Source organism: Burkholderia sp. AU30198 (genome assembly GCF_020419825.1).
Lineage (GTDB): Bacteria > Pseudomonadota > Gammaproteobacteria > Burkholderiales > Burkholderiaceae > Burkholderia.
On the sequence record NZ_JAIZSA010000001.1, the window covers coordinates 288,092 to 515,702 of the forward strand.

The following is a 227,611-nucleotide window of genomic DNA, read 5'->3' on the forward strand; positions in this document are numbered from 1 at the left end:
GCCGATGCGTGCGGGCTGCGCGACGACGAGGTCGACTGGGGCATCGACGGGTGCAACCTGCCGACGCCGGCGTTTTCGCTGGATCGGCTCGCGCGTCTCTACGCATCGCTGGCCGATGGAGCGGATACGGTGGAAGCGGGCGGTGGCGCTGTCACCGATCGCGTTCGTGCGCTGGCGCGCATTCATCGTGCGATGACGGCCTATCCGGAGCTGGTTGCCGGCGACGGGCGCTATTGCACGGTGCTGATGAACGCGTTCGACGGGCAGGTGGTCGGCAAGCTCGGCGCTGACGCGTGCTACGGGATCGGCGTGCGGGCGTCGGCGCGCACGCGGGCGTTGGGCGCCGATGGTGCGCTCGGCATCTCGGTGAAGATCGAGGATGGCAATCTCGACGTGCTCTACATGGTCGTCAGCGAACTCCTCGAGCGGCTGCAGATCGGCACGGCCGCGCAGCGCGCACAACTGGCCGGCTTCCATCGGCCGCGGATGCTCAACACGCAGGGCGTCGAGATCGGGCACGCCACGTTCCCGTTCGAATTGCAGCCGGCCTGAGCGGTGCGGCTGCGCCGCTGCCGCCGGCCCGCGACCCGGGCCGTGCGCGGCGGCGCGCACGCGCCGGCCTGCCGGTCGGCGTGAGGGGGCGTGCAGGCGCAGGCGCTACGCGCTCGCGCCGCGAATCTTCGTCAGCTCCCGCTCCGACAGCTCGCCGATATGCGCGAGGTGTTCCGCAAGAAAGTCCTTCAAGACGCGCAGCTTCGCCGAGCTGCGCCGGTTCGCCAGATACGCGATGTAGATGTATTCGCCCGTCAGCCGGTTCTGCAGCCGGTAGTGCGGCAGCACGGCTTCGAGCCGGCCGCTCGCGAGCAGGTCGCGCACCAGCCAGATCTCGAACTCGGCGATGCCGAGCCCCGCGCAGGTCGCTTCGAGCAGCAGCTCCGAATGGTCGGTGACGAGGTTGCCGGCCGGCAGCAGGCTGTGATGCGCGTCGCCGTTCACGAGATCCCAGCGCGGATCGCCTTCCGGATGCACGTAGCGCAGGCAGTTGTGTTGCTTGAGGTCGTCTGGCGTGGACGGGCGCCCGCAGCGGTCGAGATAGCCGGGCGTCGCGCACAGGATGCTGTCGTTGCGCGACAGGCGGTGGACGACGAGGTTGTCCAGGTAATTCTCGCCTTCGTGTATGTCGAGATCGAAGCCGCCGGCCACGAGATCGTTGTGGTTGTCGGTGAGCCGCACGTCGAGCTGGATCGTCGGGTAGCGTGCGAGAAACGGCGCGACCAGCGGCGCGAGATGGCGGCGGCCGAATGCCACCGGTGCGGTGAGCTTCAGCGGGCCGCTCGGTTGCGCATTCAGTTCGGCGACGACGCGCAAGGTGTCGTCGAGATCGGCGATTAGCGTGACGGCGCGTTCCAGGTAGATATGACCGGCTTCGGTGAGCGTCACGCTGTGCGTCGAGCGGTGCAGCAGCGCGACACCAAGCGCCTCCTCGATCGCCGTGACCTTGCGCGCGACGGTGGATGTCGACACGTGCATCTCCTTCGCGACCGCCGAAAAACTCCCCGTTTCGACCACTCTGACGAACGCGCGCATCGCGCCCATGTGATCGATGCCGGATTCTTTCGCGCCTTTTTTCATTCGATTCTCGCTGTTGCGTCTCACGCAAAACCGCTTTCGATAATACAGAAGCGAGCTTGTTTTTGCAAAGGCATAGAATGCGAACCCGTCGCGTTGGGAAGCGGCGAACGACGAGCGGCACGAGACACCCAGGAGGGCACGATGACAGAAAACGGCTTCCGCGTCGAAGCGGATCTTTTAGGTAAACGAAGTATTCCGAACGAGGCGTACTACGGCGTCCATACGCTGCGCGCGAAGGAGAATTTCGACATTTCGGGCCGCACCATTGCGTCGCTGCCGTACCTCGTGATGGCGCTCGCCGCCGTGAAGGAGGCTGCGGCCGACGCGAATTGCGAGCTCGGGCTGCTGCCGCAGCCGTACCGCGATGCGATCGCCGCCGCGTGCGTCGAGATCCGCGAAGGGCGCCTGCACGACCAGTTCGTCGTCGACATCATCCAGGGCGGGGCCGGCACGTCGACCAACATGAACGCGAACGAGGTGATCTGCAACCGCGCGCTTGAAATCATGGGGTACGCGCGCGGGCAGTACGAATACCTGCATCCGAACGAGCACGTGAACCTTGCGCAGAGCACCAACGACGTTTATCCGACCGCGATCCGCGTCGCGACCTGCTTCGCGGTCGAGCACCTGATCGAAGCGATGGCGCGCCTGCGCGATGCGTTCGCGGAGCGGGCCGACGCGTTCGCCGGCTTGCTGAAGCTCGGCCGCACGCAGTTGCAGGACGCGGTGCCGATGACGCTCGGCCAGGAGTTCTCGACCTACGCGGTGATGCTGACGGAAGACATTGCGCGTTTGCAGGAAGCCGGCTGGCTGATTCGCGAGATCAACCTCGGCGCGACTGCGATCGGCACGGGGATCACCGCGCATCCGCAGTACGCGGAGAAGGCGCTCGCGGCGCTGCGGCGCATTACCGGTCTCGACCTGAGCACCGCGCCGAACCTGATCGAGGCGACGCAGGATTGCGGCGCGTTCGTGCAGGTGTCGGGCGTGCTCAAGCGGATCGCGGTGAAGCTGTCGAAGATCTGCAACGACCTGCGGCTGCTGTCGAGCGGCCCGCGCGCGGGGTTCGGCGAGATCAACCTGCCGCCCGTGCAGGCCGGCTCGTCGATCATGCCCGGCAAGGTGAATCCGGTGATCCCGGAAGTCGTCAACCAGGTTGCGTTCGAGGTGTTCGGCAACGACCTGACCGTGACCTTCGCGGCCGAGGCCGGACAGCTTCAGCTCAACGCGTTCGAGCCGGTGATCGCCAGTGCGCTGTTCCGCAGTTTCAGCCATCTGACTGCCGCGTGCACGACGCTCGCGCAGCGTTGCGTGAGCGGGATCACCGCGAATCCCGAGCGGCTGCGCGAAACGATGGAGCGCTCGGTCGCGCTCGCGACTGCGCTGAATCCGTACATCGGCTACAAGCGCGCGACGGCGGTGGCGGCCGAGGCGCACGCGACCGGCAAGTCGATTCGCGAGGTCGTGCTGGAGCGCGAGTGGATGACCGACGCGCAGGTCGAAGAAGCGCTGCAGCCCGAAGCGCTGATCCGTCCGCGCGTGCTTTGACGCCGGCGGCGCGGCACCGGCAGATGCCGCCGGTGGCCCGCGCGCGATAGGTCCAGATGCGTCCCCCGCGCGGGGCGCGACACATCAAGAAACAACGGAGACTCACGATGAAACACAGCAGCGAGCGCCCGGCCGATCCGGCCGGCGGCGCGGATTCCCGTCATGCCGACCCCGATGCGATGTTCGCGTCGCACGAAGCCGGCTATGCGAAGCAGTTGAAGCCGCGGCACGTGCAGATGATCGCGATGGGCGGTGCGATCGGCACCGGCCTCTTTCTCGGTGCAGGCGGGCGCCTGCAGCACGCGGGGCCCGCGCTCGCGCTCGTGTATCTCGTCTGCGGCGTGTTCGCGTTCCTGATCATGCGCGCGCTCGGCGAGCTCGTGATGCACCGGCCGACCAGCGGCAGCTTCGTGTCGTACGCGCGGGAATTCATGGGCGAGCGTGCGTCGTTCGTCGCGGGCTGGATGTACTACCTGAACTGGGCGACGACCGGCATCGTCGACATCACCGCGGTCGCGATCTACATGAAGTACTGGGCCGTGTTCACGGACGTGCCGCAGTGGGTGTTCGCGCTCGGCGCGCTCGGGATCGTGTCGGTGATGAACATGATCGGCGTGAAGGTGTTCGGCGAGATGGAATTCTGGTTCTCGATCGTCAAGGTGGGGACGCTTGCGGTGTTCCTCGCGGTCGGCGCCGTGTTTCTCGCGAGCGGCCATCCGGTTGCGGGCCAGATGCCGGGGCTGCATCTCGTCGCGGATCACGGCGGGATCTTCCCGCACGGCATCCTGCCGGCCGTGCTGATCGTGCAGGGCGTCGTGTTCGCGTACGCGAGCATCGAGCTCGTCGGCGTCGCGGCGGGCGAGACGGCCGATGCGCGCAAGGTCTTGCCGAAAGCCATCAACAGCGTGATGTGGCGGATTGCACTGTTCTACGTCGGCTCGGTCGTGCTGTTGACGATGCTGCTGCCGTGGACCGCATACAGCGCGCACGAAAGCCCGTTCGTGACGTTCTTCAGCAAGCTCGGCGTGCCGTACGTCGGCACCGTGATGAACGTTGTCGTGCTGACCGCCGCGCTGTCGAGCCTGAACTCCGGCCTCTATTCGACCGGGCGCGTGCTGCGCTCGCTCGCGATGGGCGGCTCGGCGCCGCGCTTCGTGTCGCGGATGAACGCGCGCGGCGTGCCGTACGGCGGGATCCTGATCACGGTCGCGATCAATGCGATCGGCGTGCCGCTGAACTATATCGTGCCGGCCCAGGCGTTCGAGATCGTGCTGAACATGGCGTCGCTCGGGATCATCACGACGTGGGGCTTCATCGTCATGTGCCAGATCCTGTTCCGTCGCGCGGTCGATCGCGGCGAGCTGAAAGCCGTGTCGTTCCGGATGCCCGGCGCACCGTTCACGTCGTGGCTCACGCTGGCCTTCCTCGTCGGCGTGCTGGTGCTGATGGCATTCGACTATCCGGGCGGCACGTGGACCATCGCGACGATTCCGGTCGTCGTGCTCGCGCTGGTGGTCGGCTGGAAGCTGGCGAAGCGCGGTGCCGCGCGGGAGCAGGCGGCGGATGCGCGGGCATCTGCGGCTACGCGCGCCGTCGCCGATTCGGCACGGGGCGCCTGACGACGGTACGTGCCGGGCACGCCGGCTCGTTCGCGACCGGCGCCCCGTTACAGTCAGTTCAATCCGGCGCGTTCGCCGACCCATCGGCTGAAATCGCCGGCCATCTCCGCGGTCAGTTCGTGGCCGGCCGCGTACAGCCGCGTATCGTGAGCGACGCCGAGCGCCGTGAGTTTCGCGTCGGCGGTGTCGGCCCACGCGACGGGTAGCTTGTCGTCGAAGCGGCCGTGCACGATCAGTGCATGGAGCGGACGAAGTGCGGCGCGCGGCGCGATCAGCGGATCGATTTCAGGCAGGATGCGCCCGCACAGCACGGCGAAGGCAGCGACATCGTCCGGCGACGTGAGGCCGACGCCCGCACTCATGATGCCGCCCTGGCTGAAGCCGGCGATCACGGTCGGCAAGGCGGCGTCCGCGTCATCGCGGGCGTGGAAGGCACGCAGCAGCGTGATCAGCTGGGTGCGGCTTGCGTCGGCGCGGGCCGCGTCGATTTCGGGGCCGTTCGGGCCGAAGCGCACCGGAAACCATGCGTACTGGCCGGGCCCGAACGTGAGCGGGCCGCGCAGGAATGCGATCTCGATGCGCGGATCGATGATGCCGGCCAGGTTCAACAGGTTGGTTTCGTTGCCGCCGACGCCATGCAGCAGCAACAGGCGGGCAACGGGGCGGCCGGCGGCCGGGCGGAGCTGGTACTGGAGGCCCGACTCGGGATCGGTGGTCAGCGGCAGGACGTCGGTCATTGCGTGGGTCCGGGAAGGGAGCGATGCGACAGTCTAGAGCGTGCGGGCGGGGAGGTGAATCGCTGGATGGCGATTGATTGTTTCCTGGCGAGAATGAATCTGGTGCTCCGCGGCACCCGGCCGGTTGTTGTCCATATGCCGATGGGATGACTCGTCAACGGGACGCATCGTTGCTAAAATAGATACATTTTGTAGATACGTGGTGGGGGTGGGGATGGATACTGCCAAGATTTTCAAGCATGGCGGATCGCAGGCTGTCCGTCTGCCGAAGGATTTCCGCTTCGAAACGACCGAGGTACGGATTCGTCGCCACGGGTCATCCGTCATTCTCGAACCGGTGCCGCAAGACTGGGCGTGGCTCACGCCGCTGATCGGCCCGGTCGACGCCGATTTCGAGGCTGCCGCAACGACCGAGCCTGCCGCTCAGGAGCGCCCGGGTCTGGACGTATTTGAATGAAATTTCTGCTGGATACCAATGCGGTAATCGCCATCATGAAAGGCGAGCCGGCCATGCTGGCCCGGCTGCGCACGTATCAGCCAGCGGATTTCGGCATGCCGGCGATCGTCGCACATGAGCTCTATTACGGCGCATACAAGAGCCAGAGAGCGGCAGCGAACGTAGCGCGTGTCGAGGCACTTCAGTTCGAGGTGGTGTCGTTCGATGCGGAAGATGCCCAGCATGCCGGAGCGATTCGTGCGCAACTGACCGCGGCTGGAACCCCGATCGGTCCGTACGATGCGCTGATCGCAGGGCAGGCGCGCGCCCGGCGTCTGGTGCTTGTCACGCATAACATGCGCGAGTTTTCACGAGTCCCGGAGCTACAGGTCGAGGATTGGCTCGCCGAGCCGCGTGAAAACTGATCGCCTGGCGGTCATGCGGTAACGGGAGCGGGTTCGTCCTGCGGGCGCCGCCCGGACCTCACCGCAACCGAATCACCGTCGACTTCAACTCCGTATATTTCTCCAGCGCGTGCAGCGAGTTGTCGCGCCCGTTGCCCGATTCCTTGAAGCCGCCGAACGGGAAGTTCATGTCGTCGGTTTCCTCGTAGCCGTTCACCCACACCGTGCCGGCCCGCAGCCGGCGCGCGGTTTCGTGCGCGGTCGTCAGGTTGGCCGTCCACACCGATGCCGCGAGCCCGTAGCGCGTGTCGTTCGCGTGCGCGATGGCCGTATCGAGATCGTCGAACGCCGTGACCGCCAGCACCGGCCCGAAAATCTCCTCGCGTACGATCCGCGCGTCGGCACGCGGGCAGTCGAACACGGTCGGTTCGACGTACTGGCCGCCGCTCCCGGTGCGTGCGCGCTTGCCGCCCGCGAGCAACGTCGCTTCGTCGCGGCCCGCATCGACGTAGCCGAGCACGCGCTCGACCTGCGCGGCATCGATCAGGCTGCCCATGCGCGTAGTGGGCGACAGCGGATCGCCGGGCGCGTACTCGGGTGCGATCGCGAGCACGCGCGCGACGAGTTCGTCACGGATCGCACGATGGACGAGCAAACGGGAGCCCGCCGTACACATCTGCCCGGTGTTGTAGAACACCGCATGCGCGACGGTGCGCGCCGCGCGTTCGAGGTCCGGACAATCGGGCAGCACGATCTGCGGCGACTTGCCGCCGAGTTCGAGCCACACGCGCTTCAGGTTCGAATCGGCCGCGCAGCGCGCGACCTTGTGGCCGACCGCGGTCGAGCCGGTAAATGCGATGCAGTCGACGTCCGGATGCCGCGCGAGCGCTTCGCCCGCATCGCCGAAGCCCGGCAGCACGTTCAGCACACCGGCAGGCAGCTCGGCTTGCGTGGCCAGCGCGGCGAGCCGCAGCGCACTGAGCGGCGATTTCTCCGACGGTTTCAGCACGACGCTGTTGCCGGCCGCGAGCGCCGGCGCGCATTTCCACATCGCGATCATCGCGGGGAAATTCCACGGCACGACCGCCGCGACCACGCCGATCGGCTCGCGCGTGACGAGCCCGACGAGATGCGCGTCGGCCGGCGCGACTTCGCCGCCCGTCTTGTCGATCGCTTCGGCGAACCACTCGGCGCAGTACGCGGTGGACGGGATGTCGATCGTGGTCGTATCGCCGATCGGTTTGCCCGTGTCGAGCGTTTCGAGCAGCGCGAGATCGTCCGCGTGCTCGCGGATCAGCGCGGCCCAGCGCAGCAGCACGCGCTTGCGTTCGCGCGGCGACGCGTCGCGCCACGCACCGCTTTCGAACGCGCGCCGCGCGGCTGCGACCGCGAGGTCGGCGTCGGCCTGCCGGCAATGCGCGACCTGCGCGAGCGTGCGGCCGTCGATCGGGCTCGTGCACGCGAAGGTGGCGCCGTCGTGCGCGTCGCGGAACGTGCCGTCCACGAATGCGCGGGAATCGATGTCGAGCTGGCCGGCGCGCGTGCGCCAGGCGTCGTTCGTCTGCATGGGAACACTCCGTCGTGGGTCGGCGAGATCAGCGTGAAGCGGGCGTGAGGCGGCGGATCGCGATCGCGCGGCCCGCATGCGGCTCGTGCGGCGCGCGCGCATGTTCGGCGTGAATCGCGTCGAGATGCCGGCGCATCGCGGCAGGGAACGGCGCGGAGCGCTTCGCGCGCATGTCGACGTGGGTCAGCAGTTGCTCGCCGGTCGCGAGTTGCGCGCCCGTCGTCGCGTGATGCATCGAATGGAACACGTGCAGCCGCCGGTCGTCCAGGTCGAGCAGCCGTACCGTGAGCCTGAGCGGTTCGCCGAGCATCGCTTCGCGCAGGTGGCGGATGTGCGTTTCCGCCGAGTAGATCGAGCAGCCGGCCTCGCGATAGTCGTCGTCGATGCCGAAGTAGCGGAAGAACGCATCGCTGCTGTCGCCGAACACGAGCAGATAGCACGATTCGCTCATGTGGCCGTTGTAGTCGACCCACTCGGGCTGCACGGTGCAGCGATGCAGTTCGAGCGGCGTCGCGATCGGCGCGGCCGGGTCGTACGGGCGCGACTTCTGTCCTTCGTAGGCCGAGCGCAGGCGCGGCTCGGCGGCGGGGCTGAGGGTGGTCGTCATCCAGTGCACTCCGAGGTTCGGAACGGGCCCGCACGTCGTCCGCGGGGGCTGCCGGTCGATGTTATGACGGGTTGAACGTTTTTTCAATAAAGATATCGCCGATGCGTGTAAACACCGGTGCCGATTCGCCTCTCTATAGATTGAACATTCATTCAACGAAACCTATACTCGCCAGCGCCGCGATGCCGAAGCGAAGCAGGGCGGGCGGCGCATCTGCACGATACGCACAACGAAAAATCGATCCGCCTCGCGCGGAAACCGGAGACACCGAAAATGAAGAAGCGCTTCCTGCTGGCCGGCATGATGTCGGTGATGGTCCACGGCTATGCACACGCCCAGAGCAGCGTATCGCTGTACGGGATCATCGACGGCGGCATCACCTACGTGAACAATACGGGCGGCGGGCATGCGTACCTGTTCGACGACGGCGTGTCGTACGGCAACCGCGTCGGCCTGATGGGCACCGAGGATCTCGGCGGCGGCAACAAGGCCGTGTTCAAGCTCGAGAACGGTTTCCGGCTCGGCACCGGCAAGCTGAACCAGGGCGGCGCGATGTTCGGGCGGCAGGCGTACGTGGGGCTCGGCAACGACTGGGGCACGCTGACGTTCGGCAACCAGTACGACTTCGCATTCGATTTCACCGCGAACTACAACGTCAGCGCGTTCGGCAGCGGCTACGGCGTGCACCTCGGCGATTTCGACCGCCAGAGCGGCGACCGGTTGCAGAATGCGGTGAAGTTCGTCAGCAACAGCTTCCACGGGCTCGTGGTCGGCGGCATGTATTCGTTCAGCAACGATGCTGGCAGCTTCCACGACGGCAGTGCGTGGAGCCTGGGCGCGAGCTACACGCACGGCGATTTCTCGGCAGGCGGCAACTACACGCGGCTCAACGCGCCGCGCCGGCTCGCGGCGCTCGATCCGTATGCGCAGATGGGCGTGACGACGATGCTCGGACAGACGGTTGCGACCGTCGATCCGGCCACGGGCGCGGTCACCGACCTGCACGATTCGACGCCGTTCTCGATCGACTCGCAGTCGATCTTCGGGATCGGCGCGTCGTACACGCTCGGCAAGCTGACGCTGAACGCGGATTTCAGCAACACGACGTTCAAGGGCTACGGGCAATCGTCGACGATGCGCGTGTACGAGGCGGGTGGCGTGTACCAGGCGACCGCGCCGCTGTCGCTCGTCGCGGGCTACCAGTACACGACGTTCGAAGGCCATCACTGGCACGAAGTCGCGCTCGGCACGCATTACGCGCTGTCCAAGCGCACCGACGTCTATGCGGCCGTCGACTGGATGCGCGCGTCGAACGGCGTCGATGCGGTGATCGGCTACAGCTTCACACCGTCGACGAGCCGCACGCAGGCCGCCGCGCGTATCGGCATGCGGCACAACTTCTGATCGTTTCTCCTGTATGGGCCGGGCAGGGCCGGCCCCGTCGACCCGGCCTGGGCCTGCGTCGAACGGTGACGTCGTTGCCGCGCTGCACTAGGCGCCCGGCGACGATTGCGTGAGCACGGGCGGCGCGATCGGCGAGCGTCATTGAACGAACCGCGGCGCAGCACCTCGCACACGGCCGCGCACGGTTGCCGCCGGCCCGCTCGGGCGATGCATGAGCGGGCCGGCGGGTGTCAGGCGTCGAGCCTCACCAGCGCATCGACGGCCACCGCGCCGCGCTCCATCACCAGCAACGGATTGACGTCGAGTTCGACGAGCGTGTCGGCGTGCGCCTGCGCGAAGCGCGCAATCGCCATCACGTTCGCCACCACCGCATCGAGATCGGCCTTCGGCCGTCCGCGATAGCCGGTCAGCAGCGGGCCGAGCTTCAGCCCGAGCAAGGCGTCGCGCACGTCGTTTTCGCGCACCGGCAACAGTAGCGTCGCGGTGTCGCGGATCAGTTCGACCAGCACGCCGCCGGTGCCAAGCACGAGCGCGAGACCGAAATTCGGCTCGCGCTTCACGCCGACGATCAGTTCGAGCAGCGGCGCGTCGGCCATCTTCTCGACGAGGATGCGCTCGACGGGCACGTCCGGCGCGTAGTGCGCGACCTGTTCGGTCATCCGCTCGACCGCGGCGGCGACGGCGTCGGGCGACGCGAGCTTCAGCGCGACCGCGCCGGCCTCGGTCTTGTGCGGCAGGCGATCGCTGACCACTTTCACGCAGACCGGAAACCCGAGCCGCTGCGCGGCGGCCGGTGCATCGGCGGGCGCGACGCATTCCGCCGACGGCACGTCGAGCCCGTGCGCGGCCAGCATCCGCTTGCTCGCCCATTCGTCATGCAGCGTCGTGGCGTCATCGCTGCCGCCGCCGTTGCCGGCCCGCAGCACCGGCAGCGCGTTCAGCGCATCGGCGTCGAGCACGCGGCGGCGCGTGTCGCCGTAGGTCATCGCCGCGCCGATCGCGTCGATCCCGTCGGCGAGCCCCTGCAGCGGCGCGATGCCGGCCGCGGCCATGCGTGCCGCGTGATCGGGCGGCGTGAGGTCCGGAAACACCGAGATCACCGCGCCGACCACGCCATGCTGGCGTGCGGATGCCGCGAACGCGTTCGCCGCGATGTCGCACAGCGGTCGTTCTCCGGTCGCTTCCTGCGGATAGTCGAGAATCATCGCGGCCGCGCCGGGGCGGTCGGCGAGCAGCGCGTCGCAGCACGCGCGCATCTTGTCGGGGTCGCCCCACGGCGTCGTCGTGAAATCGAGCGGGTTCGCGATCGTCGCGTATGAGGGCAGTACGTTGGCGAGCGCGTCGCGCCCGGCGTCACCGACCGGCGGGAACGCGATGTTGCGCGTGTCGCCGAGATCGGCGACGAGCCCCGCGTCACCGCCCGATGTCGCGAGCGCGGCGAGCGTGCGGCGTTCGGGTATGCCAGCGATCGCGAGCAGCTTCAACGTTTCGACGAGGCCGACCGGGTCCTTCACGCGGATCACGCCGAGCCGCCGGAACAGTGCGTCGTACAGCGCGTCCGAGCCCGCGAGCGAGCTCGTGTGGCTGATCGCGAGCTGCGCGCCGAGCGCCGACGTTCCGCTCTTCAGTGCGACGATCGGCACGCCGCGCGCGAGCGCGCGGGCGGCGGCCTCGCTGAAGGCGCGCACGTCCTTCAGCCCTTCGAGATGGACGCCGATCGCACGGATGCGCGGATCGTCGACGAATGCATCGACGAGGCGCGCGATGTCGACCGACGCCTGGTTGCCGACGCTCGCCAGGTACGCGAACGGCACCGAGCGTGCGCTCATCGACAGGTTGTACGCGAGGTTGCCGCTTTGCGTGATCACCGCGACGCCCGATTCGACGCGCGGCGCGCCGTGCGCGACCGGCCACAGCGCGCTGCCGTTCAGGCCGTTGATCAGCCCGTAGCAGTTCGGCCCGAGCACGGCCATGTCGCCGGCCGCGTCGACGAGTGCCTGCTGTAATCCGGCGCCGTCGGCGCCCGTTTCGGAGAAACCCGACGCGTACACGATCGCGCCGCCGGCACCGCGTTCGGCGAGCGCGCGCACGACGTCGATCGCCTGCCGCGCGGGGACCGCGACGAACACCGCATCGGGCGCGGCGGGCAGGTCGGCGACGCTCGCATGGCAGCGCACGCCGTCGATCTCGGCATGGTTCGGATTGACGAGCCAGATGTCGCCGGCAAAGCCGTAGTCGCGACAGCGCTGCACGGCGCCCGCGATGCCGCGTCCGCCGACGAACGCGATGCTGGCCGGCTCGAGCAGCCGGCGCAGGTTGGCCGCGGCGGCGGCACGGCGATCCCTGGCTTCAGGGGAAGAGGTCATGATGGTCCTTTCTGAACGCGCGCCGGCTTGCGCGCCGGCGCGACGATTCGCGTCAGCTGTAGCGTCGGAGGATTTCCTTGGACAGGATGTGGCGCTGGATCTCGGACGTGCCTTCCCAGATGCGCTCGATGCGCGCATCGCGCCAGAAGCGCTCGATCGGCAGTTCGTCCATCAGCCCCATGCCGCCGTAGATCTGCACCGCGTGATCGGTCACGCGACCGAGCGTTTCGGTGGCCAGCAGTTTCGCGAGCGCGGCGTCACCGTCGGTCATCGTGCCCAAATCGAGCTTTTGCGCGGTATAGAGCGTGACGAGTTCCGCCGCGCGGATCTCGGTCTGCATGTCGGCGAGCTTGAACGACGTGCCCTGGAAATCGCCGATGCGCTTGCCGAACTGATGGCGCGTCGCGGCCCATTCGGCGGCCATCTCGAACGCGCGCTGCGCGCGGCCGATGTTGTTCGCGGCGACCATCACGCGGCCGGCGGTGAGCCAGTCGTTTGCGAGCTCGAAGCCACGATGCTCTTCACCGAGGATCTGCGCGGCGCTCACGCGGCAGTCGCTCAGGAAGATCTCCGACTGGTGGTAGCCGCGCAGGCTCGTGCAGTGCGGGCCGCGGCGCACGGTCATGCCCGGCGTGTCCTTGTCGATCAGGAAGCAGGTCACGCGCTTGCGCTTCTGGCCGCGCACTTCCTCCTCGCCGGTGACGGCGAACAGGATCACGAAGTCGGCGGTATCCGCGTGGCTGATAAAGTGCTTGCTGCCGTTGATCACGTAGTCGTCACCGTCGCGTACCGCGCGCGTGCGGATGCCCATCGCGTCGGAGCCGGCACCCGGTTCGGTCAGCGCGAAGCAGTCGACGCGCTCGCCGCGCACGGCCGGCTTCAGGTAGCGCTCGATCTGGTCGCCCTTGCACGCCATCAGGATCTTGCTGGGCCGCGCGACGAACACGTGCAGCGCCCAGCTCGTGCGGCCGAGCTCGCGCTCGACGAGCGCCTGCGTCACGTAGTCGAGACCGGGCCCGCCGGCGCTTTCCGGCATGTTGAACGCGTAGAAGCCGAGCTCGAGCGACTTGCGGCGGATCGAATCGGCGAGCTCGGGCGGCACGTCGTCCGCGCGATCGACCGCGAATTCATGGGGCTGCAGTTCCTTCTCGACGAACTGACGCAGCGACGTCACCAGCATTTCCTGCTCTTGGGTCAGCGAAAAATCCATGAATCATCTCCCGACAAAATGGGGTGCGCGACCTTCGACCGACGCGCGAAGCGCTTCCTGGCCGTCCTCGCTGTGACCGCAAGCGACGCCGGCTGCCAGCTCGCCGCGCAGTTGCTCGGCGAGGGTATGTGTGAGCGACTGCGCGAGCAGCGCCTTGGTATGGCCGAACGCGACGCTCGGCCCCTGCGCGAGCCGCGCGGCGAACACGGTGACGTGCTCCGCGAACGCATCGACGTCGACGACTTCGGAGACCAGTCCGGCCGCGAGCGCATCTTGCGCGCTCCAGCGTTCGTTCAGGAAGATGAAGCGGCGGGCGACGTCGGGGCGCGCGATGCGCGGCAGGAACCAGCTTCCGCCCATGTCGGGGCTGTAGCCCATGCCCGTATACCCGCAGCGCAGTGTCGCGGCCGTGCTCGCGATGCGGAAGTCGCACGCGAAGCCGATGTCGGTGCCCGCGCCGACCGTCGAGCCGTTCAGCGCTGCGACGGTGGGGCGCGGAAATGCGGCAAGCGCCTGCACGAAACGGTGCGCGCGTTCGGTCCACCCGTAGGTATCGAGTTCGCCGTTGCGCTCGGCCTCGGCCCATTCGTCGACGTCGGCGCCCGCACAGAACGCACTGCCGGTGCCGGTCAGCACGACGCAGCGTACGGATGAATCGTTCGCGAGCGCTTCAAGCGTCTCGCGAAGAAAGTCGAGATGCGGCCGCGCGAGCGAATTGCGCTTCGCCGGGCGGTTCAGTCGAAGGGTCACGACGCCGTCGTGCCGTTCGATTCGGATGTCCTCGATGCTCATGCTGATCACTGTCTCCTGGTTGTTGTGTGTCGGGGTGTGTCAGAGCCGGCAAGGGTCGCCGCTACTTGCGGACCGCATTTCGGCATAGTATAAGTTCTGTTAAATGAACGTTCAACCCAATTGTGAGTCGACCAGGAGACACACGATGAGCGCGGTGATGGAGACGTCGGCAGGTGTGGAGGAGGGGAGGCACGGAGCGGAGGCGGCGCGCACGGCATCGGCCGCGCGCATCGTGAACGGCGCGGGCCTGCAGATCGATCGCGTGTCGAAGCGCTACGGCAGCGTGCATGCGCTGCGGGAAACGTCGATCGAGATTCCGCGCGGCGAATTCCTGACGATCCTCGGGCCGTCGGGTTCCGGCAAGACGACGCTGCTGACGATCGTCGCGGGCTTCGAGCATCCGACCACCGGCGACCTGCGCGTGGGCGGCCGCAGCATCGTCGCGTTGCCGCCGGAGAAGCGCAACTTCGGGATGGTGTTCCAGGGCTATGCGCTGTTTCCTCACATGACGGTCGAGCAGAACGTCGCGTATCCGCTGATGGTGCGCAAGCAGAAGGGGCCCGACGCGGTGAAGCGCGTGAAGGCCGCGCTCGATCTCGTGCGGCTCGGCCATCTCGCGGATCGCCTGCCGCGCCAGTTGTCGGGTGGTCAGCAGCAGCGCGTCGCGATCGCACGCGCACTCGTGTTCGATCCCGATCTCGTGCTGCTCGACGAACCGCTCGGCGCGCTCGACCGCAAGCTGCGCGGCGAGGTGCAGGTCGAACTGAAGGCGCTGCACGAACGGCTCGGCGCAACGTTCCTGTTCGTCACGCACGATCAGGAAGAGGCGCTGTCAATGTCGGACCGGATTGCGATCATGCGCGACGGCCGGCTCGAGCAGATCGGCACGCCGGATGGGCTCTACGAGCAACCGGCCAACCGCTTCGTCGCGGACTTCCTCGGCAAGAGCAACTTCATCGAAGGCGTCGCGCTCGGCGGCGATGCGGCGGCGACGCATTATCGCGTCGGCGATGCTCGGTTCGTGGCGCCCGCGTGCGGCGCGCGGGCCGACGACACGCTGCTGTTCGCGCTGCGCCCCGAGAAGGTCGCCGTGTCGGCGACGTCGTGCGGCGGCGCGCACAACGAAGTGGCGGGGCGCATCCGTCACTGGAGCTATTTCGGTTCGTCGTACCGCTTCGAAATCGAGACGTCGACGCTCGGCTGCGTGACGGCGGACGTGCCCGCGTGGCGCGGGCTCGCGTCGCCGCGCACCGGCATGGACGTGTTCGTGCAGTGGGAGCGCGACGCGACCTGCCGGATCGCGGCCGACTGACGCGGCGAACGCTGCATCCCGCGCGACGCGGCGCAGGCCGTCGTCGCCGATCGATTCACCGGTGCCCGGAAACGACGAGATGCGTGCGGGCGCTGCCCAGCCCTGGAGGAGACACCATGACGAACCGCCATCTGCAGGACCTGCTCGACCAAGCACGCGAGCTCCAACCCGTGACCTCGCAGCGCCGCCGCGATTTCCTGCGGCTGTGCGCGGCAGCCGGCATCGCGCCGACGCTGCTGTCGCTCGGCGCGAAGGACGCGCTGGCATCGAACCCGAAGGAAATCGTGCTGAGTGCATGGGGCGGCGAAGCGCGTTCGGCGTTCCGCTCCGCGTACATGGACCCGTTCACGAAGGCGAGCGGCATCAGGATGGGCTACGACTCGTCGCCGGAGGACGGCAAGATCAAGGCGATGGTCGAGAACCGGAACGTGATCTGGGACGTGATGGACCTCGACGGCTTCGCGGCGATCAAGCTCGGCAAGCAGGGCTTCCTGCGGCCGATCGACTACTCGGTCGTGGGCCGCAACGCGCTGCCGGGGCTCGCATCGGACTTCGGCGTGCCGTCGTACCTGCTGAGCTACGTGCTCGTCTACGACGCGCGCAAGTACGGCGCGAATCCGCCGAAGAACTGGGCCGATTTCTGGAACGTCGGCAAGTTTCCGGGCAAGCGCGGGCTGTGGAAGTGGATGGGCGGCGCGCTCGAAGCCGCGCTGATGGCTGATGGTGTCAACAAGGACAAGGTCTACCCGATCGATGTGCCGCGCGCGCTGAAGAAGCTGAAGGAGCTGAAGTCGAACGTGCTGCTGTGGGACTCGGGCGCGGACAGCCTGCAGTTGCTGCGCAACGGTGAAGTCAGCATGGCGTGCATCTGGCATACGCGTGCGAACGTGATCCAGCGCGAAAGCAGCGGCTGGTTCCGCTATACGTGGGAGCAGGGGCTCGCGTCGTGCGACGTGTGGGGCGTGCCGAAGAACAACCCGTCGGGCGACGCCGTGTGGCAGTTCATCAAGTTCGTGCAGGGCGTCGAGCCGCAGGTGCGCCTGCTGTCGCTGCTCGGCAACGGGCCGGTGACGCCGGCCGCGACGGCCGCGGTGCCGCAGGCGCTGCGCGCCGACAACCCGGGCACGCCGGAGAACTGGGCGAAGCAGTGCAAGGTGAATCCCGAGTGGTGGGCGCAGCACTACGAAGCGACGCTCGCGCAGTACACCGACCTGATGTCGTCCTGAGCCGCCGCCTCGTGAGCGTGACCGCATGAATACCCTGTCTACTCCCGTCGCGGGCTCCGTCCCGCTCGGCCGTGCGAAGGCCGACCGCTACTGGCTGCTCGTCGTGCCGCTGCTCGCGGTGCTGATCGTGCTGTACGTCTATCCGCTCGTGCGCGTGCTGTGGCTCGGCTTCACGGTGCCGGAGCTCGGCCTGCAGAACTATGCGCGGCTGCTGGAGAACCACGGCGTGCACCGCGTGCTGTGGACGACGCTGCGCGTGTGCGCGGTCACGACGGTCTTTTCGGTCGCGCTCGGCTACGCGATCGCCTATGCGATGGCGCATGTCGGCCGGCGTCAGCGGATGGCGCTGATGTTCGGGTTGCTCGTGCCGTTCTGGGCGTCGGTGCTGGTGCGCGCGTTCTCGTGGCTGTTCCTGCTCGGCGAGCAGGGGCTCGTCAACACGCTGCTGATGCGCATCGGGCTGATCGACGCGCCGCTGCCGCTGATGCGCAACGAGATCGGCGTCGTGATCGGGATGATCCACTTCATGATTCCGTATGCGGTGCTGCCGCTGTACGCGAACATGAAGGGCATCGACCCGCAGCTCGCGCGTGCGTCGCAGGGGCTCGGCGCGGGTGCGTTCGTCACGTTCCGCAAGGTGTATTTCCCGCAGACGCGGCCGGGCATCGTCGGCGCGGCGATCCTCGTGTTCATCTTCTCGCTCGGTTTCTACGTGACGCCGGTGATTCTCGGCGGCGGCCGCACGGTGATGATCGCCGAGTACATCAGCACGCAGATCCTGCAGCTCGTGAACTGGGGCAGCGGGGCGGCGCTCGCGTCGCTGCCGCTGGCGTCGATCCTGGCCGCGCTCGCGCTGCTCGCGCGTTTCGTCGATCTGCGCGAGCTGTTCGGCGCGCGCTGATTCGAACGGAGGACGAACCGATGAAGAACCGAATGACCGCAGGGCGCGCGCTGGTGGTCGGTGTCGCGTGGGCCGCGATCCTGTTCCTGATGCTGCCGCTACTCGTGTCGGTGCCCGTATCGCTGACGCCGAGCGACTACCTGTCGATGCCGGACGGCGCGCTGTCGTTGCGGCACTACAGCGTGCTGCTCGACGACGACGGCTGGGTGTCGAGCTTTCTGCAAAGCGGGCTGATCGCGCTGGTGTCGTCGGCGATCTCGGTCACGCTCGGCACGCTGTGCGCGATCGGGCTGTGGAAGGTCGCGTCGCGGCGCGGCGAGTTCGTGCGCGGCGTGATCCTGTTTCCGCTGATCGTGCCGCCGATCGTATCGGCGCTCGCGTTCTATCGGCTGTGGGGCGAGCTCGGGATGCTCGACAGCCTGCCGGCCGTGATCCTGTCGCACATCGTGCTGTCGGTGCCTTACGTGGTGGTGGCCGTGTCTGCGTCGCTCGCGACCGTCGGCCTGCGGATCGAGCAGGCGTCGCGCAGCCTCGGCGCGAACCTCGCGCAGACGCTGCGCTATGTGATCCTGCCGTCGATCCGGCCGGGCGTGCTGTCGGCGGCGGTGTTCGCGTTCATCCTGTCGTGGGATGAACTGGTCGTCACGCTGTTCATCTCGAGCCGGAGCGTGTACACGCTGCCGCGCCGGATGTGGGACGGGATGCGCGAGGACGTCGATCCGGCGATCGCGTCGGTGTCCACGCTGCTGCTCGTCGCGACCTGCGTCGCGATCGGCCTGTCGCTGCTGCGCAAGCGCGCAGCCGGGTCCGTCTGATTTCCCCATTACGTTACGTTGCGGAGAAGCATTCCATCATGAAAGTCCTGATCGTTCACGCCCATCCCGAACCGCAGTCGTTCACCACGTCGATGCTGCACCGCGCGGTGAGTACGCTCGAAGCGCAGGGGCATACCGTGACGGTGTCCGACCTGTACGCGATGCAGTGGAATCCGGTTGCGAGCGCGGCCGATTTCGGCGTGCGCAAGAACCCCGACTATCTCGTCTACGCGCTGGAGCAGCGCGAGAACGTCGCCGCGAATGCGATCGCGCCGGACATCGCCGCGGAACTCGACAAGCTGGCCGCATGCGACCTGCTGATCCTGAGCTTCCCGCTGTTCTGGTGCTCGGTGCCGGCGATCATGAAGGGCTGGATCGACCGCGTGCTCGTGTCGGGCAAGGTGTACGGCGGCGTGCGCTTCTACGATCGCGGCGGGATGCGCGGCAAGCGCGCGTTGCTCGCCTATACGTGCGGCGGCCGCGACTACATGTTCGGTGCGGACGGCGTGCACGGCGAAATCGACCTGATGCTGCGCCACGTGCTGCGCGGCACGCTCGGCTACGCGGGCTTCGACGTGCTGCCGTCGTTCGTCGGCTATCACGTGCCGTATATCGGCGATGCCGAGCGCGCGGCCGTGCTCGACCGCTACGACGCGCATCTGGCGCAGCTCGACCGGCTCGAACCGATGGCGTTTCCGACGCTCGACGACTTCGACGGCGACATGCGGCCGCGCGAGCGCGCGCCGCAGGAAGCCGCGCAGGACTGACCGCGACACCCGGCCACGATGCCGATGCGCCTCTCAACCCTCCGACCGCATCCGAGTTCGAGCGATGACCCTGACGTCGAGCGACGTGCTGCTGTTCCTGACCGGCCTGCTGACGCTGTTCTGTCCGCCGGTCGCGATCCCGATGTACGCGGCCGTCACCGGGCATTTTCCCGACGTGACGCAGCGGCAGATCGCGTTCAGGCTGTTCGCGTGGATCGCGGCGCTGATGGTCGGCGCGGTATGGGGCGGGCAGTTCCTGCTGCGTATGCTCGGCCTCACGCTCGGCGCGCTGACGCTGACGGGCGGCCTCGTGCTGTGCCTGTGGTCGATCCCGATGATGCGCGGCACGGCCAACGACGAACGCAGCGGCGGCGACCGGCGGCTCGAATATGCGCAGTGGCGCAACTACATCGCGGTGCCGCTGATCTTTCCGCTGTCGATCGGCAGCGCGGTGATGTCGCTCGTGATCACGACTGCGACCCGCTTTCACACGCCGTCCGACCTGCTCGCGCTGAGCGCGGCCTGCGTGCTGCATGCGGGCGTGATCGGGCTCACGTACGCGTGCTCGGCATCGTGGTGCCGGCGGCTCGGCGAGATCGGCAGGACGCTCGTCGAGCGGCTGTCGGGCATCGTGCTGACCGCGATCGCGTTCCAGATGCTCGCGCAAGGCGTGCGCGAACTGCTGCCGGGGCTCGCGCACTGACGGCGGCCGCGCCGGCCGGTACGCGATCCGGAAACCTACCTTGAACGATGGAAGCAAATTGACGTCCTCCTCAGGCCTAAAGGCGGAGGATTCCCACAGCTGGCGATGCACGTCCGCATCGGAGAATGTTTCGGGCAGCGTTGATATCACGATCATGTGCGACACCACATTCACTGCAAACCCACTCTCTTATTCGCAGCCCTGCGATACCTTTCGGCCGCGTCGTGCTGTCTTTCGACCCGCACGCCGAACAGGACTGGGTAGAACCGCTTTCGTCGACTTCCTCGAACGTGGCCCCGTGCGCGATCGCTTTGTAGCGGAGCTTGTTTCGGAAGGACGACCAGGATGCGTCGTAGATGCTCTTCGCCATCCTGGTTTTGGCGAGTTGGGCGGCAGATACGTTGCCAACCGCGATGTAATCGAATCGCCGCACCAGATCGAGCGCGAGCTTGTGCTGGAAGTCGGCGCGGGCATTCGCCACCTTCGCGTGCAGCTTCGCAATGTGCCGCTTGTGCTTTCGCGCACGTTGGGCTTTCGCCAGCTTTTCGGCTGCACGCCGACCAAACCGGTCGTTCGGCAGCTTTTCGCCGGTCGAAAGTGTGGCGAAGTCTTTCAGGCCAAGATCAATACCGACACCCGAACGAATCGGGCGCACCTGAACATCGGGTATCTCGATCACGATGTTGAGAAACCAGTTGCCGCGCGCATCTTGCGCGAAATTGGTTCCGTCCTTGATCTTGCCCTCGGGAAGCGGGCGGTTGTTGAACACGCGGAACGTGTTGCCGGCAAATCGGAACGCGTCGCCTTCACGCTTCAAATCACGGCCCTTCAGCGGCACCCAACCAAGCGATTTCCTGCCGCGATAGCGCAAGCAAGGACGTCGGCTCTGGCTGCGAGATTTCGCGTACTGCTCGCAGGTTGCGTTGATCGTGCCGGAGTGGATGCCGAGCGCCTTGCTGCTCCCCGTCGTCAGCACGTTCAGATCGAATCCCGTCGGCCACTTCTTGCTCCACTTGAGCGCGTGCTTCTGTGTGTCATTGCAGAAGTTCCAGACGTAGTTCACCGCACGGCTCTGCTTGTTGAGCAGTCCGTTGAGCGACTTCACGCGGTAGCGGTAGACAAGGATCATGCCGGTGATCCTAACCCGTGGAAGAAGCTGCCTGTCAACAGCACTCCTTTCCTTCCCGCCATTCGCCTCGAAGGAAGTCCCCTTGAGGGAAATGGCGGGGTCTCTCGGAGCAAATTCTGATGAAAACAGTTGGCATGTATCTCGTCGACCTGCTCGCCGCATACGGCGTCGATACGGTGTTCGGCATTCCCGGCGTGCATACGATCGAGCTGTATCGCGGCCTGGCCGGCAGCGGGCTGCGTCACGTGAGCGCGCGCCACGAGCAGGGCCTCGGCTTCATGGCGGACGGCTATGCGCGCGCGACCGGCAAGCCCGGCGTGTGCTTCGTGATCACCGGCCCCGGGATGACGAACATCGCGACGTCGATGGCGCAGGCGTATGCGGATTCGATTCCGATGCTGGTGATCTCGAGCGTCAACGCGTCCGGCGATATCGGTTCGGGCAACGGCCATCTGCACGAACTGCCGGACCAGCACGCGTTCGCGGAGAACGTCGCCGCGTTCAGCTATACGGTGCCGCGCGCCGACGCACTGCCGCAGGCGATCGCGCGCGCGTTCGCGGTGTTCTCGGGCGGCCGGCCGCGCCCGGTTCACCTCCAGATTCCGCTCGACGTGCTCGCGGCGCCGGCCGACACGTTGCCGCCGGTGCCGGCTGCGCCCCCGCGCATCGCGCCCGGCCCCGCGTCGGCCGACGGCATCGACGCACTGCGCGCGAAGGCGGCGGCCGCGCGCGCGCCGCTGATCCTCGCGGGCGGCGGCGCACTCGACGCGGCCGCCGACGTGCGCTGGCTCGCGGAAACGCTCGACGCACCGGTCGTGATGACGATCAACGGGCGCGGCGTGCTGCCGCCCGCGCATCCGCTCGGCATCGCGTGGTCGGCGTCGAGCGACGCGGTGCGCGCACTGATGCGCGACAGCGACCTGATCGTCGCGCTCGGCACCGAACTCGGGCCGACCGACTACGACCTGTACGCGACGCGCAGTTTTTCGATGCCCGCGCCGCTCGTGCGGATCGACATCGATCCGCAGCAGCTGTGCCGCAATGCGGTGCCCGCGCTGCCTTTGCTCGGCGACGTCGGCGAAACCCTGCGCGCGCTGCGGCGCGTGTGGCCCGGCGATACGCACGCGCAGGCGGATCGCGACGGCGTCGAACGCGCGGTGATGTGCCGTGCGGCGGCGCGACAGGAACTGAACGACGAAATGCGGCGCGATCTCGCGCTGCTCGACAGCGTGCGCGACACGCTGCCCGATGCGGCGATCGTCGGGGATTCGACACGCATCGTCTACGCGGGCAACGTCGGTTTTGCGGCGCCGCGCCCGCGCAGCTGGTTCAACGCGTCGGTCGGGTTCGGCTCGCTCGGCTACGGGCTGCCGGCGGCGGTCGGTGCGAGCCTCGGCGATGCGTCGCGACCGGTGGTCTGCATCGCCGGCGATGGCGGATTCCAGTACACGCTCGCGGAGCTCGGCACGGCGGTGCAGCATCGTGCGCGTGTGATCGTCGTGCTGCTGAACAACGGCGGATACGGGGAAATCAAGCGCGCGATGGTCGACGGCGGCGTCGAGCCGGTCGGCGTGGATCTGCATACGCCGGATTTCGTCGCGATCGCACGGGCGTATGGATGGGGCGCGCAGCGGGTCGAGGAGGGTGGGTCGCTGGCTGGCGCACTCGGTGAAGCAGCGGCGCACGATGCGCCGTATCTGATCGAGATCCGCGCGCGCTGAGAACACGAACGGCCTCGCAATGCGAGGCCGTCGTGGGTGCCGCCGGATGGCCGGCGGCGATCCGGCAGCCATGCTGCCGTTGTGGCGCGGCGTCCTACGCGCGCTTGCGGGCCGTCTTCGGCGGCGGCAGGAACGTATCGACGACGCGCAGGCAGCTCGTCAGCGCGTCTTCCGCGGTAAACGACGTCGGGTCGCGCGCGAGTTCGAGCCAGAACCCGTCGATCACGGCCGTCAGCGTCAACGCGGCGAGATCGCTGTCGACGGTTCCGCCACGCACTTCCGCGATCTGGTCGAACAGTTTCTTCAATGCCTGCCGGTAGCCGGCATACAGCTCCTTGTGCGCCTTGCGGATCACCGGATCGCTATGGGCGACACTCCAGAAGCCGAGCCACACCTTCACGTTCTTCGGCGCGAACACCGGCGCGGCAAAACACACCTTGATGATCGCGTCGAGCTTGTCCTCGGGGCCGGTCGCGTTCGCGGCCGCCGCGCGCGACACGTCGAGCAGGTCGGATGCGAGCCGCTTGTAGGTCTGCGCCATCAGCTCGTCTTTCGACTGGAAGTGATGGTTGATCAGCCCGCGCGATACCTTCGCTTCCGCACAGATGCGGTCGATCGTGGTTTCCGAATAGCTGTAGCGCGCGATGCAGCGCATCGTCGCGTCGATGATCGATTGCTGCCGCACCGCGGGCGTTTCGCGGATACCGCGGCCGCGGGTCTGAACCGGTGCGCTGCCAGGAGTCTTTTTCACGGAGTGACCTTACGGAATCGTCATGGCACCGATTATAGGGGAGTGTCGGACGCTTGTTCAATTACACCGTCGAAAGCGGCGCGGAACCCGCGAAAACCCTTGCTTCCGGATTATTGAAATCTGTTGAACCACCGTTCAACAGCGCCTATACTCGACTCCGCATGAGGTTGGTCGGCCATTCAACAAGACGCCGCGATCCCGCACGGGACGGGCGTGAGAATTCGACACAGGAGACAGCATGTTGGCGCGGGTGGAGAGCGTGAAGGCGGCCGTCGAGGAACGCGTGCAGGTGATGGACCTGCACAAGCGGTTCGGCGAGCTGGAGGTGTTGAAGGGCGTGTCGCTGAGCGCGCGCGAAGGCGAAGTGATCTCGCTGATCGGCGCGAGCGGCTCGGGCAAGAGCACGCTGCTTCGCTGCATCAACCTGCTGGAAACGCCGACCCGCGGACGCATCGTGGTCGACGGCGAGGAGATCGGCCTGAAGGTCGACCGCAAGGGTCGCACGGTGCCGACCGATCCGCGCCAGGTCGAGCGCATTCGCACGCGGCTCGGCATGGTGTTCCAGAGCTTCAACCTGTGGGCGCACCGCACGGTGCTCGAGAACGTGATCGAGATGCCCGTGCATGTGCTGCGCGAACCGCGCGCCGAAGCGATCGCGCGCGCCGAGCAGCTGCTCGAACGCGTCGGCCTTGCCGACAAGCGCAACGTCTATCCCGCATTCCTGTCCGGCGGCCAGCAGCAGCGCGTCGCGATTGCGCGCGCGCTGGCCATGCGGCCCAAGGTGATGCTGTTCGACGAGCCGACTTCCGCGCTCGATCCCGAACGCGTCGGCGAAGTGCTGAAGGTGATTCGCGATCTCGCGTGCGAAGGCCGCACGATGATTCTCGTCACGCACGAAATGGCGTTCGCACGCGATGTGTCGAACAAGGTGCTGTTCCTGCATCAGGGGCGCGTCGAGGAGAGCGGCACGCCGGCCGAGATCTTCGACGCGCCGCAGAGCGAACGCTGCCGCCAGTTCGTCAACGCGCACCGGCAACACCACTGAACCACGGGAGCCGCCCGCACGCGCGGGCCGGCCCGATCGATCCGAATCTTTCCCGCAAGGAGTTCGACCATGAAGCGTGTCGTACGCAGTCTGCTGTGCCTGTTCAGTATCGTCGCCGCGGCACTCGCGCCGCTCGGTTCCGCGCACGCGTCGTCGGGCGTGCTGCGCTTCGGCGTCGCCGCCGAACCGTATCCGCCGTTCCTGATGAAGAGCCCGACGGGGCAGTGGAGCGGCTTCGAAGCCGACCTGATCCGCGCGCTGTGCGACCAGATGAAGGCAAAGTGCGAGATCAAGGAAGTCGCGTGGGACGGCATCATCCCGGCATTGCTCAGCGACAAGATCGACGTGATCTTCAACTCGATGTCGATCACGCCGGAACGCCAGAAGGTGATCGCGTTCTCGCGGCCGTACTACGAGACGCCGGGCACCTTCGTCGGCGCGAAGAACGCGAAGCTCACGCTCACGCCGGACGGCCTGAAGGACAAGGTGATCGGCGTGCAGGGTTCCACCGCGAACGCCGAGTTCATCAAGATGGCGTACGGCAAAGGTGCGACGGTGCGCCTGTACAACACGCAGGACGACTGTAACGCGGACCTCGTCGCGGGCCGGATCGACACGATGTATCTCGACCAGCTCGGCATTCTCGATTTCCTGAAGTCGAAGGATGGCGCGGCGTTCGAGCTGAAGGGTCCCGGCAGCGTGAAGATGGACCCGGCGATCTTCGGCTACGGCGTCGGCGCGGGGATGCGCAAGGCCGATGCGCCGCTGAAGCAGCAGATGGACGCCGCACTCGAACAGCTTCATGCATCGGGCAAGTACGCGCAGATCGCGAAGAAGTATTTTCCGATCGACCTCTGGCCGCACTGAGCGCGCGGATACGGGCATATCGGCGTACGCACGCACGGACGAGGAGGCGGCATGGACGGTTGGGGATGGGTGAGCTACCTGGGCATGGACCCGGACGGTTGGGGCGTCGCACTGCTGCAGGGCGCCGGCGTGACGCTCGAGATTTCGTTCGGCGCGTTCTTCGTCGGCATCGTGCTCGGGCTGCTGGGCGCAGCCGCGAAGCTGTCCGGCGTGCGCTCCCTCGAACGGATCGCGCAGGGCTACACGACGCTGTGCCGCGCGGTGCCCGAGCTGCTGCTGATTCTGCTGCTCTACTACGCGGGCACCGACGCGATCAACTTGCTGATGACGGCGATCGGCGTCGGACCCGTCGCGGTCAACGGTTTCGCGGCGGCGGTGATCGTGCTCGGCATCGTGCAGGGTGCGTATGCGGCGGAGATCATCCGCGGCGCGATCCTCGCGATCCCGTACGGGCAGATCGAGGCCGGCCGCGCGTTCGGTGCGCGCCCGGGGCTCGTGTTCCGGCGCGTGACGCTGCCTGCGATGGCGCCATACGCGCTGGCGGGCTTCGCGAATCTGTGGCTGATCCTCGTGAAGGACAGCGCGCTGATCAGCGTGGTCGGCTACAGCGAACTCCTCTACACCGCGAAGCAGGCGGCCGGCTCGACGCGCGAATACATGCACTACTACCTGATGGTGGCCGCCGTGTATTTCGCGATCACGTCGCTGTCCGGCATGCTGTTCCGCGAGATCGAGCGGCGTTTCGGCCGCTGGATGCCGGCATCGTGAGCCGCGCCGGGGTTTCTCACGCATTTTTCGACCGAACCGGATCAACGTCATGGATCTGAGCGTACTGTCTTCCTACGGATCGCTGCTGCTGCTTGGCGTGCTGACCACCGTCAAGCTGCTCGTCATCTCGGCCGTGTTCGGCTTCGCGCTCGCGATCGTCGTCGCGTTCGCGCGGCTGTCGGGCAACCCGGTCGTCGCGCGCGTCAGCAAGGCTTTTACCGAAGTGATACGCGGCACGCCGCTGCTCGTGCAGATCTACCTGATCTACTACGGCGTCGGCTCGCTGTTCGCCGGCTGGCCCGCGCTGCGCGACAGCGTGCTGTGGCCGTTCCTGCGCGACGGCTTCTGGTATGTCGCGTTCGCGCTGGTGATCAGCGTCGGCGCGTATGTCGGCGAGGTGCTGCGCGCGGGCCTGCGCGGCGTGCCGAAGGGCGAGATCGAGGCGGCGCGCGCGATGGGGATGCGCCCGTCGATGATCGCGCGGCGCGTGTGGCTGCCGCGTGCTATCCAGATCCTGCTGCCGACGCTCGCGGGCGAGACGGTGATGCTGCTGAAATCGACCGCGCTCGCGTCGACGGTCGCGGTGATGGACGTGCTCGGCGCCGCGAACTACATCCGCGCGCAGACGCTGCGGACCTACGAGCCGCTGCTGGCGATCGCGGTGATCTATGTCGTGCTCGCGTTCGTGATCGAACGCGCGTTTGGCCGGCTCGAACGGCGTGTGCCGGTACGCATGCCGCGGTGAACGAACCCTTGAAGATGCGGCGGCCGCCCGGTCGCCGCGCGACGGAGAACGCATGAACTATTCGAAGCTGGTCGACCGCCTGCAGGGCAAGCGCACGACTGCATGGGACATTCATTACGCGGCACAGGCGGCCGTTGCGGCTGGCGAACCGGCGATCATCCTGAGCGTGGGCGATCCGGATTTCCCGACGCCCGACGTGATCGTCGAGTGCGCGGTGACCGCGCTGCGCGGCGGCGATACGCACTACAGCGAGGTGCGCGGCCGTGCGGAGCTGCGCGCGGCGATCGCGCGGGAGCATGCGAGGGCGTCCGGGCAGGCCGTCGGTGCCGAGCATGTGATCGTGACGGCCGGCGCGCAGAATGCGCTGTTCGCGATGGCGATGTGCCTGTGCGAGACGGGCGACGAGGTGATCGTGCCGGAGCCGATGTACCTGACGTACGAAGCGAGCGTGCGGGCGTCGGGCGCGACGCTCGTGCCGGTGCCGGTCGATGCGTCGCGCGGTTTTCATCTCGACTTCGACGCGCTCGAAGCGGCCGTGACGCCGCGCACGAAGGCGATCTTCTTCGCGACGCCGTGCAACCCGACCGGAGTCGTGCTGCCGCGCGCCGATCTCGAACGCATCGCGCGGCTCGCGTGCGAGCGCGATCTGTGGGTCGTGTCCGACGAGGTCTATGCGGAACTGACGTTCGAGCGCGACATGGTCAGCATCGCGTCGCTGCCGGGGATGGCCACGCGCACGGTGACGATCGGCAGCCTGTCGAAATCGCATGCGATGCCCGGCTGGCGGGTCGGCTGGGCGATCGGCCCGGCCGAACTGATCGAGCACGCGGAGCGGCTCGCGCTGTGCATGCTGTACGGGCTGCCGGGCTTCATCCAGCAGGCGGCCGTCACCGCGCTCGACAACAAGGCCGCGATCGTCGCGGACATGCGCGAGCTGTACCGGCGCCGCCGCGACCTGGCCTACGCGCGCCTGCGCGACGTGCCGGGGCTGCGTTGCCAGCTGCCGGAAGCCGGAATGTTCATGATGGTCGACGTGCGCGGCACCGGGCTCGACGCGCACGCATTCACGTGGGGATTGTTCCGCGCAAAGCAGGTCGCGCTGCTCGACGCGAGCGCGTTCGGCGATACCGCATCCGGCTTCGTGCGCTTCGGCTTCGTCGTCGACGATGCGAAGCTGGCCGACGCATGCGAGCGCATTGCGGCATTCGTCGCGAGCCTTGGCGCGGATTCGCACGCAGTGTCGTGATGTGCAAGCGGAACCCGAAGGAGGACGGACGATGATCGAGGCGCTGACATGGCAGGTGCCCGGCGACAACGGGCAGCCGCTCGCGATCCGCGCGTGGCGGCTGTCGGGCGGTGACGGGCCGCGCGTGCATCTGCAGGCCGGCGTGCATGCGGACGAGATCGCCGGCATGCTCGTGCTGCACCGCTTGCTCCCGCAGCTGTGCGCCGCGCACGATCGCGGCATGCTGCGCGGCACGGTGACGGTGGTGCCGCAGGCGAACCCGCTCGGGCTTGCGCAGTTCCGGCAAGGGCGCCTGCTCGGTCGCTTCCACGATGCGACGCACCGCAATTTCAACCGGCATTTCCATGAATCGGCCGCCGCGCGCCGGCCCGCGACGACATTCGCCGCCTGGCAGCGCACGCTGTTCGACGCCGCGTGCGACGCCGATATCGTGCTCGACCTGCATACCGATTCCGACGCGCTGCCGTACCTGTACCTGCAGCGCGATCTGTGGCCGGCCAGTCGCGATCTCGCGGCCGCGCTCGGCGTCGACGTCGCGATTCTGTGGGACGAGGATGACGACGGCGCGTTCGAAGGCGCGATCGCCGCGCACTGGGCGCGCAACGGCGGCCTGCGCGAACGGCTCGTCGCGACCGTCGAGCTGCGCGGGCAATCCGACGTATCGGATGCGCTCGCCGCGCGCGATGCCGACGGCGTGCTTGCGTTCCTGCGCGGCCGTGGCGTGATTGCGGAGCCAGTCGGCGCGCACGACTGGCATGGCGAAGCCGTGCCGATCGCGCACATGGAGACGGTGCTCGCACCGGTGTCGGGCGTGCTCGTGTACGAACGCGAACTAGGAGCGACAGTCGATGCGGGCGAGCGCATCGCACGGATCGTCGCGCATCCGGGCGTACCCGGCAGCGAGCACGTGCTGGTCGCGCCGCAGGCCGGACGCATCGTCACGCGCAATCGCGAGCGTCTGGTCGCGCAGGGCGACGTCGCGCTGAAGCTGACGGGTTCGCGTCCGTCGGCGGGATGGTCGGGCGGCGCGCTCGATCCGTGATCGACGCTGCGCTCGACTATCCGGTTATTGAGCACTATCGAAATATTGCGTCCGGACTAACCCGCATCGCTGCGCCGAAACGACGTCGACGTTGCGACGCGCCCCGCGCACGGTCGCGTACAGGATGAGGGCGTCTCGCGTGCGACAACGGCACCCGCGCCCGGAATCGCTAGGGAAAACCATAGTGCGCCCTCGAAAGATCGAGTAAGCACGCAGTCAGCTTCGCCGTCCAGAATCGCCACACTCATTCAAAAAGCAAACCAGGAGACAGGCGATGCATGATGGGTTGGTGAAAAAAATCGAAGCGCATCCGAAGTATGCGCTGCTCAAGCGGCGGCGCAATACGCTCGGTATCTGCCTGACCGTGCTGATGCTGATCGTCTACTACGGCTACATCGCACTGATCGCTTTCGACAAGTCGTTCCTCGCGAAGCCTGTGAGCACCGGCGTGACGAGTGTCGGTGTACCCGTCGGCATGGCGGTGATCGTGTTCACCGTCGTCATCACCGGCCTCTATGTGCGTCGCGCAAACAACGAATACGATCAACTGACGCAGGACATCCTGCAGGACGTCGCCCAATGAAGAAGACTCTTTCGATGACGCTGGTTGCGCTGCTGGCCGCGGGCGCGTGCGGCGTGGCCGTCGCGGGCGGCGGCGATGTCGGGCAGACCGCCAAGCAGGCGACCAACACCACGGCCATCATCCTGTTCGCGCTGTTCGTGGCAGGGACGTTGTGGATCACCAAGTGGGCGGCGTCGCGCACGCGTTCCGCGGCGGATTTCTACACGGCCGGCGGCGGCATTACCGGGTTCCAGAACGGCCTGGCGATCTCGGGCGACTACATGTCGGCGGCATCCTTCCTCGGCATTTCCGCGGCGGTGATGACGTCGGGTTACGACGGCCTGATCTACTCGATCGGCTTCCTGGTCGGCTGGCCGGTCATCACGTTCCTGATGGCCGAGCGGCTGCGCAACCTCGGCAAGTTCACCTTCGCCGACGTCGCCGGCTACCGCTTCGAGCAGGGGCCGATCCGCAGTTTCGCCGCGGTCGGCACGCTGGTGGTGGTGGCGTTCTACCTGATCGCGCAGATGGTCGGCGCGGGGCAGCTCATCAAGCTGCTGTTCGGTCTCGACTACTGGGTGGCCGTCGTCATCGTCGGCGCGCTGATGATGGTCTATGTGCTGTTCGGCGGCATGACGGCCACCACGTGGGTGCAGATCATCAAGGCGTGCATGCTGCTCGCGGGCGTGACGTTCATGGCGATCATGGTGCTCGCGCAGTACGGCTTCAGCCCGGAGGCGCTGTTCGCCCATGCCGTGGAAGTCAAGACCGCGATCGCCGCCAATGCCGGCAAATCGCCGGACGACGCCACGCGGATCGGGCTGTCGGTGATGTCGCCGGGCGGGTTCATCAAGGATCCGATCTCGGCCATCTCGTTCGGCATGGCGCTGATGTTCGGCACCGCCGGCCTGCCGCACATCCTGATGCGCTTCTTCACGGTGCCGGATGCGAAGGAAGCGCGTAAATCCGTGTTCTGGGCCACCACCTGGATCGGCTACTTCTACGTGCTGATCTTCATCATCGGTTTCGGCGCAATCACGCTGGTGCTGACCAATCCGGAACTGTCCGACGTTGCCAAGGGCGTGATCAAGGGCGGTGCGGGCACGGCCAACATGGCTGCGGTGCTGGTGGCCAAGACGGTGGGCGGCGACGTGTTCTACGGCTTCATCTCGGCCGTGGCCTTCGCGACGATTCTGGCGGTGGTCGCCGGGCTCACGCTGTCGGGTGCCTCTGCCGTGTCGCACGACCTCTATGCGACCGTCTTCAAGAACGGCAACGCGAACAGCGCGGACGAGCTGAAGGTGTCGCGTATCACGACGCTGGTGCTCGGCGTGATCGCCGTGCTGCTGGGCATCGCGTTCGAGAAGCAGAACGTCGCGTTCATGGTGTCGCTGGCGTTTGCCGTGGCGGCGTCGGCCAATTTCCCGGTGCTGTTCCTGTCGATGATGTGGAAGGGCTGCACCACGCGTGGCGCGATCATCGGCGGGTTCCTCGGGCTGATCTCGTCGGTGGGGTTGACCATCGTGTCGCCGTCGGTGTGGGAGGCGACGCTCGGTTATCCGAAGGGTTCGGCTTGGTTCCCGTACACGTCGCCCGCGTTGTTCTCGATGACGATCGGCTTCGTGGGCGTGTGGCTGTTCTCGGTACTCGACACGAGCCTGCGCGCGAAGGCGGAGAAGGGCGCGTTCGCCGCGCAGCAGGTGCGTTCGGAAACGGGGCTGGGGGCGACTCGCGCCAGCAGCCACTGAGCGGTAGCCAGCCGGTCACGCCCGCCCAGGGGGCGACGATGCGATGCGCTTTATCGTCGCTCGTCGTCCCCGCGGCGGGCGGTATCGTTTTCATCAGTCCGTTGAATCACTCTCCGGCAATAAAAAATCGCGAATTCGACTGAATTCGCCGATAATGCGCAAACGTTTTACGAAAGCCCGATTGCGGCTAATCCGCGGATTAAATAAATAAAAAGAAAATATCCGTATTCCGGATTTTCCGCCCGCGTCGTAGTGCCGATCGAAGCCTTGAGGCAGTGGGTTAACGGCAGATTCCGGCAATACTTTAGGGTTCTTTCGTCACAATTGTTCATTTCATTTTTATCAATGAACGATTGATTTCCGGTCATCGGAGCGTCATACACCATCCCCGATAATTCGGCGCTCACATTCTTTCAATAGACCAAACGGCGATCGAAGCCGGATCGCTGCGGGGAGCTGTACTCATGACCATCCGTCACCGCATTACGCTGCTAGTCGTCCTGACGTTTTTCGCGCTGTCCGCGATCGGCATTTATGCCGTGTACCAGACGCGCAAGAGCGCGTCCGAGGTGCGTCAGGTCACCCAGGGAATCGTGCCGAGCGCGCTCGCGTCCGCGGATCTCGTTGCCGATGTGAAGAACATCCAGATCGCGACGATGACGCTCGTCTACGCGCCCGACGCGAATACCGCCGCGCAGGCGCGCGACGAGCTGAAGGCGAAGCAGGCCGCGCTGCGCGCCGCACTCGACGTGCAGGCGAAGTCGGCGGTCGGCCAGGCGCAGGTCGGGCTCGTCTCGCAGGCGAAGGACAGCGCCACGAACTACTTCGCGGCGATCGACGACACCGTGAAGATGAAGGCCGACGGCAAGCCCGAGATGGCGCAGGCGTACCTGTTCGCGAACGTCGCGCAGTATCGCGACGAACTCGAGAGCATCGTCGACACGCTGCGCGTCGAGAAGAACCGCCAGAAGGACGACGCGATCAGCGCGCTGAACGGGATGCTGTCGACGACGGCGACCGCGATCGCGGGCGTTGCCGGCACGGTGATCGTGCTGCTGACCGCGCTCGGCCTGCTGCTGTATCGCCAGATCACGCGCCCGCTGATCGGGATGCAGACGGCGATGAGCGAGATCGCGACGAGCCAGGATTTCACGCGCCGCGTGCCGGTGGGCAGGATGGACGAAATCGGTCATTCGATCGTCGCGTTCAACGGGATGATCGAGAAGATCCAGGAGAATGCCGCGCAGCTCAAGCAGAAGACGGCCGACATTCAGGCGATGCTGCAGAACATGCAGCAGGGGATCCTGACGGTCGTCGAAGGCGGCGTCGTGCATGCGGAGTATTCCGCGTACCTCGAAACCATCTTCGAGACGAACGACATCGCGGGCCGCGACCTGATGGCGCTCGTGTTCGACGACTCGAACATCGGTTCCGACGCACGCTCGCAGGTCGACGCGGCCGTGCACGCGTGCCTCGGCGAAGACAGCATGAACTTCGAGTTCAACGAGCATCTGCTGGTGAACGAAGTCGCGAAGCGGATGCCGGACGGCCGCGAGAAGTGGCTCGACCTGAGCTGGTCGGCGATCACCGACGAGACCGACACGGTCGCGCGCCTGATGCTGTGCGTGCGCGACGTGACCGAGATTCGCGAGCTGACCGCGCAGGCCGGCGAGCAGCAGCGCCGCCTCGAAATGATCGGCGAGATTTTGTCGATCAGCCAGGACAAGTTCCACGACTTCGTGCACAGCGCGAAGGGCTTCCTCAGCGAGAACGAACGGATGATCCGCCAGCACGAGCGCGCCGATCACTCGATCGTCGCGGCGCTGTTCCGCAACATGCACACGATCAAGGGCAATGCGCGCACGTACAGCCTCCAGCACCTGACGAACATCGTCCATGAAGCGGAGCAGGCGTACGACTCGCTGCGCCGCGCGGACGGCGGCCCCGAGTGGAACCGCGACGCGCTGATGGACGACCTGGCGCGCGTGCGCGAGGCCGTCGAGCACTACGCGATGATCAACGCGGTCACGCTTGGCCGCAGCGGCGAAGCGGTGCAGGGCGCCGACTTCCTGATGGTCGAACGCGCGCACATCAGCGAGAGCCTGCGCGTGCTCGACGGCGCCGATCCGGCGAACGCGGCCGACTGGCACGCGGCACGCGATGCCGTGCGCCGCATGCTGGGCCAGCTCGGCACGCAGGGCATCGGCGATGCGCTCGGCGGCGTGATCGAGTCGCTGCCGTCGCTCGCGGCCGAACTCGGCAAGCCGGCACCCGTCGTGCATATCGACAGCCACGGCCACCGCGTGCGCAGCGAGATCGCCGCGACGCTGAAGAACGTGTTCATGCACCTGCTGCGCAATTCGATGGACCACGGGATCGAATCGTCCGACGAGCGGCGCGCGGCCGGCAAGGCAGCGTCCGGCACGATCGACATCGCGGTCGGCGTGGGCGGCGGCGAGCTGTGGTTCGTGCTGAGCGACGACGGCCGCGGCCTCGCGCTCGACCGGATTCGCGGCATCGCGCGCGAGCGCGGCTGGATCGATGCCGACCCCGACACGGCGCTGTCCGATGATGAGGTGGCCGAGCTGATCTTCCGGCCGGGCTTCTCGACCGCGAGTGCCGTGACCGAAGTGTCGGGGCGCGGCGTCGGCATGGACGCGGTGCGCAACTTCCTGAAGCGCGACGGCGGCGACATCGCGCTGCGCTTCACCGACGATCGCGTCGGCGCGCCGTATCGCGCGTTCGAGACGATCGTGTCGTTGCCGGCCCGTTTCGCGGCCGACGGTGCCGCGCAGGGCGTTGCACACGAGCGCGCGCGCAGCGCGGATGTCGGCGCGGCGGAGTGACGACGTGATCGTGCAGGCGTGGATGATCCAGATGGCCGCCGCCCTGGCGGGCGGTGCAGTCGTCGCAGTCGTGGCGGCGATCGTGTTTCGTGTGATGCGCAAGCGGCTCGTCGCGACGCTTGAGCGCGATAAGGAACAGTTGCGCGGCGCGCTCGACGCAGCCGATGCGCGCGTCGCCGACGCGGTGTCGGCGCATGCGGAGGCGGCCGACGCGTGGACGCAGCGCGAGGCGCAGCTCGAGGATGCGCTGGCGCGCGAGACGTCCGCGGCCGGCACGCAGCGCGACGCGATGCAGGCGCTGTCGGCCGATCGAACGGCGCTCGCGCAGCACGCGATGAAGATCGCCGACGAAGCCGCGCGTCTGCGCGGGCTCGCGGGCACCTTCGAGCGCTGGCACGAGCAGATGATCTCGCTGACCACGCAGAACCAGGACATGCGCACGAAGAACCTGGAACTGTCGGCGATCGTCGCGCACGTGTCGATCGTGTCGCTGAACGCGTCGATCGAGGCCGCGCGCGCCGGTACGGCCGGGCGCGGCTTCTCGATCGTCGCGAGCGAGGTGCGCGGACTGGCCGCGCGCTCGCAGCAGCTGTCGAACAGCTATCGCGACAGCCTGAACCGCAACGATCTCGTGACGGCCGCGACGTTCCAGGACATCCAGGCCGGCGGCAAGATGATCACGGCCGCGCTCGCGACCGTCGAGACGCTGGCCGGGCAACTGCACGCGCGGATCGAAGGAGGTGCGGCGTGATCAGCGCGCAGGCGAAAGCCGGCTTCGAACGGATCTTCTTCGACGCGGCGCGCACGCGGCTCGCGTCCGGCGGCGCGTGCGACATCCGGCCCGCCGCCGGCCACGCACACGACGGGCAGGATCACGCGCTCGCGAAGTCGCGCACGAAGCCGAAGGTGCCCGAGCATGTCGCGGTGCTGACGATCTCGGCGCTGCATTTCCGCCTGCTGCTCGCGCTGCGCTTCAGCGACGACGACGCGACGCGCCGCCATTTTTCCGGTGCGACGGCGGGCACGAGCAGCCAGCGGCCGCTACCCGAAGCGTTCATGGAAGTCGCGAACCTGTGCTGCGGCGCGATCAACCAGGCACTGACCGCATCATTTCCGGACCTGGGAATGTCGACGCCTTATCTGCTGAGCGGATCGAGCATTGACTACCTGCCCGCGCTGGCACCGAATCACGTGGCCGCCTACGACCTGACGCTCGACGGCGACGTGCGGGTCGGTGCGACGTTGTGCGTGTGCGCGAACGCGCCGGTCGATTTCCATGTGCCGGAAACGGCCACGGTGGATACCGGCGGCGAACTTGAACTGTTCTGACCGACCCTGATCGACCATTAGGAACCCTTGAGATGACCTTAGACAAGCCTGTCAGCAAGGTGCTCGTGCTCGACGACAGCCGCGCGCATGCCGATACGATCAAGCGTTTCTGCGACGAGCACAACCTGGTCGGCCTGACCGTGCGGCGCAACCGGCTGCTGAAGGTGCTGCGCTCGAACATCGACCTCGGCGCGATCCTGCTGGCCGAGGATTACGGTGGCTCGCCGGCCGAGAGCGCGATCATCGCGACGCAGATCGATGCGCTGCGCCCCGAACTGCCGATCATCCTGCGCCGCGAATCGCTCGCGTCGCGCGACGGGTTGCCGGAGGCGCTCGCGCGCGTCGCGTGCGCGGCCTACGTCGCGGACGACATGACGCCGCTCAAGCGCGCGATCGACGAATACCTGTTCGGCCGCGATTACCCGAACGCGCTCGTGCGTGGCATCTCGGAGATCACCGAGGCGCGCATCGACAGCCTGTTCCCGGGCATGACGATCGAGCACGAGACGCCGTGCATCGTGCGCGACCAGATCATCTTCGGCGAAGTGTTCAGCCTGATCGCGCTCGAAAGCGCGTGGTGCCGCGGTTACATGCTGCTGCAGACGAGCGAGCAGCCGCTGCTCGACATGCTCGGCGGCACGCGTGACGCCGGCCGCGCGCCGGATTTCCGCGATGTGAACAGCGTGCTCGGCGAGCTGACCAACCTCGTGTGGGGCGCGTTCAAGAACCGCTATCTCGGCGATGCCGAGGCACTGGCGCGCCATCCGGTGCAGGTGCCGCTCGTCGTCAATCACAAGCAGAAGTTCATCTCGTTCGGCGGCGACTGCCCGCAGCTCTGCTTCAAGTACCGGATGACCGACCCGGCATCGGGGCGCTCCGTCTGCCTCGACCAGCGCTTCGTGTTCAGCCTCAGCTGGTCGCCGGAGGATTTCCGCGAATCGGTGCAGGACGTGGGGCCGATGGTCGAATCGGGCGAACTCGAACTGTTTTGAATGTTGAAGTCAGCAACAAGGAAAGGAAGGGGAATACGACATGGCAAAGATTCTGGTGGTCGACGATTCGGGTACGGTGCGCGACGAAGTCGCGGGCTTCCTGCGCAATCACGGGCTTGACGTCGCGACGGCCGTCGACGGCAAGGACGGTCTCGCGAAGCTCAAGGCGACGCCCGGCGTGCGCCTCGTGATCAGCGACGTGAACATGCCGAACATGGATGGCCTGACGATGGTCGAGAAGATTCGCGGCGAACTGGCGAACTCGACCGTCAACGTCGTGATGCTGACGACCGAAAGCAGCCCGGCGATGAAGGAGCGCGGCAAGGCCGCCGGCGTGAAGGGCTGGATCGTGAAGCCGTTCAAGGGCGACGCGGTGCTCGACGCGCTGAAGAAGCTCGCGGGCTGACGCACCGGGCACCGGTGCGCGCCCGCTGCCGGTCGCGCATTCAGCGCTGCGGTTCCGGTTGCGCGACCGCCGCGTCGCCGGGTGCGGCCGGCGCGCGTGGCGCGGGCGTCTGCCATTGCACGACGATCATTCCCGCGAAGATCAGCGCGACGCCCGCGATGCGGCCGGGTGTCGCGAGCCGCTGCGCGAGCCCCATCAGCCCGTAGTGGTCGATCAGCAGCGACGCGAGCGTTTGGCCGGCGACGACGCAGACGATGAAGGTCGTCGCGCCGAGCCGCGGCGTCAGGATCAGCGCGAGCGTGATGTAGATCACGCCCGCGAGGCCGCCGAGCCACATCCACAGCGGGCGCTGCAGCGCGTCGCCGACGAGCGGCGCGTTCGCGCGGGTGGCCAGCAGCACGGGCAGCACCGCGAGCAGGCTGACCGTCAGCGACGCGACGCTCGCCCACAGCGGGTGGCCGAGCGCGCGCCCGAGTGCGGCATTGCTGCCGCCTTGCAGCGGCACGAGCGCGCCGGCGACGAAAGCCGCGGCGGCGAGCGGAAGGGTGGCGAAGGAAACGGAAGTCGTCATCTTGGTCGGTCGTGAAAGGATGTTGAAATGATTGTTGTCCATTAAGATCGCGAATGGAAATTCGTTCTTCGGATGCTTCATATTCCTTTCATGAATAATCTGGCCCGCATCGACCTGAACCTGCTCGTGACGCTGCACGCGCTGCTGAGCGAAAAACACATCTCGCGCACGGCCGTCCGGCTGCACCGCAGCCAGCCGGCCGTGAGCCATGCGCTCGCGCGCCTGCGCGAAATCTTCGGCGATCCGTTGCTCGTGCGGCGCGCGGGGCGGCTCGAGCTCACCGCGCGCGCGAACGAACTGGTCGAACCGCTGAACGACGTCCTGGGCCGGCTTGGCGCGCTGGTCGAGCCGCAGGCATTCGATCCTTCCGCGGCCACGCGCGTCTTTCGTATCGCGATGTCCGACTACGGCGCGCGGATCGTGTTGCCGGCGCTCGTGAAGACGCTGCGCGCCGATGCGCCGGGCATCGAGCTGATCGTGTCGCAGGCCACGCGCGAGGCGATGCGGATGCAGTTGATGGACGGCGAGGTCGATCTCGCGCTCGGCGTGCTGCCCGCGTTGCAGCGCGACCTGCATGCGCAACCGCTGTTCGTCGAATCGTTCGCGTGCGTGGCCGATGCGAGCCGCCTGCCGCGCCGCGGCGAACTCGCGCTCGACGCCTGGCTCGCGCGGCCGCACGCGCTGGTCGCGATGCGCGACGGGATGGACAACGAAGTCGATCGCGCGCTCGCGCGGTTGAGGCACGAGCGGCGCATCGCGGTGATCCTGCCGTTCTGGAGCGTCGCGAACGACCTGATCGCCGGCACCGACCTCGTGCTGACCGTCGCGCGCCGCAATCTCGATCGCGTGTGCGGCGACGTACGCCTGCGCGTGTTCGAGCCGCCGTTCCCGATCGATTCGTTCGAGTTTGCCCAGTACTGGCACGCGCGCCGGCACGGCGACGCCGCGCACATCTGGCTGCGGCAGACGATCGCGCGCGTCGCGAGCGGCGGGTAGCCGCGCGGCGCGGCCGGCAGGGCGCGCAATTTACAGCGTGCCGCGATAACCGTATCCTGCCGGATGCCGAGGGCGGCGTGGCGGCGCGACAGGCGCGGCACGCCCGGCATCCACAACAATCAGGAACGGGACACCTTCCCATGAAAATCAAGATCGATCGCGCCGCGCGCGGCGCATGCGTGATGCTGATGGCTGCGCTGGCAGGCGGGTGCGCCGGCACCGGGCAGCAGCCGGCACAACAGGCCGCCGTCGGCGGTTCGTCGTACACGTGCAACCCCACGCAGGCCGACGGACAGGCGACGGCCGGCAGGGGCGCCAACGGGTGCTATTTCGTGCTGCACGATCCCGCGACGAAACAGGTGCTGCCGAACACGCACTATGCATTCGCGCTTTACACGAGCGCGGCGCAGGACAACCAGGAACTCGAAGTCGAAGGCACGACCGACGCGCAGGGGCGTACGGTCTACGTGCGTTCCGCCGCGCCGATCGATGCGGCGCGCATGGTGCTCGTCCGCACGGTCGGCGACGGCCCGATGGGGCGCATCCCGGTGCTGGTCCGGCCGCAGGACGGCAAGCGCATTCCGTTCGCGCAATACAAGGTCACGGGCTGCAACGGCCTGTACGAAGGCGTGACCGACGAAACGGGGCGCGGCGTGATGTACCGCTGCAAGACGCAGTCGAAGATCGAGGTGTCGTTCTACCAGTCACGCAAGTAAGGGGAGCGCGATGGTGTCCGGATCCAGCCGCACCGCCGCGCAGCAGACGGAGACGCTGATCGCGAAGGGCATCGTCTTTACCATCGCGGGCACGTGCATGCTGATCGGCACCGTGCTGTACGCGCAGTGGACGCGCGAATTCCTGCGGACGTCGGTCGTCGTGCCGGGGCACGTCATCAAGCTGAACGCGGGCCCGCATCATCCGGAGATCGCGTTCACGACGCTCGCCGGCGAGCAGGTCGAATACCCGCAAGGCGGCGCGGTCAGCGTGCAGGACGGCGCGACCGTCGAGGTGCGCTACACGCCCGACGAGCCCGGGATGAGCGCGCGGATGAATACGTTCGGCGCGATCTGGGGCGACGTACTGATGATCGGCGGGATGGGCGTCGGTTTTTTCCTGGCCGGCGTCAGTCAACTGCGGTCGGGCGTGCGTGCGTGGCGCAGCGGGCGCAAGCGTGCGTGACCGCTGGCGCTGCGCCGAATCCTGACGAACCCCGTCGAGCAGAACATCATGAAACCCATCACGAGACTCCTGGGCCGATCTCGTTGCCGCGCGGACGCTCGCGTGCGCGACATCGCTGCAGGTTGCCTCGTGTCTACACAGGACATTCCGGCATGACCATCCGCTTGAAACCGTGGCTGATCGCGATCGGCACCGCATGCGCGGGTCTGGCCGCACACGCGGCGGGCACCGCCCATTCGCTTGACCAGGTGCCCGGGAAGTTCAGTTCGCCCGACGCACGCGCCGCGTACGCGCGCGACATGAGCGGCGCGCCCGAACAGGACGGTTTTGGCGTACACCTGCCGCCGGGCTTCACGAAAGAGGCGCTGGTCGCGCAGCTTGCGCCCGGCCAGCCGCTTGGGCGCGTCGTGCTGGTCGGCGCGAAGCCGTGGCCGCAGCGCTCCGGTGCGTTTGTCGCGATCGTCTGCGCGGCACCGACCGACGGCCTCGCGCGCGAAGTGCTGAAATTCGGTGCGCCCACCGATTGTGAGGGCTATGAGCACCACCCCGGTGTCGATGACACGAAGGAGCTGGTCTGGCTGGGTGTGTTCGAGCGCGGTGCGGATGGTGCGCCGCAACTCGTCGCACGTACCGAACAGGCGCTCGACCAGGCGATCGACTGGAGCCAGACGAATATCGAGAGTCCCGACCCCGCCGCGACGGAGAACGTCGCAATACGGCCCGAGCGGTGGTTGCGGTTCGATCTCGCCCCCTACGCGCTGCGGGCGGGCGATGCGGCATTCGGCGTGCGGGCAGGTTGGTCGGCCGGTTATTCGGGCGGCGGCGCATCGTTCGAGGCGTTGTACCTGTTCCGGATCGACGGCAAGACGCTGCGCCTCGTGTTCGCGCAGCCGATGATGTACTACGAGGATGTCGCCGGCGACTGGCATCGCGATGGTACGCGCGATCACGACATCACCGAGGGGAGCAATACGCTGAACGTGCTGCCGACGTCGACGGACGGTTTCCACGACCTGCAGCTGCGCCAGCGCGGCGGCAAATGGCGCCAGACGTTTCGCTGGTCGGCGGCCGACGGCGAGTATCGGCCGCGCTGAAGCGGCGCCATCATCGACGGTCAAGCGCTTCGAACATGACGCAGACATCCGACATGCAGGTATTCAAAGGCGGCCTCGCCGTGTTGACTGGCACGATGCTGCTGGTCTTTGCGGTCTTCGATTTCCAGTCGACCCGGGATTTCATGCGTGAATCGATCGTCGTGCCGGGGCGTGTGGTCCGGCTGGACTACGGGCCGCATCATCCGGACATCGCATTCACGACGCGCGCGGGCGAACGCATCGAATACCCGCAAGGCGGCGAGGTCGACGTCCATCTCGGCGAGGTGGTCGAGGTACGCTACCGGCCTGCCGAACCGCACATGAGCGCAAGGATGAATACGTTCGGCGCGCTGTGGGGCGGGGCGATGACGCTGGGCATTGCAGGCACGCTCTTCGTATTGGCCGGATCGCACTCGGGCGTGCGTGCGTGGCGCAGCGGGCGCAAGCCGGCCGCGCGCTGACACACGGGCCCGCTACCGTGCAGAGGGCCCGGCGGTTGCGAATTCGTCGACGACGGCTTCGATCACGGCCTGCACGCGCGCGGTCTTGTAGAGATCGGCATGGGCGACGAGCCACACGTCGAAATGATTGCATCGCCGCGTCATGAGACGCACCAGCTCCGGCTCCGCGTCGGCGCGGAAGCACGGCAGCTCTGCAATGCCGAGCCCCGCCAGCGCAGCCTCGACCAGCATCATCGTCGACGATGTCTGGAACATCACGCGGCCGCGCGAAGTCGGTTCGCCGCACAGCGCGTCCCACATCGTCGGCACCACCGGCTGCTGGTACATCACCAGATCGTGCCCGTCGAACGCGCTGCCCGCGACCGGTTCGCCTCGCTCGGCCAGATAGCGGCGCGAAGCATAGATGCCCGTTTCGAGATGCCCGAGCCGCCTGACGATCAGATCCGGCGAATCCGGCCGCAACGTGCGAATCGCGAGGTCCGCATCACGGCGCGTGAGGTTGGCGATTTCGGCCGATGTCACGCATACGACGTCGATGCCTGCATGCCTGCGTCGCAGGCGGGCGATCGCGGGCACCACGAAACGCTTGCCGAGCGAGTCGGTCGTGGCGATGCGCACGGACCCGGCCAACTGCTCGTCGAGCCCCATCACGCGGCGTTCGATCGTGAGTGACGCCCGTTCCATCGTTTCGGCCGGTTCGAGCAGGGCTTCGCCCGCGGTCGTCAGCACATAGAGGGTCGGCGTTCGAAGAAACAGGCGGGCCGAGAGTTCATCTTCCAGCGCGGCGATCCGGCGTCCCACCGTCGCCTGATCGACGTTCAGTTGCGCCGCGGCGCTGCGCAGCGTGCCGGTGCGCGCCAGGGCCAGGAAGAAGCGGGCGTTGTCCCAGTTCATGCGGGTCGACTGTGTCATCGGAAGGGGTGGTGTACGGAAGGGGTGATGCAACTTTGCATCATGAAAATGCGAAATTACCACTTTTCTGCATCTCGGAGCGTTTCTAGACTCTTGGCATCCGTCTGGAGGTTTCATGTCCGATTGCAATCCGGTATCCGTCCCCGTGTCGATGACGGCCACGTTCCACCCGACTGTGCGCGAGCAACGCTTCACGCTGGCGCTTGTCGCGATCGGCATGTTCATGGCGGTCCTCGATTCGACGATCGTCAACGTGGCGCTGCCCGCGATGCGCACGAGCCTCGGCGCGACGCTGGGCGAACTCGCTTGGATCGTCGACGCGTATACGCTCAGCTTCGCTGCGCTGATTCTCGCGGGCGGCGCGCTGTCCGACCGGTTCGGCGCGAAGCGCGTGTATCTCGCGGGGCTGGCGCTGTTCGTCGGCGCATCGGCGGCGTGCGGCGTCGCGGCGTCCGTGGCCATCCTCGTGGCCGCGCGCTTCGTGCAGGGCATCGGCGCCGCGCTCTTCTTGCCCGCGTCGCTCGCGGTCGTGCGCAGCACCTTCGACGTGCCCGCCGAGCGGGCGCGGGCGATTGCGGTCTGGGCGGGCATCGCGTCGGTTGCCGTCGCCGTGGGACCGGTGCTGGGCGGCATCCTCGTCGACGATTTCGGCTGGCGCAGCGCATTCCTGATCAACGTACCGACCGGCGCGGTCGCTTTTGCCGGGGCGGCGGCACTCGTGCGGGCATCGGTCGCGCAGCATGTGCGCCACTTCGATTGGGCCGGTCAGGGTGTCGGTGCGACGGCGCTCGGCGCACTGTGTTTTGCCGTGATCGAATTGCCGACGCGCGGCGCTGGCGCTGCGGACGTCCGGTGCGCGTTGCTGGTCGCCGGGCTCGCATCGGTCGTGCTGATCATCGTCGAGCGGCGGGCGCGCAATCCGATGGTGCCGCTGGCGTGGTTTCGCAATCACATCTTCGTCGCGATGAACCTGATGGGCAGCCTCGTCTACGTCGGCTACTTCGGCTTGCTGTTCGTGCTGAGCCTGTATCTGCACGGACGCTTCGGCATGAGTGCGCGGCAGACGGGGCTGACGCTGCTGCCGTTCGCGCTGAGTTTGTCGCTGGGCAACCTGCTGTCGGGCAAGCTGCATGGCCGCGTCCGCCCGGTCCGGCTGATGGCGAACGGCCTTGGGGTGGCGGCGCTGGCCATCCCTGCGATCGCGATTGCGCTCACGCTGCGCGCGCCGTGGCCGGTGGTCTGGGCGGCCATGGCCGCATTCGGCACCGGAACCGCGCTGTCGGTGGCGCCGATGATCGCGACCGTGCTCGAACAGGTGCCCGCGGACGCGGCGGGCGTCGCGTCAGGATTTCTCAACGCGGCGAGACAGGCCGGCAGCCTGCTCGGCGTGGCCATCGCAGGCGCTGCGACGATACTGTTGCCGGATCTGACCGAGGCGTTGTGGGCCATCGCGGCGGTCGGTTGCGTCGCCTATGCGATCGCCGCCTTTGCCGCGCGGACGGCGGGCAACGCGAGTGGCACGTGACTGGACGCCACACGGAATGTGGAGGACCATTTCATCTCCACGGTGCCGTGAACGTGCGTGCATCAACGCCGCGCGTTCGCGCCGCATCGAATCGTGCCGAACCCCATCGAGCGGAACATCATGGAATCCGATCAAGAGACTGCCGAGCCGATCCTGTTGCGCGACGAGCACGACGGCGTCGTCACGCTGCGCCTGAACCGTCCGCAGCAATTCAACGCATTGTCCGAGGCGATGCTCGCCAGCCTGCACGATGCGTTCGACACGCTGGCGGCCGATCCGCACGTGCGCTGCGTCGTGCTGGCCGCCGAAGGCAAGGCGTTCTGCGCGGGCCACGACCTGCGGCAGATGCGCAGCAAGCCCGAGCTCGACTACTACCGCACGCTGTTCGCGCAGTGCAGCCGCGTGATGCTCGCGATGCGCGCGTTGCCGGTACCGGTGATCGCACGCGTGCACGGCATTGCGACGGCGGCCGGCTGCCAGCTCGTCGCCGCGTGTGACCTGGCGATTGCGGCCGATACCGCGCGCTTCGCGGTATCGGGCATCAACGTCGGGCTGTTCTGTTCGACGCCGGCCGTGGCATTGAGCCGCAACGTCACGGCGAAGCGCGCGTTCGACATGCTCGTGACCGGGCGCTTCGTCGATGCGGCGACGGCCGCCGCGTGGGGGCTCGTCAACGAGGCCGTGCCCGAGGACGCGCTCGACGCGGCCGTCGCACGCAAGGTCGCGGAGATCGTCGCGAAGAGCCCGGCCGCGGTGCGGGTTGGCAAGCAGATGTTCTATCGCCAGCGCGAGTTGTCGCTCGACGAAGCCTATGCGTATGCGGGCGACGTGATGGCGCGCAACATGATGGAAGAGGATGCGGGCGAAGGGATCGACGCGTTCCTCGAGAAGCGCAAGCCCACGTGGCGTTCGTAGTGCATCGCCGGATGAGTTCTCCAGACGGAGCGGAAGGGCCGTCACCCACGCCTTTCCCGCACACGGGAAAGCAAACGGGCCGCCCGAGGCGGCCCGTAAATCAGCCGGTATGCAAGGCGACGCGATAGCGCGCCGCCGCATCGACGCCGGTCAGCGCCCGTAGCTTCCGGTGCGCAGCGTCGGCTGTTCGCTCGACGCGCCGGGCGGCACGATCACGACCGGCACGCGGCGCGCGAGCGCGCACATCAGCTCGTAGCCGATCGTGCCGCTGGCTTCCGCCACATCATCCACTTTCACCTGGTCGCCCCACAGCTCGACACTCGACCCGATGCCCGCGTTCGGGCACGGCGTCAGGTCGACGGTCAGCATGTCCATCGACACGCGGCCGACGACGCGCGTCAGCACGCCGTCCACCGCGATCGGCGTGCCGGTCGGTGCGTGGCGCGGATAGCCGTCCGCATAGCCGCACGCGACGACGCCGATCCGCATCGGCCGGTCGGCCGTGAAGCGGCGGCCGTAGCCGACGGTTTCCTCCGGCGACAGCGTCTGCACGCCGATGATCTTGCTCGTCAGCGTCATCGCGGCCATCAGCGGCGTGTCGGCGATATCCCGCGACGCACCCGTCGGCGATGCACCGTACAGGATCGTGCCGGGCCGCACCCAGTCGCGGTGCGCGCGCGGATGCCACAGCACGGCTGCCGAGTTCGACGCCGAGCGCTCGCCCGGAATCCCGGCCGTAGCTGCATCGAACTGGTCGAGCTGCCAGTCGACTTCGCCTTCGTCGGCGTTCGCGAAATGCATCATCAGCGTGATCTTGCCGATCGACGGCGCGCTGGCCGCGCGCTCCCACGCGGCACGGAAAGCAGCGGGCCGGTAGCCGAGCCGGTTCATCCCGGAGTTCATCTTGAGTTGGATGTCGATCGGCTGCTGCGGCTTTGCCGCGATCAGCAGGTCGAGCTGCTCGTCGCAGTGCACGGCCACCGTCAGGCGGTGACGGTCGGCCAGCTCGACGTCGGCCGGCTCGAAGATCCCTTCGAGCAGCAGCACGGGCTTGTCCCAGCCGAGCTCGCGCACGCGCACGGCTTCGTCGAGATCGAGCAGCGCGATGCCGTCGGCGGCCGCGAGGCCCGGGTAGATCCGCTCGATGCCGTGGCCGTAGGCATTGGCCTTGACCACGCCCCACACGCGCGATTGCGCGGCGGTGCGGCGGATGAAGTCGAGGTTGTGGCGGACGGCGTCAGGGCGGATATGGGCGACGATGGGACGGGGCATGGCGATGTCTCGGGTCGGATGTCGTTCGGCGCGCGCGGCGGCGCGGGTTCGGCAGGCTGGCGCGGCAACGCGCCGAGCCAGTGTTGAGCGCTATCTTATTGGTGTTCGACCAGTTTTAATTAACGTTTTTGTCGATGATTTGGTGGAAATTTTGGTGTCTGACCGGGCTGGCCGCGGCTGTCGGCGGGCCTCGCAGCCGAGTCTCCCGTCTAGAAAACCGGTGCGCGAACAGTCTGCCCCAATGCTAAGCTCTCGGCGATCTTGTCATTGATCAATGTAATCATAAAGGAGGAGACTTTTGATGACGACGTCCCAGCTGTGCCTGTTCATCGCGGCGCTGTTGCCGTTCCCGATGACGTTTCTCGCGAAGGCCCGCAAGGGCTACGACAACCGCACGCCGCGCGACTACCTGGCGAAGCTCGAAGGCTGGCGCGCCCGCGCGCAGGCCGCGCACCAGAACGCGTGGGAGGCGCTCGCGCTGTTCACGGCCGGGCTGGTGGTGGCGTGGCACAACGGCGCGAACGTGCATCGCGTCGACCAGCTTGCGATGGCGTTCGTCGCGATCCGGATCGTTTATATGCTGATGTACCTGCTGAACTGGGCGTCGCTGCGCTCGCTCGTGTGGTTCGGCGGGATGGCGTGCGTGGTCGCGTTGTTCTTCGCTGCGCCGTAAGCGGCGCATGCGGGCGAGGCCGGCGCGTTACTTGCCGGTCGCGCCGCCCGTGCCGCGCACGAGACGGTCGTTGGATGCGGGCGCAACGATCGGGCCGGCGAACGGTGCGGCTGCCGCTTCCGCAGCTGCTTCGCGGTGCAGGAAGTCGATCAGCGGATCGAGCAGCCGGTGCCGTGTCGACGGATTGCGGCGCAGCACGAAGCGCCACGACGCGGCGCGTTCGAGGCCCGGCCGCAACGGCACGAGGCGACCGCTCCGCAGTTCCGGTTCGATCAGCGGCGTGCGGCCGAGCGCGATGCCCGCGCCGCCGACAGCCGCGCCGATCACCTGGCTGAAACTGCTGTAGCGGACGATCTTCGTTTCGAAGTCGCCCGGCAGGCCGAATTCTGCCGACCAGTTGCGCCAGTCGATCTCGGGCGTGTATTCGTTCATCTCCTGCAACAGCCGGCAGCGGCACACGTTCCCCGACGCGAACGGATGCAGCTCGGGGCTGCAGACCGGGAACACGGTTTCCTGCAGCAGCACGTCGTCGTCGGTTTTCAGGCGGTGTGCCGGCACGTTGACGATCGCCAGATCGACGCCGTGGCGCGCGAAATCGGGTTCGTCGTCGAGCGCGACGGCGTGCAGCGGTATTTCCGGATGGCTCGACGAGAATTCCGCGAGGCGGCGTGCAAGCCACATTGACGAAAACGACGCATTGGCGGAAACCGTCAGCCGTTGCGCGGTGCCGCGAATTTCGGCACAGGCATCGGTCAGCCGCGACAGCGCATCGCTGACGGCCGGCAGCAGGCGTGCGCCGGCCGGCGTGAGACTGATGCCGCCGAGCCCCGTGCTGCGTTCGAGCAGCCGCGCGCCGAGCGATTCCTCGAGCGCGCGGATCTGGTGGCTGACCGCGCTCGTCGACACGTTCAGCTCGACGGCCGCGCGCGCGAATCCGCCGAGGCGGACGGCCGCCTCGAAAGCCCGCAATGCGCTGAGGGGAGGGAGGTGCGACATGCGGGGTATTGTAGTTGACTCAACACCCGTTGAAAAATCATCTTTTGCCGCGCACGGGAGGCGCGGGTAGCCTCGATCCGGTCAAGAAAAAACATCATCGGACACTACCGGAGGGCTTCATGTATTTCGACCGACGACTATGGGCAATGATGGCGGGACTACGCTGGCGGGTCGCCGCGGCCGTCGCGCTCGGGCTGCTCGCGATGGGTGTCGGGATCCTGCGCTTCGTATTTCTCGGCCGCGTGCTGGCGCTGGTCTTTTCCGGCGCGCCGGCACGCAGCATCGGCGAAGCCGTCGTTGCAACGGCGGCCTGCGTGTTGCTGCGCGCATGGCTCGACCATCGCCGCACGGTGCTCGCGCAGCACACGGCCGGGCGCGTGCAGGCCACGCTGCGCGCGCGGCTGTTCGACCGGATCGCCGCGCTCGGCCCCGCGTGGTTCAGCGGCGAACGCACGGGCGGCGTGATGCTGGCCGTCGTCGACGGCGTCGAGCAGTTGCAGACCTTTTTCGGCACCTATCTGCCGCAACTCGTGATCGCCGCCTGCGCGCCGGTGATGATCTTCGCGGTGCTCGCATGGTGGGACGTGCCGACGGCCGCGATCCTGCTGGTCGCGGCGCTCGTCACGCTCGCGCTGCCGCAACTCGTGCATCGCGCCGACAAGCGCGCGGCGCTCGCGCGCTCGGCCGCCTTCAAGGCATTCGGCGAGGAGTTTCTCGACGCGGTGCAAGGGCTGCCGACGCTGAAGGCGTTCGGGCAAAGCACGGCGTTCGGCGCGAAGCTGGCCGCGAAGGCGCGCGCGCTGTCCGACAGCACGTTCTGGGTACTCGCGCTCGGCCTGCTGACGCGGCTCTTCACCGATCTCGGCACCGGCCTCGGCGCGGCCGCCGCGATCGCGGTCGGCGCGTGGCGCGTGCGGCACGGCGACATGAACCTCGAGGCGCTGCTGATCGTGCTGATGGCCGGCAGCGAAATCTTCCGGCCGCTGCGCGACCTGCGTTCCGTGTTGCACCAGGGGATGATCGGCCAGTCGGCGGCGAATGCGATCCACGCGCTGCTCGGCGCGGATAGCCACGCACCGGCCGCCGATGCGCCGCGCGTCACGGGCCTGCGCCCGGAGATCGCGTTCGACGCCGTCAGCTTCGCGTATCCGGGGCGCCGCGCGGACGCGCATGCGGCGCTGAGCTTCTCGGTGCGCGAAGGCGAGACGGTGGCGATCGTCGGGCCGAGCGGCGCGGGCAAGTCGACCATCGTGCGCCTGCTGCTGCGCCAGCACGATGCGCAGGGCGGCGCGATCCGCATCGGCGGCCATGACGTGCGCACGCTCGATGCCGGCCAGGTGCGCGAGATGATCGCGGTCGTCGCGCAGGATGCGACGCTGTTCGACGGCAGTGTGGCCGACAACCTGCGGCTCGGCCGCCCCGACGCGAGCGACGCGGACATGATCGCCGCCGCGCGCGCGGCCAACGCGCACGATTTCATCTCGGCGCTGCCCGATGGCTACGCGACGCGCATCGGCGAACGCGGGCTGATGCTGTCGGGCGGCCAGCGCCAGCGCCTCGCGATTGCCCGCGCGCTGTTGCGCGATGCGCCGATCCTGCTGCTCGACGAGGCGCTGTCGTCGGTCGATGCGGAGAACGAGGCACTGATCCAGCAGGCGCTCGACCGGCTCACGCGCGGGCGGACCACGCTCGTGCTCGCGCACCGGCTGTCCAGCGTGATCGGCGCCGACCGCATCCTGGTGCTCGACCAGGGACAGGTGGTCGACGAGGGCACGCACGCGGCGCTGATCGCGCGCGACGGCCCGTATCGCCGGCTGATGGGGCCGCAACTGGAAGCGGTGGCCGAATCGATCGGCGTGGCAACAACGGCCGGTGCGACCGCGCGCGCGTCGTCGGGCCCGCAGGTGCGGCCGCTCAACGACGATGCGGCGGAGATCGGCTGGCCGGAAACCCTGCGGACATTGCTGCGCTTCGTGCGTCCGTGGACGGGCAAGGTCGTGCTGACGGTGCTGTTCGGGATCGGGCGTGTGCTCGCGTTCATCGGCGTCGGCGTGATCGGCGCGCTGGTGGTCGGCGCGGTACCGGGCGGCCACGTGAGCGCGACGCTCGTCACCGCGCTGCTCGTGATCGCGCCGGTGGCGGCCGTGCTGCACTGGCTCGAATCGTGGCTCGCGCACGACATGGCGTACCGGCTGCTCGCGGAAATGCGCATCGCGCTGTTCGCGACGCTCGAACGCCTCGCGCCGGCCGGGCTGCTGCGCCGCCGTTCCGGCGATCTCGTGTCGCTCGCGACGCAGGACGTCGAGACGGTCGAATATTTCTACGCGCACACGCTGGCGCCCGCGTTCGTCGCGGTGCTGGTGCCGGCCGCCGTGCTGGTGCTGCTCGCGTTAGTCGCGTGGCCGCTTGCGCTCGTGCTGCTGCCGTTCCTGTTGTGGGCCGGGCTCGCGCCGGTGCTGGCGCGACGCGATGTCGACCGGCTCGGCACCGGCGCGCGCGAAGCGCTCGGCCAGCTTGGCGCGCATCTGACCGAAACGATCCAGGGGCTCGCGGAGCTGACCGCGTTCCAGGCCGTCGCGCGCCGACGCGAAGCGTTCGTGGCCGAAGTCGATGCGTACCGCAAGCAGCGTGCGAAGCTGCTCGACGATCTGTCGGCGCAAAGTGCCGCGCTGGAAATCGCGAGCGGGCTCGGCGGGCTGGTCGTCGCGGCGCTCGGCGCGCTGCTGTGTGCACGCGGCTGGTTTCCGCGCGAGTCGTTGCCGTTGCTGGTGCTGGTGGCGGTGGCCGCCTTCATGCCGGTGGCCGAAATCGGTCAGGTCGCGCGTCAGCTCGCCGACACGATCGCGTCGACGCGCCGCCTGCGTGCGCTGGAGAAGGAGCCCGTGCCGGTGACGGACGGCGCGGCTGCGATGCCGACCAATCCGGCGGTGCGTTTCGAAGCCACATCTTTCACGTACCCGGGCCGCAGCCTGCCCGCGATCGACCGCGTGAGCTTCGAGGTGCCGCGCGGCAGCACGGTCGCGCTGGTCGGCGCGTCGGGCGCCGGCAAGTCGACGGTCGCGAGCCTGCTGCTGCGCTTCTGGGATCCGCAGCAGGGCCGCGTGACGCTCGGTGGCGTCGATCTGCGCGACCTGCGGCTCGACGACCTGCGGCAGCACATCGCGCTGGTTGCGCAGGATACCTACCTGTTCAACGACACGCTCGAAGCGAACATCCGGCTCGCCGCGAATGACGCGTCCGATGCGGACGTGCAGCGCGCGATCGATCATGCGGCGCTCGGCGACTTCGTCGCGCGGCTGCCGGACGGGCTCGCGACGCGCGTCGGCGAGCGCGGCGTGCAGCTATCGGGCGGCCAGCGTCAGCGTGTCGCCATTGCGCGCGCATTCCTGAAGGATGCGCCGGTGCTGATTCTCGACGAAGCGACGTCCCATCTGGACACGATCAGCGAGCAGCAGATCCGCACGGCGCTGGAAGACCTGATGACACAGCGCACGTCGATCATCATCGCGCACCGATTGTCGACCGTGCGCAATGCCGACCTGATCCTCGTGATGGCGCACGGCAGCGTGATCGAGGCCGGCCGGCATGCGGAGCTGATGGCACGGCAGGGTGCGTATGCGCGGCTCGTGTCGCATCAGGCGAGCGGGGTGGCGGCGTAAGCGATGCTGCATCGGCGCGCGGCCGGCCGGCGGGGGCGCGCGCATTCCGCAACATGCGTTGAGCCGCGCCGGCGGTGGCCGGCATCGCACGGGGCGGCCGCCTCGGCACAGTGCCGCGCGTCGAAGCGCCGACGATCCGCGCTGACAAACGGGCTGACAAACGGGCTGACAAACGAGCTGACAAGCGCGCAGGCGGCGGCGTTCGGCGCCGAGCGGTTGCGCGGCCATTCTCCTCTCGCGCGTGATGCCCGGGACGGCAAACCAGCCCGACCAGCCCACCGTCACCGCCAACCGCTCCTCAAGCGCCGCCATCGGCCGGCTCGGCACGATCCGGCCGGGCCGCTTCGCCACGGCCTCACGCCCTTTCCTCCGACTTATCCGTCCCACGTGCCCCGGGTTTGTCTCGATGCATTTACCCGTTGCGGACTTTTTTGTTGTCGTAGTATCGCCATTGACAACACTTGTTGCACTAAGGTCTAATTCGACATCGCATGTTGCGGTGCGGCTTGATGTCGTCGTTCCGCCGGCCGGCTGGCCGGTCACATCGCTCAATCATGCGGAGAGAAACCATGAGTCGCCGTTCCTTCCTGAAAGCCGTCGCGGTGGTTGCCGCGCTCGGCGCAAGCCTCGCGCACGCGGACACCAAGACGCTTGTCGTCGGGACCGACACGTCGTTCATGCCGTTCGAGTTCAAGCAGGGCGACAAGTACGTCGGCTTCGATCTCGACCTGTGGGCGGAGATCGCGAAGGACCAGGGCTGGAAATACACGATCCAGCCGATGGATTTCGCGGGCCTGATCCCGGCGCTGCAGACGCAGAACATCGACGTCGCGCTGTCGGGGATGACGATCAAGGAAGAGCGCAAGAAGGCGATCGACTTCTCCGCGCCGTACTACGACAGCGGCCTCGCGGCGATGGTGCAGACCGGCAACACGACGATCAAGTCGATCGACGACCTGAACGGCAAGGTGATCGCCGCGAAAACAGGCACCGCGACGATCGACTGGATCAAGGCGCACCTGAAGCCGAAGGAGATCCGCCAGTTCCCGAACATCGACCAGGCGTACCTCGCGCTCGAAGCCGGCCGGGTCGACGCGGCGATGCATGACACGCCGAACGTGCTGTTCTTCGTGAACAACGAGGGCAAGGGCAAGGTGAAGGTCGCGGGCCAGCCGGTCAGCGGCGACAAGTACGGGATGGGTTTCCCGAAGGGCAGCCCGCTCGTGCCGAAGGTCAACGCATCGCTCGTGAAGATCAAGGCCGATGGCCGCTACGCGCAGATCTACAAGAAGTGGTTCGGTGCCGAGCCGCCGAAGCTGTGAGCGTGACGCCGCAACAGCGCGCGGCCGGGTGGCCGCGCCGGTCTTGAATCGAACGGGGAGCGACAAGTGAATTTCGATTGGTCGGCGATCTGGGCGGCGTTGCCGGACTTGATGGACGGGGTCCGGTTGACGGTGTTCATCGCATTTTTCGGGCTGGTGGGCGGCTTCATCGTCGGGATGATCGCGGGCATGTTCCGCGCATACGGACCGAAGGCGATGAACGTGCTTGCGCAGGTCTATATTGAATTGATCCGCGGCACGCCGATCGTCGTGCAGGTGATGTTCCTGTATTTCGCGTTGCCGCTGCTCGCGCATATCCGCATCGACGGCCTGACGGCCGCGATCATCGCGATCACGGTGAATTCCGGCGCGTATCTCGCGGAAGTGGTGCGCGGCGCGCTGCTGTCGATCCCGAAGGGGCTGACGGAAGCAGGGCTCGCGATGGGCTTGTCGATGCCGCGCGTGCTGCTGAAGGTGGTCGGCCCGCTGGCGTTCCGGCGCCTGATTCCGCCGCTCGGCAACCAGTGCATCGTGAGCCTGAAGGACACGTCGCTGTTCATCGTGATCGGTGTCGGAGAGCTGACGCGCAAGGGGCAGGAAATCATCGCGGGCAATTTTCAGGCGGTCGAGATCTGGTCCGCCGTGGCCGTCATCTACCTGTTGCTGACCGGCGCCATGACGTTGACGCTGCGGCTCGTCGAAAAGCGGATGAGAATCTTATGAGCATGATCGAATTCCAGAACGTGTCGAAGAGCTTCGGCCACGTGCCGGTGCTGAAGCATATCGACCTGAAGATCGACGCGGGCGAGGTGGTCGTCGTGATCGGCCCGTCCGGCTCGGGCAAGTCGACGATGCTGCGCTGTATCAACGCGCTCGAGAAAATCACCGGCGGCGAGCTGCTGGTCGACGGCCAGAGCGTGCGTGGCAACGCGACGACGATCCGCAATATCCGGCTCGAAGCCGGCATGGTGTTCCAGCAGTTCAACCTGTTTCCCCAGATGACCGCGCTCGAGAACGTGATGTTCGGGCCGATCCAGGTGCGCGGCGCATCGCGTGCCGACGCGCGCGACCAGGCGATGGCACTACTCGACAAGGTCGGACTCGAATCGCGCGCGAATCACTACCCGTCGGAGTTGTCGGGCGGCCAGCAGCAGCGCGTTGCGATTGCGCGCGCGCTCGCGATCCGGCCGCGGCTGATGCTGTTCGACGAGCCGACCTCGGCGCTCGATCCGGAATTGCGCCACGAAGTGCTGAAAGTGATGCAGGATCTCGCTACCGAAGGGATGACGATGATCGTCGTCACGCACGAGATCGGCTTTGCGAAACGGGTCGGCACGCGCCTGCTGTTCATGGATCAGGGCGGGATTGCCGAGGACGGCCATCCGGTCGACCTGATCGACCGGCCGCCGACCCCGCGCCTGAAGGAATTCCTGAAACACGTGTCCTGAACGAAACCGAACCATCCGACATGCCGCTTTCCCTTTCTCCCGTCATCGCCGGCGCGCCGTTCGACATCGGCGTGCGCCTCGGCGAGCTCGCCCGCCCGGTGTTCGATGAATACATGCAGCAGAGCAGCGCGTGGCAGGCCGTGCGCCGCTGGCGCGGCCATCCGTTCGTCGCTTCGCTGCGGCAGGCCGCGCTGGCCGCGTACCCCGATCTCGTCGCGGAACTGGACGGGATCGCGGCCGGTGTCGGCTGGCCGGCCGAGGACATCTTTCTGTGGAACTGCCGCGGCGAGCTGATCCACAACGCACCGGACGGCTGCACGACGCTTGCCGCACGCGACGCGAATGGCACGCGCTGGATCGCGCACAACGAGGACGGCGATCCGTACCTGCGCGAGCGCTGCCTGCTCGTCGACGTGCAGCCGGCGGGCAAGCCGGGCTTCATCAGTTTCTACTACCCCGGTTCGCTGCCGGGCCATACCTTTGCCGCGAACCGCGCGGGCATCGCGCAGGCGATCAACAACCTGCGGATCCGCACGCCGGCAGTGGGCGTGCCGCGGATGATCCTCGCGCGCGCCGTGCTCGACGCAACGTCGCTCGACGCGGCAGCCGACGTGCTGCGCGGTCACGCGCGTGCAAGCGGTTTTCATCACACGCTGGGCGCGACCGGCGATGCGCGGCTGCTGAGCATCGAGGCGAGCGTCGCGCGCTGTTCGGTGATCGACGTCGCGCGGCTCGCGGGGCATGCGAACCATCTCGTGCACCCCGGTTGCGATGCGCAAGCGCAGATCGTCACGCAATCGTCGGCCGACCGCCAGCGCCGTGTCGACGCGCTGACGCCCGGCATCGACGCAATCGATGAAGCCGCGCTGCTGCGCGTGCTCGGCGATCGCGCGCCGGAAGGGCTGCCGATCTACCGCGACGATCCGGCCGACCCCGACGATGAGAACACGCTGGCCACGGCCGTGTTCGCGATCGGCGCGGCATCGATCGACTTCACCCTTCACCAACACGGCACGCAGCGTTTCGCGACGCGCATCGTGCCGTCCGGACGCGCGCACGACGCGTCCTGATCCATGAGGCAACGCATGACGACCGTTTTTCATCGCGCTCCGCGCGCCACCTTGCCGGTTGCCGTCGCCGGCGACGGCATCGAGATCATCGACTCGACCGGCAAGCGTTATATCGACGCCTGTGGCGGCGCGGCCGTTTCGTGTCTCGGCCACAGCAACCAGCGCGTGATCGACGCGATCAAGCGGCAGGCGCAGCAACTGGCGTACGCGCATACGTCGTTCTTCACGACCGACGTGGCCGAGGAACTGGCCGACCGGCTCGTCGACGCCGCGCCGGCCGGCCTCGAACACGTGTATTTCGTGTCGGGCGGCTCCGAGGCGGTCGAGGCCGCGCTGAAGCTCGCGCGCCAGTATTTCGTCGAGAAGGGCGAGCCGCAGCGCCGCCATTTCATCGCGCGGCGCCAGAGCTATCACGGCAACACGCTCGGCGCGCTCGCGATCGGCGGCAATGCGTGGCGGCGCGAGCCGTTCCTGCCGCTGCTGATCGAGGCGCACCACGTGAGCCCGTGCTTCGCGTACCGCGACCAGCAGGCGGGCGAAACCGACGAAGCGTATGCGCAACGCCTCGCGGACGAACTCGAGCAGAAGATCGTCGAACTCGGCGCGGACAACGTCGCGGCGTTCGTCGCGGAGACGGTGGTGGGCGCAACGGCCGGTGCGGTGCCGCCGGTGCGCACGTACCTGAAGAAGATTCGCGCGGTGTGCGACAAGTACGGCGTGTTGTTGATTCTCGACGAGATCATGTCGGGGATGGGGCGCACGGGCTATCTGTACGCATGCGATGAAGACGGCGTTGCGCCTGACCTGCTGACGATCGCGAAAGGGCTTGGCGCAGGCTACCAGCCGATCGGCGCGACGCTCGTCAGTGACCGCATCTACCGGACGATCGTCGACGGCTCGGGTTTCTTCCAGCACGGCCATACGTACCTGGGCCATGCAACCGCCTGCGCGGCGGCGCTCGAAGTGCAGCGCGTGATCGCCGAAGAGAAGCTGCTCGACAACGTGAAGGCGCGCGGCGAGCAGTTGCGCGCGTCGTTGCGCGAGCATTACGGCGCGCATCCGCATATCGGCGACGTGCGCGGCCGCGGGCTGTTCGTCGGCGTCGAGCTCGTGCGCGATCGCGACAGCAAGGCGACGTTCGATCCCGCGCTGAAGCTGCACGCGGCGGTCAAGCGCGAAGCGATGCAGCGCGGCTTGATGGTGTATCCGATGGGCGGGACGATCGACGGCGTGCACGGTGATCACATCCTGGTCGCGCCGCCTTTCATCTGCACCGCGCAGCAGATCGATACGATCGTCGAGCGGCTGTCGGGCGCGATCGGCGCGGCGCTCGCGTCGGCCGGCGCGTGATCGCATTCCTCGAATCCTATTCGGACATCGCCATGACAAACAGATTGCCTCCGTTCGATCCCGCATCGGCCACCGATGAGCAGAAGGCCGTGCTGGCCGATATTCTCAGCGGCCCGCGCGGCAACCTGAACGGGCCGTTTCTCGGCTGGATCGCGAGCCCCGAGCTGGCTCAGCACGCGCAGAAGCTCGGCGCGTTCTGCCGCTATCGCACGGGCCTGCCGCTGCGCCTGTCGGAACTCGCGATTCTCGTGACGGCCGCGCGCTGGCGCTCGCAGGCCGAGTGGCACATCCACCATCCGATCGCCCTCGACGCAGGCGTGCCGGCCGCGACGGCCGACGCGATCCGGCGTGGCGTCGCACCTGCATTCGAGTCGGACGACGATGCGCTGATCCACGCGTTCGCGAGCGAGCTGTACGACACGCGGCGCGTGAGCGATGCGACGTTCGCGCAGGCGGAAGCACGCTTCGGCCACGAAACCGTCGTGAATCTGGTCGCATTGCTCGGCTACTACGCGCTCGTCGCGATGACGCTGAACACGTTCGGCATGCGCGCGGAAGGGCAGACCGAATTGCCGTTTCCGGAGTAACGGCGGCGCTTCGACAGTGCCGGAGCAGGGCGGCGATACGTCTGATGAACACCGCGCCGACCTGTTCCCGGCACAATGCAACCAAATGTATTCATGCGGGATCGACGACCGATCGCCGCGTATGATGGCTTGTTCACGTCGACATGATCGGTGAACAAGCATGACGAGTACCCGCAAGACCTTGATGATCGCCGGTGGGCTCCTGGTAGCCGCGGCCGGCACTGCCTATGTGATGCTCCTGCGCGCGGATCACCGTGCGATCGAAGATGCCGGCATCGGCGATTCGGCCGCGCCCGTGGCCATGGCGCCTGCAAGCAACGATCACGCCGTGCAGGGCACCATCGAGCCGCCGGCTCCGGCCGCCGCGATGGCGCCGAAACAGGCGGCTGTCGCGCCGTCACCACCCGCACCGGCGCCTTCTGCGCCGGCCGCCACTGCGCGCGTCAGCGCACCGCCTGCGTCTGCTCCTGCCGTGCCGGTTGTCAGCGACAAACCGCAGCCGGAGGCGAAGCCGAGCGCACCGCCGCCGAAGGTCAACGTCGTGACCGTCGATGCGCAGGATTCGACCCCACCGGCACCGCCGCCGGCCGCCAAACCGGTGCAACAGGCCGCTCCTGCGTCCGCACAGGTCACGCAGCGCGCGCCGCGCAAACGCGACGGCCTCGAACGTCACGCGGCCGCAGCGCCCGCTGCAACGAAATCCGAAACGCCGGAGACGGCCGCACTCGTGAGGGAGTCGGCGAAGCTCGACCCGTCGTTGCCGCCGCCGTCGATGTCGTCGATGCCGTCGAGCAGCGGTTCGAACCGGCAGGGCGGTTCGTCGTCGGGTGCGAATCCGGTTGCCGCTGCGATGACCGAGCAACTGGTCAGGGAGTCGAGCAATTTCAAGTCGGCACCGTCGCCGGTGCCGGCGAACAGCGGCCCGACCACGACCAAGTAACTGCGCTCGCTTCCGGAATAAAAAGGGCCCCGCACGCCGACCAAAGCATGCGGGGCCAAGAGAGACAAACTGTTGTGCCGACGGGCTGACGCGCGTTACGCGGCGACCGCTTCCTCGGCCTGCGGCTGCGCGGCGGCAACCGGTGCCACGTCCTGCCGGATCAGGTGGTCGAACGCGCCGAGCGATGCCTTCGCGCCTTCACCGACCGCGATCACGATCTGCTTGAACGGTACCGTCGTCACGTCACCGGCCGCGAACACGCCCGGCACCGACGTTGCACCACGCGCATCGACGACGATCTCGCCGTGCTTCGACAGCTCGACCGTGCCTTTCAGCCATTCGGTGTTCGGCACGAGGCCGATCTGCACGAACACGCCTTCGAGATCGATGCGCTGCGTGTCGCCCGAGCGCAGATCCTTGTAGACGAGCCCGTTCAGCTTGCTGCCGTCGCCGGTCAGCTCGGTCGTCTGTGCCTGCGTGACGATCGTCACGTTGGGCAGGCTGCGCAGCTTGCGTTGCAGCACTTCGTCCGCACGCAGTTGCGCACCGTATTCGATCAGCGTGACGGCCTTCACGATGCCGGCGAGGTCGATCGCGGCCTCGACACCCGAGTTGCCGCCGCCGACCACCGCGACGCGCTTGCCCTTGAACAGCGGGCCGTCGCAGTGCGGGCAGTAAGCGACACCGCGGTTGCGGTATTCGCGCTCGCCCGGCACGTTGATTTCACGCCAGCGCGCGCCGGTCGCGAGGACGATCGTCTTCGCCTTCAGCACCGCGCCGTTCGCGAGGCGGATCTGGTGCACGTCGCCGGGAATCAGCGCATCGGCGCGCTGCACGTCCATGATGTCGACGTCGTACTGCTTCACGTGCTGTTCGAGCGCGGTCGCGAACTTCGGCCCTTCGGTTTCCTGCACCGACACGAAGTTCTCGATCGCCATCGTGTCGAGCACCTGGCCGCCGAAACGCTCGGCGACGACGCCCGTCGCAATGCCCTTGCGCGCCGAGTAGATCGCGGCCGCCGCGCCTGCCGGGCCGCCGCCGACGATCAGCGTATCGAACACCGGCTTGTTCTCGAGCGACTTCGCGGCACGTGCGCTCGCACCGGTATCGAGCTTCGCGAGGATTTCCTTCACGCTGCTGCGGCCCTGGCCGAACGAGGTGCCGTTCAGGAACATCGTCGGCACGGCCATGATCTGGCGCGACTCGACTTCATCCTGGAACAGCGCGCCGTCGATCGCGACGTGACGGATGCGCGGGTTGACCAGCGACATCACGTTCAGCGCCTGCACGACTTCCGGGCAGTTCTGGCACGACAGCGAGAAATACGTCTCGAACGCGTAGTCGCCGTCGAGCGCGCGGATCTGTTCGATCACGTCGTCGTCGAGCTTGATCGGGTGGCCGCCCGTCTGCAGCAGCGCGAGCACGAGCGACGTGAATTCGTGGCCCATCGGGATGCCGGCGAAGCGGATGCCGGCCGGCTTGCCGGGCTCGCCGATCGAGAACGACGGCTTGCGCTCGGCGTCGTCGCGGCGTTCGGTCACGGTCACGCGATCCGTCAGCGACGCAATCTCGTTCAGCAGCGCCAGCAGTTCCTGCGATTTCGCGCTGTCGTCGAGCGAGGCGACGAGTTCGATCGGGCGCGTGATCTTTTCGAGGTACGCTTTCAGTTGGTTCTTGAGATTGGCGTCGAGCATGGCGTTTCGGATTCCGTATTAATGATTCTGGTCGGGCACGTCGTGCCGGAGGTGGGCGCGGGCCGCATGCTGCGGCGGCCCGTCATCGGGCGTCTCGCGCGCCTCGTGCGAGGCGCGCGGAGCGATCGTCAGATCTTGCCGATCAGGTCGAGCGACGGGGTCAGCGTTTCCGCACCCGGCGTCCACTTGGCCGGGCACACTTCACCCGGGTGCGCCGCGATGTATTGCGCAGCCTGCACCTTGCGCAGCAGTTCGCCTGCGTCACGGCCGATGCCGTTGTCGTGGATTTCGCACAGCTTGATCTCGCCTTCCGGGTTGATCACGAACGTGCCGCGCAGCGCCATCCCTTCTTCCTCGATCAGCACGTCGAAGTTGCGCGACAGCGTGAGCGTCGGGTCGCCGATCATCGGGTACTTGATCTTGCCGATCGTGTCCGACGTGTCGTGCCAGGCCTTGTGCGTGAAGTGCGTGTCGGTCGACACGCCGTAGATTTCGACACCCAGCTTCTGGAATTCCGCGTAACGGTCGGCGAGGTCGCCCAGCTCGGTCGGGCAGACGAACGTGAAGTCGGCCGGGTAGAACACGACGACGGACCACTTGCCCTTGAAGTTCTCTTCCGAGACGGGCACGAAATCGCCGTTGTGGTATGCGGTTGCCTTGAACGGCTTGATTTGGGTGTTGATGATCGGCATCTTGCGAGTTCCTTTGCAGTGGTGTTGATGAAGTGTTCCCAGTATCCGGGTTCACCCTGAGTTTGTGAAATTGCTTGTTTCAATCCGGGGCATCGAGAATTTCTATCTGCTTCCGGCCCTTGATTGGGTGCGGCGTGCGGGGGAGGTAATTGACGCGTGGGTGTATGGACGAGCGGTAGCCGGGCGGAGATGCGGCGAGACGAATTGCATCGAAAGTCAAAAGCAGCGGGTGGAGCGACTCGAGGCGGCGCCGAAGGTTGTTCGGGGCGCGCGTTCACCACTCCGAGCGCAAGTCTTCCTGGTCGACGGCGTTGCGCCCCTTCCAGAGGCCGAACACATTGTCAGCAAGTGTCCGGTTCCGCAGCGCGATGTAGGCGTCGATCGCGTCCCGGATGATCTCGGCGGAGGAACTGTTCCGGTGCGCGGCGATGCGGGTCAACGCCGCATGCTGGTCATCTGATAGATCGACCGGAATTCTGTTCATTGCAACCTCCGTGACGGGACACGGCCATCGTGGCGATCCGGTCGGCCAAGTGCAAGTACGCGGCACGTCCGATGCGAATGCGGCTTCCCGATTCGGCCGGCTGTCGGAGCGACGTCGTCCCGCTCCGCTCAAATCCCCGCCATCTTCCTCAACCACGCCGCCAGCCGCCTCGCGCCATCCGGCATGTCCGCGTCCTCGCGCGTGCACAGGTAGTAATCGCGTCCGTCGTCGAGCGCGTGATCGAACAGCTTCACGAGCTCGCCATTCGCCAGCTCGCGTTCGACCAGTGGCGCGCGCAGCAACGCCGCGCCGAGATCAGCGCGCGCGGCGCTCAGCGTGAGCTGGCCGTCCTCGAACATCGGCCCCACTGCATGCGACACATGCTTCACGCCCGCGCCCTGCAGCCAGTTGACCCACGTGCTGCGATCCTCGTCGTGCACGAGCGGTGCGCGCGAGAGATCGGCCGGCGTGCGGAACGGCCCGTGGCGCTTCAGGAACGACGGGCTGCACATCGGCACCATCGCGCCCGGCAGCAGCCGCTCGCAGCGGTAGCCGGGCCAGTCGCCGGTGCCGAAGCGGATCGACAGGTCCGACGCATCGCTGCGGTAGTTGCGGTGATGCGCATACAGCACCGTCACGTCGACGTCCGTGTTGTCCGCCAGGAACGCGTGCAGCCGTGGAATGAACCAGCCGATGCCGAGCAGCGGAATCAGGCTGACGGTGATCTGCCGCAGCGACGAGCGGTCGCGCACGAAGCGCGTCGCGCTGCGCAGCACCGAGAACGCGGCGCTGATCGAGCGGTAGTAGTCGCGGCCTTCGTCGGTGAGCGCGAGCAGCCGGCCCTCGCGCACGGTCAGCGGCGTCTGGATAAACGCTTCGAGCAGCTGCAACTGATGGCTGACCGCCGACGGCGTGATGTCGAGCTCGCCTGCCGCCGCGGTGACCGACCCGAGACGCGCGAAAGCTTCGAACGCACGCACCGCGCGCAGCGGTGGATCGTGCGGCAATTGTTCGATATTTTTCATGTATCGAATTTTATCGAAAAGTCAGGGCAAGCGGCAACATGAAAATATCCTGTATTTACAGTGATATAGGTTAATGTGTCGAGAACGGCATAAGCATCCAACAATTGGGTATTTGGGGTTTGGGTGATGAATATTTAATATTTTTCATGTTTTGATCCGATTCACCGATCCCCGCACATGAAAATCGCTTTCCTCCACGCCAGCCTCGCCTTCTCGGCGGCCGCCCTGGTCGCCTCCGTTCCCGCGTTCGCGCAATCCGCACCGCAGACGATCCTGATCGGTCTCGCCGCGCCGCTCACCGGCCCGTCCGCGCGGATCGGCAAGGACCTGCAGAACGGCGCGCAACTCGCGATCGACGACGCGAACGCGAAGCATCCGACCATCGGCGGCAAGCCGGTCGTCTACAAGCTCGTTGCGGCCGACGACCAGTCCGATCCGCGCACGGCGGTCGCGGTTGCGCAGCAGCTCGTCGACAAGCACGTAATCGGTGTTGTCGGTCACTGGAACACGGGCTGCAGCGTGCCGGCGTCGCGCGTCTATCGCGATGCGGGGATCCCGCAGATCGCGCCGGCGTCCACCGGCCATCAATACACGCAGCAGGGCTATGCGACGGCCTTCCGCATCATGGGTCACGACGATGCGGGCGGCAATTTCACCGGCGCGTATGCGGTGAAGACGCTGAAGGCGAAGCGCATCGCGGTGATCGACGATCGCACGTCGTTCGGCGCGGGGCTGGCCGAGCAGTTCATCAAGGGTGTGCAGGCGAACGGCGGCGCGATCGTCGATCGCCAGTACGTGAACGACAAGACGACCGACTTCAGCGGCGTGCTGACCGCGATCAAGGGCAAGCGCGCGGATCTCGTGTTCTTCGGCGGCCTCGACGCGCAGGCCGCGCCGATCTCGCGCCGGATGCGCCAGCTCGGCGTGAACGCGCCGCTGCTCGGCGCAGGCGGCTTCGTGAGCCAGACTTTCCTGTCGCTTGCGGGCAAGGACGGCGACGGCGTGACGGCGCTCGAACCGGGCCTGCCGCTCGACCGGATGCCGGGCGGCAAGGCGTTCGACACGCAATACCAGGCACGCTTTCACGCCCCGATCGAACTGCATGCGCCGTTCGCGTACGACGCGGCCGCCACGCTGATCGCGGCTGCGCAGAAGGCCGGCACGACGCAGCCGGCGAAGCTGGTCGCGGCGGTGCGTGCGATCGACCGGCCCGGCGTGACGGGGCGGATCGCCTTCGATGCCGAAGGCAACCTGAAGGATCCGGCCTTCACGATCTATCAGGTGCGCGGCGGCAAGTGGACCGTCGTCGACGTGCTCGGCGGCTCGCGCACCGCGGCCAAGTAAACGAAACAGCGTTAAAAAACCAAGACGATCCCCATGACCGAAGCGACCCAGACACCCGCCGCCGCATCCGAGGACACGCGCCTCGGGATCCTCGCGCGCCGCCGCATCGAAGCGGAAATCATCAAGCCGATCTACGAGATCATGAAGCGCGAGTTCGGCGCCGAGCGCGCGCAGGCCGTGATCGCGGAAGCCGTGCGCGGCGCGGCGGTCGACGCCGGCCGCACGTTCGCCGCGCAGGAGCCTGGCGGCACGAGCGTGAAGTCGTTCATCGCGCTGCAGGTGCTGTGGGAGAAGGACGATGCGCTCGACGTCGAGGTGCGGCGCGCGGACGACGCGCACTACGACTACGACGTGCATCGCTGCAGCTACGCGGAGATGTATCACGCGACGGGGCTCGGCGAGATCGGGCATCTGCTGAGCTGCGCGCGCGACAGCTATTTCATCCAGGGCTATGCGCCGGACATCGCGCTCACGCGCACGAGCACGATCATGCAGGGCGGCAAGCGCTGCGATTTCCGCTACGCGCTGCAAGCCGCGCCGGAGAACGGCGATGCGTGACGACAACGCGAATGCCAAGGTGGCAAGCGTTGGCGCGCCACGCGTCGATGGCGACCGCCTGTGGGCGTCGCTCGACCGGATGGCGCAGATCGGCGCGACGCCGAAGGGCGGCGTCTGCCGCCTTGCGCTGACCGATCTCGATCGCGAGTCGCGCGACCTGTTCGTGCAATGGGCGCAAGACGCTGGCTGCACGGTGCGGGTGGACCAGATGGGCAACGTGTTCGCGCGCCGCGCGGGCCGCAACCCCGACGCCGCGCCGGTCTTGACCGGCTCGCACGCCGATTCGCAGCCGACGGGCGGCCGCTACGACGGCATCTACGGCGTGCTCGGCGGGCTCGAGGTCGTGCGTGCGCTGAACGACGCGGGCATCGAGACCGAGCGCCCGATCGACGTTGTGATCTGGACCAACGAGGAAGGCTCGCGCTTCGCGCCGGCGATGGTGTCGGCCGGTGTGTTCTCGGGTGTCTATACGCTCGAATACGGGCTGTCGCGTACCGACGGCGCAGGCAGGACGATCGGCGAGGAACTGGCGCGGATCGGCTACGCGGGCGCCGAGCCCGTTGGTGGCTATCCGGTGCATGCGGCGTACGAACTGCATATCGAACAGGGCGCGATTCTGGAGCGGGCCGGCAAGACGATCGGCGTCGTGACGGCCGGGCAGGGGCAGCGCTGGTACGAGGTGACGCTCACGGGTGTCGACGCGCACGCGGGCACGACGCCGATGGAATTCCGCCGCGATGCGCTGGTCGGCGCCGCGCGGATGATCTCGTTCGTCGAAGTGCTCGGCCGCCGTTACGCGCCGTATGCTCGCGCGACGGTCGGGATGATCGAGGCGCGGCCGAACTCGCGCAACACGGTGCCGGGCGGCTGCTTCTTCACGGTCGAATTCCGTCATCCCGACGACGCGGTGCTCGACGAACTCGACGCGGTGCTGCGTGCGGAGCTGGCGCGTGTGGCTGACGAAACGGGCCTCGGCGCGCAGATCGAGCAGATCTTCACGTATGCGCCGATCCCGTTCGCGCCGCGTTGCATCGACACGGTGCGTGACGCGGCACAGGCGCTCGGGCTGTCGCACATGGATATCGTGTCCGGTGCGGGGCACGACGCGTGCTATGTCGCGCGCGTCGCGCCGACGGGGATGATCTTCGTGCCGTGCGTCGACGGGCTGAGCCACAACGAAGCCGAAGCGATTACGCCCGAGTGGGCGGCGGCGGGTGCAGACGTGCTGTTGCATGCGGTGTTGCAGAGCGCGCAGGAAGCCTGAGCCTGGGCGTGATGGCGGCGGTCTGGTGAGGGAGTCTGCTCCAGGCCCCACCGGTCACTGCCTGATGACGCGAACGCGCGGGTTGCGTCGTCAGGCCACCGGCGAATGCCGATCGATGTATCGCGCAATTATGTTGAGTCTGGTGGGAAACGCTTGTGCCACATGAGTAGGGTAGCGAAAAGCGGCTTGTGTACCGTTAAAAATACCGTCGCCAGTTGTGAGTCGTCACGAGCGTCCATGGACGGCGGCGAGGGAGCTGCATGTGATAGCTCGAAACCGATTGACCCGCCTCGGGGTAGATCGGACGCACGTGAGGGGGGCGGTGACACTAGAAACCTGTGTCTTGCCATTGAGATGTTGGCGGCCCATCTCAGAATCGAACTGAGTTCTACCCCTTCAAGGCAGTCCTCCGCGAGAAGGCTGCCTTGAAGGGGGTCGCTTTACCGGTTAGCTCATGGGCCCTAAGTGGAGCATTATAACCCTATCTGCGCGAAGATCGGAGATTCCGTACTGTTCTCTCAAAGTCCCTTTGAGTGCGTTCTTGTACCTTACGGCGTCCTGCCTGAATTTCTTGAAGGGTTTTGAATCTAGTAGGGTGGCCAAGACTGCATCGCCAGGATCGAACTCCAAGTCAACCTCTCGCAGAACATCTAGCAGTAGGTGGGCCAGCAACTTGACGTCGTGAAAAGATAACGCCTGATCGGAGTTCGGCGCGGACCGCATAGAATATAAGGCGCGAACGGAATCGAGATGTGCTGTATTGTTCAAAAAGAAAGATCTAGCGCGTGCTTTGTTCTCTTGGGTTGGATGAACCACGGCGTTGCGTATATATCGGTAGTAGTCAATGGTTGCCTTCCTTGACGCTCCAAGTCGGTCGTCCAGATCTTTCTTATTGCTGCTTGAGTTCCGATAGATTTCGTCGAACGGGGAATCGCTATCGTTCTTTTTCCAGTCGCTGTGATTGATGTCATGGTACTGTGCGCGAAAGTCAGATAGAAACAGGTCGAAGCCACTGTATAGGCTGACAATGTTGAGCCGAGAGTTACTTCGCAATAGTGCATCAGAATCAAGTCCGTTGACTTTTATCTCATATTGCTTGGCGAGATGTCGCCATGGATCGTCGCTTTCCGAGGACGCGAGAATTTTTGTAACGTGCTCTGCCGCAGTCTGGATTCCTGCGGCAGAGGCTGTCAGCTCGCCGACGAATTTTTTGAATGCCCGATAGGCTTTGGTGGAGTAGTCACTCATTTCCGTAATGGTGCCACCCTCTCTAGAGGGTAAAATGGGTTGGATTACGACCGCGACAGCGTATGTCGTGTTATCGCGTCAGCAGAATGATATCGTCGTTCGTTCGTTTGTTCAAAAATTTGCTAACTGATGCTGGGGAATCGTCGACGACCGTGCGTGGTTAGGCGTACGTTGACGGTCTTTTTGGTTTGGCCTTTTGTCGCGCTCTCAACAGTCTACTGTCAATGACATGCGAACGCAGCCTGTCACAGACTCGATCAGCTTTCTGTGACCTCGGAGCAGAGGCTTAGGCTGGATTGATGAGTTCCGCCACCAAGTTTGGTATCTGATATTGATTCATGCGGAGCAGCAACTCGACGAGGGCGAGCATTGAGTCGTCGGCCGGCCGTTCTTGTGTGACTGCACGTGAAAGCGCATGCATCCATGTCTGTGGCCGATATCTCACGACAGAGCTCAGCATGAACAATGCGGCGTAGTGGAGCGTGTATTCCGATAGGTTGAATCCATGCAAAGGTGCGATTGCGGATACCGTTCCTCCGAACCCGCCGGCTATCGGGTCGAGGTGATGCTCAACATCGTCAAACCGCCCTTCGTGGACTAGCTCGGGCGGTACAAAAAATGTGCCCCCTGCCGCGAAAAGTACGCCATCGGCCAAATCATCTCCGTTCGGAGTGACGCTCACAAACTGAATTATCGACTTGCCCCAAGCTCGCTGCGCTTCGAGTAACCGCCAACCAGTCAAAAATGGATATCGACCGCGCAATTCGCCAACGATAGCGCGAAGACCGTCTCTATCTTCGTAACGTCTCAAGTCGTCAATTCGAATAGACCATTTGTTACGATGAATGTTTGGAGCCTCGACATTGATTGGCGTAGTGTTGGCAGATTCTCCGACCGTCGCGGTATAGAGAGTTTCCAGACCGGGTATTCGACTCAACGTATCTTTGAATGTAAACCTAAGACCGGAAACCGTAGTCGAATCGACACAAGGAATGACGACAGACTGGGGATGATTTTCTTCGTCAAAGTAGCAAAGGCGGTTGCGGCTTGCAACGACATCGTTGAACTCTGCCAGTGTCCCGCGTTCGTCTATGCTAGCAGCTAGCTCCTCGAGACGGCTGTTAGCGGCAGAATCGTCTTGGATGCCGTGCCCAGGAACCAGAGCCGAAAGCCCTTTAGTTCGATCGCAGACTAAAGTGAGCGCCTTGGCGAAGGCGACCATGCCGTAGAAGAACTGAAGGGGCGAAATGTCGATCGGTGATGCCGCGCCGGTTTCATAAAAGAGGCGTCCCTGACGCAAGCAAGCTGCGATTTCACGCGCCCGCGTGTCGCTCGGCCGCCATCCGTGATGCCGTTCGATTGTCTTTCGAAGGTTCTCGGAGCTTTCAAGAAACTGCAACAGGTGCCAGTCAGCCTTCATTTGCATTGCGCCTCTCCATCTTGGCTTTCGACTTCGCAATATGCGTGTTCTCGTTTCTTCGCAGCCAGGTACGCGGTTGTATGTATGCAGCGACGAAAGAGGTCTGCCCTTTAGAGAATCCGCAGGTTCCGAATCCGTCCGATCGTCGGTGAGCGCTTGAGGATGCGCTCGGTGATGTACTCGGGCAGTAACGCACGAGAGATGTTGGCGGGCACGTCGTGCACGAGCTGCGAGGGGACCTGGACGATGAATGCGTCGGGCTCGCCTTTCAGGCTGTGTTCATAACTGACTTGGTAGTCCATGGTCTCTTTTGAGCAAGGCCGAGAGAGATCGTGTCGGCCGCTGAGGTTTAGAAACAGGCGCCGCCGATCCCGATACAGGCGCGGCCGGCTGCCGTTTCAGTGTGCTGAAGTGTCTAGATGCCGGAGGCGTGACGGTATACGAACGGCAGAAAACGGCCGTATACCGTCACAAAATCGTAGCTGTAGCGAGTTTTGGCGAGACGATGGTAGACAGTATATCCACAAAAAACATAATTATTTCAATGGTTTAAAGCCGTCTGAAGACGCACTGAGCATCCGCTCCACATAGAGCCGCATCACATAAAACACCATATCGGTGCGCCCCGGCATCGTGATCGTCGCGTCATTGGCCGCGAAGCCGAGCTTTTCATAGAACCGGTACGCGGTTTCGCGTGCCGTGCACCACACGAGCGCGGCGCCACGTTCTTCCGCGTGCCGCACGCAGACCTGCACCAGCACGCGCCCGAAGCCCATGCCACGCACGGCAGGGTGGACGGCCATTCCGCGAAGCCGCCATGCCGGTCGCGCAGGGTCGTCTTCGCGCATCTCCTCGCAGAGCGACGCAACGGCGACGATGCCCGACGAATCGCGTATGCCGACGTGCAGGGTCGTCGGCGCATGGTCGCCGGCCAGTTCGCACGCGTTCAGATCGTCGTTCAGCAGGATCATCGCCCGGAGCGGGTGCGTCTGCGCCGCCTCGATCGATGCGATGGTGAACAGCGTGTCGCCTGACTTCATCAACGTTCCTTGAATATTCGATTCAGCCGCGCGTTACCGGCCAGCCTTGCGCCGCGCCATATACGCGAGATACGCGACGATCTGGTCGAGTTCGCGGTCGCTCAGCTGGTCGGGCGGAAACGCCGGCATGCTGCGGCCCGGCCAGTCGCGCACCGACGCCGGATTACGGATATAGCGGCGCAGCGCGGCAGGCTGGAAGTAGTCGACCGGATTCATCGGCGTGTTCAGGTCGGGGCCCGCATGGCTGCTGCCTGCGCCGTCGAGGCGGTGGCACGCGAGGCATTGCGTGACGAACAGGCGCTGGCCTGCGCGTGCCGGATCATCGGCGGGCAGCGCGGCATCGACGGCAAGCGACGGCCAGCGCGCGAGCGGCGACGATTCGATCGTGACGCGCACGATCTGGTACGGCCATTGCTCGCCGCGCACCGACGATGCTTTCGGCCCGAGCCAGACCAGATAGAACGGCCCCGCGCTGACCTGTTTGCCGGGCAGCTTCGGCCACGGATGCGCCGGATCCTCGATCGCGAGCCACGGAACGGCGCCGGCCGGCGTGCGGCGGCGCACGAGATCCAGCGGCAGCTGCGCGGCGAAGCCGTCGGCGGCACGGGTTTCGAGCACGCCGTCGGCCGGCAGCTTGTCGCCGAGCAGGTCGGCGAACGGCACCGCACGGAAGGTCATGGGCTTGCCGTACGCGATGTCGCGCGGCACGTGGATGTCGGTGGCATCGGGGCGCGCGAGCAGCGTTTGCCGGGTGAGGGTGCGGGCCGTGCCGTCCGTCTCGAGTTCAAGCGCGGACTGGGCCGACGCGCGTTGTCCGATCAGGCATGCCGTCAGCAGCAAAAGCGAAAACCACCGGCGCTTCAGCATTCGTTCTCCGGGAAGGGGCGTTCCGGCGGCGACAGGCGGAGCAGGCCGCGGCCGATGGAAGGAATCGGGCGACAGTCTATCCGGTACGCGTGGCGCTGGCGACTGCTGCGCGGAATGGGGGCGGCGGTCATGATCGGGCAGGCCGGCGGCAGCGCGCCTGGCGGTCGGGCCGCGAGAAGGAAGGATGCGGCATCACGCGGCCTGGTTTGAGCACGAAGGAGCGGAAGGAGCGGAAGAGGCGGAAGAGGCGGAAGAGGCGGAAGAGGCGGAAGAGGCGGCAGAGACGGCAGAGACGGCAGAGACGGCAGAGACGGCAGAGACGGCAGAGACGGCAGAGGCGGCAGAGACGGCAGAGACGGCAGAGACGGCAGAGACGGCAGAGACGGCAGAGACGGCAGAGGCGGCAGAGACGGCAGAGACGGCAGAGACGGCAGAGACGGCAGAGGCGGCAGAGGCGGCAGAGGCGGCAGAGGCGGCAGAGACGAGGAGACGGGCAGGCCGGGGTGAGAGCATGCGGGCCCGCCACGTTCACAGCGATCGTGCTACCGGGCCTCCGTCAATGACTCGAACAATTCACTTCGCTCTTCGCCAACGGCGTTTCATGCTCCGGTTCGAAATCGGCTTCGCGCGTGCCCGACGGCGTCAGCGACACGAAATGCATCGCGTCGCCGCGCGCCGGGAAACCGGCGATACCGGTCGTGCCCCACGGAATCGGCGAAGGCTGCGCGCCGCTCGCGGCGATGCCGGCCGGCGACAGCGCGAGCGTCAGGAGCCGCCCGTCGCGGATCGGTACGTACGCACGCGCTCCGGCGACACCGATACTGGATTCGCGTACCGTCGCCGGCAGGCACTCGAGCGTCGCGGTACGCTGGCCGTCCGGAGCGATCAGCATCGCGACGCCGCGACCGTTCGCGGTCGTCGTGGTGACGATGAAGCGGTCGATCGCCGGCACGTAGGCCGCGGAATAGACGTAATACTGGATGGCGTCGTTCAACTCGCCGAGCATATCGAGCTTCGCGGTCACCGGATCGAACAGCGCGTACTCGAGCTTCGCGTCGGTGCTGTCGTCGATGAACTTCTGCCAGACCAGCAGCGCCGTGTGTGGCGAACCGGCGATCACGGGCCACCATTCGCGGCGGTGCGGCGCGACCTCGACATGATTCAGTACGCGGCCGGCCGCGTCGTAGGTTTTCACGTAGACGCCGTTGCCGGTGCCGAGATTGTCGACGCCGCCGCCGTCGATCCAGTCGGCCGAATAGAACACGACGAAGCGGTCGGCCGCCGTCGCGACATGCCCCGAGTGGCCGCCCGATTCGACGTCGTTCGGGTAGGGCTTGATCGGCTTCAGGTCGCGGCGATAGACGCCGTAGCGCTGGCTGACCTCCTGCGGCGCGTTCCAGCCGTCCTCGAACGTGACGAAGATGTCGCCGCGCGCGTTCTGCGCGATCGACACGGGCTCCTGCGCCTCGGGGCGGCTGATGAACGTATGGACGCGCAGCAGGTGCGGCTTGCCGGGCAGCCATTCGCCGACGTACACGTCATGCGGCCAGTTGCCGTTGCGCATCGCGCCGCGCGGGACGATGCCCGAGCTGCTGAAGAACACCCAGCGCTTGCCGTTGCCGGCGTCGGCCACGCCGATGCCGTGCATGAAGCTGCGCGGATCGACGGCCGGGTGAGATGACGGGTCGGCCTGCACGGTGACCGTATGCACGGCCGGCGTGGCCGCGAACGCAGCCGGCAGCGCCGTGACGATGCCGCATGCGCCGCACAGCGCGGCCGCGACGCACTGCGCGACCGCGTGTGCCGGGCGTGCTCGCTGCCTCATTCGACAGTCACCGATTTCGCGAGGTTGCGCGGCTTGTCGACGTCGGCGCCGCGCGCGCAGCCGACGTGATACGCGAGCAGCTGCAGCGGGATCACGTTGACGATCGGCGACAGCAGGTCGCCCGATTCGCGCACACGGATCAGGTGCGTGTCGCGGTCGGCGTCGATCCCGAGCTGATCGCCGGCCAGTACGTAGAGCCGCCCGCCGCGCGCGCGCACTTCGGCCATGTTGGATTTCAGCTTCTGGAACAGGCGATCGTCCGGCGCGATCGTGACGACCGGCATCGCGCTCGTGACGAGCGCGAGCGGGCCGTGCTTCAGTTCGCCGGCCGCATAGCCTTCCGCGTGGATGTACGACACCTCCTTGAGCTTTAGCGCGCCTTCCATCGCGATCGGGAAATGGATGCCGCGACCGAGGAACAGCGCGTTCTCGGTGTGCGCGAACCTGGCGGCCCAGCCCATGATCTGCGTTTCGAGCGCGAGTGCGTGGCCGATGCGATCGGGCAGCGCGCGCAGCTGCTTCAGGTGCAGCGCGACCTGCGCCGCGTCGAGCCGGCCGCGCAGCTGCGCGAGCGTCAGCGTCAGCACGAACAGCGCGACGAGCTGCGTCGTGAACGCCTTGGTCGACGCGACGCCGAGCTCGATGCCGGCCCGCGTCAGGAACCGCAGCGGCGCGTTGCGCGCGATCGTGCTGGTCGCCACGTTGCAGATCGCCATCGACAGTTGCTGGCCCATGTCGCGCGCCCGCTCGATCGCGCCGATCGTGTCGGCCGTCTCGCCCGATTGCGAAATGCCGACGACCAGCGTGCGCGGATCGGCCACCGTATCGCGGTAGCGGAATTCGCTGGCGATCTCCACCTGGGCGGGCACGCCCGCGATGGCCTCCAGCCAGTATTTCGCGGTCAGGCCCGCGTAGTAGCTGGTGCCGCAGCCGAGCAGCAGCACGTTCCTCACTCTCGACAGCATTGCGCGCGTGCCGTCGGTCGCGTCGAACAGTGCCGGCGAGATCGTGTCGATGCCGTCGAGCGTGCTGTCGATCGCCTTCGGCTGCTCGAAGATCTCCTTCTGCATGAAGTGCTGGTACGGGCCGAGCGCGGCGTCGCCGTCGCGCGCCTTCACCAGGCACAGCGGGCGCTGCGCTTCGTGCCCGCCCGAATCGACCACGGCGATGCGGTCCGGCGTGAGCAGCGCGACGTCGCCGTCTTCCAGGTAGACGAAGCGGTCGGTCAGGTCGCCGAGCGCCGCGCAGTCCGACGCGAGGTAGTTCTGTTCGGCGCCGATGCCGATCACGAGCGGCGAACCGGCGCGCGCGGCGACGAGACGCTGCGGCTCGCGTGCGCTCAGCACCGCGATTGCGTACGCGCCATGCAGCCGCTTGACCGCGCGCACGACCGCGTCGAACAGGTCGTCGCGGTAGAGGCTGTGGATCAGGTGCGCGATCACCTCGGTGTCGGTCTGGCCGCGAAACGTGTAGCCGCGCTCTCGCAGCTCCACGCGCAGCGCGTCGTGGTTCTCGATGATGCCGTTGTGCACGACCGCGATCGTGTCGCCGGACATGATCGGATGCGCGTTCATTTCCGACGGCGCGCCGTGGGTTGCCCAGCGCGTATGGGCGATGCAGGTCTGCGCTTCGAGGCCCAGCGTCAGCACGCGGGCCTGCAGGTCGGTCACGCGCCGCAGCGTGCGTTCGCTGCGCAGCCGGCCGTCGTCCTGCACGGCGATGCCGCACGAGTCGTAGCCGCGATATTCGAGCCGGCTCAGCGCATTGACCAGTTGCGGCACCTGATTGTTCAGGCCGCTTGCTCCGACGATTCCGCACATGATTCACCTCGTCCATAAAAGGTTGCCGGCGTGCCGGCAACGCACGGCAGCGCAGCACAAGGAGCGGCGCCGCGCGGCACCGGGTCGGTGCCGTGCGTGGCGGCGCGGCTCCACTGACCTACTCGCGGGGCGGCGGCCCTGCGTGGGCGACCCATTCGATGCCCGAGATCGAGCCGTTCGCGTCGTGCGACGCGACGAGAATGCGCGTCGTGCGCCGCGCGCCGCGCCGACGGGCGCTGGCCAGCACGGTCGGCGGTACCGAGCGCACCTTCGCGCTGGCCGAGCGCCGCAGCATCTTCGATACGCGCAGCCGGTAGGCCAGCGGATGCACGACGCGCCCGGCGATCAGCCACGTGACGATGGTGCCCGCGATGATCGCGATGCTGGTCGCGTAGAACACCATCTGTTCGATCGGCATCTCGGCCGGGTTGAACGGCAACAGGTAGCGGTACGTGTAGATGCAGATCGATGCCCATACGGCACCCACCAGCGCGGGCCGCACGAGGCGGAACCAGACGACCATCACGAGCCCGACGATGCGGCCTCGTTCGGCGATCATGTCGCGCGGTGCGCGCAGGGAAAGGTCAATAATCGGTGCGTTCTTCATGTTGAATGCCTCGGTCGGGGCTGACCCATACGGCCCGCTTGCCGCGGCCCCGCAGCACGATGGCAGGCAGGGCGACGACGGTGGTGATCATGCTGATCAGCCAGAAGGCGACGGGATACCAGACGGTGTCCAGGAAATACATCAGGAGTTTTTCGTCGTAACGACGATCGATCATGCTGCCGATGATCAATTGCAGGATGCAGGTGGCGACCAGCAGCATCCCGTGCCAGTGCGGCACGACCGATACGTGCCAGCTCCGCGGCAGCGGGTACACGACATCGATGAGCGCGAGCAGCAGGATGAACGACATCGAGTACGCCCACGCGATGCCGATCAGATACTCGGCGAACAGCGGCCACATCATCATCTGCGTCGGCCGCGCGAGCGTGCCCGCGTACTTCATCAGCACCTGGATGCCACCCTTCGACCAGCGCAGCCGCTGCCGGTACAGGCCCTTCAGCGTCTCGGGCATCAGGATCCAGCTCAGTGCGTGCGGCTCGTACACGACGCGCCAGTCGCGGCACTGCAGCTTCCAGCTGATGTCGATGTCCTCGGTCAGCATGTCCGAGCTCCAGTAGCCGACGTCGGCGAGCGCGGTCTTGCGGAACATCGTGATCACGCCGGATACCGTGAAGATGCGGCCGTACACCTGCTGCGTGCGCTTGATCAGCCCGACGATCGACGAGAATTCGCCGACCTGCATGCGGCCGAGCAGCGACGTGCGCGTGCGGATGCGCGGGTTGCCGGTCACGGCACCCACGCCCGGATCGGTCAGGAAATGCTCGAGCATCCAGCCGATCGCATCGTGCGCGAGCAGCGCATCGCCGTCGATGCACAGCAGGTATTCCGCGTTCGACACGGCCGCCGCGGTCGTGAGCCCGACCGCCTTGCCTTCGTTGCGCGCGTGATGGATCACGAGCAGCCGCGGGATCTCGACGGCCAGCTCGTTGAGGATCTCGCCGGTGCGATCCTGGCTGCCGTCGTTGACCGCGATGATGTCGTAGTTCGGATACTGCATCCCGTTCAGGTGGCCGATCACGCTGCGCGCGTTCGCGGCTTCATTGAAGCAGGGCACGACGATCGAGATCTTCGGGATCCCGCTCGACGCAATCGTCCGCGTGGACAGCTCGCGGCCTTCCTCGAGCAGGAAGTAGTGCACGACGCCGCCGATCATCCACAGGTACGACATGAAGAACGGGTAGTAGAAGACGAAATCCTGCAGGCGCTGGATGATGCTGTGGGTAGTCATGGCGTCTTCGTCCCCTGCGTTTTCTGCATCTGCATCAGTGCGTTGATCGATGTCGGGTCGAGGCGCGACTTCAGCGACATCACGTCGCGCATCGCGTCGAGTTCCGGCAGGCCGTTCAGGAAGTTGTCCGGGTAGTAGCCGAAATTCACCGCGCCCTCGCTGCGCAGCCGCCGCATCTGTGCGAGCAGCGTGCTGGCGGGGATCTCCTTGCGCGCGTGCCAGTCGTACGACTGCAGTTCGAACACGGTGCGCGGCAGCCCGAGCTTCTTCGCCCGGACGGCCCGCACGAGCTGGTCCAGCCAGCCGTCGGGATCCTTCGCCTGCTCCATGTACGGCATCGCCATCAGCGCGACGTAGTCGTAGGTGGCGAGGAAATCGTCGTAGTTCTGTGCGTACCACGCTTCCGATTCGGGCTTGAGCACCGGCATCGCGAAGATGTTGCGCGCGGTCAGCACGTCGCCCACGTTCTGGTGGGCCAGCACGATCTGTTCGAGCTGGCGGGTCAGGTCGATCAGGTAGCGCGACTTATGCCGGGTCCAGCGATTCAGCAGGTCGGGGTTCTCGCGGATCTTGCCGACGTCGGCCGGCAGCCCCCACTGCGAATAGGTGCGCAGCGCATGCCGGCCCGCATCCTCGTAATCGTCGAGCACCGCGTCGTCGCTGAACAGGATGCCGCTGAACGACGCGTGCTTGCTGAGATCCTCGTAGATCTGCTGGATCATCAGCCGCGCATCCGGATCGAACGGGCTCAGCCGGAACGTGCGCGTGCCGTTCTCGCGGGCCGGCGCGCCACCGTAGGCACTCACGGCCTCGAGCCCGCGCTGCTTGTCGGCCGGCGGCCGGAACGCGAGTACCGGCATCCAGGCGTACACCTGCACGTTGGAGCGCGTGTTGAGCTGCCACGCGGCGCGCGAGAACAGGTCGGCGCGCATCGGCAGGTGCCGGTTCGGGAAATACACGGATTCGGCCACGCCCGTGCCTTTCGGGTCCGCAAACGCCTGCAGGTAGACCGATTTCGGCTGCATCCGGTAGATGCGTTCGATCAGCTTGCCGAGATTCGCTTCCTGCCGCGCGGGATCCGGATCGTAGACCTGGTCCAGATCGACCTGCACGGTGCGCTCGGGCACGTCGACGTCGCCGCGGTTCGACGCCGGCTCGCGCATCGAGCGCTCGAACCCGCCGATGTCGACGTCGTACATCATCAGGATCCGCCGCAGCCGGTCCAGCGGCACGTCCGGCGTATTCGGGCCGGCATCGAGGCTGAACTGGATGTCCATGCCGAGCGACGTCGATATCTGGCGCACCGGCTGGTTTTCCGCGCCGTATGGCCACACCATCGAGCGTGCGACGATACCGGTATGTTCGCGGATCTGCCGCACGCAGGTCTGCAGGTCGTTGTGCACGCGCGCTTCGAATTCGGCGTCGGTTTCATAGCGCTTCTCGTCTTGCAGGTAGAGGTGCGACGTGGTCGCCGGCAATTCGTTGCCTTGCGGATTCGCGACCGCGCCGTGATGGAGGTTGTGCGTGTGGCAGCCGAGCTCGACGAGCTGCGACTGGCCGACCTGCTTCACGTCGTCCCACGACATGAAGTAGTCGCGCGGCACCTGGACCTTGTCGCTGATGCGGATCGGCGTATCCGGCGGGGTATCGATCCACGCGGTGACGATGCCCATCACGGCCGGGTACTTGAACCGCTCGAGTAGCGGCAGCACCTTCGTGTAGTGGCTGCGAAAGCCGTCGTCGAACGTGAGCAGCACCGCGCGCGGCGGCAGCGGCTTGCCGCCGTGCCGCGACTCCTCGATCTGCTTGACCGTGATGGTGTGGTAGTTGTTGGTCTGCAGCCACGAGAAGATCGCGGTCAGCGTGCCGGTATCGACCGCGAACGGATCGACCAGCGCCGACGCCGATGTCGACGAAAACGACGCCATCAGGTTGTCGCGCACGTCGTGCATGCAGATCACGCGAAACGTCTTGCCGTCGGCCGGGTCGGACGGCGGCAGCAGGTCGATCATCCTGGCGTTCGTCACGCCCGGGAACAACGAACAGGCGGCAAACGTGCCGAGGCATCCGCACATGAAGGTCCGTCTGGTTTGCATTCGCGATCTCCTTGCTAGAACGGCAGGTTGACCGACATGAAGCCGGTTTCGGAGCGCTCGCGCTCGCCGTCGTACGCGCGGCTGCTGACCTCGACGCCATAGGTCAGCGTGATGTCGTGCTTGAACGTCCACGCGTGTTCGAGGCGCGCGCTCCACAGGGGGCTGGTGCCGAAACCGCGCTCGTTGTACACGCCGCCGGACACCGAGACGCGCTGCTGCAGCCCCATGTCGCCCTTCTTCCAGAGGGTCAGCTGGTGCATGACGGTCGCCGCAGCCGCGTAGTCGCGGCCCGGGCTGAAGTAGGGCGCGTTCTGGCGCGTGTTGCTGTCGGTGCCGAGATCCAGCGAGACGTTGACCTGCTGGTTGGCGGTCGTGTACACGCGCTGCGTGGCGGTCGCCGCGATCTCCTGGTGCAGGTTCGAATCGCTGTAGCGGCTCACGCCGTAGCTCAGCTTGACCTCGCGACGGTCGTTCTGGCGATAGACGACCGAGACGTTCGCCGAGCGGCCCCAGATGTGCGCGGCATACGCCTTCCATGGCAGCGAGTTGTCGTTGGTGTCGAGCGCGCCGCTGACCGTCCAGTAGTCGTTCAGCGCGTACGCGATCGACCCGCGGCCACCGGTTCGGCCGTCCGTGCCGAACGAGCGCGTGACTTCGCCCTGCACCGTGAGCGGTCCGTGCCGGTAGTCGCCGCCGACGCCCGTACGCGTGCGGCTGACGTTGCCGGCGTCGGTCTGCGCATAGCCGAAGAACGTGTGCGAGAAGACGCGCCAGTTATCGCCGAACGGTTGCGAATACACATAGCTGTCCGACGTGAAGCTGTTGTCGGCCAGTGCGCTGTTGCCGTGCTCGTAGTTCAGGTCGGTCGTGAAGACGGGGCTGCGGTACGCGTTGTAGTCGCGCTTGAAGCCGCGCACGGCACCGCTGTCCGGGAACGTGTTGTCCAGCGTCTGGTCGACGCTCTTCGCGGTCGCGTAGTCGTCGGCCGTGAGCGACGCGCGGCCGAGGCCCGCCAGCATCTCGACGCTGTCCGGGTGGTCGGTGAGCGACGCGCGATACATCGCGATCGCCTGGCGGGGATGCGACTGGCCGGATACCGCGTCCGCGTGCGCGGCACGGATCTCCGCGTTGAACGGCACCTGCTTCTCGAGTTCCTCGAGCGCGGCGATCCCTTCGTCGACGTGGCCGGTGTAGATCAGGTATTGCGCGCGCAGCCGGTAGTAGCGCAGATAGTCGCTTTCCTCCGGGCCGTAGCTGCGCACGTCCTTGGCCGGCGGCAGCGACGCACCCATGTCATCGAGCGCCTGCTTCGCGTCCGCCGCGCGTCCCTGGTCGACGTACGACCAGAACAGTCCTTCGCGCAGTTCGATCGGGCGCGTGCGTGCGCCGTACTGGAAGCCTCGGGTCGCGCGGTCCGTCGGCGACGCGGTCGCCTGCTTCAGCGCGCGCTGGTACACGGCGTTGGCCTTGCCCGGCTCGCTCAGGTACAGGTAGGCGTCGCCAACGGCGGACAGCGCATCGATCGAGATCTCCGCGTCGGACGGAATGGTCTCGAACGTCGCGACGGCCGTCTTCATGTCGCCGCGCGCCGCGTAGGCGACCGTGCGGTCGCCCGCGAGCGCCGTCCTGACCGGCGTGTACTCCGGCGTGGCCGGCATCCGCTTGTCGAGGTCGTCCGCCGCGCGCAGCGCGCTGTCGATCCCGTCGAAGCGATCGGTGCTCGTCATCGCGCGCGACTTGTCGCGTCCGCCGCGCACCTGCTGGCGAATCGCCAGTTCTTCGAGTTGCGCGATGTCGACGGCGGAGAACGCATCGGGCCGTGCCTTCGCTTCGTCGAGCGCCTTGATCGCGCCGCCGCTCGCCGCGAGCCCGAATACGTCGTTGCGTACGGTCTCGACGTCGGCGGTACGGAGATTCGGCGCCTGGGCATTCGGCGTTTCGACGTCGGGTCCTTGCGATCGTTGTGTCGGCTCGCCGGATAGCGGGGCGCCTGGCGCCTGCGCGTTCGGTGCCGGGGGCGACGGCGGTGGCGAACCCGGCATCTGGGGAACGGGGGCCGGCGCGTTCGGCATCGGGGTGCCGGAGGCCTGCGCGGTTTGCGTCGGCGCATTCGACGGCGCGGCGGGCGCGGCTTGTGCGACCTTCGGCGGAGTGTCCGAAGACGGCACGATCGGCGCCGGTGAAGGGGATGCAGACGGGTCGGACGTGGTCGACGCGGGGCGCGTCGGCGCATCGGGCGGTTGGGCGTTCGTGGCCTGCGCAAGCTGCATCGGCACGTCCGGCATTTGCGCGACCGGTGCCGGCGTCTTCGGCGTATCCGGCGATCGCGCGTCCGGCACCGGGTCGCTCGATTTCGGTGCGTCCGGTTCCACCACGACCGTGGTTGGCTGCAGCGGGCTCGACGCCTGCGCGATCTGCATCGACGCATCCGAAGCCTGCGCGATTGGCGTCGGTGCATGAGGGGGCGGAGCGCTCGCAGCGTCGGCAATCTGGATCGACACGACCGTTGGCTGCATCGCGCGCGGCGATGCATCCGGCGCGTCGCGGGTCCCGGCGATTGCGTTGACGCCGCCCGTTTCCGCATCGCCGTCGGCTGAGAAGCAGGGGCCGGACGCGACGAGCAGCAACACCAGCGGCGCATGCAGGAGGATCCGCCGGTTGGACGGAGCGACGGTCGTGCATGGTGGTTGACGATTGTTGGCCACGAGGTGTCCTCCTTTCGAAACGATCACATCGGTCGCACGCCTGACGACGCACGTCGTCGCGCATCGCGCGGCCGGGCGGCGAGTGCCCGGCGATGCGAATCCGGCTTACAGCCGGTTGCGGACCGCTTGCCCAAGCAACGCACGCGATTCGCTGTTCTTCGGGTCGATCGCGAGCACCCGGCTCGCGTTCTGCTCCACACAGTTCCATTCGTCGATCACGGCGCACGAGCGCGCCTTCGCCAGCGCACGTGCACTTTCCAGTTCGGCGTGCGTGACGCTTGCCGTCTGCATGTGCACGGTATCGGTGCGATACGGCCTAGGCCTGGGCGCGAAGTCCAGGCGCCTGCTCGTGCCTGCCAGCGTGTCGGCATGCGGCGTGCGATGCGCGGCGCCGTACCGCGTGGCGGCGCGACCGTAGGCCGGTGCCGGACGCGTACCGGCCGCGAGCGTCACGGGCGGCGCATGCGACGACCGCCGGTGTTTCGCGACCGCACGGGGCGCGGGTTGCGGTGCGGCTTCCGGTTCGACCGCGAGCGTGACGGGCGGCACGGTGGATATCTCGGGTGCCGCCGAAGCCGACGCTACCTGCAGCGGCGGCGTGAGCGGCCTGTCCTGCACACGTGTCGGGGCCGGCCCGGGCGCGGCTGAGGCTCCGGACGCGCCGGTTGCGCGCGACGCAATGGTCACGATCGCCTGGCGCGTTTTCCCGACGGCGGTGCCGATCACGCCGGAGATGTCGTGCGTCACGCTCGGATGGCCGACCGTCGTGTCCCGTTCGGCGTACGCGAAGATGCCGAAGATCGCGGCGAACGCGACGAAGCTGAGTGCCGCGTTCTTGCCCGGGCCCCAGGAGGGTTGCGGCGGGCGGGCCTGCGAGTCGTCCTGTCGTTCTGCACGAGTCATTCAACGCTCCTCGATTCGATACGTTGCGATGTAAGACGCGATCGGGTGGGGTCAGGTGGCGTTCACCATTTCAACTGCGTGGTCAGTGCGCCGGTTTCGACGATCGCGAACTGGGTCGCGCCCTGATAGGTTCCTTCGACCCGGTAGCTCGCATCGGGCACGCTGAACAGGCAACGGGATCCGGATGCGTTGAATTCGACGAGTACGCGACCATGTCGCCGCAGGCGTACCTGGACGTTGGCGATTGGCTGCCCCGTCTGGGCCGAAGCAAACGACACGCCCAGGTTGTACGGACGGCCGTCGGGCGGAAGCGGTGCGGTACCGTCGATCCGCGCATCGCCGCAGATATACGAGATGACGTAGCGGCCCGCGCCGGGACCGGGTGCGGGGGCGGGTGGCTGGGACGCGGGCGTCTGGGCCACCGCATTCATGCAGAGCGCGGAGATGATGGCGCTGAGGAAAGGGCGAGCATGCTGTCGAAACGAGGAAGACATTGCAACCTCCCGTCCGGAATCAATGGCGCGCATTTATTCCGAGTCAGATTTGCCAGCGTTCTTTTTACGACACGCTATTGATACACGACGGTTTTTGAACCAACAACCGCGTGTGGTCTGAATGGGACGGGGCGAAATATCCTATTTAAATAGGATAGCGATGGATTTGTCTGACTCGCTTACCGAAGAAGAAAGTCGATCTTGCCAGATATGAATATTGATTTTCGGTAGCAATGATCGCGCACGCTTTGAATCACGTCGGAGGTATCGACGTTCATGCCGAAAAGTAACGACTGACAAAAGGAATTTTTGCGGCTGTGTTCGCGGTGAATTGATGACGGGCGGGATACAGGTTGCGCAATTCGAAATGAGGGTGCGACGTTTTTGATATTTTGGATTGTCGCGGGAAAATCGAAACTTTTGATTTGTTGTGTAACAGAGTATTTCTCGCCGAATAATCAGGTGGAATATCCGGATCGTGAAACGGCGGGCGTGAAAATTGGACGTCAATATGCAAACGTTTGCGATTCGTCTGGTATTGATTGCGGGTCTGGTGCAGTAATTTTTCGGGCTGGACAGGGATTGCCGATTGATGGCCGTTGAAAGGGCGGCCGCGTTCGCCGCGAAGCGGCGCGACGCGGAAGCGGGCGGGTACGCGATGATCCGACACGGCAACCGCGCCGCAACCACGCCTGCGATGTCGGCAGGCACGACTGGAACGCGAAGATCAGCGGCTGCCGCCCGCGCTGCGCCGCGCGATGCGCATCGCCGGCGCGGCCGCTGCTTCGGTCGCGCCGACGGCACCGTCGACCGCCGCGCGCGGCCGGTTCATGATGTAGGTCCACAGTTGCTCGGCCGCGAGCCCGCGCTTGCGGGCCGACCGGTACAAGCGGATTTCGAGCTCGGTGATCCAGTCGCCGGCGCCCGCGCACACGAGCGTGCCTTCCGCGAGTTCCTTCGCGACGCAGCTTTCCGGCAGCCAGCCAATTCCGTGCCCGGCCACGACCATGCCCTTCAAGGCCTCGGACATGTGTGTCTCGAAGCACCGGTGCAGCACGTACGGCTCGGTCGCATTCAGCAGCAGCATCTCGACGATGTTGCCGAGAAATGCGCCCGACGAATACGCGAGCAGCGGCAGCGGCGCATCGGGGGTGCCCGGCAGCTGGAACACGGGCTTGCCGCGCGCATCGGGCGTCGACACGGGCAGGATCCGTTCGACGCCGAGGCTGACGAACGGGAAGTGGTTCGGGTCGAGCACGATCGGCAACTGCGGATGGTGATAGCCGAGCAGCAGGTCGCATTCACCTTCGACGAGCTGCTGCACGCCTTCCGGTACGTTCACCGCGTTGACGCGCGCGGTCACGTGGCCGACCTCGCCGTTGAGCTGCTTGAGCCATTCGGGAAACAGCGTGAAGACGAGCGTGTGGGCGACCGCGAAACGCACGACCTGGTCGCTGGCCGCGAACTGGTCGTAGCCGTTCACGAGATTGCGCGCCGCATACATGCTGCGCAGGATGTCCGCGGCGAGCCCGCGGAACATCTGGCCGGCCGGCGTCAGCGTGATCGGGTTGATGCTCCGGTCGACCAGCTTCGCGTCCATCCAGGTTTCGAGTGCGGCAATTCGTCTGCTGAATGCCGATTGCGTGAGGTGCCGGTTACGCGCGGCCCGGGAAAAGCTCTTGGTATCCGCAAGGCTCAGGAAATCTTCCAGCCACTTTGCTTCCATTTCGATCTTCGCTTTTTATAGTCGGGCGCCTGAAGGGCGGCGCCGCTTCGCTGCACGAACGTTCTAGCGTACCGCGCCTCGCATGCGGCGACCCGATGTTTTTTTTCGATGGGTGTCAGTCGAAATATGCATGGGCGTTGTCGGCGGGATTACGGCTGCATAGCGTTGAGGTGCCGGACCCGGCTAACCGGACAGTTCATCGCGTCGAACTGCCGGCGCGGCCGCAGACGGTACTTCCCCCCAGGGCCGGTTGCGCCGTGCGCGTACCGGCCCGCCTTCCCATCCTTGCGTTGCGGCGCGTTCCTGTGCCCGGGCGGGCCGTTTTTTGTGCAGTGCAGATTGCACATTCGTGACACGCGGGGGAACTATGTTTGAAAGTCGCAGCGCAGCATGGGGCATGCGCGCCTGCGACGCACCGTCGTCGCCCGTCGCACCGGGTGCTGCACCGCCGTGGTGCGTCATGCCGCGCAGGCGTGCCTGGCGCGGCGCAAAAAGGGGGGATTATCGAGGGGATCGCGCAAGGCACGTTCCTTGCGACGCAGTCGTTACGCCGGTCCGGCATGCGCAATGCCGGGGAAAACGATCGATGGAGAAAAGATCGATGAAGCCATTCGATGAAATGCTGCAATCCGGCGACATGGTAAGGGCGCCCTACGCGCGCCTGAAGCAGTGGCTCGACACGCAGAATCCCGCGAGCCTCGCCCAGAAAGCCCACGACGCGGAAGGCGTGTTCCGCAAGACGGGCATCACGTTCGCCGTCTACGGCGACGCGGAGGCCGCCGAGCGGCTGATTCCGTTCGACATCGTCCCGCGCATCATCTCGGGCGCGGAATGGAGCCGGCTGTCGCTCGGCATCGAGCAGCGCGTGATGGCGCTCAACGCGTTCCTCGACGACATCTATCACCGCCAGGAAATCGTGCGCGCGGGCATCGTGCCGAAGCACCTGATCGCGCACAACGAAGCGTTCGTTCCGGAGATGATCGACTTCCGGCCGCCCGGAAACGTTTACACGCACATCATCGGCGTCGACATCGTGCGCACCGGCGAGAACGAGTTCTACGTGCTGGAAGACAACGCGCGCACGCCGTCCGGCGTGTCGTACATGCTGGAAAACCGCGAGACGATGATGCAGCTCTTCCCCGAGCTGTTCCAGCAGGTGAAGGTGCGTCCGGTCGAAACCTATCCGCAGATGCTGCGCCAGTCGCTCGCGGCCGTGTGCCCGCCAGGCGGCAACGCCGACAACCCGACCGTCGCCGTGCTCACGCCCGGCATCCACAATTCCGCGTACTACGAACATTCGTTCCTCGCCGACCAGATGGGCGTGCATCTCGTCGAGGGCAGCGACCTGCAGGTGATCGACGGCCGCGTCGCGATGCGCACGACCGAAGGGTTCCGCCCGATCGACGTGCTGTACCGCCGCGTCGACGACGCGTTCCTCGATCCGCTCACGTTCCGCCCCGATTCGGTGCTCGGCGTCGCGGGGATCATGGACGTGTACCGCGCGGGCAACATCACGATCGCGAACGCGCCCGGCACCGGCATCGCCGACGACAAGGCGATCTACTCGTACATGCCGGAGATCGTCGAGTTCTACACGGGCCGCAAGGCGTTGCTGGAGAACGTGCCGACCTGGCGCTGCGGCGAGGCCGACAGCCTGAAGTACGTGCTCGACCATCTCGACGAACTGGTCGTGAAGGAAGTGCACGGCTCGGGCGGCTACGGGATGCTGGTCGGGCCGTGCGCGTCGAAGGCCGAGCTCGAGGCGTTTTCCGCGAAACTGCGCGCGCGCCCCGCGAACTACATCGCGCAGCCGACACTCGCGCTGTCCACGACGCCGATCCTGACCGAAGCCGGCCTCGCGCCGCGCCACGTCGACCTGCGGCCGTTCGTGCTGGTGTCGGACCGGATCCGCATCACGCCGGGCGGGCTCACGCGCGTCGCGCTGAAGGAGGGATCGCTCGTCGTCAATTCGAGCCAGGGCGGCGGCACCAAGGACACCTGGGTGCTGGCCGACTGAGCCGGACGCGACCGCGCGCGCCGGAACCGGCGCGCCAACCGAACGAAGACGGAGTGGACACGAGATGCTTCTGGGACGTACTGCAAGCGGTCTCTACTGGATGTACCGCTATATCGAGCGCGCGGAGAACATCGCGCGCATCGTCGATGCCGGGCTGCGGATGGCGCTTACGCGCACGTCCGACGCGCCGGCCGAATGGTCGTCGGTGCTCGTCAGCTCGGGCACGGACGACGGCTACCGGCAGAAATACGACGCGTATGCGGCCGATACCGTGACCGACTACCTGCTGCGCGACCGCGACAACCCGTCGAGCGTGCTGTCGTGCATCGAGGCCGCGCGCTCGAACGCGCGGATGGTGCGCACGGCGCTCACGCGCGAGGCGTGGGAGAGCGTGAACGGCGCGTGGCTCGCGTTGCGCCGCGCATTGGCGCAGCCGGTGCCGGAGAGCGAACTGCCGGCCGTGCTCGACCAGGTGAAGCGCGAAACCGCGCTGATCCTCGGCAGTTTCTACAGCACGATGCTGCGCAACGAGATCTTCGATTTCGCGCAGATCGGCGCGTTCGTCGAGCGCGCGGACAACACCGCGAGGATCATCGACGTCAAATACCACCTGCTGCTGCCGTCGGTGTCGCACGTCGGCACGATCCTCGACAACTACCAGTGGGAGACGATCCTGCGCTGCGTCGCCGCGCACCGTTCGTACCGCTGGGTGTACGACGTGCAATACAAGCCGATGAACATCGCCGACTACCTGATCCTGAACGGCCGCATGCCGCGCTCGCTGCGCTATTGCTACGGGCGCGTCGTGTCGAGCCTGAACCTGCTCGCGAAGGATTACGGCGTGACACATCCGTGTCACGACACGGCCGCGAAGATCCTGCAGATGCTGTCCGACACCTCGGTCGAGCGGATCTTCAAGAGCGGCCTGCACGAGTTCCTGACCGACTTCATCGGCCGCAACAACAGCCTCGGGCTCGAAATCGCCCAGGCTTACAACTTCGACTGAGACTTGCCATGCGACTCGCCATCCGACACATCTCGCGTTATCAGTTCGACGATCAAGCCACCCATGCCCTGCAACGGCTGCGGCTGCGCCCGCAGTCGGGCCCCGGGCAGACGGTGCGCGCGTGGCAGGTCACGATCGACGGCGTCGAGCCGACGCTGTCCTATGCCGACGGGCTCGGCAACCGGATCGACCTCGTGCGGCACGACCGCGGCGCGAAGGCCGAGATCGTCGTCATCGCGGCCGGCGTCGTCGAGACGCAGGACCGCTCGGGCATTATCGGCAATCCTGAAGGCTATGCGCCGCCGTGGATCTTCGAGCGCGAAACCGCGCTCACGAAGGCGGGCGACACCGTGCGTGCGCTCACGCAGGCGCTGCCGATCGAGCCGCGCAGCCTCGATGCGCTGCACTGGCTGATGACGGAAGTGCACGACCGCATCGCGTATGCGCCGAACCTGGCCGCTGAAGCGCCCGTCGATGCGGAAACCGCGTTGCAAAGCGGCGAGGGCACGAGCCGCGACCATGCGCATGCGTTCATCGCGGCCGCGCGCGTGCTGAAGATCCCCGCGCGCTATATCTCGGGCTACGTGCTGGCCGACAGCGCGATGCAGCGCATCGCCGACGCGAAGCAGAACGCGGGCGACGTCGAGGAGGAAGAAGCGCTCGCGCTGCAGAGCGGCGAGGGCATGCAGCAGGTGCTCGGCGCGTCGCATGCCGCGCAGTCGCAGGGGCTGCCGCAGCCGGCGCTCGGCGCGCAGCCGCAAGCGGCCGGGCTGATGCAGCAGCCGGCCGGCCATGCATGGGCCGAGGCCTATGTCGAAGGGCTCGGCTGGGTCGGGTTCGATCCGTTCATGAATCGCTGCCCGGACGAGCGCTACGTGCGCATCGCGGTCGGCCTCGACTATCGCGACGCGCAGCCGGTGACGGGGCTCGGCGCGACGGCCGTCGGCGTCGAGATCAGCGTCGTACAGACGCCGGAACTCGTCTGACCTCGCGCGCGCTTTCGCCGAATCCGCCAGGCCGGGCCGCCGCGTCGCATCGAGCGCGACGCGGCGCGCGGCCGGCCCAACCCGAACCGAGCTCCCATGTCCATCCACGTCGCGCTGCATCACACCACCCGCTATCGCTACGACCGGCTCGTCAACCTCGGCCCGCAGGTCGTGCGGCTGCGGCCCGCGCCGCACTGCCGGACGCCGATCCTCGCGTATTCGATGACGGTCGAGCCCGTACAGCACTTCGTCAACTGGCAGCAGGACCCGTTCGCGAACTATCTCGCGCGGCTCGTGTTTCCGGAGCGCACCGAGCACTTCGAGATCACGATCGATCTCGTCGCCGAGATGTCGGTGTACAACCCGTTCGACTTCTTCCTGGAAGCGAGCGCGGAGCAATACCCGTTCAGCTATGACGATGCGCTGAAGACCGAGCTTGCGCCATATCTCGTGTGCGACCCGCAGACGAGTGCGGCGCCGCTGTTCCGCGCGTATGTCGACGGCGTCGACCGCACGCCGGCCGGTACCGTGAACTTCCTCGTCGCGTTGAACCAGCAGCTGCAGCGCGACATCGGCTATCTCGTGCGGATGGAGCCGGGCGTGCAGACGCCCGAAGAGACGCTCGAACTCGCGTCGGGCTCGTGCCGCGACAGCGCATGGCTGCTCGTGCAGCTGTGCCGCCATCTCGGCATCGCCGCGCGTTTCGTGTCGGGCTACCTGATCCAGCTCACGCCCGACGTGAAGTCGCTCGACGGCCCGAGCGGCACGTCGGTCGACTTCACCGACCTGCACGCGTGGTGCGAGGTCTACCTGCCGGGCGCCGGCTGGATCGGCTTCGACCCGACCTCGGGCCTGCTCGCCGGCGAAGGCCACATTCCGCTGGCGTGCACGCCGCAGCCGACCAGCGCCGCGCCGGTCGAGGGGCTGATCGACGAGTGCGAGGTGTCGTTCGAGCACGAGATGAGCGTGACGCGCGTGTACGAATCGCCGCGCGTGACCAAGCCGTATACGGATTCGCAATGGGGCGCGGTGCTGGCGCTCGGCACGCAGGTCGACGGCGCGCTGGCGGCCGGCGACGTGCGGCTCACGCAGGGCGGCGAGCCGACCTTCGTGTCGATCGACGATCGCGACGGCGCCGAATGGAACACCGACGCGCTCGGCCCGACCAAGCGCGGCTACGCGACCGAGCTCGTGCAGCGGCTGCGCGCCGAATACGGCGACGGCGGCTTCCTGCATTTCGGGCAGGGCAAGTGGTATCCGGGCGAGCAATTGCCGCGCTGGGCGCTGTCGATCTTCTGGCGTGCGGACGGCCAGCCGGTGTGGCACGATCCGTCGCTGTTCGCCGACGAGCGCGAGCCGTCCGCCTACACGACCGACGATGCAAAGCGCTTCATCGACGCGCTGGCCGCGCGGCTGAACCTGACCGGCGAATTCATCCGGCCCGGCTACGAGGACGTCTGGTACTACCTGTGGCGCGAACGCCGGCTGCCAGTCAACGTCGACCCGTTCGACTCGCGGCTCGACGACGAGCTCGAACGCGCGCGGCTGCGCAAGGTGTTCGAGCAGCAGCTCGACAGCGTGGTCGGCTACGTGCTGCCGGTCAAGCGCGCCGATGAAGCGCCGGGCCTCGACGGTCCGCGCTGGGAAACGGGCCCGTGGTTCTTCCGCGATGAGCGGATGTACCTCGTGCCCGGCGATTCGCCGATGGGCTATCGGCTGCCGCTCGATTCGCTGCCGTGGGCCAGCCGCGCCGACCATCCGTACCTGGTCGAACGCGATCCGTTCGCGCCGCGTGACGCGCTGCCGACAGCGGCGGCCATTCGTGCGCGCTATGCGGGCCCGGCCGATGCGCCGCGCTACCTGTCCGGCGTGCATCGCGAGGCGTCCGCGCAGACCGTGATGCAGTGGCGCGACGACGGCACGGCCGGAAAAGGGCGGCCTGCCGCGCGCGACCCGAGTCGCCTCCCCGAGCGTTTCGAATCGGCTGCGTGGATCACGCGCACCGCGCTGTGCGTCGAAGTGCGCAACGGCATCCTGTACCTGTTCATGCCACCGCTTGCCGCGCTCGAGGATTATCTGGAGCTGCTCGGCGCGATCGAGCTGACCGCGCACGCGCTCGGCGTGAAGCTCGTGCTCGAAGGCTATCCGCCGCCGCGCGACGCGCGGCTGAAGCTGCTGCAGGTGACGCCCGATCCCGGCGTGATCGAGGTGAACATCCATCCGGCCGCGAACTTCGACGAGCTGGTCGATCACACCGAATTCCTGTACGACGCCGCGTGGCAGTCGCGGCTGTGCAGCGAGAAGTTCATGGTCGACGGCCGCCACGTCGGCACGGGCGGCGGCAATCACTTCGTGCTCGGCGGCGCGACGCCGGCCGACAGCCCGTTCCTGCGCCGCCCGGATCTCCTGGCGAGCCTGATCGCGTACTGGCACAACCATCCGTCGCTGTCCTACCTGTTCTCGGGGCTCTTCATCGGGCCGACGAGCCAGGCACCGCGCGTCGACGAGGCGCGCAACGACCAGCTCTACGAGCTCGACATCGCGTTCGCGGAGATTCAGCGCAACAAGCTGCTGTTCGGGCAGGACATGCCGCCGTGGCTCGTCGACCGCGTGCTGCGCAACCTGCTGATCGACGTGACCGGCAACACGCACCGCAGCGAGTTCTGTATCGACAAGCTGTATTCGCCCGACTCGTCGACCGGCCGGCTCGGCCTGCTCGAACTGCGCGCGTTCGAGATGCCGCCGCATGCACGGATGAGCATCGTGCAGCAACTGCTGCTGCGCGCGCTGGTCGCCCGTTTCTGGGCTGCGCCGTACACCACGCCGCTCACGCGCTGGGGCACCGCGCTGCATGACCGCTTCATGCTGCCCGAGTTTCTTCAGATGGATTTCGACGACGTGCTGACGGAACTGCGCGACGCCGGCTTCGCGTTCGATCCGGCGTGGTTCGCGCCGCACTTCGAATTCCGCTTCCCGCTGTTCGGCCAGATCGCGGTGAACGGGATGCAGCTGTCGCTGCGCGGCGCGCTGGAACCGTGGCACGTGATGGGCGAGGAGGGCGCGCCCGGCGGCAACGTGCGCTACGTCGATTCGTCGGTCGAACGGCTCGAAGTGCGCGTGACGGGGTTGAACGACAACCGGCACGTCGTGACGGTCAACGGCCGCGCGCTGCCGCTGCAGCCGACCGGCACCGTCGGCGAGTACGTTGCGGGCGTGCGCTACAAGGCGTGGTCGCCGCCGTCCGCGCTGCATCCGACCCTCGGCGTGCACGCGCCGCTCACGTTCGACATCGTCGATACGTGGCTGCAGCGTTCGCTCGGCGGCTGCCGCTATCACGTCGCGCATCCGGGCGGGCGCAACTACGCGACGTTCCCGGTCAATGCGTACGAAGCCGAAAGCCGCCGGCTCGCACGCTTCGTCGAGATGGGGCATACGCCGGGGCGGATGGATGTCGCGGCTGCCGCGCCGAGCCGCGAATTCCCGTTCACGCTCGACCTGCGGCGGCCGTGACCGGACGATGACAGGACGGACGACGATGCGCGGTTCGCGATACCCGGCGGTTCCGGTCGCTGGCGGCCCTGCCGGAATGCTAGGATGCGGGCAGATTGCGGCCGCGCGCCGCAGCAGCTTGCCGCCGGTGCGGTGGCGCGCGTGCGCGGCCGCGCCCTGACGACGGAACGACACCGTGCCGCCCATTGACACCGATCATCTCGCCGCCCCCGACGCGATGCCCACGCTTTTCGATACCGGCGCACAGCCGGACGCCGCTGAACTGGCCGCCGCGCTCGCGGCGCCGGCCGCCGCCGGCCGCTACGACGAACTGCGCGGCAGCGCGGCCGGCCTGAACGCGCCTGCGCTCGCGCCCGCATGGCGCAGTTTCTTCACGGCGATCGGCAGCGACGGCGTGGCCGACCTCGATCGCCGCGCCGACGCGCTGTACCGGCGCATGCGCGAGAACGGCCTGTTCTATCAACTGCACGAGCAGCGCGCCGGCGACGGCGCGGCCGGCCCGTGGTCGCTCGACCTGCTGCCGCTGATCGTCACGCCCGAGGACTGGGTCGCGATCGAGCGCGGCGTGCTGCAGCGCGTGCGGCTGCTCAACGCGACGCTGGCCGACCTGTACGGGCCGCAGACGATCCTCGAGCGCGGGCTCCTGCCGCCCGCGCTCGTCACCGGACATCCCGGCTACCTGCGCGCGATGCGCGGCGCGCGCGTGCCGGGCGATACCTGGCTGCACGTCGTCGCGTTCGATCTCGCGCGCGGCCCGGACGGGCAGTGGCGGATCGTCGCGCAGCACACACAGGGCGCGGCGGGGCTCGGCTACCTGCTCGAAAACCGGCTGATCGTGTCGCGGCTCTTTCCGCGCGGGTTTCGCGGGCTGCGCGTGCAGCGGCTCGCGTCCGCGTACCGCGCGCTGCTGCAGAGCATGCAGTCGCTCAGCCCGGCCCGCAAGAATTCGCGGATCGTGCTGCTCACCCCGGGGCCGCACAGCGCGACGTATTTCGAGCATGCGTATCTCGCGCGCTACCTCGGCCTCACGCTCGTCGAAGGCGGCGACCTGACCGCGCGTGACAACCGCGTCTTCCTGAAGACGCTGGCCGGGCTCGAACCCGTGCACGGCATCCTGCGACGCGTCGACGACGCGTGGCTCGATCCGCTCGAACTGCGGCCCGATTCGATGCTCGGCGTGCCGGGGCTGCTGCAGGCCGTGCGCGCGGGCAACGTGCTGCTCGCGAACGCGCCGGGCTCGGGCTTCCTCGAATCGCCGGCGATGCTCGGCTTCATGCCGCGTCTCGCGGAAGGGCTGCTCGGCGAAACGCTGACGCTGCCGGCCGTGCATTCGTGGTGGTGTGGCGAGACGGCCGCGTGCGACGACGCGCTGCCGCAACTCGCGCGCAGCATCGTCAAGGCATCCTATCCACCCGACGTGCAGGCCGGCGGCCCGTTCGAGCCGGTGATCGGCGCGCGGCTCACGCAGGCGCAGCTGGCCGAGTGGCGCGCGCGGATCCTCGCGCGGCCCGAGCACTACACGGTGCAGGCCGACCTGCCGCTGTCGCAGGCGCCGACCTGGCCGCGCCAGGACGCACCCGACGGCAACGGCGGCGCGCGCATCCTGCCGAAGCCGCTGCTGATGCGCGTGTTCGCGCTCGCCGACGGCGCGCAGCGCTGGCGGCTTCTGCCGGGCGGGCTGTCGCGGGTCGGTACGCGCGACACGTTGTTCAACGCGCCGATGCCGCGCGGCGGCAGCACCGTCGATACCTGGGTGATGACCGAAGGCATCGTCGATTCGACGACGCTGCTGCAGACGCACCTCGGGCCCGACGATCTCGTCGAGCGGCCGCGCGCGATCGCGAGCCGCGCGGCCGAGAACCTGTTCTGGCTCGGCCGTTATACCGAGCGCGCGACCAACCTGATGCGGCTCGCGCGGGCCGCGCTCGAACGGCTGCGCGGCGAGGACGACGTCGACAGCCCCGCGCACCTGGAGCTGCTCGACACGCTGTGTCGCGACACGGGCCTGATCGCGGCCGATGCGCCGAACGCCGTCGATGCGCCGCGTGCGTTCCAGCACGCGCTCGCGACGTCGCTGACGCGCGGCGCGGATCGCACGTCGGGCATCGCGTCGTGCCTGTTCGGGATGCGTGGTGCGGCCGCCGCGATCCGCGAACGACTGTCGAGCGACCAGTGGCGGTTGATCGACGACGCGACCCAGCTGTTCGCGGACAGTGCGGGCTTGCCGGAAGCCGAAGAGCAGATCGGCAACGAGGCGCTGCAGTTGCTGGAGCGCCTTGGCCTGCTGCTCGGCGCGATCACCGGCGCGCAGACCGACAACATGACGCGCGACGACGGCTGGCGGTTGCTGTCGATCGGCCGGCAGATCGACCGGCTGGACTTCCTGTGCAGCGTGCTGAAGGCTGCGTTCGACGAAGGCGCCGTGCATCGGCAGGATGGCTTCGAGCTCGTGCTGGAGCTGTTCGACAGCACGATCACGTTCCGTTCGCGGTTCCAGCGCGGCTTCGACGTCGCGCCGCTGCTGTCGCTCGTCGTGCTCGATACCGACAACCCGCGTTCGCTCGGCTGGGTCGTGCAGGCGCTGCGCGGCCGGTTGACGAAGGTCGAGCGCAGCGAAGGCTATGCGCTGTCGGAGCTGGCCGAGACGATTCCCGACGTCCCCGCGTGGTCGCTGCACGAGCTGTGCGAGACCGGCGACGGCGGCCGGCACGACAAGCTGCTCGATGCGCTCGATACGACGGCGAAGGCGGTCTGGGAACTGTCGAACCGGATCGGCGAGCGCTATTTCAGCCACGTGCGCGAGGCGGGCAGGACGTTATGGTGACGACGAAAGGCGCGGCGAAAGTGCCACCCGGTTCCGGGAAAGAGCGGAGCGCATCGGCACCGGCATCAGCAATCGCGCCGGCTACAAAGGCCGACGTTGCACCCGGCCGGTTGCTGCGCGTCACGCACGACACCGAATACCGTTACGCGGCGCGCGTCGAATCGGCGCAGCATCAGGCGCGCCTGCAACCGCTCGTCACGCCGCGTCAGCAGGTGCTGTCGTTCGCGCTCGACATCGATCCCGCGCCGGAATCGGTCGGTACCGAGATCGATGCATTCGGCAACGCGCGCGCGTCGTTTGCGTTGAACCAGCCGCACGATGCACTGCTCGTGCGTAGCCGCAGCACGGTACGCGTGACGCCGCCCGTGTGGTCGCTCGGTGCGCGCGGGGCGCCGCCGCCCGCCATCGCGCATCCCGACGGGAAACGGGCAACGGCGTGGGAAGCCGTACGCGACCGCTTGCGGTTCCGCGCGGGGCAGCCTTACGACGCGGCGAGCGAATTCGTGTTCACGTCGCCGCACGTCGCGTGCGATCCCGAGCTCGCCGCGTATGCGGCCGCGAGCTTCACGCCGCAACGGCCGCTCGTGCAGGCCGCGTGGGAGCTGATGCGGCGCGTGCATGCCGATTTTGCGTATACGCCGAACAGCACCGACATCACGACGTCGGCGCTCGATGCGCTGCGCTTGCGCAAGGGTGTGTGCCAGGATTTCGCGCACGTGATGATCGGCGCGCTGCGCTCGCTCGGGCTCGCCGCGCGTTACGTGAGCGGCTACCTGCTCACGCAGCCGCCACCCGGGCAGCCGCGGCTGATCGGCGCCGACGCGTCGCATGCGTGGGTCGAGGTGTACGACCCGGCGTGGCCCGAGGACAACGGCTGGCTGCAACTCGATCCGACCAACGATCGCGCGCCGGGCGACGACTACGTGATGCTGTCGATCGGCCGCGACTATGCCGACGTGACACCGCTGCGCGGCGTGATCCGCGGTGGCGGTGCGGATCAGGAGCTGAAGGTCGGTGTGACGGTGGAGCCGCTTGATGCGCCATAACGTATGCGGCATGCCGAGTGCCCGCGCGAGTGCGGTTTAAGTCTTCGTTAATACTGCACGCCTAGCATGGTCATGCCGGCGAACGGATCGGACTCGATCCGGGGCACCGGCGGCACGCGCGGGTGCGCCGACGTTACGGCGCCGCACCGTCGCGCATCGCCATTCCCTTGCAACGGCGGCAGACCATGATCAAGCACTTCGACTACCCGCTCGGCAGCGACACGATTGCGCTCTGCGCGAGCTTCGGCGCGGGGCCGGCGTTGCGCCGCGTGCTCGTGAGCCGTGCGGATTCGATGGAGACGCTGGTAGTGCTCGATGCGCGCGGCCTGTCGGGCTTGCTGAAGGTGGCGACCGAGGCGCCGGAAGGACTGCTCGACGATGCGATCCGCAAGGTCGGCGACGAACAACTCGTCGAGCGGGCAATCAGCGGCAGGACGATCGTCGAAACCGCGCTTTGATCGGGCGGTGCGTGAGCGTGCCGGCAGGCACGGCCGCACGCACCGCGTTGCATTACATGGACTACGCGGCGAACCGGTCCGTTGCCGCGATCAGCGCCTCGAGGATCCCCGGCTCGTTGTACGCATGCCCGGCGCCGGGCACGATCTCGAACGTCGCGTCCGGCCATGCCTTCGACAGATCCCATGCGGTACGCGCGGGTGTCGCGACGTCATAGCGACCCTGCACGATCACACCCGGAATGCCGGCGAGGCGATGCGCGTCGTGCAGCAGCTGGCCTTCTTCGACGAAGCCCTTGTTCACGAAGTAGTGATTCTCGATCCGTGCGAACGCGAGTGCATAGTGCCCGTCCGCGAAGTGCGCGGCGAGGGCGGGGTCGGGCAGCAGCGTGATCGTGCGGCCTTCCCAGCTGCTCCACGCGCGGGCGGCTTCGAGCTTCGCGGCTTCGTCATTACCGGTCAGCCGGCGATGGTAGGCGGCCATCAGGTCGCCGCGCTCGGCTTCCGGAATCGGTGCAAGGAAGGCTTCCCACAGGTCGGGGAACAGCCACGATGCGCCTTCCTGGTAGTACCACAGCAATTCCGCGCGACGCATCGTGAAGATGCCGCGCACGACCAGCGCGCTCACGCGCTCGGGGTGCGTTTCCGCGTACGCGATCGACAGCGCGCTGCCCCACGAGCCGCCGAACACGAGCCACTTTTCCGCGCCGACCATCTCGCGCAGGCGTTCGATATCGGCGACCAGATGCCACGTCGTGTTGTTCTCGAGGCTTGCATGCGGCGTCGAGCGCCCGCAGCCGCGCTGGTCGAACAGCAGGATGTCGTAGCGCTCCGGATCGAACAGGCGGCGATGGTCGGGGCTGCAGCCGGCGCCGGGGCCGCCGTGCAGGAACACGGCGGGCTTGCCGGCCGGGTTGCCGCAACGCTCCCAGTAGATGCGGTGGCCGTCGCCGGTGTCGAGATGGCCGTGGGCGTAGGGTTCGATCGGTGGGTACACAGGCAGGCTCCGGGTAAGGGTCGACAGGAGGCGGACGACGCGCGGGCCGATGAGCGGGCGGGGGACTGCGGATACTGCACCGCCGCAAAAATCGTTGTGTTGGCATCGGACCGGCCGCCGCCGGGAATGGCTAGTCATTATGCCCATTCGCCGCCCCGGACGTTGGCTCGTGGTGGCGTGCGCGGCCGCCCGTATCGGCCCGGGGATTTTTGAAGCAATTTCATTCCGATATTTTTCATACAAAATCCCGGCGGCATATCGGCGTGCCGAAGCGCGGGCGCCGGTCTGCTGCCCATCCACCGTGCCAACGGAAACCAGCCGATGAACCATCGCGTCACGCAGTTGACCGGGTTGCGCGCCGTCGCGGTGGCGATGGTTGTAGTCGGACACGCCGAGCACGTGCTGCCCGGCGGCTACACGGGCTGGTACGCGCCGTTGCGGCTGATTGCCGACGGCCGGCTCGGCGTGCTGATCTTCTTCGTCCTCAGCGGCTTCCTGATCACCAACGTATTGCGCGCCGAGTTCGCGCGCACGGGCGGCATCGCGCTGACGTCGTTCTACGTGCGCCGCGCGCTGCGGATCTGGCCGGCCTGCTACGTCTATCTCGCGGCGGTCGCGATCGTGGCCTTCGCCGGCTGGTTCGACGTCGACCGCCGGCAGTGGCTGTATGCGGCGCTGCACCTGTGGAACTACTCGGCGTGGTTCGGGCTGACCGGCGACAACACGCTGCATCCGGACGGCGCGTGGTATCTCGGCCATTTCTGGTCGCTCGCGCTCGAGGAACAGTTCTACTGGTTCTGGCCGCTGCTGTTCGTGTATGGGATGCGCCGCAGCGGCACGCGCTGGCTGGCCGTGCTGATCCTGATCGTGCCGCTGGTGCGCGCCGTCACGTATTTCGTTGCGCCCGCGTTGCGCGGGCAACTTGGAATGATGCTCCACACGGGCGTCGATCCGATCCTGATCGGCTGCTATGTGTCGCTCAACCGCGAACGGCTCGAAGCGTGGATTCGCACGTGGCGTGGCGAGACGCGCATCGTGACGGCGATCATCGTTGTCGTGCTGATCGGCATGCCGCTCGCCGAACATCGGCTCGGCGGGTTCTGGAATGCGACGTATGGCGTGACGCTCGAGGCCGCATTGATCGCGATCGTGATCGTCGTGCTGAATTTCCGCAATGAGTTCTGGTGCGCGCGATGGTTGCGCGCGCGGCCGGTCGTGTTCGTCGGCACGATCTCGTTCAGCCTCTATCTGTGGCAGCAGCCGTTTGCGAATCCGGATCTACAGGTCCCGCATGCGTTTCCGCTTGGCATCGTGTGGGCGCTGATGGCCGCGACAGCCAGCTACTTCCTCGTTGAAAAACCGTTCCTGCGGTTGAAGGATCGGTATTCGGCGCGCGAGATGCGACGTGTACGTGACGACGCGCTGCGGATGCCGGCGTCGGGGGAGGCGATCGGAGCGAAGGTGGCGGAGTAGGCCGCCACGTCATTTGAGCATCGAAGGCGGATACCAGAAGTTCCGGTACATATCGACGCCGTACGACTTGCCGTCGTAGCGGACGATCGTGCGGACCGGGCGCTTGTCCTTGCGCTGCGGCGGATCGACACGCGCGGTGATCGACAGGTCGGCGAACCCGTGGCGCGAAGATCGGGCCGAAGGCGATGGAGCAGGCGGGCGGGGCGCAGTCTTACTTGAAGCGTTTCCTGGAAGCGGGTGAATACCAGAAGTCGCGGAACATATCGATTCCGTACGACTTGCCGTCGTATTTGACGATCGTGCGCACGGTACGTTTTCCCGTGCCTGAGTCTTTGTCGTCGTCGCTTTCCATATTGGCGACGTGCGCCGTAATCGACAGATCCGCGAAACCGTTGTGCGATGTCTTTTCGACGGCAATCGTCATCCGTGCGGACTCGCTATGCAGGTCGCGGGTGTCGGGCTCGCACACGGGGCCGGTGACAGCGACCCAGCCTTTGAGATTGGTACCGAATACAGGACGGATGCGGGCGCCGTCGCGAATCCACAGCGTCAGTTCGTTCTCGGAGTAGGCGTCTGCACAACTCGGCCCGCGCGCGCTGCTCGTGAACACGACGCCGAACGCACGCACGTCAGGCGACAGCCGGTAGGGGGCGGTATCAATGCGATAGCTGTCTGCATCGACTTCCGTGACTGCATCTTCCTGAACCACTGACCGTTCGGCCGCCACGACCTTGCCGCCTTCGACCAGCGCGACGACCTGCAGCTTGTTGCTTTCGTCCGGGTTCTTGCTTTTGGGAAGCGAATCGAATGCAACGGCTGCGATCGTCGTTTCCGGTGCATTCGGCATGACCTTGCATGCGGACGCGACAACGAGCCGGTTCGTGTCGCGTGCGGCGACGCGTGCGCTCGCGACGCCAGCCCAGCGGGCGACCGCAACGACGGTTGCGTCGTCACACGCCTGGTTGTCGGCAGCCTGAACGGCGGAGGCGGTGGCGAGCGCCAGCAGCGGGGCGAAGCGGAGGAGTCTCATGTTCACGATGAAAAAAGGTTCTTCATGGATGCCGTGGATGTTGCTTGCCGATCGGGAGCGGCCGGTCAGCGGGTGATGAACAGGTCATGCGTGACGACCCGTACCCTTCCTCGCCCTCAAAGCAAGCTGCAGCTGCTTGCAGTCCTTGTCCAGTTGCAGCCGAAGCAGTTTCAGAATCGATTTCGTATGCTCGGACAAGGGCTTGCCCGGGCGGAAAATGATTCGATCCTGGAACGGAACATCCAGCGAAAAACGCCTGATGACCAGTCCACGAGGAATGAAGTCGATGGCCGCGACGGGATGAACGAACGCCAGTCCGATGCCACTGCGCGCGAACTCGCAGGCACTGATCGAGTAGGGCGTTTCGACGATCGTGCGTAGCGTGATCCCTTCATGTGCCAGTGCTGCTTCCAGCGCGCGTCGTGTGACATCCTCCGCGTTCAGTGAAATGAAGTGATCGGATTGAAGATCCGCCGGTGTAACGACCGACCGTTGAGCCAGCGGATGATCGGGCGCCATGGCGATGACGCCAGGCAGTGCGCTGAATACCGAATGCTCGAGACCGGCAGTCGGCATCTCGCTAGCCATCAGGCCGATGTCGGCTACGCCGGATTGAACTTGCTGATGCACCTCTCGGGAACTCATGACTTGCAACGACAGCTGAATGCCGGGCGAGTCGCGATGAAACCCGGCGATGGCGCGCGGCAGAAAACAGTTCCCCAGGGCGGGGAAGCAGGCAATCACGAGTCGTCCCTGCTTGTACGAGCCCAGACTGCGAATGACGTGCTCAACGGTTTCAAAGCCGACGAAGTATCGCTCGATCGAGGTCATCAGGACATTCGCCTCGTTCGTCGGGATCATGCGTCCGCGAACGCGCTCAAACAGCCGCACGGCGGCAAATGACTCGACCCGCTGAATGGCCTGGCTGACCGCAGGCTGGCTGATCCCCAGCAACTCGGCTGCGCGGGCTGTCGTACCGGCGGTCATCAGTGCTCGAAAGATTTCGATATCCCGCGGCGACATAACAAAATTCAATAGATCAATAAGTATCCATTGTAGTTGGTTCGAAACAAGACCTCGATACTGCGAGACGCCTACGCGAACCCCCGACTCTATCTCTCATGGACACATTCACGATCGCCGCCGCGCAGTTCAGCGCCAAAGCAGGAGACATTGAAGCCAACGTGGCTCGGCATTTGACCTTCGTCCACGCGGCCGCGGAACACGGCGTCAAGTATCTGGTATTTCCCGAAATGTCCTTGACGGGATACGAGCAGCAGCTTGGCCGTCAACTCGCAATGCGATGCGAGGACCCACGGCTCCTGCCGTTGCTGGCCGCCGCGCAGCGACTGGGCATGACCATCGTTGTTGGGGCGCCTCTGACGCGTGAAGGTCAACCGGAAGTGTTCATCGGCGCGTTCACCCTTGGCGTTCATGGCATACACGCGCACACCAAGCAGCATTTGCATCCCGGCGAAGACGTTGTGTTTGCAGCGGGAAATGGAGGCCCGGCGGTGATCGTCGACGGGAATTCGATCGCGCTGGCCATCTGCGCCGATTTCTCGCATGCCACCCACGCGGCGAACGCGGCAGATTCGGGCGCGCGGGTATACGCGGCGAGCGCGCTCATTACCGACAACGGCTACCCGTACGATACCGGGCTGTTGGCAGGCTATGCGGCCAACCACAATATGGTCGTACTGATGGCCAACCATGGCGGCGTCACCGGTGGTTGGGAGTCGGCGGGTCGTAGTGCGATCTGGGCAGCGGGCGGTGAGCGCGTTGTTGCCGCGCCCGGCACGGGCGACCTGCTCGTTATCTCCACCGAAGGAGCGAATGGCTGGGCCGGATCGGTGGTGGTGATCGGGGCGGATTAGCGCTTGCCTTCGACCGTTGCCGAGGCGCTCGTTGCGCTCGAGCGTTGCCCGGTTTCAACGGCCGCGTCGAGGCGGCATTTCCCGCTGTTTCCGAGCAATCCACGAAAAATAAAAAAGGCCCTTGCGGGCCTTTCGTAGACGAAGATGTCAGGCGCTTACTGCGTCAGCGCTGTAAACCCCTCCAGCAACCGATCGACATCGGCCGCCTGGATCGCGCCCATCGTCGAAATCCGGAACAGCTCCTTCGACAACCCGCCTTGCCCCGCGTAGATCACGAAGCCACGTGCCTTCAACCCGTCGTGCAGCGTTTCGTACGTCACACCCTGCGGCAACCGATAAGCACGAAGAACAACCGACGATTCACCTTCCGGCAGCACCAGCGGCATCCCGCGCGCTGCGAGCCCGGCCTGTGCCTGATCGGCGAGCGCCTTGTAATGTGCATGCCGCGCACGCCAGCCACCCGCCTCATCGAACTCGCGCAGCGCCTCGACGAGCGCGTAATACGCATGCACGGAAGGCGTGAACGGCGTATTCCGCTGATCCTGCAGCTTCGCGAGACGGCCGAGATCGAGGTAGTAAGTACGGCTCGCCGCCTTCGCGAGCGCGCTGCGGCGCACGATCACGAACGCTGCGCCCGGCACGCCGTGCAGGCACTTGTTCGCAGTCGCGGCAACCGCGTCGATGTCGCCGCCGGCGAAGTCGATCGCTTCCGCGCCGAAGCTGCTGACGCCGTCGACGAGCATTTTCACGCCGCGCGCACGGCACACGTCGGCAATCGCCCCGAGATCGTTCAGCCGGCCCGTCGTCGTTTCGTGATGAATCACGGCGACGTGCGAGTAACCGCCCGCATCGAGTCGCGCACCGATCTCTGCGAGATCAGGTGCCTGCATCCACTCATGCTTCAGCACGTCATGCGCGATCCCGTACTGCGTCGCGATCTGCGTGATCCGCTCACCATAGACGCCGTTCTCGATCACGAGCAGCTTGCCATCCTTCGGCACGAGCGCCGCGATCATGCTTTCGACCGCGGCCGTACCCGAACCGGTCATCAGCACGGCCGTCCACTCGGCCGGATCGAGTTCATACGCGGCGACGAGACGCTGACGCGCTTCATCCTGCAGATCGAAGAATTCGCTTTCGCGATGGCACAGGTCGGGTTGCAGCAGGCTGCGGCGCACGCGTTCGGTGAGCGTGACCGGGCCGGGGTTCAGCAGCAGCATCAATGGGCTCCTTCAACGTGGGCTTCGGTCTGCGCGGCGCCGATGTGCCGCATCAGACGGGTCTTGACCTCGACCGGTGTGACGGTCGGGCGGGGCAGGCCGTCGGGCACGCCGGTGCGGATCGCGACACGCACGAACTGCGCGCCATCGGCCGACGAAGCAAGCGCCGTATCGAGCACGTCGAGCGTGTCGCCTTCGACCGCCGACGCATACCCGCACGCGGCGGCAACACCCGCGAACGAAACATGTTGCGACACCGTCGCCTGGCCACCCGTCGATTCGTGTGCGCCATTGTCGAGCAGCACGTGCGTGAGGTTGGCCGGGCCGTAGGTGCCGAGCGTCGCGAACACGCCCATGCGCATCAGCGCGGCGCCGTCGCCGTCGACCGCGACCACGCGCAGGTCGGGGCGCGCGAGCGCGAGGCCGAGCGCGAGCGGCGTCACGCAGCCCATCGAGCCGACCATGTACAGCTGGTTCGGGCGATCGTCGATTGCGTAGAGTTCGCGGCCGCAGAAGCCGGTCGACGCGAGCACGACGGTCGAATCGACCGGCGTGTGCGCAATCACGCGCTGCAGCGCGGCCTGGCGGGTCGGCCAGGCTTCGGCCGACGCGGCGCGCGACGACGCTTGCGCGGCGACATGCGCGCGCGGTTTCGCGGCCGGGTTGGCCTTCAGTTCATACGGCGCGACGCTGCCTTTCTGCATCACGAGCGCGTACGGGCGGCCCGTCGCGTCCATGTGCGCGATCGCGCGGTCGAGTGCCGGGCCGACCTGTTCGGGGTCGGTCGGGAACGTCTCCCACGGGATCTCCATCGTGTCGAGCATCGCGGGCGTGATCGGGCCCATCAGCGCGTGCTGCGGCTCGTCGGCCACGCCCGGCTGACCGCGCCACGTGACGATCAGCAGTTGCGGCAGGCGGAACGTCCAGGTCAGCGACGTGAGCGGGCTCACCGCGTTGCCGAGCCCCGAGTTCTGCATCATCGCAATGCCGCGCTTGCCGCCGAGCGTCGCGCCCGCGATCAGCGCGACCGCGTCGCCTTCGTTCGCGGCCGACACGTAATGCAGCGTCGGGTCCTGCAGCACGTAATTGATGAACGGCGTCAGGTACGAGCAGGGCACGCCCGCGTACCAGTCGAAACCGCGCTCGCGCGCGGCCTCGACGAACTGGGCCGCTTCGATCATTGCGCGCCCCCGTTGCCGGCGCCCGGTTCGGACAGCGGCGTCTGGCCGTGCGCGAAGTCGCCTGCGCGGCGGAAGTCTTCGAGATCGTTGACGCCGCGCCAGTGGCCGTGCACGTACTGCACCTCGATCTTCTCGCCGGCGGCGATCAGTTCGTTGAGCAACGACGGGATGTCGAGCGTGTCGAAATCAGGACGCGCCTGCAGCGTGACGAGCATTGCCTTCAGGCGGTCGACACCGGCGCCGCGCACGTTCAGCAGGCCGATCCAGCGGCCGTGCGGCGTGCCTGCGGCGACATCGCTCGAGACGCGTTGCAGGTACGTCTTCTGGCCGAACAGGCCGCGATCGTCCTCAGCCGAGCAGAGCGCGAAATCGCGCACGCTCTGGTTGGTCTCCGTGAGCGACGAATCGACCACCACGCTGAACTCGGCCTCGCTCTCCGCGAGGTCGCGCACGATGTAGCTGCGGAACAGCAGGTCGCCGTACGAGATCACGGTGTCGCCGGTCAGGCGTTCAGCCGCGCACGCGAGCGACGCGAGTTCACCCGTTTGCGCGTGGCGTTCGTTGACGACGAGCTTGATGCCCGACGTGTCGATCGCGTCGGCACGATAGCCGCCGACCACGGTGATGTCGTTCACGCCGTGGGTCTTGAAGCCGTCGACGAGCCAGCGCAGCAGCGGCTTGCCGGCGACCGGCAGCATGACCTTCGGCTTGTCTTCGGTCACGGCTTCGAGGCCCTTGCCACGGCTCGCGGCGAGCACGATCGCCGCGTTCGACGCGCGCGACGACGACGACAGGTAGATACGCTCTGCGGCCGAGTATTCGTCGGCGTCCTGCAGGCGGAAGATCTCGTTGACCGATGCGACGCGGTCCTCGACGTTGATCAGCGTTTCGCTCTCGTGGATCTCGCGAGCGGTCGCCTGCATCGCGGATGCCGATGCGCGGATCAGGTGGTTCGCCCAGATCACGGTGCTGATGCCGGCCTGGCGGAACACATCGGTCGGCGTGCTGTAATACTTGGTCGGCACGATCACGAGCGGCGCCTTGCCGCTCCATTCGCGCGCGAACTGCAGGATCTCGTCCGGGCGCGACAGCTTGCTGTGGATCAGGATCGCGTCGGCGCCGGCTTCCGCATACGCGTTCGCGCGGCGCAGCGCCTCGTCCATCCCCCAGCCTGCGATCAGCGCCTCGACGCGCGCGACGATCGAGAAGTCGGGATCGGTCTGCGAATCCTTGCCGGCCTTGATCTTGCCGCAGAACTCGTCGATTTCCGCGAGCGGCTGGCGCTCGCCGCCGATGAAGCTGTTCGTCTTCGGAAACTGCTTGTCCTCGATACAGACGCCGGCGATGCCGCGCTGCTCGAGCTTCTTGACGAGGCGGCGCACGTTGTTGAAGTTGCCGTAGCCGGTGTCGCCGTCGAGCAGGATCGGCAGGTCGCTCGCGTCGGCCATGAATTCGAGCACGTCGACGACCTGGGTCCAGCTCGCCTCGTTGTTGTCACGCACGCCGAACTGCGCGGAGATCGCGAGGCCCGATGCCCAGATGCCCTTGAAGCCGGCCTCGCGGACGATCCGCGCGGACAGGCCGTTGTGCGCTTCCATCAGGAATTCGAGGTCGCTGCTGACGAGCATGCGGCGCAGGCGTGCGCTGCGCGATTCGGTGAAGTTGGGTTCGCGTGCGTTCATCGTGCGACTCCTGCGGTGGTACGTTGAATCAGGGGGAGGATTTCTTGCGTGGCGCGGTTGACGTCGTTCGGGAAGTCGATCTCGATCCACGGCGAGCCGGTGACGTCGGCGACGTCGAACGAATGACCGCCTTCGAGCAGCAGGTCGCGCACGGCTTCCTCGTGCGGCATGTTCGCGCGGCCGCTGTCGACGTAGCCCGCGACGATCGTCGCGAGGCGGCGCGCGGTGCCTTCGGTGAAGCGGAAGAAGCCGACCGATTCGCCGATCGTGTCGTACTCGAGGTCGACCGCGAGCTGCTTGCGCAGCTCGACCGGCACGCCGTTCTTCAGGCACAGCTTGACGGGCTCGTCGCCGGCTTCGAAGTCGCGATCGATCAGCAGGCGGTCGACCGCCTTGTCGGAATCGGCCACCAGCGCGTGCAGGATGTTCTCGTCATACAGCACGTCGGCGTCCATCAGCAGCACGTCGCCGCCGCGCGTCATCGCATCGGCGACGGTATGCACGGTCAGCACGCTGCCGAGGTCGTAGCGGTCGTTGATCACGATCTCGGCCTGGCGGCCGAGGCGCTTCAATTCCTGCTCGACCTTCTCGTGCTGGAAGCCCAGCCCGAGCACGATCTCGTCGACGCCCGCGGCATCGAGCACGCGCAGATGCCGCTCGAGCAGCGAAACGTCGTCGAAGCGCAGCAGGCACTTCGGGAACTGCGCCTCGGGCGGTTGTTGCAGGCGCAAGCCGAGGCCTGCCGCAAGAATGATGGCTCGCATGGGTTCTCCAACCAAAAAGCCGGCGGATCTGAACGATCAGTCGGCGAGCGGCTGCGGCGCACGGCGCCGCTGCCAGTTTCTTTCACTGAAATGCAGATAGAGCAGGCCGGGCAGGCCGAGCGCGAGTTCGCGCGCGCGTTTCGCAAGCGACAGCGCGAGCGCCGCGTCGGGCGGCAGTCCGACCAGCGGCGCGAGCAGCAGGTAACCGCCTTCCTGCGCGCCGAGCGAGCCCGGGATCGCGAAGGCCGCGCCACGAATGGCCTGGCCGACGCTCTCGAGCAGCAGCGCGTCGAGCCAGCTCACCGGGTGCCCGAGGAAATGCAGCGCGAGCCACACTTCCGCGGTGCCGACGATCCAGCCGACGAGACTCAATGCGAAGGTCTTCGCGACCTTCGCACGATCGCGGTACAGCGCGCCGACCGCGTCGTCGATTGCGTCGGCGCGGGTGGCCAGCGACGACCAGTCGCGCGGGCCGAGCAGCTTCGACGCGAGGCGCAGGCCGCGGCCGAACAGCCCGCGCCGCTGCGCGACGTAAAACAGCGCGGCGAGGGCGCCGAGCACGCCGGTGGCGATCAGCGCGGGCGTGCGCAGGTGCGCGACCGATTCATGCGTTGCATACAGGCTGAACGCGGCGATGCCGATCAGCGCGAACGCCATCTGCGCGAGCGCCTGCATCGTCGTGCTGACGGTGACGGCCGCCGCCGCGTCGGCCATCCGCGTGCCACGCTGCGCGAGGTGGCGCACCATCAGCACGGGGCCGCCGATCTGCCCGGCGGGCAGCAGGCTGTTCACCGATTCGCCGACCCAGCGCGCACGCAGCGCGTTGCCGAGCTCGGCGCCCGGCTGGCCGGGGCGGAACATCACGGAGATCGCCATCGCGTCGATCACGAGCGGCACGACGTGGAACGCCGCGACGAGCGCGAGCCCCCAGCCGGCCGCGAGGAACGTGGACGCGACGGCGCCGACGCCCTGCCAAGCCAGGAGTGCGACGAAGAGTGCGGTCCCGAGGGACAGCAGGATGAGGCCGGCGCGTGTCATGACCCGGTCGTGCGTCGCGTCGCCAGTTGCTTGAACACCTGGCGGAAACCGAAATACGCGATCGCGTCCTTCATGTTCGAGATGAAGCGCTTCCACGGCCGCATGCCGGGGTTCGTCACGTATTCGAAGGTGAGCGACACGCGCATCTCGTTCTGGCCGAGTGGCGTGATGCGGTGGCGCAGCTTGTCGCCGTCGAACAGCACGATGCCGCCGTCGGCGATCTGCACGGAGCCCGGTTCGTCGGCGACGTCCGGATTGCGGGTGTGCAGCTCGTAGTCGAGCCGGCACGACGATTCGTCGATCACGCCGATCAGCAGCGTGTAGCGGCGGCCGTCGTAGTACGACGTGTCGTAGTGCCAGCCGATGTGGTCGCCGGGCTTCGTGTAGTAATACAGCGCGTACGCGTGCGGATCGTCGTCCGGCGACAGCATCAGCTTGTCGCCCGTGACCTTCTCGAGGAAGGAGATGAGTGCCTTCGAGCGATACAGTTCGGCGATGTACGGCGCCTGCTCGTCGATCGTATGACGGCTCACGCTGCCGCCTTGCTTATGGCCGGGCAGGTAATTGCGGTTCAGGCCGGCCTGCATCGCGCGGGCGGCGTCGGCCAGCTTCGCGTGCGCGTCGGCCGGCAGGAATGCGTCGAGGTACAGGAACGAGCCCTGGCGCGTGTAGTCGTTGCGCACTTGCTCGAGGTCGAGGTGGCCGACGCAGTCGGCCACGGTGCGATCGGGGTCGGACGCGGCGCGCACAGGCGCGGGGCGTGCCGGGCTCAGCACGGAGTCGTCGCGCGTGCTAGGAGTCATTTGGAAGCCTGGATTTCAGTGGAATTCTGCGGAACATTGCCGCGCCGGACGATGCGCCACCAGTCGATCACGACCCACGCGGCGAACAGCGGGGCGCCGATCGACGCCGCGAGCAGGAACGGCTCGACGCCGTCGAACAGCGTCACGAGCGGCAGCAGGTACAGCACGTCTTCGGTCTCGAAGCCGCCGGCGAATGCCTGCTTGGTGCCGGCCTTGCCGGCGAACGATTCGATTCGCATGCGCAGGAAGAAGATCAGCGCAACGGCGGCACCGGCCACCGCGCCGAGCAGCACCGGCGACGCGGCCATCTGGCCGCCCTGGGCGACGATGCCGAGGCCCATGCTGACGAACAGCGCGACCGTGACGAGTGCGTCCGCCGCGAGGTCGTAAAAATGACCGATCTTGCTCGTCTTGCCGCTGATGCGCGCGAGTTCGCCATCGGTGTGGTCGACGAAGTTCGACAGCACGATCAGGAACGCGCCTGCATTGCTCCAGCCGAAGCCGCCGTGCGCGAGGCACCAGGCGCCGGCGAGGCCGATCAGCAGACGAACGGTGGTGAGGTGATTCGGAGTGACAGGCGTGTCGACGAGCGGTCGGACAAGCGAGCGCGCCAGCCGCGCATCCCAGGTGCGTGGCAGGGGCGGTTCGGAACGTGTGGCGTTTTTTCTTTGGTCCATCGGCGAAATATATACGGAATTGTAATTTGTTGCTTTTTATTCAATCAATGTCCTGACATGACGGAGTGTTACCGCGTCTTGCGGCGATTGGCCGGCCGAAAAGCGCATGCGCGAAAGGGTGGCCAAACCGAGCTGCGCGATCCAGATTCCAGTGTGGTTCGCATCGGGCGGCTGTCAAGGACTGGCGGGCCTCTCAGGCCGGTGTGGCGGTACTTTTCGCGCTTTCCGGCGCGCGTCGCGCGGCGCGTGCGAGCTTGATATGCGTCAGGTCGGAATGCGCCGCATCGGGTGACAATTGGCCGCGCCGGACGGGTGTCGTGCATTGCCGATCGGAAGGCGGCAAATGGACGTCAAAATCCGACGATTGACGCGTGAGCGTTGGCGATCGTCGAGTGGTTTTCCTGCTCGATGCTTTCGCGCGCCTTTCGCGTGCATCCGATTCAAACGGAGCGCCTGTCACAGAACGGTCGTTCGATACCCGGCAAATCCGGCAAGGATCTTTTTCATTTGGCGGACATTTCGCGGCGATCGCCTCTGCGATACTCCGATCGTGCCTGTGGTGCCGGCCGCCCCTCGCGGCCCCAAGGGCTTCATGTCGCTCAGGAGACACCCCCCGCGACGTCAACGACAGACCCAAGCGTCAAAACCAGCCATGTCTTCATCACGCATCCTCGCTCCCGCCCTGCGTTCGCTCGTCCGCACTGCCGACGAAGCCGCCGCGCTGATCCGTCCCGGCATGACCGTCGCCATGAGCGGCTTCACCGGATCCGGTTATCCGAAGGCCGTGCCGGCCGCGCTTGCCGCCCACATCGACGCGGCGCACACGCGCGGCGAGGACTTCCGGATCAACGTGCTGACGGGCGCGTCGACCGCGCCGGAACTCGACGGCGCGCTCGCCCGCACCAACGGCATCTCGATGCGCCTGCCGTACCAGTCCGACCCGACGCTGCGCGACAAGATCAACGGCGGCGAAGTCGACTACCAGGACGTCCACCTGAGCCACGTCGCGCAGTACGCATGGTTCGGCCTGTACGGCGATCTCGATGTCGCGATCGTCGAAGTCGCGGGCATCCGCGAGGACGGGCTGCTGATTCCGTCCGCGTCGATCGGCAACAACAAGACCTGGCTCGAACGCGCGAAGCACGTGATCCTCGAGGTCAACTCGCGCCAGCCGCTCGGCCTCGACGGGATGCACGACGTCTATTACGGTACCGCGCTGCCGCCGCACCGCAAGCCGATTCCGCTGACGAAGAGCGACGACCGGATCGGCGAGCCGTACCTGCGTTGCCCGGCCGACAAGATCGTCGCGATCGTCGAGACCGATGCGCCGGACCGCAGCAACGCGTTCTCCGCGCCGGACGCGACGTCGAAGCAGATCGCGCATCAACTGATCGACTTCCTGCGCCATGAAGTGAAGCGCGGCCGCCTGCCGGAAAACCTGCTGCCGCTGCAGTCGGGCGTCGGCAACATCACGAACGCGGTGCTCGCGGAGCTCAGCTCGGCCGGCTTTTCGAACCTGACCGCGTACACCGAAGTGATCCAGGACGGCATGCTCGACCTGCTGCAGGACGGCACGCTGAGCTTCGCGTCGGCCACCGCGCTGTCGCTGAGCCCGGCCGCCGTGCAGCGCTTCGCCGACGAAATCGCGACGTTCCGCGAGAAGATCGTGCTGCGCCCGCAGGAGATCAGCAACCATCCGGAGCTCGTGCGCCGGCTCGGCTGCATCGCGATGAACGGGATGATCGAGGCCGACATCTACGGCAACGTGAACTCGACGCACGTGATGGGCACGAAGATCCAGAACGGCATCGGCGGCTCGGGCGACTTCGCGCGCAACGGCTACCTGTCGTGCTTCATGTCGGCGAGTACCGCGAAGGGCGGCGCGATCTCGCGGATCGTGCCGATGGCGAGCCACGTCGACCATACCGAGCACGACGTCGCGGTGGTCGTCACCGAGCAGGGCCTCGCGGACCTGCGCGGCCTGTCGCCGAAGCAGCGTGCCCGCAAGGTCATCGCGACCTGCGCGCATCCCGACTATCGGCCGATGCTCGAGGATTACTTCGAGCGCGCGTCGCGCGAAAGCTTCGGCAAGCACACGCCGCACCTGCTCGCCGAGGCGCTGTCGTGGCACGAGCGCTACGTGCGCACGGGCACGATGAAGGCCTGACGCAGCACGCCTGCCGCGCGTGAGATGCGCGCGGCAGGCGGTGCGCGATGCGGTGCGCGTATCCGTCCGTCGACCGGTCGGATCGTCAGTCCATCGCCGCATGCGCGACGTCGACGCTGGCCGCCTTCTGCGGCGGGCGGATCAGCAGCAACAGCGGAATCATCAGCAGCGTCGCGACGAACATCAGCTTGAAGTCGTTCAGGTACGCGATCATCGACGCCTGCTGGTTGATCGTGCGATCGAGCAGCGCGATGTCGAGGCGGCTGCCGGCCATCGCCTGCACGGCCGGGTTGAACGGCGTGATGTGGGTCGCGAGGTCCGCATGCGCGACTTGCGTGTTGCGCGTCATCAGCGTCTGCACGATCGAGATGCCGATACTGCTGCCGATGTTGCGCATCAGGCTGTAGGTGGCCGTGCCGTCCGCGCGCAGGTCGGGCGGCAGCGTCGAGAACGACAGTGCGCTCAGCGGCACGAACACGAGCCCGAGCCCGAAGCCCTGCACCACGCCGGGCCACACGATGTCCGCTTCGGACAGCACGACCGTGTACTGCATCATCTGCCAGAGCGCGAGCGCGGAAATCGACAGCCCCGCAAGCAGCAGCATCCGCGCGTCCACGTATTTCAGCAGCCTTCCGACGAACAGCATCGCGATCATCGTGCCGGCGCCGCTCGGCGCGGTGACGAGGCCCGTCGTCGCGACCGGGTAGCCCATCAGGTTCTGCAGCATCGGCGGCAGCAGCGCACGCGTCGCGTACAGCACCGCGCCGACCACGAAGATGAACAGCGTGCCCGTCGCGAAGTTGGGGTCGCGCAGCAGTTCCGACTTGAAGAACGACGCCTTGCCGACGGTCGCGGTATGCGTGAGAAAGAACGCGAAGCTGAGCGCCGCGACGAGCGCTTCGATGCGGATCTCGTACGAGCCGAACCAGTCGAGCTGTTCGCCGCGGTCGAGCATCGCCTGGAATGCGCCGATCGCGAGCGCCAGCGTCGCGAAGCCGAACGCGTCGAACTTCACGTGCGGGCGCGGCGCGCGCGCGGGCAGGAAGGTCATCACGCCGGCGAGCGCGAACGCGCCGATCGGCACGTTGATGAAGAACACCCAGCGCCAGTTGTAGCTGTCGGTGAGCCAGCCGCCGAGCGTCGGGCCGAGGATCGGGCCGACCATCACGCCCATCCCCCAGATCGCCATCGCCTGGCCTTGTTTCTCGCGCGGATTGATGTCGAGCAGGATCGACTGTGACAGCGGCACCAGCGCGGCGCCGAACACGCCCTGCAGCAGACGCGCGCCGACGATCTGCACGAGCGTCTCGGCCAGCCCGCACAGCGCCGACGCGACCGTGAAGCCCGCGATCGACACGATCAGCAGCCGCTTCACGCTGAGCCGGTCGGACAGCCAGCCGGTAAGCGGTGTCGCGATCGCTGCGGCGACGATATAGGAGGTCAGCACCCACGTGATCTCGTCCTGCGACGCGGACAGCGTGCCTTGCATGTGAGGGAGTGCGACGTTCGCGATCGTGCTGTCGAGGGTCTGGATCAGCGTGGCGAGCATGATCGACAGGGTCAGCATCGGCCGGTTCAGGGCGGGCGAGGCGGGGGCGTCGGCGGCGGGGTTCAAGCGGGTGTCTCCGTGGGGCGGTCGCCGTGGGCGGCGATCCTGCGTGGCGGTAATTATAAGTAGGCTTATTATATATCCGCTTATCGCCGGGCTGCGAGCCGCGGGCCGTTCCAGGCTTGACCCTATAATCCGCTGATGGACAAGACTTACGAGAACCGGATCGGCTATCTGATCGCCGACGTCGCCCGCCTGAACGGACGTCTGTTCGACCGGCGCGCGAAGCGCATCGGGTTGACGCGCGCGCAGAGCCGCGTGCTCGCGTACCTGACGTGGAAGGGCGAGATGAATCAGGCGAGGCTGGCCGAATGGCTCGAGATCGCGCCGATCTCGCTCACGCGGTTGCTCGACCGGATGGAAAGCTATGGCTGGATCGAGCGCATAGCGAACGATGACGATCGCCGCGCATTCGTGATCCGGCTGACCGACAAGTCGCGGGAGATTTTTCCGCAGATGCTTGAAGTGGGTGACACCGTCGCCGACGACGGGCTGCGCGGCTTCACGCCCGACGAGCGCGATACGCTGGTGCGGCTGCTCGGGCGCGTGCGGCACAACCTGATCGACTGCGGCGGCGAGTGATGCAGGCCGCCGTTCGGGCAGCCTGGATGAGTGGTTTGAAAACAGCGGGAACACTGGGAGGCGGCGTGCAAGCACGCTGCGTTTGCCCGCATGCCTGACTGGGCATCGTCATCGTCGATGCGTCGGCGCTGATGCCCGGCGCGGCCTTCGTGCGGTGCGCGCGTCGCGCTCGACGAAGCGCTTGCGTGGGCGTCGACGTCGGCCGGTTGAACCGATGCTACCCGTTACGGCTTTTTGAGCGACGCCATGGGCTCAACGGACCAGCGCCGCTAGCGTGAACGCCGCCAGATAAAGCCCCACACCGTACGACAGATGCGTGACGAGACTGCGCCGCCGCGCGACGCCCGGGTTCGGCGTGCGCGACGCCGCGATGCCGAAGCCGAACGCGGGCTGCATCACGAAGAACGGCGCGACCACGCTGGCGAGGCCGGCGACGAGCGCGGGGAGCGGCGTCGGCGTGCCGATCCATTCCGTGCCCGCGATCGCGACGGGCAGTGCCGCGAACGCGATGCCGATCGCGTAATGCGCGATCCAGCCGAGCGCTCGCTCACCCGGCACGGGCGCCGCGGCGCCGATCGACACGTGCCGGAACCGGCCTTGAATCATGTGACCGATCCAGCGGCCGACCAGCGCATAGTCGAGCGACGGAATGCCGAATGCACGCCGCCGGAACAATGTCCACAGATCCATCACGAGCGTGGCGCCCGTGCCGATCAGCAACAGGTTGAGAAGGAGGTCGTGCAGGCTCATCGCGACCCTCCACGGAGAAGGGAAAGGGCCGCGCGGCGCAGCGGAATACAGCGTGGTTTCAGCGGGTTCATGGCAGTCAGCGCTTGTCTTTATGGAGTCGAGCGACTATCTTGCAACTTCAAGTTCACTTGAGGTCAAGCATGAGCCGGCTGGACATTGCGGAGGTAGCGCGACGCTCGGGATTGCCCGCGTCGACGCTGCGCTACTACGAGGAAAAGGGGCTGATCGTCCCGACCGGCCGCCACGGGCTGCGCCGGCAATACGACGAGTCGGTGCTGGAGCGCCTGGCGCTGATTGCGCTGGGCCGCGAGGCCGGTTTTTCGCTCGACGACATCCTCGCGATGGTCGGCACGGACGGCCTGCCTGCGATCGATCGCGCGAAGCTCGACGGCAAGGCTGACGAGCTCGACCGCACGATCCGCCGTCTCGGCGCCGTGCGCGATGCGTTGCGGCATGCGGCCGTGTGCCCGGCATCGAACCATCTCGAATGCCCTTCGTTCCAGAAGCTGCTGCGCATTGCCGCGCATCGCCATCCGGTGCGCCGCACGAAGGCGGAAGGCGCGTAGGCGGCGAGCGTGCATCGGCGGGTTGGAGTGGCAGTTCGGCGGCAGGGTGGCGCGCCGCACCATTCCGTAACGGACGTCGCCAACAAGAACAACGGGGTTGCCGCGTGTGGTTTTTACTTGTGCTGTATGTGCTTCCTGCCGCGTATGCGGCATCGAAGGTCGGGCCGCATTACGGGTTTCTCGCCGGGTGCGCGACACTGGCCGGCGTGCTGGCGACGCAGACCGCGCTGCTGACGTGGGGAACCGCATGGGTGAAGCGGCGGCGTGGGGCTGTCGGGCAGCCTGAGACGACCGCATCGCCGGTATCGACCGATAGTCCGGAGGACGAACCGGCTGACGAGCCCGATGACATTCCCGATGTGCCGCTTCGATTCGGCGAGCAGACACGATTCAAGCAACTGGTCCTGATTGCCGACGCCGCGCGGCCCGAGGTCACGCGCCGTTTCTACGACAAGACGAAGCGGGCGATCGAAGCGTACGTGGATGTCGAGTCGGGGCGCGATGGTTCGGCCGCGGCAATGGTGTCGACGGCCGACCTTGCCCCGGCAGAGGGCCTGTCGGCCGTGCCACCGGACGAAACGCTGACCGTGTTCGTGTCGAACGACGGCGCGTGGTCGGGGTTCCGCGTCGGTGACGACAGCTTCCGGTTCCGCCACGGCGCAATCACGAGACTGCGGTTCACGCATGTGATGCCGGTTCGCTGGAACGGCGACTACATGGTGACGTTCTGGTTCGACGTGCCGAAGCGCGAGCGCGCTACCGATTACAACGCGTATTCGACCTGGTTCGATATCGGGGTGGACCGTGCCGGCCGCCGCTCACGCACGCTCCCCCATGCCTGCCGCGAGATCGCGTCGGTGCTCGATGTCGCGTTCGACGTCGACGAAACCGGCGACGACTGACTCAGCCCGCGTAATACACGCGGCATTCCTGCTCGCGCCCGCGCACGATGCGCTTGCCTACTAGCGAGCCGTACGTTTCGGTGAAGACGGTGCGCTGATGCTCGCACTGAACGGCGTCGTAGAAATAGAGCGAGACCCAGTCCGTCGGGCGGGAAGCCTCCGGCGTGCGCATCGCGGCATGCAGGCACAGCGCGGTGAAATGCCAGCCGCCCTTGGTCATGTGCATCACGGGCAGCGGCATGTAACCGTCCGCGTTCAGCCGCCGGTGCGCGATTGCGCGTTGCGCAACGCCGGGCGTCGGCAACGCGCCGGCGGCGGCCTTGTTGCGATACAGACGGTCGATGTAGAGCAGCAGTTCGACAGGCGGCTCCGTGCCGGGGCCGGCGTCCTGCACGCGGCCTTGCCAGCGCCGGCGGCGGCTCAGCACGTCGTCGAGTGCGGTGCGGATGCCGGCCGCGCGTCGCGGGCCGACACCCGAGATCGTTTCGAGCTGGCCGTTGCGGGCCGCGCGTTCGAGCTCCTCGAGCGTATCGATATGCAGCAGGTCGTGAATGCGCAGCGCGAGCGCGTGGCCGATGCCCGGCACCGCTTCGAACGCCGACGTGCGCTCGGCGTCGCCGCACAGCCGGTCGAGCTGGCGCCAGCGCCCCGTCACCAGCAACTCGGCGATCGCCTGCGCGACGCCCGTGCCGATCTCGGGCAGCGTGCGGAGCGCATCGACGCCGCCGGACTCGAACACCGCGCGGATGTCGAGGTCGAGCGCATCGACCGTCCCGGCCGACACGCGGTACGCGGCGACCCGATACGGATTCGCGCCCTGGTCAGCCAGCCGCTGCGCCGCCTCGCGCAGGCAGGCCGCGATATGCCGGTTTTCCTCGTACGTTTGGCTGGCACTCGTCTGCATGGCGAGGGACCCGGGGAAGCACAAACGGAATGGACACGGCGAACGATGCGCCGGTCGGCTTTTCATCATTGTCGCGACACGCGATGAAGAAAACTTGATGCACGTCAACGGCAAACGTAGCACAGGTGCGAAGCGCACGGTCGTGCCGGAGCGTGGCACGACCGTGCGTCGCGTGACGCGATCACGCGTCGAGGAACGACTGCGCGTTCTCGGCCTCGGCGGCCGTGCGCAACGCGGCGAGCGCCCGTTTCTCGATCTGCCGCACGCGTTCGCGCGACATGCCCGCGTCCTGCGCGATCGCGTCGTAGGTATCGGGCTCGGCGCCGCCGAGGCCGAACCGCCGGCGCAGCACGTCGGCCTCGGCCGGCGTGACCGACCGGAGCAGCGACCTCACGCACTCGCGCATGCGCGTGTCGGCCAGTTGCTCGAACGGGCTGGCCGACGCCTGGTCCTCGATCAATTCCACCAGGCCGGTGTCCGCGTCGGGCAGCGGCGCGTCGAGCGACACGGGCTCGGCAGGCAGCGCGAGCACCGCGCGCAGCTTGTTCTCGTCGAGGCCGGTTTCAGCCGCGAGTTCAGCTGGCGTTGCGCGCCGGCCCGTGCGCTGACGAAAGCGCAGCGCATGCCGCTGCACACGCTGGTACTGGTCGCCAACGTGCACGGGCACGCGGATCGTGCGTGCGCGATCCGCGACCGCGCGCGCGATCGCCTGGCGGATCCACCACGTCGCATAGGTCGAGAACTTGAACCCGCGCCGGTATTCGAATTTCTCGATCGCGCGCATCAGGCCGAGGCTGCCGTCCTGCACGAGATCGGGCAGGTCGACGCCGCGGTTCATGTACTTGCGCGCGATCGACAGCACGAGCCGCAGGTTCGCTTCGAGCATCGCGCGCGTGGCGTCGCGCACCTTCTGCTGGCCGTCGGTGAGCGCGGCTGCGAGTGCCCGCCGCGCGACCGTGTCGAAGCAGGCGGCGTCGCCCGCCGCGGTGCCGTGCGGCGCGGACGCGAGCGTGCGCACGACGCGGTTCGCGTCGTCGACGGCCGGCGCGACCCACGCGAGCGAGCCGAGCAGGCCGGCTACGTGGTTGCGCGCGTCACGGTATTCGGCCGAGCGAAAGCCGTGCGCGTGCAACGCGCCGCGCAAGGCCGCGACGGCCGCCTGCAGCGCGTCGTAGCTGGCTGGCGTGGGCATGTCGCCGGTGTCGTCATCGGACGATCCGGTGGCGCCGGTCGTCGCCGTTGCGCGGTGACGCGCAAGCAGCGCGTCGACCGCCGCCGGATGGCCGGCGAGCGCGTGCAGGATCTGGTGGCGGCCCGTTTCGATCTCGCGGGCCAGCACGATCTCGCCTTCGCGCGTGAGCAGCGGCACGGCCTGCATGCGCCGCAGGTAGAGCGCGAGCGGATCGGTCGACGCGCTCGTGCCGCGTGCGAGGTCGCTGAGCATCGCGCGGCCTTCGTCGAGCGCATCGTGATCGACGTCGACAGGCGCCGTGCCGGCGAACGGCGCAGGCGCGGCCGGCTCGTCGAGCACGGCAATGCCGATGTCGGCGAGCGCGGCGCGCACGACGTCGAGCGCGTCGGGGCTGTCGCTATCGGGCGGCAGCGCGTCGACGAGGTCGGCGTGGGTCAGATAACCCTGTTCGCTGGCGAGCGCCAGCAACTGGATGATCGGATCGAGCGGCGTGTCCGCCCGGGGAGTGGGGCGTGGCGTAGTCATGTCGATGGCGGCGTGAGCCGCGTTCCTGTCGGGGCGGGCCGAAGTCCGCGGGTTTCGGGCCGCCGGTTGCTCGCGAACCCCCGTCCGCGCCGGCCAGCCTGACATCGTTCAAGTTGTGGGCATTTGTGCGAACTTCAACGCGGGCACGGCAGACGTGCCAGCACGCGGCATGCCTGCGCGCCCGTCCGGTGCAGGAAACAAAAAGTAACCGATCATACCGAGCGGAAATCTGCAGGGGACGTAAGCTAGAGTCAGGCGCGCGCCCGGCGGCGACGCGCGGATTCTGCCGGAGCAAGACATGACCCCGATTCCTGCCGCGAGGTGTGCGGTATTCGCATTGACGACGCTGACCCTCGGCGGCTGTTATTACACGAGCCCGTATGGCTACGCTCCATACTACGCGCCGGCACCGGCCACGCTGACGCAGCGCGAGCTACCCGTCACGCCGGCTACGCCGGGCACCACCGCGCCGGGCCCGACGGCGGCGCCGGTCGCGCCGCCCGAAGCCGATTCGGCGCCCGTCTACGTCGCGCCGGCCTACCCGCCGCCGTATCCCTATCCCTATCCGTATCCATACTATCCCCCCGCGTATTACCCGGGCTGGTATGGCTGGGGCGCGCCGGCAATCTCGGTCGGCTTCTGGGGCGGCTGGGGCGGCGGCTGGCGTGGACGCGGCGGGTACGGGCATCGTCCGTGGGGCGGCGGCCACTGGGGTGGCGGCTGGGGCGGGCATCGGCATTGACCGGCGCGCGGCGGCACCGCGCGGGAGAGCATCATGAGGAACACGATTATCCGAAGTCTGTGCGTCGTCCTGCTCGGCCTCGCGGCCGCGCCGGGCATTGCGCAGGCGCAGAGCACCGGCTACACGAACGCGCCGGCCGAACTGTTCGCCGGGCCGGCGCCCGACTATCCGGTCGTCGCGCAGATTCCGCCGGGCACCGCGCTGGACGTGTTCGGCTGCCTGAGCGACTACTCGTGGTGCGACGTCGCGCTGCCGGGCGTGCGCGGCTGGATCGACGCGCAACTGATCGACTATCCGTATCAGGGCGGTTACGCGCCGCTGCTCGAATATGGCGCGATCATCGGCGTGCCGATCACCGGGTTCGCGATCGGCGCGTACTGGGATCGCTACTATCGTCACCGGCCGTGGTTCCATGACCGCGATCGGTGGGAACACCGCGCGGAACCGCGGCTCGGCCCCGGCGGCGTACCGCCGGGACAGGGACGCCCGCAACCGGGCGGGGCGGTGCAGGTCACACCGGGCGGTCCGCCGTCCGTGCATGACACACGGCCGTCCGCTGCGCGTGGCGGCTGGAACGGCGCAATCCGCACGCCGCCACCGGCTGCGCCTGCGCCGATGCCGGGTGCAGCCGTTCGTGAACGTCCGGCAGCGCCGCCGCCGGCTGTCATGCGTCCGCCGCCTGCACCGGGCGGCGAGGTCCGCACGATGCCGGCGCAGGTGCACCCGGGCGGTGGTGGCGGTGGCTACGGCGGCGCGCGGCCACAAGGCGGCGGGAACGGCGGCGGAAGCCACGGTGGTGGCGGCGGCGGCGGTGGAGGAGGCGGCGGCCCGGAAGAATTCCGTCACTGACGATGCCGGCGCATTCGGTTGGCGCCGGACGAAAAAAAGCCGCTCCGGAGAGCGGCTTCTCGATCGGGCGAGCGGGCGGTTGTCCTGCCCGCAGCCCGACCGGCTGCGCGTTGCAATCAGCCGGTCGGGCTGCCCCTGTCAGTCGTCGAGCAGCGACAGGTCGCGCACGGCACCCTTGTCGGCGGACATGACCAGCTTCGCGTAGGCCTTCAGCGCAGCCGACACCTTGCGCGGACGCGGTTGCGCCGGCTTCCAGCCCTTCGCGTTCTGCGCTTCGCGGCGACGCGCCAGTTCCTCGTCCGACACCAGCACGTCGATCGTGCGGTTCGGGATGTCGATACGGATCTTGTCGCCGTCGCGCACGAGGCCGATCGCGCCGCCCGCTGCCGCTTCCGGCGAGCAGTGGCCGATCGACAGGCCCGACGTGCCGCCCGAGAAACGGCCGTCCGTCAGCAGCGCGCATGCCTTGCCGAGCCCCTTCGACTTGATGTAGCTGGTCGGGTAGAGCATTTCCTGCATGCCGGGGCCGCCCTTCGGGCCTTCGTAGCGCACGATCACCACGTCGCCGGCCTTGACCTTGTCGTTCAGGATGTTTTCGACCGCTTCATCCTGCGATTCGGTCACGTGCGCCGTGCCTTCGAACACGAGGATGCTCTCGTCGACCCCGGCCGTCTTCACCACGCAGCCGTCGACCGCGATGTTGCCCGTCAGCACGGCGAGGCCGCCTTCCTTCGAGAACGCATGCTCGTACGAGCGGATGCAGCCTTCGGCGCGATCGACGTCGAGGCTCGGCCAGCGCGTGTTCTGGCTGAATGCGACCTGCGTCGGGATGCCGGCCGGGCCGGCCTGGTAGAACGTGCGGACCGCGTCGTCCTGCGTGCGGACGATGTCCCACTGGTCGAGCGCATCCTTCAGCGACGGCGTGTGCACGGTCGGCACGTCGGTGTGCAGCTTGCCGGCGCGGTCGAGTTCGCCGAGGATCGCCATGATGCCGCCTGCGCGGTGCACGTCCTCGATGTGGTACTTGTTCGTGTTCGGCGCGACCTTGCACAGCTGCGGCACGACGCGCGACAGGCGGTCGATGTCCTTCATCGTGAAGTCGATGCCGGCTTCTTGCGCGATCGCCAGCAGGTGCAGGATCGTGTTGGTCGAACCACCCATCGCGATGTCGAGCGTCATCGCGTTCTCGAACGCCTTGAAGCCCACCGAGCGCGGCAGCACGCGTTCGTCGTCCTGCTCGTAGTGCTGGCGGGTGAGTTCGACGATGCGACGGCCGGCGCGCTTGAACAGTTGCTCGCGATCGGCGTGCGTAGCCACCACCGTGCCGTTGCCGGGCAGCGACAGGCCGAGCGCTTCGGTCAGGCAGTTCATCGAGTTCGCGGTGAACATGCCCGAGCACGAACCGCAGGTCGGGCAGGCCGAGCGCTCGACTTCGGCAACTTCGGCGTCCGAATACGACGGGTCGACCGCGATCACCATCGCGTCGACGAGATCGAGCTTCTTCACTTCGATCGCCTTGGTGACCGGGTTCGCGAGGCGCGTCTTGCCTGCTTCCATCGGGCCGCCCGACACGAAGATCACCGGAATGTTGAGGCGCATCGCGGCCATCAGCATCCCCGGCGTGATCTTGTCGCAGTTCGAGATGCACACCATTGCGTCCGCGCAGTGCGCGTTCACCATGTATTCGACCGAGTCGGCGATGATGTCGCGGCTCGGCAGCGAATACAGCATGCCGTCGTGGCCCATCGCGATGCCGTCGTCGACCGCGATCGTGTTGAATTCCTTCGCGACGCCGCCGGCAGCCTCGATCTCGCGCGCGACGAGCTGGCCGAGATCCTTCAGGTGCACGTGCCCGGGTACGAACTGGGTGAACGAGTTGACGACCGCGATGATCGGCTTCGAGAAATCGTCGTCTTTCATGCCGGTGGCGCGCCAGAGCGAACGCGCACCTGCCATGTTGCGGCCAGCGGTGGAGGTTTTGGAACGGTAAGTGGGCATTGTCGTTGCTGAAGAAATATCGCGGGAAAAGGGTGGAGGCACGGGAATAAAGGCCTCTCTCGCGCCCGTGCGAACAACCTCTTGAGCTGCGCCCTGGGCAAACCGGACGATTATCCCACAGCCGCCGCGGGTGTGGCGCTCATGGGGCCGGCAACCGGCGCGGGCGGCATGCCTGGCGCGGAACGCTCGGGCACTTGAGGGTCACCTACGCGACCGGCCCGGGAGAAGGCCGGATCGCGTGTCGATCGCCAATGAATGCGCAATCCGGCCCCGCGCTTCGCGATCAGTCGAGCAGTGTCAGGATCTCGTCGTACAGCGCCTTCGGAATCCGCACGCCGTTCGCGATGCTGCGCGCGCGGGCGTCGAAGCGCCGTTGCGACGGCAGCCGTGCACCTTGCGCGACGATCGATTCGAACATCCGCTCGCCGCGGGCGAGCCCCGTGTCGAGATCGTCACCGAGGAACACCTTCGGGTCGAACGCGATCACGAGTTCGCCGTGGCACGGCGTCGCGCCGACGCCTTCGTCGAAGTCCATCGATTCCCGGCTCGTCATGTCGCCGATCAGCGCGCCGCCGAGCAGTTCGACCATCGCCGCGAGCGCCGAGCCCTTGTGGCCGCCGAACGTGCGCATCGCGCCTTGCAGCGCGGCCTTCGGATCGGTGGTCGGCCGGCCTTCGGCGTCGATCGCCCATTCCGGCGGGATCGCCTTGCCTTGCTTCGCATGCAGCTCGATGTCGCCGCGCGCGATCGCGCTCGTCGCGAAATCGAACACGAACGGCATGCCACCGGGGCGCGGCCATGCGAATGCGATCGGGTTCGTGCCGAACACCGGCTCCTTGCCGCCTTCCGGCGCAACCCAGCTATGGCTCGGGTTCATCGCGATGCCGACCAGCCCCTCGGCCGCGATCGCCTCGACTTCCGGCCACAGCGCGGAGAAGTGGTAGCAATGGTTGATCGTCATGGCGGCGATGCCGTGCTGCTTCGTCATCTCGACGAGCACGGGCAGGCCCGTTTCGAAGCTCAGCAGCGAAAAGCCGCGATGCGCGTCGACCGAGACGATCGACGACGACAGCCGGCGCAATGTCGGCACGGCTTGCGGATCGACCTTGCCCTTCTTCAGCGAACGCACGCAGACGAGCAACCGGTACACGCCGTGCGAATGGCATTCGTCGCGCTGGCCCTGCGTGATCACGCTGGCGATGGCCCGTGCATGCGCGTCGGACATCCCGTTGTGCGTCAGCACGCGCAGCGCGAGCGCGTGGACTTCATCGAGCGAGAGAACGATTTCGTCGGTGGATGCGGACATGTCACGCCTCCCGCGGCGCGGGCACGCCGTCGATGCGTTGCGGTACGTTCAGCGGATTGCCGTTGCGGATCGCGTCCGGCAGCAGCGCGTCCGGCAGGTCCTGGTACGACACGGGGCGCAGGAAGCGCTCGATAGCGCGCGCGCCGACCGACGTCGTGCGCGTGTCGGACGTGGCCGGGAACGGGCCGCCGTGCACCATTGCGTGGCCGACCTCGACGCCCGTGCCGAAGCCGTTGACGAGAATGCGGCCGGCCTTGCGCTCGAGCATCGGGCGCAGCGCGGCGAACAGTGCGGCGTCGCCGTCGGAGAGATGCGCGGCGATCGTCAACTGGCCTTCGAGCGACTTCAGCACGCGATGCAGCGTGTCGGCGTTCGGGCAACGCACGATCAGCGACGCGGGGCCGAACACTTCGTCGCGCAACTCGGGATGCGTGATGAAAGCGTCGGCCGAGGTCGCGAGCAGCGCCGCGCGGGCCTGCAGACCGTTGCCTTCGGCGCCTTGCGCGAGCAACTCGACGGCCGCGTGATCGCGCAGCGCCGCGACGCCTTGCTCGTAGCTGGCGTGGATGTGCGGCGTCAGCATGGTTTGCGCGGGCGCTGCACGCACCGCAGCGGCGGCCGTTTCCTCGAACGCGCGCAGCGCGGGCCCGTCGACGGCGAGCACGAGGCCCGGGTTCGTGCAGAACTGGCCGGCGCCGAGCGTGAGCGATGCAACGAACTGCGGCGCGATCGCATCGTGGCGCGCGTCGAGCGCGGCGGGACACAGCAGCACGGGATTGATCGAGCTCATTTCCGCATAGACGGGAATCGGCTCGGGGCGCGCGGCCGCGATGTGCATCAGCGCGACGCCACCGCGGCGCGAGCCGGTGAAGCCGACGGCCTTGATGCGCGGATCGGCGACGAGCGCTTGGCCGATCTCGCGCGACGCGTCGAACAGCAGCGAGAACACGCCGGCCGGCATCCCGCATTCGCGCGCGGCCTGCTGGATCGCGCGGCCGACGAGTTCCGACGTGCCCGGGTGTGCCGAATGCGCCTTGACGATCACCGGGCAGCCGGCCGCGAGCGCCGAGGCCGTATCGCCGCCGGCGACCGAGAACGCGAGCGGGAAGTTCGACGCGCCGAACACGGCGACGGGCCCGACCGCGACGTTGCGCAGGCGCAGGTCGACGCGCGGCAGCGGCTTGCGCTCGGGGCGCGCCGGATCGATCCGCGCGTCGAGAAAGCCGCCGTCGCGCACGAGTGACGCGAACAGCGCGAGCTGGCCGACCGTGCGGCCGCGCTCGCCTTCGATGCGGGCACGCGGCAGGCCGGTTTCGATGACGCAGCGCTCGATCAGGTCGTCGCCGAGCGCCATGATGTGGCGGCCGATCGCGTCGAGAAACGCGGCGCGGGCCTCGAGCGACGTTTCGCGATAGGTGTCGAATGCGTCGTCGGCGAGCGCGCAGGCCGTCTCCAGGTCGTGCAGGCTCGCGCCGCCGAAGGCGGGTTCGAGCCGTTCGCCGGTGGTGGCGGCGATCGCTTGGAGGGTGCCGTTCTGTCCGGCGACGGCGGACGGGCCGATCAGCAGTTGACCTGTGAGTTGCATGGTTTTCCTCGGAAAAAGCAGGGGCCGGGCGTGGGGCGCCCGGCCGAAGGGATCATGGGAAACGGAACGAGTGCGTCAGTCTTCGTCGTCGTCGAGTTGCAGCTTGTCGGCGCGTACGCCGGTATTCGCACCCCAGTAGTAGATGACGAGCGCGACGGCCGCGACGACGAACGTGTCGTACGGATGCGCGAGCTGGCCCGTGCCACCGAAGCCGCCGAGATACGACAGCACGATCATCGCGGCATAGAACGCGATCAGCCACGCGGACGAACGCACTTGCTCGGCAAGGCTCAGGTGCGCGGTCGGCACCCAGCGGCGGCACGCGAGATAGATGACGAACATCACGATCTGCAGGCCGAGCAGCCAGGACACCGTGCTCCAGCCCGACCAGTAGACGATCAGCGCGGCGATCACGAACGACGCGGGGCCGGTGACGCCGAACGCGACCGCGCGGAACGGCCGCGGCAGGTCGGGCGCGGTGCGGCGGAGTGCGGCGACCGATACCGGCGCGACCGCATAGCTCAGCACCAGCGCGGCCGACACGATGTTGATCAGCGCTTCCCACGACGGGAACGGCAGCGTCCAGAAGATCGCGAGGCCGAACGTGAGCCACAGGCCCGCGCGCGGAATGCCCGACGCTTCGTCGACGCGCGTGAACACCTTGAAGAAGGTGCCCGTCTTCGCCCAGCCGTAGACGACGCGCGGCGTCGCGTTCATGTAGATGTTGCCGCAGCCGCTCGGCGAGATCATCGCGTCGGCGACGACCATCACCGCGAGCCAGCCGACGCCGAGTGCCAGTGCGATGTCGCGGTACGGCAGCGAGAACGCCTTGCTCACGTCATGCCAGCCGGCGGCGAGCATGTCGGTGGGGATGCTGCCGATGAATGCGAGCTGCAGCAGCACGTAGATCAGCGTCGACAGCAGGATCGACAGGATCAGCGCGATCGGGATCGTGCGCTGCGGATTGCGCACTTCGCTCGCGACCGACACGATCGGCGTGAGTCCGAGGTACGCGAAGATGATGCCACCCGCGGACACGGCCATCTCGATGCCCGGCATGCCGAACGGCGCGAAGCCCTGGATCGTCAGGTTCGCGGGCTTGAAGAACGTGAACAGCACCGCGATCACCGCCAGCGGCACGATGAACTTGAAGATGCTGATGATGTTGTTCGCCTTCGCGAACGTCTTCACGCTCGAATAGTTCAGGTAAAAGAAGAAGCACAGCAGCGCGGCCTGCACGAGCCAGCCGAGCGTGGTCGGGTCGCTCGATCCTTCGACGGTCAGGCCCGGAAACCACGCGGCCGCATACTGGCGCGCGGCGACGACTTCGATCGCGATCAGGCTCGAAAAGGCGATCAACGTGATGAAGCCCATCAGGTAGCCGAGCAGCGGGCCGTGCGAGAACACCGGGTAGCGGACCACGCCGCCCGCGCGCGGCAGCGCGGCGCCGAGTTCGCAGTAGACGATGCCGAGCAGCAGCACCGCGAAGCCGCCGAGCAGCCACGAGAAGATGCCGGCCGGGCCCGCGATCGTCGACACGTGACTCGCGGCGAACAGCCACCCCGAACCGAAAATGGCGCCGAGACCGATGAACGTGAGATCGGTCAGCGACAGCTGTTTCTTGAACTTGCCGTGACCCGCGTCGGGGTGCGCGGAACGGGAAAGCGGGACAGACGGGTGAGCGTTGCCTTGGCCTGGCATGGGCTTGTCTCCTAGGGGGAATATCGGCACAGGCTTGAGGTGCGCCGCGCTCCGACGGAGCAGCGGCGCATGCCTGCCGGCCGGCGTCGCCCGGTTCGAACGACCGGGGCGGGCTGCGGGGCGTTCACGTGCGGCGCGGGCTGGCGCCGGTGCGAACGGGCCCGCGGGCCATGCCGGACCGGAGACGGCGGCGCGCAGGCGGGAAGCCCGCGCGCCGCCGCAGGGGGAGTCGATCAGAGACCGACGTCGGGCAGCGCCGGGCGCGTTTCGAGCGCCTTCGTGACGATGGCCTTCACTTCCGCGAGCGTGTCGCCCTGCAGCGCGAGGCGCGGCGGACGCGTGATCGCGCTGCCGCGACCGACCAGCTCTTCGCACAGCTTGATGCACTGCACGAGGTCGGGGCGTGCGTCGAGGTGCAGCAGCGGCATGAACCAGCGATACAGCGCGAGCGCTTCGTCGAAACGCTTCTGCTTCGCGAGACGGAACAGCGTTTCGCCTTCCTTCGGGAACGCGTTCGACATGCCCGACACCCAGCCTTCGGCGCCGACGGCGATGCTCTCGACCACGACGTCGTCGAGGCCCGCGAACAGCACGAAGCGATCGCCGACCGCGTTGCGCAGGTCGATGAAGCGGCGCGTATCGCCCGACGAATCCTTGAAGCAGACGATGTTCTCGCAATCCTGCAGCGCGATCAGCACGTCGGGCGTCACGTCGTTCTTGTAGATCGGCGGGTTGTTGTAGACCATCACCGGCAGGTCGGTGCTGGTTGCGACCGCGCGGAAGTGCGCGGCGGTTTCGTGCGGTTTCGCCGAGTAGACGAGTGCGGGCATCACCATCACGCCGTCGACGCCGACGCGCTGGGCTTCACGCACGGTATTGCGCGCGAATTCGGTCGTGAATTCGGCGATGCCGGCGATCACCGGAATCTTGCCGCCGGCCGCGTCGCGTGCGGCTTCGATCACCTGCAGCTTCTCGCTCGTCGACAGCGACGTGTTTTCGCCGACCGTGCCGCAGACCACGAGGCCCGACACGCCGTCGTTCACCAGGTTCTTGACCACGCGGTGCGTGGCGTCGATGTCGAGGGAAAAGTCCGCTTTGAACTGGGTGCTGACAGCCGGGAAAACCCCGGTCCACTGAATGGCGTTTCGGCTCACTTCAATCTCCTACGTGTTTGTATCGGTCGGCCGACGAGGTGTCGGTGTGCAACCAGTATCGCCGCGCAAATGCCCATCACGCTTGAGTCGTATCGCGGAGCAAAATGACGAAATCGGCACAGCGACCGGACGGCGCGGGAAGGGCGCGTCGCACTATGCCGATTTCGTCGTCGTCCTCATCGAAAAGCCACAAGCGGACGGACGCGCGACGGAGGAAGCTATGCTCCTTTCCCCACTTCGGACGGCTCATGATGAAGCGCATCCAGATCATCGATTCGCACACGGGCGGCGAACCCACTCGGCTCGTCGTGTCCGGTTTCCCCGCACTCGGCAGCGGCACGATGGCCGAGCGCCGCGACGTGCTCGCGCGCGAGCACGACCGTTACCGCACCGCCTGCATTCTCGAACCGCGCGGCAGCGACGTGCTGGTCGGCGCGCTGCTGTGCGAACCCGTATCGCCCGACGCGGCGGCCGGCGTGATCTTCTTCAACAATAGTGGCTATCTCGGGATGTGCGGGCACGGCACGATCGGCGTCGTGCGCACGCTGCACCATATGGGGCGCATCGCGCCGGGCGTGCACCGGATCGAAACGCCCGTCGGCACCGTCGAGGCGACGCTGCACGACGATCTGTCGGTCAGCGTGCGCAACGTGCCCGCTTATCGCCATGCGAAGGGCGTCGCGCTCGACGTGCCGGGTTACGGCCCCGTGAAAGGCGACATCGCGTGGGGCGGCAACTGGTTCTTCCTGATCAGCGACCATGGGCAGCGTGTCGCCGGCGACAACGTCGCGGCGCTCACCGCATACGCGTCGGCCGTGCGCGAAGGGCTCGAACGCGCGGGCATCACCGGCGCGAACGGCGGCGAGATCGATCACATCGAGCTGTTCGCCGACGATCCCGAGCACGACAGCCGCAGCTTCGTGCTGTGCCCGGGTCTCGCATACGACCGTTCTCCGTGCGGCACCGGCACGAGCGCGAAGCTCGCTTGCCTCGCGGCCGACGGCAAGCTCGCGCCGGGCGCGGTGTGGCGGCAGGCGAGCGTGATCGGCAGCGTGTTCCAGGCGAGTTACGAGCAGGCCGAAGGCGGCATCGTGCCGACGATCCGCGGCAGCGCGCACCTGAGCGCGGAAGCGACGCTGCTGATCGAGGAAGACGATCCGTTCGGCTGGGGTATTGCGCCGTGAGCGACGCGAAGACGGATGTCGTCGTGATCGGCGCCGGCATCGTCGGTGCGGCGTGCGCGCACGAACTCGCGCAGCGCGGGCTGCGCGTGCTCGTCGTCGACGACGCGAGCGGCGGGGCAACCGGCGCGGGCATGGGGCACCTCGTCGCGATGGACGACAACGCGGCCGAACTCGCGCTCAGCCATTATTCGATCGAACTGTGGCGCGCGTTGAGCGGCGAGATGCCCGAAGGGTGCGCGTACCGCAACTGCGGCACGCTGTGGCTCGCGGCCGATGCGCACGAAATGGATCTGGCGCGCGCGAAGCAGGCGACGCTGGCCGCGCACGGCGTGGCGGGCGAACTGATCGACGCGGCGACGCTCGCGCAACTGGAGCCGATGCTGCGCACGGGCCTGGGCGGTGCGCTGAAGATTCCCGGCGATGCGATCCTCTATGCGCCCGTCACCGCGAACTGGCTGCTGCAGCGCGCGCCGCGCATCACGTTGCGGCGGGACCGGGCCGTCGCGGTCGATGGCCCGAGCGTGACGCTTGCGAGCGGCGACACGCTGCGCGCGGAGCGGGTGCTCGTCGCGAACGGCGTGGCGGCACGCACGCTGCTGCCCGAGCTGCCGCTGCGCCCGAAAAAGGGCCATCTGCTGATCACCGACCGCTATCCGGGCCAGGTGTCGCACCAGCTCGTCGAGCTGGGCTATGCGGCGAGCGCGCATGCGAGCGACGGCACGTCGGTCGCGTTCAACGTGCAGCCGCGGCCGACCGGCCAACTGCTGATCGGCTCGTCGCGCCAGTTCGACACCGAGGACGCGCAAGTCGAGCCGCCCGTGCTGGCGCGCATGCTGCGCCGCGCGGTGGGTTATCTGCCCGATCTGGCCGACCTGAACGGCATCCGTTCATGGACGGGGTTCCGTTCTGCGAGCCCTGACGGATTGCCGCTGCTCGGTGAGCATCCGGCGCGGCCGGGCGTGTGGCTCGCGGTCGGCCATGAAGGGCTCGGCGTGACGACCGCACCGGGCAGCGCGCGGCTCGTCGCTGCGCTGATGGCCGGCGAACGGCCGCCCATCGATATCGAACCGTATTTGCCGGGACGCTTCCTGAGCGCGTCCCTTGTAGCCGGAGCGCTGACATGAAACGACCCCCACGCTCACTTCGTTCGCTGTCGACCGGAGTTGGCGCTTCAGCGCTTACGCCGGTTCCATGCACGGCGCTCCCCGCGGGGGCGGTCAGCCCCGTTGGGGCGGCCCGGCGGAGGCTGACATGATCATTCATCTGGACGGCCGCGCGCTGACGGTGGCCGACGGCGCGACCGTCGCGGCTGCCGTCGCGGCGAGCGGCGACGACACGACGCGCGTGTCGTGCACGGGTGCGGCGCGTGCGCCGTTTTGCGGGATGGGCATCTGCCAGGAGTGCAGGATGACGATCGACGGCCGCCGCCGGCTGGCTTGCCAGACGCTGTGCCGCGACGGGATGCAGGTGGAGCGCACGCGATGAAACAGGAACGACTGAGCGTCGACGTCGCGATCGTCGGTGCGGGCCCGGCCGGGCTGTCGGCCGCGCGGGCCGCCGCGCAAAGCGGTGCGACGGTCGCGATCGTCGATGACAACCCGCGCGCGGGCGGGCAGATCTGGCGGCAAGGCGCATCGGCGACGCCGACGCCGGCCGCCGCCGAGCGGCTCGCCGTATTGCGGCAGCCGAACGTCACGCATCTCGCGGCAACGCGCATCGTCGCCGAAACGCAGCCGGGCACGCTGCTGCTCGAAGACGACGAGCGCGGGCTGCTGCTCGATTTCCATACGCTGATTCTCTGCTGCGGCGCCCGCGAGCTGCTGCTGCCGTTTCCGGGCTGGACGCTGCCGGGTGTCACCGGTGCGGGCGGCTTGCAGGCGCTGATCAAGTACGGCCTCGACGTGCGCGGGCAGCGCACGGTGATCGCGGGCAGCGGTCCGCTGCTGCTGGCGAGTGCCGCGACGGCCCGTCAGGCCGGCGCACGCGTGTCGCACGTGCTCGAACAGGCTGCATGGGGCGACGTGGCCGGTTTCGGCGCGGGGCTGTGGCGCTGGCCGTCGAAGCTCGCGCAGGCCGCGAAACTCGTCACGGCCGCCTATCGGCCCGATGCGCATGTCGTCGAAGCGTTCGGCGACAAGCGGCTCGAACGCGTGCGGATTCGTCAGGGCGACCGCGAGTTCGACGTCGACTGCGACCGGCTCGCGTGCGGCTTCGGCCTCGTGCCGAATACCGTGCTGCCGAGTCATCTCGGCTGCCGGGTCGACAACGGCGCGGTGGCGGTCGACGCGCACCAGCGCACGAGCCGTGACGGGGTTTTCGCGGCTGGCGAGTGTACGGGCGTCGGCGGCAGCGAACTGGCGATGGTCGAAGGCGAGATCGCCGGTTTGGCGGCGACCGGGCAGACGGCGCCGTTGGCTGCGCTGGTTAAGCAACGTGTGCACTGGCAGGCGTTTGCCGATGCCGTGCGCGAGCGCTTCGCGATCCGTGAGCCGATCCGCCGGCTTGCTCGGCCCGATACGCTGCTGTGTCGCTGCGAAGACGTGCGTTTCGATACAGTCGCGCAAGCGCCGGGCTGGACGGCCGCGAAACTGCAGTCCCGTTGCGGGATGGGCGCGTGTCAGGGCCGCGTGTGCGGCGCGGCCGCACAGGCACTGTTCGGCTGGACACCGCCGGTGCCGCGCACGCCGCTCGTGCCCGCGCGGGTCGGCACGCTGATGCTGGACGGCACGGCATCCTGCGACGGTGCGTGATGTGATGCATCGCGGCGTCGTGGTGGCTCGGCCCGGTTGACGCCGGGCCGAGCCACTTTCAATCCGCCTTCACTTTCTCCCATCCACCAACCTGCGGGGCCGCACAGGCCCGCAGGCACTCGATCGTCGCGGCCACGGCCGCGCGATTCGCGCTGTCGGGGTGCCAGTACATCGACACCGCGCCCTGGCCTTCGAGCTGCATCGGCAGGATCCGGATCGCGTTCAGTTGCGCGAAGCGCTGCGCAGCGCGGTGCGACGCGACGCCGAGCAGGTCGGTGTTGTTCAGCAGCGTGAGGTTGAGGATCGACGAATTCGATTCGACGCAGTGTGGCGGCCGCACGCGGCCGGCGGCCGTCAGCGCGGCCTCCAGCGCGTTGTGCACGGGCGTGCCCGACGGCCACACGATCCACGAATAGGCGAGCACGTCGTCCCAGCCGACCGACGCCGCGCCGGCGAGCGCATGGTCGGGCCGTGCGACGAACACGACCGGATCGACATACAGCGCTTCGGCGTGGAGCAGCGGATCGACGGATGTCGACCCCGAACGGCCCACGACGATATCCAGTTCGCTGCGTGCGAGCTGCGGCATCAGCTGGTTCATCGTGCTTTCGGTCATCCGAACCTGCGCGCGCGGCATGCGTTTCAGCAGTTGCGACACCGCGAGCGGCACCGTGTCGGCCGCCGCGACGCCCGACGTGCCGATCGTCACGAGGCCGCTGCCGCCTTCCCGCAGCGCGGCCATGTCGTCGCGCGCGACGTCGAGCTGCGCTTCGACGCGACGCGCATGCTCGATCAGCGCTTCACCGTAGGGCGTCGGTCGCAGGCCGCGCGCATGCCGCTCGAACAGCGGCAGCCCGACATCCTCTTCCAGTTCCTTCAGCCATTTCGACAGCGCGGGCTGCGTGGTCGCGAGCGCCACCGCCGACTGGCTCAGATTGCCGGTGCCGGCAAGGCTCAACAGTACCTGCAGATGCCGCAGTCGCAGCCGGTGGGTCCAGTCCATTGCATGCCTCGTCGCGAGTAGGTATATCCAGAATCATATGGATCAGATGATTTGACCATTTTACCGGGTATGTCTTGGTCGAATATAAATCAGCTAACGGACTGCTTCATGGTCCTCGCCCCGACATAGCGCCGACGCCGATCGGCCGACTCCCAGGAGACATCATGACGACCCATCCGGACGCGTCGCGCGCCGCCTACTACGCACGGATCGCCGAGCAACGCCTGGCGCCGCTGTGGGAATCGCTGCACAACCTCGTGCCGAAATCCCCGCAGCCGGCCGCGCAGGCCGCGATCTGGAAGTACGCACAGGTGCGCGACCTCGTGATGCAGGCCGGCAGCGTGATCAGCGCGGAGGAAGCCGTGCGTCGCGTGCTGGTGCTGGAGAACCCGGGGTTGCCGGGCAAGTCGAGCATGACGCCGACCCTGTACGCGGGGCTGCAACTGATCCTGCCGGGCGAGATCGCGCCGAGCCACCGGCATACGCAGTCGGCGCTGCGCTTCATCGTCGAAGGGTGCGGCGCGTGGACTGCCGTGAACGGCGAGCGCACGACGATGCATCCGGGCGACTTCATCATCACGCCGTCGTGGGCGTGGCACGACCACGGCAACCCGTCGGAGGAAGCGGGCGGCGAGCCGGTCGTGTGGCTCGACGGGCTCGACATTCCGCTGCTCGCAAACCTCGACGCGGGCTTCGCGGAGAACTACCCGGAAGCCGTGCAGCCGATCAGCCGCCCGGAAGGCGACAGCTTCGCGCGCTTCGGCCACAACATGGTGCCGGTGCGGCATCGCGCGAGCGATCCGACGTCGCCGATCTTCAGCTATCCGTATGCGCGTACCCGCGAGGCGCTCGACGCGCTGTACCGGAACGGCGAGCTCGACGCGTGGGACGGCGTGAAGCTGCGCTATGTGAACCCCGCGACGGGTGGCTGGCCGATGCCGACGATCGCCACCTTCATGCAGTTCCTGCCCGCCGGTTTCGACGGCCGCACGTATCGCAGCACCGACGCGACGATCTACTGCGTCGCCGAAGGCAGCGGCACCGCGCACATCGGCGGCAACGCCTTCGAATTCGAGCCGCACGATATTTTCGTCGCGCCGTCGTGGGTGCCCGTGCGGCTGTCGGCGTCGTCCGACAGCGTGCTGTTCAGCTATTCCGACCGGCCCGTGCTGTCCGCGCTGAACCTGCTGCGCGAAGCGCGCGACTGACGCCGGCCGGTTTCGACGATTCGTTTGCCGTTTCCCGTTTCCCGTTTTCCGTGCGCCGTCACCGCGGCGCGCCCCTTCATTCGTATTGATGCTGGAGCCATTCATGACTTTCGTTTTCCCGCCCGAAGCGCCCGTGGCGCTGCCCGTTGCCGGCAGTGATGCCCAATTTGCGGTTCGCCGCGTCTATTGCGTCGGCCGTAATTACGCGGCCCATGCGCGCGAAATGGGCTTCGATCCCGATCGCGAGCCGCCGTTCTTCTTCTGCAAGCCGGCCGATTCGATCGTGCCGGTCGCATACGGCGAAACGCTCGATCTCGCGTATCCGTCGCAGACGCAGAACTATCACTACGAAGCCGAACTCGTCGCGGTGATTGGCAAGGGCGGTGCGGACATTCCGCTCGAGCGCGCGCTCGAACACGTGTGGGGCTACGCGGTCGGCCTCGACATGACGCGTCGCGACCTGCAGATGAAGATGCGCGAAATGGGCCGGCCGTGGGAAATCGGCAAGGCATTCGACCGCTCGGCACCGATCGGGCCCGTGCATCCGGCAAGCGACGTCGGTCATTTCGAGCAGGGTGGCCTGTGGCTGACCGTCAACGATGCGACCAAGCAGAAGAGCGACGTGTCGCACCTGATCTGGTCGGTCGCGGAAACGGTGGCCGACCTGTCGAAGTTCTTCCGTCTCGAACCGGGCGACGTGATCTTCACGGGCACACCTGAAGGCGTCGGCGCGGTGGTTGCGGGTGACGTGATGAAGGTCGGCGTCGAACGGCTCGGCGAACTGACCGTGCGTGTGGTCTGACGCATCTTCCAGGAAAGGCGACATCGTGCAACTGCATAGCTTCTTCAACAGTTCGACGTCCTACCGGGTGCGCATCGCGCTCGCGCTGAAAGGGCTGTCGTACGACACGCTTCCGGTGAACATCCGCACCGGCGAGCATCGCGAAGCGACCTACGTCGCGAATGTGAACCCGTCGGCAGTGGTGCCGGCGCTGGTCGACGGGGATTTCCGGCTCGGGCAGTCGCTTGCGATCCTCGATTACCTCGACCAGCTGCATCCGGAACCCCGGCTGATTCCGCTCGAACCGCAGCACCGCGCCCGCGTGCTGGAACTCGCGACGCTGATCGCTTGCGACATCCATCCGGTCAACAACCTGCGCGTGCTGCGCTATCTCGACAGCGAACTGAAGGTCACGCCGCAGCAGAAGACCGCGTGGTACCGGCACTGGATCGCGGAAGGGATGGCCGGCGTCGAGCGGCTGCTCGCGCGTGCGGATACAGGCCCGTGGTGCTTCGGCGACACGCCGACGCTGGCCGACGTGTGCCTCGTGCCGCAGGTCGCGAACGCGTTGCGGATGGATTGCGACCTGAGCGCGTATCCGCGCAGCCTCGCAGTTTTCGAGCACGCGCGGCGCGAGCCGGCTTTCGAGGCCGCACAGCCACAGCGGCAACCGGATTACGTCGCGTAACACATAGCAGGAGACAGACATGGGCGAGACACAACACAACGGCCGGCGCGTGCTGGTGATCGGCGGCGGCATCGGCGGGCTCGCGACGGCGCTCGCGCTCGCGCGCCAGGGCATTCGCGTGAAGCTGCTCGAACAGGCGGATCAGATCGGCGAGATCGGCGCGGGGATCCAGCTCGCGGCGAACGCGTTCAACGCACTCGACGCGCTGGGTGTCGGCGAGGCCGCGCGCAGCCGGGCCGTGTTCACCGACTGGCTGCAGCTGATGGACGCGATCGATGCACGCGAGGTCGCGCGCATCGATACGGGCGCCGCGTACCGCGAGCGCTTCGGCAATCCGTATGCGGTGATTCATCGCGCGGACATTCACCTGTCGATCTATGAGGCGGTCAAGGATCATCCGCTGATCGAATTCCGGACAAGCACGCAGGTGTGCGGTTTCGAGCAGGACGGCAACGGCGTGACCGTGACCGACCAGCACGGCGAACGGTATCGCGCCGATGCGGTGATCGGCTGCGACGGCGTGAAATCCGCGATCCGTCATGCGCTGATTGGCGACGCGCATCGCGTGACGGGCCACGTCGTGTATCGCGCGGTGGTCGACGTCGACAACATGCCGCAGGACCTGCAGATCAATGCGCCGGTCGTGTGGGCCGGCCCGCATTGCCATCTCGTCCACTATCCATTGCGCGGCGGGCGGCAGTACAACCTCGTCGTCACGTTCCACAGCCGCGACCAGGAAACCTGGGGCGTGCGCGAGGGCAGCAAGGAAGAAGTGCTGTCGTACTTCGACGGTGTCCATCCGCTGCCGAAGCAGATGCTCGACCGGCCGACGTCGTGGAAGCGCTGGGCGACCGCCGATCGCGATCCGGTCGAATGCTGGAGCGCGGGCCGCGCGACGGTGCTCGGCGACGCCGCGCATCCGATGACGCAATACATCGCGCAGGGCGCGTGCCAGGCGCTCGAGGATGCGGTGACGCTCGGCGCGGCCGTAGCCCGGACCGATGGCGATTTCGAGGCCGCGTTCGCGCTGTACGAGCGCGCGCGGATTCCACGCACCGCACGCGTGCTGTATTCGGCGCGCGAGATGGGGCGGATCTATCACGCGAAGGGCGTCGAGCGGCAGGTGCGCAACGGGCTCTGGGTCGGCCGTACGCAGGCGCAGTTCTATGACGCGCTCGACTGGCTGCACGGTTGGCGCGCAGAGGATTGCCTGACCTCCGTCGCGTAACGCGGCGCGGTTGGCCCGATTCCGGCGGCGCGCATTTCAACGATACGACGCGCGATCGCCTTCCTGGAGGAGACACCATCATGGCCGATACGCTGTCCATCGACGTCAGCGAATGGATCGACCGGCATCGCGTTGCGCCGTTTCAGGCCGCGATCGTCGTCCTGTGCTTTCTGATCGTCGCGATCGACGGTTTCGATACCGCATCGATCGGATTCATCGCGCCCGTCATCCGCGCGGAATGGGGCCTGTCGCCCGCGCAACTCGCACCGGTGTTCGGCGCGGGACTCGCCGGGCTGATGGCCGGCGCGCTCGTGTTCGGGCCGTTCGGCGACCGGTTCGGCCGCAAGCGCCTGCTGCTCGCCTGCGTGGCGTGCTTCGGCATCGCGAGCGCCGCGTCGGCGAGCGCGGGCGGCCTGACCGAGCTGATCGCGTGGCGCTTCGTGACCGGGCTCGGGCTCGGTGGCGCGATGCCCAATGCGATCACGCTGACGTCCGAATACTGCCCGGCACGGCGCCGTTCGCTGCTGGTGACGACGATGTTCTGCGGCTTCACGATCGGCTCCGCGTTGGGCGGGCTCGCAGCTGCGTCGTTGATCGAACACCACGGCTGGCACGCGGTGCTCGTCGTCGGCGGCGCCGCGCCGTTGCTGCTGCTGCCGGTGCTTGCGTGGCGGCTGCCGGAATCGGTGCGCTATCTCGTCAACACAGGCGCGTCGCGCGAACGGATCGCTGCGATGCTGGGGCGCATTGCGCCGGATCTGCATCTTCTGAACGCATCGTTCATCGCGCCCGCCGGCAAGTCGGCCGGATCGCCGCTCGGCCGCCTGTTCGGCGCCGACCTGCTGCGCGGCACGCTGCTGTTGTGGCTCACGTTCTTCATGAGCCTGCTCGTGATCTACCTGCTGTCGAGCTGGCTGCCGACGTTGCTGCGCACGACCGGCGCGACGCTGCAGACGGCCGCGCGCGTCACCGCGATGTTCCAGGTCGGCGGCACGCTCGGTGCGATCGTCCTCGGTGGGTTGATGGACCGTTTCGACCCGCATCGCGTACTGGCCTGCAGCTACGCGGCGGCCGGCATATTCGTCGCCGCGATCGGCATGTTTGCCGCGTCGCCGTGGGGCGCCGCGCTCGCCGTGTTCGCGGCGGGCTTCTGCGTGTCGGGTTCGCAGGTTGGCGCGAATGCGCTGTCGGCCGCGTTCTATCCGACCGAGTGCCGCACCACCGGCGTGAGCTGGGCGAACGGGATCGGCCGCGGCGGCTCGGTCGTCGGATCGATGGCGGGCGGCGCGATGCTGGCGATGGGCGTCCCGTTGTCGACTGCGTTTGCCGTCGTCGCGGCGCCGTGCGTGATCGCGGGGATCGCGGTGCTGGCGCTCGGTGTGGTCCGTGCCGATTCGACGCGCGTGACGGCCGCGAAGGCGATGGCGGGCGAGCAGGCCTGAGCGAAGGGGGCGGTGCAAGGCAGCCTGCCTCTGCCGGCAAACGGCTGGGAGCATCATTATATAAATTAATATAATATTGATCCTTTAATTGTCTCCCTGCGCCGATGAACGACGATCTTTCCGCCGGGTTGCCGGAACCCGACCAGATGCGCGCGGCTGCCGAATCGGCCTGCGCGCTGCTCAAGGTGCTGTCCAATCCCGACCGGCTGCTGCTGCTATGCGAACTGTCCCAGGGCGAGCGGTGCGTGAGCGATCTCGAGACCACGCTGGACATCCGCCAGCCGACGCTGTCGCAGCAGCTCGGCGTGTTGCGGGACAACGCGCTGGTTCGCACGCGCCGCGACGGCAAGAACATCCACTATTCGCTCGACAGCCCGGCCGCGATCGCGGTGATGGGCGTGCTGTACGAACAGTTCTGCGGCCCGGCCGCGAAGGGGCGGCGCGATGCAGCTTGATGCACTTCATTTCACGCCGTGGCTGTCGCTGGCCGGCGGTGTGCTGATCGGGCTCGCGGCCGCGTGGCTCGTCGCATTCAACGGCCGGATTGCCGGCATCAGCGGCATCGTCGGCGGTCTGCTCACGGCGCGCGCCGGCGAGCGCAACTGGCGCGCCGCGTTCGTCGCCGGGCTGATCGCCGCACCGCTCGTGATGTACTTTGCCGGGAACCGCCTGACACCGCAGATCGATGCCAGCTGGGTCGAATTGCTGGCGGCCGGGCTGCTGGTCGGCGTCGGCACGCGGTACGCGGGCGGCTGCACGAGCGGCCACGGCGTGTGCGGGATGTCGCGCGGTGCGCTGCGTTCGGTGGTCGCGACGGTGGTCTTCATGGCCGCAGGCTTCGTGACCGTCTTCGTGCGACGGCACGTGCTGGGAGGCTGACATGCAGGCAGGATTCGCGTTTCTGGCGGGGCTGCTGTTCGGCGTCGGCCTTATCGTGTCGGGCATGGCCAATCCGCAGAAGGTGCTCGGCTTTCTCGACCTGACGGGGCGCTGGGATCCGTCGCTCGCGTTCGTGATGGCCGGCGCGATGGGCGTGGCCGTGTTTGCGTTCGCATGGGCGAAGCGCCGGACGCGGTCGTGGCTCGGCTTGCCGATGCAGTTGCCGGCAGTGCGGGCGATCACCGTTCGGCTGGTTGCCGGAAGTGCCGTGTTCGGCATCGGCTGGGGGATCGCGGGGTTCTGCCCGGGGCCCGCGGTCGTGTCGATCGGCTTCGGGTCGGCGAAGGGGATCGTATTCGTCGTCGCGATGCTGGCAGGGATGGCGGTATTCGAGTGGGTCGAACGTCGCAGGAGCGTGCGGTGACGTCGTGACCGCCGCGTGCCAGGCGGGCTGCGGCGGTTGAAGGGGGCGAGGTCGGTCGATCCGCATGCGCACGGCCGAACCGGGTCGCGCCAGATCTCCGCTGGATGAGGCGGTGGCAGCCTGACGCTTTTCAGTGACGCGTCAAATCGCCATTTCAGGAGTGCTCGCCCACGCGATGGCCGCCGCGGATCCGTCCGGACAACCGGCGCAGAGCCGCACGCCATGCCGCGAGCATGCCGGGCCGTTCGTCCGGCTCCACGACCGCCGTGCTGACCGCGCCCGTGCCGCCGGCCGACAGCGCGACGTGGCCAGCCGTCTCGAACGTCAGGCATTCGCCTTCGTCGAGCAAGCGGCGAATGTGCTGCGGCGCGTCGGGCAGCCAGTCGAGCCCGCCGTGGCGCAGCGTGACCGCGAGCGCACCGTCCAGCACGATCACCTGGCTGCCTTTGTCGAACCACGCAAAGTGGCTTTGCCCGGCGTCGAGCCGGATGTGATGCGTTTGCATGGCGATTCCCTTTCCCGGTTGCGCGGCCTTGCGACGGCGAGGCGACAGCGTGCAATCAGGTTAGGGAAACGGGCACCGGCACGACAGATTCAGGGGGCGGGAATCTGTTGCGGTGCAGACGGCGATTATGCGCTGCTGTATCGGTGGGTTTCCCCGGAATCTGTATCTGGCGCGCGATCGGACGCGCGGGCACGATCGCCGGCATGACGCTTTTCACCGAATCATCCCGCCCACCTTTGCCGATGGACGGCGAGCCGCTTTACGAACGGCTCGCCGAGCACTACCGCCGCATCATCGCGGCCGGCACGCTGTCGCCCGGCGACCGGATGCCGTCGGTGCGCGCGTTCATGGCACAGCACGGCGTGAGCCTGTCGACCGCGATCCAGGCGTTCCGGCGGCTCGAGGATACGGGCTGGTGCGAGGCGAAGCCGCGTTCAGGCTACTTCGTGCGGCGCCGCGCGGCGGTCGCGCTCGCAACACTGCCGGAAAGCGACGGGCCGCCGCTGCGCGTCGAGCCGCCGTTCGCGGGCCTGCACGAACGCGTGTCGCGTGTGATCGATCGCGCAAACGCGGCGCCCGATGCGCTCAATCTCGGCGGTGCTTCCGCGCTGGCCACGCTGTATCCGGCCGAGCGCCTGCAGGCGCTTGCGATCCGGCTGTTGCGGCGCAAGCCTACCTTGCTGACCGATGCGGGGCCCGTTGGCGGTTCGCCCGAGTTCCGCCAGACGATGGCCAAGCGCGCGCTGTCATACGGCGTGACGGTGACGCCGGACGACGTGATGTCGACGAGCGGCGGCGTCGATGCCGTGAATCTCGCGTTGCGCGCGGTGGCGCGCCCCGGCGACACGATCGCGATCGAATCGCCCGCGTTCTTCGGCTTGATTCAGTTACTGGAAAGCCTCGGCCTGCGCGCGCTCGAAATCCCGGCCAGCCCGACGACCGGCCTGTCGATCGAGGCGCTCGAAGTGGCGCTGACCGCGTATCCGGACATTCGGGCCGTGGTCGTCGTGCCGAACCTGCAGAACCCGCTCGGCTGCGTGATGCCCGACGAGCGCAAGGCCGCGCTCGCGTCGTTGTGTTCGCGCCACGGCGTGGCCGTGATCGAGGACGAGCCTTATCGCGAGCTCGTCGAGGCGCCGCAGGCGGTCAAGCCGGTGAAGGCATGGGATCGCGACGGCACGGTGATCTACTGCCCGTCGTTCAACAAGGTGCTGGCCCCCGGGATGCGGCTGGGCTGGATAAGCGCGGGGCGCTGGCACGCGCGCGTGAAGATGTTGAAGTTCGCGCACAGCCGGCACAACGCCGCGTTGCTGCAGGCCGTTGCGGCCGAATTCGTCGGTTCGGGCGCGTTCGATCGCCATCTGCACCGGTTTCGCGAACAGTTGCGCGTGCAGCGCGACGTGACGATCGACGCGATTGCGCGGCATTTCCCGGCCGGAACGCGGATGAACCAGCCGCCGGGCGGGATGCTGCTATGGATCGCGTTGCCGGACGGCGTGCGCTCCGAGGCACTTTTCGACGCCGCGCTCGCGCACGGGGTCAGGATCGCGCCCGGTTCGATCTTCTCGAATTCCGACCGCTTCGACGGCTATATCCGGCTCGCGTGCACGCGCGTGTTCGATGCGGCGCACGAAGCGGCATTCGAAACGCTCGGCCGCCTCGTACGGGAAGCCACCGCGGCCACGTAAGCGCGGTGGCAACCGGCCGGGCTTGCGCATTCGCAAACGCCCCGGCGATCCGAGCCACCGACGCGGCAAGCCGCCGCCATTTCATCGGCTGGCCGAGTGCGTGGCGAGGTGCTGGCGGATCAGCGACAGGTAACGATCACCGACCGAGAAATCGCGCGCGGCGCGGGGCCGTTCGGCCTGCCGCAGCGTGGCCGGTGCGCTCATGCCCAGATAGCGGCAAACGGCCGATGGAAACGGCTTGCGCGTATGCCCGAGCTGGCGAGCCGCGCGCTCGACGCGGGCATCGCCGACCTGGGCGCGGAGCCATGCCAGCACTTGGCGATCGGCTTCGTTGACGATACGGACCAGATGTTCCATCGTGCGCCTCACTGTTCATAAATACAGTGCTGTAAATATAACCAGTGTTTGCGGCGGCCGCAAGCGGTTGCGCGTGCGGCTGGCCGTTCGGCCAGGGTCAACGAGCCGGCGTGGCGATTCGCGTGATCCGGGCAGCCGGGGCAGCGGACGCCGCGTGGGCTGCAACCCCCGTATAGCGCGCGTCGGTCAACGTGCCGAGGAACGCGACGATATCGTCGATTTCCGCGTCGCTCAGCGCGGGCGACGTGCCCGGCCGGCGGTTCATCGGCGTCGAGTTGACGTTGATGTTGCCGCGGTAGGCGGCCGGCACGTCGTCGAACGTTCTGGCCCCGTGATACCAGAAGCCCGGGTCGGTCGAGCGCGTGTTGTAGAACGCGACCGCGTCGCGCAGCGTCGTGAACACGCCGTTGTGCATGAACGTCTGCTTGACCGCGACGTTGCGCAGCCCCGGCGTGCGCAGGTAGCCGCACCATTGCGTCGGTTCTGGCCAGCGCAGCCGCCGTGCGGTGTCGCACAGCCCGTTGTCGAAATGGCGCGGATCGCGGTTCGCCGGCAGCGCGCGGTTGCGCGGCACCGCGATCGCGTCGTAGCCGAAATCGGTGAAGAGCGAACGCTCCGGGCGGCTCGACGTCTCCGACAGCGTATGGCAGCTCATGCAGTTGCCCTTGTCGGGATTGCGGAACAGTGCGAGGCCGCGCATCTCGGCTGGCGCGAGTGGCTTGCGCGTGCGCAGGAACGCGTCGAAGCGCGACGTGAACGGTGCCATCTCGTCGCTCTGCAGGTAGGCCTCGACGGCCAGACCGAGCGCGCGCACCAGTTGCTCGGGATCGCGCCGCACCGGCGCGCCGAAGCGTGCGACGAGATCGGGCGCGAGTTCGGTCGCGTCGACCTTGCGCAGCAGCGCGGCCGGCGACCGGTTGTTCATCTCGTTCGGATCGAACAGTGGCCCGCGGATCTGCTCGGCGAGCGTATCCGCGCGGCCGTCGCTGAACAGGCCGCCGAACGGTGACGGTGCGGGGGCGTCGTCGTCCTGATAGAAGTGGCGGCGCGGCACGTATCGCACGTAGAGCAGCGACGGCGCGTTGCGCTGGCTGAAGCGCCCGGGCCGGCTGCCTTCCGGCACGCCGGGCCCCGCGAGCGAGGCGGCCGACAGCGTCGGCGCGAACGCGCGGCCCGGGTCGTGGCAGCCCGCGCACGACATGCCGCGCGGCTCGGACAACCGCGGATCGAAGAAGATCCGGCGGCCGAGCGCGACGAGCGTCGGGTCGGGCGCGAAGCGCGCGGTCGCCGCATCGATCTTGCCCGTCACCTGCGGCGTGCCGTTGCCGATCGTGTCGACGACTCGCGAAGGCGGCGCACCGGGAAGCAGGACGGTTTCGGCCGGCGCGCCGTGAGCGGCAAGCGCCAGGCCGGCGAGCACAGCCGCCGTGGCCAGCGTGCGCAGCGTTTGCAGGCCGCGTGCATCGCGGCCGTCACATCGAACTCCTTCACTCACGGCGCAATGAACCCCGTCTTGTCGCAAGCGAGTGTCGTGCCCGACTGATTGCACGACGCGAGCAGCTTGCCGGCTGCCGAATATGCGTGGAACACCCAGCCGGTCGCCGGGGCGGCGCGGCGTTCCATGATCAGGAAGCCGAAGCTGTTGTTGTGCGACAGCCGCTCGATCACGGCGCCCGGTGCGGGCGTCAGCCCGGCCGGGAACGGGTCGGGCAGCGCGACGTCGAGATTGTCGCCGCCGTTGCCGGACACGATCGTCGCCGGATGCCCGGACGAGAAGTTGATCGCCTGGAAGTCGTGCACGTGCCCGTGCAGCGCGACGTGCACGCCGGGCGGGTAGTACGCCTGTGCGTTGAGGCTCGACATCACCGACTGCAACGCGAGGTTGCCCGGCGCGGGCGTGCTGCCGGCGATCGGCGCGAACGCGAGGATCGGATGATGGTTCGTGAAGATCGTCGTCGTCATGCCGGCCTTCGATGCGAGCGCGGCAACCGTCTGGAACTGCTTCTGGTAGATGCCGAATTGCGCGTCGGTCGTCTTGAGCGGCGTGCGGCCGACCTTCGCGGTGTCGAACACGATCACTTGCGAGCCGCCGCCGAGCGACACCGCATAGGGTTCCGAATAGTTCGCGTTGTTGTCGTTGGCCGGATCGTCGCACGAGCGCGCGGCCGAATACGGACGCGGATCGAGGAAGCGGAACCAGCCCTGGCCCGCGCGCGCGCATTCCTCGTGGTTGCCGCGCACGACGACCCACGGCGCCTTCGCGAGCAGCGGCGCGGCCGGGCGGAACAGGTCGGCCTGCCACGTATCCCAGCCATAGCCCCACGGGCTGTCCTTGCAGCCGGCGATGTCCGGCGGGCACGCGTTCTCGCGATAGTGGTAGTCGCCGATGTGCATCACCAGATCGGGCGACAGCTTCGCGACGCTGGCCGCGATCGTGTCGAGCGGCCACACCGTCGCGTCGTTGCACGCCTGCCATGCGTTGTCGGCTTTCTTCATGCGGCAGCCGGTGTCGGCGATGATCGCGATGCGTTGCGGCTGCGCCTTCGGCAGCGGCAGCGTGCGGCCCGCGACGCTCGCCGCCTGCGCGTCGGCCGGCAGCGTTGCCTCGCAGACCGACACCGGGAAGCTCGACGGCTTCGAATCGGACGGGTCGCTGGCGGTCGGCCGCAGGGCGATGGTCGCGGCGCCCGCGCGCAGGGACATGCGCGACAGCTTGCCGTCGACGGTCAGTTGCGGGCACAGCGGATCGCTGGCCGACGCGGGCGTGTAGTTCGTGATCACGCGCGCGATCGCCTGGTTCGTGTCGCCGATCTCGACCCACGCGGCCTGGACGTTGACCGACGCGCTCGCCGGATCGTCCGGCGAATCGATGTGGTTCGAGCACGCGGACAGCGCGGCGAGGGCAACAAGGGGGGCGCAGCGCACGAGCAGGGCGCGCGGGAGGAGTCGTCGCATGGGAGGCACCGTAGGAAAGTCGTCAACGATACGCAACACGAATGTAAGAAATGTGAACAAACCGGGGCGCGACGGGGGCTCGTACGCGGGCCGGGTGTCGACATTGCGACCGCACGTCGCGGCCGGAGGGCCTTGACCTCAAGCCGGCTTGAAGCAGCACAGTGCGGTGCACGATCAATGAACCAGAAGGGGAATCGACGATGGAAAGCAGCCGTCCCAACGATGAACAATCCGCGCTGTGGAACGGCCCGTCGGGGCGCGCGTGGGTCGATACGCAGGCGCCGATCGACCGGATGTTCGAACCGCTGGAGAAGTTGCTGGTGGATGCGGTGGCCCCGTCGTCCGCGCGCAGTGTGCTCGACGTCGGCTGCGGCACGGGCGCGGTCACGCTCGCGCTCGCGCGGCGGCTCGGTGCGAACGCGCAATGCATGGGCATCGATATCTCTGCGCGGATGATCGACGCCGCGCAGGCGCGCGCCGAGCGCAGCGGCATTCGCGCCCGCTTCGTGCGCGCGGATGTGCAGATGCACGCGTTCGAGCCGGCGAGCGTCGACCTGATCGTGTCGCGCCTCGGCGTGATGTTCTTCGACGATCCGGTTCGTGCCTTTGCGAATCTGCGGCATGCGGCGCGGCCGAATGCGCAGATGCGGTTCGTCGCGTGGCGCAGCGCGGCCGACAATCCGTTCATGACGATCGCCGAGCGGGCCGCCGCGCCGTTGCTGCCGAACCTGCCCGCACGGCGACCCGGCGCGCCGGGGCAGTTCGCGTTCGGCGACCGGCAGCGGATCGCGTCGGTGCTGGCGGACAGCGGCTGGGCGGACAGTGAGATCGAGCCGGTCGATCTGGCGTGCGCGCTGCCCGAGTCCGCGCTGGACGACTACATCACGCGGCTGGGCCCGGTCGGGCTTGCGTTGCTGGAGGTGGACGAGGCTACGCGGCGGCGCGTGGTCGACACGATGCGTGCCGCGTTCGAGCCATATGCCGCCGGTGCCGATGTGCGCTTCGACGCGGCATGCTGGCTCGTGACGGCGCGTGCACCGTCCGCGTAACGCGTTGCGGTAACAACGCGGATCACGGAAGGGGCGGCCGGTGCGCGCCGCGGATGGCCGTTCGTGCGGGACGAAGCCGGGGCGCGCGACTTACGCGCGTCAGCGTCGCAGCGCGCGCAGCATCAGCCACGCGCATCCGCCGGCGACCAATACGAGACCGAGCAGAACGGCCTCGACGCCGAGCGCAAACCCGGGCGGCATATCCCCGGTGTCCGGCATCGGCGACAGGTTGATGCCCATCGCGATGGCGCCGCCGGCGAGCAGCGCCGCGCAGACGACCCAGTAGACCTTGCCGCGCGGCGCCGCGGCCCGGATCCGCCACAGCGCGATGCCGGCGCCGCCGAGGTAGAGCACGGCGAGCGTGCCGAGCGCGATGACGTCGGATGCGTGGCTTTGCAGAAGCCCGGTCATCGTGCGGCTCCGGCAGGCGTGGCAGACCGCCACGGCGCAGCAAACGCGGCAGTACGCAGGTTCATTCGGCCTCCGTCGCGTGCCCCGGCGCGCGGCTCAGCAGATGCGTGCGCTTGTCGGCCGCGAGCGACACGTAGCGCTCGTACTGGCGCAACACGTCGGCGATCACTTCGTCGCCACGCAGGTATTCGACGTCGTAGCCGAGCCGCCCGTCCTCGAAGAACGTGACGATCCCGTACACGTGTGTCCGTGCCGCTTCCGGCTCGGCCGCCTCGCGCATCAGGAACGCGGCCGCGGATTTCACCGTCACGCGCACGCCGTACACGAAATCGCGGTGGTCGGCGGTCGGCACGGTGAGCCGCATGGCGTCGTCGCTGTCGCGCTGCACGTTCGCGTCGACGCCGCTCGCGCGTAGCTCGTCGGCGACTTTGCGCAGCGCGGGCTCGACCGTCTCGGTGATGAACTGGCGCGCTTCGGCTTCGGTCGTCTGCCGCAGGATGTGCGTCAGGCGGTGGCGCCAGTGCTGGCCGGTCCAGAAGCTTGTTGCCGGCGCGACGTCCTGCGAATAGTGCACGCGGTCGGCCGCGAGCCCGCGCCACAGCCCGTAGCAGAGCGCGATCATGATGATCGCAACTGGCAGCGCGGCGATCAGCGTCATCGCCTGCAACGCGCCGAGTCCACCGGCGACGAGCAGCACCGCGGCTGTCACGCCAAGCAGCGCGGCCCAGAACAGCCGTTGCCAGACGGGCGAGTGCGCGTTGCCGCGCGTCGCGATCTGGTCGAGCACGAACGCGCCCGAATCGGCGGACGTGACGAAGAACACCGCGATCAGCACGATCGCGACGATCGACAGCCCTTGCGACAGCGGCAGGAAATCGAAGAAGCGGAACAGCAGCGCGTCGACATTGGTGGCCGTCTGCGCGAGCGCGCCGGCCGCGCCGTGCGTATCGAGCCAGATCGCGCTGTTGCCGAACACGGTCATCCACACGAGATTGAATGCGGTCGGCACGAGCAGCACGCCGATCACGAACTGGCGAATCGTGCGTCCGCGCGAGATGCGTGCGATGAACATGCCGACGAACGGCGACCACGACACCCACCACGCCCAGTAGAGGATCGTCCAGCCGCCGAACCAGCCTTCCTCGCGCGGCGACGCGTATGCATAGGTGCGGAACGACAGGTCGACGAGATGCGACAGGTACTGGCCGATGTTGTCGCCGAGCGCGCGCAGCAGGAACGACGTCGGGCCCGCGACGACCACGAACGCGAGCAACAGGAACGCGAGCAGCAGGTTCAGTTCGGACAGCCGCCGCACGCCCTTGTCGAGGCCACTCGCGGCGGAAGCACCCGCGAGCATCACGACCAGCACGACGAGCCCGATGCGGAACGCGTTGCCGCTGGTGTCCCAGCCCACGACAGTGTGCAGGCCGGCGCTGATCTGCATCACGCCGTAGCCGAGCGTCGTCGCGATGCCGGCGACCGTGCCGACCAGCGCGAACGCGTCGACCGTGTGGCCGATCCAGCCGTTGATGCGCTCGCGCAGCACCGGATACAGCCCCGAGCGCAGCGTCAGCGGCAGGTTGTAGCGGAAGCCGAAGTACGCGAGCACGAGCCCCATCAGCCCGTAGATCGCCCACGCGTGGAAGCCCCAGTGGAAGAAGGTCATCAGCATCGCCTCGCGCGCGGCGGCGGGCGTGCCGGGGTCGACGGTCGGCGGTTTCAGGAAGTGCTGCATCGGCTCGCCGACGCCGAAATACATGAGGCCGATGCCCATGCCGGCCGCGAACAGCATCGCTGTCCACGACACGAAACTGAATTCGGGTTCGGCGTCGTCGGGGCCGAGCCGGATGTTGCCGAAGTCGCTCGCGGCGATCAGCACGAGGAACACGAGGAAGCCGGTGATGGCGAGCACGTAGAACCAGTCGAAGCGTGCGATGACCCATTGCTGGCCGGCGGAGAACAGCGCGCCGGCTTCGCTCGGGCGCAGCGCGCACACGACGAGCAGCGCGCCGATGACCGCGAGCGCGGGCAGGACGACTTGCGGCTTGAATGTCGTGCGGGGCAAGGGACGGGAGTCTGGCATGGCAGGCATCCAGTTGTGGGCGCAACGAGGCGCGACGCCGCCCGGCGCGCGCGTCGCGCGTCGGACCCTGATACGGCGTGCGTCGAGTGTACCGCGGTGTCAGGACTGCAAGAAGGGGGCATGCAGAAGGGATAAACCTGACGAATTGTAAGGTATTGGCGGGATCGAGAAAACCCGCGCGGCTCGCGCGGCGAGCAGACGAGGCGCTTGAAAAGCCGCGGCGGCCGTGTATCGGGCGCCCGGACAGCACGCGCGGCATACGCGAAAGGCGTGTCGCCTGGGGCAGCGGCAGTGCGCCGAAGGCGCAGCCGCGATGGATTGGAAGGTGACGGCGATCCCTGCCTTGCCGACGAACGGGCCATGCGTCGTCGATCGCATGAGCTGCTGCGAATCGCCGACGATGCATTCGAACGAACTTGCTCGGGGTTTTCCCGATGGGCGAGGACTGGCAGTGCGCGTGACGACGCATGGCGATCGCGTGCCAAAGGCCCGTGCGGCGGGGCTGTGCGAGCGATCGGGCGATCGACGGGCACGGGGTGGGGCGTAACAACCCTGATGAAAATTTATTTCTTTTCATGATCGGGATTGTGTAAATTCATTTTCATCATCCTTGCAACAACCCTTCGCATGACGCCTCTCGTTCCGCACGACGCCAGTCAAGACGAACCCGCGATCGCCGAGCGGATCGCGTCGGCGATGCCGTTGATGACGCCGATCCACCGACGCATGGGCGAGTTCGTGCTCGCGAATCCGTTCCGCGCGGCGACGATGCGCATCGACGAACTCGCGCAGGCCGTGAATGCGTCGATCGCGACCGCGAACCGCTTCGCGAAGGCGCTCGGTTTCGACGGTTATCCGGCGATGCGCGCGGCGCTCGTGCGCGGCTTCGAGGCGACGCTCGGGCCGGTCGAGCGGCTGCGTTCCGCGCAGGAGCAGGAGTCCGGCGTGCGCGGTGCCGCATGGATCGACGCGGTCTTCGACCAGGCCATCGCGAACATCGAGAACACGCGCGCGCAACTGGACGCGGCCGATGTCGAAACCGCGGTCGAGGCGATCGTCGGCGCGCGGCGGGTGCTGATCCTCGGCGCGGGGTCGAGCGCGTTTCTCACCGGGCTGATGGAGCACGGGCTGTCCGTGTGCCACGACAACGTGCAGTCGCTTGCGCTGCTCGGCGGCCCGTCGCACGCGGCGCGGCGTTTGTACACGGCCGATTCGCGCGATCTCGTGATCGCGCTCGCGTTTCCGCGCTACGTGACGGACACGATCGAGCTGGCCCGCCGTGCGGCGGCGCGCGGTGCACGCGTGCTGGGTATCTCGGACGGCCCGCAATCGCCGCTTGCGCCGATCGCGTCGCTGAACCTGTACGTCAAGGCCGAACGGCGCTTCGCGGCCACGTCGGAAGCAGCCGTGCTCGCGATGATCGAGGCGCTGATCGACGCGGTCGCGCTGCGCACGCACCGCTCCGCGAAATCCGCCGCCGAGATGACCGAATTCCTGCTGCCGTGGCTCGTGCAGCCGCAAGCGACGCTGCCAGCCACCAACCCTTCTACTCACCGTCCGAAAAAAACATGACTTCATCCGCGATCGTTGCGATTCACGGCGGCGCAGGCACGATCCTGCGCGATGCGATGGATTCCGACACCGAACGTCAGTACCGTGCCGAACTGACTGCGATCCTGACGGCCGCGCAGCAGGTGCTGACCGACGGCGGCAGCGCGCTCGACGCCGTCACCGTCGCGGTGCGGATGCTCGAGGACTGTCCGCTGTTCAACGCCGGGCGCGGCTCGGTCTATACGGCCGAGGGCAAGCACGAGCTCGACGCGGCCGTCATGGATGGCGCGACGCTCGGCGCCGGCGCGATCTGCTGCGCGACGCGCGTGCGCAATCCGGTGCTGGCCGCGCGACGCGTGATGGAAGCCAGCGAGCACGTGCTGTTCGCCGGTGAGGGTGCCGATGCGTTCGCGGCCGCGCAGGGGCTCGAACTCGCGGAACCGGGCTACTTCGACACCGAGGCGCGTCGTGCGCAGTGGGTCAAGGCGCGTGCAGCGGCGGGCGTGATGCTCGACCACGACGCGGCAACGTTCACGTTCGGCGCATCGGAATCGCAGCAGCAGCCGGCCGAACCGCTCGATCCGGACCGCAAGCACGGCACGGTCGGCGCGGTGGCATGCGACCAGCACGGCCACATCGCGGCGGCGACGTCGACGGGCGGCATCACCAACAAGCAGCCGGGGCGTGTCGGCGATTCGCCGATCATCGGCGCGGGCTGCTATGCGGACGATGCAACGTGCGCGGTATCGTCGACGGGCACCGGCGAGATGTTCATCCGGCTCGCGACCGCGCATGATGTGGCTGCGCAGATCGCGTATCGCGGCGCGTCGCTCGCCGACGCCGCGCACGACGTCGTGATGAACAAGCTGCCGCGCCTCGCGGGCCGGGGCGGGATCATCGCGGTCGACGCGCAGGGCAACGTCGCGATGCCGTTCAACACTGAAGGGATGTACCGCGGCTACGCGCGCGTCGGTGAAGCGCCGGTGGTCGGCATCTATCGAGACGACGACACGGCCTGATCGCGGACCGCACGAGGAGGAGACCACGATGACTTCGAGCCGTAACCCGTCCGGCCTGGTGCTGCCCGAGCAGCGCGTGGTGGCCGTCGACGACCTGTCGGTCACGTTCCGCCGGGAAGGCGCGACGTTCGACGCGGTGCGCAACGTGTCGTTTCATGTCGATCGCGGCGAGACGCTCGCGATCGTCGGCGAATCGGGCTCGGGCAAGTCGGTCACGTCGCTCGCGCTGATGCGGCTCGTCGAGCACGGCGGCGGCGCGATCACGAACGGCCGGATCGCGTTCCGCCGGCGCGGCGGCGCGCTCGTCGATCTTGCGCAGGCCAGCGGCGCGACGATGCGCGGCATTCGCGGCGCGGACATCGCGATGATCTTCCAGGAGCCGATGACGTCGCTGAACCCGGTGTTCACGGTCGGCGACCAGATCAGCGAGGCGATCGCGCTGCATCAGTCGAAAAGCAGGTCGGAAGCGCGCGCGGAAACGCTGCGGCTGCTTGAACTCGTGCGCATTCCGGAGGCACGCCGCGTGTTCGCGCGCTATCCGCACCAGCTGTCGGGCGGGATGCGGCAGCGCGTGATGATCGCGATGGCGCTGTCGTGCCGGCCTTCGCTGCTGATCGCCGACGAGCCGACCACCGCGCTCGACGTGACGATCCAGGCGCAGATCCTGCAACTGGTGCGCGGGCTGCAGGACGAAATGAACATGGGCGTGATCTTCATCACGCACGACATGGGTGTGGTGGCCGAAGTGGCCGACCGCGTGCTCGTGATGTATCGCGGCGAGAAGGTCGAGGAGGGCGAATCGGATCGCATCTTCGCGGCGCCCGCGCATCGCTACACGCGCGCGCTGCTCGCGGCCGTGCCGAAGCTCGGCTCGATGCAGGGCACCGATGCACCCGAAAAATTCCCGCTGCTGAAGGTGGAGGGCGCAAGCGCGGCAGCAGCAGCGCCCGCACCGGCGGCGAACGACGATGCGCAGCCGCCCGTCGATCAGTCTGCGTCGCCGATCCTGCGCGTGCGCGATCTCGTGACGCGCTTCCCGGTGAAGAGCGGCGTGTTCGGCCGCGTATCGCAATACGTGCATGCGGTCGAGCGCGTGAGCTTCGAATTGCGCGCGGGCGAGACGCTCGCGCTGGTCGGCGAATCGGGCTGCGGCAAGTCGACCACCGGCCGCTCGCTGCTGCGCCTCGTCGAATCGCAGAGCGGCTCGATCGAATTCGACGGCCGCGACATCAGTGCACTGAAAGGCCCGGACCTGCAGGCGCTGCGCCGGAACATCCAGTTCATCTTCCAGGATCCGTTCGCGTCGCTGAACCCGCGCCTGACCGTCGGCTTCTCGATTATGGAGCCGTTGCTGGTGCACGGCGTCGCGAGCGGCCGCGAAGCGCAGGCACGCGTCGACTGGCTGCTCGACAAGGTCGGCCTGCCACCCGAGGCCGCACGCCGCTATCCGCATGAATTCTCGGGCGGCCAGCGCCAGCGGATCGCGATCGCACGGGCGCTCGCGCTGAACCCGAAGGTCGTGATCGCCGACGAATCGGTGTCGGCGCTCGACGTGTCGGTGCAGGCGCAGATCGTCAACCTGATGCTCGACCTGCAGCGCGAACTCGGCGTCGCATACCTGTTCATCTCGCACGACATGGCCGTCGTCGAGCGCATCAGCCATCGCGTCGCGGTGATGTATCTCGGCCAGATCGTCGAGATCGGCCCGCGCCGCGCGGTGTTCGAGGCGCCGCAACATCCCTACACGAAGAAGCTGATGAGCGCGGTGCCGGTGGCCGACCCCGCGCGCCGGCATGCGCCGCGCCAGCTCGCGGCGGACGAGATTCCCAGCCCGATCCGCGCGGCCGGCGACGAGCCGGTCGTCGCGCCGCTCGTCGCGGTCGGCCCCGATCATTACGTCGCAACGCACCGCGTCGGCGGCGCGTATTGAACGCACGGAGGCGGCGATGGATCGCAGTTGCGCACGCGCGAGGCAGAGACGGTTTTTTCCCGAGCGGGGGCAGTCATTCCGCGTATCCAACCACACGTTACCGAATCATGCACAGGAGTCAGGTCACATGAGCAAGTCGCTTTCATTTCCGATGTTCCGCTCGCGCGCGCTGTTCGCCACCGCCGCGAGCGCGTTCGCGCTGTCGGCCGCGGTGCCCGCGTTCGCGCAGCAGACCGCGGTGATGGCGGTGGATTCGACGTTCACGACGATGGACCCGTACGACGCGAACGACACGGTGTCGCAAGCCGTCGTCAAGTCGTTCTACCAGGGGCTGTTCGGCTTCGACAAGGACATGAAGCTCGTCAACGTGCTGGCGACCAGCTACGACGCGAGCCCGGATGCGAAGACCTACACGATCAAGCTGCGCCAGGGCGTGAAGTTCCACGACGGCACCGATTTCAACGCGGCGGCCGTGAAGGCGAACTTCGACCGCGTGACCGATCCCGCGAACCACCTGAAGCGCTACAACATGTTCCGCGTGATCGAGAAGACCGAAGTGGTCGATCCGTACACGGTGAAGATCACGCTGCGCGAGCCGTTCTCGGCGTTGATCAACACGCTCGCGCACCCGTCGGCCGTGATGATCTCGCCGGCCGCGCTGAAGAAGTGGGGCCGCGACATCGCGCTGCATCCGGTCGGCACCGGCCCGTTCGAGTTCGTCGAATGGAAGCAGACGGATGACCTGAAGGTGAAGAAGTTCGCCGGCTACTGGAAGAAGGGCTATCCGAAGATCGACGCGATCGACTGGAAGCCGGTGGTCGACAACAACACGCGTGCGGCGCTGATCAAGACGGGCGAAGCCGATTTCGCGTTCCGCATCCCGTTCGAGCAGGCGGCCGACCTGAAGGGCAACCCGAAGGTCGACGTCGTGGAGCGGCCGTCGATCGTGCAGCGCTACGTGTCGCTGAACCTGCAGCAGAAGCCGCTCGACAACCCGAAGGTGCGCCAGGCGCTGAACTACGCGGTGAACAAGGAAGCGCTCGCGAAGGTCGCGTTCGCCGGCTTCGCGACGCCGTCCACCGGCGTGGTGCCGCAGGGTGTCGACTATGCGACGAAGCTGGGCCCGTGGCCTTACGACCCGGCGAAGGCGCGCGCGCTGCTGAAGGAGGCCGGTTATCCGAACGGCTTCGAGACGACGCTGTGGTCCGCGTATAACAACTCGACGTCGCAGAAGGCGATCCAGTTCGTGCAGCAGCAACTCGCGCAGGTTGGCGTGAAGGTGCAGGTGCAGGCGCTGGAGGCCGGCGAGCGCGTCGCGAAGGTCGAGAGCGCGCCGGACCCGGCGAAGGCGCCGGTGCGGATGTACTACCTCGGCTGGTCGTCGTCGACCGGCGAGGCGAACTGGGCGATCACGCCGCTGCTCGCCGGCACGTCGGCGCCGCCGAAGCTCCTGAACACCGCGTACTACAAGAACGACACGGTCGATGGCGATCTCTCGAAGGCACTGGAGACGGTCGACCGCGCGAAGAAGACCGAGCTCTACACCGATGCGCAGAAGCAGATCTGGGCCGATGCGCCGTGGATCTTCCTCGTGCAGGAGAAGATCGTGTATGCGCGCAGCAAGCGGCTGCAGGGTGCGTACGTGATGCCGGACGGTTCGTTCAACTTCGACGAAATCTCGCTGAAATGACAGTGGTGATGACGGCGGTTCGTCCGCCACGCGGTGCCGGCGGCGCAAGCCGCCGGCATGCTGATTCGATCGGTGCCCCATGCTGAATTTTCTCGTCAAACGCCTGTTCGGCCTGCTGCCCACGCTCGCGATCGTCGCGGTGCTGGTGTTCCTGTTCGTCCACCTGCTGCCGGGCGATCCGGCGCGGCTCGCGGCCGGGCCCGAAGCCGACGATGCGACGGTCGCGCTGGTGCGCACCGACCTCGGACTCGACCAGCCGCTGCCCGCGCAGTTCGTGAACTTCTTCGTGAAGATCGCGCACGGCGATTTCGGCCTGTCGACCCGCAGCAAGCGGCCGGTCTCGACCGAGATCGGCGAGCGCTTCATGCCGACGCTGCTGCTGACGCTCGTCAGCATGGCGTGGGCGACGGCCTTCGGGATGGCGATCGGCATCGCGTCGGCGGTGTGGCGCAACCGCTGGCCCGATCGCCTCGGCATGACGCTCGCGGTGTCGGGCATCTCGTTCCCGGCGTTCGCGCTGGGCATGCTGCTGATGGAAATTTTCTCGGTGAAGCTCGGCTGGCTGCCGGTCGTGCCGGACGGCTCGTGGAAGAGCTACGTGCTGCCGTCGCTGACGCTCGGCGCCGCGGTCGCGGCCGTGATGGCGCGCTTCACGCGGGCGTCGTTCGTCGAGGTGCTGAACGAGGATTTCGTGCGCACCGCGCGCGCGAAGGGTGTGCACGAGCCGATGGTGGTGCTCAAGCACTGCCTGCGCAACGCGATGATCCCGGTCGTCACGATGATGGGGCTGCAGTTCGGCTTCCTGCTCGGCGGCTCGATCGTCGTCGAGGTCGTGTTCAACTGGCCGGGGCTCGGGCGCCTGCTCGTCGACGCGGTGACGATGCGCGACTACCCGGTGATCCAGGCGATCGTGTTGCTGTTTTCGCTCGAGTTCATCCTGATCAACCTGACCGTCGACGTGCTGTACGCGGTCATCAACCCGACCATCCGGTTCAAGTGAGGCGCGCATGAACGCGACTGTCCAGCCCGCGGCGCCGGCCGCACCGACCGCGATCCGCACGCCGTGGCGCGAATTCTGGCGCAAGTTCCGCAAGCAGACCGTCGCGCTCGTCGCGGGCGGCTTCGTGCTGGCGCTCGTCGTGCTGGCGTTCGTCGGCCCGCACATCGTGCCGTTCGATCCGGAGAACTATTTCGACTACGACGCGCTGAACGCGGGGCCGTCGGCCGTGCACTGGTTCGGCGTCGATTCGCTCGGCCGCGACATCTTCAGCCGGATCATCACGGGGACGCGCATCTCGCTCGCGGCCGGTTTCTTCTCGGTCGCGCTCGGCGCGGTGATCGGCACGTTCTTCGGGCTGCTCGCCGGCTACTACGAAGGCTGGTGGGACCGCATCACGATGCGCGTGGCCGACGTGCTGTTCGCGTTCCCGGGCATCCTGCTCGCGATCGGCGTGGTCGCGATCCTCGGCAACGGGATGGTTAACGTGATCTGCGCGGTCGCGATCTTCAGCATCCCGGCGTTCGCGCGGCTCGTGCGCGGCAACACGCTGATGCTCAAGCACATGACCTATATCGAGGCCGCGCGCAGCATCGGCGCGTCGGACTGGACGATCATCATGCGGCACATCCTGCCGGGCACCGTGTCGTCGGTCGTCGTCTACTTCACGATGCGGATCGGTACGTCGATCATCACGGCCGCGAGCCTGTCGTTCCTCGGGCTCGGTGCGCAGCCGCCGACGCCGGAGTGGGGCGCGATGCTCAACGAGGCGCGCGCGGACATGGTGACGGCGCCGCACATCGCGATCTTCCCGAGCCTCGCGATCTTCCTGACCGTGCTCGCGTTCAACCTGCTCGGCGACGGGCTGCGCGACGCGCTCGATCCGAAGCTGGAGCGCCGCTGATGCGTATGGTACCGATGTGGACGGCGACACTGCCGGCCGGGCCGCGCGGCACGATCGCCGACGTGCCGGGCGTGACGGTCGGCCATTGCACGCTCGATGCCGGCAACGTGCAGACGGGCGTGACCGTCGTGAAGCCGCATCCGGGCGACGTGTACCGCAGCAAGGTGCCCGCCGGTGCTGCCGTGATCAACGGTTTCGGCAAGAGCGTCGGGCTCGTGCAGGTCGACGAACTCGGCATGCTCGATACGCCGATCGCGTTGACCAATACGTTCGGCGTCGGCGCGGTTGCGCAGGCGCAGATCCGCGCGGCGATCGCGGCGAATCCGCAGGTCGGCCGCGACTGGTCGACCGTCAACCCGCTCGTGTTCGAGTGCAATGACGGCTATCTGAACGATATCCAGGCGTTCGCGGTCACGGCCGAACATTACGACGACGCGTGTCGCGCGGCGTCGCGTGACGTCGCACGCGGCGCGGTGGGCGCCGGGCGCGGGATGTCGTGCTTCGACCTGAAGGGCGGGATCGGTTCCGCGTCGCGCGTCGCCGTCGCGGCCGGCCGGCCCTATACGGTCGGCGCGCTCGTGCTCGCGAATTTCGGCCGGCTGCCGATGCTGACGCTCGGCGGCGTGCCGCTCGGGCGCATCGTCGCGCAACGGCGTGCGGCCGAGGCCGCGCACGCGGCTCCACCCGAGCAGGGCTCGATCATCCTGTTGCTGGCCACCGATGCGCCGCTGGACGCGCGACAACTGTCGCGGCTCGCGCGCCGCGCGGGCGCGGGGCTGGCCCGCACGGGCTCCGTCTACGGGCACGGCAGCGGCGACATCGCGCTTGCATTCTCCACCGCATACACGATCGCGCACGACGCATCGACCGTCGCGCTGCCGGCTCTCGTCGCCGATGCGGCGCTCGATCCGCTGTTCATGGCCGCGGCCGAAAGCGTCGAGCACGCGATCGCCGATGCGTTGCTGCAGGCCGTGACGGTGGCGGGGCGCGACGGCCACATGCGGCAATCGCTGCGCGATGCGGTGCCCGATCTCGAACGCCTGTTCAACGAAGGCCACGAAGGACGTTTTACCCAGCCATGAAGATCCTGATTTCGACCGATATCGAAGGCGTCGCCGGCGTATTCGCCACCGAGCAGACGCGCGCCGGCAATCCGGAATACGAACGGGCGCGCCGCTGGATGACCGCCGAGGCGAACGCGGCGATCGAAGGCGCGTTCATGGGCGGCGCGCAGGCCGTGTGGGTCAACGATTCGCATGGCGGCTTTCGCAACCTGCTGCCCGACGGGCTCGATGCGCGTGCGCGCGTCGTGCTCGGCAAGCCGCGCACGCTCGGGATGATGGCGGGCCTCGAACAGCAGCCCGATCTCGTGTTCATGATCGGCTATCACGCGAAATCGCAGACGCGCGGCGTACTCGCGCACACGATCAACGGCTTCGCGTTCACGCAGGTGTGGCTGAATGGCGTCGAGCTCGGCGAAGCCGGCCTGTACGGCGCGCTGGCACGCGAATACGGCGCGCACGTCGCGCTCGCCACGGGCGACGACGTGTTCGCGGAGGAAACGCAGCCGCTGTTTCCGGAGGCGCATTTCGAGACGATCAAGACGGCCGGTGGCGCATCGAGCGGCGATACGCTCACGCCCGCCGCGTCCTGTGCGCGGATCGCAACGGCTGCGCGCGAAGCGGTGGCGCACGCTTTGTCGGCAGGCGTGCGCGTGGGCGCCCATCGGCCCGCGCCGGCCGCGTGCACGCTGCGCGTGCAGACGGCGGCGCTGGCCGACCTGTTCTGCGTGCTGCCGTCGCTCGAGCGCGTCGATGCGGTGACGCTGCGCTTCGACGGGCCTTCGGTCGAGCATGCGGTGCGCACGCTGAACAGCCTGTCGGCAATGTCGTTCATGCTGCGGTGATGTATGCCTTGACGATGCCGCAGGCGTGCGGCCGGTCAACGGACGGCAGCAGGGCTCGCGGTCATGGCGAGCAGGAACGCTTCCATCGCCGCGACCAGCGCGAGCGGCGTCTCGTTCATCGGGTAGTGGCCCGCATTGCGCAGCACGTCGACGGTGGCGAGCGGGTAGCGCCGCAGGTACGTGCGGGCCATCAGCGCCGCGTCGAACGCCGGATCGTGCTCGCCGATCAGCACTTTCACCGGATGGATGCCCGCGATCTCGTCGCTGAAATCCGTATCGGCCCACGCGCGGAAGTACGCGCCGAACGCCGGCGGCGACGAACGGGCTGCCGAATACGCCGCTTTCCACTCGACCCAGGCGGCGGGCAGCCGGCCGCCGGTGCTGCGATCGATGATGGTCCGGCGATCGGCGACATGGTCGGCGGCGCGCTCGAATAGCGCGCGTTTCTCCGCGTCGAACGGCAGGCCGCCGCACGGCACGGGCGTGATCGGCACCAGTGCGCGCACGCGCTCGGGCGCCATGACGGCGATTTTCTCGGCCGCCATCGCGCCCATCGAGTGGCCGACGACGCTGAAGGTCGCGAAACCGAGCGCGTCGGCCAGTGCCAGCGCGTCGGTGGCGATCTCGTCGATCGTGTAGTCGCCTGCTGCGTCGCGCAGGCGGCCGTAACCTCGGTAATCCATGAATACATAGCTGAAGTGCTCACGCGACAGCCACGCTTCGACGGGTTCGAATGCGTGGGCGTCGCCGAACCAGCCGGGCAGTACGAGAACAGGATGGGGGCCGTCCCCCACACGATGAAACGTATTCGGCATGTCCGCTCCGATGCAGTGGTAATCCGGCCGATCAGGCCGACGGGTCTTGCGGCCGTCAGGTCGCGCAAGGGTGGAGCGGATCGTAAATCGAGCGAAGGAGACCCGCCTTCGATATCGGGTCATTGATGATGGAATTCGGGCCGTGAGAAATACGCTGCTAGATCCCTACGAAAACATTCCGCGAAGCGTGGTGGTGACCGCCAACGACTATGCGGCGGGCACGACGTTTCCGGAGCACGCGCACGGGCGCGGGCAATTCGCATTCGCGTCGCGCGGCACGATCAGCGTGTCGACGCCGCACGGGCGCTGGCTGGTGCCGCCACAGCGTGCGTGCTGGGTGCCGGCCGGCGTGCGCCACGAAATGACGATGACCGGGCCGGTCACGATGCTGAACACCTTCGTGTCCGGCGATGCCGCGCAGGAAGCGGGCCTGCCCGAGCAGTGCGGCGTGTATGGCGTATCGGCGCTGCTGCGGCAACTGATCGACGATGCGATCGACCTGCCGGCGCTGTACGACGTCGACGGGCGCGCGGGCAAGCTGATGGCGCTGCTGGTCGCCGAAATCGCGACGATGCCGCGCCTGTCGCTGCACGCGCCGCTGCCGGCCGACGCGCGGCTGGCGAAGGTGTGCCGGCACTTGCTCGCGTCGCCGTCGATCGCGGCCGATCTCGACCAGGTCGCCGCCGACGCAGGCGTGAGTCGCCGCACGTTCACGCGGCAGTTCCGCGCGCAGACGGGCGTGAGTTTTGCCGCATGGCGCCAGCAGGTCTGCATGCTCGCGGCGATCGCACGCCTGAGCGACGGGCAGCCGGTGACACGCGTCGCACTCGATCTCGGGTACGCGAGCGCAAGCGCGTTCACGTCGGCGTTTCGCCGCATTCTGGGCGATACGCCGAGCCGCTATCTGGAGATTCGGCGCTAACCGGAAGGAATCGGCGCACGCCACGCCCGTGCGCCGGTTGCCGCCAAAAAAATACGCGCCTGCCAACTTCGGTCAGACGCGTTTAAAGGCACTCGGTCAGAAAGAATGCGCGCACAGCCTGCCGGGTGGTGTCGCGCATTACATGCGTAATTGTTGCCTATTCCGATTCAATCTCGTTGAGACGTTGTGGATAGCGAAGAATACGCCGCATAACGCGCAAACGAAATCCCGCGCGGCTCACGACTCATGTGCGGTTGCAGCAGCACGCGTTCCAATCGTGCGTTCGATGGCGGAGCGGAAGCCGCTGGCTATGGGCGCTGGTGCTCGAAACCTGGCGGGATGCGCCGCAGCATCGAATGGTGCGCCGAAGCATGAAAAACGCCGCGTGGCGCGATGCCTGTTGGTATCGCGCCACGCGGCGGTACGGTAGCGGGCGAAGCCGGCGTGCGCCGGCACGCGCGTCACACGTCGAAGAACACGGTTTCGTCCGGCCCCTGCATGCGGATGTCGAAGCGGTAGACGACCGGGCGGCCCGGCTGCGCGTCGCGTTTCGCGACGAGCGTCGCGCGGCGCTCGGCCGGCACCGCGTTCAGCACGGGGTCGGCCGCGTTCGCGGCGGCTTCGTCGTCGAAGTACACGCGCGTGAACGCATGGGTGAGGATCCCGCGCATCATCACGGTCACGTTGATGTGCGGCGCTTCGTCCGCGGCGAGGCGGCCCGGCTTCACCGTCTCGACGACGAAGCGCTGCTGCGCATCGGTGCCGGTGCCGACTCGCGCGAAGCCCGTGAAGCCGGATTTCGCGATGTCGTCGCGCGACGCGGGGTAGCGGCCCGCGCCGTCCACCTGCGTGAATTCGAGCACCGCGTCGCCGACGACGTTGCCATCGCCGTCGAACACCTGGCCGACCAGCAGCACGTGCTCGCCTTCGGCGTGAGCCGCGGCGATCGTCGGCGTGAACAGGCTTTTCAGATCGTAGTCGTATTGCTGCGGGCACAGGCCGTACGCGAAGTACGGGCCGACCGTCTGCGAAGGGGTTTGCTTCAGCGTCGTCATGGTTCAGCGCTCCATCGGGGTAGCGTCGCGGCCGCGCAGCACGATATCGAATTCGTAGCCGAGCGCATAGCCTTCTTCGGTAATGTCCATCGAGAAGCGCGAGATCAGGCGATCGCGCGCGGCCTCGGGCGTGCCCTGGAAGATCGGGTCGTACGCGAGCAGCGGGTCGCCGGGGAAGTACATCTGCGTGACGAGACGCGAGCCGAAGTAATCGCCGAACAGCGAGAAATGGATGTGATTCGGGCGCCACGCGTTCGGATGGTTGCCCCACGGATACGCGCCGGGCTTGATCGTCAGGAAGCGGTAGCGGCCTTCGTCGTCGGTCAGGCAGCGGCCTGCGCCGAGGAAGTTCGGGTCGAGCGGCGCGTCGTGCTGGTCGACCTTGTGTACGTAGCGGCCGGCCGCGTTCGCCTGCCACACCTCGACGAGCGTGTTGCGCACGGGCTTGCCGCCTTCGTCGAGCACGCGGCCCGTGACGATCATGCGCTCGCCGAGCGGCTCGCCGTTCTTCACGGCGTTCTTCGTCAGGTCATGGTCGAGCGCGCCGAGATCTTCGGCGCCGTAGACGGGCGCGTACTGGTCGCGGAACTTCTCCTTCAGCGGGATCAGCGGGCGGGTCGGGCCGCGCTTCACGGACGAGCGGTACTCGGGGTGGACATAGGCCGGATGCGACGGCCAGTCGCGTGGCGTGAGGATCGTGGGGGAATCCATCGGGCGTCTCCTGATAGGTATTTCGCGAAGGGATGGCACGACTTTAGCCAATCCGGAAAGTTATGCAAAATGACCTTTTTTCGCGAATCGTATAACCAGTCGTTATGTTTGGAGCGCCAATGAAAATTCCGCCGGACAGGATGCCTGTCCGGCGGAAAAAGCGATCGGGCTTCGCGTCGTCGGTGACGACCCCGTGCACGGCCCTCCAGCCAGCCCGTCGCTGCTTTTTTGTGTTGTCGTTCTTGTTGTTATCCGGTCTCCCTGAGCGCGCCTGTTATGCCTGACGGTCGGGATCGAACACGATTCCGTCGAATTCGAGTGACAGCGTGCCGCTGCGCAGCAGTGCGGCCGGCGTCGCGTCCCGGTCGGCACCGAGCACGTCGCTCACGTAGTCCGCGCAGAAGCCGCGCCGCGTCCGCAGGGTGAAGCGGTTGCCGAGCAGCGCGTCGATCCGCCGTTCTGCCGTTGAATGAATCTGGCGCTGCGCATCGGCGGTCGGTGCCGCGACGCGACGGGCCAGTGCGATGCGCCCGCCGTCGGTACGGGCGACGAAGCGCGACAGCGGGGTGAGCTTCGTCCACGCAAACGCGGATTCGGCGATCACGGGCTCGTCGCCCGATGTGTCGACGACGATGCCGAAGCGATTGGCCCACGCACCCGTCGAGCCCGTCGTGCCGGCCGTGTCGCGTGGCGCATGGCCCGGCACGCGGATGAACACGAGATCTCCGACGTGCGCGCTGGCGGCCAGCGTGCGGACCGTGGCGAGCGGCATCGTGCGATCCGTGTCGCGGGCATCGCGCGGGGCGGTGTGATGCGATTCGTAGGCAGCGGTTTCGGTTCGGGTGGTCATTTCGGCTCCGTCGTTCAGTGACAGCACGGAGCGGATTATGCAGACAAGTATCCAAAAGTGTTCATCTGCGTGCGCAGGTAGCCTAATATCTGACCTTGAGCATCATTTTTCGATACCAAAATGACCGAAACCGCCCAACTCATCGAAATGCTGAAGCGCCAGTTGAAGGCGCAGGGCATGACCTACCGCGACGTCGCGCGTGCGCTCGATGTTTCCGAGACCAGCGTGAAGCGGCTGTTTGCCAGCGGCCGCTTCACGCTGGAGCGCGTCGTGGAGATATCTCAGCTGCTCGGCTATACGCTGGCCGAGCTCGTGCAGGAGGCGTCCGCGTCGGCGCCGAGGCTGCGCGTACTGACCGAGCAGCAGGAGGCGCTGCTCGTGTCGGACGACAAGCTGCTGCTCGTTGCCGTCTGCGCGATCAACTACTGGACCGTGCAGGACATCGTGTCGGCCTATCAGGTGACGAAGGCCGAGTGCGTGAAATACCTGCTGATGCTCGACCGGATGAACGTCGTCGCGCTGTTGCCGGGCGACCGGATTCGCGTGCGCGTCGCGCGCGATTTCGACTGGCTGCCGGGCGGGCCGATCCGCCGTTACTTCCATGCGCACGCGCTCGGCGATTTCCTCGACAGCCGCTTCGACGGGGAAGGCGAGACGATGACGTTCTCGCAGGGGATGCTGACCGAGGCGGCTTCCGCGGAGCTCGAACTGGAGTTGCGCCGGCTGCGCAGCAAGGCGGCAGCGCTGCATGCGGAATCGTCGTCCGCGCCGCTCGCGCAGAAGCACGGCACCAGCTTGCTGATCGCGAAGCGGATGTGGGAGCCGGCCGGCTTCCAGGCGCTGCGGCGCAACGCGTGACACATCGTCGAGTACTTGGGGCTATCCGGAAAGTTATGCAAAATGGTATTTCATCGTCAATCGCATAACCACCCGTTATGAATAACCGTATCGCAGACGGCCGCGTCAAGTTCCGGCACCTGCAGTGCTTTCTCGCGGTCGCGCAGCTGGGCGGCGTGCAGAAGGCGGCCGAAAGCCTGTCGATCACGCAGCCGGCCGTCTCGAAGACGATCGCCGAGCTGGAGGCGATCCTCGGTGTGAAGCTGTTCGAGCGCGGCCGGCAGGGTGCGCAGCCGACCCGCGACGCGCAGCTGTTCATGCCGCACGCGAACGCGTGCGTGCTGGCGCTGCGGCAGGGCGTCGGGCTGCTCGCGCGCGAGGGTGGGGCTGCCGCGGCGACGCTGGAAATCGGCATGCTGCCGACCGTCGCGGCGTCGCTCGCGCCCGCATTGATGAAAGCGCTCGCCGAGCGCTGGCCACGCGTCGTGGTGCGGATCGCGACGGCCGCGAACGCCGAACTGCTCGAGCGCCTGAAATCCGGCGCGATCGAGTGCGCGATCGGGCGGCTGTCGGAGCCGGAGCGGATGATCGGGCTCGCGTTCGAGCAGTTGTACAACGAACCGCTCGTTGCCGTCGTGCGCGCCGGACATCCGCTGCTGTCGAGCGCGGCGCCGGCGGCCGAGCTTGCGCGCTATCCGGTCGTGCTGCCGCCGTTCGGCACGCTGATTCGCCAGTCGGCCGAGCAATTGCTTGGCGCTTGCGGTACGCCGCCGCTGGATTCGTTCATCGAGGTGTTGTCGGTATCGGTCGCGCGCGCGCTCGCACTCGAGAACGACGCGGTCTGGTTCGTGCCGCTCTATGCGGCCGAATATGACCTGTCGGCCGGGGCGCTGGCACGCCTGCCGCTGCCGTCGGCCGGCACCGACGAGCCGGTCGGGCTGGTGCTGCGTACCGATGCGCAGCCGTCGCCGGTCGCGCGGACGCTGATCGATGCCGTGCGCGACATCGCGCGGTCGCGGTTCGGCGAGACGCGCGCACGCGGGACGTCACGCGCGGCGCGCAAGCCGGCTCGTCGCGACAATTGATCCCTCGGGCCGCGCGGCGAGCGTGGCCCAACCCTGTTCCCGGCTGCCGGATTGGCCATCTGGTCAGTAGCCGGCCTCGTGGTGCTTGGCATATCGTACCGATTTTGGTACGATGGGTGTCAAGACGATGACGAGACAGCAGATCCAGGTCACGCTCGGCGTGCGGTTCTTCCAGACGGCCCGTGGCAACGAGCCGGTGCGCGAATGGCTGAAGGCGCTCGGGCAAGCGGAGCGAAGGGCGATCGGCGAAGAGATCAAGACCGTGCAACTCGGCTGGCCGCTCGGCATGCCGCTGGTCCGGAAGATGGCGCGGGATCTATGGGAGATCCGCGTGATGCTGCCGGGGCGGAGCGCCCGCGTGCTGTTTACGGTCGTCGGCGAAACGATGGTCCTGCTGCATGGTTTCTTCAAGCAGTCGCGGGCCACGCCGTCGGACGATCTCGATGTCACGGTCGCGCGCCTGAAAGCGCTGACGCGCGCCATCTCTGACGGGCAAGCAGCCGGAAACGCCATGCACTGGAGTACCCCATGACGACCACGAACAACCCGCATATCGGCAGCGATTTCGATACCTTCCTCGAGGAGGACGGCAATCTCGAAGCGGCCACCGCCACCGCAATCAAGCGCGTGATCGCGTGGCAGATCGGGCAGGAAATGAAGGCGCAGCACATCACGAAAACCGCGATGGCCGCACGGATGAAAACCAGCCGCGCCGCGCTCAACCGTCTGCTCGACGAAACCGACACGAGCCTCACGCTGGCGACGCTCGCGAGCGCGGCCGCCGCGCTCGGCAAACGGCTCAGCTTCGAGCTGGTGCCCGCCTGACGGGTGTGAAGAAACGGCGTAAGGCCGAGTCCGCGCCGCGACGCGTGATGCGCGCGGCGGAACGGTCGGCAATCCGGCCCGCGGTACGGCGATGATGCGCGGGCGCGTCGCCGCAAGCGGGCGAATGTCGGCCCGCGCGCACCTGCCGGGTTACTGACGCGGCCCGGCCACGCGCAGATAGAGCAGCGCGCCGCCCGCGAGCAGCAGCGGGCACAGGATGTACCAGCCGGTCGTCAGGAACAGCCCGGCGACCGCGACCAGCGAAATCCATGCACAACGGTAAGCGATGCCGCCGCGCGGCAGCAGTCTCAGTGCGGCGGCCGCGCCGAGTCCATACACCATCACGAAGCATCCGGACGTAACGAGCACGAGTGGCTTCGGCCCGACGTCCGACAGCGTCGTCGCAGCCAGTGCGACGGTTGCGAGCACGGCGATCACGCCGAGGCTGTGGCGCGGGACGCCGCCGACCTGGCTGCCATGCGCGAGCCACGCGGGCAACGCGCCGTCGCGCCCGAGCGCCGCGCCGAGCTTGGCCGCACCCGCGAAATACGCGTTCATCGTGCCGAGCGTGAGCAGCAGTGCGGCCACGGCGGCCAGCACCTGCGCATGACCGCCGATGCCGCCCGCGATCAGTTCGGCGAGCGGCGCACCCGATGCGCCCGCGGACGGCCCGAGCACCATCACGCTTGCGGCCGCGACCGACAGATACAGGAACCCGACCACCACGACCGCGATCCCGGCCGAGCGCGGCATGTCGTGCGCGGGCCGGCGGAATTCGGCTGCGAGATGCGTGATCGCTTCCCAGCCGGCGAAACTCCACACGAGCAGCGCGGCGGCCTGGCCGACCGCGAGCCAGCCGTGCGGGGCGAACGGATGCAGGTTCGCGGTGCGCGCATGCGGCGCGGAGGCGAGTACCGCGGCGAGCAGCAAGGTGACCAGCAGCGCCGACAACACGAGCTGCATGCGGCCCGATACGGTGACGCCGAATGCATTCGCGGCCGACACGATCGCGATCAGTGCGGCAGCCGTGACGACGACGGTCGTGTGCCCGCCGCCAATGACGGCCGCGACGTAGGCGCCGCCGAACATCGCGGCGGCCGGTGCGCCGGCCGGTACCGCGAAGTAGAAGCACCAGCCGACGATCGCCGCGGCTTTCGGCCCGAATGCGCGCCGGGCGTAGGTCGAGACACCGCCTGCGTCGGGATAGCGTGCGCCGAGTGCGGCGAAGGTGGCCGCGAGCGGCCCGGACAGCACGACGAGCGCGGCCCATGCGAGCAGCGAGGCCGGGCCCGCGACTTCGGCGGCCAGCGCGGGCAGCGCGATCACGCCGGTGCCGAGCACCGCGCCGATATAGAGCGCGGCGCCCTGGAAAATCGTCAGTGAGCCCGCGTGATGAGCGGCGGGCGAGTCGGCATGCGAGGGCATCGACAGCAGTCTCCGGAAGTCTTGTCGTGTTCGAGCGCGAGCGTCCGCGCGGAAAATCGTTCGATGCTACCCGAACGCCGGCGGCCACGCGGCCCGGCGATCAGTAGTCGGTGCGGTGCGGCGTGTCAGCCGATGTCAGTGGTGGCGTGCGAGCCGCAGGCGGGCATCCTCGCGCGCGGCGGGCGACAGTTCGGGTGCGTAGTGGAATGCCCCCGAAACCAGCGATGCGACGGGCACGCCGTCACGGAACAGCACGCGATTGCCGGCCAGCGCCGGCACCTTGTCGCCGGGCAACAGCGTGCCGGCAAGATTCAACGGATCGGCGCCCGTCACGCACACGTACTGTCCGTCGCCCGGTTGTCGCCGTAGTTCGCGCAGGATCGGGATCGCTTCGGGCAACGCGAACTGTTCGCCCGCGATCCCTGCGACGAAGCGTCCGCCGCGAATTTCGCCGCGTGCTTCGAGGCGCTGCAGCACGCGCACGAGTTCGCGCCAGCTCGGCAGCCAGTCGGCTTCGCGTTCGAGCAGCCGCCAGAACACGACGCCGTAGCGGCGCAGCAGCGTCCACGCGATGTGTTCGAGCGCGTCAGGGTCGGTCGCGGCCAGGCCGCGTTTCGGTGCCGGCGCCTCGTCCGGCGGCGCGTGGCGTTGCACGAGTGCCCAGCGACCCGCGTCGTCCATTCCGCCGATCAGTGCGCCGCCGCGCCGCGTGCGCGGCGCATAGGTCGCGCTGCGCTTGACGACCGGTTTGAGCAGCGCGCGCAAGCCCGCGTAGCTGTCCGCATTCACGAGTCCGGCGGACACGAGTTCGCCGAGCGCCTGTTCGAGTTCGACCGGCAGCATGTGCAGCTCGTCGAGCAGCGCGTCGAAGAACATCGCGCCGTGCGCGGCGAGGGCGTCGCGCACCTGGGCGGCCCGCGCGGAAAGCGCCGGTTGCGCATCGGGGGCGCGCAGTGCCTGCCATGCGGAAAGGTGGCGGCGCGGCAGCAGTACGATCGGTGTCGTCTTCACGGGCGTGCCGGCCGCGCGCGCTGGCGCGCCGATGCGCGTCCACACGAGCTTGCCGGAGCGGCACAGCTCGTCGAGCCCGCCCGCCGTGTAGTCGGTGAGCCGTGCGGGCAGCAGCGCATCTTCCCATGCGCTTGCCGCGGCCTCGTAGCCTTCGAGCTGTTCGACCACGGCCGCGAGTGCGTCGCGGCCGGTGCCGCGCGTGTCGGGCGTCAGGTGCTGCCAGTGGAACAGGAAGCGCATGAAATCGGCGCGCTCGACCGGCTCGATCTCGCGACGCAGCCGCTTCACCGTGTAGCGATGAATGCGCGCAAGCAGATGGCGTTCGCACCATTCGTCCGTCGTCGTACCCGGCGTGAAGCGGCCGCGCATCACATAGCCTTCGCGCTCCAGCGCCGCGAGTGCGGTCGCGATCGACGCAGGCGGCAGGCCGAGCGGCGCCGCGATCGCGTCGAGGGCAAGCGGGCCGAAGCCGGTGAGCCGCGCGCGGATCACGTCGACGAGCGCGGCATCCGCTTCCCACGGCTGCGCGCAGGCGGCCGGTACCTTGAGTGCTGGTGCGATGCGCGCGTCGGGATGCAGCGCACGCAGGCACACGAGCCGTTCGACCGGCACCCACAGTGCGGCGCCGCCCGGCGCGACGAGTTTCGTGGCGCGGCGGCGTTCGCCGAGTTCCGCGAGCCGGTCGGGCCAGCCTTCCTGTACGCGTGCTTCGCTGTCGGCGATACACGCGAGCGTGAGCAGCGCGTCGTGCATTTCGTCGGCGTCGCGCACGAGCGGCCATGCTTCGTCGCGTACCGCATTGATCGCGTCGGTGTCGAGCGCGCCGAGATCGTCGGCCGATTCGGGATCGCTCCAGCGGCGCGACTGCACGGCCTGCGTACGGCGCTCCTCGAGCGGTGCATCGTCGAGGAATGCGTAGGGTTTCGCGTTCAGGATCTCGGCCGCGAGCGGCGACGGTGCGGGCAGGTCGCGCGCGACGAGTTCGATCGCACCGCTTTCGATCCGGCGCAGCAGCGCAAGCCAGCCATCGGTGTCCATCGCGTCGTGCAGGCAGTCGTCGAGCGTCTGGTCGACCAGCGGGTGATGCGGGATCTCGCGCTCGCCGACGATGTTCTCGAGGCACGCGACCTGATCGGGGAACACGGTCGCGAGCAGGTCCTCGCTCTTCATCCGCTGCAGTTGCGGCGCGGTGCGCTTGCCGCCGGTGAAGCGCGGCAGCGCGAGCGCGGTCGTCGCGTTCCAGCGCCAGCGCACGCCGAACATCGGTGCGTCGAGCAGCGCCTGGATCAATACGTGCTCGGCGCTGGCCGAACGCAGGTAGCGCCACACTTCGTCGAGTGCGAAGCTGTGCGCGAGCGACAGCGACAGGATGATCGCGTCGTCGGTCGCGGCTGCCTGCAGTTCGAAGTTGAAGCTGCGGCAGAAGCGCTTGCGCAGCGCGAGTCCCCACGCGCGATTGATGCGGCTGCCGAACGGCGAATGGATCACGAGCTGCGTGCCGCCCGATTCGTCGAAGAAACGCTCCATCACGAGCGTGTCCTGCGTCGGCAGCGCGCCGAGCGCGGCGCGCGTGCGCGCGAGGTAGTCGGCGATCTGGTGCGCGGCGTCCGGTGACAGGCGCAGATCGTCGACGAGCCAGTGCAACGCCGGCATGAGGCGGCTTTCGGCCGGGCTGGCAGGGGCGGCACGGGCGACGTCGTTTCGTACACTGATCGCGGCTTCGGCTTCGGCTTCGGCTTCGGCTTCGGCTTCGGCTTCGGCTTCGGCTTCGGCTTCGGCTTCGGCTTCGGCTTCGGCTTCGGCTTCGGCTTCAACACGTCGCGTCGATTTAGCACCGCCCTTGGTCTTGGCTTGGGTCGTCGCCTTGACTCCAGCCGCCGTCTTCCCGTCGATATCGACGTCAGTGCGTTTACCGCCTCCGGCTTGCCCTTGCCGCTCGCCGTCGGCGAACAGTCCGTCGAGCCGTGCGCGCAGCCGGCCGACCGCGGCCGACAGCTCGTCGCTACGCCCCGGCGCCTCGCCCAGCCAGAACGGAATGTTCGGCGACTGGCCTTGAGCGTCCTCGACACGCACGCGGCCCGTTTCCACGCGAATGATCCGGTATGACTGGTTGCCCAGCTGGAACACGTCGCCCGCGAGGCTCTCGATCGCGAAATCCTCGTTGACGGTGCCGACCTGGATGCCCTGCGGTTCGAGCAGCACCGCGTAGTCGGCCATGTCGGGGATCGTGCCGCCCGACGTGGTCGCGGTCATCATCGCGTTGCGGCGCCCGCGCACGGTGCCGCCAACCACGTCGCGATGCAGGTACGCGCCGCGCACGCCGCGGCGGCTCGTGAAGCCTTCGGCGAGCATCCTCATCACTTCGTCGAAGCGCTCGCGCGTCAGCCGCGCGTACGGCGCCGCGCGCGTGACGCTCGCATACAGCGCGTCTTCCTGCCATTCCGTGCATGCCACTTCGGCGACGATCTGCTGCGCGAGCACGTCGAGCGGCGCTTCGGGAATGCGCAGCGTGTCGAGCTCGCCGCGCTGCACGCAATCGAGCAGCGCCGCGCATTCGACGAGCTCGTCGCGCGACAGCGGGAACAGCCGGCCCTTCGGTATGCCGCCCACATGATGCCCGGAGCGGCCGACGCGCTGCAGGAACGGCGCAATCCCGCGCGGCGAGCCGACCTGGCAGACGAGATCGACGTCGCCGATATCGATACCGAGTTCGAGCGATGCGGTGGCGACGAGCAGCTTCAGTTCGCCGCGCTTCAGGCGCTGCTCGGCGTCGAAGCGGTGCTCTTTCGCGAGACTGCCGTGATGCGCGGCGATCGCTTCCTTGCCGAGCCGGTCGGCGAGATGGCGCGCCATGCGCTCGGCAGTGCGCCGCGTGTTGACGAACACGAGTGTCGTGCGATGCGCGGCCGCGAGCTCGGCGATGCGGTCGTACACCTGTTCCCACACGTCGGTTGCCATCACGGGTTCGAGCGGCACGTTCGGCAGTTCGAGCGCGAGGTCGCGCTCGCGCGTATGGCCCGTGTCGACGATCGTGCAGTCGCGCGGCGCGTCAGCCGGGCCGCCGACCAGGAAGCGCGCGACCGCGTCGATCGGCTTCTGTGTCGCCGACAGCCCGATACGCGGCAGCGCGCGGCCGGCCAGCGCGTCGAGACGTTCGAGCGACAACGCGAGATGGCTGCCGCGCTTGGACGACGCGAGTGCATGGATTTCGTCGACGATGACCGAGCGCACGTTCGACAGCATCTGCCGCCCTGACGTGGACGACAGCAGCACGTACAGCGACTCGGGTGTCGTCACGAGGATGTGCGGCGCGCGCTTGCGCAACGCGGCGCGCTCGGCCTGCGTCGTGTCGCCGGTGCGCACGGCGGTGCGGATCGCCGGCACCGGCAGGCCGAGTTGCGCGAGCGATTCGGCGATGCCCGCCAGCGGCGCATCGAGGTTCACGTGGATGTCGTTCGACAGCGCCTTCAGCGGCGACACGTACACGACGAGGGTCGCGTCGGGCAACGTGCCGTCGTGTGCCAGCGCATCGCGCACCAGATCGTCGAGCGCGCACAGGAACGCGGTGAGCGTCTTGCCGGAGCCGGTGGGCGCGGCAACCAGCGTCGAGCGGCCGGCCTTGATGTGCGGCCACGCAAGCGCCTGCGCGCCGGTGGGTGCGGCGAACGTGCGGCGGAACCACGCGGCGACGGCCGGGTGGAACACGTCGAGCGCACTGGCGGCAAGGCGGGTAGCGGTGACGTCCATCGGAGCGTTGAAATGGGGTGCAAGCGCGCGGAGGGCGCGCGCACGAATCGAATCGTCAGTGTGCCAGACGTCGAGCGTGCGTGCCGGGCAGGTGTGTCGGCGATTCAGCTTCAGATGGGGGCCCGCATCGCACTTTCAACGAACGGAAAGTTGCATGCGCGCTGGCACGCCGATAGCGTGCCGAATTGCGCCGAATTGCAACTAAACGCGATGCAGCCAGCCGAGCCAGTGCTCGAGCAACGGCGCTCGCGAGCACAACGACTGCGCGAGCCACAGCGTGCCGCCCCATGCGGCGGCCACGACGATCAGGTCGCAACTCCCGCTGTTCCACAGGTTGAGCGAGTGACGCCGCCAGATCCACGGCACGCCGAGCGGGTTCGGCCAGTCGGCGAGCAGGTGCATCACGCCGCCGCACGCGAAGCCGAACAGCGGCGCGGCCCACAGCGGATGCGGTTGATGGATGAGCCCGTGCCATCCGAGCGCGAGCAGGGCGATCCAGCCGATGCCCCAGTGCGTGATGGTGCGATGCGTGACCCACAGGCGGCGCTTGCGGCGCCACCATGCGACTTCGAGCCAGTCGGGCGCGGTGCCGCCCGCGACGCCCGCCGCGAATGCGGCGAACATGCCCACATGCCACGGGCCCGTGGCGCCGGTTTGTGCGACGAGGACAGCGGCGGCGACGCCGGCGGCGAAGCCGGACGCATGATGTGCATTGTGTGATGCCATAGGAAGCGAGACGAAGAAACGTGAAGCGGCGCGTGCAAGAAAAAATGATGCGGCGCGAAAGCGGGGCGCTATCTTCGCAGATCGGCTCGTGCAGTGGGAGCGACGTTTGCAGATTTTTTTGCACGTACCGCATCGTCTTCCGCGCAGTTCGCAACTTTCGGTTTTTTTGTGCGCTGCGTGATGATGGGCACGGCGGACGGACACGGCGGACGGACACGATGGACGCGCACTGCGTGCAATTTCGACCGATCCGCATGCATGTTGAAAAGCCGCGGCATGACCGAACGCACATCACGCATGCGCTTTCGTTGCCCGTCATGTGTTCGACCCTTTTTGTCCCCCTATACTACGAAACCGGAGATGGCCGTCGGCGTGCCGGAGGTCATGAGCGGAACAGGTGCTTTTCCTGCCTGAAGGAGATCCACATGGGGGACATGCAATGACTACGCTGAATCGCTTCAAAACATCCGCTGTCGTGCTTGCGACAGTGGCCGGCATCGGTTTCCTGCCGAACGCGCCCGTCTATGCGAAGGGGCCGCAGCCCGCAGTCCTGACGAGCTCGGCCGTTGCGGTCGCCGACAAGTACAGCGCGGATGCCGCGGAGCGGATCTTCAAGGAAGGCGGCAACGCGATCGACGCGGCCGTCGCAATCGCGTTCACGCTTGCCGTCACGTATCCGGAAGCCGGCAACATCGGCGGCGGCGGCTTCATGACGATCTACAAGGACGGCAAGCCGTACTTCATCGACTACCGCGAGCGTGCGCCGCTCGCCGCGACGAAGGACATGTATCTCGACAAGGACGGCAACGTCGTCAAGGGCATGAGCCTGTACGGCCCGCGCGCGGTCGGCGTGCCGGGCACGGTCGCGGGCATGTGGGAAGCGCAGAAGCGCTTCGGCAAGCTGAAATGGAAGCAGGTGCTCGCGCCGGCGATCCACTACGCGCGCGACGGCTTCGTCGTCGACGAACAGCTCGCGCAGCGCGGCGTCGACGCATCGAAGGAGTTCGGCGGCAAGACCAACTTCGACAAGTATTTCTCCGGGCTGAAGGCCGGCGTGAACTTCAAGCAGCCGGATCTCGCCGACGTGCTGACGCGCATCGCGAACGACGGCGCGGAAGGTTTCTACAAGGGCAAGACGGCCGAGCTGATCGCCGCATCGATGAAGACCGGTGACGGCAACGGGCTGATCACCACCGAGGATCTCGCGCAGTACCGTGCGGTGTGGCGCCAGCCGGTGCAGGCGAAGTGGAACGGCTATGACGTGATCACCGCGCCGCCCCCGAGCTCGGGCGGCATCGGCCTCGTGCAACTGCTGAAGATGAAGGCCGACCTCAAGCAGGACTTCGAGGGCGTGAAGCTCAACTCGCCGCAGTACATCCACCTCGTCGCGGAAATCGAGAAGCGCGTGTTCGCCGATCGCGCGCAGTATCTCGGCGACCCCGATTTCTACAAGGTGCCGATCGCGCAGTTGACCGACGACGCGTATATCGCGAAGCGCGCGGGCGAAGTCAACCCGAAGGAGCCGTCGGATACGAAGAGCGTGCAGCCGGGCCTCGGCACGACGATGCCGGAGAAGGCTGAAACGACGCACTTCTCGGTGGTCGACAAGTGGGGCAACGCGGTGTCGAACACCTACACGATCAACGGCTATTTCGGCTCGGGCGTGATCGCCGATGGCACGGGCATCGTGCTGAACGACGAGATGGACGACTTCTCCGCGAAGCCGGGCGTCGCGAACATGTTCGGCGTGGTCGGCAGCGACGCGAACGCGATCGAGCCGAAGAAGCGCCCGTTGTCGTCGATGTCGCCGACGATCATGACCAAGGACGGCAAGGTGTCGCTCGTGATCGGCACGCCGGGCGGCTCGCGCATCTTCACGTCGATCTTCCAGGTGATCAACAACATCTACGACTTCAAGATGCCGTTGAAGGAGGCCGTCGGCGCGATGCGTTTCCATCACCAGCTGCTGCCGCCGAACACGATCTTCTGGGAGCCGTACCACCCGATCGAAGGCGAACTCGCGAAGCAGATCGAGGCACGCGGCTATACGCTGAAGGGGCAGGATTTCAGCGGCGACATCCAGGTGATCAAGATCGACGGCAAGACGCCGGAAGCGATGGCCGACCCGCGTGGGCGTGGCGTGACGCGGATCATCCACTGACGTGAAGCGGTGCGTGCGCGGTGGCGAAGGTGGCCGCGCACGCCGGGTTCCGCAGCCGGGTGTCGTGCGCCGGCTGCGGGACGCACTCAGCCGGTCGTTCGGATGAATTCGGCGATGCGCGCCGCGATGGCGTCGGGTGCATCCTCGAAGCAGTAGTGCCCCACGCCCGCCAGCCGCTCGACGGGCGCGGACGGAAACAGTGCCGTGAAGAGCGGCAGGAAGTGTTCGGCGCCGAGCGTTCGATCGGCGTCTCCCCAGATCGCGAGCGCGGGCTTTTCGCGTATCGCGCGCAACGCCGCCGCATCGGGCTCGTCGAACCGGTGCGCGCCGGCGGCAAACCCGCGGGCCCATCCGATCGCGCCGAGACAGTCGGCCGGTTGTGCGAACGGTGCCCCGTATGCGGCGATCCAGGTGTCGTCGATGATCGCGTGATTTTCGAACCCGTTCAGCTTCAGCGTGCTCAGGATGTTGAAGCCGAGCTGGCCGAGCACCGTCTCCAGCGTATCGTCTGCCGCCGCGCGCATGATCCACTGGAACCACGGCGCATCGCGGCCATTGTCGGTCAGGCGCTCGACGAGATCGGGCTGGCCGAACGGCGTCGGTCCGTTCGCGGACACGATGCGCCGGATCCGATCCGGATGCCGCGCGGCAAGCCCCATGCCGACCGGGCCGCCGAAGTCGTGCATCACGAGCGTGATGCGATCGAGGCCGCGCGCGAGAACGAAACGTTCCAGGTTGTCGATATGGTCCTGCAGCCAGTAGCTGCGGCCCTGCGGCGTCGCGCTTTTGCCAAAGCCCATGTGATCGGGGACGACGACGCGGTGCGTCGGACTCAGCGTCGCAATCAGATGACGGAACAGATAGCCCCACGTGGGTTCGCCATGCAGGCACAGGATGGTTTCGCCGTCGTGCGGGCCTTCGTCCACGTAATGCATCCGGAAGCCGGATGCGTCGTCGAAATGCGGGGCGAATGGAAAGGTGCCATCGAACGTGGCATCGGGCCGGATCATCGAACGCTCCTTCGGATAGTCGGGTAGTTTGGTTTCAAGTTGAAACCGAATCGAAGCGTAGGATATTAGGTTTCAAGTTGCAACTGAAAAAATGTCCGGCCAACCGTAGATTGACTGCGCCATGGGGGCGTGATGATGCGTCGGAAGGGAACAGTGCCGGAATTTATCGGCCGGACGTAGGAGTTGAAGTGCCAATCAGGCCCGAATCGACCATTCCGTTCGTTGAACGTGAACAGTCGGGCCCGGTGTGATTGATCTTTCGTGCAACGAGTTTTATATTGCAACCATTCATTTCAACCGAACCGACCGCCGTTCCACCCGCATTCGGGGAACGGCATCGCTCATGCATCGATGAACAGACGAACCACGCACGAAGACTCCCCCTGCGGCGTTGCCCGCCCGCTGGACGCGATCGGCGACTGGTGGTCGCTGCTGATCGTGCGCGATGCGTTCGACGGGTTGCGCCGCTTCGGTGAATTCCAGAAGAACCTCGGACTGGCCAAGAACATCCTGGCCGCGCGTCTGCGCAACCTGGTCGCGCACGGGATCATGGACATCGTGCCGGCCGCGGACGGCGGCGCGCATCACGAATACGTGCTGACCGAGAAAGGGCGCGGCCTGTTTCCGCTGCTCGTCGCGCTGCGGCAGTGGGGCGAGGATTTCTTCTTCGAACCGGACGAGGCGCACGTGCTGCTCGTCGACCGGAAGAGCGGGCTGCCGGTCAGGAAGCTGGAGCTGCGATCGCAGGACGGCCGCGTGCTCGGGCCGGAAGACACGGTCGTATTGCCGCCGCCGGACTGATGCGCGGCAATCGCGGCAATCGCGGCGATGGCGCCCGCGTTACCGCTTCAGCAGCGCATGCGCGTGCACGATCTGCTCGGCGAGCTGGTTGATCGAGATGCGCCGTTCCATCGCCTGCGAGCGGATCTGCTGATAGGCCTCTTCCTCGCTGATCGCGTTGTGCTGCATCAGCAACGTCTTCGCTTCCTGCAGCGTGCGCGCGGACATCACGCGCTGTTCGAGCTGCGCGATGCGGCGCCGGTATTCGTCGTGCCGGCGGCTCTGGTGACACGCGAGCGCCATCGCGCTCAACAGGCCGAACGAGCGCACCGGCGTCGTCACCGCGCTTTGCGCATCGATGCGCAGCATCAGTTCGAGGATCGTCGGGCTTTCGTAGGTCGTGACGGCGATGAGCGGCGGACGTGCGTCGTCTTCCAGCCACGGGATCGACAGGTGCAGCAGGTCGGGCCGGACCGCGAGTATCACGAGGTCGACGCTCTCCGGTAACGCGGCGGGCGGCGGCCAGCGCTGCTCGGTCGGGCAACCGATGCGCGACAGCTGCTCGACGAGCAGCAGGCCGTTGTCGTCGTCCGGGTAGTACACCATCACGCGGAGCGAGCGCAGTTCGGCGAGCAGGCGCGGCGTCGAGCGGATCGGGGTGCGGGCGCGCATCGTCGGTTACGCCTTCTGTTCGTCGGGCGCGTGCACGCGGTCGCCGAGCGAATGCGTGACGAGGTACGGGTCGGGATGCACGCGTCGCGTCGCTTCGCGCACGATCGTGAAGTTGCCGTCGGCCGTCGCGCAGCCGATGCGCGGGTAGAGGCATGTGTGCTGCGTGAGCCGGTCGATCTTGACGCGCCCCTGCGGCGCGTCGAATTCCGCGTCCGCGAGATGTTCGACGAGCCGGTCACGCTGGTCGGTGCCGGCACGGGCGAGCGCGTTGGCGAACAGGTGAACCTGGAAATACGCGGCTTCCCATGGTGCGGACGCGCTCGCGTCGTCGCCGAAGCGCGCCTTGAGCTGCGCGATGCAGCGCCGGTTCACGTCCGAATCGATGGTCTGGAAATAGGGCGACGACGTATAGTGGCCGGCCGCGGCCGCGCCCATCTGGCCGAGCTCGATCTCGGAGGTCGTCAGGCTCGCGATCGGCATCTTGCGCGCATCGAGGCCGGCTTGCGCATACGCGCGGTAGAACGCGGCCGTGCTGTCGCCCACCAGCGTACTGAACACGAAATCAGGCGCCTTCGCGCGGATGTCCTCGACCACCGCCGCAAAATCCTGCTCGGACGCGACGAGCGGCATGTACACCTCGCCGAGGATCTGGCCTTCCGGATGCTGCGTGACGAGATCGATCATGATGCGGTTCGACTCGTACGGATAGATGTAGTCGGACCCGACCAGATACACGCGCGCGCCGAACTGCGCGGTCATGAATGCGGCGAGCTGCACGCTGTTCTGGTTGGGCGCCGCGCCCGTGTAGATCACGTTCGGCGAGAACTCGAAGCCTTCGTAGAGCGTCGGGTAGAACAGCAGCTTGTCCCACTTCTCGACGATCGGAATCAGCGCCTTGCGACTGCTCGACATGTACGCGCCGAACAGCACGTTCACGCGCTCGGTGGCGATCAGCTCTTCGGCGAGCCGCGCGTAGACGGCCGGGTCCGAGCACGCATCGCGCACGACGGGCACGATCTCGCAGCCGTTCGCGCCGCCAGCCTCGTTGATCTCGGCGATTGCCTGCAGCGTGCCGCGCAACTGGCTCTGGCCAAGGTGCGACGTGCATCCGCTCTGCGAGAACAATACGCCAACCTTCACACTGTTCATTCGGTCGTTCCTGTCTCTTCCGGGTAGGGCCGTCACGCGGTCAGGCGCCCGGCCGCGTGCGCGACGACGGCCGGCAAGGCGTCGCCGTTCGCCGCGTGGACGCAGCTCGGGCCGACGCCAAGTATTGTAGACAACCCGGGCGGCGCGCCGAACGACAAACCGGCGATCGCGACACCGCGCTGCCGGCCCTGGCGTGCCGCGTGGCGCGCATCCTCGACGAGGTAGCGCGGGTCGAACACGTCGATGTCGGCGGCTTCGCCGTCGCCGATCATCAGCACGGCGGCCCGTGCGCTCGCGGCTTCGCGGCGCAGCAACGTTAGCGCATGGCGTAGTGCCGCACCCGTGCGCGTGCTCATCCCGGCGTCGGCCGAAAGCAACGTCGCACGACGGCTGGCGTCGAACGCTTCGCCGAAATCCTTGAAGCGCGCGTAATACACGCGATGCCGGCCGTCCGACGTGTAGCCGTGCACGGCCCAGCGCCGCCGCTGCCGGTCGAACAGGTCGCCGAGCACGAACGCCGCGCGTTTTTCGAGCGTGGCGACCTGCGCGGCCGTCGACGCCGACAGGTCGAGCAGGATCAGCACGGGCCCGCGCGCGTCGTGGGCCACGCGGCGACGGAATACGCGCGGATCGGGCGCGTGCCCGGCGCGGCGCGAGATACGTGCGGCGATCACGGCGTCGACGTCGAGCGCATCGCCATCGAGCTGGCGGCCGACGCGTCGCATCGGCTCGGCGGCACGCGGAGACGGCACCCGCTTCGCCGTGCGCCGGTCGGCATCGATCAGCGCGGCAAGCGAGCCGGGTGGCACCGACGTGGCCGGCGCGCGTTCGACGATCGTCGTCCAGTCGCGGCGTTCGCGCTGCGTGTGGCAATTCCACTCGGGGTAGCGCGGTGCATCGGGCGCGGGCGGCGGTTCGTCGTCGGGTTCGTCGCTGTGGCCGCCGGTCGAGGCCGACATCTCGACGCCTTCGTTGCCGGTCTGTTCGGACGCTACGGCGGCCGGTTGCGCCCACAGCCACGCGTTGTCGTCGCGATAGGGCAGCCATGCGCCGTCGTCGGGCTCGAAACGCACGCGCATCTGGCCGAGATCGTTCGCGAGCCGCGATGCGATCGTGCGGAACGCGCGGTAATCGTCGAGCGCATCGCGGTGTTCGTTGAACAGTTGCACGCCCTTGTCGACCCATGGATTACCGTCGCGATACGACGGATCGAACAGCGCTTTCGCGAGCCGCGCGCACAGGCGGCCGAACGTGAGCCCTTCACGGTCGATCGGCGCGAACGCGGGCGCCCAGAAGGTCGCGAGCCCCGGCCACGTGCGTGCGAGCAGCACCTCGACGCGCGCATCCTCGATCAGCCCGGCGATCGCGATGCCGATCGGCGTCAGCTTGTCGGCCGGTTCGCCCGACGGGGAATGCAGCCAGTGTGCCAGCGCGTGCGCGGCCGCCGCGATGCGCGCATCGGGCGGCAACGCGCGCGGCACACGCAGCGCGGCATGGCCGAGCGTCGTGCGCAGCGCCGCATCGTCGAGCCGCACGTCGGTCTCGTGCGCGGTCATCCCGTGCAGGAAGCGGGCGAGTTGCAGTGCGCTCATGTCGCGAAGTGCGCGGCGGCCATCGTCTGCAACGCGGCGCGCGTGTCGGCGTCGTCGGTCGCCGCGTCGCTGATCGCGATCCGGCACGCATCGAGCGGCGCAAGCCCCGCGACGATCAGCCGGGCCGCGTGCACGAGCAGGCGCGTCGATGCACCTTCGTCGAGCCCGTTGCCCGCTTGTGCCAACGCGCGCGTGCGCTGCGCGAGATCGACGAGCCGGCGCGCGGTTTCGCGGTCGGCGCCGCTTTCGCGCACGACGACGTCGGCTTCATGCGCGGCATCCGGGTAGCCGAAGTCGATCGCGACGAAACGCTGCCTGGTCGACGGCTTCAGCCGCCGGTGTTCGCCGTGATAGCCGGGGTTGTACGAGATCACCAGATGAAAATCCGGATGCGCATGCACGACCTCGCCGAGCCGGTCGAGCGGCAGCACGCGCCGCGAGTCGGTCAGCGGATGGATCACGACCGTCGCGTCGGGGCGCGCCTCGACGATCTCGTCGAGATAGCAGATCGCGCCATGCCGCGCGGCGAGCGTGAGCGGCCCGTCGGCCCAGTAGGTACCGTCGGCGTCGAGCAGGTGGCGGCCGGTCAGGTCGGCCGCCGACGTGTCGTCGTTGCACGCGACCTGGATCAGCGGCAGGCCCATGCGCCATGCCATGTACTCGACGAAACGGGTCTTGCCGCAACCGGTCGGCCCTTTCAGCAGGACCGGCAGGTGATGGCGGCAGGCCGTCTCGAACCAGTCGGCCTCGGCGCCGGCCGGCTGGTAGAACGGCGCGTCGGCGATGCGGTGCCCGGCCAGCGGATCGGTGGCCAGCGGCGTATCGCGTGCGCTCATTACCACCTCCCCGTCATCATCAGCATGCCGGGCAGCCAGCAGGTGCCGACGCCGATCGCGATCGTGTAGCCGGGCAGGAAGCGCACGCGCCGCTTCAGCCCGAGCGCGACGAAGAACAGGAACCACAGGCTCGACCACAGCAGCCACATCGCGCCGAAACGCACGTCGTGCGACGTGCCCGCATAGACGAGCGCGCTGATCGCGACGAACAGGCAATACCAGCCGAGGCCCGCGCCTTGCAGCCCGCGCCACTGGACGGCGGCGAGATACAGGTACGTGAACGCGAACAGCAGCCCGCCCGCGCTCGAGAAATACTGCGGCGGCGCCGATGCTTGAACCAGGCCGGCAAGGTTGATCAGCAGCGCGAGCAGCCCGACGAGCAGGTTCAGGCCGGCTGCGTCGCGCGGTTCGATGCGGCCGGTGAGCGCGACGCCGTTGACGACCAGCACCGCGCCGATGAAGAAGAGAGCGACACCGAGCATGATGAAGGCTCCATCCAGAGTGAGACGGGGCCGTTCGCGCACGCGGCGCGAACGGCGGGTGGGGCGCGGGCTCAGCGGTGCGCGGGCGCTTCGGACGGAATGCCTTCGATCGGGCATTCGGGCGTGCCGGGCGTCGCGCGCGTGAGGCGCTCGACGGCCTGGCGCGTGCCGTCCGGGTCGTTCACCCAGTTCGCGTAGAACTCGAACGGGCATTGCGCGACGCCGTTCGGCGATTCGCCCGAACCGATCTTGCCCGTGTAGCCGCGGTGCAGCAGCTTGTACAGGTGGTTCTGCGACTGCATGTTGCGGCGCGCGTCGCGGATCAGGCTCACCGACAGCTCCGCATACTGCACGCCGTTTTCTTCCTCGCCGCATTCGCCGAGCGTGCGGCCGTCGAAGCCGACGATCGCCGAGTGGCCGAAATACGAATACACGCCGTCGAATCCGGACGCATTCGCGACCGCGACATAGCAGTTGTTCATGAACGCCATCGCCTTCGACACGAGCACCTGCTGGTCCTTCGCCGGGTACATGTAGCCCTGGCAGCGCACGACGAGCTCGGCGCCGCGCATCACGCAGTCGCGCCAGATCTCCGGATAGTTGCCGTCGTCGCAGATGATCAGGCTGATCTTGAGCCCCTTCGGCCCTTCGGCAACATACGTGCAGTCGCCCGGATACCAGCCTTCGACGGGCACCCACGGCATGATCTTGCGGTACTTCTGCACGATCTCGCCCTGGTTGTTGATCAGCACGAGCGTGTTGTACGGCGCCTTGTTCGGGTGCTCCTCGTGACGCTCGCCGGTCAGCGAGAACACGCCCCACACGTTGGCCTTGCGGCACGCGGCCGCGAAGATGTCGGTTTCCTCGCCGGGGATCGTCGACGCCGTGTCGTACATCTCCTTCGCATCGTACATGATCCCGTGTGTCGAGTATTCGGGAAACACGATGAGGTCCATGCCGGGCAGGCCGCGCTTGATGCCGACCACGCGCTCCGCGATTTCACGGGCATTCGCGATCACGTCGGCGCGCGTGTGCAGGCGCGGCATCTTGTACTGGACGACGGCGACGCCGACGGCGTCGTTGCTGCTGGAAATATCGCCATGACGCATGGTGTGCTCCTGGTTCGGGTGAAGACGTGCGTTTTCGAAAGGCAAAAAAAAGCCCTTGCCTCGACGAGCGAGGCAAGGGCTTCTTTGCCGGTCCGTTCATCCGACAACGCTGTCGGATAACGGGAATGCGGATGGGTGGCCCGATGTCGGGCCGGCGAAGCGCGGGCTAGCGGGCGCGCGCTTCGCACGATCGTGGGACGTCTTTGTCCGCCGGATCGATGGGATGCACTCTAGGCAAAGTTTTTTTTGGACGCAACATCGCGTATACCCCTGCACGTCGTGATCAAGCGGCGACAGGCGCGGGGGGCGATCGGGATCGTGCGTTGCGTCGGGCGATGGCGCGGGGGCGGACGCAAGTTTGCGCGAACGACGGGACGGTACCGCATCTCGCTGGTTTCGATGGATCGATAGGCCGGCGCATCGGCATTGGTGAACAAGGTTGCGCATACAACCTTTTATGACATGCCGATGCGCATCGAACCGAAGCCTAACTGCGGTCGTTCGCCGCGTTGCTTTCGAGGAAGCTGTCCACCGCGATCAGCGACTGTTCGTCGAGCGTACCCAGCACGCTTTTCAGCTTCAACTGCAGCTTCAGCGCGTCGAGATAGCTGTCGAACAGCTTCTGCCGGATGCCCGAGATGTCGCGCCGCAGGTTCAGCGTTTCGTACGTCGTGCTGTAGCCGACCTGATGCGCCTTCATCGACGAATCGTATGCGAGCCGCGCGGCCTGCAGTGACTGCTGCAGCGCGCGGATGCGCTTGCCGACCGATTCGAGCGCGGATAGCGCCTCGCGATGATCGGTGCCCAGTTGCTCCTCGACCTCGCGCAGCCGGTTGCGGTATTGCTCGGTCACGTGCTCGGCCTCCACCTGCCGGTAGTACACGCTGCCGCCGGAGAAGATCGGGATCGTCACCTGCACGCCGATCGCGCTCTGATGGAAGTCAGAGCGATCGGTGAGCCCGCGCAGGTTCGGGTTGAGCCCGCGCGAATACGACGCGAACAGGTCGACGGTCGGCAAGTGCTCGGCGCTGACGCGCTTCGCGGCGAGCCGCGCGACCTGGACGTCGCGATACGCCTGCCGGTACGCCGGGTTGTCCTGCGGCGCGTATTCGCCCGACGGAATGCGTGGCGACGAGCCGCGCATCGCGAGCCGCGGCCAGCGCGAGAAATCGATCGTCGAACCGAGCAGCGTCTCGTAGCGCGCGCGGCGCGCGTCGACGTCGGTTTGCGCGAGGGCTTCGTCGGATTGCGCGAGGCTGCGGCGCGCCTCGATTTCGGCCGTATCGCCGATCGTCTTCATCCCGAGCTGCGCCATGCGTCGCGTATCGCTTTCGAGCCGGGTGAGCGCGTTCACTTCGTCGTCGGCCGACTGCAGTTTCTCGCGCGCGCTGAGCAGATCGAAGCACGCGTTCGCGACGCGCAGGATCAGGTCCTGCCTTGCCACTTCGAGCTTCTGTTTCGCCGATTCCTCGTACTCGGTCGCGCGCCGCATGTCGTACAGGTAGGGCACGTTGAACAGCGCCTGCGTGACTTGCGCGGAACCGTAGGCTGCATTGCTCGACCCGCTGACGTCGATGCCGAACAAATTCGCGTGCGTACCGTAGCGTCCCCATTCGAGTTGCGCGGCGGCCTGCGGCAACATCTGCGCGCGTGCTTCGGGGAATTTCTGGCGCGCGGCGTCGTATTCGCTGCGCGCCTGCAGGTAGCGCGGATCGTGCACGGCCGCGTACTGGAACGCAGTGTCGAGGCAGAACGCACGCGCGTTTGCGGACATGCCGGCTATCGTTACAGCGAACAATGTTACGGTTGCAAGTCGGGGATTCCACCTAGTCGAAAAACTTGATAGGGAATTACCCGCATTCCGCGTCGCCGATCCGCGATTCGCGCGCCTCGTTTCAAACATGGCCGTCTCCGTCTCCTGCCCGTGCCGCAACGCATTGCGGCGGGATTTAAACGTTTTGAAATTGAAATTCAAACAGCGTGAATGCCTGCCATCCGTGACGCATCGGAAAACGCGCCTGTAAGAGTGTGTCCTCCATTGAATTCCGATGCGCTCGCATGATAGCCTGATTTCGGCTCGTAATCGCAGTGATTATTAGATTAACAAGTCGCTAGGGATTAAAAGCCGTTTGTCTTTCAATGAAGGTTCTTTGCATCATCTTTATTTTTTACGAGGAGAGAATGATGAAGGTCATGACGACGGAACAGGTCAGGAATGTGCATGGCGGCGGTGCGATCAGCTCGCTGGGTAGCCTCGCTGTTGACGCCGCGCCGGTGGTGACCGCGCTCGGCCAGTTCCTGCCGAGCCTCGGCAATTACCTGCAGAACCCGAAGACGTTCAATAACACCGGCAAGTAACCGCCGTGCGCGGGGAGGCGCCCCCCGCGCGAAATGCTGCGAAACAGAAGCAAAAGAATCGATCGCCGCAGTGGAAATAAAGCGAATCCGAAATGCATTATTTTCGGTTCGGGCGATTATCAGGAGGCAGGAGTGCCGGATTATCCCCGTAATAAAGTAAACAGCCATTGAGATTGCAATTGGCTGACGGTGGCGGGCATTCCGACAATATAAAGGCCACAACAAATGCGAGACATCACGGAAGAACAGGCCCGCCAGATTCGCGGCGGCGCGTCGCTTTACTCCAATTCGGCCGCCTATACGGTCGATCTCGTCAACCAGTCGATCGGGTCCACGCTCCAGGGCCTGATGACCCAGTACCAGACCCGCGCCGTCGAACAGTTCCGGATGTCGCTCGGCTCGTCGCGCTGAGCGGCCCGCCCAGCGGCCGGTAACACCGATCTTCCGTCGCAGCCGGCAGCGTGCCGGCTGCGCCCATGCGTATCGCGCACGACCCGCCACGGGCCCGCTACCGGCAGGCCCGGGCGGCGCGTCGTCGCGCCCCGGGTGCCCGACCATGCTCTTCAATACGCGTAAAGTCCGTCCGGTCCTGCAGGACGAGGTGACGGAGTGCGGCCTGGCCTGCCTCGCGATGATCGCGTCGTGGCACGGGCGCGAAACGACGTTGCGCACGCTGCGCAACCGCTATCCGGTCCGGATCGATTCCGGGCTGTCGTTCTTCGACCTGATGGAGATCTCGAACGATCTCGGCCTGCGTGCGCGCGGGCTGCAGTTCGACGCAGGCGAACTCGATGCGCTCAAGACGCCGTGCATCCTGCACTGGGGGATGAACCACTATGTCGTGCTGACGAAGGTCGGCTATGGCAGCGTGCACATCGTCGATCCCGCGCTCGGCGAGACGAAGCTGCCGCTCGCGCAGGCGCTCACGCACATCACCGGCTATGCGCTCGAACTGAATCCGGACATCGGCTTCACGCGGGCGGGGCAGGCCGACCGGATCCGGCTGCGCGACTACCTCGAAGGGCTGACCGGCATCCGCAAGAGCCTCGCGATCGGTATCGCAGGCGGCGTCGCTGCGCAGCTCCTGCTGCTGCTCGGGCCGTCGTACGTGCAGTTGACGATCGACGAGGCGCTGAAGAAGACCGACGTCGACATCCTGTACCTGCTGACGATCCTGTTCGCGATCGTGTTCCTGTTCGACACGCTCTACGCGAACCTCGTCGGCAACATCAAGAGCTACCTGCGCAACATCGTGTCGCAGCAGTTGTCGGCGAACATGGTCGGGCATCTCGCGCGGCTGCCGATCGGCTACTTCCTGTTCCACAACACCGGCGATTCGATCTCGCGCGTGTCGTCGGTGTCGGAGGTCGGGCGCTTTCTGGTCGACGGGCTGGTTGGCGGGCTGCTCAATATCGTGACCTGTACGCTGACGCTCGTGCTGATGCTGTACTACAGCCCGGTGCTGGCCGGCATCAGCCTGGCCGGGATGGTGCTGTTCGCGCTGAGCCGGCTCGCGATCCAGCCGCAGCTGCAGGATGCGATGTCGCAGATTCTCACGCGCGGCGCCGAGGCCGACGCGCTGCTGATCGAGAACATCCGCTCCGCGCATTCGATCAAGTTGCTGTCGGCCGAGACGGCACGCAGCAGCCTCTGGATCAACGCGTTCACGCAGAAGCTGCAGGCGATGCGCCAGCAGGAGCGGTTGCAGTTGCTGTTCGACGCGGTGTCGAAGGGGATCGTGCACGTCGAGCAGCTCGTGATCGTCACGTACGGCGCGTGGCTCGTGATGCACGGCCAGAGCACGATCGGCGTGATCTACGCGTTCATCCAGTACAAGAACCTGTTCGCCGACAAGTTCATCGATTCGATCCAGCTCTACGTGCGCCGCAAGGTGCTGCAGGTACACATGGACCGTGTCGCGGACGTGCTGCAGACCGAGACCGAGGAGCCCGCGCCGGACGCGATCGTGCGGCCGGTCGACGGCTTCGACGGTGCGCTGTCGATCCGCGCGCTGTCGTACACGCCGAAGGGCGGCCACCGGCCGATCCTGCGCGACATCGCGCTCGACGTGCCGGCGGGCAGCAAGATCGCGATCGTCGGTCGCACCGGCAGCGGCAAGACGACGCTGCTGAACCTGATCTGCGGGCTCGTGCGGCCCGAGCCCGGCACGCTGTTCGTCGGCGGCGTCGATCTCGCCGAAGTGAACCTGCGGCAGTACCGCAAGCATCTCGCGGCCGTCACGCAGTCCGACCAGCTGTTTCGCGGGACGATCCGCGACAACATCACGAACTTCGCGCCCGCGCCGCGGATCGGCGCGATGTTCGACGCGGCGAAGCTTGCGTGCATCCACGACGAGATCGAGCGGCTCGACCATCGTTACGACACGCCGCTCGGCGATACGCAGAAATTCCTGTCGGCCGGGCAGATGCAGCGGCTGCTGATCGCGCGGGCGCTGTATTGCGAGCCGCGCCTGCTGATTCTCGACGAATTTTCGTCGAACCTCGACCAGGCGACGACGCACGAGATCTGCCGCAACGTGCTGACGCTGCCGTGCACGATCGTGCTCGTCACGCACGATGCGTCGATCCTGTCGATGGTCGACCGGATCTACGAGATGCAGGACGGCGTATTGGCCGATGCGACCGACGCGTGGCGTTCGGCCGAGGAGACGCGGTGATGCTCGGACGACTCTTTCTGCTCAATCCGTTCTCGTATGCGTTCCTGGTGCGGCGCGTGGTGCGCGCCGTCGCGCTGCGCACGTCGCCCGCACGCGGGCTGCGGCTGATGCGCTGGTGCTCGGATACATGCCTGCGCTGCTTTCCGTGCATTCGCGAGTCGATCGAGCGCGCGGTCGCCTACATGCTGAGCGCGCACCTGAACGACGATCCGCGACGCGTGCGGGACGTGTCGGCGGCGATCGTGCGCGAACTGTTCGAGGCCGAGTTCGCGGGGCTCAAGCTGCGCACGCACAGTCTGGAATCGATGAAGTCGATGATCGACGGGATGGCGTGCGAAGGTGACGCGCAGCTGCAGGCGGCGCTTGCGCGCGGCGGCCCGCTGATGCTCGCGGGGCTGCACTTCGGCAACCTGATGCTGTTCGTCACCAAGCTGCGCTTCATGATTCCCGACGACCGCAAGCTGATGGTGATCCTGCATCGCGATGCGCCGGGCGCGTTCTTCGACGATGCGCTGCGGCTCGTCGCCGAATACGGTGCCGGCGATGTCGAATTCATCGACATCGAGGAGCGCGTGCACCTGCGCCGGCTGATCACGAGCCTGCGCCGCGAGGCGCCCGTGTTCCTGCTGTTCTCCGACCTGCACGGCAAGTTCGGCAAGACCAACCGCTGCCGGCTCGGCGGACGCTGGGTGCGGATGGCCGGCGGCGGCGTGAAGCTCGCGGTCGAGCAAGGGATTCCGCTGCTCGTCGCGTATGCGACGGGCGTGCCGTTCCGCGATCGCTGCGCGGTGCATTTCGCCGAGCTCGCGGCCAGCCCGCTTGCGCCGATGCTCGGCGCGGACGACGACGCGTCGCCCGTGCGCGCGACGCACCAGCGCATCGTCGACCGGCTCGAGCAGGCGCTCGTGCGCCAGCCCGAGCAATGGCATTTCTGGGAACACTTCACGCCTTACCTGATGCCGGCGCCGCTGCTCGATGCGGCCGCGCGGCGTCGCTCCTGACGAGCCCGCCCCATGCCGACCTGGAACTCCGCCCTCCGAGAACAGAAGCCGTCGCGCAAGCTCGCGCGTGGCACGACCTTCGGCACCGTGATCCACGGCGTTGTCGATGTGCCGGTGTCGATGCGGTTCTTCTGCTACCTGTCGCTGACGATGTTCGCGATGTTCGTGATTGCGCTCGTCGAGCTGAGCTACGCGAACACCGAGAGCGTGTCGGGGATGCTGACGCCGCGCTCGGGGCTGATCGGCGTCAGCGCGCCGCCGGGCTGGGCCGTGCGCGACGTCTACGTCGGCAAGGACCAGCACGTGAAGGCCGGCCAGCGGCTTCTGGCGGTGACGCGCGACACGAGCTTCGTGAGCCAGGCCAACAACGTGCAGGGCATGCGCGCGGCACTCGACCGGCAGCGCGTCGAGGTGACGCAGCAGATCGACGCGGCGCGGCTCGAATACAAGTCGTCGGTGCAGCAGATCAACCAGCAGATCGCCGCGCAGGGCGAGAGCCGCGGGCTGATCGACCGGCAGATCCAGGACCAGAAGCGCATCGTTGACGAGTACGGCGAACGGCGCGCGCGCGTGAAGCAGCTGCTCGACGAACAGGTCGTGACGCTCGAGCAGTACAACCAGGTCAACACGCAGTACCTGCAGGCCGGGCAGGCGTACCAGGACCTGCTGCTGCGCCGCGCCGAGCTCGCGAAGAATGCGATGAAGCTGCGCGGCGACCTCGACACGATGCAGAGCAAGTACGACGGCGCGAACGCGGAACTGAAGATCAAGCAGGAGGAGCTGAACGCGAAGGAATACAACATCGACGAGAACGTGAACCAGGTGCTGTACGCGCCGGCCGACGGGCAGATCGTGCGGCTCGACGTGGTGCAGGGCGGCGTGATCGACCCGCCGGGCACGCGCGTCGTCGAGATCCTGCCCGCGAAGGCCGACGGGCTGATCGCCGAGGTCTACATTCCGTCGTCGAAGGCCGGCTTCGTGAAGAAGGGGCAGGAAGTGAAGGTGGCGTACGCCAGCTATCCGGTCGAGAAATTCGGCACGTATCGCGGCAAGGTACTGTCGATCTCGCCCGTCGCGTTTTCCGCGAAGGAGCTGAACCTGCCGGGCGATGCGGCCACGCCGCAGACCTACTTCAAGACCTGGGTCGAGCTGGCCGACCGCACGCCGGCATTCGAAGGGCGCCCGCTGTCGCTGCGGGCCGGGATGATGCTGAAGGCCGACATCGTGCTGGAGCGGCGCAGCCTGCTCGAATGGCTGTTCGAGCCGCTGTACCGCATCCGTCAACGCCTGTTCGGCGTGCCGGCCTGAGCCGATGGCGAGCCGGAACAAGGACCGCCGCCGCGCGCGGCCGGGCGCCGTGCGTCCGCTGTCGCGCTGGCTCGGCGCGACGCTGTTCGCCTGCGCGGCCGCCGCGCATGGCGCGCCGCAGCCGGACGGTGACGCCGAGCCACGCTGGCAGGCGGGTGCCGACGGGATCGGCTTCTGGCCGGGCGGCGACGCGGACGGGTTCGATGCGAGCGCGTGGGCGACCGATGCGGGGCCGGCCCGGCGCGGTCGCGACGATTCGGTCGATGGGCCGCGACCCGACGCGGTACCGTTGACGGCACGCAAGATCACGCTCGGCCAGCGAACCGGTGGGGCGGGGCGCGCCTGCGCGGCCACGCGCGACGACGGCACGGACGGCATCGGCTTCGACGACGGCAGCGGCAGCAGCGGCGGTGACGGTGGTGCCGGCTGCCATCCGGGCGCCGCGCAGGATGCAGCGAACGATGCGTCGGCGCGCGGCGTCGTCCACGCCGACCGGATGCCGTACGAACTGCATCCGATCGACCCGTCGCGGCTGCCCGACCTGCCGGCCGCCCAGGCGCCGCCGCTGCTGACGCAGCTGATGGGCGACGATCGCAACATGGTCAGCCTCGGCTGGCACTTCGTCGGCACGACCGGCCGATCGACGCCCGTGACGACGCACACGGACGCACTCGGGCTGAACAGCTTCCAGAACCAGGGTTCGAGCCTGTCGCTCAGCAATACGAACACGCTGGCGTTCACGTTTACTCACTTTTTCTCGGAGAACTGGGCGGCCGAACTCGGCGGGGGCATCCCGCCGGTGCTGACGCTGCGCGGGAACGGCAGCATCGCGCTGCCGCTCGACCGGATTTTTGCCGGTGTCCAGGGGCGCTTTCCGCTGATCGATCTCGCGAACACGCAAAGCAACCCGCTCGCGACCACGCGCGCGTGGCTCGGGTCGTTTGTGTTCAAGTATTACCTCGGCGAGCGCGACGATCGGTTCCGCCCTTTCGCGGGCATCGGCATCAGCTATACGCGCTTCACGAACACGAACCTGAATCCCGTGTTCCAGCGCAAGCTCGCGTCGCTCGGCGGGCTGCTCGCGGCGGGCGGGGACATCGGCAGCCTGCAGTCGCTGCTGCTCGATCCGTCGCTGTTCCAGCGCATCTGGGATGCCGGCGGCGACCTGCTGCTGTCGGGGAAGACCAATGTATCGGCGAAGGTGAAGAGCGTGTGGGAGCCGGTGTTCACCGTCGGTGCGAGTTACCAGATCACGCGCCAGTTCTGGATCACCGGCATGGTGACCTATATCCCGTTGCGGACGAAGATTACGCTGGATATCGACCAGCCGAATCGGCAGCTCGCGTCGAACACGTTCGATATCTCCGCGAACCCCGTGCTGGCCAGCGTCCTGCTCGCGTACCGCTTCTGACCGGTGCGCCGGCCCTTTTTTTCATGAATTTGACGCGCGACACTGGGATAATGGCGGCGTTTGACTGCGTCAATGATGGAAGGAGGCCCCATGGGCGACAACGATACCCGTACCGAGACCGACGACCGCACCGATATGGAATCGATGGAGGCGCGCCAGCGCCGCTTCGAGGAAGATCTGGTCGACGCCTACGACGAAGAGCTCGAGATGGAGCTCGACGATCGCCGCTTCGACGACAACGACGACCTGCTGTTTTCGCAGGAGCGTCGCGAGGCGCGCAAGGAGTATTTCCGCGAGTTGTTCCGGCTGCAGGGCGAACTCGTGAAGCTGCAGGACTGGGTCGTGAACACGGGGCACCGGCTCGTCGTCATTTTCGAGGGGCGCGACGCGGCCGGCAAGGGCGGCGCGATCAAGCGCATCACGCAGCGGCTGAACCCGCGTGTCTGCCGGGTTGCCGCGCTGCCCGCGCCGAGCAACCGCGAGCGCACCCAATGGTATTTCCAGCGCTATGTCGCGCATCTGCCGGCCGGCGGCGAGATCGTGCTGTTCGACCGCAGCTGGTACAACCGCGCGGGCGTCGAGCGCGTGATGAACTTCTGCACCGACGACGAATACGAGGAGTTTTTCCGTTCGGTGCCCGAGTTCGAGAAGATGCTGGTGCGCAGCGGGATCCAGATCGTCAAGTACTGGTTCTCGATCACCGATCACGAGCAGGAAGTGCGCTTCCAGAGCCGGATCGAGGATCCGCTGAAGCAGTGGAAGCTGAGCCCGATGGACCTGGAAAGCCGCCGCCGCTGGGAAGCCTACACGGCCGCGAAGGAAGAGATGCTGCAGCGCACGCATATTCAGGAAGCACCGTGGTGGGTCGTGCAGGCCGTCGACAAGAAGCGCGCTCGGTTGAACTGCATTCACCATCTGCTGCAGCAGGTGCCGTATCACGAGGTGCCGCACGCGCCGATCGACCTGCCGCCGCGCGAGCATCACGAGGATTACATCCGCCGGCCGACGCCGGACGACATGATCGTGCCGGATACTTACTGAACGGTCGTGGCGGGTTCGATGCGATGAAGGGGCGCGCCGTGCAATGCGGCGCGCGTTACTCCCGGATCAGGAACGCGGTGCGGTCGCGCCCGACGATCCATGCGGGTGCGCGGCCGCGCCCGCTCCAGGTCGCTCCGGTTGCCGGGTCGCGATACTTCACGCCGACGGTGAACAGCTTCGCACGATGGCTGTAACCCTGCCCGAAGATTTCCCGTGCGGTCAGCGCGTAGCTTGTGACGAGCTCGCGCACCTGCGCCAGCACCGCGCTGCGTTCGCGGCTCCGTGCCGCCTTGATGCGCCGATCGAGTTCCGCAAGCTGGGCTTGCAGTGTCTGAATCTGATGCATGCGTCCGTTATCCCGTAGCCGAGTGTTGATTGTGGGCGACGCGTGACGAACCGCTCGTCGGCACGCCCGGCCTTGGCGTGCCGACTCGGCCGGTGGCGGATGCGTGCTGCCTGTGCCGGCCTGCGGGTAAGACGTAGGTGGCGCGAGTCGCCGGGAACCCGGTGAGGTTAAGTGGCGGCGCGCGGTTTTTCTATCGGATGAGTCTGATTTTTCGGTGGAATTTGCAGGCAGCCGGGTCGACGCGGCGGGCGGTTGCCGGTCGTCACAGATCGGGAAAGCCCGATCGCCCTTGCGTCAGGTCGAACAACTCGGTTCGCGCATTCCCGGCGGCGGTCTCGGGCAGCTTGATCACGAGCTTCACCGTCATCCCGTACGCGCTGTCCACCAGCTCATAACCCGCTTGTTCGATCCAGCGGCGCACGCGTGCCTCCTCGGGATAGCCGATCTCGATCGCGAGCCGCGTGTAGCGGATGCGTTCGACGCGCTCGGCATCGAGCAGCGCCGACGCGATTGCATCGGTGTACGCGCGGACCAACCCGCCCGCGCCCAGCTTCACGCCACCGTAGTAACGCACGACCGCGCCGAGCACGCCGTCGAGATCGTGATGGCGCAGCACTTCCAGGATCGGCCGGCCTGCGGTGCCCGAAGGCTCGCCGTCGTCCGACATGCCCGACTGGCCGCCCGCCAGCAGTGCCCAGCATACGTGGGTGGCGGCCGGATGCTCGTCGCGCAGGCGTTGCAGCACCTGCATGGCCGCGTCGCGGTCTTCGACGGGAATCGCGTACGCGATGAAGCGGCTCTTGCGGATCTCGAGTTCCCGGATGTAGGTGGTGGCGAGCGAGTAGGTCATTGTCCGGGTGAAAAAAAGTGTAGCAAAATCAACAACTTTTTAGTCGGCTGCTTGATTTTATGTTGATCGATGTTGGCCCGTGCAAGCATGACTTGCCTACATACAGCCGACATGGATGGGGCGAAATGAAGAGAGAATTTTACCGTGGCGCGCGTCGTTGCATTTCGTTGCGACCGGAACGCGACCCAGACGATCTACCGGGACGCGAAAGCGCCTGGGTTGGGATAGTGCGTTCCCTCGTCGGGCGTGCTGGCATTTGTGCTCGAATCCCGGTTCTTCGGAAAAACGATCCGTTTGATCATTGGCGATCCGCGAGCATGGGATCTCGCGGCCGCGCGTGCGGAAGTCACGAGGATGAAGACGCTTGTCGACGAACGCAAGGATCCGCGCGTGTTGAAAGCGGAGCAACGCGTCGCCCATGAGGCCCGGGGGCGCGAAAAGCGGCAGCAAGTTGTCACGATGGGTGAGGATTGGGATAGGGACGTCGGCAAGTCTTGGCGACCGATGCCATTCGCGGGCTTGCCGTTTCAGGATTTTCTACAAGTTTTCTGAAAGAAATGACGAGGATTGTCAATTACGCTCGTCCAGCCGAAATATCGATCTGGAATACGGGGGTAAAGATGACGGTCATTTCGCGACGCATGTGCAAGTGCGTATTGATGTATCTCGCCGGTGCAGTGCTCGGTCTCATGCTGGCTGCTTGCGGTGGCGGAGATAATGAAATCGACTCGTCCGGACAGGCCAGTCGTACGGTACTGGTGTACCTGATCGGGTCCGATCTGACGGATTCGGCCCAGGCTAGTCTGGATCAGATGACCGAGACTAGCGCCGGCAATCAGGTGAGGTTTGTCGTGACCACCGGGGCGGGGACCCAAAGCCATGGTGATGTCATATGGACGAAGGTGCAGCGCTGGCTCATCGCCGGCGGCCGACGGACGAAACTCGATGATCCCCCCGCACAAGCTGATCTGACGAAGCCGGATGCGCTGCAGGATTTTCTGGTGTGGGGTATCAAAGCCTATCCGGCTCAACGCTATGCCGTGATCCTGAATGACCATGGCGGTGCCTATGACGGATTCGGATATGCCGGAAAAGAGAACTCGCACCTGTCTCTCGATCAGCTGGTTTCAGCCTTCAGGAATGCGAATAGTTCGACCGGTGCGACTTTCGATCTGATCGGATTCGACGCCTGCATGATGGCGAGCGTCGAGGTAGCGGCGGCCGTGAAACCCTTCGGGCGCTATCTGGCTGCATCGGAGGATCTCGAATACGGCAGTTGGGATTACGCCGCGATCGCTTCAGGCCTCGCGAACGATCCCCGCATGGACGGATTGGCGCTCGGAAAATTGATCGCCGACTCTTACTATGATGTGACAGAAAAGCGAATATCGACGGTCGATTTCACTTTCTCGGTTACGGATCTTCAGCAGATCGATCCTCTGCTTCAGGTGGTCAATCAGTTGGGCGACGAGCTTGGATCGGGAAAGTATCTTGCGACCAAAATGGCCGATATACGGTCACAAATTCAGTCGTTCTCGACCGACTGGATCGCCAAAACAGACGTCGTGGATCTGCTGCAACTTTCCAGAGGGTTGACGGGCTTGCAACCGCCGTTGACTGCCAACGACGCAGCCGTTGGGGCACGGATCAAGAATGCGGTTGTGTATCAGCGTGTCGGCTCTGCGCGCGCAGACGTGGCCGGGTTGAACATCTTCATGCCGGCCATGTCGATCTATGATCCCGCCAAGTTGAAGTATTACGCGCAGCTTGGAACGTGGCAGGGCGGGTATCGGAATTTCATCGGCGACTATGCCGAGGCGCTTGCAACGGCGCTGGATGTGGCTATCAATATCAGCAAACCGGTTTGCACCGGAGATGTCGTGTCTTCCTACGCTTCGCTGCTCGGCACCTGGAAAACGGAAACGCCGCTGGCGCAGATTACCTACTGGAGAAGCAAGGATACAAGCGACTACGTGACCGCGATGTTCAGTATCGATGCCGCGTCACCGATTTCGGCAGGCGATGTCAATCTCGACCCGGACGATTTCAGGGAGGTGAAGTTCAATCGTAACGGCGGGATCCCGACGATCAATGGCGTGCCTGTTTCCATGATTCCGACGAACACGCCGGAAGTCGAGCGTGATGCGAAATATGTGATACCCGTCACGAAAATAGAGGACGGCAGATCCGAAGATGGTTTCCTGCTGGTTCAGAATGGGCAGCCGGGGCAGATTACCGTATCGAACTACATTTCAACGTTGAGTTCGGCGGTCGGGCACGCACAGCCGGTCGATTCGAGTTGGAAGCTGGTTGCTTCGACCTGGCAGGATGACGTCTGGTTAAAAAATGAAAATCAGATCATAAAGATGCCGGGTGAAACGGCGATGGTCTTCAAGAAGGAATCGATCCCGAGTTCGGCGGACAAGAATTTTTATCAAAATTTCAATTTCCAGTTCGGCGTAATCGATCTCGCGAACCGGATACATCTATCCGACCTGGTCGGCGTGCCGTCGCAGGGGCAGCCTTGTGCCGGATCTCAGTAAGGCGCGTGTTTCCGACGCAGGGGAACCAGCATCGGAGCGACGTCGGAGTCGCCCTGATGCTGCGCAAGAGCATGATGAAAATTCGACTCGTTCGTCGGATATTCCAGCGTCAGGAGAAAGTCGTCATGCCCGATGAGCCACCGACGGAAACCGGCTTTCGATCGGCTTCAATTGGTGCGCAGGTTGGCTGCCTGCGTTGCGAAAAAGCTGTCGCAACGAAGGTTTAGTACCTTGTGCAGGCGCGGTATCGTGTGATGGATTGCAGGATCCAGATCGACGGGATAGGCGTCGGTGCGATAGGCGCCGCATGCGAAAGCCTCGAATATGTCCCAGGTGTAGGACGACAAGTCGAAATTCGACAGCCTCACCAATTGCTGCATCAGATCGAAGCCAACGGGAAGGGGGAACCTGCTCTCGAGGTACGACACCGCGACGTTGCGAGCCAATACGTCAAAAATATCGTGGCGGTCGAGCGGTTTCGAGATATCGATGGCCTCCAGATAGCCTTTGGGGATGCTGCGGGTCGTCTGAAGGTGGCGAATGATTTCGTTCATGAGCGGTGGGACCTGCCCGAAAGAATGACGTTGTCATCTGAGCGACGCACACCCTGAACGACGATGCGGAGTTGCGTCGGAATTTGTCTGAAGAAAAGCCGCAATTTCTTGCCTGAAGGCGGCTCGATTGTTCCGCAGCACGAGGCGATCGTCTTTCAAAAAAATTCGATGATTTTATGGAAATTTATGGGTGACGTCAGATGTAGGATTTTCGGCGCACGGTGCGTTGCCTGCGTTATTTTTTCGCTCGCTGATTGATCCGGAATCGGTATGTCCTGCCGCCATGAGCTTTGGATTATTAGCGTACGCGATTCAATCGTTCAGGGCGCCCGCTTTTTACCAATCGCGGAATTGTGTTGCCCATCGACCGATGCAGGCGGCGTGTTTCCGGAAACTCGGGGAGTGGAGATGGCGGATCATCAGATTACGGGCAAGACGGTATTGATCGCGGGTGGCGCCAAGAATCTTGGTGGACTGATTGCGCGGGATCTGGCCAAGCAGGGTGCGAAAGCGGTTGCGATTCATTACAACAGCGAGCGCTCGAGGGCCGATGCGGTCGAAACGATCGCGGCGATCCGGGCCGCCGGCGCCGAGGCAGTCGCGTTCCAGGCCGACCTGACGAGCGCGGGCGCGGTCGAGAAGCTGTTCACGGACACGATAGCGGCGATCGGCCGGCCGGACATTGCGATCAACACGGTCGGCAAGGTGCTGAAAAAGCCGTTCACCGAGATCACCGAGGCCGAGTACGACGAAATGAGCGCGGTCAACGCGAAGTCGGCATTCTTCTTTCTGCGGGAAGCCGGCAAGCACGTGAACGACAACGGCAAGATCGTCACGCTGGTCACGTCGTTGCTGGGTGCGTTCACGCCGTTCTACGCGGCATACGCGGGCACGAAGGCGCCGGTCGAGCATTACACGCGCGCGGCGGCAAAGGAATTCGGCGCGCGGGGCATTTCCGTGACCGCCGTCGGGCCGGGGCCGATGGATACGCCGTTCTTCTATCCTGCCGAGGGGGCGGATGCGGTTGCCTATCACAAGACGGCTGCCGCGCTGTCGCCGTTCAGCGCGACGGGCCTCACCGACATCGAAGACGTCGTGCCGTTCATTCGTCATCTGGTGAGTGACGGCTGGTGGATCACCGGCCAGACCGTCCTGATCAACGGCGGGTACACGACGAAGTAACGCGCCGTGCGCCGCATTCGACGCGCGTTCAAGATCGCGGCCGGTGCGGACCTGAGGCGCGCGAACTGGGGATTCGCGCGCCGCTTTGCATGTTCTTCGTCGAAATGCCTGAAAAGCGCGTTTCCGGTCGAAATGGAATCGGCAAACAGGCCGACGCACGCGATCGCCGGACATTCGAAGCGGCATCGCGCGGCATCGGTGTCGCCACGCTTTCGCTGACTGCATACCGGGGGGATCGACATGACGAAATCGACGGCAACGTGCCGCATTGCCGCGCTGCGCGCATCCGGTTCGGGCGATCGCGCCGCGGGCGACGACTTGCTGCGACCGGACGCCGCGACAGGGCTGGAATGAACCCGCTGTCGTCGCTGATCCGGTTTGCGCGCGCGCCGGCCGTGTGGGTGCCGGAATACGCGCGTGCCGCGCGTGTCGAATGGCGCGGAGCGCGCGTCACGGTGCGCGACGTGCGCAACTTCCGATACCGGACGCGCGACGACTGCGTGCCGGCGTACTACGACGCCACGTTCGCGCTCGATGCGGTGACGACGGTCGATCTGGTCGTGTCGCGCTGGACTGCCGAGGCGATCGCGCACGTGTTCCTGAGCTTCGGGCTGGACGACGGCCGATACGTCGCGATCTCGATCGAGACGCGCCGGCGGCACGGACAACGCTATTCGCCCTACGCAGGCTTCCTGCCGCTGTACGACCTGGTGTACGTCGTCGCCGACGAACGGGACCTGATCGGTGTACGCAGCGATGTGCGCAAGGAGCGCGTCTATCTGTTCCGTGCGCACGTCACGTCCGACACCGCGCGCGCATTGTTCGCGGATTACCTGCGTCGCGTGCATGCGCTCGAACACCGCCCGGAGTTCTACAACACGCTGTTCAACAACTGTACGACGAACATCCTGCGTCACGTCAGGGCCGTTGCGCCTGATGTCGGATACAGCTGGATGGTCTTGCTGAGCGGCTATGCGGATCGATACGGGCACGATCTCGGCCTGCTCGACGCATCGATGCCGTTCGACGCACTGAAGACGGTGAGCCTGATTCGACGCCCGCCCGGCGCGACGATCGATGGCGATTTCTCCGCGGCGATCCGCGCGTCGCTGCCGCTCGCACGGACATACGCTAAATGAAGCACGCGCCCGACCGCAGGCTCGCGACACGCGGATCGCGCAGTCGCGGCCGGCGACGATGAGGTAAGGAACCATGGTGAGACTGGTAATGCTGTTGCTGGGCGTCGACTATCTGCGCACGCGTGCGACGGGGATTTTCTGGATCGGCGTTGTGTGGGCGGTCGCGGGGCTTGTCGTATTCGTCGATGCACTCGACGGCGCGATGCATTTCCCCATCACGCTGTTCGCGTGGCTGTTCCTGCTCGAAGGGCTGGCGACGCTCGCGGTTGCGTGGACCGGCGTCGGCGGGCAACGCGCGCTGCGCTACGTGAAAGGCATCGCGGTCGTCGCCGCCTCGGTGCTGATCTTTGCCGGACACCATCACGGCAACCTGATCCTGTCGATGATCTTCGGGACGTTGTTTCTCGTCGACGGGCTGCTGCAATGCGTATCCGCGTGGATCGTCCGGTATCGCCGCTGGAAGGCCGCCGTCGCGTGGGGTGTCTTCGAGATCCTGATCGCGGGGTTCTTTTACCAGCCCTATCCGACGCATTACGCGGGCACGTTGCCGTACTGCCTCGGGCTGTTCCTGATCTTCGGCGGTATCAACATGCTGACGCTCGCCGCTCGCGTGCGGCGTCTCGAGCGCAATCCGGCATTCAACGTGTCGCGGCGATCCGCGTTGCTGCCTGACGCCGATTCGACCACGCGCGCGAGCCGGTTCGATCGTAATGAATGGGACGGCCCGCCGGCCGACCACGAGCGTGCGCTGACCGTGCACGTGTGGACGCCGGCGGGCTCGTCGAAGGCGCAGGCTCAGCACCATCCGGTGGTCGACCGCTATATCGCCGCGGTCGACGTCAACGGCACGATCTCGACCGGGCACGCGGCGCTCGAATCCCCGGAAGGGATCTATATCAGCCTGTATCCGGCCGGCGAGATCGACCGCTTGCCGTCGGAGTTCGGGCGCATCCTGCGCGCGACGCGCGAGAACGACGTGCCCGGCCTGTTTCAACCGGACTATGCGACGGAGTCGAAGGCATGGTGCCCGTCGACGGTGCGCGTGCGGATCCGCAATTACGACCCCGCGAAGCTGCACGCATTCTGGGAGCGCTATCGCGCGAATACGACGTACAACCTCACGCACCGGAACTGTTCGAGCACCGTCGCCTACGCGCTCGAGGCGGCGTTCGACGGAGCGGTCGGCCGGTTGCGGGGCGGCGGGACCGGGTGGGGCAGTTTTCTGCGTGTGCTCGTCACGCCGGAGCTGTGGGTGGCCGCGCAGATTCGCAAGCGCGCGGTGACGATGGCGTGGACGCCGGGCCTCGCGCTCGACTATGCACGCGCGCTCAGCATGCTTGCCGATCCGCGGCCGTTCGCGTGGTGGAAGGCCGCGCGGGTGGCGGCGAGCCGGTTGTCGCAACAGCGGCGCGCATGGCGTGCGCAGGACGCGGGCGCCACGCAGTGACGCGGCGTGCGAACCGACCGTATCGCGATCAAGCTGGAGGAACGAACACATGACGATCCGCTCGAAGCTCGCGCCAGTCGCGCTGCTGCTGGCTGTCCTGGCCACGCGCGATGCGCATGCGGCGCCGGACTGCGCGAATCCGCAGGATCAACGCGCGATGAATGAATGCGCGAGCCGTGGCTATGCGCGCGCGGACGCCGAGCTCAACCGTCGCTACCGCGCATTGCAGCGCCGGCTGAAGGGCGATCGCGACGGTGCGAGGAAGCTGACGGAAGCGCAGCGCGCATGGATCGCGTTTCGCGATACCGAATGCGCGTTCCAGACGATCGGCGTGGCGGGAGGCTCGGCCGAGCCGCTCGCGCGTGCAGCATGTCTGGAGGAAACGACGCAGTCGCGATCGGCGGCGCTGCAACGCTATCTCGACTGCCGCGAAGGTGATACGAACTGTCCCGTTGCGGCGCAGTGAATCGCGCCGCACACGGTTTACCGGTCGCTGCTGTCGCTGCGGGCCGTCGTGGCCGACAGGCGAAGCTGACGCGGCGTGACGCCGTAATGCCGCTTGATCAGCATCGTCAGATAGCTCTGGCTGCCGAATCCGCATTCGAGCGCGATCGACAAGATGCTCGCGGACGTGTGGCACAGTCGCCAGCGCGCACGTTGGAGACGCTGTTCGATCACGTACTGCATCGGCGTGCGGGCGAACTGCTCCTTGAACGCGGCGATCGTCGCGTGTTCGCTCAGGCCGGCCAGACGCGCGAGGTCGGCGAGGCCGATCGGTTTGCCGAGGGACTCGTCGATGAAGCGGTTGACCTTCGTTTCACACAACGTATCGGCGAGCCCGCGGAAATCGTTGCGGATGTCGGCCGCGTTCGGATTGCGCCGGTAAGTCGCGCTCGGCGGCTCGCCGAAGCGCTGCCGATAGGCGCTCACGAAGCGGTGGGACGGCGCGAAGCCAAATGCATTCAGGGTGCCGACGAAACTGCCGTCGCCTCTGGCGAGCGCACGGCGGACGCCATACAGCCGCCCGTCGAAAAACAGCACGGTCGAAGGCTGGCCGGTCAGCCGGCGGATCGCGTTTTCCAGCGCGCCGGTCGGGCAGCCGAGCGCATGTGCGATCGTGCTGAGCGTTTTCCATCGCATCGGATCGGTTTCGATCATCGCCACCGCGGAACGCGCGGTGTGTTCGGTCGCACAGGTATCCGTCGCAAACAGCGCGCTGTAGTTGCTGCCGTGCCGCAACATCATGTGTTTCAGCATGTGCTCGTACAGTGCACGAATGGCCGCCTCCGGTGCGGGCGTCAACCGCATCATCCGGCGCAGGCAGTCCGCCGCGGCATTCCATTCGATGGCCGCGTCGGCCGCGAGCGGCTTCATGTCGAACCTGACCGGCGCGGCAAGCGGCTTGCCGATCCATTGCGACACGAAGTCGTTCAGATCGCCAGCATCGAGAATCACCGACAGATGGCCGATACCCTCGGGTTGCGTGAAACAGGCCGACATGCCGGTCGACGAAATCGGCATCACGTCACCGACCGCACATTGTGCGACCGTTCCGCCGCTCGTATAGGTCGAACCACCGCGAAGGCACGACAGGAACAAATAATTGGGACGCGGTTCCGACGAGTGGAAATGAAACGGCATCTCGTAATCGACGTCGTATATGCCGATTCCGTTCCATTCCTGGCCGCCCATATTCACGGCCTTTCGATCCGCATGCTGTGCGCGAAAGCGGTTATCCGCATAAATTTTCTCGATGAAATCCGAAACCTCATCCGGATCGTCGCTGTGAAAACTGTGCGTCTGGATCGGTGATTCGCTTATCATGATGGTCGGTCGGGCTTTGGGTGGCTCAATTGAATACGCCGAGGAGTCAATCCGGGCTGGAAGCAGTGCAACTCACGGCCGACATCGTAGGGAAGTGCGAGCCGCTCGATAAGCCGCCGCGCTGTATACGAGGTATACAGTGCGGCGGCTCCGGTTAACCACGACGAACCGATACGTGGCGAAACAATTCGGCCGGGCAGCACACATCTTCCGGAAACTGCAGCGAGTGATTGATCGTGAAAGCGAAGACGCGATTCAAGACGATATCCATGGTGATGGTTCCAGTCGTTGTGCTCGCCACCGCAGGCTATGGGTGCTCGAAGCCATCGAGTCAGCCTCAGATCACGTTCCCGAGTCCCCCCTCCCAATCTCAGGCAGAAGCGTTTGCACGTCAGGACGCGTTGCGCTATACGACCGACGAAGTTTGCGACGATTATCGGAACTGGCCAGTCGTCTACGATTTCGACGCGCCGGTGTACACCGAGATCAAATATACGCTCGCGTTGATGGAGGCGCTGGCCGATGCCGGATTCGTCACCAGGAGGGTTGTGCAGAACAGGAATGCCGGGCCCGTTCAGTTCTATCCGCACGAAAAGCGGATTTACGACATTGTTCCGCAAGCGAAGCCGTATGTGCGCGAACAGCGCAATCAAGCCGGACCATCCGGGGCTGGCAGTTCGTCGAAGGCCCTTTGCTTTGGGCGCTATGTGTACGATCACTTCACGTCGCTCGAGGCGGATTTATTTGTCGGCGATTCGTCGGACCGGTCGAGGATCAACGGGAGCGTCTACAAGGATCTTAATGGTGCGTACAGGACGGATGTCAGGTATTCGATACGGGCTGAGCAGGGATTCGACGATTGGGCAAATGCCATCGATATGCAGTTGCACGGACACAAGGTCCGTAACGAGGCCGAATATTATCCGTTTCGCAGGCTCGGCGATATGACGATTTGGGGCATCGGGCTGGAAAAGTATGTATCGCTGGAATATAGCGAAGGCAAATGGAAATTTGCCCCGAAACCCTGATCGAGGTGGCAATGCGCGATACCCGGTGGTGGCTCGTCCCCCGTATTCAGACATGGATCGGCATGTTGTATTCGGCGTTGGTGTTGATGTGCCCGATCCATGCTGACGCGTCAGGGGATCGATGTGGCTGGCTGGATCTATCGAGGAATTCGTCGAAGAACAATGCAATCGAGTTTCATGACAGCGAGCGGATCTGGATGGTCGACAGGGAGGCCGGGCAATGGCCGGTCATTCGTCAGTCGGACATGTATCCGAATACGACGAAGTCGTATACGTATTCATCGGTTCGCGAAGAGGATTATCTGACATGCGCGTGCATGGTATTCGAGTCCGTTGACGGTGGCGACGTGACGAAGATGCGCCGGGCACGCCTCATTCCGATTGATCGCTGTCTGCGCGACAAGAATTTATGGCAGCCGCCGAATTAGCGGGTGGCGGCTATTCAACGGTTGTGGCCCGATTAGGGTTGTCGTGACGCCGCGGATCCGGGACTGACATGAAGCGCGTACAGCTCGGAAACGCTGACCGCCTTGCGGCTGCTGTGCTCCACCGAGCCTTCGTTCGTCCACAGGAACGGATAGAAGTTGAAGCATTGATCCGTCGTCAGATGCAGGACATCCGCTTGCCAGCCTGGCCAGCGCAAGCTCGCATAGAAGTCGTGCAGCTTCTCGCTGAGCGACCACCGCACGAAGTCGCTATACCCGATCTCGAGCGGCTCCCATCTCAACGTGTCGGGTGCAAAGTAATACACCGAACCCGTGTCTTCCCCGAGTGCGCCGCCGTTCAACGCGAAGAAGCCGCCGACGGCATCGTCTGCGATCAATAGAAAGCCGGACGATCGCCCGGTGTTCCAGCCGACGATGTCCCTGAGCAGCCTGGGATGGCCCGAGCCAAGCAGACGAAGGTAGCCACCGTCCACCAGGATGCCGCCGGTCGAATAGGCGATTGCCCCCAGGGTCGATCGGGTGGATACCTGAAGCGCTGAAAGCACTTCGCCACGCCGATCGGATGCGGGCAGTATTTCGCAACGGTGACGGGCTGCTGCCGCCCACTCGATCAAAGTCGGGAGCGCGGATTCGCGTTCGTTTACCAGTTCGTCCAGCGGACGCATGTTTTTCTCCGGGTTGTTCAAGCGCGACATCACCGTATGCCGACCGACGAACGCAGTGCCGCACCGAGCGTGCGCAGCGCCTGCCGGGCCCGCGCATCGGTCAGGCTCGAGTAGAGCACCACGTCGCGCGTCGGCAATGGCGGCAGCCCGTATCGCGCACCCACGTCGACCGATCCGACGGGCGCCACGCGATGCCCGAGCGCGGCGACCGCGAGCCCCGCGGATACCGCCGCGCCGATCGTCGCCACGCCGCCACCGACGAACACTTCCGTCCAGGCGACGCCGGCTTCGTCCAGTGCGCCAATCGCCATGCGGCGCACGCTGCACGGCTCGGCCTGCGTCGCGAGCCGCAGCGGTTGCGGCGGATGGTACTCGAAGTCGGTCGCGGCCATCCAGCCGAACGATTCCGACAGCAGGGTTTCACCGTCGAGCCGCCGGCTGTCGTGCTGCAGTGCGACGGCGGCGTCGAGCTGGCCACGGTCGAACGCATCGAGCACGTCGCGCGATGCGGCGACCCGGATCTCCAGCACGAGCCCCGGTTCCGCCTCGCTCATGCGCCGAAGCAGCATCGGAAGATCGGCGCCGACGACATGATGGCTCACGCCGATCACCAGCCGCCGCTGGCCGGCGCCGAACGCGCCGATCGCACGCTGGTGAGCGGCCACGAGTTCGCGCGCCGGCTCCAGGAACGCGGTGCCGTCGGCCGAGAGGCGAACCTGCCGCGGCGTGCGTTCCAGCAGGCGGCGGCCGAGGCCCTCTTCAAGCCGCTTGATCTTCAGGCTCACCGCGGACTGCGTCGTGTCCATCGCCTCGGCGGCCCGTGTGAAGCTCTTGAGGTCGGCGGTCAGCACGAACGCCTGCACGGCTTCGATGTCGAGCGTTTTCATCGCACACTCATCCATTGAGAAATCAAATCATTGAAATATTCTGCCATCGTATTTTCAAATGATTCAAGGTCTTCTACGCTGTTCTCAAGCCGTTCGGAATCTCCCTTTTCTTTCCCAGGAGTCGATCATGCTGACCGCGTACTACGTGCACCGCCTGCCGGCGGACTACGACCTCGACATCATCCGCAATCGCGTGCGTGAGCGCGGCAGGCTCTGGGACGACACGCCGGATCTGGTGTTCAAGGGGTTCCTGCTGCGCGAGGCCGGCCGCCACGGCGCGACGGAAAACGGCTATGCATCGCTTTATCTGTGGCGCAATGAACAAGCGTTCGCCGGGTTCGTCACGGACGGCCGCTACCGGGTCGTGACGGACAGTTTCGGACGCGCGCCGATCGACGTGCAGGTCGCGCTCGATGCGCGCAAGGGCAGTGCGTCGACGGCGCGCTTCGTGCGGCTGGAAGCGATCGATATTCCGGCGGATGCCGACCTCGATGCGATGCTGGCACGGGAGGTCGCACGCAATCGCGAAGCGGCGGCGCGGCAGGGCACGGTCGCGACCGCCGTCAGCCTCGATCCGCTGCGCTGGCGGCTGACGCGCGTGCTCGTTTCGGAACACGAACCGGACGACGGCGGCGCGGGCACGGTGTACCAGGTCCTGCATCTGGCCCGGCCGTTGCTCGATACGCTCGAGGGGAGCGGAGTGTGATGGACGGCGTCGCGTCGCAATCGCGGGCCGGGCCGGCGGATGGGGCGAGCGGCGCGCGATTGGCGCGATTGCCGGCCGGACTGGTGGTCGCCGCGCATCTGGCCGGGATGGCGGCGGGGATCGCCGCGATTGCCGCGCTCGCGACGTTGCTGGCGTTGCTGTTCCGGTAAGGTTCGCCGGTGCGGAGGGGGAATACGGAAGGGCCGGACACGGCGTGCGCGGCGCTTCCGTAGGGTCATTCCCGCTCAGTGCCCCTGCAACCGGATATCCCGCGACGACGCACCGACATACACCGTGCCGCCCGGCACCACGCGCCAGCCGTTACGCGACGTATCCCACACGCTTTGCATCCGCGGCGACACGGTCACGCGCATACGTCGCGTCTCGCCCGGATTCAGGCGGATCTTCTCCCAGCCGACCAGCCGCTTCGGCGGTTCGTCCTTGTACGGCACGCCAAGATAGACCTGCGGCGTTTCCGCGCCGGCGACGCGTCCGTCGTTGCGCACCGTGAACGCGACGCTCAGCGACCCGTCCCATTGCTTGGACACCGACAGCCCCGAATACGCGAAGTGCGTGTACGACAGCCCGTAGCCGAACTCGAACATCGGCTTGATGTTGCGCGCGTCATACCAGCGATAGCCCATGTTCAGCTTTTCCGCATAGACGGGATCGTTGTCGAAGGCCCCGTTTTGCCCCCAGGCCGGCGAATCCTGATCGCGCGCGGGGAACGTGACGGGCAGCTTGCCGGACGGGTTGACCGCACCGAACAGCACGTTCGCGATCGCCTTGCCGCCGGCTTCGCCCGGATACCACGCCTCGACGATCGCGGACACCTGGTCCTTCCACGGCATCAGCACCGGGTTGCCGCTCTGGACGACGACGACCGTGTGCGGATTCGCGCGCGCGACGGCTTCGACGAGCGCATCCTGGTTCGACGGGTTCGCAAGGCTCAGGCTCTGGAGATCGCCGAAATCCTCGCCGGCCGGCTGCGCGACGACGACGATCGCGACGTCCGAACGGCCCGCGAGTGCCGCGGCCTGGTCGATCTCCTGCTGCGTGTATGCGCGGAACGGCGACTGCTGGTCGCTGTTGCCCGCATACGTGACCTGCGCGGCCGGCGCGAGCGCGCGGATCGCCGCGACGATCGGCACGTCGACCTTCAGCCACGGATTGCGCCACCAGCTGCATCCCGTCGATGACCCGAACGTCAGGCCGCCGCAGCCCGCGAACGATCCCGATACAGGGGCGCGCGTGTTGCCCGAGCCGCCGCCCGACAGCACGGCCGCATCGGCATGGCCGCCGATCACGGCGATATGCGACAGCGCCGACGCGGCAAGCGGCAACTGGTTGCCGTCGTTCTTCAACAGTACGATCGACTGCTCGGAGGCGGCCTGCGCGAACCGGTTCGCAGCGGCGAAATCGATTGTGCCGCCGCCCTTGGCCGGATCGTCCATCACGCCGACGCGGATCATCACCGCGAGTTTGCGCCGCACCATGTCGTCGAGCCGCGCCGTCGACACCGAGCCGTTTGCGATGGCCTGCTTGACGGCCGCCGGCGTCAGGTACACGCTCGGCCCGACGTCTTCCTCCTCGTCGAGCCCGGCGTTGATCGCGGCGGCGGTGCTGTGCGTCGCCCCCCAATCGGACTGCACCTGGCCCTGGAAGCCCCATTCGTTCTTCAGCACGTCGTTCAGCAGGTGAGGGTTCTCGCACGCATACGCGCCGTTCAGGCGGTTGTAGCTGCACATCACGCTGCCGGGCCGCCCGCGCTTCGCAGCGATCTCGAACGGCAGCAGGTAAAGCTCGCGCAGCGTGCGCTCGTCGATCTGCGTGTTGCCGCCCATCCGGCCGTGCTCCTGTTCGTTGCCGGCGTAGTGCTTGATGGTCGCGATGACTTTCTGCCGCTGCGTGGCGAGCGTGCGTTCGGCGAGCAGGTCGCCGGCCAGCAGCGGATCCTCGCCGAGATACTCGAACAGGCGCCCGCCACGCGGCTCGCGCGCGAGGTTGGTGCCGCCGCCGAGGCCCATGCCGAACCCTTGCGCGCGCAACTGGATCGCGACCTGCTTGCCGTAGTCGTACGACAGGCGGCGATCCCAGCTCGCGGCGACGGCGATCGTCGCGGGGAATGTCGTGCTGGCCTGCGACGTGCTGCCGGAACCCGTCGCCGAATCGACCATGTTCAGGTCGGGAATGCCGAGCCGCGGCACGCCCTGGATGTAGCCGGCGCCGCCACCCGGCACCTTTGACATTTCGTATTGCGAATGAATGAATTGAAGTTTCTCATCGAGCGTCATCTTGCGCACGAGCAGGTCCGCGCGCCGGACCGCCGCGGCCGATGTGAACGCATCGGTGGCGTCGCCCTGCGCGTTGAAATCGGCGTCGCCCGCGTAGGCGGTGGTGCAGAGGGTCGCTGCCAGCACGACGGCCGGCCAGAGTGTGTCCCGCATGTTGCTCTCCATGATCGTATTGCCGGTTATTCGGATGATGTCTGGAGCTGCGCACGTCCAATGGATTCGCACCGGACGCATTCGGCTGGCGATGCTGGGTGGTGGCGCGTCGGCATGCCAAGACAGGCAGGGAATCGTTACGGCCGGTTGGGCTCGACCGGTACACGCGGACGGTGACGCACGGGCCGCCCGACGCTGGCGAATCGGATGTAGCGATCCTCTGCAGCGACTAATGGTATGAATGTAGTTTGACTACAGCATCGGTGTTTATACCGATACGTCCGATCTTTCTTCGGCAGGGTCGCGCGACGAGACGGAAACGCGGTCATCGTTCCCGATTGCGGACGTGTGGCGGGGTAAGAAGTACCTGCGCAAACGCGGTTGCGCAGGGAAACGCGTCGAAGAGGGTGGTCCGGTTCGTTGCGTGCGCATCGAACCGGACCGGGTTCGCGCAGGCCGGCACGGCCGGCATGCGCGGAGACTTACTTCGTGACGAGCGCGCCGGTCAACCCGGCGCTGATCGCCGGCAGCAGCAGGTTCAGCACGCGGCTTGCGCGGACGAGCCCGGTGTTGTCGACATAGACGACGTCCTTCGACGCCAGCGGGAACTGGTTCGCCAGCAGCATCGACACCGGCGACTGCATGTCGAGGTGATAGATGACGGGTGCGCTATCGGCTGCCTTGCGCAGCACGAACACCTGCTTGGCATTCGAGGTCTGCTGGTTGAGCTGGCCGGCCTGCGTGAGCGCTTCGCTCAGCGTGAGCGTACCGTCGCGCAGCGGCGCGACGGCTTGCGGCCTGACCACTTCGCCCATCACGTACACGGGATTGTCGTCGCGCGCGTCCACATGCAGCATGTCGCCGGGTTTCAGCATGATGTCCGCCGGATTCTTCCCGGTCTTCATCATCTGCGCGACGTTCAGCGGATAGATCGTGCCGTTGCGGGTAATCGTGACGCGGCTCTGATCCGCGGTCGGTGCAAATCCGCCCGCGCGGCTGACGGCTTCGATCAGCGTCATCGGAATGTCGTTGATCGCCTGCGCGCCCGGATTGCGCACTTCGCCGTCGATATAGACCTGGGTCGCGCGGAACGAAGCGACGCGAACCGTGACCTGCGGCTTGACGAACACCTTGCTGAGCTCGGTCCTGACCTCGTGCTGGATTTGCGCGACGGTTTTTCCGACGGCCTGGATCGGATGCGGGACGTACGGAAACTGCACGTTGCCGCTGCTGTCGACGACGAAGCCGGGCGCGGCGTCCGCGGACTTCGTGTTCTGCGTCGGCTGCCCGGCGGCGGTCGCGAATTCGGGGTGATCCCACACCGTGATCTGCAGCACGTCGCCGGCGCCGATCCGGTACATGTCCGACTTCGCGAACAGGTTCGGCGGGATGGACGCAGCGGGGGCGCGCTTCTGCTCGGCCCGGAGCTGCTCGATCTGCGTCAGGTCGATCTGCTTGACCGGCACCTGCATGTCGCTGGTCACGTCGCCGTTGTCGGCGGTCGTGACCGGTAACGCGGTCGAACTCATGTGCTGCCCCGGCACGACCGTGCATGCGGAAAGCACCGCGACGGTCGCGCAGGAGAGCGCGATGCACATGCCGCGCATGGCAGTGCGAGCGTGGCCCGGCGCCACGGAATCGAACGGTAGAACGTTTTTCATTTTTGTGTCCAGCATCGATGAATCGATTGATACGTTATCCGGATCGAATTCGAGTCGCTCGTCGCGTGCCCGTTTCGCTCTGAACATCGTGATGACGCTTCCCGGCGGCGTGCAGGCACCGGGCAATCGGCGCGTGTTCCACCGCGGCATCGCTCCCGACGGCAATTGTCAAAAACTGGCAATGACGGAAGGACGTCGTCGTGCGAGGGCGGGAACGTGCCGGCGTTTTTCATGTTGCTTCGCACGTCGCCGTGCCGATCGCGAACAGAGCGTAACGCAGGTTGGACGCCTGGAAATTGCGGCGGCGGCTTAATGTAAGCCATCGCACGCAGCGTGCCGGACATCTATCGCATAGTGGCACCAACGAACATGACCGTGCATTCCCGGCGGAATGTGCGGGGGCGGGAATGGCATCGTGCCGGCGTCCGGCTCATTGTCTGCGAGAGATTTCATGACACGCTTCATTGCCCGTTCGAGGGCTCCTTTGCGGTTGGGTCTGGGCGGCGGCGGAACCGATGTGCCGCCTTATTCGGATCAGTTCGGCGGTCTGACGCTCAATGTGACGATCGAGAAGTTTGCGTACGCGTCGATCGCGCCGCGCGAAGACGCGAAGGTCGAGCTGGTCGCAGCCGATACGGACACCCGATGGATCGGCCCCGTGTCGCCGGTGCTCGAGGTGCAGAACGGGCTCGGGCTGCACGTCGGCGTCTATAACCGGATCGTCCGCGATTTCCACGGCGGCCACCCGCTGGCCGTCACGATCACGACGTGCTCCGAAGCGCCGCCGGGATCCGGGCTCGGATCGTCGTCGACGATCGTCGTCGCGCTGGTCAGGGCCTTCTGCGAACTGCTGTCGCTGCCGCTCGGCGAATACGACATCGCCCACCTCGCACACGACATCGAGCGGGAGGATCTCGGGCTGGCCGGCGGCAAGCAGGATCAATACGCGGCGACGTTCGGCGGGCTGAATTTCATGGAGTTCTACGGCGATCGCGTGATCGTCAATCCGCTGCGTATCAAGCAGGAAATCAAGGCCGAGATGGAGGCGTCGCTCGTGCTGTATTACACCGGCGTCTCGCGCGAGTCGGCGAACATCATCAAGGAGCAGAGCAGCAACGTGGCGGAAGGCGTGGTCGATTCGCTGGCCGCGCTGCACGAAGTGAAGGACGAGGCCGTTCGGATGAAGGAAGCCGTGCTGCGCGCCGATTTCGACGCGTTCGCCGCGTCGATGCGCGACGCGTGGGAATCGAAGAAGCGGATGGCGAAGAACATCTCGAACTCGATGATCGACGATCTGTACCGCGTCGCGGTGCGGGCCGGCGCGAAGGCGGGCAAGGTGTCCGGTGCGGGCGGCGGCGGCTTCATGATGTTCTTCGTCGATCCGGTCGAACGGTCGGCCGTGATGCGCGCGCTGGATGCATGCAACGGAATCAATGGGCAAGTGCTCAACTGTACGTTCACCGATATCGGTGCGCAGTCGTGGAGAAAGAAACAATGACGATCACGGTAGAGAGCGAAATTCGCCAGACGTTGTCGGTGCTGACGGCGCTCGTATCCGACGGGGAGCAACTGGCGCGGATCGAGCAGGTGGCCGGGCGCGTGACGGAGGCGCTGCGCGCGGGCAACAAGATCCTGCTCGCGGGCAACGGCGGCAGCGCGGCGGATGCCCAGCATATCGCCGGCGAATTCGTCAGCCGTTTCAACTTCGACCGGCCGGGGCTCGCGGCGTTTGCACTGACCGTGGACAGCTCGGTCATGACCGCGATCGGCAATGACTACGGCTACGAGAAGCTGTTCGAGCGCCAGATCCAGGCGACGGGACGCCCCGGTGACATCTTCTGGGCGTATTCGACGTCCGGGCGTTCGCCGAACATTCTCCGTGCGCTGGAAGTGGCCCGGACGGCCGGCATGTTTTCGGTCGGGTTCACCGGCAACGGGCCCGGTGCCGCCGAGATGCGCACGCGTGCCGACCTCTGCATCGAGATTCCGTCCGCATCGACACCGAAGATCCAGGAAGGGCATCTCGTGTGCGGCCACATCATCTGCGGCATTGTCGAAGAGCGGATCTTCGCATGAGCGCGATGCTGCCCTGCCTGATCCTTGCCGGCGGCCTCGGCACGCGGCTGCGCCCGGTACTGGGCGATGCGCTGCCGAAGGCGCTCGCGCCGATCGACGGCGAGCCGTTTCTGTGCTGGATGCTGCAAGGGCTCCGGCAGCAGGGCGTGACGGAGGTGGTGCTGTCGCTCGGCTACGGCAGCGGTCCGATCAAGGCGCTCGTGACGTCGCGCGACTTCGGCATCGCGATTTCGGTGGTCGAGGAGGACGAGCCGCTCGGCACCGGCGGCGCGATCGTTCACGCGCTGAAGGCCCATGGCGAGCGCGACATGATCGTGATGAACGGCGATACGTGGTCGAACCTGGATTTGCAGGCGTTGTCGGCGTTCTATCGCGCGACGTGCCCCGATCTCGTCGTGGCGGCGACGCGGGTCGACGATGCGTCGCGTTACGGCACGCTCGAATTCGACGCGAGCTCACGCAGGCTGTCGGCATTCCGGGAGAAGCGCCCGGCGCAGGGCTACATCAATGCGGGCACGTATGTCGTCAACGCGCGAACGCTGCTCGGTTTCGTGCTGCCGGAGAAATTTTCGTTCGAGCAGGACTTCCTGTGCGATCGGGGTGAGGCGCTCGACATCCGTGTGTTCCCGGAGGTGACGACATTCATCGATATCGGTGTGCCGGCGGACTACCGACGTGCGCAAACGGTCATTCCGCCGATGCTGGAGATGCGAGCCAGTGAAGCGTAAGGCACTGTTCCTGGATCGCGATGGCGTGATCAATGTCGACACCGGCTATGTCCACCGGCAGCAGGACTGCGTATTCGTCGACGGCATCTTCGACCTCGTGCGGCTGGCCAATGCGACCGGTCACCAGGTGGTCGTCGTGACGAATCAGGCCGGTATCGGCCGCGGGTATTTTTCGGAGTCGCAGTTCGTCGCGTTCATGGACTGGATGCGGCGGAGGTTCGACGAGCGGGGCGCGAGAATCGACCGCGTCTATTACTGCCCGCATCACCCGGTGGCCGGGATGGGCCGCTACCGGCAAGCGTGCACATGCCGGAAACCGCAGCCCGGGATGCTGCACGATGCGCGGCGCGATCTCGGTATCGACCTGTCCGCGTCGATCCTGGTCGGCGACAAGCAGTCCGATCTCGATGCCGGCGCGCGGGCCGGCGTCGGGCGTCGCTTCCTGTTGGTGGGCGACCCGCGCGGCCATGCGGAAGCCGATCCGACGGCCGACGTCGTTACACGCTTGGCCGACATCGGTGCGGCGCTGCTGGGCACGGGAATCGCCGCCGCGGGGGCGTAGGTGGCGGCAGCATCGACGACTGCACGCCGGAATGAAACGAGCGAGGGCTCGAGTACGGGCTGCCGGCCGTTGCGCCGGCCGGGCGGAAACGCACCGGGAATCCAGGTTCCCGGCGCGGTGCTTCCCGGATCGGCACTGAAGGGATTCCAGCCGGATTTTCAAAGACATGAACGTGAACAACAACGCGCGTAAAGCGGCGAAGCCAGCCGGATCTTCCATTCTGGAGTTCAGCATGAAGATGGATCGACCTGCATTTACCGGGCATGAAAACGAAACGAAACACGCCGGCCGGAATGCGACGCGGTTGTCGTCGGTCGATATGCTGGAGAACGTGCTCGACAACGGGCGCCCGTTCGCGGCCGTGTTCGCGGCCTGCCTGCTGCTGGCGATCGTCTATGCGATTGCGGCAGCGCCGGTGTATTCGGCCGACACGCTGATCCAGATCGAAGAGAACAAGGCCAGCGCACTGGGATCGCTGTCGTCGATCTCCAAGGCACTCGATATCCAGAATTCGGCTGTGGTCGGCGAGATCGACATCGTCCGCTCGCGTTCGGTCGTCCTGGAGGCGATGAATGCGACAGCCGCACAGGCCGAGGTGTCGGTCGAGAACCGGTTTCCGGTCGTCGGCGGCCTCATCGGTTCGCTCATGCCGAAGGACGCGAACGGTCTCGTCGAGGCGCCGCTCGGGATGTCGTCGTGGGCATGGGGCGGCGAGCGCCTGGAGTTCAGGGCGTTCGAGGTACCGGCCGCGCAGGTCGGCAAGGCGCTGGCGTTCGAATATCTCGACGGCAACCGGTTTCGGCTGAAGGACCGCAGCGGTCAGGTAGTGCTGAGCGGCGTGGTCGGCGTGCCGAGCGCGAGCAACGGCTATCGCGTCGACGTGGCGCGGGTCGTTGCGCGCCCCGGTGCGGAATTCCGCGTGCGGCGCGTCGCGACCGACGTCCGTCTGGAAGCGATCCTGAAGAAGCTGGGCGTGACCGAGACGAAGCGGCAGTCGGGCATCATGCAGCTGAATTTCGAGGACGCCGATCCGGTCTTCGCCGCGCGCATGCTCAACGCAATCGCGGCGGCCTACCTGAACTTCAACGCGAGACGCCGCGCCGACGATGCCGAGCGCAGCCTCACGTTCCTCAATGCGCAGATGCCGATCGTCAAGGCCCGGCTGCAACAGGCCGAACAGGCGCTGAACGCGTTTCGCAACCAGCAGGGCTCGATCGACGCGCAGGGCGACATCCGGCTGCTCGTCGAGCAACTGGCATTCGTCGACAAGTCCCGGCTCGAGACCAAGCTCGCGTACCAGGACCTGTTGTCGAAATACGTGCCGGGACAACCGCAGGTCGTGGCGGCGGCCAACAAGCTGAAGGAACTCGACGCGCAGGCCGCGGTGCTGAAGGAAAAGGCGGCACGGCTGCCGTCGCAACAGCAGACGTACTTGCGTCTGGCGCGCGACGTCGAGGTCAACAATCAGCTCTATGTCGGGCTACTGAACAACACGCAGCAATTGCAGATCGCGGAAGCCGGCACGGTCGGCAACGCGTCGATCGTCGACAAGGCCGTCGTCGGCGACAAGCCGATTCGGCCGAAGCGCCTGATCGCGATTCTGGCCGGTGCCGTGACCGGACTGATACTGGGCTTTCTCGCAGCGCAGGGCCGCGCATTGCTGGCCGGGCGCATCCGGGATCCGCACGACCTGGAAGCGGCGCTCGGCATTCCGATGCTCGGCGTTCTGCCGAATTCGCGCCGCCAGGCCGAAGCGGATGCGGACCGCACACCGGCATTCACCGCGACGAAGGAACCGGCCGACGTGCCGCTGGCCGACGCGATGGACAGCCTGGCGCTGACGTTGCGGCACCGGCTGGCCGCGTATGGCGGCGACGCGAAGGTCGTGCTGGTGTCGTCCGCGGCGCCGGCGCAGGGCAAGTCGATGATTGCCGCCAATCTCGCGTACCTGTACGCCGAGAAGGGGCTCAAGACGGTGATCGTGGATGCCAACGTGCGCGCGCCGGCGCTGCATCGCTATTTGCCGGTCAAGGCGACGAAAGGCCTGTTCGACGTACTGAAGGGCGAACTGCCCGTCGATGACGCGATCACCGTCGTCGACGGTCGGCTCGATGCGCTGTCCGCCGGAAAACAGGCGGCGTCGACGCGCAACCTGTTCGACATGGCACGTCTCGATGCGCTGGTCGCGTCGTTGCGGAGCCACTACGACATGGTCATCGTGGATGCACCGTCCGCTTCGCCGGTAGCCGACCTCGCGGCATTGTCGCGCGTGGCCGACATGACGCTGCTGGTGGCCCGCCAGGGTTCCGCGAACTCGGCCGGCCTCACGGACGCGCTCGACAGCCTGGGCAAGATCGGCGTGCGCATCGACGGGCTGGTGTTCAACGGTTTCGCGCCGTCGCCGTTGCGCGGCGTCCGCCGGATCGGCGCCGGCTTCGCCGCGGCGCGCGCCTGATCGAACCGGTGATTCCATGGTATTGGGTGAGGGGCGTATCGCATGAGTGATTCGATGGCAAGCAAGGATGGATTGCGGCGCGTGGCGCAGGCGGTGCGGATCGTGTGGTTTCTCGGGCCGCGGCCGGTGAGCTGGAACGGCGTCATGCGATACAGCCTCAAATGTATCGACTTCATTCCGGCCTTGGCGGGATTTGACGTGGAGCCGACCGACATTCCGGCCGAGCCGCGCTCGTTTCGGCGCTACTGGACGCAGTTCGTGCTGTATCCGCTGCGTGCGGTCGCGGCGGCGCGCGCCGGGCACTTCGTGATGCTGTACCAGGAAGACCTGGCCTTCATGATTCCGCTGGTCCGGTGGGCGGGTGGCCGGGTCGGCATCGTGCTGCATCACGTGCAGCGTCCGGGGCAGGTGCGCGGCGTCGTCGAAAAGCTGAAGAACGCGTACATGAAGCTGACGCAGTCGTTGATCGCGACGGCGGATGTGGTGCTCGTGCCCTCGGACATGACGGCGCAGGAAGCGCTGGCGGACCTTCGCATCCGCGCCGACCGGATACAGGTCGTGGCCAGTGCGGTCGACGATTGCTATACGCCGATCGACGCTGCCGTGCGCGAACGGGCGCGAGCGATGCTGCTGGCGCGTTTCGGCATCCACGTCGACGCGGCGCTGGTCGTGCTGAACGTCGGTTCGGACGAAACGCGCAAGAACAATGCGACGCTGTTTCGCGCGCTGGCATCGCTCGGGCGCAAGGACGTGATGGTGTTGCGGGTGGGCAGCGCACAGAACCAGGCCAATCGCGACGAATGCCGGGACATCGCCGCACAGGCGGGAATCGCCGTGCATTTCGTCGAGAGCGTGGAAGACGAGGATCTCGGCTACTTCTTCCAGGCATCGGATCTGTACGTGTCGCCGACACTGCACGAAGGCTTCGGCCGCACGGTGATCGAAGCGCAGCTCGTCGGCCTTCCGGTCGTCGCGTCGGATTTGCCGGTGTACCGCTACACGATGGGCGAGTCGTTCGTGGCCGTTGCCGATCTGATGGATGCCGCTGAATGGGGCCGCCAGATCGAGCGCGTCTCGGGCACTCCGTCGCTGCAGGCCGAACTGGTGAGCGCCGGGCGGGCCAACGCCCAGCGCTTTTCGTCTCGCGCGGTCAGCGCGCAATTGCGCGACGCGCTGGACCGGGCCGTGCTCGAGCGACCGCGCGCAGGCCGGGCGGAAGCGTGAAAGAGGTGGTGACGCGCACGATTCAGGCCGACGGCCGGGCCGCGGCATTCGCGGGGCTGGCCGTGTCGACACTGTTCGTCCTCGCGCTGGCGATCAATGCGATGCTGCCGGCGCTCGGCGCGATGGCGCCGAGCGCGACCTGTACGTTGCTGGTGGCGGTCGCGGGGCTGGTTGCGCTGGTCGTCGCCCGCCCGGTGTTCGCCGTGTCGATGCTCTACCCGCTGGTGATCGGATTGACCGCGTTCGTTGCGGGCGTGGGAATCGAATCCGGCGGATTCCTGCGGGAAACGGACATCTTCGGTGTCGCGAACGGCGCGTTCAGCCGGCTGCTGTCGTTCTACGCGATTTTCGTCGCGTGCGCGCTGTACGCATTCGAGCGGTGCCTGAACGAGCGCGACGTGCACGTGCCGATCCGCGCGCGGATGACGCGCCAGCCGATCAGCGTTGCGCTCGGGCTGGGGCTGGTCGGCGCGATCCTCGTGACGGGCGTGCTGGCGGGCCTGACGGGCGGCTTCGCGGTGCTGAGCGGCATCAACCGCTACGCGCTGCGCAACGATGCGTCGAACAGCTCGCTGTTCAACCTGTTCCTGAACAACCAGACGTTCGTTGCCGTGCTCCTCGGCACCTTCTGCACGAGCTCGAACCGCGTCGTGCGATGGGTGTCCGTCGTCCTGATCGTCGCCGATCTGGTGCTCGAAGCACTGCACGGCGAGCAGTTCATGGCCGTCCTGCACGTGTGCCTGACGTTTCTGATTCCGTTCATCGCCATTCACGCGATCAACGGCAAGCCGGTGATGCGCTACCTCGGGATCGGCTCGGCCATCGCGCTCGTGATCGGTAGCGTGTCCGTGTTCTATGCATACCGGGGGCAAGGGCTGGACATCGCGGAGACGGTGGTGTCGCGCTTTCTCGAACAGGGGCAGGCGTGGTACGTCGTGGACGGCGACGCGCATCTGTTCAGCGCACCGACGCTGGGCGGCATGGCGGCGTTCGGGCGGTTCCTGGGTTCGCTGGGCTCGTTCACCGAGCCGACGTTCTTTAGCGGTGCGCCGGTGAGCGGCCTGCGCGACCTGATGCTGTCGTACGGCACGCCCGAGATCCTGAAGGCGTACGTGTTCGACGACGTCACGTTCACGATGGGTAACGTGGCGGTGCCGGTCTACTGGTTCGGCTACGCGGGCGGCGCGCTGTTCGTCGCGTTGACGGGGGCGATCTACGGCGCGGCGAGCGCGATCCTGATCCGGATCGCGATGCGCGGCGGGGTCGTGATGCTGTGGCTGTTCGCGAAGATCTTTGCGTACGCGACCTATGCGATCCAGCAAGGCGATTACTGGACGCTGTTCGGTGTGCGCACGCTGTTCTACCTGGCGATCGCGCTGGTCTGGTGGTATTGCATCGATGCACGGCACGTGAACGCCGACGCGAAGCGGATGGGCACGGGGGCATCTTGAACGCGTTCGTCAGGCTTCTGTTTTCGTCGTTCGCGGGCGTGGTGTGCGAAAAGATCATCGGGGCGCTCGCGGCGATCGCGAGCAATCACCTGTTCGCGAACATCTACGGCGCGCGACTGTTCGGCGAGCTGCAGTTCGCGTTGTCGCTCGCGTACGTGATCGGAAGCCTTGCGCTGATTTTCGGCGCACAGGTGATCCAGCCGATCCTCGGCAAGCATCCGCGCTTGCGGCACATGGTCGTCTACCGCGCGTTCCGCCTGCGGCTCACGCTGACGCTGGCCGTCATGGTGCTGTTCATGGGCATCGTGGTGATCGTCATGCGGCCGTCGAGCGTGTCCGAGCTCACGTTGATCGCGGCTTTTGCGCTGATCGTGGAGCCGATCGCGCTCGGTTCGTTGATGGCTTATGCCGAGTCCAGGCCGTGGGTCATCACGCGGGCGAGGGCCTATGCAAGCTGCGTCCGCGTGCTGTGGCTGTACATCGCGGCACACGCGTCGATGGGCGTGGTGGTCGCTGCGTTCGCATGGCCGCTCGAGGCATGCGTGGCGGCTGCCGCACCGTTCAGCCGCTATCGCGCGCTGGCGTTGAAGTCGCCGAAATCGTTCCGCGGCAGCGCGGCCGTCACGAAAGCGCTGGTCGTGCGCGGGCTGCGGATCTGGCCGGCCATTGCGGCCAGCGTGCTGGTCCTGCGCATGGACCGGCTGCTGCTCGGCGTGCTGGTCTCCAAGGCCGATCTCGGTATTTACGCGTCGGCGGCGTCGCTGGTCGAACAGTGGAACTCGGTCGGCACGACGCTGGCGCTGGCGCTGGCGCCGAGCATGGTCTTTGCGGCGCGGACCGAGTCGCTGGTGCGCGCCAAGGCGTTGAAGCTCGGCCTGTATCTCGGCCTCGTCGGTTGTGTCGCGTGGGTCGGCAGCTGGTTCATCGGCCGCACGGTGTTCCTGACGATCTACGGGCCCGCGTTCGTCGACGGCGTGCCGATCATGATCTACGCGACCGGCTGCTCGATCGCCACGTTCGTCGATGCTGGGCTGAGTACGTGGCTCCTGGCCGTGCGCCGCTACCGGCTCATCATGATCAAGCAGGTGCTGATCGTCGCGGCGATCGTCGCCGCGCCGTTCGTCATGCCGCGCGCGCTGGTGATGTATGCACCTTCGACGGGGATTGCCGTCTCGCTCGTCGTGTTCTGGTGTGTCGTGCTTGGCTATCTCTTCCATAACAGGGTGCGTTCATGAACGGCCGGTTCCGTGCGGACATGGGCCTTGTTGCGCCGGCAACCGGCCGGACGCGGGTGCCGCGATCGGCACGCGCCGCATGCAAGAAAGAGGGTTTGGGATCGATGGGGAGGTCGCTCGTGAAAAGCCGGGTGCTGATGGTGATGACGCGGGACATTCCGCAGGACGTATCGAACGGGCGGGAGCGCACGCTGAGCTTCATCCGGAAGGCGATCGGCGAGCACACGGAAGTGGCCGAATTCAAGATCCGCTCGGTGTTCGAAGACGGCGGTATCCGCGCGAAGATCGGCGCGGCGGTGCGGGTGGGATGGAGCGTGTTGCGCGGCGCGCCGTGCGCGCTTCAGGTGGCGATGTTTTCGCATCCGCGCAAGCGGACGGCGCTGCTTCGCGCCGTCGACGCATTCAAGCCGGACGTGATCTATTTCGACGGCATCCGGCTCGTGGACTACGCGATCCTGGTTCGGCGCCATGTGCCCGGTTGCCGGATCGTCGTGGATTTCGACGACCTGATGTCGCGTCGCGCCGACATCCTGCGCGAGCAGGATTTTCCGCTGTCGGCCGGATATCTGGAGAAGTCGCTACCGGGGCCGTTCGTCAGGCTCGCCAACGCGAAGCTGGTCCGCAACGCCATCCTGGGCTATGAGGCGTATGCGCTGAAGCGGCAGGAGCGGGCGGCGATCGGGTCGTCGCATGCCGTCACGCTCGTCTCCGTGGAGGACGCGCACGCGTTGCGGCAGTCGCTCACGAACGACGAAGCGGTGAAGGCGCACGTGATCGCGCCGCCGATGGATGCGCTGCTGCCGATGCGGCGTCCGGCGGCGCCGTTCCGGTTCGTATTCATCGGGTCGGACCGGCAGTTGCAGAACCGGCTTGCGATCGAGTACCTGGTGGCGTTGTGGGCGCGCGTCGGGCCGGCGACGCCGCTGGTGATCTACGGGCGCATGGCCGGTCGCTACGATCCGGTGCCGAACGTCGAGTTCGCCGGATTCGCGCCGACCCAGGCGGACGTCTATACCGCGTACTCCATTGCGTTGTGCCCCGCGTTCCTGCGCGGCGGCATCAAGTCGAAGGTGCTGGAAGCCGTGTCGTACGGCTGCGTGCCGGTCGGGAACGCAGCGGCCTTCGAGGGGCTCGGGTTCCACGACGACGCGCTTGCGATGAGCGAAGCGCGGCTCGAGCGGTTCGTCATCGAGCCGGCCGCGGAGCTGGAGCATGTCGTGGAAGCGGCGACGCGCTTTTCCGCCTATTGCGAGCAGCACTTCAGCATGCCGGTATTCGACGGGCGGTGGCGCGTGCTGATCGCGCCACCGCCTGACAGCCCGTCGTGACGGGCCAACACAGTGCAAAGGAGGGCATCGATGTCGTGACCTGAACGACTCGCGGACGACCGGCTTCCGGACCTCGCATGTGCAGCGTGGCCGCCGGAAAGGGGAACGTCTTCCGCGAGCGATTTGCCGTCCTTCGGCCGATCGATTCAGCAGTTCGGCCGAAGGACGCCATAACCATTCTTCACCGATACCTAATAGAAAATGAGACCGATCATATTTGGCGGGCGGTTCGGATGGCTGCATCCGGGCAACGGGACGCGGGGCGTCGTCCTGTGCAACGCTTATGGACACGAATCCGTCTGGAGTCACGGCGGCATGCGGAATCTCGCAGACCGCCTGGCCGGCCGAGGGATGCCGGTGCTGCGCTTCGATTACCGCGGCACGGGCGATTCCGCGGGGGCCGATGGCGCGAGCGACCAGTTCGAGACGGCCGTCGACGACGTGTGCGCGGCCATCGCGCGGCTGCGCGACGAAACGGGCGTGACGCAGGTGACGCTGTGCGGCCTGCGGCTGGGCGCGGCATTCGCGTTGCTGGCGGCCGGTCGATGCGACGTCGACCAGCTCGTGTTGCTGGCGCCGGTCGCAAGCGGGCGCAGCTACGTGCGCGAGCTGTCGATCATGCGCAATATCTGGCTCGACCGACTGCCGGCACCGTTGCGGGAGGCGCAGCCGAAGGACGCGCCGTTCAACGTGCTCGGGCAGGTCTACAGTCCCGAGTTCCGCGCGCGGCTCAATGCGTTCGACGCGGTCGACGCATTGAAGGACAGCACCGGCGCGCCAGCGTCGGGCACGCTGATCGTCGACGTGAATGGCGGTGGCAGCGAATCGCTGCACCAGCGGCTCGAAGGGTTGGGCGGCCCGGTCGAGCGCCGGTCCTTCGAAGGCTATGCCGCGTTCATGCAGGAGACGACGTTCTCGAGCCTGCCCACGCGGGTGTTCGACGAGGTGGTCGACTGGGTCGCGGCCACGGCGGTCCGGCAGGCCCCGCCGCCCCGTGCCGTATCGAACGCGGGCCAGGATGCCGACCTGATGCTCCGCACGCCGGAAGCCTGCGAACAGCCGGTCAGGTTCGGTGTGGCCGGCCTGTTCGGCATCATGTGCATGCCGCATGCGATGCACGACCGCGGGCCGGTTCTGCTGATCACGAACACGTCGGCCAGCGCGCATGTCGGCGATAGCCGGCTGTCGGTGCGGATCGCGCGGGAGCTGGCGCGGCGCGGCATCGCGTCGCTGCGCTTCGACGGCCGCGGGATCGGCGACAGTTCATCAGTAAGCGACGGCACGTCGGACGACGTGCGTCAGCCGGTCTATTCGAGCGCGGTCGTCGAGGATGTCTCGACAGCTGCCCACTGGCTGAAGGAGCAAGGATATCGACATGTCGTGTCCTTCGGCATCTGCTCGGGCGCATACAGTGCGTTGCGCGCGGCGCTCGTGGGGCGGGCGCTGTCCGGCGTCATCTCGGTGAACCTGCAGAGCTTCCACATGCCCGACGGCCTGTCGACCGACGCGCTGCGCCAGCATCGTCCCAATTCGATGGCCGGCTACCGCTCGTCGTTCTTCGAGCTCGAGAAATGGAAACAGGTGCTGGCCGGCAAGCGCCGGATCATGCCGTTCGTCCGGCTCGTGCTGAAGCGCGTGACGACGCGCGCGGCCGTCAGGATCGGCGCGTGGCGGCGCCGGCTTGCCGGATGGTCGTGCGCGGAGACGATGCCGGTCGAGCCTCACGACATCCTGCGCACGCTGCAGCGCAAGGAGGTGAGCACGCTGTTCGTGTGCGGCGCATACGACACCAGCCTGGACCTGATGACGACGTACTTCGGCCCGCGCGGCAAGCGGCTGTCCCGGTTTTCGGGCGCGCGCGCCGTCGTGCTCGACGATCTCGATCACAGCGTCTTCAGCTCGCATGCGGCCGACACGGTGGTCGGACTGTGCAGCGAGTTCGTCAAGGGGCTCGATGCGCGTCGCGCACCGGTAGGGCGGATCGTCAAGGCCGAATCGCCCGCGTGATTCGGGGCCGCCGGAGGCTGTGTCAGATGTCGCACAGTCGGCGAGGCGGTGCGTTGATAGAGTCACTCGTCTGTCTTCGACGACACTGCTCGGCCGCTGTGCGACCCTGACGATGAATCCCGAAAGCCCCGGGTGTTTGGACCGTATCGACGCGATGCGCGTCGTCGCGGTCCTGCCCGTCATCCAGACGCACCACGCCAGGCGATTCGTGTCGCTGGTGGGCGCCCGGCAGTGGCTCGACATGCGGCAGCGCACTGTCAATGTCGGACGAATCGGCGGGGGGCTTTTTCGGGATCGGCAGTTTTCTGATCGGCAAGCGTCCGGTCGACGCTGTGCAAGACCCGGTCCGACACTGACGGGAACGCACGCGTGATGGCTTGAAGGGGTACCCGCGTGTTGCGGACATGAATGGACTGTACGGAGTGGAGAGGATGCTGGCGAGTGCAAAGGTGCCTGAGGGCTGCGGCGGTGTGCCGCGAAATCGGATTGTTCAACATACGCTCCGGATACCGAATTGAACGCTTTCCCGTCGACCGGCTCGCGCGCGGAAACCACGCGCGTTGTCGTCATCAACGACTACGCGAGCAGCAAGGGCGGTGCGGAGGAGGTCTACCAGACTTCCATCGAGGTGCTGCGAAACATTCCAGGCGTCGACGTGTACTCGTTCGACGACACGAATTTCCCGCCGGGCGAAGGCACGCTCGTGCGTAGCTGGAACCGCGCCGCGTCGAGCGCGCTGGCGGCGCTGCTGGACGAGGTGCGCCCGCATCGCGTGCTCGTGCACAACTATCACAACCTGCTGACGCAATCGATCCTGCCGGTACTCGCGCGGCGGCGCCGCGAACAGGGATTCCGCACGTATCTCACGTGCCACGACTACCATCTGGTCTTCTACAACCCGAACATGCTGACCTATCGCGACGGCCGCCCGGTACCCGTCCCGGTCGATGCGCTGTCGAATCCGGCGCGGCTGTTCGCGCTGGCGAGCACGAAGGGCCGCATCTACGATGCGATGAAGAAGCTGCACTGGCATGCGGTGTACGCGTATTGCGATCCGCGCGACGTATTCGACCTGTTCCTGTGTCCGAGTCCGTATATGCGCACGGTACTGGCGCGGCGAGGCATCACGAAAAGCGCGGTGCTGCCGAATCCGGTGAGCCAGCTGGCAGAGCCTTTCCCGCCGCGCGTGTGTGCGCGCGAGCAGTTCGATCTCGCCTATGTGGGGCGGCTCGCCCCGGAGAAGGGCATTCACGAATTCATCGAACTGGCGCGCCGGACGGATTTCCGTCGTATCGGCAGCCTGACGCTGTACGGCGACGGGTTGCTGCGCGCGGAGCTCGAAGCACGCCACCAGGATCTGGTCCAGGCCGAACGGCTGCGCTTTGCCGGTCGGCTTGGCCACGACGCGCTGTTCCATGCGCTGCGCGCGCACGACGCGCTGGTATTACCGTCCGTCTGGGCCGAAAACGCGCCGCTCGTCATGGTCGAGGCGGCAACGCTGGGGCTGCCGGTACTCGCGCACGAAATCGGCAGCCTGTCGACGTTCGGCAGCGAGATCGGCAACAAGATCCTGTACCGGAATTCGCCGGCCGGCCTGACGGGCGCGCTCGACGAACTGGACCGTCACCTGCGTACCGCCGGTCGGCGCTACGACTGTTCGGCCTATACGCCGGCGCACTACGCGGCGCAGCTTGCGTCGTGGATGGGGCTCGGCGGGCAGCAGAGGGACTAGGGCGCGGCGTGGGTTCGTCGCCGGACACTACCGGCCGCGCGTTCGCCGCGCGGCCCGAGACTCAGTGAAGAGGAATGTCATGCGGGCACATCGACGCATCGTGGCGGTCGCGCTTGGCGTACTGGCGTTGTCGGCCGGTCACGGCTACTGCGATGACGGCGTGCGGGTGGCGGCGCTCGCGCCGGCCAATACGTCCGCGAGCCGCGAATTCAAGGGTTCGTCGAACGGGCTCCTCGCCGGAACGTCATCGATATCGAAAGTCGACGTGCATACGTTGCTGTACCCGGGCAGTACGACGCAGGTGCTGGCCCACTACCTGCCGTGGTGGGGGCCCGACCCGCGCGGCTTGAACGTCGGCTACCGATCCGACGACCCGCGACAGGCCTTTCGTACCTTCGCGGACATGCGCTCGCGAGGCGTCGACGGCGTGATCATCGACTGGTACGGCCAGGGAAATTTCGTCGACACGGCTTGGCGGGCGTCCCTGCCTGAACTGGCGAAGTTTCCCGGGATGACGTTCTCGATCATGATCGACAGCGGCTCCTTCAAGTTCAATGCGTGTCGCGGCTGCGATGTGACCGCGACGATCCTGAACAACCTGGCTTACATCAGCCGCGAATACTTCACGTCGGACCAGTATCTGCGTTACGACGGCCATCCGGTCGTGTCCGAGTTCGGGATGGACACACTCGAGCCGGCCGACTGGGCACGCATTCACGCGGCGTATCCCGACATCTACTGGCTCCATACGCTGGTGCAAGGCTTCGACTTTCCGTACAGCAAGGGTGCGTATGTGTGGACGCAGCCGGTCTCGCGGACCCTGCCGCAGGCAGCTGGCACGCGGTACGACCTGCGGTATCGCGAGCGCTTCTACAACGTCGCGCGGAGCCAGCCGCCGGGGACGATCACGGTCGGCGGCGTATGGAGCGCGTTCGACGATACGAAGGCACCGTGGGGCGCCGCGGCGCCACGCTTTCTTGCCCCATCGTGCGGCCAGACCTGGCTCGATACGTTCAAGACCATCAACGAGCGCTACAGCGCGCGGCAGCAGTTGCCGTTCGTCCAGCTGATTACATGGAACGACTATGAGGAGGGGAGCGCGCTCGAGCCCGGCATTGCCAGTTGTACCGCGATCGACGCGCAGCCGGTGGGCGCGAGTGTGGCCGTCCGGATCACCCATCAGGAAACCGTCGACCATCTCGAGTTGTACGAGCAGCTCGGCGCTGCGTCGTTCAGGCTGGCCGGCCGCTATCCGGCCGACACGACGAGCATTCCGCTCCAGGACGGGCGGGCGGGTACCTATTTCATCAAGGCGGTCGGCAAGCCGTTCATCCAGAACGTCGTGTCGGCGGCCATCGTCGTGCGCTGACGCGCGCGGGCAACGGCGGCACGATCATCGCACATCGTTCGCCGTCGGCAGGGCACGCGCGGCCGGCTTTGACGCATCCGGCTCCTGCGGTGCGCCGGTCGGCCGGCCATACTGATTGTCGAACCGGACGATATCGTCCTCGCCGAGATAGTCGCCCGATTGCACCTCGATGATTTCGAGCGGAATCCGGCCGGGATTCTCGAGGCGATGCAGTTCGCCGGCCGCGATGTACGTCGACTCGTTCTCGCAGAGCAGGAACGTCTCATCGCCACGCGTCACCTTCGCGGTGCCGCGCACGACGATCCAGTGCTCGGTACGGTGGTAGTGCATCTGCAGCGACAGCCGCTTGCCGGGCTCGACGACGATCCGCTTCACCTGGAAGCGCTCGCCGAGATCGATCGAATCGTAGTGTCCCCACGGCCGCTGCACCTTGCGGTGCTCGCTCGCCTGCGGGCGCCGTTCGGTCTTCAGGCGCGCGACGATGTTCTTCACGCGCTGCACGTCGTGCTTGTTCGCGACCAGCACGGCGTCGGGCGTCTCGATCACGACGACGTCCTTCATGCCGACGCACGCGATCAGGCGGCCCTCCGAGCGCAGGAGGCTGTCCTGCGTGTCCTCGAATACGATCGGACCACGCGCGACGTTGCCGTGATCGTCCTTCGGCATGATTTCCCAGATCGCATCCCAGGTGCCGACGTCCGACCAGCCGGCCGCGAGCGGTACCACGATGCCTTCGATGCCGAGTTCGCGGTGTTCCGCGAGCCGTTCCATGACCGCATAGTCGATCGAGTCCGACGGACACGCGTCGAAGGCCGCCGCATCGATCCGGAAGAACGGATCCTCGGCGATGCCCGCCCGCCAGGCGGTTTCGCAGGCCGCATGGATGTCCGGCGCGAGCGTGGCGATCGCCGTCAGCCAGACCGATGCGCGCGTGACGTAAATCCCGCTGTTCCACCAGTAGTCGCCCGATTGCAGGTAGCGCTCGGCGAGCGCCGCGTCGGGCTTCTCGACGAAGCGCCCGATCGCGTAGCCACCCTGGCCGCCGTGGCGGCCCGCGCGCGGCTCGCCGACCTGGATGTAGCCGTAGCCGGTTTCCGCGCGCCGCGGCAGCACGCCTAGCGTGACGATTGCGCCTTCCTGCGCGTAGTGCGCCGCTCGCGCGATCGCGTCCTGGAACGCGCCGACGTCGGCGATCACGTGATCGGCCGGCATGACCGCGAGCACGGGATCGTCTGCGAGCTGGCTCGCGTCGAGTGCCGCCAGCGTGAGCGCGGGCGCGGTGTTGCGTGCGGCCGGTTCGAGCAGGATGCGGGCGGGCGCCGCGCGGCCGAGCACCTGTGCGGCGCTCATGACGCGATGCTGTTCGCCGCAGACCAGCAGCAGCGTGTCGCCGAGCGACGCATTCGCGATGCCGTTCAGGCGGCGCGCCGTCGCCGACAACGGCGATTCGTTCGAGATCAGCTCGATCAGCTGCTTCGGATACTGCTCGCGCGACAGCGGCCACAGTCGCGTGCCGGAGCCGCCTGCGAGAATCACGGGCAGGATGCGTGGCAGGTCGGGTTCAGGAACCGGGCGAAGGGTGCGGGTCATCGATTGGCTCCAGTGTCGGCGGGCAGCCGGTTGTGTGCATGGCTGTCGGTACGCGCATCGTCGTCGCGCGACCGGTGTGCCGACACGGTCCGGGCCAGCAGGTTACGGAGCGCGCCTGCGGCGCGGTCGGCCGACCGGACCAGGCCGACGAATGGCGCACCCTGTTCGAGATACGGGCCGTAGGCCTTGCGGAATCCGAAACGCTTGTAGAACGCCTGGCGCGGCGCCGGCACATGCGTGCGCACCGCGGCGTCGGGCCACGCAGCCTGCGCGGCGGTGAGGGCACGCTCGATCAGTTGCTCGAGCGTATCGTCGTCGCGACGGCTCTCGCTCGTCAGCACCTTGTCGATCATGACGTCCGGATCGATGTCGTCGCCGGGCAGGATGCGTGCGTAGGCCGCGACTTCCATCGTGTCGCCGTCGCGCACGCTCGCGTAGACATGCAGCGCGCCCGCGTCCTTGCCGTCGATGTCGAGATGCGTGTGCGCGTCTTCGACCACCAGCACGGCGTTGCGCGCGCGCAGGATTGCATAGAGATCGACGGCGCCCAGGTGTTCGAATTCACAACAATGCCATTCCATGATGCTGTCCTCGCGTGATGCCTTCGGCACGCCGTGCGGCACGGACGCGATCGTTCCGTGCGGCGCGGCGATCCTCATCATCCGGGCGGGCCGTGCGTTGGTCTGTTCGAAAGCGTACTCACGATCCGGATTCGCACGGCAAGCGCGGCACGCGCAGCCGGAGTCTGCCGCGCGAGCGTCGCTAAGTGCGGTAGCACACACCGCGGCGGCCGGTGCTTTTCCATAATGGCCGCATCCTGGTGGCCCGCCTCGATGCGTGGCCAGTCAACATCGCATGTCAATAAAGAACCGGGGGCAGGACTTGAAAATTGCGAGCGTTCACGACAGGCCGGTCGTGCGTAGCGGTGCCGGGCACACACTCACGCACGCGGTTGGCAGCATCGCGCACGCCGACCCGCTGCAGCCTCGTCGTATTTCTTCAGGATCGTGCGTGCCCGTGCGGCGCACACGTCCTTCATCCGCATGCCGTTGCTTGACCGCATGCGCTACCGCAGCGATCTGCCGTGGTTGCCGCTTGCGGTCGGGCGAGGCGGCCTGGCCAATGACGACCACGCGCAGGCCCGATTCGCGCCGACGGAATTCAACGCATAGTCGCGGCGTGCCTGCACGCCGCGCGTCGGATAGCCATGCTGCACTGCGGGAGATACGTGCCGGCACAACCGATTTCACGCGTGGTCGCGACGATGCGCCGGAGAACGATCGGCGCGAGCGACATGCGTGTCGCCCCGCGTCGGCGCCGCGACCTGCGAGGCGCGATGGGGCGCGGTTGATTACGGCATGTAACGGCCGCATGGAGGATGAGCGGGCCGTGCACTGCAGCGATACGATGCGGCTTTCCGGCGGCGGGCGCGATTATGCGGCGAGTGGGATGCGGTACCGGCCTTTCCCCGGGATTTCGACGGAAATCACGGGCAATCGTCCCTCGTCA

The 227,611-nt window shown here is 66.8% G+C and carries 202 protein-coding genes and 1 tRNA gene (1 of these 203 only partly in view); 119 read left to right on the plus strand and 84 right to left on the minus strand.

What is annotated here, in order from left to right; all coding sequences use genetic code 11:
• On the plus strand, nucleotides 1-552 hold the 3' portion of the coding sequence (locus tag LGN19_RS01220; protein WP_226212908.1) for an asparaginase. Its footprint begins 513 nt before the window's first position; the window shows 552 of its 1,065 coding nt (coding positions 514-1,065); its start codon lies beyond the left edge, outside the window; it ends in the stop codon at nucleotides 550-552.
• A gap of 105 nt (nucleotides 553-657) precedes the next feature.
• Here the strand turns inward: LGN19_RS01220 and LGN19_RS01225 are convergent, their stop codons facing one another.
• Nucleotides 658-1,632 carry a LysR family transcriptional regulator gene (locus LGN19_RS01225; RefSeq protein WP_226212909.1) on the minus strand — a complete coding sequence of 325 codons (975 nt, stop codon included), beginning with the start codon at nucleotides 1,630-1,632 and terminating at the stop codon, nucleotides 658-660.
• Nucleotides 1,633-1,773: 141 nt separating this feature from the next.
• Between LGN19_RS01225 and LGN19_RS01230 the strand changes: the two genes are divergently transcribed.
• Both LGN19_RS01230 and LGN19_RS01235 read left to right on the plus strand, forming a co-directional pair.
• Nucleotides 1,774-3,180, plus strand: a complete 1,407-nt coding sequence (locus tag LGN19_RS01230) for an aspartate ammonia-lyase (protein WP_226212910.1) — start codon at nucleotides 1,774-1,776, stop codon at nucleotides 3,178-3,180.
• A gap of 107 nt (nucleotides 3,181-3,287) precedes the next feature.
• On the plus strand, nucleotides 3,288-4,799 hold the full coding sequence (locus tag LGN19_RS01235; RefSeq protein WP_226212911.1) for an amino acid permease: 1,512 nt from the start codon (nucleotides 3,288-3,290) through the stop codon (nucleotides 4,797-4,799).
• A 53-nt stretch (nucleotides 4,800-4,852) separates the two neighbouring features.
• Here LGN19_RS01235 and LGN19_RS01240 read toward each other — a convergent pair whose 3' ends face one another.
• Entirely contained in the window at nucleotides 4,853-5,536 is a 684-nt protein-coding gene (locus tag LGN19_RS01240; RefSeq protein ID WP_226212912.1) for an alpha/beta hydrolase, read from the minus strand.
• Nucleotides 5,537-5,750: 214 nt separating this feature from the next.
• Between LGN19_RS01240 and LGN19_RS01245 the strand changes: the two genes are divergently transcribed.
• Nucleotides 5,751-5,993, plus strand: coding sequence for an antitoxin (locus LGN19_RS01245; RefSeq protein ID WP_043179333.1), 243 nt, complete (start codon nucleotides 5,751-5,753; stop codon nucleotides 5,991-5,993).
• Entirely contained in the window at nucleotides 5,990-6,397 is a 408-nt protein-coding gene (locus LGN19_RS01250; protein ID WP_122949353.1) for a type II toxin-antitoxin system VapC family toxin, read from the plus strand. Before LGN19_RS01245 ends, LGN19_RS01250 begins: the two co-directional genes overlap by 4 nt.
• Nucleotides 6,398-6,455: 58 nt before the next feature.
• Here LGN19_RS01250 and LGN19_RS01255 read toward each other — a convergent pair whose 3' ends face one another.
• Both LGN19_RS01255 and LGN19_RS01260 read right to left on the minus strand, forming a co-directional pair.
• Entirely contained in the window at nucleotides 6,456-7,943 is a 1,488-nt protein-coding gene (locus LGN19_RS01255; RefSeq protein ID WP_226212913.1) for an aldehyde dehydrogenase, read from the minus strand.
• Between the two features lie 28 nt (nucleotides 7,944-7,971).
• Nucleotides 7,972-8,550, minus strand: a complete 579-nt coding sequence (locus LGN19_RS01260) for a thioesterase family protein (protein WP_226212914.1) — start codon at nucleotides 8,548-8,550, stop codon at nucleotides 7,972-7,974.
• A 273-nt stretch (nucleotides 8,551-8,823) separates the two neighbouring features.
• Here LGN19_RS01260 and LGN19_RS01265 point away from each other — a divergent pair, with 273 nt between their 5' ends.
• Complete coding sequence (locus LGN19_RS01265; protein ID WP_226212915.1) at nucleotides 8,824-9,954, plus strand: porin; 1,131 nt, start codon at nucleotides 8,824-8,826, stop codon at nucleotides 9,952-9,954.
• 230 nt (nucleotides 9,955-10,184) lie between these two features.
• Here LGN19_RS01265 and LGN19_RS01270 read toward each other — a convergent pair whose 3' ends face one another.
• The 3 genes from LGN19_RS01270 to LGN19_RS01280 are packed head-to-tail and all read right to left on the minus strand — an operon-like array spanning nucleotide 10,185 to nucleotide 14,322.
• Nucleotides 10,185-12,320: an acetate--CoA ligase family protein gene (locus tag LGN19_RS01270; RefSeq protein WP_226212916.1), complete on the minus strand. Its 2,136-nt coding sequence runs from the start codon at nucleotides 12,318-12,320 to the stop codon at nucleotides 10,185-10,187.
• A 52-nt stretch (nucleotides 12,321-12,372) separates the two neighbouring features.
• Complete coding sequence (locus LGN19_RS01275; protein WP_122949358.1) at nucleotides 12,373-13,530, minus strand: acyl-CoA dehydrogenase family protein; 1,158 nt, start codon at nucleotides 13,528-13,530, stop codon at nucleotides 12,373-12,375.
• A 3-nt stretch (nucleotides 13,531-13,533) separates the two neighbouring features.
• Entirely contained in the window at nucleotides 13,534-14,322 is a 789-nt protein-coding gene (locus LGN19_RS01280) for an enoyl-CoA hydratase/isomerase family protein (RefSeq protein ID WP_226212917.1), read from the minus strand.
• A gap of 145 nt (nucleotides 14,323-14,467) precedes the next feature.
• Here LGN19_RS01280 and LGN19_RS01285 point away from each other — a divergent pair, with 145 nt between their 5' ends.
• The 6 genes from LGN19_RS01285 (at nucleotide 14,468) to LGN19_RS01310 (ending at nucleotide 20,046) form a co-directional block, all read left to right on the plus strand.
• On the plus strand, nucleotides 14,468-15,634 hold the full coding sequence (locus LGN19_RS01285; RefSeq protein WP_226212918.1) for an ABC transporter ATP-binding protein: 1,167 nt from the start codon (nucleotides 14,468-14,470) through the stop codon (nucleotides 15,632-15,634).
• Nucleotides 15,635-15,750: 116 nt separating this feature from the next.
• Nucleotides 15,751-16,860 carry an ABC transporter substrate-binding protein gene (locus LGN19_RS01290; RefSeq protein WP_226212919.1) on the plus strand — a complete coding sequence of 370 codons (1,110 nt, stop codon included), beginning with the start codon at nucleotides 15,751-15,753 and terminating at the stop codon, nucleotides 16,858-16,860.
• Nucleotides 16,861-16,885: 25 nt separating this feature from the next.
• Nucleotides 16,886-17,761, plus strand: a complete 876-nt coding sequence (locus LGN19_RS01295) for an ABC transporter permease (protein WP_226212920.1) — start codon at nucleotides 16,886-16,888, stop codon at nucleotides 17,759-17,761.
• Between the two features lie 20 nt (nucleotides 17,762-17,781).
• Nucleotides 17,782-18,576, plus strand: coding sequence for an ABC transporter permease (locus LGN19_RS01300; RefSeq protein WP_226212921.1), 795 nt, complete (start codon nucleotides 17,782-17,784; stop codon nucleotides 18,574-18,576).
• A gap of 38 nt (nucleotides 18,577-18,614) precedes the next feature.
• Nucleotides 18,615-19,343, plus strand: coding sequence for an NAD(P)H-dependent oxidoreductase (locus tag LGN19_RS01305; RefSeq protein WP_122949364.1), 729 nt, complete (start codon nucleotides 18,615-18,617; stop codon nucleotides 19,341-19,343).
• A gap of 64 nt (nucleotides 19,344-19,407) precedes the next feature.
• On the plus strand, nucleotides 19,408-20,046 hold the full coding sequence (locus LGN19_RS01310) for a MarC family protein (RefSeq protein ID WP_122949365.1): 639 nt from the start codon (nucleotides 19,408-19,410) through the stop codon (nucleotides 20,044-20,046).
• 76 nt (nucleotides 20,047-20,122) lie between these two features.
• On the opposite strand, the gene LGN19_RS01315 is transcribed toward LGN19_RS01310, so the two are convergent.
• Nucleotides 20,123-21,175, minus strand: coding sequence for an RNA-guided endonuclease InsQ/TnpB family protein (locus LGN19_RS01315; RefSeq protein ID WP_226212922.1), 1,053 nt, complete (start codon nucleotides 21,173-21,175; stop codon nucleotides 20,123-20,125).
• A 119-nt stretch (nucleotides 21,176-21,294) separates the two neighbouring features.
• Between LGN19_RS01315 and LGN19_RS01320 the strand changes: the two genes are divergently transcribed.
• A complete protein-coding gene (locus LGN19_RS01320; RefSeq protein ID WP_226212923.1) occupies nucleotides 21,295-22,896 on the plus strand; it encodes a 5-guanidino-2-oxopentanoate decarboxylase in 1,602 nt (533 codons plus the stop codon).
• A gap of 94 nt (nucleotides 22,897-22,990) precedes the next feature.
• On the opposite strand, the gene LGN19_RS01325 is transcribed toward LGN19_RS01320, so the two are convergent.
• On the minus strand, nucleotides 22,991-23,647 hold the full coding sequence (locus tag LGN19_RS01325; RefSeq protein ID WP_226212924.1) for a TetR family transcriptional regulator C-terminal domain-containing protein: 657 nt from the start codon (nucleotides 23,645-23,647) through the stop codon (nucleotides 22,991-22,993).
• Between the two features lie 259 nt (nucleotides 23,648-23,906).
• On the opposite strand from LGN19_RS01325, the gene LGN19_RS01330 reads away from it, so the two are divergent.
• The 13 genes from LGN19_RS01330 to LGN19_RS01390 all read left to right on the plus strand — a co-directional run bounded on the left by LGN19_RS01330 (nucleotide 23,907) and on the right by LGN19_RS01390 (nucleotide 37,243).
• A complete protein-coding gene (locus LGN19_RS01330) occupies nucleotides 23,907-24,692 on the plus strand; it encodes an ABC transporter ATP-binding protein (RefSeq protein ID WP_413227181.1) in 786 nt (261 codons plus the stop codon).
• Between the two features lie 69 nt (nucleotides 24,693-24,761).
• On the plus strand, nucleotides 24,762-25,559 hold the full coding sequence (locus LGN19_RS01335; protein ID WP_226212926.1) for a transporter substrate-binding domain-containing protein: 798 nt from the start codon (nucleotides 24,762-24,764) through the stop codon (nucleotides 25,557-25,559).
• Nucleotides 25,560-25,610: 51 nt separating this feature from the next.
• Nucleotides 25,611-26,327, plus strand: a complete 717-nt coding sequence (locus LGN19_RS01340; RefSeq protein WP_174956544.1) for an ABC transporter permease — start codon at nucleotides 25,611-25,613, stop codon at nucleotides 26,325-26,327.
• A gap of 49 nt (nucleotides 26,328-26,376) precedes the next feature.
• Nucleotides 26,377-27,072, plus strand: a complete 696-nt coding sequence (locus LGN19_RS01345; RefSeq protein WP_089432493.1) for an ABC transporter permease — start codon at nucleotides 26,377-26,379, stop codon at nucleotides 27,070-27,072.
• Nucleotides 27,073-27,124: 52 nt separating this feature from the next.
• The gene (locus LGN19_RS01350; protein ID WP_226212927.1) at nucleotides 27,125-28,318 is read left to right on the plus strand and encodes a pyridoxal phosphate-dependent aminotransferase; all 1,194 of its coding nucleotides are present in this window, start codon (nucleotides 27,125-27,127) and stop codon (nucleotides 28,316-28,318) included.
• 31 nt (nucleotides 28,319-28,349) lie between these two features.
• Complete coding sequence (locus tag LGN19_RS01355; RefSeq protein ID WP_226212928.1) at nucleotides 28,350-29,360, plus strand: succinylglutamate desuccinylase/aspartoacylase family protein; 1,011 nt, start codon at nucleotides 28,350-28,352, stop codon at nucleotides 29,358-29,360.
• Between the two features lie 274 nt (nucleotides 29,361-29,634).
• A complete protein-coding gene (locus tag LGN19_RS01360) occupies nucleotides 29,635-29,943 on the plus strand; it encodes a DUF485 domain-containing protein (protein WP_122949372.1) in 309 nt (102 codons plus the stop codon).
• On the plus strand, nucleotides 29,940-31,670 hold the full coding sequence (locus LGN19_RS01365; RefSeq protein ID WP_226212929.1) for a cation acetate symporter: 1,731 nt from the start codon (nucleotides 29,940-29,942) through the stop codon (nucleotides 31,668-31,670). The genes LGN19_RS01360 and LGN19_RS01365 overlap by 4 nt, the downstream gene beginning before the upstream one ends.
• Before the next feature lie 464 nt (nucleotides 31,671-32,134).
• Nucleotides 32,135-34,516, plus strand: coding sequence for an MCP four helix bundle domain-containing protein (locus tag LGN19_RS01370; protein WP_226212930.1), 2,382 nt, complete (start codon nucleotides 32,135-32,137; stop codon nucleotides 34,514-34,516).
• On the plus strand, nucleotides 34,497-35,267 hold the full coding sequence (locus LGN19_RS01375) for a methyl-accepting chemotaxis protein (protein ID WP_175221584.1): 771 nt from the start codon (nucleotides 34,497-34,499) through the stop codon (nucleotides 35,265-35,267). The genes LGN19_RS01370 and LGN19_RS01375 overlap by 20 nt, the downstream gene beginning before the upstream one ends.
• On the plus strand, nucleotides 35,264-35,845 hold the full coding sequence (locus LGN19_RS01380; RefSeq protein ID WP_226212931.1) for a hypothetical protein: 582 nt from the start codon (nucleotides 35,264-35,266) through the stop codon (nucleotides 35,843-35,845). The genes LGN19_RS01375 and LGN19_RS01380 overlap by 4 nt, the downstream gene beginning before the upstream one ends.
• Before the next feature lie 32 nt (nucleotides 35,846-35,877).
• A complete protein-coding gene (locus LGN19_RS01385) occupies nucleotides 35,878-36,837 on the plus strand; it encodes a chemotaxis protein CheX (RefSeq protein WP_122949377.1) in 960 nt (319 codons plus the stop codon).
• A 40-nt stretch (nucleotides 36,838-36,877) separates the two neighbouring features.
• On the plus strand, nucleotides 36,878-37,243 hold the full coding sequence (locus LGN19_RS01390) for a response regulator (protein ID WP_011355572.1): 366 nt from the start codon (nucleotides 36,878-36,880) through the stop codon (nucleotides 37,241-37,243).
• Nucleotides 37,244-37,283: 40 nt separating this feature from the next.
• Here the strand turns inward: LGN19_RS01390 and LGN19_RS01395 are convergent, their stop codons facing one another.
• Nucleotides 37,284-37,814: a DMT family transporter gene (locus LGN19_RS01395; RefSeq protein WP_226212932.1), complete on the minus strand. Its 531-nt coding sequence runs from the start codon at nucleotides 37,812-37,814 to the stop codon at nucleotides 37,284-37,286.
• Nucleotides 37,815-37,904: 90 nt separating this feature from the next.
• On the opposite strand from LGN19_RS01395, the gene LGN19_RS01400 reads away from it, so the two are divergent.
• From LGN19_RS01400 to LGN19_RS01420, 5 genes are all read left to right on the plus strand, one after another.
• Nucleotides 37,905-38,810: a LysR family transcriptional regulator gene (locus LGN19_RS01400; protein WP_226212933.1), complete on the plus strand. Its 906-nt coding sequence runs from the start codon at nucleotides 37,905-37,907 to the stop codon at nucleotides 38,808-38,810.
• A gap of 140 nt (nucleotides 38,811-38,950) precedes the next feature.
• Nucleotides 38,951-39,526: a hypothetical protein gene (locus tag LGN19_RS01405; protein ID WP_226212934.1), complete on the plus strand. Its 576-nt coding sequence runs from the start codon at nucleotides 38,951-38,953 to the stop codon at nucleotides 39,524-39,526.
• A gap of 10 nt (nucleotides 39,527-39,536) precedes the next feature.
• The gene (locus LGN19_RS01410) at nucleotides 39,537-39,989 is read left to right on the plus strand and encodes a DUF3592 domain-containing protein (protein WP_226212935.1); all 453 of its coding nucleotides are present in this window, start codon (nucleotides 39,537-39,539) and stop codon (nucleotides 39,987-39,989) included.
• A gap of 152 nt (nucleotides 39,990-40,141) precedes the next feature.
• A complete protein-coding gene (locus LGN19_RS01415) occupies nucleotides 40,142-41,083 on the plus strand; it encodes a hypothetical protein (RefSeq protein ID WP_226212936.1) in 942 nt (313 codons plus the stop codon).
• Nucleotides 41,084-41,136: 53 nt separating this feature from the next.
• Nucleotides 41,137-41,544: a DUF3592 domain-containing protein gene (locus tag LGN19_RS01420; protein ID WP_226212937.1), complete on the plus strand. Its 408-nt coding sequence runs from the start codon at nucleotides 41,137-41,139 to the stop codon at nucleotides 41,542-41,544.
• Nucleotides 41,545-41,556: 12 nt separating this feature from the next.
• On the opposite strand, the gene LGN19_RS01425 is transcribed toward LGN19_RS01420, so the two are convergent.
• Nucleotides 41,557-42,438, minus strand: coding sequence for a LysR family transcriptional regulator (locus tag LGN19_RS01425; protein ID WP_174956571.1), 882 nt, complete (start codon nucleotides 42,436-42,438; stop codon nucleotides 41,557-41,559).
• Between the two features lie 133 nt (nucleotides 42,439-42,571).
• Between LGN19_RS01425 and LGN19_RS01430 the strand changes: the two genes are divergently transcribed.
• Nucleotides 42,572-43,981, plus strand: a complete 1,410-nt coding sequence (locus tag LGN19_RS01430; RefSeq protein ID WP_226212938.1) for an MFS transporter — start codon at nucleotides 42,572-42,574, stop codon at nucleotides 43,979-43,981.
• Nucleotides 43,982-44,101: 120 nt separating this feature from the next.
• On the plus strand, nucleotides 44,102-44,896 hold the full coding sequence (locus LGN19_RS01435; protein ID WP_175221590.1) for an enoyl-CoA hydratase: 795 nt from the start codon (nucleotides 44,102-44,104) through the stop codon (nucleotides 44,894-44,896).
• 150 nt (nucleotides 44,897-45,046) lie between these two features.
• Here the strand turns inward: LGN19_RS01435 and alr are convergent, their stop codons facing one another.
• Nucleotides 45,047-46,168, minus strand: coding sequence for an alanine racemase (alr, locus tag LGN19_RS01440; protein WP_226212939.1), 1,122 nt, complete (start codon nucleotides 46,166-46,168; stop codon nucleotides 45,047-45,049).
• 301 nt (nucleotides 46,169-46,469) lie between these two features.
• On the opposite strand from alr, the gene LGN19_RS01445 reads away from it, so the two are divergent.
• Nucleotides 46,470-46,841 carry an MAPEG family protein gene (locus LGN19_RS01445; RefSeq protein WP_174956531.1) on the plus strand — a complete coding sequence of 124 codons (372 nt, stop codon included), beginning with the start codon at nucleotides 46,470-46,472 and terminating at the stop codon, nucleotides 46,839-46,841.
• Between the two features lie 27 nt (nucleotides 46,842-46,868).
• On the opposite strand, the gene LGN19_RS01450 is transcribed toward LGN19_RS01445, so the two are convergent.
• Entirely contained in the window at nucleotides 46,869-47,837 is a 969-nt protein-coding gene (locus LGN19_RS01450; protein ID WP_122949387.1) for a LysR family transcriptional regulator, read from the minus strand.
• A 119-nt stretch (nucleotides 47,838-47,956) separates the two neighbouring features.
• Between LGN19_RS01450 and LGN19_RS01455 the strand changes: the two genes are divergently transcribed.
• The 8 genes from LGN19_RS01455 (at nucleotide 47,957) to LGN19_RS01490 (ending at nucleotide 58,213) form a co-directional block, all read left to right on the plus strand.
• Entirely contained in the window at nucleotides 47,957-51,496 is a 3,540-nt protein-coding gene (locus LGN19_RS01455; protein WP_226212940.1) for an ATP-binding cassette domain-containing protein, read from the plus strand.
• A gap of 569 nt (nucleotides 51,497-52,065) precedes the next feature.
• A complete protein-coding gene (gene glnH, locus LGN19_RS01460) occupies nucleotides 52,066-52,818 on the plus strand; it encodes a glutamine ABC transporter substrate-binding protein GlnH (RefSeq protein WP_174956529.1) in 753 nt (250 codons plus the stop codon).
• A gap of 66 nt (nucleotides 52,819-52,884) precedes the next feature.
• Complete coding sequence (gene glnP / locus LGN19_RS01465; RefSeq protein ID WP_034179830.1) at nucleotides 52,885-53,541, plus strand: glutamine ABC transporter permease GlnP; 657 nt, start codon at nucleotides 52,885-52,887, stop codon at nucleotides 53,539-53,541.
• A complete protein-coding gene (glnQ, locus tag LGN19_RS01470) occupies nucleotides 53,538-54,266 on the plus strand; it encodes a glutamine ABC transporter ATP-binding protein GlnQ (protein ID WP_059237091.1) in 729 nt (242 codons plus the stop codon). The genes glnP and glnQ overlap by 4 nt, the downstream gene beginning before the upstream one ends.
• A 20-nt stretch (nucleotides 54,267-54,286) precedes the next feature.
• Complete coding sequence (locus LGN19_RS01475) at nucleotides 54,287-55,336, plus strand: C45 family autoproteolytic acyltransferase/hydolase (RefSeq protein WP_226212941.1); 1,050 nt, start codon at nucleotides 54,287-54,289, stop codon at nucleotides 55,334-55,336.
• A gap of 15 nt (nucleotides 55,337-55,351) precedes the next feature.
• Nucleotides 55,352-56,686: an aspartate aminotransferase family protein gene (locus tag LGN19_RS01480; RefSeq protein WP_175023911.1), complete on the plus strand. Its 1,335-nt coding sequence runs from the start codon at nucleotides 55,352-55,354 to the stop codon at nucleotides 56,684-56,686.
• 32 nt (nucleotides 56,687-56,718) lie between these two features.
• On the plus strand, nucleotides 56,719-57,273 hold the full coding sequence (locus LGN19_RS01485) for a carboxymuconolactone decarboxylase family protein (RefSeq protein ID WP_174956526.1): 555 nt from the start codon (nucleotides 56,719-56,721) through the stop codon (nucleotides 57,271-57,273).
• A gap of 160 nt (nucleotides 57,274-57,433) precedes the next feature.
• Nucleotides 57,434-58,213 (plus strand): extensin, encoded by a 780-nt coding sequence (locus tag LGN19_RS01490; RefSeq protein ID WP_226212942.1) that lies wholly within the window; start codon nucleotides 57,434-57,436, stop codon nucleotides 58,211-58,213.
• Nucleotides 58,214-58,308: 95 nt separating this feature from the next.
• Here LGN19_RS01490 and ahpF read toward each other — a convergent pair whose 3' ends face one another.
• The 4 genes from ahpF to LGN19_RS01510 all read right to left on the minus strand — a co-directional run bounded on the left by ahpF (nucleotide 58,309) and on the right by LGN19_RS01510 (nucleotide 62,108).
• Entirely contained in the window at nucleotides 58,309-59,907 is a 1,599-nt protein-coding gene (gene ahpF / locus LGN19_RS01495) for an alkyl hydroperoxide reductase subunit F (RefSeq protein ID WP_122949394.1), read from the minus strand.
• 128 nt (nucleotides 59,908-60,035) lie between these two features.
• Entirely contained in the window at nucleotides 60,036-60,599 is a 564-nt protein-coding gene (gene ahpC / locus LGN19_RS01500; protein ID WP_006488685.1) for an alkyl hydroperoxide reductase subunit C, read from the minus strand.
• A gap of 274 nt (nucleotides 60,600-60,873) precedes the next feature.
• Nucleotides 60,874-61,083 carry a CopG family transcriptional regulator gene (locus tag LGN19_RS01505; protein WP_226212943.1) on the minus strand — a complete coding sequence of 70 codons (210 nt, stop codon included), beginning with the start codon at nucleotides 61,081-61,083 and terminating at the stop codon, nucleotides 60,874-60,876.
• Nucleotides 61,084-61,211: 128 nt separating this feature from the next.
• Entirely contained in the window at nucleotides 61,212-62,108 is an 897-nt protein-coding gene (locus tag LGN19_RS01510; protein ID WP_226212944.1) for a LysR substrate-binding domain-containing protein, read from the minus strand.
• Between the two features lie 177 nt (nucleotides 62,109-62,285).
• Between LGN19_RS01510 and LGN19_RS01515 the strand changes: the two genes are divergently transcribed.
• Genes LGN19_RS01515 through LGN19_RS01525 form a run of 3 tightly spaced genes read left to right on the plus strand, consistent with a single transcriptional unit; the run spans nucleotide 62,286 to nucleotide 65,274 of the window.
• Nucleotides 62,286-63,452 carry a branched-chain amino acid ABC transporter substrate-binding protein gene (locus LGN19_RS01515; RefSeq protein WP_175223652.1) on the plus strand — a complete coding sequence of 389 codons (1,167 nt, stop codon included), beginning with the start codon at nucleotides 62,286-62,288 and terminating at the stop codon, nucleotides 63,450-63,452.
• A 33-nt stretch (nucleotides 63,453-63,485) separates the two neighbouring features.
• A complete protein-coding gene (locus LGN19_RS01520; RefSeq protein WP_226212945.1) occupies nucleotides 63,486-64,010 on the plus strand; it encodes an L-2-amino-thiazoline-4-carboxylic acid hydrolase in 525 nt (174 codons plus the stop codon).
• A complete protein-coding gene (locus LGN19_RS01525; protein WP_226212946.1) occupies nucleotides 64,003-65,274 on the plus strand; it encodes a Zn-dependent hydrolase in 1,272 nt (423 codons plus the stop codon). The genes LGN19_RS01520 and LGN19_RS01525 overlap by 8 nt, the downstream gene beginning before the upstream one ends.
• A gap of 358 nt (nucleotides 65,275-65,632) precedes the next feature.
• Here LGN19_RS01525 and LGN19_RS01530 read toward each other — a convergent pair.
• From LGN19_RS01530 to LGN19_RS01605, 16 genes are all read right to left on the minus strand, one after another.
• Nucleotides 65,633-65,735: transfer RNA gene (locus tag LGN19_RS01530), tRNA-OTHER, on the minus strand.
• A complete protein-coding gene (locus LGN19_RS01535) occupies nucleotides 65,722-66,522 on the minus strand; it encodes a hypothetical protein (protein ID WP_226212947.1) in 801 nt (266 codons plus the stop codon). The genes LGN19_RS01530 and LGN19_RS01535 overlap by 14 nt, the downstream gene beginning before the upstream one ends.
• Nucleotides 66,523-66,808: 286 nt before the next feature.
• Complete coding sequence (locus LGN19_RS01540) at nucleotides 66,809-67,948, minus strand: YaaC family protein (protein ID WP_226212948.1); 1,140 nt, start codon at nucleotides 67,946-67,948, stop codon at nucleotides 66,809-66,811.
• Between the two features lie 104 nt (nucleotides 67,949-68,052).
• Nucleotides 68,053-68,244, minus strand: coding sequence for a hypothetical protein (locus LGN19_RS01545; protein WP_226212949.1), 192 nt, complete (start codon nucleotides 68,242-68,244; stop codon nucleotides 68,053-68,055).
• Nucleotides 68,245-68,478: 234 nt separating this feature from the next.
• Entirely contained in the window at nucleotides 68,479-68,982 is a 504-nt protein-coding gene (locus tag LGN19_RS01550; RefSeq protein WP_226212950.1) for a GNAT family N-acetyltransferase, read from the minus strand.
• A 33-nt stretch (nucleotides 68,983-69,015) separates the two neighbouring features.
• Nucleotides 69,016-69,849, minus strand: a complete 834-nt coding sequence (locus LGN19_RS01555) for a c-type cytochrome (protein ID WP_226212951.1) — start codon at nucleotides 69,847-69,849, stop codon at nucleotides 69,016-69,018.
• 556 nt (nucleotides 69,850-70,405) lie between these two features.
• A complete protein-coding gene (locus LGN19_RS01560) occupies nucleotides 70,406-71,674 on the minus strand; it encodes a hypothetical protein (protein WP_226212952.1) in 1,269 nt (422 codons plus the stop codon).
• Nucleotides 71,671-73,494 (minus strand): glutamine--fructose-6-phosphate transaminase (isomerizing), encoded by a 1,824-nt coding sequence (glmS, locus tag LGN19_RS01565; protein ID WP_226212953.1) that lies wholly within the window; start codon nucleotides 73,492-73,494, stop codon nucleotides 71,671-71,673. Before glmS ends, LGN19_RS01560 begins: the two co-directional genes overlap by 4 nt.
• Before the next feature lie 118 nt (nucleotides 73,495-73,612).
• Nucleotides 73,613-74,101 (minus strand): Biofilm PGA synthesis auxiliary protein PgaD, encoded by a 489-nt coding sequence (locus LGN19_RS01570; protein ID WP_122949403.1) that lies wholly within the window; start codon nucleotides 74,099-74,101, stop codon nucleotides 73,613-73,615.
• The gene (gene pgaC, locus LGN19_RS01575; protein ID WP_174956514.1) at nucleotides 74,079-75,350 is read right to left on the minus strand and encodes a poly-beta-1,6-N-acetyl-D-glucosamine synthase; all 1,272 of its coding nucleotides are present in this window, start codon (nucleotides 75,348-75,350) and stop codon (nucleotides 74,079-74,081) included. Before pgaC ends, LGN19_RS01570 begins: the two co-directional genes overlap by 23 nt.
• Nucleotides 75,347-77,446, minus strand: coding sequence for a poly-beta-1,6-N-acetyl-D-glucosamine N-deacetylase PgaB (gene pgaB / locus LGN19_RS01580; protein ID WP_226212954.1), 2,100 nt, complete (start codon nucleotides 77,444-77,446; stop codon nucleotides 75,347-75,349). The genes pgaC and pgaB overlap by 4 nt, the downstream gene beginning before the upstream one ends.
• 14 nt (nucleotides 77,447-77,460) lie before the next feature.
• Complete coding sequence (gene pgaA / locus LGN19_RS01585) at nucleotides 77,461-80,151, minus strand: poly-beta-1,6 N-acetyl-D-glucosamine export porin PgaA (protein ID WP_226212955.1); 2,691 nt, start codon at nucleotides 80,149-80,151, stop codon at nucleotides 77,461-77,463.
• 105 nt (nucleotides 80,152-80,256) lie between these two features.
• The gene (locus LGN19_RS01590) at nucleotides 80,257-81,054 is read right to left on the minus strand and encodes a hypothetical protein (RefSeq protein WP_226212956.1); all 798 of its coding nucleotides are present in this window, start codon (nucleotides 81,052-81,054) and stop codon (nucleotides 80,257-80,259) included.
• Nucleotides 81,055-81,116: 62 nt separating this feature from the next.
• Nucleotides 81,117-81,548 carry a hypothetical protein gene (locus LGN19_RS01595; protein WP_122949408.1) on the minus strand — a complete coding sequence of 144 codons (432 nt, stop codon included), beginning with the start codon at nucleotides 81,546-81,548 and terminating at the stop codon, nucleotides 81,117-81,119.
• A 274-nt stretch (nucleotides 81,549-81,822) separates the two neighbouring features.
• Nucleotides 81,823-82,218, minus strand: a complete 396-nt coding sequence (locus LGN19_RS01600; protein ID WP_226212957.1) for a hypothetical protein — start codon at nucleotides 82,216-82,218, stop codon at nucleotides 81,823-81,825.
• 57 nt (nucleotides 82,219-82,275) lie between these two features.
• The gene (locus LGN19_RS01605) at nucleotides 82,276-83,274 is read right to left on the minus strand and encodes a LysR substrate-binding domain-containing protein (RefSeq protein ID WP_174956509.1); all 999 of its coding nucleotides are present in this window, start codon (nucleotides 83,272-83,274) and stop codon (nucleotides 82,276-82,278) included.
• Nucleotides 83,275-83,875: 601 nt separating this feature from the next.
• Between LGN19_RS01605 and LGN19_RS01610 the strand changes: the two genes are divergently transcribed.
• From LGN19_RS01610 to LGN19_RS01640, 7 genes are all read left to right on the plus strand, one after another.
• Nucleotides 83,876-85,291: a circularly permuted type 2 ATP-grasp protein gene (locus tag LGN19_RS01610; protein WP_226212958.1), complete on the plus strand. Its 1,416-nt coding sequence runs from the start codon at nucleotides 83,876-83,878 to the stop codon at nucleotides 85,289-85,291.
• Between the two features lie 64 nt (nucleotides 85,292-85,355).
• Complete coding sequence (locus tag LGN19_RS01615) at nucleotides 85,356-86,297, plus strand: alpha-E domain-containing protein (RefSeq protein WP_043183282.1); 942 nt, start codon at nucleotides 85,356-85,358, stop codon at nucleotides 86,295-86,297.
• 8 nt (nucleotides 86,298-86,305) lie between these two features.
• Nucleotides 86,306-87,283 (plus strand): transglutaminase family protein, encoded by a 978-nt coding sequence (locus tag LGN19_RS01620; RefSeq protein WP_174956507.1) that lies wholly within the window; start codon nucleotides 86,306-86,308, stop codon nucleotides 87,281-87,283.
• A 96-nt stretch (nucleotides 87,284-87,379) separates the two neighbouring features.
• Entirely contained in the window at nucleotides 87,380-90,793 is a 3,414-nt protein-coding gene (locus LGN19_RS01625) for a DUF2126 domain-containing protein (RefSeq protein ID WP_226212959.1), read from the plus strand.
• A 217-nt stretch (nucleotides 90,794-91,010) separates the two neighbouring features.
• The gene (locus LGN19_RS01630; protein WP_226213505.1) at nucleotides 91,011-93,617 is read left to right on the plus strand and encodes a circularly permuted type 2 ATP-grasp protein; all 2,607 of its coding nucleotides are present in this window, start codon (nucleotides 91,011-91,013) and stop codon (nucleotides 93,615-93,617) included.
• On the plus strand, nucleotides 93,611-94,663 hold the full coding sequence (locus tag LGN19_RS01635) for a transglutaminase family protein (protein ID WP_226212960.1): 1,053 nt from the start codon (nucleotides 93,611-93,613) through the stop codon (nucleotides 94,661-94,663). The genes LGN19_RS01630 and LGN19_RS01635 overlap by 7 nt, the downstream gene beginning before the upstream one ends.
• A gap of 185 nt (nucleotides 94,664-94,848) precedes the next feature.
• Nucleotides 94,849-95,121, plus strand: coding sequence for a hypothetical protein (locus LGN19_RS01640; RefSeq protein WP_122949761.1), 273 nt, complete (start codon nucleotides 94,849-94,851; stop codon nucleotides 95,119-95,121).
• Between the two features lie 61 nt (nucleotides 95,122-95,182).
• Here LGN19_RS01640 and pip read toward each other — a convergent pair whose 3' ends face one another.
• A complete protein-coding gene (gene pip / locus LGN19_RS01645) occupies nucleotides 95,183-96,115 on the minus strand; it encodes a prolyl aminopeptidase (protein WP_226212961.1) in 933 nt (310 codons plus the stop codon).
• A gap of 321 nt (nucleotides 96,116-96,436) precedes the next feature.
• Between pip and LGN19_RS01650 the strand changes: the two genes are divergently transcribed.
• The gene (locus LGN19_RS01650) at nucleotides 96,437-97,588 is read left to right on the plus strand and encodes an acyltransferase family protein (RefSeq protein WP_226212962.1); all 1,152 of its coding nucleotides are present in this window, start codon (nucleotides 96,437-96,439) and stop codon (nucleotides 97,586-97,588) included.
• A 211-nt stretch (nucleotides 97,589-97,799) separates the two neighbouring features.
• On the opposite strand, the gene LGN19_RS01655 is transcribed toward LGN19_RS01650, so the two are convergent.
• Entirely contained in the window at nucleotides 97,800-98,618 is an 819-nt protein-coding gene (locus LGN19_RS01655; protein ID WP_226212963.1) for a multidrug ABC transporter ATPase, read from the minus strand.
• A gap of 84 nt (nucleotides 98,619-98,702) precedes the next feature.
• The gene (locus LGN19_RS01660; RefSeq protein WP_226212964.1) at nucleotides 98,703-99,641 is read right to left on the minus strand and encodes a LysR substrate-binding domain-containing protein; all 939 of its coding nucleotides are present in this window, start codon (nucleotides 99,639-99,641) and stop codon (nucleotides 98,703-98,705) included.
• Between the two features lie 98 nt (nucleotides 99,642-99,739).
• On the opposite strand from LGN19_RS01660, the gene LGN19_RS01665 reads away from it, so the two are divergent.
• Nucleotides 99,740-100,495 carry a carbon-nitrogen hydrolase family protein gene (locus LGN19_RS01665; protein WP_226212965.1) on the plus strand — a complete coding sequence of 252 codons (756 nt, stop codon included), beginning with the start codon at nucleotides 99,740-99,742 and terminating at the stop codon, nucleotides 100,493-100,495.
• Nucleotides 100,496-100,650: 155 nt separating this feature from the next.
• Here LGN19_RS01665 and LGN19_RS01670 read toward each other — a convergent pair whose 3' ends face one another.
• Genes LGN19_RS01670 through LGN19_RS01700 form a run of 7 tightly spaced genes read right to left on the minus strand, consistent with a single transcriptional unit; the run spans nucleotide 100,651 to nucleotide 107,860 of the window.
• Nucleotides 100,651-101,715 carry a 2-aminoethylphosphonate aminotransferase gene (locus LGN19_RS01670; protein WP_226212966.1) on the minus strand — a complete coding sequence of 355 codons (1,065 nt, stop codon included), beginning with the start codon at nucleotides 101,713-101,715 and terminating at the stop codon, nucleotides 100,651-100,653.
• The gene (gene aepY / locus LGN19_RS01675; protein ID WP_226212967.1) at nucleotides 101,715-102,896 is read right to left on the minus strand and encodes a phosphonopyruvate decarboxylase; all 1,182 of its coding nucleotides are present in this window, start codon (nucleotides 102,894-102,896) and stop codon (nucleotides 101,715-101,717) included. The genes LGN19_RS01670 and aepY overlap by 1 nt, the downstream gene beginning before the upstream one ends.
• The gene (aepX, locus tag LGN19_RS01680) at nucleotides 102,893-104,578 is read right to left on the minus strand and encodes a phosphoenolpyruvate mutase (RefSeq protein WP_122949425.1); all 1,686 of its coding nucleotides are present in this window, start codon (nucleotides 104,576-104,578) and stop codon (nucleotides 102,893-102,895) included. Before aepX ends, aepY begins: the two co-directional genes overlap by 4 nt.
• A complete protein-coding gene (locus LGN19_RS01685; protein ID WP_174956500.1) occupies nucleotides 104,575-105,342 on the minus strand; it encodes an NTP transferase domain-containing protein in 768 nt (255 codons plus the stop codon). The genes aepX and LGN19_RS01685 overlap by 4 nt, the downstream gene beginning before the upstream one ends.
• Nucleotides 105,343-105,378: 36 nt before the next feature.
• Nucleotides 105,379-106,380 carry an HpnL family protein gene (locus LGN19_RS01690; RefSeq protein WP_089453211.1) on the minus strand — a complete coding sequence of 334 codons (1,002 nt, stop codon included), beginning with the start codon at nucleotides 106,378-106,380 and terminating at the stop codon, nucleotides 105,379-105,381.
• A complete protein-coding gene (locus LGN19_RS01695) occupies nucleotides 106,377-107,183 on the minus strand; it encodes a 2OG-Fe(II) oxygenase (RefSeq protein WP_122949427.1) in 807 nt (268 codons plus the stop codon). Before LGN19_RS01695 ends, LGN19_RS01690 begins: the two co-directional genes overlap by 4 nt.
• The gene (locus LGN19_RS01700; protein WP_122949428.1) at nucleotides 107,180-107,860 is read right to left on the minus strand and encodes a CDP-alcohol phosphatidyltransferase family protein; all 681 of its coding nucleotides are present in this window, start codon (nucleotides 107,858-107,860) and stop codon (nucleotides 107,180-107,182) included. Before LGN19_RS01700 ends, LGN19_RS01695 begins: the two co-directional genes overlap by 4 nt.
• A gap of 652 nt (nucleotides 107,861-108,512) precedes the next feature.
• Between LGN19_RS01700 and LGN19_RS01705 the strand changes: the two genes are divergently transcribed.
• Nucleotides 108,513-110,027, plus strand: a complete 1,515-nt coding sequence (locus LGN19_RS01705; RefSeq protein ID WP_174956499.1) for an acetyl-CoA hydrolase/transferase family protein — start codon at nucleotides 108,513-108,515, stop codon at nucleotides 110,025-110,027.
• Between the two features lie 85 nt (nucleotides 110,028-110,112).
• Here LGN19_RS01705 and LGN19_RS01710 read toward each other — a convergent pair whose 3' ends face one another.
• The gene (locus tag LGN19_RS01710; protein WP_122949430.1) at nucleotides 110,113-111,642 is read right to left on the minus strand and encodes a DHA2 family efflux MFS transporter permease subunit; all 1,530 of its coding nucleotides are present in this window, start codon (nucleotides 111,640-111,642) and stop codon (nucleotides 110,113-110,115) included.
• Nucleotides 111,643-111,777: 135 nt separating this feature from the next.
• On the opposite strand from LGN19_RS01710, the gene LGN19_RS01715 reads away from it, so the two are divergent.
• Nucleotides 111,778-112,218 (plus strand): MarR family winged helix-turn-helix transcriptional regulator, encoded by a 441-nt coding sequence (locus LGN19_RS01715; RefSeq protein ID WP_047850156.1) that lies wholly within the window; start codon nucleotides 111,778-111,780, stop codon nucleotides 112,216-112,218.
• Between the two features lie 252 nt (nucleotides 112,219-112,470).
• On the opposite strand, the gene LGN19_RS01720 is transcribed toward LGN19_RS01715, so the two are convergent.
• On the minus strand, nucleotides 112,471-112,968 hold the full coding sequence (locus LGN19_RS01720) for a DUF2938 domain-containing protein (RefSeq protein WP_226212968.1): 498 nt from the start codon (nucleotides 112,966-112,968) through the stop codon (nucleotides 112,471-112,473).
• A gap of 140 nt (nucleotides 112,969-113,108) precedes the next feature.
• Between LGN19_RS01720 and LGN19_RS01725 the strand changes: the two genes are divergently transcribed.
• Together LGN19_RS01725 and LGN19_RS01730 are read left to right on the plus strand one after the other, a co-directional pair.
• Nucleotides 113,109-113,534 (plus strand): helix-turn-helix domain-containing protein, encoded by a 426-nt coding sequence (locus LGN19_RS01725; RefSeq protein WP_174956496.1) that lies wholly within the window; start codon nucleotides 113,109-113,111, stop codon nucleotides 113,532-113,534.
• A gap of 104 nt (nucleotides 113,535-113,638) precedes the next feature.
• Nucleotides 113,639-114,436 carry a hypothetical protein gene (locus tag LGN19_RS01730; protein WP_226212969.1) on the plus strand — a complete coding sequence of 266 codons (798 nt, stop codon included), beginning with the start codon at nucleotides 113,639-113,641 and terminating at the stop codon, nucleotides 114,434-114,436.
• Between the two features lies 1 nt (nucleotide 114,437).
• Here the strand turns inward: LGN19_RS01730 and LGN19_RS01735 are convergent, their stop codons facing one another.
• Nucleotides 114,438-115,340, minus strand: a complete 903-nt coding sequence (locus tag LGN19_RS01735) for a helix-hairpin-helix domain-containing protein (protein WP_226212970.1) — start codon at nucleotides 115,338-115,340, stop codon at nucleotides 114,438-114,440.
• Between the two features lie 181 nt (nucleotides 115,341-115,521).
• The gene (locus tag LGN19_RS01740; protein ID WP_226212971.1) at nucleotides 115,522-117,057 is read right to left on the minus strand and encodes a sigma-70 family RNA polymerase sigma factor; all 1,536 of its coding nucleotides are present in this window, start codon (nucleotides 117,055-117,057) and stop codon (nucleotides 115,522-115,524) included.
• Between the two features lie 298 nt (nucleotides 117,058-117,355).
• Between LGN19_RS01740 and LGN19_RS01745 the strand changes: the two genes are divergently transcribed.
• Both LGN19_RS01745 and LGN19_RS01750 read left to right on the plus strand, forming a co-directional pair.
• A complete protein-coding gene (locus LGN19_RS01745) occupies nucleotides 117,356-117,799 on the plus strand; it encodes a hypothetical protein (RefSeq protein ID WP_226212972.1) in 444 nt (147 codons plus the stop codon).
• A 33-nt stretch (nucleotides 117,800-117,832) separates the two neighbouring features.
• The gene (locus tag LGN19_RS01750; protein ID WP_226212973.1) at nucleotides 117,833-118,648 is read left to right on the plus strand and encodes an SH3 domain-containing protein; all 816 of its coding nucleotides are present in this window, start codon (nucleotides 117,833-117,835) and stop codon (nucleotides 118,646-118,648) included.
• Between the two features lie 138 nt (nucleotides 118,649-118,786).
• On the opposite strand, the gene ilvD is transcribed toward LGN19_RS01750, so the two are convergent.
• The 5 genes from ilvD to LGN19_RS01775 all read right to left on the minus strand — a co-directional run bounded on the left by ilvD (nucleotide 118,787) and on the right by LGN19_RS01775 (nucleotide 126,392).
• Nucleotides 118,787-120,646 carry a dihydroxy-acid dehydratase gene (gene ilvD, locus LGN19_RS01755; protein ID WP_122949438.1) on the minus strand — a complete coding sequence of 620 codons (1,860 nt, stop codon included), beginning with the start codon at nucleotides 120,644-120,646 and terminating at the stop codon, nucleotides 118,787-118,789.
• A gap of 283 nt (nucleotides 120,647-120,929) precedes the next feature.
• Nucleotides 120,930-121,952 carry an Ldh family oxidoreductase gene (locus tag LGN19_RS01760; protein ID WP_226212974.1) on the minus strand — a complete coding sequence of 341 codons (1,023 nt, stop codon included), beginning with the start codon at nucleotides 121,950-121,952 and terminating at the stop codon, nucleotides 120,930-120,932.
• Nucleotide 121,953: 1 nt separating this feature from the next.
• Nucleotides 121,954-123,537, minus strand: coding sequence for an aldehyde dehydrogenase (NADP(+)) (locus LGN19_RS01765; protein ID WP_226212975.1), 1,584 nt, complete (start codon nucleotides 123,535-123,537; stop codon nucleotides 121,954-121,956).
• A gap of 75 nt (nucleotides 123,538-123,612) precedes the next feature.
• A complete protein-coding gene (locus LGN19_RS01770; protein ID WP_226212976.1) occupies nucleotides 123,613-125,238 on the minus strand; it encodes an APC family permease in 1,626 nt (541 codons plus the stop codon).
• A gap of 233 nt (nucleotides 125,239-125,471) precedes the next feature.
• The gene (locus LGN19_RS01775; RefSeq protein ID WP_226212977.1) at nucleotides 125,472-126,392 is read right to left on the minus strand and encodes a dihydrodipicolinate synthase family protein; all 921 of its coding nucleotides are present in this window, start codon (nucleotides 126,390-126,392) and stop codon (nucleotides 125,472-125,474) included.
• A 251-nt stretch (nucleotides 126,393-126,643) separates the two neighbouring features.
• Here LGN19_RS01775 and LGN19_RS01780 point away from each other — a divergent pair, with 251 nt between their 5' ends.
• The 4 genes from LGN19_RS01780 to LGN19_RS01795 all read left to right on the plus strand — a co-directional run bounded on the left by LGN19_RS01780 (nucleotide 126,644) and on the right by LGN19_RS01795 (nucleotide 130,326).
• Nucleotides 126,644-127,576 carry a 4-hydroxyproline epimerase gene (locus tag LGN19_RS01780; RefSeq protein ID WP_226213506.1) on the plus strand — a complete coding sequence of 311 codons (933 nt, stop codon included), beginning with the start codon at nucleotides 126,644-126,646 and terminating at the stop codon, nucleotides 127,574-127,576.
• Nucleotides 127,573-128,700, plus strand: a complete 1,128-nt coding sequence (locus tag LGN19_RS01785) for an NAD(P)/FAD-dependent oxidoreductase (RefSeq protein WP_226212978.1) — start codon at nucleotides 127,573-127,575, stop codon at nucleotides 128,698-128,700. Before LGN19_RS01780 ends, LGN19_RS01785 begins: the two co-directional genes overlap by 4 nt.
• A 127-nt stretch (nucleotides 128,701-128,827) precedes the next feature.
• Nucleotides 128,828-129,061 carry a 2Fe-2S iron-sulfur cluster-binding protein gene (locus LGN19_RS01790; RefSeq protein WP_012338331.1) on the plus strand — a complete coding sequence of 78 codons (234 nt, stop codon included), beginning with the start codon at nucleotides 128,828-128,830 and terminating at the stop codon, nucleotides 129,059-129,061.
• On the plus strand, nucleotides 129,058-130,326 hold the full coding sequence (locus LGN19_RS01795) for an FAD/NAD(P)-binding oxidoreductase (RefSeq protein WP_226212979.1): 1,269 nt from the start codon (nucleotides 129,058-129,060) through the stop codon (nucleotides 130,324-130,326). Before LGN19_RS01790 ends, LGN19_RS01795 begins: the two co-directional genes overlap by 4 nt.
• Nucleotides 130,327-130,384: 58 nt before the next feature.
• Here the strand turns inward: LGN19_RS01795 and LGN19_RS01800 are convergent, their stop codons facing one another.
• The gene (locus LGN19_RS01800; RefSeq protein WP_226212980.1) at nucleotides 130,385-131,329 is read right to left on the minus strand and encodes a LysR family transcriptional regulator; all 945 of its coding nucleotides are present in this window, start codon (nucleotides 131,327-131,329) and stop codon (nucleotides 130,385-130,387) included.
• A 164-nt stretch (nucleotides 131,330-131,493) separates the two neighbouring features.
• On the opposite strand from LGN19_RS01800, the gene gtdA reads away from it, so the two are divergent.
• The 8 genes from gtdA to LGN19_RS01840 all read left to right on the plus strand — a co-directional run bounded on the left by gtdA (nucleotide 131,494) and on the right by LGN19_RS01840 (nucleotide 137,979).
• The gene (gene gtdA / locus LGN19_RS01805; RefSeq protein ID WP_226212981.1) at nucleotides 131,494-132,537 is read left to right on the plus strand and encodes a gentisate 1,2-dioxygenase; all 1,044 of its coding nucleotides are present in this window, start codon (nucleotides 131,494-131,496) and stop codon (nucleotides 132,535-132,537) included.
• Between the two features lie 103 nt (nucleotides 132,538-132,640).
• Nucleotides 132,641-133,339, plus strand: a complete 699-nt coding sequence (locus LGN19_RS01810) for a fumarylacetoacetate hydrolase family protein (protein ID WP_122949448.1) — start codon at nucleotides 132,641-132,643, stop codon at nucleotides 133,337-133,339.
• 25 nt (nucleotides 133,340-133,364) lie between these two features.
• Nucleotides 133,365-134,006, plus strand: coding sequence for a maleylacetoacetate isomerase (gene maiA, locus LGN19_RS01815; RefSeq protein ID WP_226212982.1), 642 nt, complete (start codon nucleotides 133,365-133,367; stop codon nucleotides 134,004-134,006).
• A gap of 19 nt (nucleotides 134,007-134,025) precedes the next feature.
• On the plus strand, nucleotides 134,026-135,234 hold the full coding sequence (locus LGN19_RS01820; RefSeq protein ID WP_226212983.1) for a 3-hydroxybenzoate 6-monooxygenase: 1,209 nt from the start codon (nucleotides 134,026-134,028) through the stop codon (nucleotides 135,232-135,234).
• Between the two features lie 80 nt (nucleotides 135,235-135,314).
• Nucleotides 135,315-136,676 (plus strand): MFS transporter, encoded by a 1,362-nt coding sequence (locus LGN19_RS01825; protein ID WP_226212984.1) that lies wholly within the window; start codon nucleotides 135,315-135,317, stop codon nucleotides 136,674-136,676.
• Nucleotides 136,677-136,780: 104 nt separating this feature from the next.
• Nucleotides 136,781-137,131, plus strand: a complete 351-nt coding sequence (locus LGN19_RS01830) for an ArsR/SmtB family transcription factor (RefSeq protein ID WP_122949452.1) — start codon at nucleotides 136,781-136,783, stop codon at nucleotides 137,129-137,131.
• Nucleotides 137,121-137,555, plus strand: coding sequence for a YeeE/YedE family protein (locus LGN19_RS01835; RefSeq protein WP_226212985.1), 435 nt, complete (start codon nucleotides 137,121-137,123; stop codon nucleotides 137,553-137,555). Before LGN19_RS01830 ends, LGN19_RS01835 begins: the two co-directional genes overlap by 11 nt.
• 1 nt (nucleotide 137,556) lies before the next feature.
• Entirely contained in the window at nucleotides 137,557-137,979 is a 423-nt protein-coding gene (locus tag LGN19_RS01840) for a DUF6691 family protein (protein WP_226212986.1), read from the plus strand.
• Nucleotides 137,980-138,133: 154 nt separating this feature from the next.
• Here the strand turns inward: LGN19_RS01840 and LGN19_RS01845 are convergent, their stop codons facing one another.
• Nucleotides 138,134-138,484 carry a hypothetical protein gene (locus LGN19_RS01845; RefSeq protein ID WP_226212987.1) on the minus strand — a complete coding sequence of 117 codons (351 nt, stop codon included), beginning with the start codon at nucleotides 138,482-138,484 and terminating at the stop codon, nucleotides 138,134-138,136.
• A 203-nt stretch (nucleotides 138,485-138,687) separates the two neighbouring features.
• On the opposite strand from LGN19_RS01845, the gene LGN19_RS01850 reads away from it, so the two are divergent.
• Nucleotides 138,688-140,172, plus strand: a complete 1,485-nt coding sequence (locus tag LGN19_RS01850; protein WP_226212988.1) for a PLP-dependent aminotransferase family protein — start codon at nucleotides 138,688-138,690, stop codon at nucleotides 140,170-140,172.
• An 81-nt stretch (nucleotides 140,173-140,253) separates the two neighbouring features.
• On the opposite strand, the gene LGN19_RS01855 is transcribed toward LGN19_RS01850, so the two are convergent.
• The 3 genes from LGN19_RS01855 to LGN19_RS01865 all read right to left on the minus strand — a co-directional run bounded on the left by LGN19_RS01855 (nucleotide 140,254) and on the right by LGN19_RS01865 (nucleotide 143,484).
• Complete coding sequence (locus LGN19_RS01855; RefSeq protein WP_011355479.1) at nucleotides 140,254-140,529, minus strand: hypothetical protein; 276 nt, start codon at nucleotides 140,527-140,529, stop codon at nucleotides 140,254-140,256.
• 97 nt (nucleotides 140,530-140,626) lie between these two features.
• Complete coding sequence (locus LGN19_RS01860; protein ID WP_226212989.1) at nucleotides 140,627-142,024, minus strand: cytochrome-c peroxidase; 1,398 nt, start codon at nucleotides 142,022-142,024, stop codon at nucleotides 140,627-140,629.
• Entirely contained in the window at nucleotides 142,021-143,484 is a 1,464-nt protein-coding gene (locus LGN19_RS01865; protein ID WP_226212990.1) for a metallophosphoesterase family protein, read from the minus strand. The genes LGN19_RS01860 and LGN19_RS01865 overlap by 4 nt, the downstream gene beginning before the upstream one ends.
• A 200-nt stretch (nucleotides 143,485-143,684) precedes the next feature.
• Between LGN19_RS01865 and LGN19_RS01870 the strand changes: the two genes are divergently transcribed.
• Nucleotides 143,685-144,533: a class I SAM-dependent methyltransferase gene (locus tag LGN19_RS01870; protein ID WP_226212991.1), complete on the plus strand. Its 849-nt coding sequence runs from the start codon at nucleotides 143,685-143,687 to the stop codon at nucleotides 144,531-144,533.
• Nucleotides 144,534-144,632: 99 nt separating this feature from the next.
• Here LGN19_RS01870 and LGN19_RS01875 read toward each other — a convergent pair whose 3' ends face one another.
• Both LGN19_RS01875 and LGN19_RS01880 read right to left on the minus strand, forming a co-directional pair.
• Nucleotides 144,633-144,944 (minus strand): hypothetical protein, encoded by a 312-nt coding sequence (locus tag LGN19_RS01875; RefSeq protein WP_122949458.1) that lies wholly within the window; start codon nucleotides 144,942-144,944, stop codon nucleotides 144,633-144,635.
• A 61-nt stretch (nucleotides 144,945-145,005) separates the two neighbouring features.
• The gene (locus LGN19_RS01880; RefSeq protein ID WP_122949459.1) at nucleotides 145,006-147,027 is read right to left on the minus strand and encodes a BCCT family transporter; all 2,022 of its coding nucleotides are present in this window, start codon (nucleotides 147,025-147,027) and stop codon (nucleotides 145,006-145,008) included.
• 627 nt (nucleotides 147,028-147,654) lie between these two features.
• Here LGN19_RS01880 and LGN19_RS01885 point away from each other — a divergent pair.
• The 8 genes from LGN19_RS01885 (at nucleotide 147,655) to LGN19_RS01920 (ending at nucleotide 157,024) form a co-directional block, all read left to right on the plus strand.
• Complete coding sequence (locus LGN19_RS01885; protein WP_226212992.1) at nucleotides 147,655-148,599, plus strand: MurR/RpiR family transcriptional regulator; 945 nt, start codon at nucleotides 147,655-147,657, stop codon at nucleotides 148,597-148,599.
• On the plus strand, nucleotides 148,596-149,597 hold the full coding sequence (locus LGN19_RS01890; protein ID WP_226212993.1) for an isoaspartyl peptidase/L-asparaginase family protein: 1,002 nt from the start codon (nucleotides 148,596-148,598) through the stop codon (nucleotides 149,595-149,597). The genes LGN19_RS01885 and LGN19_RS01890 overlap by 4 nt, the downstream gene beginning before the upstream one ends.
• Before the next feature lie 28 nt (nucleotides 149,598-149,625).
• Nucleotides 149,626-151,527, plus strand: coding sequence for a dipeptide ABC transporter ATP-binding protein (locus LGN19_RS01895; protein ID WP_175222575.1), 1,902 nt, complete (start codon nucleotides 149,626-149,628; stop codon nucleotides 151,525-151,527).
• A 127-nt stretch (nucleotides 151,528-151,654) separates the two neighbouring features.
• Nucleotides 151,655-153,217, plus strand: a complete 1,563-nt coding sequence (gene gsiB, locus LGN19_RS01900) for a glutathione ABC transporter substrate-binding protein GsiB (RefSeq protein ID WP_122949463.1) — start codon at nucleotides 151,655-151,657, stop codon at nucleotides 153,215-153,217.
• A 79-nt stretch (nucleotides 153,218-153,296) separates the two neighbouring features.
• The gene (gsiC, locus tag LGN19_RS01905) at nucleotides 153,297-154,217 is read left to right on the plus strand and encodes a glutathione ABC transporter permease GsiC (protein ID WP_122949464.1); all 921 of its coding nucleotides are present in this window, start codon (nucleotides 153,297-153,299) and stop codon (nucleotides 154,215-154,217) included.
• Between the two features lie 7 nt (nucleotides 154,218-154,224).
• The gene (gene gsiD, locus LGN19_RS01910) at nucleotides 154,225-155,118 is read left to right on the plus strand and encodes a glutathione ABC transporter permease GsiD (protein ID WP_174956470.1); all 894 of its coding nucleotides are present in this window, start codon (nucleotides 154,225-154,227) and stop codon (nucleotides 155,116-155,118) included.
• Nucleotides 155,118-156,200, plus strand: coding sequence for a P1 family peptidase (locus LGN19_RS01915; RefSeq protein WP_226212994.1), 1,083 nt, complete (start codon nucleotides 155,118-155,120; stop codon nucleotides 156,198-156,200). Before gsiD ends, LGN19_RS01915 begins: the two co-directional genes overlap by 1 nt.
• A complete protein-coding gene (locus tag LGN19_RS01920; RefSeq protein WP_226212995.1) occupies nucleotides 156,197-157,024 on the plus strand; it encodes a M55 family metallopeptidase in 828 nt (275 codons plus the stop codon). The genes LGN19_RS01915 and LGN19_RS01920 overlap by 4 nt, the downstream gene beginning before the upstream one ends.
• 35 nt (nucleotides 157,025-157,059) lie before the next feature.
• Here the strand turns inward: LGN19_RS01920 and LGN19_RS01925 are convergent, their stop codons facing one another.
• On the minus strand, nucleotides 157,060-157,839 hold the full coding sequence (locus tag LGN19_RS01925) for an alpha/beta fold hydrolase (RefSeq protein WP_226212996.1): 780 nt from the start codon (nucleotides 157,837-157,839) through the stop codon (nucleotides 157,060-157,062).
• A 142-nt stretch (nucleotides 157,840-157,981) separates the two neighbouring features.
• Here LGN19_RS01925 and LGN19_RS01930 point away from each other — a divergent pair, with 142 nt between their 5' ends.
• A complete protein-coding gene (locus LGN19_RS01930; protein ID WP_122949469.1) occupies nucleotides 157,982-158,761 on the plus strand; it encodes an AraC family transcriptional regulator in 780 nt (259 codons plus the stop codon).
• A gap of 461 nt (nucleotides 158,762-159,222) precedes the next feature.
• Here the strand turns inward: LGN19_RS01930 and pcaG are convergent, their stop codons facing one another.
• The 3 genes from pcaG to LGN19_RS01945 all read right to left on the minus strand — a co-directional run bounded on the left by pcaG (nucleotide 159,223) and on the right by LGN19_RS01945 (nucleotide 161,377).
• On the minus strand, nucleotides 159,223-159,816 hold the full coding sequence (pcaG, locus tag LGN19_RS01935; protein WP_011355460.1) for a protocatechuate 3,4-dioxygenase subunit alpha: 594 nt from the start codon (nucleotides 159,814-159,816) through the stop codon (nucleotides 159,223-159,225).
• A 3-nt stretch (nucleotides 159,817-159,819) separates the two neighbouring features.
• Nucleotides 159,820-160,527, minus strand: a complete 708-nt coding sequence (gene pcaH, locus LGN19_RS01940) for a protocatechuate 3,4-dioxygenase subunit beta (protein ID WP_226212997.1) — start codon at nucleotides 160,525-160,527, stop codon at nucleotides 159,820-159,822.
• 274 nt (nucleotides 160,528-160,801) lie between these two features.
• Nucleotides 160,802-161,377 (minus strand): YiiX/YebB-like N1pC/P60 family cysteine hydrolase, encoded by a 576-nt coding sequence (locus tag LGN19_RS01945; protein WP_226212998.1) that lies wholly within the window; start codon nucleotides 161,375-161,377, stop codon nucleotides 160,802-160,804.
• A 120-nt stretch (nucleotides 161,378-161,497) separates the two neighbouring features.
• Here LGN19_RS01945 and LGN19_RS01950 point away from each other — a divergent pair, with 120 nt between their 5' ends.
• From LGN19_RS01950 to LGN19_RS01965, 4 genes are all read left to right on the plus strand, one after another.
• A complete protein-coding gene (locus LGN19_RS01950; protein ID WP_226212999.1) occupies nucleotides 161,498-162,235 on the plus strand; it encodes a helix-turn-helix domain-containing protein in 738 nt (245 codons plus the stop codon).
• A gap of 77 nt (nucleotides 162,236-162,312) precedes the next feature.
• Nucleotides 162,313-163,299, plus strand: a complete 987-nt coding sequence (pcaQ, locus tag LGN19_RS01955; protein WP_226213000.1) for a pca operon transcription factor PcaQ — start codon at nucleotides 162,313-162,315, stop codon at nucleotides 163,297-163,299.
• Nucleotides 163,300-163,426: 127 nt separating this feature from the next.
• Entirely contained in the window at nucleotides 163,427-163,831 is a 405-nt protein-coding gene (locus tag LGN19_RS01960; protein ID WP_226213507.1) for a type II toxin-antitoxin system RelE/ParE family toxin, read from the plus strand.
• Nucleotides 163,828-164,124 carry an XRE family transcriptional regulator gene (locus tag LGN19_RS01965; protein WP_011355454.1) on the plus strand — a complete coding sequence of 99 codons (297 nt, stop codon included), beginning with the start codon at nucleotides 163,828-163,830 and terminating at the stop codon, nucleotides 164,122-164,124. Before LGN19_RS01960 ends, LGN19_RS01965 begins: the two co-directional genes overlap by 4 nt.
• A 150-nt stretch (nucleotides 164,125-164,274) precedes the next feature.
• Here the strand turns inward: LGN19_RS01965 and LGN19_RS01970 are convergent, their stop codons facing one another.
• The 3 genes from LGN19_RS01970 to LGN19_RS01980 form a co-directional block, all read right to left on the minus strand.
• The gene (locus LGN19_RS01970) at nucleotides 164,275-165,549 is read right to left on the minus strand and encodes an APC family permease (RefSeq protein WP_174956462.1); all 1,275 of its coding nucleotides are present in this window, start codon (nucleotides 165,547-165,549) and stop codon (nucleotides 164,275-164,277) included.
• A gap of 135 nt (nucleotides 165,550-165,684) precedes the next feature.
• Nucleotides 165,685-170,307 carry a DEAD/DEAH box helicase gene (locus LGN19_RS01975; protein ID WP_226213001.1) on the minus strand — a complete coding sequence of 1,541 codons (4,623 nt, stop codon included), beginning with the start codon at nucleotides 170,305-170,307 and terminating at the stop codon, nucleotides 165,685-165,687.
• Between the two features lie 201 nt (nucleotides 170,308-170,508).
• The gene (locus tag LGN19_RS01980) at nucleotides 170,509-171,033 is read right to left on the minus strand and encodes a metal-dependent hydrolase (RefSeq protein WP_122949475.1); all 525 of its coding nucleotides are present in this window, start codon (nucleotides 171,031-171,033) and stop codon (nucleotides 170,509-170,511) included.
• A 439-nt stretch (nucleotides 171,034-171,472) separates the two neighbouring features.
• On the opposite strand from LGN19_RS01980, the gene ggt reads away from it, so the two are divergent.
• Nucleotides 171,473-173,194 (plus strand): gamma-glutamyltransferase, encoded by a 1,722-nt coding sequence (ggt, locus tag LGN19_RS01985; protein ID WP_043183407.1) that lies wholly within the window; start codon nucleotides 171,473-171,475, stop codon nucleotides 173,192-173,194.
• Between the two features lie 86 nt (nucleotides 173,195-173,280).
• Here the strand turns inward: ggt and LGN19_RS01990 are convergent, their stop codons facing one another.
• Nucleotides 173,281-174,204: an alpha/beta fold hydrolase gene (locus LGN19_RS01990; protein ID WP_226213002.1), complete on the minus strand. Its 924-nt coding sequence runs from the start codon at nucleotides 174,202-174,204 to the stop codon at nucleotides 173,281-173,283.
• Nucleotides 174,205-174,555: 351 nt separating this feature from the next.
• On the opposite strand from LGN19_RS01990, the gene LGN19_RS01995 reads away from it, so the two are divergent.
• On the plus strand, nucleotides 174,556-175,005 hold the full coding sequence (locus LGN19_RS01995) for a winged helix-turn-helix transcriptional regulator (protein ID WP_069251376.1): 450 nt from the start codon (nucleotides 174,556-174,558) through the stop codon (nucleotides 175,003-175,005).
• A 39-nt stretch (nucleotides 175,006-175,044) separates the two neighbouring features.
• On the opposite strand, the gene LGN19_RS02000 is transcribed toward LGN19_RS01995, so the two are convergent.
• The 7 genes from LGN19_RS02000 to LGN19_RS02030 all read right to left on the minus strand — a co-directional run bounded on the left by LGN19_RS02000 (nucleotide 175,045) and on the right by LGN19_RS02030 (nucleotide 182,727).
• On the minus strand, nucleotides 175,045-175,656 hold the full coding sequence (locus tag LGN19_RS02000; protein ID WP_011355447.1) for an ANTAR domain-containing response regulator: 612 nt from the start codon (nucleotides 175,654-175,656) through the stop codon (nucleotides 175,045-175,047).
• A 6-nt stretch (nucleotides 175,657-175,662) separates the two neighbouring features.
• Complete coding sequence (locus LGN19_RS02005; RefSeq protein WP_174932346.1) at nucleotides 175,663-176,805, minus strand: transporter substrate-binding domain-containing protein; 1,143 nt, start codon at nucleotides 176,803-176,805, stop codon at nucleotides 175,663-175,665.
• 32 nt (nucleotides 176,806-176,837) lie between these two features.
• Complete coding sequence (locus tag LGN19_RS02010) at nucleotides 176,838-178,397, minus strand: nitric oxide reductase activation protein NorD (protein ID WP_226213003.1); 1,560 nt, start codon at nucleotides 178,395-178,397, stop codon at nucleotides 176,838-176,840.
• On the minus strand, nucleotides 178,394-179,233 hold the full coding sequence (locus tag LGN19_RS02015) for a CbbQ/NirQ/NorQ/GpvN family protein (RefSeq protein WP_264172885.1): 840 nt from the start codon (nucleotides 179,231-179,233) through the stop codon (nucleotides 178,394-178,396). The genes LGN19_RS02010 and LGN19_RS02015 overlap by 4 nt, the downstream gene beginning before the upstream one ends.
• The gene (locus tag LGN19_RS02020; protein ID WP_112750634.1) at nucleotides 179,233-179,715 is read right to left on the minus strand and encodes an AmiS/UreI family transporter; all 483 of its coding nucleotides are present in this window, start codon (nucleotides 179,713-179,715) and stop codon (nucleotides 179,233-179,235) included. Before LGN19_RS02020 ends, LGN19_RS02015 begins: the two co-directional genes overlap by 1 nt.
• Before the next feature lie 71 nt (nucleotides 179,716-179,786).
• Complete coding sequence (locus LGN19_RS02025) at nucleotides 179,787-180,824, minus strand: aliphatic amidase (RefSeq protein WP_043183421.1); 1,038 nt, start codon at nucleotides 180,822-180,824, stop codon at nucleotides 179,787-179,789.
• A 487-nt stretch (nucleotides 180,825-181,311) separates the two neighbouring features.
• Nucleotides 181,312-182,727 (minus strand): TolC family protein, encoded by a 1,416-nt coding sequence (locus tag LGN19_RS02030; RefSeq protein WP_226213004.1) that lies wholly within the window; start codon nucleotides 182,725-182,727, stop codon nucleotides 181,312-181,314.
• Between the two features lie 281 nt (nucleotides 182,728-183,008).
• On the opposite strand from LGN19_RS02030, the gene LGN19_RS02035 reads away from it, so the two are divergent.
• The 7 genes from LGN19_RS02035 (at nucleotide 183,009) to ppk2 (ending at nucleotide 190,620) form a co-directional block, all read left to right on the plus strand.
• Complete coding sequence (locus LGN19_RS02035; protein ID WP_006495012.1) at nucleotides 183,009-183,182, plus strand: hypothetical protein; 174 nt, start codon at nucleotides 183,009-183,011, stop codon at nucleotides 183,180-183,182.
• 225 nt (nucleotides 183,183-183,407) lie between these two features.
• Nucleotides 183,408-183,593, plus strand: coding sequence for a hypothetical protein (locus LGN19_RS02040; protein WP_031396799.1), 186 nt, complete (start codon nucleotides 183,408-183,410; stop codon nucleotides 183,591-183,593).
• A gap of 145 nt (nucleotides 183,594-183,738) precedes the next feature.
• Complete coding sequence (locus LGN19_RS02045; RefSeq protein WP_226213005.1) at nucleotides 183,739-185,859, plus strand: peptidase domain-containing ABC transporter; 2,121 nt, start codon at nucleotides 183,739-183,741, stop codon at nucleotides 185,857-185,859.
• The gene (locus LGN19_RS02050) at nucleotides 185,856-186,860 is read left to right on the plus strand and encodes a hypothetical protein (RefSeq protein WP_226213006.1); all 1,005 of its coding nucleotides are present in this window, start codon (nucleotides 185,856-185,858) and stop codon (nucleotides 186,858-186,860) included. Before LGN19_RS02045 ends, LGN19_RS02050 begins: the two co-directional genes overlap by 4 nt.
• A gap of 12 nt (nucleotides 186,861-186,872) precedes the next feature.
• Nucleotides 186,873-188,168 (plus strand): HlyD family secretion protein, encoded by a 1,296-nt coding sequence (locus LGN19_RS02055; RefSeq protein ID WP_226213007.1) that lies wholly within the window; start codon nucleotides 186,873-186,875, stop codon nucleotides 188,166-188,168.
• A 4-nt stretch (nucleotides 188,169-188,172) separates the two neighbouring features.
• A complete protein-coding gene (locus LGN19_RS02060) occupies nucleotides 188,173-189,579 on the plus strand; it encodes an OmpW/AlkL family protein (RefSeq protein ID WP_226213008.1) in 1,407 nt (468 codons plus the stop codon).
• 90 nt (nucleotides 189,580-189,669) lie between these two features.
• Nucleotides 189,670-190,620, plus strand: a complete 951-nt coding sequence (gene ppk2 / locus LGN19_RS02065; RefSeq protein ID WP_226213009.1) for a polyphosphate kinase 2 — start codon at nucleotides 189,670-189,672, stop codon at nucleotides 190,618-190,620.
• Nucleotides 190,621-190,675: 55 nt separating this feature from the next.
• Here the strand turns inward: ppk2 and LGN19_RS02070 are convergent, their stop codons facing one another.
• Both LGN19_RS02070 and LGN19_RS02075 read right to left on the minus strand, forming a co-directional pair.
• Entirely contained in the window at nucleotides 190,676-190,966 is a 291-nt protein-coding gene (locus LGN19_RS02070) for an H-NS family nucleoid-associated regulatory protein (RefSeq protein WP_122946807.1), read from the minus strand.
• A gap of 262 nt (nucleotides 190,967-191,228) precedes the next feature.
• Nucleotides 191,229-191,816, minus strand: a complete 588-nt coding sequence (locus LGN19_RS02075; RefSeq protein WP_226213010.1) for an IMPACT family protein — start codon at nucleotides 191,814-191,816, stop codon at nucleotides 191,229-191,231.
• 354 nt (nucleotides 191,817-192,170) lie between these two features.
• Between LGN19_RS02075 and LGN19_RS02080 the strand changes: the two genes are divergently transcribed.
• Both LGN19_RS02080 and LGN19_RS02085 read left to right on the plus strand, forming a co-directional pair.
• On the plus strand, nucleotides 192,171-192,368 hold the full coding sequence (locus tag LGN19_RS02080; protein ID WP_226213011.1) for a hypothetical protein: 198 nt from the start codon (nucleotides 192,171-192,173) through the stop codon (nucleotides 192,366-192,368).
• Nucleotides 192,311-194,359: a clostripain-related cysteine peptidase gene (locus tag LGN19_RS02085; protein WP_226213012.1), complete on the plus strand. Its 2,049-nt coding sequence runs from the start codon at nucleotides 192,311-192,313 to the stop codon at nucleotides 194,357-194,359. Before LGN19_RS02080 ends, LGN19_RS02085 begins: the two co-directional genes overlap by 58 nt.
• A 167-nt stretch (nucleotides 194,360-194,526) precedes the next feature.
• On the opposite strand, the gene LGN19_RS02090 is transcribed toward LGN19_RS02085, so the two are convergent.
• Nucleotides 194,527-194,913, minus strand: coding sequence for a hypothetical protein (locus tag LGN19_RS02090; RefSeq protein WP_122946810.1), 387 nt, complete (start codon nucleotides 194,911-194,913; stop codon nucleotides 194,527-194,529).
• A gap of 408 nt (nucleotides 194,914-195,321) precedes the next feature.
• On the opposite strand from LGN19_RS02090, the gene LGN19_RS02095 reads away from it, so the two are divergent.
• From LGN19_RS02095 to LGN19_RS02110, 4 genes are all read left to right on the plus strand, one after another.
• Nucleotides 195,322-196,095 (plus strand): SDR family oxidoreductase, encoded by a 774-nt coding sequence (locus LGN19_RS02095; RefSeq protein ID WP_226213013.1) that lies wholly within the window; start codon nucleotides 195,322-195,324, stop codon nucleotides 196,093-196,095.
• Nucleotides 196,096-196,445: 350 nt separating this feature from the next.
• Entirely contained in the window at nucleotides 196,446-197,234 is a 789-nt protein-coding gene (locus LGN19_RS02100) for a DUF4105 domain-containing protein (RefSeq protein WP_226213014.1), read from the plus strand.
• A gap of 73 nt (nucleotides 197,235-197,307) precedes the next feature.
• Nucleotides 197,308-198,681, plus strand: a complete 1,374-nt coding sequence (locus tag LGN19_RS02105; protein ID WP_226213015.1) for an HdeD family acid-resistance protein — start codon at nucleotides 197,308-197,310, stop codon at nucleotides 198,679-198,681.
• 49 nt (nucleotides 198,682-198,730) lie between these two features.
• The gene (locus LGN19_RS02110) at nucleotides 198,731-199,147 is read left to right on the plus strand and encodes a lysozyme inhibitor LprI family protein (RefSeq protein WP_226213016.1); all 417 of its coding nucleotides are present in this window, start codon (nucleotides 198,731-198,733) and stop codon (nucleotides 199,145-199,147) included.
• Nucleotides 199,148-199,164: 17 nt separating this feature from the next.
• On the opposite strand, the gene LGN19_RS02115 is transcribed toward LGN19_RS02110, so the two are convergent.
• Nucleotides 199,165-200,505 carry an AraC family transcriptional regulator gene (locus LGN19_RS02115; protein ID WP_226213017.1) on the minus strand — a complete coding sequence of 447 codons (1,341 nt, stop codon included), beginning with the start codon at nucleotides 200,503-200,505 and terminating at the stop codon, nucleotides 199,165-199,167.
• A 236-nt stretch (nucleotides 200,506-200,741) separates the two neighbouring features.
• Here LGN19_RS02115 and LGN19_RS02120 point away from each other — a divergent pair, with 236 nt between their 5' ends.
• On the plus strand, nucleotides 200,742-201,533 hold the full coding sequence (locus LGN19_RS02120) for a hypothetical protein (protein ID WP_226213018.1): 792 nt from the start codon (nucleotides 200,742-200,744) through the stop codon (nucleotides 201,531-201,533).
• Nucleotides 201,509-201,961: a DUF4087 domain-containing protein gene (locus LGN19_RS02125; protein WP_226213019.1), complete on the plus strand. Its 453-nt coding sequence runs from the start codon at nucleotides 201,509-201,511 to the stop codon at nucleotides 201,959-201,961. The genes LGN19_RS02120 and LGN19_RS02125 overlap by 25 nt, the downstream gene beginning before the upstream one ends.
• 32 nt (nucleotides 201,962-201,993) lie before the next feature.
• Here the strand turns inward: LGN19_RS02125 and LGN19_RS02130 are convergent, their stop codons facing one another.
• The gene (locus LGN19_RS02130) at nucleotides 201,994-202,644 is read right to left on the minus strand and encodes a DUF2625 domain-containing protein (protein WP_226213020.1); all 651 of its coding nucleotides are present in this window, start codon (nucleotides 202,642-202,644) and stop codon (nucleotides 201,994-201,996) included.
• Between the two features lie 29 nt (nucleotides 202,645-202,673).
• Complete coding sequence (locus LGN19_RS02135) at nucleotides 202,674-203,531, minus strand: LysR family transcriptional regulator (protein ID WP_226213021.1); 858 nt, start codon at nucleotides 203,529-203,531, stop codon at nucleotides 202,674-202,676.
• A 127-nt stretch (nucleotides 203,532-203,658) separates the two neighbouring features.
• Between LGN19_RS02135 and LGN19_RS02140 the strand changes: the two genes are divergently transcribed.
• Nucleotides 203,659-204,237 carry a DUF4865 family protein gene (locus LGN19_RS02140; RefSeq protein WP_226213022.1) on the plus strand — a complete coding sequence of 193 codons (579 nt, stop codon included), beginning with the start codon at nucleotides 203,659-203,661 and terminating at the stop codon, nucleotides 204,235-204,237.
• Nucleotides 204,237-204,407 (plus strand): hypothetical protein, encoded by a 171-nt coding sequence (locus tag LGN19_RS02145; protein WP_226213023.1) that lies wholly within the window; start codon nucleotides 204,237-204,239, stop codon nucleotides 204,405-204,407. Before LGN19_RS02140 ends, LGN19_RS02145 begins: the two co-directional genes overlap by 1 nt.
• Before the next feature lie 75 nt (nucleotides 204,408-204,482).
• Here LGN19_RS02145 and LGN19_RS02150 read toward each other — a convergent pair whose 3' ends face one another.
• Nucleotides 204,483-206,684, minus strand: coding sequence for a glycoside hydrolase family 3 C-terminal domain-containing protein (locus LGN19_RS02150; RefSeq protein WP_226213029.1), 2,202 nt, complete (start codon nucleotides 206,682-206,684; stop codon nucleotides 204,483-204,485).
• Between the two features lie 482 nt (nucleotides 206,685-207,166).
• Nucleotides 207,167-208,168, minus strand: a complete 1,002-nt coding sequence (locus LGN19_RS02155; protein ID WP_374102107.1) for a polysaccharide biosynthesis/export family protein — start codon at nucleotides 208,166-208,168, stop codon at nucleotides 207,167-207,169.
• Here LGN19_RS02155 and LGN19_RS39720 point away from each other — a divergent pair.
• The 13 genes from LGN19_RS39720 (at nucleotide 208,155) to LGN19_RS02220 (ending at nucleotide 224,512) form a co-directional block, all read left to right on the plus strand.
• Complete coding sequence (locus LGN19_RS39720) at nucleotides 208,155-208,658, plus strand: hypothetical protein (protein ID WP_226213521.1); 504 nt, start codon at nucleotides 208,155-208,157, stop codon at nucleotides 208,656-208,658. The genes LGN19_RS02155 and LGN19_RS39720 overlap by 14 nt on opposite strands.
• A gap of 138 nt (nucleotides 208,659-208,796) precedes the next feature.
• A complete protein-coding gene (locus tag LGN19_RS02165; RefSeq protein ID WP_122946818.1) occupies nucleotides 208,797-209,843 on the plus strand; it encodes a dehydrogenase in 1,047 nt (348 codons plus the stop codon).
• Nucleotides 209,840-210,421, plus strand: a complete 582-nt coding sequence (locus tag LGN19_RS02170; RefSeq protein ID WP_226213033.1) for an SIS domain-containing protein — start codon at nucleotides 209,840-209,842, stop codon at nucleotides 210,419-210,421. Before LGN19_RS02165 ends, LGN19_RS02170 begins: the two co-directional genes overlap by 4 nt.
• Nucleotides 210,418-211,149, plus strand: coding sequence for a nucleotidyltransferase family protein (locus tag LGN19_RS02175; protein WP_226213035.1), 732 nt, complete (start codon nucleotides 210,418-210,420; stop codon nucleotides 211,147-211,149). Before LGN19_RS02170 ends, LGN19_RS02175 begins: the two co-directional genes overlap by 4 nt.
• On the plus strand, nucleotides 211,139-211,711 hold the full coding sequence (gene gmhB, locus LGN19_RS02180; protein WP_226213037.1) for a D-glycero-beta-D-manno-heptose 1,7-bisphosphate 7-phosphatase: 573 nt from the start codon (nucleotides 211,139-211,141) through the stop codon (nucleotides 211,709-211,711). The genes LGN19_RS02175 and gmhB overlap by 11 nt, the downstream gene beginning before the upstream one ends.
• 232 nt (nucleotides 211,712-211,943) lie before the next feature.
• The gene (locus LGN19_RS02185) at nucleotides 211,944-214,166 is read left to right on the plus strand and encodes a GNVR domain-containing protein (protein WP_226213039.1); all 2,223 of its coding nucleotides are present in this window, start codon (nucleotides 211,944-211,946) and stop codon (nucleotides 214,164-214,166) included.
• A 54-nt stretch (nucleotides 214,167-214,220) separates the two neighbouring features.
• Entirely contained in the window at nucleotides 214,221-215,390 is a 1,170-nt protein-coding gene (locus LGN19_RS02190) for a glycosyltransferase (RefSeq protein WP_226213041.1), read from the plus strand.
• 20 nt (nucleotides 215,391-215,410) lie between these two features.
• Entirely contained in the window at nucleotides 215,411-216,841 is a 1,431-nt protein-coding gene (locus LGN19_RS02195; RefSeq protein ID WP_226213510.1) for a DUF6418 domain-containing protein, read from the plus strand.
• Entirely contained in the window at nucleotides 216,838-218,076 is a 1,239-nt protein-coding gene (locus tag LGN19_RS02200; protein WP_122946823.1) for a hypothetical protein, read from the plus strand. The genes LGN19_RS02195 and LGN19_RS02200 overlap by 4 nt, the downstream gene beginning before the upstream one ends.
• A gap of 119 nt (nucleotides 218,077-218,195) precedes the next feature.
• Nucleotides 218,196-219,404, plus strand: a complete 1,209-nt coding sequence (locus LGN19_RS39725; RefSeq protein WP_226213043.1) for a glycosyltransferase — start codon at nucleotides 218,196-218,198, stop codon at nucleotides 219,402-219,404.
• A 201-nt stretch (nucleotides 219,405-219,605) separates the two neighbouring features.
• Nucleotides 219,606-221,411: an alpha/beta fold hydrolase gene (locus tag LGN19_RS02210; protein WP_226213045.1), complete on the plus strand. Its 1,806-nt coding sequence runs from the start codon at nucleotides 219,606-219,608 to the stop codon at nucleotides 221,409-221,411.
• A gap of 514 nt (nucleotides 221,412-221,925) precedes the next feature.
• Nucleotides 221,926-223,143: a glycosyltransferase gene (locus LGN19_RS02215; RefSeq protein WP_122946826.1), complete on the plus strand. Its 1,218-nt coding sequence runs from the start codon at nucleotides 221,926-221,928 to the stop codon at nucleotides 223,141-223,143.
• 79 nt (nucleotides 223,144-223,222) lie between these two features.
• Nucleotides 223,223-224,512: a hypothetical protein gene (locus tag LGN19_RS02220; RefSeq protein WP_226213047.1), complete on the plus strand. Its 1,290-nt coding sequence runs from the start codon at nucleotides 223,223-223,225 to the stop codon at nucleotides 224,510-224,512.
• Nucleotides 224,513-224,536: 24 nt separating this feature from the next.
• On the opposite strand, the gene LGN19_RS02225 is transcribed toward LGN19_RS02220, so the two are convergent.
• Together LGN19_RS02225 and LGN19_RS02230 are read right to left on the minus strand one after the other, a co-directional pair.
• Nucleotides 224,537-226,102, minus strand: a complete 1,566-nt coding sequence (locus LGN19_RS02225) for a mannose-1-phosphate guanylyltransferase/mannose-6-phosphate isomerase (protein ID WP_226213048.1) — start codon at nucleotides 226,100-226,102, stop codon at nucleotides 224,537-224,539.
• The gene (locus LGN19_RS02230; protein WP_174956426.1) at nucleotides 226,099-226,683 is read right to left on the minus strand and encodes a drug:proton antiporter; all 585 of its coding nucleotides are present in this window, start codon (nucleotides 226,681-226,683) and stop codon (nucleotides 226,099-226,101) included. Before LGN19_RS02230 ends, LGN19_RS02225 begins: the two co-directional genes overlap by 4 nt.
• Nucleotides 226,684-227,611 lie beyond the last annotated feature (928 nt).

Excerpts from the sequence above, each read along its gene's own strand:
- LGN19_RS01225 (WP_226212909.1), bottom strand. The coding sequence starts at position 1,632 with ATGAAAAAAGGCGCGAAAGAATCCGGCATCGATCACATGGGCGCGATG.
- LGN19_RS01230 (WP_226212910.1), top strand. The coding sequence starts at position 1,774 with ATGACAGAAAACGGCTTCCGCGTCGAAGCGGATCTTTTAGGTAAACGA.
- LGN19_RS01235 (WP_226212911.1), top strand. The coding sequence starts at position 3,288 with ATGAAACACAGCAGCGAGCGCCCGGCCGATCCGGCCGGCGGCGCGGAT.
- LGN19_RS01240 (WP_226212912.1), bottom strand. The coding sequence starts at position 5,536 with ATGACCGACGTCCTGCCGCTGACCACCGATCCCGAGTCGGGCCTCCAG.
- LGN19_RS01245 (WP_043179333.1), top strand. The coding sequence starts at position 5,751 with ATGGATACTGCCAAGATTTTCAAGCATGGCGGATCGCAGGCTGTCCGT.
- LGN19_RS01250 (WP_122949353.1), top strand. The coding sequence starts at position 5,990 with ATGAAATTTCTGCTGGATACCAATGCGGTAATCGCCATCATGAAAGGC.
- LGN19_RS01255 (WP_226212913.1), bottom strand. The coding sequence starts at position 7,943 with ATGCAGACGAACGACGCCTGGCGCACGCGCGCCGGCCAGCTCGACATC.
- LGN19_RS01260 (WP_226212914.1), bottom strand. The coding sequence starts at position 8,550 with ATGACGACCACCCTCAGCCCCGCCGCCGAGCCGCGCCTGCGCTCGGCC.
- LGN19_RS01265 (WP_226212915.1), top strand. The coding sequence starts at position 8,824 with ATGAAGAAGCGCTTCCTGCTGGCCGGCATGATGTCGGTGATGGTCCAC.
- LGN19_RS01270 (WP_226212916.1), bottom strand. The coding sequence starts at position 12,320 with ATGACCTCTTCCCCTGAAGCCAGGGATCGCCGTGCCGCCGCCGCGGCC.
- LGN19_RS01275 (WP_122949358.1), bottom strand. The coding sequence starts at position 13,530 with ATGGATTTTTCGCTGACCCAAGAGCAGGAAATGCTGGTGACGTCGCTG.
- LGN19_RS01280 (WP_226212917.1), bottom strand. The coding sequence starts at position 14,322 with ATGAGCATCGAGGACATCCGAATCGAACGGCACGACGGCGTCGTGACC.
- LGN19_RS01285 (WP_226212918.1), top strand. The coding sequence starts at position 14,468 with ATGAGCGCGGTGATGGAGACGTCGGCAGGTGTGGAGGAGGGGAGGCAC.
- LGN19_RS01290 (WP_226212919.1), top strand. The coding sequence starts at position 15,751 with ATGACGAACCGCCATCTGCAGGACCTGCTCGACCAAGCACGCGAGCTC.
- LGN19_RS01295 (WP_226212920.1), top strand. The coding sequence starts at position 16,886 with ATGAATACCCTGTCTACTCCCGTCGCGGGCTCCGTCCCGCTCGGCCGT.
- LGN19_RS01300 (WP_226212921.1), top strand. The coding sequence starts at position 17,782 with ATGAAGAACCGAATGACCGCAGGGCGCGCGCTGGTGGTCGGTGTCGCG.
- LGN19_RS01305 (WP_122949364.1), top strand. The coding sequence starts at position 18,615 with ATGAAAGTCCTGATCGTTCACGCCCATCCCGAACCGCAGTCGTTCACC.
- LGN19_RS01310 (WP_122949365.1), top strand. The coding sequence starts at position 19,408 with ATGACCCTGACGTCGAGCGACGTGCTGCTGTTCCTGACCGGCCTGCTG.
- LGN19_RS01315 (WP_226212922.1), bottom strand. The coding sequence starts at position 21,175 with ATGATCCTTGTCTACCGCTACCGCGTGAAGTCGCTCAACGGACTGCTC.
- LGN19_RS01320 (WP_226212923.1), top strand. The coding sequence starts at position 21,295 with ATGAAAACAGTTGGCATGTATCTCGTCGACCTGCTCGCCGCATACGGC.
- LGN19_RS01335 (WP_226212926.1), top strand. The coding sequence starts at position 24,762 with ATGAAGCGTGTCGTACGCAGTCTGCTGTGCCTGTTCAGTATCGTCGCC.
- LGN19_RS01340 (WP_174956544.1), top strand. The coding sequence starts at position 25,611 with ATGGACGGTTGGGGATGGGTGAGCTACCTGGGCATGGACCCGGACGGT.
- LGN19_RS01345 (WP_089432493.1), top strand. The coding sequence starts at position 26,377 with ATGGATCTGAGCGTACTGTCTTCCTACGGATCGCTGCTGCTGCTTGGC.
- LGN19_RS01350 (WP_226212927.1), top strand. The coding sequence starts at position 27,125 with ATGAACTATTCGAAGCTGGTCGACCGCCTGCAGGGCAAGCGCACGACT.
- LGN19_RS01355 (WP_226212928.1), top strand. The coding sequence starts at position 28,350 with ATGATCGAGGCGCTGACATGGCAGGTGCCCGGCGACAACGGGCAGCCG.
- LGN19_RS01360 (WP_122949372.1), top strand. The coding sequence starts at position 29,635 with ATGCATGATGGGTTGGTGAAAAAAATCGAAGCGCATCCGAAGTATGCG.
- LGN19_RS01365 (WP_226212929.1), top strand. The coding sequence starts at position 29,940 with ATGAAGAAGACTCTTTCGATGACGCTGGTTGCGCTGCTGGCCGCGGGC.
- LGN19_RS01370 (WP_226212930.1), top strand. The coding sequence starts at position 32,135 with ATGACCATCCGTCACCGCATTACGCTGCTAGTCGTCCTGACGTTTTTC.
- LGN19_RS01375 (WP_175221584.1), top strand. The coding sequence starts at position 34,497 with ATGTCGGCGCGGCGGAGTGACGACGTGATCGTGCAGGCGTGGATGATC.
- LGN19_RS01385 (WP_122949377.1), top strand. The coding sequence starts at position 35,878 with ATGACCTTAGACAAGCCTGTCAGCAAGGTGCTCGTGCTCGACGACAGC.
- LGN19_RS01390 (WP_011355572.1), top strand. The coding sequence starts at position 36,878 with ATGGCAAAGATTCTGGTGGTCGACGATTCGGGTACGGTGCGCGACGAA.
- LGN19_RS01395 (WP_226212932.1), bottom strand. The coding sequence starts at position 37,814 with ATGACGACTTCCGTTTCCTTCGCCACCCTTCCGCTCGCCGCCGCGGCT.
- LGN19_RS01400 (WP_226212933.1), top strand. The coding sequence starts at position 37,905 with ATGAATAATCTGGCCCGCATCGACCTGAACCTGCTCGTGACGCTGCAC.
- LGN19_RS01405 (WP_226212934.1), top strand. The coding sequence starts at position 38,951 with ATGAAAATCAAGATCGATCGCGCCGCGCGCGGCGCATGCGTGATGCTG.
- LGN19_RS01410 (WP_226212935.1), top strand. The coding sequence starts at position 39,537 with ATGGTGTCCGGATCCAGCCGCACCGCCGCGCAGCAGACGGAGACGCTG.
- LGN19_RS01415 (WP_226212936.1), top strand. The coding sequence starts at position 40,142 with ATGACCATCCGCTTGAAACCGTGGCTGATCGCGATCGGCACCGCATGC.
- LGN19_RS01420 (WP_226212937.1), top strand. The coding sequence starts at position 41,137 with ATGCAGGTATTCAAAGGCGGCCTCGCCGTGTTGACTGGCACGATGCTG.
- LGN19_RS01425 (WP_174956571.1), bottom strand. The coding sequence starts at position 42,438 with ATGAACTGGGACAACGCCCGCTTCTTCCTGGCCCTGGCGCGCACCGGC.
- LGN19_RS01430 (WP_226212938.1), top strand. The coding sequence starts at position 42,572 with ATGTCCGATTGCAATCCGGTATCCGTCCCCGTGTCGATGACGGCCACG.
- LGN19_RS01435 (WP_175221590.1), top strand. The coding sequence starts at position 44,102 with ATGGAATCCGATCAAGAGACTGCCGAGCCGATCCTGTTGCGCGACGAG.
- alr (WP_226212939.1), bottom strand. The coding sequence starts at position 46,168 with ATGCCCCGTCCCATCGTCGCCCATATCCGCCCTGACGCCGTCCGCCAC.
- LGN19_RS01445 (WP_174956531.1), top strand. The coding sequence starts at position 46,470 with ATGACGACGTCCCAGCTGTGCCTGTTCATCGCGGCGCTGTTGCCGTTC.
- LGN19_RS01450 (WP_122949387.1), bottom strand. The coding sequence starts at position 47,837 with ATGTCGCACCTCCCTCCCCTCAGCGCATTGCGGGCTTTCGAGGCGGCC.
- LGN19_RS01455 (WP_226212940.1), top strand. The coding sequence starts at position 47,957 with ATGTATTTCGACCGACGACTATGGGCAATGATGGCGGGACTACGCTGG.
- glnH (WP_174956529.1), top strand. The coding sequence starts at position 52,066 with ATGAGTCGCCGTTCCTTCCTGAAAGCCGTCGCGGTGGTTGCCGCGCTC.
- glnQ (WP_059237091.1), top strand. The coding sequence starts at position 53,538 with ATGAGCATGATCGAATTCCAGAACGTGTCGAAGAGCTTCGGCCACGTG.
- LGN19_RS01475 (WP_226212941.1), top strand. The coding sequence starts at position 54,287 with ATGCCGCTTTCCCTTTCTCCCGTCATCGCCGGCGCGCCGTTCGACATC.
- LGN19_RS01480 (WP_175023911.1), top strand. The coding sequence starts at position 55,352 with ATGACGACCGTTTTTCATCGCGCTCCGCGCGCCACCTTGCCGGTTGCC.
- LGN19_RS01485 (WP_174956526.1), top strand. The coding sequence starts at position 56,719 with ATGACAAACAGATTGCCTCCGTTCGATCCCGCATCGGCCACCGATGAG.
- LGN19_RS01490 (WP_226212942.1), top strand. The coding sequence starts at position 57,434 with ATGACGAGTACCCGCAAGACCTTGATGATCGCCGGTGGGCTCCTGGTA.
- ahpF (WP_122949394.1), bottom strand. The coding sequence starts at position 59,907 with ATGCTCGACGCCAATCTCAAGAACCAACTGAAAGCGTACCTCGAAAAG.
- ahpC (WP_006488685.1), bottom strand. The coding sequence starts at position 60,599 with ATGCCGATCATCAACACCCAAATCAAGCCGTTCAAGGCAACCGCATAC.
- LGN19_RS01505 (WP_226212943.1), bottom strand. The coding sequence starts at position 61,083 with ATGAACAGAATTCCGGTCGATCTATCAGATGACCAGCATGCGGCGTTG.
- LGN19_RS01510 (WP_226212944.1), bottom strand. The coding sequence starts at position 62,108 with ATGAAAAATATCGAACAATTGCCGCACGATCCACCGCTGCGCGCGGTG.
- LGN19_RS01515 (WP_175223652.1), top strand. The coding sequence starts at position 62,286 with ATGAAAATCGCTTTCCTCCACGCCAGCCTCGCCTTCTCGGCGGCCGCC.
- LGN19_RS01520 (WP_226212945.1), top strand. The coding sequence starts at position 63,486 with ATGACCGAAGCGACCCAGACACCCGCCGCCGCATCCGAGGACACGCGC.
- LGN19_RS01525 (WP_226212946.1), top strand. The coding sequence starts at position 64,003 with ATGCGTGACGACAACGCGAATGCCAAGGTGGCAAGCGTTGGCGCGCCA.
- LGN19_RS01535 (WP_226212947.1), bottom strand. The coding sequence starts at position 66,522 with ATGAGTGACTACTCCACCAAAGCCTATCGGGCATTCAAAAAATTCGTC.
- LGN19_RS01540 (WP_226212948.1), bottom strand. The coding sequence starts at position 67,948 with ATGCAAATGAAGGCTGACTGGCACCTGTTGCAGTTTCTTGAAAGCTCC.
- LGN19_RS01545 (WP_226212949.1), bottom strand. The coding sequence starts at position 68,244 with ATGGACTACCAAGTCAGTTATGAACACAGCCTGAAAGGCGAGCCCGAC.
- LGN19_RS01550 (WP_226212950.1), bottom strand. The coding sequence starts at position 68,982 with ATGAAGTCAGGCGACACGCTGTTCACCATCGCATCGATCGAGGCGGCG.
- LGN19_RS01555 (WP_226212951.1), bottom strand. The coding sequence starts at position 69,849 with ATGCTGAAGCGCCGGTGGTTTTCGCTTTTGCTGCTGACGGCATGCCTG.
- LGN19_RS01560 (WP_226212952.1), bottom strand. The coding sequence starts at position 71,674 with ATGAGGCAGCGAGCACGCCCGGCACACGCGGTCGCGCAGTGCGTCGCG.
- glmS (WP_226212953.1), bottom strand. The coding sequence starts at position 73,494 with ATGTGCGGAATCGTCGGAGCAAGCGGCCTGAACAATCAGGTGCCGCAA.
- LGN19_RS01570 (WP_122949403.1), bottom strand. The coding sequence starts at position 74,101 with ATGAAGAACGCACCGATTATTGACCTTTCCCTGCGCGCACCGCGCGAC.
- pgaC (WP_174956514.1), bottom strand. The coding sequence starts at position 75,350 with ATGACTACCCACAGCATCATCCAGCGCCTGCAGGATTTCGTCTTCTAC.
- pgaB (WP_226212954.1), bottom strand. The coding sequence starts at position 77,446 with ATGCAAACCAGACGGACCTTCATGTGCGGATGCCTCGGCACGTTTGCC.
- LGN19_RS01590 (WP_226212956.1), bottom strand. The coding sequence starts at position 81,054 with ATGACTCGTGCAGAACGACAGGACGACTCGCAGGCCCGCCCGCCGCAA.
- LGN19_RS01595 (WP_122949408.1), bottom strand. The coding sequence starts at position 81,548 with ATGTCTTCCTCGTTTCGACAGCATGCTCGCCCTTTCCTCAGCGCCATC.
- LGN19_RS01605 (WP_174956509.1), bottom strand. The coding sequence starts at position 83,274 with ATGGAAGCAAAGTGGCTGGAAGATTTCCTGAGCCTTGCGGATACCAAG.
- LGN19_RS01610 (WP_226212958.1), top strand. The coding sequence starts at position 83,876 with ATGAAGCCATTCGATGAAATGCTGCAATCCGGCGACATGGTAAGGGCG.
- LGN19_RS01615 (WP_043183282.1), top strand. The coding sequence starts at position 85,356 with ATGCTTCTGGGACGTACTGCAAGCGGTCTCTACTGGATGTACCGCTAT.
- LGN19_RS01620 (WP_174956507.1), top strand. The coding sequence starts at position 86,306 with ATGCGACTCGCCATCCGACACATCTCGCGTTATCAGTTCGACGATCAA.
- LGN19_RS01625 (WP_226212959.1), top strand. The coding sequence starts at position 87,380 with ATGTCCATCCACGTCGCGCTGCATCACACCACCCGCTATCGCTACGAC.
- LGN19_RS01630 (WP_226213505.1), top strand. The coding sequence starts at position 91,011 with ATGCCCACGCTTTTCGATACCGGCGCACAGCCGGACGCCGCTGAACTG.
- LGN19_RS01635 (WP_226212960.1), top strand. The coding sequence starts at position 93,611 with ATGGTGACGACGAAAGGCGCGGCGAAAGTGCCACCCGGTTCCGGGAAA.
- LGN19_RS01640 (WP_122949761.1), top strand. The coding sequence starts at position 94,849 with ATGATCAAGCACTTCGACTACCCGCTCGGCAGCGACACGATTGCGCTC.
- LGN19_RS01650 (WP_226212962.1), top strand. The coding sequence starts at position 96,437 with ATGAACCATCGCGTCACGCAGTTGACCGGGTTGCGCGCCGTCGCGGTG.
- LGN19_RS01655 (WP_226212963.1), bottom strand. The coding sequence starts at position 98,618 with ATGAGACTCCTCCGCTTCGCCCCGCTGCTGGCGCTCGCCACCGCCTCC.
- LGN19_RS01660 (WP_226212964.1), bottom strand. The coding sequence starts at position 99,641 with ATGTCGCCGCGGGATATCGAAATCTTTCGAGCACTGATGACCGCCGGT.
- LGN19_RS01665 (WP_226212965.1), top strand. The coding sequence starts at position 99,740 with ATGGACACATTCACGATCGCCGCCGCGCAGTTCAGCGCCAAAGCAGGA.
- LGN19_RS01670 (WP_226212966.1), bottom strand. The coding sequence starts at position 101,715 with ATGCTGCTGCTGAACCCCGGCCCGGTCACGCTCACCGAACGCGTGCGC.
- aepY (WP_226212967.1), bottom strand. The coding sequence starts at position 102,896 with ATGATCGAAGCGGCCCAGTTCGTCGAGGCCGCGCGCGAGCGCGGTTTC.
- aepX (WP_122949425.1), bottom strand. The coding sequence starts at position 104,578 with ATGAACGCACGCGAACCCAACTTCACCGAATCGCGCAGCGCACGCCTG.
- LGN19_RS01685 (WP_174956500.1), bottom strand. The coding sequence starts at position 105,342 with ATGCGAGCCATCATTCTTGCGGCAGGCCTCGGCTTGCGCCTGCAACAA.
- LGN19_RS01690 (WP_089453211.1), bottom strand. The coding sequence starts at position 106,380 with ATGACACGCGCCGGCCTCATCCTGCTGTCCCTCGGGACCGCACTCTTC.
- LGN19_RS01695 (WP_122949427.1), bottom strand. The coding sequence starts at position 107,183 with ATGACTCCTAGCACGCGCGACGACTCCGTGCTGAGCCCGGCACGCCCC.
- LGN19_RS01700 (WP_122949428.1), bottom strand. The coding sequence starts at position 107,860 with ATGGACCAAAGAAAAAACGCCACACGTTCCGAACCGCCCCTGCCACGC.
- LGN19_RS01705 (WP_174956499.1), top strand. The coding sequence starts at position 108,513 with ATGTCTTCATCACGCATCCTCGCTCCCGCCCTGCGTTCGCTCGTCCGC.
- LGN19_RS01715 (WP_047850156.1), top strand. The coding sequence starts at position 111,778 with ATGGACAAGACTTACGAGAACCGGATCGGCTATCTGATCGCCGACGTC.
- LGN19_RS01720 (WP_226212968.1), bottom strand. The coding sequence starts at position 112,968 with ATGAGCCTGCACGACCTCCTTCTCAACCTGTTGCTGATCGGCACGGGC.
- LGN19_RS01725 (WP_174956496.1), top strand. The coding sequence starts at position 113,109 with ATGAGCCGGCTGGACATTGCGGAGGTAGCGCGACGCTCGGGATTGCCC.
- LGN19_RS01735 (WP_226212970.1), bottom strand. The coding sequence starts at position 115,340 with ATGCAGACGAGTGCCAGCCAAACGTACGAGGAAAACCGGCATATCGCG.
- LGN19_RS01740 (WP_226212971.1), bottom strand. The coding sequence starts at position 117,057 with ATGACTACGCCACGCCCCACTCCCCGGGCGGACACGCCGCTCGATCCG.
- LGN19_RS01745 (WP_226212972.1), top strand. The coding sequence starts at position 117,356 with ATGACCCCGATTCCTGCCGCGAGGTGTGCGGTATTCGCATTGACGACG.
- LGN19_RS01750 (WP_226212973.1), top strand. The coding sequence starts at position 117,833 with ATGAGGAACACGATTATCCGAAGTCTGTGCGTCGTCCTGCTCGGCCTC.
- ilvD (WP_122949438.1), bottom strand. The coding sequence starts at position 120,646 with ATGCCCACTTACCGTTCCAAAACCTCCACCGCTGGCCGCAACATGGCA.
- LGN19_RS01760 (WP_226212974.1), bottom strand. The coding sequence starts at position 121,952 with ATGTCCGCATCCACCGACGAAATCGTTCTCTCGCTCGATGAAGTCCAC.
- LGN19_RS01765 (WP_226212975.1), bottom strand. The coding sequence starts at position 123,537 with ATGCAACTCACAGGTCAACTGCTGATCGGCCCGTCCGCCGTCGCCGGA.
- LGN19_RS01770 (WP_226212976.1), bottom strand. The coding sequence starts at position 125,238 with ATGCCAGGCCAAGGCAACGCTCACCCGTCTGTCCCGCTTTCCCGTTCC.
- LGN19_RS01780 (WP_226213506.1), top strand. The coding sequence starts at position 126,644 with ATGAAGCGCATCCAGATCATCGATTCGCACACGGGCGGCGAACCCACT.
- LGN19_RS01790 (WP_012338331.1), top strand. The coding sequence starts at position 128,828 with ATGATCATTCATCTGGACGGCCGCGCGCTGACGGTGGCCGACGGCGCG.
- LGN19_RS01795 (WP_226212979.1), top strand. The coding sequence starts at position 129,058 with ATGAAACAGGAACGACTGAGCGTCGACGTCGCGATCGTCGGTGCGGGC.
- LGN19_RS01800 (WP_226212980.1), bottom strand. The coding sequence starts at position 131,329 with ATGGACTGGACCCACCGGCTGCGACTGCGGCATCTGCAGGTACTGTTG.
- gtdA (WP_226212981.1), top strand. The coding sequence starts at position 131,494 with ATGACGACCCATCCGGACGCGTCGCGCGCCGCCTACTACGCACGGATC.
- LGN19_RS01810 (WP_122949448.1), top strand. The coding sequence starts at position 132,641 with ATGACTTTCGTTTTCCCGCCCGAAGCGCCCGTGGCGCTGCCCGTTGCC.
- LGN19_RS01820 (WP_226212983.1), top strand. The coding sequence starts at position 134,026 with ATGGGCGAGACACAACACAACGGCCGGCGCGTGCTGGTGATCGGCGGC.
- LGN19_RS01825 (WP_226212984.1), top strand. The coding sequence starts at position 135,315 with ATGGCCGATACGCTGTCCATCGACGTCAGCGAATGGATCGACCGGCAT.
- LGN19_RS01830 (WP_122949452.1), top strand. The coding sequence starts at position 136,781 with ATGAACGACGATCTTTCCGCCGGGTTGCCGGAACCCGACCAGATGCGC.
- LGN19_RS01835 (WP_226212985.1), top strand. The coding sequence starts at position 137,121 with ATGCAGCTTGATGCACTTCATTTCACGCCGTGGCTGTCGCTGGCCGGC.
- LGN19_RS01840 (WP_226212986.1), top strand. The coding sequence starts at position 137,557 with ATGCAGGCAGGATTCGCGTTTCTGGCGGGGCTGCTGTTCGGCGTCGGC.
- LGN19_RS01845 (WP_226212987.1), bottom strand. The coding sequence starts at position 138,484 with ATGCAAACGCATCACATCCGGCTCGACGCCGGGCAAAGCCACTTTGCG.
- LGN19_RS01850 (WP_226212988.1), top strand. The coding sequence starts at position 138,688 with ATGACGCTTTTCACCGAATCATCCCGCCCACCTTTGCCGATGGACGGC.
- LGN19_RS01855 (WP_011355479.1), bottom strand. The coding sequence starts at position 140,529 with ATGGAACATCTGGTCCGTATCGTCAACGAAGCCGATCGCCAAGTGCTG.
- LGN19_RS01865 (WP_226212990.1), bottom strand. The coding sequence starts at position 143,484 with ATGCGACGACTCCTCCCGCGCGCCCTGCTCGTGCGCTGCGCCCCCCTT.
- LGN19_RS01870 (WP_226212991.1), top strand. The coding sequence starts at position 143,685 with ATGGAAAGCAGCCGTCCCAACGATGAACAATCCGCGCTGTGGAACGGC.
- LGN19_RS01875 (WP_122949458.1), bottom strand. The coding sequence starts at position 144,944 with ATGACCGGGCTTCTGCAAAGCCACGCATCCGACGTCATCGCGCTCGGC.
- LGN19_RS01880 (WP_122949459.1), bottom strand. The coding sequence starts at position 147,027 with ATGCCAGACTCCCGTCCCTTGCCCCGCACGACATTCAAGCCGCAAGTC.
- LGN19_RS01885 (WP_226212992.1), top strand. The coding sequence starts at position 147,655 with ATGACGCCTCTCGTTCCGCACGACGCCAGTCAAGACGAACCCGCGATC.
- LGN19_RS01890 (WP_226212993.1), top strand. The coding sequence starts at position 148,596 with ATGACTTCATCCGCGATCGTTGCGATTCACGGCGGCGCAGGCACGATC.
- LGN19_RS01895 (WP_175222575.1), top strand. The coding sequence starts at position 149,626 with ATGACTTCGAGCCGTAACCCGTCCGGCCTGGTGCTGCCCGAGCAGCGC.
- gsiB (WP_122949463.1), top strand. The coding sequence starts at position 151,655 with ATGAGCAAGTCGCTTTCATTTCCGATGTTCCGCTCGCGCGCGCTGTTC.
- gsiC (WP_122949464.1), top strand. The coding sequence starts at position 153,297 with ATGCTGAATTTTCTCGTCAAACGCCTGTTCGGCCTGCTGCCCACGCTC.
- gsiD (WP_174956470.1), top strand. The coding sequence starts at position 154,225 with ATGAACGCGACTGTCCAGCCCGCGGCGCCGGCCGCACCGACCGCGATC.
- LGN19_RS01915 (WP_226212994.1), top strand. The coding sequence starts at position 155,118 with ATGCGTATGGTACCGATGTGGACGGCGACACTGCCGGCCGGGCCGCGC.
- LGN19_RS01920 (WP_226212995.1), top strand. The coding sequence starts at position 156,197 with ATGAAGATCCTGATTTCGACCGATATCGAAGGCGTCGCCGGCGTATTC.
- LGN19_RS01925 (WP_226212996.1), bottom strand. The coding sequence starts at position 157,839 with ATGCCGAATACGTTTCATCGTGTGGGGGACGGCCCCCATCCTGTTCTC.
- pcaG (WP_011355460.1), bottom strand. The coding sequence starts at position 159,816 with ATGACGACGCTGAAGCAAACCCCTTCGCAGACGGTCGGCCCGTACTTC.
- pcaH (WP_226212997.1), bottom strand. The coding sequence starts at position 160,527 with ATGGATTCCCCCACGATCCTCACGCCACGCGACTGGCCGTCGCATCCG.
- LGN19_RS01945 (WP_226212998.1), bottom strand. The coding sequence starts at position 161,377 with ATGACCACCCGAACCGAAACCGCTGCCTACGAATCGCATCACACCGCC.
- LGN19_RS01950 (WP_226212999.1), top strand. The coding sequence starts at position 161,498 with ATGACCGAAACCGCCCAACTCATCGAAATGCTGAAGCGCCAGTTGAAG.
- pcaQ (WP_226213000.1), top strand. The coding sequence starts at position 162,313 with ATGAATAACCGTATCGCAGACGGCCGCGTCAAGTTCCGGCACCTGCAG.
- LGN19_RS01960 (WP_226213507.1), top strand. The coding sequence starts at position 163,427 with ATGACGAGACAGCAGATCCAGGTCACGCTCGGCGTGCGGTTCTTCCAG.
- LGN19_RS01965 (WP_011355454.1), top strand. The coding sequence starts at position 163,828 with ATGACGACCACGAACAACCCGCATATCGGCAGCGATTTCGATACCTTC.
- LGN19_RS01970 (WP_174956462.1), bottom strand. The coding sequence starts at position 165,549 with ATGCCCTCGCATGCCGACTCGCCCGCCGCTCATCACGCGGGCTCACTG.
- LGN19_RS01975 (WP_226213001.1), bottom strand. The coding sequence starts at position 170,307 with ATGGACGTCACCGCTACCCGCCTTGCCGCCAGTGCGCTCGACGTGTTC.
- LGN19_RS01980 (WP_122949475.1), bottom strand. The coding sequence starts at position 171,033 with ATGGCATCACACAATGCACATCATGCGTCCGGCTTCGCCGCCGGCGTC.
- ggt (WP_043183407.1), top strand. The coding sequence starts at position 171,473 with ATGACTACGCTGAATCGCTTCAAAACATCCGCTGTCGTGCTTGCGACA.
- LGN19_RS01990 (WP_226213002.1), bottom strand. The coding sequence starts at position 174,204 with ATGATCCGGCCCGATGCCACGTTCGATGGCACCTTTCCATTCGCCCCG.
- LGN19_RS01995 (WP_069251376.1), top strand. The coding sequence starts at position 174,556 with ATGAACAGACGAACCACGCACGAAGACTCCCCCTGCGGCGTTGCCCGC.
- LGN19_RS02000 (WP_011355447.1), bottom strand. The coding sequence starts at position 175,656 with ATGCGCGCCCGCACCCCGATCCGCTCGACGCCGCGCCTGCTCGCCGAA.
- LGN19_RS02005 (WP_174932346.1), bottom strand. The coding sequence starts at position 176,805 with ATGAACAGTGTGAAGGTTGGCGTATTGTTCTCGCAGAGCGGATGCACG.
- LGN19_RS02010 (WP_226213003.1), bottom strand. The coding sequence starts at position 178,397 with ATGAGCGCACTGCAACTCGCCCGCTTCCTGCACGGGATGACCGCGCAC.
- LGN19_RS02015 (WP_264172885.1), bottom strand. The coding sequence starts at position 179,233 with ATGAGCGCACGCGATACGCCGCTGGCCACCGATCCGCTGGCCGGGCAC.
- LGN19_RS02020 (WP_112750634.1), bottom strand. The coding sequence starts at position 179,715 with ATGCTCGGTGTCGCTCTCTTCTTCATCGGCGCGGTGCTGGTCGTCAAC.
- LGN19_RS02025 (WP_043183421.1), bottom strand. The coding sequence starts at position 180,824 with ATGCGTCATGGCGATATTTCCAGCAGCAACGACGCCGTCGGCGTCGCC.
- LGN19_RS02030 (WP_226213004.1), bottom strand. The coding sequence starts at position 182,727 with ATGTTTGAAACGAGGCGCGCGAATCGCGGATCGGCGACGCGGAATGCG.
- LGN19_RS02035 (WP_006495012.1), top strand. The coding sequence starts at position 183,009 with ATGAAGGTCATGACGACGGAACAGGTCAGGAATGTGCATGGCGGCGGT.
- LGN19_RS02040 (WP_031396799.1), top strand. The coding sequence starts at position 183,408 with ATGCGAGACATCACGGAAGAACAGGCCCGCCAGATTCGCGGCGGCGCG.
- LGN19_RS02045 (WP_226213005.1), top strand. The coding sequence starts at position 183,739 with ATGCTCTTCAATACGCGTAAAGTCCGTCCGGTCCTGCAGGACGAGGTG.
- LGN19_RS02055 (WP_226213007.1), top strand. The coding sequence starts at position 186,873 with ATGCCGACCTGGAACTCCGCCCTCCGAGAACAGAAGCCGTCGCGCAAG.
- LGN19_RS02060 (WP_226213008.1), top strand. The coding sequence starts at position 188,173 with ATGGCGAGCCGGAACAAGGACCGCCGCCGCGCGCGGCCGGGCGCCGTG.
- ppk2 (WP_226213009.1), top strand. The coding sequence starts at position 189,670 with ATGGGCGACAACGATACCCGTACCGAGACCGACGACCGCACCGATATG.
- LGN19_RS02070 (WP_122946807.1), bottom strand. The coding sequence starts at position 190,966 with ATGCATCAGATTCAGACACTGCAAGCCCAGCTTGCGGAACTCGATCGG.
- LGN19_RS02075 (WP_226213010.1), bottom strand. The coding sequence starts at position 191,816 with ATGACCTACTCGCTCGCCACCACCTACATCCGGGAACTCGAGATCCGC.
- LGN19_RS02080 (WP_226213011.1), top strand. The coding sequence starts at position 192,171 with ATGAAGACGCTTGTCGACGAACGCAAGGATCCGCGCGTGTTGAAAGCG.
- LGN19_RS02090 (WP_122946810.1), bottom strand. The coding sequence starts at position 194,913 with ATGAACGAAATCATTCGCCACCTTCAGACGACCCGCAGCATCCCCAAA.
- LGN19_RS02095 (WP_226213013.1), top strand. The coding sequence starts at position 195,322 with ATGGCGGATCATCAGATTACGGGCAAGACGGTATTGATCGCGGGTGGC.
- LGN19_RS02100 (WP_226213014.1), top strand. The coding sequence starts at position 196,446 with ATGAACCCGCTGTCGTCGCTGATCCGGTTTGCGCGCGCGCCGGCCGTG.
- LGN19_RS02105 (WP_226213015.1), top strand. The coding sequence starts at position 197,308 with ATGGTGAGACTGGTAATGCTGTTGCTGGGCGTCGACTATCTGCGCACG.
- LGN19_RS02110 (WP_226213016.1), top strand. The coding sequence starts at position 198,731 with ATGACGATCCGCTCGAAGCTCGCGCCAGTCGCGCTGCTGCTGGCTGTC.
- LGN19_RS02115 (WP_226213017.1), bottom strand. The coding sequence starts at position 200,505 with ATGATAAGCGAATCACCGATCCAGACGCACAGTTTTCACAGCGACGAT.
- LGN19_RS02125 (WP_226213019.1), top strand. The coding sequence starts at position 201,509 with ATGGAAATTTGCCCCGAAACCCTGATCGAGGTGGCAATGCGCGATACC.
- LGN19_RS02130 (WP_226213020.1), bottom strand. The coding sequence starts at position 202,644 with ATGCGTCCGCTGGACGAACTGGTAAACGAACGCGAATCCGCGCTCCCG.
- LGN19_RS02135 (WP_226213021.1), bottom strand. The coding sequence starts at position 203,531 with ATGAAAACGCTCGACATCGAAGCCGTGCAGGCGTTCGTGCTGACCGCC.
- LGN19_RS02140 (WP_226213022.1), top strand. The coding sequence starts at position 203,659 with ATGCTGACCGCGTACTACGTGCACCGCCTGCCGGCGGACTACGACCTC.
- LGN19_RS02145 (WP_226213023.1), top strand. The coding sequence starts at position 204,237 with ATGGACGGCGTCGCGTCGCAATCGCGGGCCGGGCCGGCGGATGGGGCG.
- LGN19_RS02150 (WP_226213029.1), bottom strand. The coding sequence starts at position 206,684 with ATGCGGGACACACTCTGGCCGGCCGTCGTGCTGGCAGCGACCCTCTGC.
- LGN19_RS39720 (WP_226213521.1), top strand. The coding sequence starts at position 208,155 with ATGTCGCTGGTCACGTCGCCGTTGTCGGCGGTCGTGACCGGTAACGCG.
- LGN19_RS02165 (WP_122946818.1), top strand. The coding sequence starts at position 208,797 with ATGACACGCTTCATTGCCCGTTCGAGGGCTCCTTTGCGGTTGGGTCTG.
- LGN19_RS02170 (WP_226213033.1), top strand. The coding sequence starts at position 209,840 with ATGACGATCACGGTAGAGAGCGAAATTCGCCAGACGTTGTCGGTGCTG.
- LGN19_RS02175 (WP_226213035.1), top strand. The coding sequence starts at position 210,418 with ATGAGCGCGATGCTGCCCTGCCTGATCCTTGCCGGCGGCCTCGGCACG.
- LGN19_RS02185 (WP_226213039.1), top strand. The coding sequence starts at position 211,944 with ATGAAGATGGATCGACCTGCATTTACCGGGCATGAAAACGAAACGAAA.
- LGN19_RS02190 (WP_226213041.1), top strand. The coding sequence starts at position 214,221 with ATGGCAAGCAAGGATGGATTGCGGCGCGTGGCGCAGGCGGTGCGGATC.
- LGN19_RS02210 (WP_226213045.1), top strand. The coding sequence starts at position 219,606 with ATGAGACCGATCATATTTGGCGGGCGGTTCGGATGGCTGCATCCGGGC.
- LGN19_RS02220 (WP_226213047.1), top strand. The coding sequence starts at position 223,223 with ATGCGGGCACATCGACGCATCGTGGCGGTCGCGCTTGGCGTACTGGCG.
- LGN19_RS02225 (WP_226213048.1), bottom strand. The coding sequence starts at position 226,102 with ATGACCCGCACCCTTCGCCCGGTTCCTGAACCCGACCTGCCACGCATC.
- LGN19_RS02230 (WP_174956426.1), bottom strand. The coding sequence starts at position 226,683 with ATGGAATGGCATTGTTGTGAATTCGAACACCTGGGCGCCGTCGATCTC.